General features: G+C 70.9%; 202 protein-coding genes, 1 tRNA gene and 2 pseudogenes (2 of these 205 running past the window's edge). 103 read left to right on the top strand and 102 right to left on the bottom strand.

The window, feature by feature from the left end:
* From dapF to WCE39_RS09910, 6 genes are all read right to left on the bottom strand, one after another.
* A protein-coding gene (dapF, locus tag WCE39_RS09935) for a diaminopimelate epimerase (RefSeq protein ID WP_452299576.1) crosses the window boundary here: on the bottom strand, positions 1–540 show its 5' portion. It extends 336 nt beyond the left edge of the window; the window shows 540 of its 876 coding nt (coding positions 1–540); it begins with the start codon at positions 538–540; the stop codon falls past the left edge of the window.
* Complete coding sequence (gene lptM / locus WCE39_RS09930) at positions 524–865, bottom strand: LPS translocon maturation chaperone LptM (RefSeq protein ID WP_343276521.1); 342 nt, start codon at positions 863–865, stop codon at positions 524–526. Before lptM ends, dapF begins: the two co-directional genes overlap by 17 nt.
* A 9-nt stretch (positions 866–874) precedes the next feature.
* On the bottom strand, positions 875–1,333 hold the full coding sequence (locus tag WCE39_RS09925; protein WP_343276520.1) for a YbaN family protein: 459 nt from the start codon (positions 1,331–1,333) through the stop codon (positions 875–877).
* A 139-nt stretch (positions 1,334–1,472) separates the two neighbouring features.
* The gene (locus WCE39_RS09920; protein WP_343276557.1) at positions 1,473–3,626 is read right to left on the bottom strand and encodes a S9 family peptidase; all 2,154 of its coding nucleotides are present in this window, start codon (positions 3,624–3,626) and stop codon (positions 1,473–1,475) included.
* A gap of 104 nt (positions 3,627–3,730) precedes the next feature.
* Positions 3,731–5,848, bottom strand: a complete 2,118-nt coding sequence (locus tag WCE39_RS09915) for a prolyl oligopeptidase family serine peptidase (protein WP_343276519.1) — start codon at positions 5,846–5,848, stop codon at positions 3,731–3,733.
* Between the two features lie 74 nt (positions 5,849–5,922).
* Positions 5,923–6,198, bottom strand: a complete 276-nt coding sequence (locus WCE39_RS09910; protein ID WP_343276518.1) for a hypothetical protein — start codon at positions 6,196–6,198, stop codon at positions 5,923–5,925.
* 1 nt (position 6,199) lies between these two features.
* On the opposite strand from WCE39_RS09910, the gene WCE39_RS09905 reads away from it, so the two are divergent.
* Positions 6,200–6,946 (top strand): lipocalin family protein, encoded by a 747-nt coding sequence (locus WCE39_RS09905; protein WP_343276517.1) that lies wholly within the window; start codon positions 6,200–6,202, stop codon positions 6,944–6,946.
* 15 nt (positions 6,947–6,961) lie between these two features.
* Here WCE39_RS09905 and WCE39_RS09900 read toward each other — a convergent pair whose 3' ends face one another.
* Entirely contained in the window at positions 6,962–7,927 is a 966-nt protein-coding gene (locus WCE39_RS09900) for a helix-turn-helix transcriptional regulator (protein ID WP_343276516.1), read from the bottom strand.
* Between the two features lie 86 nt (positions 7,928–8,013).
* Between WCE39_RS09900 and WCE39_RS09895 the strand changes: the two genes are divergently transcribed.
* From WCE39_RS09895 to WCE39_RS09875, 5 genes are all read left to right on the top strand, one after another.
* Positions 8,014–10,893 carry a molybdopterin oxidoreductase family protein gene (locus WCE39_RS09895; RefSeq protein ID WP_343276515.1) on the top strand — a complete coding sequence of 960 codons (2,880 nt, stop codon included), beginning with the start codon at positions 8,014–8,016 and terminating at the stop codon, positions 10,891–10,893.
* Between the two features lie 8 nt (positions 10,894–10,901).
* Complete coding sequence (locus WCE39_RS09890; RefSeq protein ID WP_343276514.1) at positions 10,902–12,659, top strand: SLC13 family permease; 1,758 nt, start codon at positions 10,902–10,904, stop codon at positions 12,657–12,659.
* A 7-nt stretch (positions 12,660–12,666) separates the two neighbouring features.
* Positions 12,667–13,404 (top strand): 4Fe-4S dicluster domain-containing protein, encoded by a 738-nt coding sequence (locus WCE39_RS09885; protein WP_343276513.1) that lies wholly within the window; start codon positions 12,667–12,669, stop codon positions 13,402–13,404.
* Positions 13,405–13,410: 6 nt separating this feature from the next.
* Positions 13,411–14,367, top strand: coding sequence for a dimethyl sulfoxide reductase anchor subunit family protein (locus WCE39_RS09880; RefSeq protein ID WP_343276512.1), 957 nt, complete (start codon positions 13,411–13,413; stop codon positions 14,365–14,367).
* 82 nt (positions 14,368–14,449) lie between these two features.
* Positions 14,450–15,130: a DUF481 domain-containing protein gene (locus tag WCE39_RS09875; RefSeq protein WP_343276511.1), complete on the top strand. Its 681-nt coding sequence runs from the start codon at positions 14,450–14,452 to the stop codon at positions 15,128–15,130.
* Here the strand turns inward: WCE39_RS09875 and hemC are convergent.
* The 6 genes from hemC to WCE39_RS09845 all read right to left on the bottom strand — a co-directional run bounded on the left by hemC (position 15,127) and on the right by WCE39_RS09845 (position 22,062).
* Positions 15,127–16,041, bottom strand: a complete 915-nt coding sequence (gene hemC / locus WCE39_RS09870) for a hydroxymethylbilane synthase (RefSeq protein WP_343276510.1) — start codon at positions 16,039–16,041, stop codon at positions 15,127–15,129. The two genes, WCE39_RS09875 and hemC, sit on opposite strands and share 4 nt — an antisense overlap.
* Before the next feature lie 24 nt (positions 16,042–16,065).
* Positions 16,066–16,794 carry a LytR/AlgR family response regulator transcription factor gene (locus tag WCE39_RS09865; protein ID WP_343276509.1) on the bottom strand — a complete coding sequence of 243 codons (729 nt, stop codon included), beginning with the start codon at positions 16,792–16,794 and terminating at the stop codon, positions 16,066–16,068.
* Positions 16,791–17,852 (bottom strand): sensor histidine kinase, encoded by a 1,062-nt coding sequence (locus WCE39_RS09860; RefSeq protein ID WP_343276556.1) that lies wholly within the window; start codon positions 17,850–17,852, stop codon positions 16,791–16,793. Before WCE39_RS09860 ends, WCE39_RS09865 begins: the two co-directional genes overlap by 4 nt.
* Before the next feature lie 14 nt (positions 17,853–17,866).
* On the bottom strand, positions 17,867–18,535 hold the full coding sequence (locus tag WCE39_RS09855; protein WP_343276508.1) for an alpha/beta hydrolase: 669 nt from the start codon (positions 18,533–18,535) through the stop codon (positions 17,867–17,869).
* A gap of 87 nt (positions 18,536–18,622) precedes the next feature.
* Positions 18,623–20,551: a glucans biosynthesis glucosyltransferase MdoH gene (mdoH, locus tag WCE39_RS09850; RefSeq protein ID WP_343276507.1), complete on the bottom strand. Its 1,929-nt coding sequence runs from the start codon at positions 20,549–20,551 to the stop codon at positions 18,623–18,625.
* Positions 20,539–22,062 (bottom strand): glucan biosynthesis protein, encoded by a 1,524-nt coding sequence (locus WCE39_RS09845; RefSeq protein WP_343276506.1) that lies wholly within the window; start codon positions 22,060–22,062, stop codon positions 20,539–20,541. Before WCE39_RS09845 ends, mdoH begins: the two co-directional genes overlap by 13 nt.
* Positions 22,063–22,214: 152 nt before the next feature.
* Between WCE39_RS09845 and WCE39_RS09840 the strand changes: the two genes are divergently transcribed.
* Positions 22,215–23,474, top strand: a complete 1,260-nt coding sequence (locus WCE39_RS09840) for a TerC family protein (protein WP_343276505.1) — start codon at positions 22,215–22,217, stop codon at positions 23,472–23,474.
* 83 nt (positions 23,475–23,557) lie between these two features.
* Here the strand turns inward: WCE39_RS09840 and WCE39_RS09835 are convergent, their stop codons facing one another.
* From WCE39_RS09835 to WCE39_RS09825, 3 genes are read right to left on the bottom strand one after another with little or no spacing between them, the layout of a single operon-like run.
* Complete coding sequence (locus WCE39_RS09835; protein WP_343276504.1) at positions 23,558–25,042, bottom strand: efflux transporter outer membrane subunit; 1,485 nt, start codon at positions 25,040–25,042, stop codon at positions 23,558–23,560.
* The gene (locus WCE39_RS09830) at positions 25,035–28,205 is read right to left on the bottom strand and encodes an efflux RND transporter permease subunit (RefSeq protein WP_343276503.1); all 3,171 of its coding nucleotides are present in this window, start codon (positions 28,203–28,205) and stop codon (positions 25,035–25,037) included. Before WCE39_RS09830 ends, WCE39_RS09835 begins: the two co-directional genes overlap by 8 nt.
* 11 nt (positions 28,206–28,216) lie before the next feature.
* Positions 28,217–29,488, bottom strand: a complete 1,272-nt coding sequence (locus tag WCE39_RS09825) for an efflux RND transporter periplasmic adaptor subunit (RefSeq protein ID WP_343276502.1) — start codon at positions 29,486–29,488, stop codon at positions 28,217–28,219.
* Positions 29,489–29,649: 161 nt separating this feature from the next.
* Between WCE39_RS09825 and WCE39_RS09820 the strand changes: the two genes are divergently transcribed.
* The gene (locus WCE39_RS09820; protein ID WP_343276501.1) at positions 29,650–30,291 is read left to right on the top strand and encodes a TetR family transcriptional regulator; all 642 of its coding nucleotides are present in this window, start codon (positions 29,650–29,652) and stop codon (positions 30,289–30,291) included.
* A gap of 136 nt (positions 30,292–30,427) precedes the next feature.
* On the opposite strand, the gene WCE39_RS09815 is transcribed toward WCE39_RS09820, so the two are convergent.
* The gene (locus tag WCE39_RS09815; protein WP_343276500.1) at positions 30,428–31,021 is read right to left on the bottom strand and encodes a YceI family protein; all 594 of its coding nucleotides are present in this window, start codon (positions 31,019–31,021) and stop codon (positions 30,428–30,430) included.
* 315 nt (positions 31,022–31,336) lie between these two features.
* Between WCE39_RS09815 and WCE39_RS09810 the strand changes: the two genes are divergently transcribed.
* The 3 genes from WCE39_RS09810 to WCE39_RS09800 are packed head-to-tail and all read left to right on the top strand — an operon-like array spanning position 31,337 to position 33,214.
* Positions 31,337–32,044: a pirin family protein gene (locus WCE39_RS09810; RefSeq protein ID WP_343276499.1), complete on the top strand. Its 708-nt coding sequence runs from the start codon at positions 31,337–31,339 to the stop codon at positions 32,042–32,044.
* Positions 32,045–32,055: 11 nt separating this feature from the next.
* Complete coding sequence (locus tag WCE39_RS09805; RefSeq protein ID WP_343276498.1) at positions 32,056–32,640, top strand: cytochrome b; 585 nt, start codon at positions 32,056–32,058, stop codon at positions 32,638–32,640.
* A gap of 1 nt (position 32,641) precedes the next feature.
* Positions 32,642–33,214, top strand: a complete 573-nt coding sequence (locus tag WCE39_RS09800) for a YceI family protein (protein ID WP_343276497.1) — start codon at positions 32,642–32,644, stop codon at positions 33,212–33,214.
* A gap of 139 nt (positions 33,215–33,353) precedes the next feature.
* Here WCE39_RS09800 and WCE39_RS09795 read toward each other — a convergent pair whose 3' ends face one another.
* The 9 genes from WCE39_RS09795 to dtd all read right to left on the bottom strand — a co-directional run bounded on the left by WCE39_RS09795 (position 33,354) and on the right by dtd (position 41,693).
* Positions 33,354–34,253, bottom strand: coding sequence for a pirin family protein (locus WCE39_RS09795; protein ID WP_343276496.1), 900 nt, complete (start codon positions 34,251–34,253; stop codon positions 33,354–33,356).
* 5 nt (positions 34,254–34,258) lie between these two features.
* A complete protein-coding gene (locus WCE39_RS09790; protein ID WP_343276495.1) occupies positions 34,259–34,831 on the bottom strand; it encodes an NADPH-dependent FMN reductase in 573 nt (190 codons plus the stop codon).
* 549 nt (positions 34,832–35,380) lie between these two features.
* A complete protein-coding gene (locus tag WCE39_RS09785; protein WP_343276494.1) occupies positions 35,381–36,493 on the bottom strand; it encodes an alkene reductase in 1,113 nt (370 codons plus the stop codon).
* A gap of 138 nt (positions 36,494–36,631) precedes the next feature.
* A complete protein-coding gene (gene fabB, locus WCE39_RS09780; protein WP_343276493.1) occupies positions 36,632–37,840 on the bottom strand; it encodes a beta-ketoacyl-ACP synthase I in 1,209 nt (402 codons plus the stop codon).
* The gene (gene fabA, locus WCE39_RS09775) at positions 37,840–38,355 is read right to left on the bottom strand and encodes a bifunctional 3-hydroxydecanoyl-ACP dehydratase/trans-2-decenoyl-ACP isomerase (protein ID WP_343276492.1); all 516 of its coding nucleotides are present in this window, start codon (positions 38,353–38,355) and stop codon (positions 37,840–37,842) included. Before fabA ends, fabB begins: the two co-directional genes overlap by 1 nt.
* A 136-nt stretch (positions 38,356–38,491) precedes the next feature.
* Positions 38,492–38,567 (bottom strand) — tRNA-Ile (locus WCE39_RS09770).
* Between the two features lie 138 nt (positions 38,568–38,705).
* The gene (locus WCE39_RS09765) at positions 38,706–39,086 is read right to left on the bottom strand and encodes a hypothetical protein (RefSeq protein ID WP_343276491.1); all 381 of its coding nucleotides are present in this window, start codon (positions 39,084–39,086) and stop codon (positions 38,706–38,708) included.
* Between the two features lie 173 nt (positions 39,087–39,259).
* Positions 39,260–41,197, bottom strand: a complete 1,938-nt coding sequence (gene rpoD / locus WCE39_RS09760) for an RNA polymerase sigma factor RpoD (protein ID WP_343276490.1) — start codon at positions 41,195–41,197, stop codon at positions 39,260–39,262.
* Positions 41,198–41,252: 55 nt separating this feature from the next.
* A complete protein-coding gene (gene dtd / locus WCE39_RS09755) occupies positions 41,253–41,693 on the bottom strand; it encodes a D-aminoacyl-tRNA deacylase (RefSeq protein ID WP_343276489.1) in 441 nt (146 codons plus the stop codon).
* 45 nt (positions 41,694–41,738) lie between these two features.
* Between dtd and WCE39_RS09750 the strand changes: the two genes are divergently transcribed.
* From WCE39_RS09750 to WCE39_RS09740, 3 genes are read left to right on the top strand one after another with little or no spacing between them, the layout of a single operon-like run.
* Positions 41,739–42,665, top strand: a complete 927-nt coding sequence (locus WCE39_RS09750; RefSeq protein ID WP_343276488.1) for a lauroyl acyltransferase — start codon at positions 41,739–41,741, stop codon at positions 42,663–42,665.
* Positions 42,662–43,195: a PH domain-containing protein gene (locus tag WCE39_RS09745; RefSeq protein WP_343276487.1), complete on the top strand. Its 534-nt coding sequence runs from the start codon at positions 42,662–42,664 to the stop codon at positions 43,193–43,195. Before WCE39_RS09750 ends, WCE39_RS09745 begins: the two co-directional genes overlap by 4 nt.
* 55 nt (positions 43,196–43,250) lie before the next feature.
* Positions 43,251–44,786, top strand: a complete 1,536-nt coding sequence (locus WCE39_RS09740) for a PH domain-containing protein (RefSeq protein WP_343276486.1) — start codon at positions 43,251–43,253, stop codon at positions 44,784–44,786.
* Positions 44,787–44,822: 36 nt separating this feature from the next.
* Here the strand turns inward: WCE39_RS09740 and WCE39_RS09735 are convergent, their stop codons facing one another.
* Together WCE39_RS09735 and WCE39_RS09730 are read right to left on the bottom strand one after the other, a co-directional pair.
* Positions 44,823–45,683, bottom strand: coding sequence for a glycosyltransferase family 2 protein (locus tag WCE39_RS09735; RefSeq protein ID WP_343276485.1), 861 nt, complete (start codon positions 45,681–45,683; stop codon positions 44,823–44,825).
* A gap of 83 nt (positions 45,684–45,766) precedes the next feature.
* A complete protein-coding gene (locus tag WCE39_RS09730; RefSeq protein WP_343276555.1) occupies positions 45,767–46,831 on the bottom strand; it encodes a CDP-glycerol glycerophosphotransferase family protein in 1,065 nt (354 codons plus the stop codon).
* Between the two features lie 7 nt (positions 46,832–46,838).
* Between WCE39_RS09730 and WCE39_RS09725 the strand changes: the two genes are divergently transcribed.
* The 3 genes from WCE39_RS09725 (at position 46,839) to WCE39_RS09715 (ending at position 50,599) form a co-directional block, all read left to right on the top strand.
* Positions 46,839–47,642 carry a glycosyltransferase family 2 protein gene (locus WCE39_RS09725; RefSeq protein ID WP_343276484.1) on the top strand — a complete coding sequence of 268 codons (804 nt, stop codon included), beginning with the start codon at positions 46,839–46,841 and terminating at the stop codon, positions 47,640–47,642.
* Positions 47,643–47,651: 9 nt separating this feature from the next.
* Positions 47,652–49,586, top strand: a complete 1,935-nt coding sequence (asnB, locus tag WCE39_RS09720) for an asparagine synthase (glutamine-hydrolyzing) (RefSeq protein ID WP_343276483.1) — start codon at positions 47,652–47,654, stop codon at positions 49,584–49,586.
* 89 nt (positions 49,587–49,675) lie between these two features.
* Positions 49,676–50,599 carry a glycosyltransferase family 2 protein gene (locus WCE39_RS09715; RefSeq protein WP_343276482.1) on the top strand — a complete coding sequence of 308 codons (924 nt, stop codon included), beginning with the start codon at positions 49,676–49,678 and terminating at the stop codon, positions 50,597–50,599.
* On the opposite strand, the gene rsmB is transcribed toward WCE39_RS09715, so the two are convergent.
* Positions 50,596–51,915 carry a 16S rRNA (cytosine(967)-C(5))-methyltransferase RsmB gene (rsmB, locus tag WCE39_RS09710; protein WP_343276481.1) on the bottom strand — a complete coding sequence of 440 codons (1,320 nt, stop codon included), beginning with the start codon at positions 51,913–51,915 and terminating at the stop codon, positions 50,596–50,598. The genes WCE39_RS09715 and rsmB overlap by 4 nt on opposite strands.
* A gap of 83 nt (positions 51,916–51,998) precedes the next feature.
* On the opposite strand from rsmB, the gene WCE39_RS09705 reads away from it, so the two are divergent.
* Positions 51,999–52,754 (top strand): class I SAM-dependent methyltransferase, encoded by a 756-nt coding sequence (locus WCE39_RS09705; protein WP_343276480.1) that lies wholly within the window; start codon positions 51,999–52,001, stop codon positions 52,752–52,754.
* On the opposite strand, the gene fmt is transcribed toward WCE39_RS09705, so the two are convergent.
* On the bottom strand, positions 52,751–53,677 hold the full coding sequence (fmt, locus tag WCE39_RS09700; RefSeq protein ID WP_343276479.1) for a methionyl-tRNA formyltransferase: 927 nt from the start codon (positions 53,675–53,677) through the stop codon (positions 52,751–52,753). The genes WCE39_RS09705 and fmt overlap by 4 nt on opposite strands.
* Positions 53,678–53,701: 24 nt before the next feature.
* Positions 53,702–54,217 (bottom strand): peptide deformylase, encoded by a 516-nt coding sequence (gene def / locus WCE39_RS09695; RefSeq protein WP_343276478.1) that lies wholly within the window; start codon positions 54,215–54,217, stop codon positions 53,702–53,704.
* A 140-nt stretch (positions 54,218–54,357) separates the two neighbouring features.
* Here def and WCE39_RS09690 point away from each other — a divergent pair, with 140 nt between their 5' ends.
* The 9 genes from WCE39_RS09690 to WCE39_RS09650 all read left to right on the top strand — a co-directional run bounded on the left by WCE39_RS09690 (position 54,358) and on the right by WCE39_RS09650 (position 64,505).
* Positions 54,358–55,536 (top strand): LysM peptidoglycan-binding domain-containing protein, encoded by a 1,179-nt coding sequence (locus tag WCE39_RS09690; RefSeq protein ID WP_343276477.1) that lies wholly within the window; start codon positions 54,358–54,360, stop codon positions 55,534–55,536.
* A 75-nt stretch (positions 55,537–55,611) separates the two neighbouring features.
* Positions 55,612–56,760, top strand: coding sequence for a DNA-processing protein DprA (gene dprA, locus WCE39_RS09685; protein WP_343276476.1), 1,149 nt, complete (start codon positions 55,612–55,614; stop codon positions 56,758–56,760).
* A gap of 27 nt (positions 56,761–56,787) precedes the next feature.
* A complete protein-coding gene (locus tag WCE39_RS09680; RefSeq protein WP_343255590.1) occupies positions 56,788–57,261 on the top strand; it encodes a DUF494 family protein in 474 nt (157 codons plus the stop codon).
* A gap of 217 nt (positions 57,262–57,478) precedes the next feature.
* On the top strand, positions 57,479–60,028 hold the full coding sequence (locus tag WCE39_RS09675; protein WP_343276475.1) for a DNA topoisomerase I: 2,550 nt from the start codon (positions 57,479–57,481) through the stop codon (positions 60,026–60,028).
* A 63-nt stretch (positions 60,029–60,091) separates the two neighbouring features.
* Positions 60,092–60,859, top strand: a complete 768-nt coding sequence (locus WCE39_RS09670) for an XAC2610-related protein (protein WP_343276474.1) — start codon at positions 60,092–60,094, stop codon at positions 60,857–60,859.
* Positions 60,860–60,889: 30 nt separating this feature from the next.
* The gene (locus WCE39_RS09665) at positions 60,890–62,335 is read left to right on the top strand and encodes a peptidoglycan-binding protein (protein ID WP_343276473.1); all 1,446 of its coding nucleotides are present in this window, start codon (positions 60,890–60,892) and stop codon (positions 62,333–62,335) included.
* 60 nt (positions 62,336–62,395) lie between these two features.
* Complete coding sequence (locus WCE39_RS09660; protein WP_343276472.1) at positions 62,396–62,959, top strand: Sua5/YciO/YrdC/YwlC family protein; 564 nt, start codon at positions 62,396–62,398, stop codon at positions 62,957–62,959.
* A gap of 47 nt (positions 62,960–63,006) precedes the next feature.
* Complete coding sequence (locus WCE39_RS09655; protein WP_343276471.1) at positions 63,007–63,813, top strand: DUF4124 domain-containing protein; 807 nt, start codon at positions 63,007–63,009, stop codon at positions 63,811–63,813.
* Positions 63,813–64,505: a DUF4124 domain-containing protein gene (locus tag WCE39_RS09650; RefSeq protein ID WP_343276470.1), complete on the top strand. Its 693-nt coding sequence runs from the start codon at positions 63,813–63,815 to the stop codon at positions 64,503–64,505. Before WCE39_RS09655 ends, WCE39_RS09650 begins: the two co-directional genes overlap by 1 nt.
* On the opposite strand, the gene WCE39_RS09645 is transcribed toward WCE39_RS09650, so the two are convergent.
* The 3 genes from WCE39_RS09645 to WCE39_RS09635 form a co-directional block, all read right to left on the bottom strand.
* Complete coding sequence (locus WCE39_RS09645; RefSeq protein WP_343276469.1) at positions 64,502–66,055, bottom strand: DUF2235 domain-containing protein; 1,554 nt, start codon at positions 66,053–66,055, stop codon at positions 64,502–64,504. The two genes, WCE39_RS09650 and WCE39_RS09645, sit on opposite strands and share 4 nt — an antisense overlap.
* A gap of 28 nt (positions 66,056–66,083) precedes the next feature.
* Positions 66,084–66,713, bottom strand: a complete 630-nt coding sequence (locus WCE39_RS09640; RefSeq protein WP_343276468.1) for a hypothetical protein — start codon at positions 66,711–66,713, stop codon at positions 66,084–66,086.
* Between the two features lie 85 nt (positions 66,714–66,798).
* Complete coding sequence (locus WCE39_RS09635; protein ID WP_343276467.1) at positions 66,799–67,608, bottom strand: DNA-formamidopyrimidine glycosylase family protein; 810 nt, start codon at positions 67,606–67,608, stop codon at positions 66,799–66,801.
* A 161-nt stretch (positions 67,609–67,769) separates the two neighbouring features.
* On the opposite strand from WCE39_RS09635, the gene WCE39_RS09630 reads away from it, so the two are divergent.
* Together WCE39_RS09630 and WCE39_RS09625 are read left to right on the top strand one after the other, a co-directional pair.
* Positions 67,770–68,516, top strand: coding sequence for a DUF72 domain-containing protein (locus WCE39_RS09630; RefSeq protein WP_343276466.1), 747 nt, complete (start codon positions 67,770–67,772; stop codon positions 68,514–68,516).
* A gap of 72 nt (positions 68,517–68,588) precedes the next feature.
* On the top strand, positions 68,589–68,840 hold the full coding sequence (locus WCE39_RS09625) for a hypothetical protein (RefSeq protein WP_343276465.1): 252 nt from the start codon (positions 68,589–68,591) through the stop codon (positions 68,838–68,840).
* A gap of 665 nt (positions 68,841–69,505) precedes the next feature.
* Here the strand turns inward: WCE39_RS09625 and WCE39_RS09620 are convergent.
* From WCE39_RS09620 to WCE39_RS09605, 4 genes are all read right to left on the bottom strand, one after another.
* The gene (locus WCE39_RS09620; protein WP_343276464.1) at positions 69,506–70,282 is read right to left on the bottom strand and encodes an SDR family oxidoreductase; all 777 of its coding nucleotides are present in this window, start codon (positions 70,280–70,282) and stop codon (positions 69,506–69,508) included.
* A gap of 5 nt (positions 70,283–70,287) precedes the next feature.
* Positions 70,288–72,180 carry a signal peptide peptidase SppA gene (gene sppA, locus WCE39_RS09615; protein ID WP_343276463.1) on the bottom strand — a complete coding sequence of 631 codons (1,893 nt, stop codon included), beginning with the start codon at positions 72,178–72,180 and terminating at the stop codon, positions 70,288–70,290.
* A gap of 112 nt (positions 72,181–72,292) precedes the next feature.
* The gene (locus WCE39_RS09610) at positions 72,293–73,678 is read right to left on the bottom strand and encodes an MATE family efflux transporter (protein ID WP_343276462.1); all 1,386 of its coding nucleotides are present in this window, start codon (positions 73,676–73,678) and stop codon (positions 72,293–72,295) included.
* The gene (locus tag WCE39_RS09605; protein ID WP_343276461.1) at positions 73,675–75,159 is read right to left on the bottom strand and encodes a DUF3106 domain-containing protein; all 1,485 of its coding nucleotides are present in this window, start codon (positions 75,157–75,159) and stop codon (positions 73,675–73,677) included. Before WCE39_RS09605 ends, WCE39_RS09610 begins: the two co-directional genes overlap by 4 nt.
* A 440-nt stretch (positions 75,160–75,599) precedes the next feature.
* Between WCE39_RS09605 and WCE39_RS09600 the strand changes: the two genes are divergently transcribed.
* Positions 75,600–77,828 (top strand): primosomal protein N', encoded by a 2,229-nt coding sequence (locus WCE39_RS09600; protein ID WP_343276460.1) that lies wholly within the window; start codon positions 75,600–75,602, stop codon positions 77,826–77,828.
* 134 nt (positions 77,829–77,962) lie between these two features.
* Here WCE39_RS09600 and WCE39_RS09595 read toward each other — a convergent pair.
* Positions 77,963–78,781: pseudogene (locus WCE39_RS09595) on the bottom strand (NYN domain-containing protein); the annotation flags it as partial.
* Positions 78,782–78,948: 167 nt separating this feature from the next.
* Here WCE39_RS09595 and zupT point away from each other — a divergent pair.
* Positions 78,949–79,758 (top strand): zinc transporter ZupT, encoded by an 810-nt coding sequence (zupT, locus tag WCE39_RS09590; protein ID WP_343276459.1) that lies wholly within the window; start codon positions 78,949–78,951, stop codon positions 79,756–79,758.
* A gap of 117 nt (positions 79,759–79,875) precedes the next feature.
* On the opposite strand, the gene rpoH is transcribed toward zupT, so the two are convergent.
* The 7 genes from rpoH to rhlB all read right to left on the bottom strand — a co-directional run bounded on the left by rpoH (position 79,876) and on the right by rhlB (position 86,670).
* Complete coding sequence (gene rpoH, locus WCE39_RS09585; protein WP_343276458.1) at positions 79,876–80,754, bottom strand: RNA polymerase sigma factor RpoH; 879 nt, start codon at positions 80,752–80,754, stop codon at positions 79,876–79,878.
* Between the two features lie 82 nt (positions 80,755–80,836).
* Entirely contained in the window at positions 80,837–81,523 is a 687-nt protein-coding gene (locus WCE39_RS09580) for a hypothetical protein (protein WP_343276457.1), read from the bottom strand.
* Positions 81,520–82,233, bottom strand: a complete 714-nt coding sequence (gene ung / locus WCE39_RS09575) for a uracil-DNA glycosylase (RefSeq protein WP_343276456.1) — start codon at positions 82,231–82,233, stop codon at positions 81,520–81,522. Before ung ends, WCE39_RS09580 begins: the two co-directional genes overlap by 4 nt.
* Positions 82,230–83,078: a response regulator gene (locus WCE39_RS09570; protein ID WP_343276455.1), complete on the bottom strand. Its 849-nt coding sequence runs from the start codon at positions 83,076–83,078 to the stop codon at positions 82,230–82,232. The genes ung and WCE39_RS09570 overlap by 4 nt, the downstream gene beginning before the upstream one ends.
* 4 nt (positions 83,079–83,082) lie before the next feature.
* Positions 83,083–84,030: a permease-like cell division protein FtsX gene (ftsX, locus tag WCE39_RS09565; protein WP_343276454.1), complete on the bottom strand. Its 948-nt coding sequence runs from the start codon at positions 84,028–84,030 to the stop codon at positions 83,083–83,085.
* Positions 84,023–84,715 (bottom strand): cell division ATP-binding protein FtsE, encoded by a 693-nt coding sequence (locus tag WCE39_RS09560; RefSeq protein ID WP_343276453.1) that lies wholly within the window; start codon positions 84,713–84,715, stop codon positions 84,023–84,025. The genes ftsX and WCE39_RS09560 overlap by 8 nt, the downstream gene beginning before the upstream one ends.
* Positions 84,716–84,804: 89 nt before the next feature.
* The gene (gene rhlB, locus WCE39_RS09555; RefSeq protein ID WP_343276452.1) at positions 84,805–86,670 is read right to left on the bottom strand and encodes an ATP-dependent RNA helicase RhlB; all 1,866 of its coding nucleotides are present in this window, start codon (positions 86,668–86,670) and stop codon (positions 84,805–84,807) included.
* Positions 86,671–86,889: 219 nt separating this feature from the next.
* On the opposite strand from rhlB, the gene trxA reads away from it, so the two are divergent.
* Positions 86,890–87,216 carry a thioredoxin gene (trxA, locus tag WCE39_RS09550; RefSeq protein ID WP_343276451.1) on the top strand — a complete coding sequence of 109 codons (327 nt, stop codon included), beginning with the start codon at positions 86,890–86,892 and terminating at the stop codon, positions 87,214–87,216.
* A gap of 191 nt (positions 87,217–87,407) precedes the next feature.
* Entirely contained in the window at positions 87,408–89,252 is a 1,845-nt protein-coding gene (rho, locus tag WCE39_RS09545) for a transcription termination factor Rho (RefSeq protein ID WP_343276450.1), read from the top strand.
* 61 nt (positions 89,253–89,313) lie between these two features.
* On the opposite strand, the gene WCE39_RS09540 is transcribed toward rho, so the two are convergent.
* The gene (locus WCE39_RS09540) at positions 89,314–90,237 is read right to left on the bottom strand and encodes an energy transducer TonB (protein WP_343276449.1); all 924 of its coding nucleotides are present in this window, start codon (positions 90,235–90,237) and stop codon (positions 89,314–89,316) included.
* A 133-nt stretch (positions 90,238–90,370) separates the two neighbouring features.
* Between WCE39_RS09540 and WCE39_RS09535 the strand changes: the two genes are divergently transcribed.
* Positions 90,371–92,434, top strand: coding sequence for a choice-of-anchor V domain-containing protein (locus WCE39_RS09535; RefSeq protein WP_343276448.1), 2,064 nt, complete (start codon positions 90,371–90,373; stop codon positions 92,432–92,434).
* A 21-nt stretch (positions 92,435–92,455) separates the two neighbouring features.
* Here the strand turns inward: WCE39_RS09535 and WCE39_RS09530 are convergent, their stop codons facing one another.
* The 5 genes from WCE39_RS09530 to WCE39_RS09510 form a co-directional block, all read right to left on the bottom strand.
* Complete coding sequence (locus WCE39_RS09530) at positions 92,456–93,304, bottom strand: energy transducer TonB (protein ID WP_343276447.1); 849 nt, start codon at positions 93,302–93,304, stop codon at positions 92,456–92,458.
* A 45-nt stretch (positions 93,305–93,349) separates the two neighbouring features.
* Positions 93,350–96,619 carry an ankyrin repeat domain-containing protein gene (locus WCE39_RS09525; protein WP_343276446.1) on the bottom strand — a complete coding sequence of 1,090 codons (3,270 nt, stop codon included), beginning with the start codon at positions 96,617–96,619 and terminating at the stop codon, positions 93,350–93,352.
* The gene (locus tag WCE39_RS09520) at positions 96,612–96,884 is read right to left on the bottom strand and encodes a YcgL domain-containing protein (RefSeq protein ID WP_343276445.1); all 273 of its coding nucleotides are present in this window, start codon (positions 96,882–96,884) and stop codon (positions 96,612–96,614) included. The genes WCE39_RS09525 and WCE39_RS09520 overlap by 8 nt, the downstream gene beginning before the upstream one ends.
* A gap of 97 nt (positions 96,885–96,981) precedes the next feature.
* On the bottom strand, positions 96,982–97,995 hold the full coding sequence (gene cydB / locus WCE39_RS09515; protein ID WP_343276444.1) for a cytochrome d ubiquinol oxidase subunit II: 1,014 nt from the start codon (positions 97,993–97,995) through the stop codon (positions 96,982–96,984).
* Positions 97,995–99,404 carry a cytochrome ubiquinol oxidase subunit I gene (locus tag WCE39_RS09510; protein WP_343276443.1) on the bottom strand — a complete coding sequence of 470 codons (1,410 nt, stop codon included), beginning with the start codon at positions 99,402–99,404 and terminating at the stop codon, positions 97,995–97,997. Before WCE39_RS09510 ends, cydB begins: the two co-directional genes overlap by 1 nt.
* Positions 99,405–99,573: 169 nt before the next feature.
* Between WCE39_RS09510 and WCE39_RS09505 the strand changes: the two genes are divergently transcribed.
* Both WCE39_RS09505 and hemF read left to right on the top strand, forming a co-directional pair.
* Positions 99,574–101,967, top strand: a complete 2,394-nt coding sequence (locus tag WCE39_RS09505) for a S9 family peptidase (protein ID WP_343276442.1) — start codon at positions 99,574–99,576, stop codon at positions 101,965–101,967.
* A gap of 159 nt (positions 101,968–102,126) precedes the next feature.
* Complete coding sequence (gene hemF / locus WCE39_RS09500; protein WP_343276441.1) at positions 102,127–103,059, top strand: oxygen-dependent coproporphyrinogen oxidase; 933 nt, start codon at positions 102,127–102,129, stop codon at positions 103,057–103,059.
* A 4-nt stretch (positions 103,060–103,063) separates the two neighbouring features.
* Here hemF and WCE39_RS09495 read toward each other — a convergent pair whose 3' ends face one another.
* From WCE39_RS09495 to polA, 3 genes are all read right to left on the bottom strand, one after another.
* Entirely contained in the window at positions 103,064–103,549 is a 486-nt protein-coding gene (locus WCE39_RS09495; RefSeq protein WP_343276440.1) for a DUF421 domain-containing protein, read from the bottom strand.
* Positions 103,550–103,794: 245 nt separating this feature from the next.
* Positions 103,795–104,796 (bottom strand): glucokinase, encoded by a 1,002-nt coding sequence (gene glk, locus WCE39_RS09490; protein ID WP_343276439.1) that lies wholly within the window; start codon positions 104,794–104,796, stop codon positions 103,795–103,797.
* Positions 104,797–105,116: 320 nt separating this feature from the next.
* Entirely contained in the window at positions 105,117–107,882 is a 2,766-nt protein-coding gene (gene polA, locus WCE39_RS09485) for a DNA polymerase I (protein WP_343276438.1), read from the bottom strand.
* Positions 107,883–107,956: 74 nt separating this feature from the next.
* On the opposite strand from polA, the gene WCE39_RS09480 reads away from it, so the two are divergent.
* The 4 genes from WCE39_RS09480 (at position 107,957) to WCE39_RS09465 (ending at position 109,949) form a co-directional block, all read left to right on the top strand.
* Positions 107,957–108,256, top strand: a complete 300-nt coding sequence (locus WCE39_RS09480; RefSeq protein WP_343276437.1) for a DUF2782 domain-containing protein — start codon at positions 107,957–107,959, stop codon at positions 108,254–108,256.
* Positions 108,247–108,957 carry a DUF502 domain-containing protein gene (locus WCE39_RS09475; protein WP_343276436.1) on the top strand — a complete coding sequence of 237 codons (711 nt, stop codon included), beginning with the start codon at positions 108,247–108,249 and terminating at the stop codon, positions 108,955–108,957. Before WCE39_RS09480 ends, WCE39_RS09475 begins: the two co-directional genes overlap by 10 nt.
* A 71-nt stretch (positions 108,958–109,028) precedes the next feature.
* A complete protein-coding gene (locus WCE39_RS09470; protein ID WP_343276435.1) occupies positions 109,029–109,604 on the top strand; it encodes a manganese efflux pump MntP in 576 nt (191 codons plus the stop codon).
* Between the two features lie 99 nt (positions 109,605–109,703).
* Positions 109,704–109,949 carry a hypothetical protein gene (locus WCE39_RS09465; protein WP_343276434.1) on the top strand — a complete coding sequence of 82 codons (246 nt, stop codon included), beginning with the start codon at positions 109,704–109,706 and terminating at the stop codon, positions 109,947–109,949.
* 27 nt (positions 109,950–109,976) lie between these two features.
* On the opposite strand, the gene uvrD is transcribed toward WCE39_RS09465, so the two are convergent.
* Together uvrD and WCE39_RS09455 are read right to left on the bottom strand one after the other, a co-directional pair.
* Positions 109,977–112,157, bottom strand: coding sequence for a DNA helicase II (gene uvrD, locus WCE39_RS09460; RefSeq protein ID WP_343276433.1), 2,181 nt, complete (start codon positions 112,155–112,157; stop codon positions 109,977–109,979).
* 9 nt (positions 112,158–112,166) lie between these two features.
* On the bottom strand, positions 112,167–114,776 hold the full coding sequence (locus tag WCE39_RS09455; protein WP_343276432.1) for a bifunctional diguanylate cyclase/phosphodiesterase: 2,610 nt from the start codon (positions 114,774–114,776) through the stop codon (positions 112,167–112,169).
* 272 nt (positions 114,777–115,048) lie between these two features.
* Between WCE39_RS09455 and WCE39_RS09450 the strand changes: the two genes are divergently transcribed.
* From WCE39_RS09450 to WCE39_RS09420, 7 genes are all read left to right on the top strand, one after another.
* Positions 115,049–115,750, top strand: coding sequence for a glutathione S-transferase N-terminal domain-containing protein (locus tag WCE39_RS09450; RefSeq protein WP_343276431.1), 702 nt, complete (start codon positions 115,049–115,051; stop codon positions 115,748–115,750).
* 258 nt (positions 115,751–116,008) lie between these two features.
* The gene (locus tag WCE39_RS09445) at positions 116,009–118,264 is read left to right on the top strand and encodes a S9 family peptidase (RefSeq protein ID WP_343276430.1); all 2,256 of its coding nucleotides are present in this window, start codon (positions 116,009–116,011) and stop codon (positions 118,262–118,264) included.
* 101 nt (positions 118,265–118,365) lie between these two features.
* Positions 118,366–119,562: a beta-ketoacyl-[acyl-carrier-protein] synthase family protein gene (locus WCE39_RS09440; protein ID WP_343276429.1), complete on the top strand. Its 1,197-nt coding sequence runs from the start codon at positions 118,366–118,368 to the stop codon at positions 119,560–119,562.
* A complete protein-coding gene (locus tag WCE39_RS09435) occupies positions 119,559–120,368 on the top strand; it encodes a beta-ketoacyl synthase chain length factor (protein WP_343276428.1) in 810 nt (269 codons plus the stop codon). The genes WCE39_RS09440 and WCE39_RS09435 overlap by 4 nt, the downstream gene beginning before the upstream one ends.
* Positions 120,361–121,200 carry a glycosyltransferase family 2 protein gene (locus WCE39_RS09430; RefSeq protein ID WP_343276427.1) on the top strand — a complete coding sequence of 280 codons (840 nt, stop codon included), beginning with the start codon at positions 120,361–120,363 and terminating at the stop codon, positions 121,198–121,200. Before WCE39_RS09435 ends, WCE39_RS09430 begins: the two co-directional genes overlap by 8 nt.
* A complete protein-coding gene (locus WCE39_RS09425) occupies positions 121,200–122,819 on the top strand; it encodes an NAD(P)/FAD-dependent oxidoreductase (RefSeq protein WP_343276426.1) in 1,620 nt (539 codons plus the stop codon). Before WCE39_RS09430 ends, WCE39_RS09425 begins: the two co-directional genes overlap by 1 nt.
* Positions 122,820–122,837: 18 nt before the next feature.
* Entirely contained in the window at positions 122,838–124,142 is a 1,305-nt protein-coding gene (locus WCE39_RS09420; protein WP_343276425.1) for a cation:proton antiporter, read from the top strand.
* Positions 124,143–124,151: 9 nt separating this feature from the next.
* Here WCE39_RS09420 and WCE39_RS09415 read toward each other — a convergent pair whose 3' ends face one another.
* The 10 genes and pseudogenes from WCE39_RS09415 to WCE39_RS09370 all read right to left on the bottom strand — a co-directional run bounded on the left by WCE39_RS09415 (position 124,152) and on the right by WCE39_RS09370 (position 132,139).
* Entirely contained in the window at positions 124,152–124,637 is a 486-nt protein-coding gene (locus WCE39_RS09415) for a hypothetical protein (RefSeq protein WP_343276424.1), read from the bottom strand.
* Positions 124,638–124,725: 88 nt separating this feature from the next.
* Positions 124,726–125,553 carry a 3-oxoacyl-ACP reductase FabG gene (fabG, locus tag WCE39_RS09410; protein WP_343276423.1) on the bottom strand — a complete coding sequence of 276 codons (828 nt, stop codon included), beginning with the start codon at positions 125,551–125,553 and terminating at the stop codon, positions 124,726–124,728.
* A 7-nt stretch (positions 125,554–125,560) separates the two neighbouring features.
* Entirely contained in the window at positions 125,561–126,007 is a 447-nt protein-coding gene (locus WCE39_RS09405; protein ID WP_343276422.1) for a phosphotransferase, read from the bottom strand.
* Entirely contained in the window at positions 126,004–128,379 is a 2,376-nt protein-coding gene (locus WCE39_RS09400; RefSeq protein WP_343276421.1) for an MMPL family transporter, read from the bottom strand. The genes WCE39_RS09405 and WCE39_RS09400 overlap by 4 nt, the downstream gene beginning before the upstream one ends.
* A 43-nt stretch (positions 128,380–128,422) precedes the next feature.
* Positions 128,423–129,070 carry a LolA-related protein gene (locus WCE39_RS09395; RefSeq protein WP_343276420.1) on the bottom strand — a complete coding sequence of 216 codons (648 nt, stop codon included), beginning with the start codon at positions 129,068–129,070 and terminating at the stop codon, positions 128,423–128,425.
* Between the two features lie 100 nt (positions 129,071–129,170).
* Positions 129,171–130,058, bottom strand: a pseudogene (locus tag WCE39_RS09390) (LpxL/LpxP family acyltransferase); the annotation flags it as partial.
* Positions 130,055–130,333 (bottom strand): hypothetical protein, encoded by a 279-nt coding sequence (locus tag WCE39_RS09385; RefSeq protein ID WP_343276419.1) that lies wholly within the window; start codon positions 130,331–130,333, stop codon positions 130,055–130,057. The pseudogene WCE39_RS09390 and the gene WCE39_RS09385, both read right to left, overlap by 4 nt.
* Before the next feature lie 17 nt (positions 130,334–130,350).
* Positions 130,351–131,106, bottom strand: coding sequence for a lysophospholipid acyltransferase family protein (locus tag WCE39_RS09380; RefSeq protein ID WP_452299578.1), 756 nt, complete (start codon positions 131,104–131,106; stop codon positions 130,351–130,353).
* A gap of 59 nt (positions 131,107–131,165) precedes the next feature.
* Positions 131,166–131,849: a COG4648 family protein gene (locus WCE39_RS09375; RefSeq protein ID WP_343276417.1), complete on the bottom strand. Its 684-nt coding sequence runs from the start codon at positions 131,847–131,849 to the stop codon at positions 131,166–131,168.
* Positions 131,850–131,872: 23 nt separating this feature from the next.
* On the bottom strand, positions 131,873–132,139 hold the full coding sequence (locus WCE39_RS09370; protein ID WP_343276416.1) for a phosphopantetheine-binding protein: 267 nt from the start codon (positions 132,137–132,139) through the stop codon (positions 131,873–131,875).
* 64 nt (positions 132,140–132,203) lie between these two features.
* On the opposite strand from WCE39_RS09370, the gene WCE39_RS09365 reads away from it, so the two are divergent.
* The 5 genes from WCE39_RS09365 (at position 132,204) to aroE (ending at position 137,533) form a co-directional block, all read left to right on the top strand.
* Positions 132,204–133,244 (top strand): chorismate transformation enzyme, FkbO/Hyg5 family, encoded by a 1,041-nt coding sequence (locus WCE39_RS09365; RefSeq protein ID WP_343276415.1) that lies wholly within the window; start codon positions 132,204–132,206, stop codon positions 133,242–133,244.
* A 192-nt stretch (positions 133,245–133,436) separates the two neighbouring features.
* The gene (locus tag WCE39_RS09360) at positions 133,437–133,871 is read left to right on the top strand and encodes a post-PEP-CTERM-1 domain-containing protein (RefSeq protein ID WP_343276414.1); all 435 of its coding nucleotides are present in this window, start codon (positions 133,437–133,439) and stop codon (positions 133,869–133,871) included.
* A complete protein-coding gene (locus WCE39_RS09355; protein ID WP_343276413.1) occupies positions 133,864–135,468 on the top strand; it encodes a PA domain-containing protein in 1,605 nt (534 codons plus the stop codon). The genes WCE39_RS09360 and WCE39_RS09355 overlap by 8 nt, the downstream gene beginning before the upstream one ends.
* A gap of 171 nt (positions 135,469–135,639) precedes the next feature.
* On the top strand, positions 135,640–136,629 hold the full coding sequence (hemB, locus tag WCE39_RS09350; RefSeq protein ID WP_343276412.1) for a porphobilinogen synthase: 990 nt from the start codon (positions 135,640–135,642) through the stop codon (positions 136,627–136,629).
* A 64-nt stretch (positions 136,630–136,693) separates the two neighbouring features.
* Positions 136,694–137,533, top strand: a complete 840-nt coding sequence (aroE, locus tag WCE39_RS09345; protein WP_343276411.1) for a shikimate dehydrogenase — start codon at positions 136,694–136,696, stop codon at positions 137,531–137,533.
* 142 nt (positions 137,534–137,675) lie between these two features.
* Here aroE and WCE39_RS09340 read toward each other — a convergent pair whose 3' ends face one another.
* Entirely contained in the window at positions 137,676–138,215 is a 540-nt protein-coding gene (locus tag WCE39_RS09340) for a gamma carbonic anhydrase family protein (protein ID WP_343276410.1), read from the bottom strand.
* Positions 138,216–138,391: 176 nt separating this feature from the next.
* Between WCE39_RS09340 and xth the strand changes: the two genes are divergently transcribed.
* Positions 138,392–139,171 (top strand): exodeoxyribonuclease III, encoded by a 780-nt coding sequence (gene xth, locus WCE39_RS09335; RefSeq protein ID WP_343276409.1) that lies wholly within the window; start codon positions 138,392–138,394, stop codon positions 139,169–139,171.
* A gap of 81 nt (positions 139,172–139,252) precedes the next feature.
* Here xth and WCE39_RS09330 read toward each other — a convergent pair whose 3' ends face one another.
* Both WCE39_RS09330 and WCE39_RS09325 read right to left on the bottom strand, forming a co-directional pair.
* On the bottom strand, positions 139,253–139,510 hold the full coding sequence (locus WCE39_RS09330) for a GlsB/YeaQ/YmgE family stress response membrane protein (RefSeq protein WP_343255531.1): 258 nt from the start codon (positions 139,508–139,510) through the stop codon (positions 139,253–139,255).
* 88 nt (positions 139,511–139,598) lie between these two features.
* Entirely contained in the window at positions 139,599–140,978 is a 1,380-nt protein-coding gene (locus WCE39_RS09325) for an AMP-binding protein (RefSeq protein WP_343276408.1), read from the bottom strand.
* Between the two features lie 115 nt (positions 140,979–141,093).
* Here WCE39_RS09325 and WCE39_RS09320 point away from each other — a divergent pair, with 115 nt between their 5' ends.
* The 7 genes from WCE39_RS09320 to WCE39_RS09290 all read left to right on the top strand — a co-directional run bounded on the left by WCE39_RS09320 (position 141,094) and on the right by WCE39_RS09290 (position 148,446).
* Complete coding sequence (locus WCE39_RS09320) at positions 141,094–141,687, top strand: 4'-phosphopantetheinyl transferase family protein (RefSeq protein WP_343276407.1); 594 nt, start codon at positions 141,094–141,096, stop codon at positions 141,685–141,687.
* A gap of 16 nt (positions 141,688–141,703) precedes the next feature.
* Entirely contained in the window at positions 141,704–142,354 is a 651-nt protein-coding gene (gene rsmG, locus WCE39_RS09315; RefSeq protein ID WP_343276406.1) for a 16S rRNA (guanine(527)-N(7))-methyltransferase RsmG, read from the top strand.
* Between the two features lie 67 nt (positions 142,355–142,421).
* Entirely contained in the window at positions 142,422–143,210 is a 789-nt protein-coding gene (locus WCE39_RS09310; RefSeq protein ID WP_343276405.1) for a ParA family protein, read from the top strand.
* The gene (locus tag WCE39_RS09305; RefSeq protein WP_343276404.1) at positions 143,207–144,139 is read left to right on the top strand and encodes a ParB/RepB/Spo0J family partition protein; all 933 of its coding nucleotides are present in this window, start codon (positions 143,207–143,209) and stop codon (positions 144,137–144,139) included. The genes WCE39_RS09310 and WCE39_RS09305 overlap by 4 nt, the downstream gene beginning before the upstream one ends.
* A 308-nt stretch (positions 144,140–144,447) precedes the next feature.
* Complete coding sequence (rpmB, locus tag WCE39_RS09300) at positions 144,448–144,684, top strand: 50S ribosomal protein L28 (RefSeq protein ID WP_343276403.1); 237 nt, start codon at positions 144,448–144,450, stop codon at positions 144,682–144,684.
* A 10-nt stretch (positions 144,685–144,694) separates the two neighbouring features.
* Positions 144,695–144,859, top strand: a complete 165-nt coding sequence (gene rpmG, locus WCE39_RS09295; protein WP_199362505.1) for a 50S ribosomal protein L33 — start codon at positions 144,695–144,697, stop codon at positions 144,857–144,859.
* A 128-nt stretch (positions 144,860–144,987) separates the two neighbouring features.
* The gene (locus WCE39_RS09290; RefSeq protein ID WP_343276402.1) at positions 144,988–148,446 is read left to right on the top strand and encodes a PAS domain-containing hybrid sensor histidine kinase/response regulator; all 3,459 of its coding nucleotides are present in this window, start codon (positions 144,988–144,990) and stop codon (positions 148,444–148,446) included.
* 58 nt (positions 148,447–148,504) lie between these two features.
* Here the strand turns inward: WCE39_RS09290 and WCE39_RS09285 are convergent, their stop codons facing one another.
* Positions 148,505–149,173, bottom strand: a complete 669-nt coding sequence (locus WCE39_RS09285; RefSeq protein ID WP_343255539.1) for a response regulator transcription factor — start codon at positions 149,171–149,173, stop codon at positions 148,505–148,507.
* Between the two features lie 7 nt (positions 149,174–149,180).
* Entirely contained in the window at positions 149,181–151,127 is a 1,947-nt protein-coding gene (gene acs, locus WCE39_RS09280; RefSeq protein ID WP_343276401.1) for an acetate--CoA ligase, read from the bottom strand.
* Between the two features lie 111 nt (positions 151,128–151,238).
* Here acs and WCE39_RS09275 point away from each other — a divergent pair, with 111 nt between their 5' ends.
* The 6 genes from WCE39_RS09275 (at position 151,239) to WCE39_RS09250 (ending at position 157,934) form a co-directional block, all read left to right on the top strand.
* The gene (locus WCE39_RS09275; protein WP_343276400.1) at positions 151,239–153,056 is read left to right on the top strand and encodes a DUF294 nucleotidyltransferase-like domain-containing protein; all 1,818 of its coding nucleotides are present in this window, start codon (positions 151,239–151,241) and stop codon (positions 153,054–153,056) included.
* A gap of 1 nt (position 153,057) precedes the next feature.
* Positions 153,058–153,687, top strand: coding sequence for an exonuclease domain-containing protein (locus WCE39_RS09270; protein WP_343276399.1), 630 nt, complete (start codon positions 153,058–153,060; stop codon positions 153,685–153,687).
* 120 nt (positions 153,688–153,807) lie between these two features.
* Positions 153,808–155,202 carry a DcaP family trimeric outer membrane transporter gene (locus WCE39_RS09265; protein ID WP_343276398.1) on the top strand — a complete coding sequence of 465 codons (1,395 nt, stop codon included), beginning with the start codon at positions 153,808–153,810 and terminating at the stop codon, positions 155,200–155,202.
* A gap of 29 nt (positions 155,203–155,231) precedes the next feature.
* A complete protein-coding gene (locus WCE39_RS09260; RefSeq protein ID WP_132985879.1) occupies positions 155,232–155,489 on the top strand; it encodes a DUF4212 domain-containing protein in 258 nt (85 codons plus the stop codon).
* Between the two features lie 10 nt (positions 155,490–155,499).
* On the top strand, positions 155,500–157,278 hold the full coding sequence (locus WCE39_RS09255) for a sodium:solute symporter family protein (protein ID WP_343276397.1): 1,779 nt from the start codon (positions 155,500–155,502) through the stop codon (positions 157,276–157,278).
* Between the two features lie 137 nt (positions 157,279–157,415).
* Entirely contained in the window at positions 157,416–157,934 is a 519-nt protein-coding gene (locus WCE39_RS09250) for a hypothetical protein (RefSeq protein ID WP_343276396.1), read from the top strand.
* 21 nt (positions 157,935–157,955) lie between these two features.
* Here WCE39_RS09250 and WCE39_RS09245 read toward each other — a convergent pair whose 3' ends face one another.
* The 3 genes from WCE39_RS09245 to WCE39_RS09235 form a co-directional block, all read right to left on the bottom strand.
* A complete protein-coding gene (locus WCE39_RS09245) occupies positions 157,956–159,212 on the bottom strand; it encodes a putative Na+/H+ antiporter (protein WP_343276395.1) in 1,257 nt (418 codons plus the stop codon).
* Between the two features lie 75 nt (positions 159,213–159,287).
* Entirely contained in the window at positions 159,288–159,587 is a 300-nt protein-coding gene (locus WCE39_RS09240; RefSeq protein WP_343276554.1) for an EF-hand domain-containing protein, read from the bottom strand.
* A 116-nt stretch (positions 159,588–159,703) separates the two neighbouring features.
* Positions 159,704–160,912: a DesA family fatty acid desaturase gene (locus WCE39_RS09235; RefSeq protein ID WP_343276394.1), complete on the bottom strand. Its 1,209-nt coding sequence runs from the start codon at positions 160,910–160,912 to the stop codon at positions 159,704–159,706.
* Between the two features lie 154 nt (positions 160,913–161,066).
* Between WCE39_RS09235 and mutM the strand changes: the two genes are divergently transcribed.
* From mutM to WCE39_RS09220, 3 genes are read left to right on the top strand one after another with little or no spacing between them, the layout of a single operon-like run.
* A complete protein-coding gene (gene mutM, locus WCE39_RS09230) occupies positions 161,067–161,891 on the top strand; it encodes a bifunctional DNA-formamidopyrimidine glycosylase/DNA-(apurinic or apyrimidinic site) lyase (protein WP_343276393.1) in 825 nt (274 codons plus the stop codon).
* 38 nt (positions 161,892–161,929) lie between these two features.
* Positions 161,930–162,493: an ECF-type sigma factor gene (locus WCE39_RS09225; protein ID WP_343276392.1), complete on the top strand. Its 564-nt coding sequence runs from the start codon at positions 161,930–161,932 to the stop codon at positions 162,491–162,493.
* Positions 162,494–162,523: 30 nt separating this feature from the next.
* Complete coding sequence (locus WCE39_RS09220; RefSeq protein ID WP_343276391.1) at positions 162,524–165,370, top strand: serine/threonine-protein kinase; 2,847 nt, start codon at positions 162,524–162,526, stop codon at positions 165,368–165,370.
* A 1-nt stretch (position 165,371) separates the two neighbouring features.
* Here WCE39_RS09220 and WCE39_RS09215 read toward each other — a convergent pair whose 3' ends face one another.
* Positions 165,372–165,995 (bottom strand): thymidine kinase, encoded by a 624-nt coding sequence (locus tag WCE39_RS09215; RefSeq protein ID WP_343276390.1) that lies wholly within the window; start codon positions 165,993–165,995, stop codon positions 165,372–165,374.
* A 9-nt stretch (positions 165,996–166,004) separates the two neighbouring features.
* The gene (locus WCE39_RS09210) at positions 166,005–166,823 is read right to left on the bottom strand and encodes an SEL1-like repeat protein (RefSeq protein WP_343276389.1); all 819 of its coding nucleotides are present in this window, start codon (positions 166,821–166,823) and stop codon (positions 166,005–166,007) included.
* Between the two features lie 96 nt (positions 166,824–166,919).
* On the opposite strand from WCE39_RS09210, the gene WCE39_RS09205 reads away from it, so the two are divergent.
* Complete coding sequence (locus WCE39_RS09205; protein WP_343276388.1) at positions 166,920–168,899, top strand: UvrD-helicase domain-containing protein; 1,980 nt, start codon at positions 166,920–166,922, stop codon at positions 168,897–168,899.
* 68 nt (positions 168,900–168,967) lie between these two features.
* Positions 168,968–169,912: a 5'-nucleotidase, lipoprotein e(P4) family gene (locus tag WCE39_RS09200; RefSeq protein WP_343276387.1), complete on the top strand. Its 945-nt coding sequence runs from the start codon at positions 168,968–168,970 to the stop codon at positions 169,910–169,912.
* A 279-nt stretch (positions 169,913–170,191) separates the two neighbouring features.
* Here WCE39_RS09200 and WCE39_RS09195 read toward each other — a convergent pair whose 3' ends face one another.
* Positions 170,192–170,761 carry a hypothetical protein gene (locus WCE39_RS09195; RefSeq protein WP_343276386.1) on the bottom strand — a complete coding sequence of 190 codons (570 nt, stop codon included), beginning with the start codon at positions 170,759–170,761 and terminating at the stop codon, positions 170,192–170,194.
* A 33-nt stretch (positions 170,762–170,794) separates the two neighbouring features.
* Here WCE39_RS09195 and WCE39_RS09190 point away from each other — a divergent pair, with 33 nt between their 5' ends.
* Together WCE39_RS09190 and WCE39_RS09185 are read left to right on the top strand one after the other, a co-directional pair.
* Complete coding sequence (locus WCE39_RS09190) at positions 170,795–171,586, top strand: hypothetical protein (RefSeq protein WP_343276385.1); 792 nt, start codon at positions 170,795–170,797, stop codon at positions 171,584–171,586.
* A gap of 63 nt (positions 171,587–171,649) precedes the next feature.
* Positions 171,650–172,294: a hypothetical protein gene (locus tag WCE39_RS09185; protein WP_343276384.1), complete on the top strand. Its 645-nt coding sequence runs from the start codon at positions 171,650–171,652 to the stop codon at positions 172,292–172,294.
* Between the two features lie 85 nt (positions 172,295–172,379).
* On the opposite strand, the gene WCE39_RS09180 is transcribed toward WCE39_RS09185, so the two are convergent.
* The 4 genes from WCE39_RS09180 to WCE39_RS09165 all read right to left on the bottom strand — a co-directional run bounded on the left by WCE39_RS09180 (position 172,380) and on the right by WCE39_RS09165 (position 174,018).
* Entirely contained in the window at positions 172,380–172,700 is a 321-nt protein-coding gene (locus WCE39_RS09180) for a hypothetical protein (RefSeq protein ID WP_343276383.1), read from the bottom strand.
* 54 nt (positions 172,701–172,754) lie between these two features.
* Positions 172,755–173,375 (bottom strand): hypothetical protein, encoded by a 621-nt coding sequence (locus tag WCE39_RS09175; RefSeq protein ID WP_343276382.1) that lies wholly within the window; start codon positions 173,373–173,375, stop codon positions 172,755–172,757.
* A gap of 130 nt (positions 173,376–173,505) precedes the next feature.
* Positions 173,506–173,808, bottom strand: coding sequence for a hypothetical protein (locus WCE39_RS09170; RefSeq protein ID WP_343276381.1), 303 nt, complete (start codon positions 173,806–173,808; stop codon positions 173,506–173,508).
* A gap of 3 nt (positions 173,809–173,811) precedes the next feature.
* Positions 173,812–174,018, bottom strand: coding sequence for a glycine zipper domain-containing protein (locus WCE39_RS09165; RefSeq protein ID WP_343276380.1), 207 nt, complete (start codon positions 174,016–174,018; stop codon positions 173,812–173,814).
* A 152-nt stretch (positions 174,019–174,170) separates the two neighbouring features.
* Here WCE39_RS09165 and WCE39_RS09160 point away from each other — a divergent pair, with 152 nt between their 5' ends.
* Complete coding sequence (locus WCE39_RS09160) at positions 174,171–174,740, top strand: GNAT family N-acetyltransferase (RefSeq protein WP_343276379.1); 570 nt, start codon at positions 174,171–174,173, stop codon at positions 174,738–174,740.
* Between the two features lie 39 nt (positions 174,741–174,779).
* Here the strand turns inward: WCE39_RS09160 and WCE39_RS09155 are convergent, their stop codons facing one another.
* The 11 genes from WCE39_RS09155 to WCE39_RS09105 form a co-directional block, all read right to left on the bottom strand.
* The gene (locus WCE39_RS09155) at positions 174,780–175,469 is read right to left on the bottom strand and encodes a hypothetical protein (RefSeq protein WP_343276378.1); all 690 of its coding nucleotides are present in this window, start codon (positions 175,467–175,469) and stop codon (positions 174,780–174,782) included.
* A gap of 17 nt (positions 175,470–175,486) precedes the next feature.
* Positions 175,487–175,969 (bottom strand): hypothetical protein, encoded by a 483-nt coding sequence (locus tag WCE39_RS09150; protein ID WP_343276377.1) that lies wholly within the window; start codon positions 175,967–175,969, stop codon positions 175,487–175,489.
* Positions 175,966–177,288 carry a FliI/YscN family ATPase gene (locus tag WCE39_RS09145; protein ID WP_452299577.1) on the bottom strand — a complete coding sequence of 441 codons (1,323 nt, stop codon included), beginning with the start codon at positions 177,286–177,288 and terminating at the stop codon, positions 175,966–175,968. Before WCE39_RS09145 ends, WCE39_RS09150 begins: the two co-directional genes overlap by 4 nt.
* Before the next feature lie 29 nt (positions 177,289–177,317).
* Positions 177,318–178,016 carry a FliH/SctL family protein gene (locus tag WCE39_RS09140; protein WP_343276375.1) on the bottom strand — a complete coding sequence of 233 codons (699 nt, stop codon included), beginning with the start codon at positions 178,014–178,016 and terminating at the stop codon, positions 177,318–177,320.
* A 17-nt stretch (positions 178,017–178,033) separates the two neighbouring features.
* Positions 178,034–178,660, bottom strand: a complete 627-nt coding sequence (locus WCE39_RS09135; RefSeq protein ID WP_343276374.1) for a hypothetical protein — start codon at positions 178,658–178,660, stop codon at positions 178,034–178,036.
* Positions 178,661–178,663: 3 nt separating this feature from the next.
* Positions 178,664–179,434, bottom strand: a complete 771-nt coding sequence (locus tag WCE39_RS09130) for a hypothetical protein (RefSeq protein ID WP_343276373.1) — start codon at positions 179,432–179,434, stop codon at positions 178,664–178,666.
* Positions 179,435–179,450: 16 nt separating this feature from the next.
* The gene (locus WCE39_RS09125; protein WP_343276372.1) at positions 179,451–179,876 is read right to left on the bottom strand and encodes a hypothetical protein; all 426 of its coding nucleotides are present in this window, start codon (positions 179,874–179,876) and stop codon (positions 179,451–179,453) included.
* 23 nt (positions 179,877–179,899) lie between these two features.
* Positions 179,900–180,229 (bottom strand): hypothetical protein, encoded by a 330-nt coding sequence (locus tag WCE39_RS09120; RefSeq protein ID WP_343254466.1) that lies wholly within the window; start codon positions 180,227–180,229, stop codon positions 179,900–179,902.
* A 69-nt stretch (positions 180,230–180,298) separates the two neighbouring features.
* Positions 180,299–181,489, bottom strand: a complete 1,191-nt coding sequence (locus WCE39_RS09115; RefSeq protein WP_343276371.1) for an FHA domain-containing protein — start codon at positions 181,487–181,489, stop codon at positions 180,299–180,301.
* A gap of 64 nt (positions 181,490–181,553) precedes the next feature.
* Positions 181,554–183,593 carry a type III secretion system export apparatus subunit SctV gene (gene sctV / locus WCE39_RS09110; protein ID WP_343276370.1) on the bottom strand — a complete coding sequence of 680 codons (2,040 nt, stop codon included), beginning with the start codon at positions 183,591–183,593 and terminating at the stop codon, positions 181,554–181,556.
* A gap of 271 nt (positions 183,594–183,864) precedes the next feature.
* The gene (locus WCE39_RS09105) at positions 183,865–184,254 is read right to left on the bottom strand and encodes a flagellar biosynthetic protein FliO (RefSeq protein ID WP_343276369.1); all 390 of its coding nucleotides are present in this window, start codon (positions 184,252–184,254) and stop codon (positions 183,865–183,867) included.
* Between the two features lie 90 nt (positions 184,255–184,344).
* Between WCE39_RS09105 and WCE39_RS09100 the strand changes: the two genes are divergently transcribed.
* The 6 genes from WCE39_RS09100 to sctT all read left to right on the top strand — a co-directional run bounded on the left by WCE39_RS09100 (position 184,345) and on the right by sctT (position 189,335).
* A complete protein-coding gene (locus WCE39_RS09100) occupies positions 184,345–185,451 on the top strand; it encodes a sensor histidine kinase (RefSeq protein WP_343276368.1) in 1,107 nt (368 codons plus the stop codon).
* A gap of 3 nt (positions 185,452–185,454) precedes the next feature.
* Positions 185,455–186,060 carry a response regulator transcription factor gene (locus WCE39_RS09095; RefSeq protein WP_343276367.1) on the top strand — a complete coding sequence of 202 codons (606 nt, stop codon included), beginning with the start codon at positions 185,455–185,457 and terminating at the stop codon, positions 186,058–186,060.
* 70 nt (positions 186,061–186,130) lie between these two features.
* A complete protein-coding gene (sctQ, locus tag WCE39_RS09090) occupies positions 186,131–187,225 on the top strand; it encodes a type III secretion system cytoplasmic ring protein SctQ (RefSeq protein WP_343276366.1) in 1,095 nt (364 codons plus the stop codon).
* A 3-nt stretch (positions 187,226–187,228) separates the two neighbouring features.
* Complete coding sequence (locus WCE39_RS09085) at positions 187,229–188,284, top strand: EscR/YscR/HrcR family type III secretion system export apparatus protein (protein WP_343276365.1); 1,056 nt, start codon at positions 187,229–187,231, stop codon at positions 188,282–188,284.
* Position 188,285: 1 nt separating this feature from the next.
* The gene (gene sctS, locus WCE39_RS09080; protein WP_343276364.1) at positions 188,286–188,552 is read left to right on the top strand and encodes a type III secretion system export apparatus subunit SctS; all 267 of its coding nucleotides are present in this window, start codon (positions 188,286–188,288) and stop codon (positions 188,550–188,552) included.
* A 3-nt stretch (positions 188,553–188,555) separates the two neighbouring features.
* Complete coding sequence (gene sctT, locus WCE39_RS09075) at positions 188,556–189,335, top strand: type III secretion system export apparatus subunit SctT (protein WP_343276363.1); 780 nt, start codon at positions 188,556–188,558, stop codon at positions 189,333–189,335.
* A 3-nt stretch (positions 189,336–189,338) separates the two neighbouring features.
* On the opposite strand, the gene sctU is transcribed toward sctT, so the two are convergent.
* Positions 189,339–190,430: a type III secretion system export apparatus subunit SctU gene (gene sctU, locus WCE39_RS09070; RefSeq protein WP_343276362.1), complete on the bottom strand. Its 1,092-nt coding sequence runs from the start codon at positions 190,428–190,430 to the stop codon at positions 189,339–189,341.
* A 143-nt stretch (positions 190,431–190,573) separates the two neighbouring features.
* On the opposite strand from sctU, the gene WCE39_RS09065 reads away from it, so the two are divergent.
* The 4 genes from WCE39_RS09065 (at position 190,574) to plsB (ending at position 195,313) form a co-directional block, all read left to right on the top strand.
* Positions 190,574–190,891, top strand: a complete 318-nt coding sequence (locus tag WCE39_RS09065; protein ID WP_343276361.1) for a hypothetical protein — start codon at positions 190,574–190,576, stop codon at positions 190,889–190,891.
* 45 nt (positions 190,892–190,936) lie between these two features.
* Positions 190,937–191,614: a hypothetical protein gene (locus WCE39_RS09060; protein ID WP_343276360.1), complete on the top strand. Its 678-nt coding sequence runs from the start codon at positions 190,937–190,939 to the stop codon at positions 191,612–191,614.
* Positions 191,615–191,685: 71 nt separating this feature from the next.
* Positions 191,686–192,651 carry a hypothetical protein gene (locus WCE39_RS09055; protein WP_343276359.1) on the top strand — a complete coding sequence of 322 codons (966 nt, stop codon included), beginning with the start codon at positions 191,686–191,688 and terminating at the stop codon, positions 192,649–192,651.
* Positions 192,652–192,700: 49 nt separating this feature from the next.
* A complete protein-coding gene (gene plsB / locus WCE39_RS09050; RefSeq protein WP_452299575.1) occupies positions 192,701–195,313 on the top strand; it encodes a glycerol-3-phosphate 1-O-acyltransferase PlsB in 2,613 nt (870 codons plus the stop codon).
* Between the two features lie 66 nt (positions 195,314–195,379).
* On the opposite strand, the gene WCE39_RS09045 is transcribed toward plsB, so the two are convergent.
* Positions 195,380–195,595: a YdcH family protein gene (locus tag WCE39_RS09045; RefSeq protein ID WP_343276358.1), complete on the bottom strand. Its 216-nt coding sequence runs from the start codon at positions 195,593–195,595 to the stop codon at positions 195,380–195,382.
* A 53-nt stretch (positions 195,596–195,648) separates the two neighbouring features.
* On the opposite strand from WCE39_RS09045, the gene ttcA reads away from it, so the two are divergent.
* The 4 genes from ttcA (at position 195,649) to WCE39_RS09025 (ending at position 198,985) form a co-directional block, all read left to right on the top strand.
* Positions 195,649–196,551 (top strand): tRNA 2-thiocytidine(32) synthetase TtcA, encoded by a 903-nt coding sequence (gene ttcA / locus WCE39_RS09040; RefSeq protein ID WP_343276357.1) that lies wholly within the window; start codon positions 195,649–195,651, stop codon positions 196,549–196,551.
* A gap of 107 nt (positions 196,552–196,658) precedes the next feature.
* Positions 196,659–197,564 carry a recombination-associated protein RdgC gene (locus tag WCE39_RS09035; protein ID WP_343276356.1) on the top strand — a complete coding sequence of 302 codons (906 nt, stop codon included), beginning with the start codon at positions 196,659–196,661 and terminating at the stop codon, positions 197,562–197,564.
* A gap of 62 nt (positions 197,565–197,626) precedes the next feature.
* A complete protein-coding gene (locus WCE39_RS09030) occupies positions 197,627–198,430 on the top strand; it encodes a YgjP family zinc-dependent metalloprotease (protein WP_343276355.1) in 804 nt (267 codons plus the stop codon).
* 48 nt (positions 198,431–198,478) lie between these two features.
* Positions 198,479–198,985 (top strand): hypothetical protein, encoded by a 507-nt coding sequence (locus WCE39_RS09025; protein ID WP_343276354.1) that lies wholly within the window; start codon positions 198,479–198,481, stop codon positions 198,983–198,985.
* Positions 198,986–198,992: 7 nt separating this feature from the next.
* Here WCE39_RS09025 and WCE39_RS09020 read toward each other — a convergent pair whose 3' ends face one another.
* Both WCE39_RS09020 and hemH read right to left on the bottom strand, forming a co-directional pair.
* The gene (locus tag WCE39_RS09020) at positions 198,993–199,835 is read right to left on the bottom strand and encodes an alpha/beta fold hydrolase (RefSeq protein WP_343276353.1); all 843 of its coding nucleotides are present in this window, start codon (positions 199,833–199,835) and stop codon (positions 198,993–198,995) included.
* Positions 199,835–200,800 (bottom strand): ferrochelatase, encoded by a 966-nt coding sequence (gene hemH / locus WCE39_RS09015; RefSeq protein WP_343276352.1) that lies wholly within the window; start codon positions 200,798–200,800, stop codon positions 199,835–199,837. Before hemH ends, WCE39_RS09020 begins: the two co-directional genes overlap by 1 nt.
* A gap of 194 nt (positions 200,801–200,994) precedes the next feature.
* On the opposite strand from hemH, the gene WCE39_RS09010 reads away from it, so the two are divergent.
* The 5 genes from WCE39_RS09010 to WCE39_RS08990 all read left to right on the top strand — a co-directional run bounded on the left by WCE39_RS09010 (position 200,995) and on the right by WCE39_RS08990 (position 204,252).
* Positions 200,995–201,933 (top strand): lipid-binding SYLF domain-containing protein, encoded by a 939-nt coding sequence (locus WCE39_RS09010; protein WP_343276351.1) that lies wholly within the window; start codon positions 200,995–200,997, stop codon positions 201,931–201,933.
* A 78-nt stretch (positions 201,934–202,011) separates the two neighbouring features.
* Complete coding sequence (tatA, locus tag WCE39_RS09005; protein ID WP_343276350.1) at positions 202,012–202,236, top strand: Sec-independent protein translocase subunit TatA; 225 nt, start codon at positions 202,012–202,014, stop codon at positions 202,234–202,236.
* 24 nt (positions 202,237–202,260) lie between these two features.
* Positions 202,261–202,791 carry a Sec-independent protein translocase protein TatB gene (gene tatB, locus WCE39_RS09000; RefSeq protein ID WP_343276349.1) on the top strand — a complete coding sequence of 177 codons (531 nt, stop codon included), beginning with the start codon at positions 202,261–202,263 and terminating at the stop codon, positions 202,789–202,791.
* The gene (gene tatC, locus WCE39_RS08995) at positions 202,781–203,533 is read left to right on the top strand and encodes a twin-arginine translocase subunit TatC (RefSeq protein WP_343276348.1); all 753 of its coding nucleotides are present in this window, start codon (positions 202,781–202,783) and stop codon (positions 203,531–203,533) included. Before tatB ends, tatC begins: the two co-directional genes overlap by 11 nt.
* Positions 203,533–204,252: an RDD family protein gene (locus WCE39_RS08990; protein WP_343276347.1), complete on the top strand. Its 720-nt coding sequence runs from the start codon at positions 203,533–203,535 to the stop codon at positions 204,250–204,252. Before tatC ends, WCE39_RS08990 begins: the two co-directional genes overlap by 1 nt.
* A gap of 6 nt (positions 204,253–204,258) precedes the next feature.
* Here WCE39_RS08990 and WCE39_RS08985 read toward each other — a convergent pair whose 3' ends face one another.
* Positions 204,259–205,167 (bottom strand): hypothetical protein, encoded by a 909-nt coding sequence (locus WCE39_RS08985; protein WP_343276346.1) that lies wholly within the window; start codon positions 205,165–205,167, stop codon positions 204,259–204,261.
* A gap of 65 nt (positions 205,168–205,232) precedes the next feature.
* A complete protein-coding gene (locus WCE39_RS08980; protein WP_343276345.1) occupies positions 205,233–205,961 on the bottom strand; it encodes a glutamine amidotransferase in 729 nt (242 codons plus the stop codon).
* Between the two features lie 99 nt (positions 205,962–206,060).
* Here WCE39_RS08980 and glyQ point away from each other — a divergent pair, with 99 nt between their 5' ends.
* From glyQ to WCE39_RS08955, 5 genes are all read left to right on the top strand, one after another.
* On the top strand, positions 206,061–206,972 hold the full coding sequence (gene glyQ / locus WCE39_RS08975) for a glycine--tRNA ligase subunit alpha (RefSeq protein ID WP_343276344.1): 912 nt from the start codon (positions 206,061–206,063) through the stop codon (positions 206,970–206,972).
* 16 nt (positions 206,973–206,988) lie between these two features.
* The gene (locus WCE39_RS08970; RefSeq protein ID WP_343276343.1) at positions 206,989–207,228 is read left to right on the top strand and encodes a hypothetical protein; all 240 of its coding nucleotides are present in this window, start codon (positions 206,989–206,991) and stop codon (positions 207,226–207,228) included.
* Entirely contained in the window at positions 207,225–209,423 is a 2,199-nt protein-coding gene (gene glyS, locus WCE39_RS08965) for a glycine--tRNA ligase subunit beta (RefSeq protein WP_343276342.1), read from the top strand. The genes WCE39_RS08970 and glyS overlap by 4 nt, the downstream gene beginning before the upstream one ends.
* Before the next feature lie 61 nt (positions 209,424–209,484).
* Positions 209,485–211,404: an autotransporter assembly complex protein TamA gene (locus tag WCE39_RS08960; RefSeq protein WP_343276341.1), complete on the top strand. Its 1,920-nt coding sequence runs from the start codon at positions 209,485–209,487 to the stop codon at positions 211,402–211,404.
* On the top strand, positions 211,404–215,330 hold the full coding sequence (locus WCE39_RS08955) for a translocation/assembly module TamB domain-containing protein (protein ID WP_343276340.1): 3,927 nt from the start codon (positions 211,404–211,406) through the stop codon (positions 215,328–215,330). Before WCE39_RS08960 ends, WCE39_RS08955 begins: the two co-directional genes overlap by 1 nt.
* Before the next feature lie 115 nt (positions 215,331–215,445).
* On the opposite strand, the gene WCE39_RS08950 is transcribed toward WCE39_RS08955, so the two are convergent.
* Positions 215,446–216,825: a sialidase family protein gene (locus WCE39_RS08950; protein ID WP_343276339.1), complete on the bottom strand. Its 1,380-nt coding sequence runs from the start codon at positions 216,823–216,825 to the stop codon at positions 215,446–215,448.
* A 27-nt stretch (positions 216,826–216,852) separates the two neighbouring features.
* On the opposite strand from WCE39_RS08950, the gene WCE39_RS08945 reads away from it, so the two are divergent.
* A complete protein-coding gene (locus WCE39_RS08945) occupies positions 216,853–217,338 on the top strand; it encodes a putative signal transducing protein (protein WP_343276338.1) in 486 nt (161 codons plus the stop codon).
* 111 nt (positions 217,339–217,449) lie between these two features.
* Entirely contained in the window at positions 217,450–219,822 is a 2,373-nt protein-coding gene (locus WCE39_RS08940) for a Tex family protein (protein ID WP_343276337.1), read from the top strand.
* A gap of 42 nt (positions 219,823–219,864) precedes the next feature.
* Here the strand turns inward: WCE39_RS08940 and WCE39_RS08935 are convergent, their stop codons facing one another.
* Positions 219,865–222,804 (bottom strand): ligand-binding sensor domain-containing diguanylate cyclase, encoded by a 2,940-nt coding sequence (locus tag WCE39_RS08935; RefSeq protein WP_343276336.1) that lies wholly within the window; start codon positions 222,802–222,804, stop codon positions 219,865–219,867.
* A gap of 87 nt (positions 222,805–222,891) precedes the next feature.
* The gene (locus tag WCE39_RS08930; RefSeq protein WP_343276335.1) at positions 222,892–223,842 is read right to left on the bottom strand and encodes a cation diffusion facilitator family transporter; all 951 of its coding nucleotides are present in this window, start codon (positions 223,840–223,842) and stop codon (positions 222,892–222,894) included.
* Between the two features lie 178 nt (positions 223,843–224,020).
* On the opposite strand from WCE39_RS08930, the gene WCE39_RS08925 reads away from it, so the two are divergent.
* The 3 genes from WCE39_RS08925 to WCE39_RS08915 form a co-directional block, all read left to right on the top strand.
* Positions 224,021–224,206 carry an oxidoreductase-like domain-containing protein gene (locus WCE39_RS08925; RefSeq protein ID WP_343276334.1) on the top strand — a complete coding sequence of 62 codons (186 nt, stop codon included), beginning with the start codon at positions 224,021–224,023 and terminating at the stop codon, positions 224,204–224,206.
* Positions 224,203–225,117, top strand: a complete 915-nt coding sequence (locus WCE39_RS08920; RefSeq protein WP_343276333.1) for a TlpA disulfide reductase family protein — start codon at positions 224,203–224,205, stop codon at positions 225,115–225,117. Before WCE39_RS08925 ends, WCE39_RS08920 begins: the two co-directional genes overlap by 4 nt.
* Positions 225,118–225,276: 159 nt before the next feature.
* Positions 225,277–225,859: the 5' portion of a porin gene (locus tag WCE39_RS08915; protein WP_343276332.1), read on the top strand. 590 nt of this gene lie beyond the right edge of the window; the window shows 583 of its 1,173 coding nt (coding positions 1–583); the start codon lies at positions 225,277–225,279; its stop codon lies off the right edge, out of view.

Here is a 225,859-nt window from a genome sequence, read left to right as displayed (position 1 = left end):
GACCTCGAGCACCGCGTGCGGGTTGCCCATCGAGACCGCGCCGACGCGCAGCGCGAGGCCATCGACGTCGATCGCGTAGGCATCGGCCGCGGCGGCGAAGCCGGCCAGCGGGATCGCCGCGGGCGCGAACGCCGGCGCGCCCATCGCGATGTCGAACCTGCCGTCGCCCAGCGCGCGCACGCGATGGCTGGCCACCGGGCTGTCGAGGATGAAGTCCGCCGCCGCAGCGCCGTCGCGCACCAGCCAGGCGGCCACGCAGCGCGCGCCGTTGCCGCACTGCTGCGAAGGCGAGCCGTCGGCGTTCCAGATGGCGTAGGACGCCAGCGCGTCCGTGCTGCGCGGCGCGGCGATGGTCAGGATCTGGTCGCAGCCGGCGCCGCGGTGCCTGTCGGCGAGCAGCCGGCACAGCGCGGCATCCGGCGTCGGCCGGCCATCGCGCAGGTCCAGGACCACGAAGTCGTTGCCGGCCCCGTGCATCTTGCTGAATCGCAGTGCGGCCGGAGCGGCCGCGGCCATCGCGGGATCAGGCGACGCCATCATCCTCGTCGCCGGAAGCATCCGCGGCGGGGTCGTCGCCATCGCCATCAACGCCGGCCTCGGCATCCGGATCGACGTCAGTATCGACGTCTGTATCGGTGTCGATACCGGTATCGGCATCGGCGTCGGCATCGGCGTCGGCATCGGCGTCCACCGGCACGTCGTCGATGCCCGCATCTGCGTCATCGTCGGCTCCGGTGGCGGGTCCAGCCGGCCAGTCCTCGTCTTCCGGCGCCGGCGGCGGCAGCAGGGAGCCCTTGTTGCCGCAGGCGGAGAGCATGAGCACGGACGACAGCAGGGCGAGCGGCAGGAGGGCGCGGAGGTTCATGGCCGCAGTCTAGCGCGGCGGCGGCTCCGGCCGCATCCACAGCCAGGCACCGACCACGGCCATGCAGGCGATCGGCAGCGCCACCGCCCACCAGCGCTCGTAGCCGGTCAACCACGCGAACAGCAGCAGGATCGCGCTGGAGGCCAGCATCGCCCCACTGGCCATCCACTTCGAGCGCCGGGTCACCGCGCCATGCTGGTGCCAGTCCCGGATCATCGGCCCGAAGTCGCGGTGCCCGAGCAGCCAGGCATGCAGGCGTTCGGAACCCTGCGCCGCCGCCCAGGCCGACAACAGGATGAAGGGCACCGTCGGCAGGCCCGGCAGCACCACGCCAAGCAGGCCGAGGCCCAACGCGACGTAGGCAAGCAGCCACCAGGCCCAGCGGAAGCGGCCACGGGGCCTTCCGGGTGGCTGCGCCGGCCCTGCTGGCGCCCGGCGCGCCTCCGATGTGCGGGACTCTTCTTCCATCCCGACATGATGCCTGCTGCGCGCCGCGGGAAGCGGCTCCATGGGAGCACAACCCTGTGGGAGCGAGCCCTGTTGTGGGAGCGGCTCCTACAGGGGCTGCTCCTACAGCCGAGGCGGAGGGGCCCAGTCGACCCGCGCGTCAATCGACCTGCGCATCGGCGGCGACGCCCAGCTGGTCGAGCATGAAGGCGTACATCTCGGCCAGTTCGCGGTAGCGGCGGAAGCGGCCGGACTTGCCGCCATGCCCGGCGTCCATGTTGGTGCGGAACAGCACCGGCGCATCCGAGGTGTTCAGGTCGCGCAGGCGCGCCACGTACTTCGCCGGCTCCCAGTACTGCACCTGCGAATCCCACAGCCCGGTGCCGATGAACATCGCCGGATAAGCCTTGGCTTCCAGCCTGTCGTAGGGCGAATAGGTGACCATGTAGTCGTAGTCGGCCTTGCGTTCCGGGTTGCCCCACTCGTCGTACTCGTTGGTGGTCAGCGGGATGCTGCGGTCGAGCATGGTGGTGACCACGTCCACGAAGGGCACCTGCGACAGGATCAACCGGTACTTCTCCGGCGCCATGTTCGCGATCGCACCCATCAGCAGGCCGCCGGCGCTGCCGCCGTAGGCCGCCACGCGGTCCTTCGACGCCCAGCCCTCGGCCACCAGGTGGTCGGTGACGTCGATGAAGTCGGTGAAGGTGTTGATCTTGTTCTTCAGCTTGCCGTCGTCGTACCACTTGCGGCCCATCTCCTGGCCGCCGCGGATGTGGGCGATGGCGTAGACCATGCCGCGGTCCAGCAGGCTGTTGGTGGTCAGGCTGTAGCCCGGGTCCATCGACATGCCGTAGCTGCCGTAGGCGTACTGCAGGAGCGCTGCGGTGCCGTCCTTTTCGAAGCCCTTGCGGTAGACCAGCGACACCGGGATGCGGGTGCCGTCGCGGGCGGTGGCCCAGCTGCGCTCGGTCACGTACTTCGACGGGTCGTAGCCGATCACGGGCTGCTGCTTGAGCAGGCGGCGCTCCCCGGTCTGCACGTTGAGCTCGTAGGTGGTGCCCGGCGTGGTCATCGAGGTGTAGCCGTAGCGCAGCCACTGCGTATCCGGCTCGGCGTTGACGGAAAGCCCCATCGAATACGCCGGCTCGTCGGCGGCCACGTACTCGTCGCCGCCACCGGCCTTCAGCACGCGCACCCGCTCCAGGGCATTGGAGCGCTCGGCGATCGCGGTGAAGCCGTCGAACAACTCGTAGCCTTCCAGCAGCACGTCGTCGCGGTGCGCGATCCACTCTTTCCACTCCGCGCGCGACGTGGCGCCTGTGGGCGCGGTGGCGATGCGGTAGTTCGGCGCCTTGCTGCCGTCGGCGTCGGGGGCGTTGGTGAGGATGACCCAGCGGCCGTCGTAGTGGTCGGCGTCGTACTCGACATCGCGCTCGCGCGGCGCCAGCACCGTGAACTCGCCCGGATCGGCGGCCGGCGTGCAGCGCAGCTCGCTGGACACGGTGCTCTCGACGCCGATGCAGATGAAGCGGTCGTCGCGGGTGCGGTCCAGGCCCATGTAGAAGCTGTCGTCCTTCTCTTCGTACACCAGCACGTCGTCGGCGACGGGCGTGCCGAGCACGTGCTTCTTCACGCGCACTGTCAGCAGGGTGTCCGGGTCGTTCTCGACGTAGAACAGCGTTCGGTTGTCGTCGGCCCAGACCATGTCCGCGGACAGTCCGGGAATGGATTCGGGGAAGTCCTTGCCGGTCTCGAGGTCGCGGAAGCGGATCGTGTACTGGCGGCGGCCGACGCTGTCGTCCGCCCAGGCCAGGATGCGGTTGTCGGGGCTGACCTCGTACACGCCGACCGAGAAGTAGTCCTTGCCCTCGGCCATGGTGTTGACGTCGAGCAGCACCTGTTCGGCGGCGAAGTCGCCGGCCTCGTTCAGGCGCATGATCTCCGCCGCGCCCAGGCCTTCGGCGTCCCTGCGGCGCGCGTGCACCGGATAGTCCTTTCCGGTCTCGTAGCGCGAGTAGTACCACCAGCCGCGCTCGCGGAACGGCACGCTGGCGTCGTCCTGCTTGATGCGGGCGACGAACTCGTCGTACAGCGCGTCCTCGACCGGCTGCAGCGGCGCCACCACCGCGTCCACGTAGGCATTCTCGGCCTCGAGGTAGGCCAGCACGGCCTTGTCCTCGCGGGCGTCGTCACGCAGCCAGTAGTACTCGTCCTGGCGCACGGCGCCGTGCGGGGCGCGGACCTCGTGGGCGCGCTTCTCGACGTCGGGCGGCGCGGGTGTGGGCGTGGCGGCATGGCTGGTGAGGGTCATGAGCAGGAGGCCGGCAAGTGCGATGGGCTTCATTGGATGGGGTCCACGGAGGGCGGATGCAACAGGGGCGCCTTGCGGCGCCCCCGGGGTTGTTGCTGGCGGGATCAGTCGGCGTCGCGGCCGATCTGCTGCCAGAGGAAGGTCAGGTACAGCGCGTCCATGTGCGCCGCCTGCCGGTTGTTGGCCGCGCCGCCGTGGCCACCTTCGATGTTCTCGTAGTAGCGCACGTCCTTGCCCGCTTCCGACATCAGCGCGTGCATCTTGCGCGCGTGGCCGGGGTGGACGCGGTCGTCGCGGGTCGAGGTCAGGATCAGGGTCGGCGGATAGTCCTTTGCCTCATCGAACAGGTGGTAGGGCGAGAAGGTCTTGATGAAGTCCCACTCCTCCGGCTTGTCCGGGTTGCCGTACTCGGCCATCCACGACGCGCCGGCCAGCAGCTTGTGGTAGCGCTGCATGTCCAGCAGCGGCACCTGGATCACCACCGCGCCGAACAGCTCCGGGTACTGCGTCAGCATGTTGCCGGTGAGCAGCCCGCCGTTGCTGCCGCCGCGGATGCCGAGGTGTGCGGGCGAGGTGATCTTGCGCTCGATCATGTCCTTCGCGACCGCGGCGAAGTCCTCGTAGGCCTTGTGGCGCTTGGCCTTCAGCGCGGCCTGGTGCCAGCGCGGACCGTACTCGCCGCCGCCGCGGATGTTGGCCACGGCATAGGTGCCGCCCTTCTCCAGCCAGCCCTTGCCGACGCCGCCGGAATAGCCGGGGGTCAGCGAGATCTCGAAGCCGCCGTAGCCATACAGCAGCGTCGGATTGCTGCCGTCGGCCTTCTCGTCCTTCGGGCGCACCAGGAAGTAGGGCACGCGCGTGCCGTCCTTCGAAGTGGCGAAGTGCTGCTCGACCACGTGCCTGGAGGCATCGAAGAACGCGGGCTGGGTCTTCAGCACCTCCGGCGCCGCCGCGCCGGGCGCGGCGCCGGCCAGCATCAGCGTGGTCGGGGTCAGGTAGTCGGTGACCGTCATCCACAGCGCGTCGGATTCGTCGCTGTCCACCGCCTGGGCGCTGACGGTGCCGAACTCGGGCACGCCGGCCAGCTCGCTGCGCGACCAGCCGTCGGCGCCCGGCGTGAGCACCACGAGCCGGTTCTTGACGTCCTCCAGCACGTTCAGCACCAGGTGGTTCTTGGTGAACGACGAACCGGCCAGCGAGGTGGTGTCGGTGGGTTCGAACAGCACCTCGAACTCGCGCTTGCCGGCCATGAAGTCGTCGAACTTCGCGACCAGCATCGAGCCGGCCTTGTAGGTCTTGCCGCCGACCTCCCAGGGCTCGCGCAGCTCGAGGCCGAGCCATTCGCGCTGCACGGACTTCTGCGCCGAGTTCGGCGCGTCGACTTTGGTCAAGGTGCCGTCGGCGCCGCGCAGGTAGAGCTCGTCGTTGTAGAAGGCCAGGGTGCGGCTGACGAAGTCGCGCTCGAAGCCCGGCGTGTGGTCGCGACCGGCGGCGATGTACATGTCATCGGGCTTGCCCTCGTAGACCACGGTGGCCGATCCGATCGGCGTGCCGCGGGTCCACTGCTTGACGATGCGCGGGTAGCCCGAGCTGGTCAGGCTGCCATCGCCGAAATCGGTGTAGGCATAGACGGTGTCGCGGTCGATCCACGCCAGCGCGCCCTTGGCTTCGTCACGGAAGAAGCCGTCCTCGACCCAGGTCCGGGTGGACAGGTCGAACTCGCGGGTGACGTCGGCATCGGCACCGCCGCGCGACAGCGCGACCAGGCAGCGTTCGTATTCCGGACGCAGGCAGTCGGCGCCATGCCAGACCCAGTTCTCGCCCTCGGCCCTGTTGAGCGCGTCGAGGTCGAGCACGGTCTCCCACTTCGGCTGCGGCTTGCGGTATTCCTCGAGCGTGGTGCGGCGCCAGAGGCCGCGCTCGTGCTTGCTGTCCTTCCAGAAGTTGTAATACCAGTCGCCCTGCTTGTAGACGCCCGGGATCTTGTCGTCGGAGTCGTAGATGGCCAGCAGGTCGGCTTCCAGCGCCTTGAAACCGGGGGTATCGGCCAGTTCGGCCTCGGCCTTCGCGTTCTGCCCGCGGACCCAGGCGAGCTGCTTCTCGCCCTCGACATCCTCGAGCCACTGGTACGGATCGGTCACTTCGGCGCCCTCCTGTGCGGTCGCGCCGAAGGAAGCGACGGCAAGCGCGGCGAACAGGCAGGCGTGGGGCAGCTTGGACATGCGACAGGCTCCGGCGGGTGGGCCGGCAACGCTAGCACAGGCCGCGCGGCGCGGCCCCGGGCCTAAGGTCGTGCTCAGCCGCGGGTGCGGCGGGCCATGGCCAGCGCCAGCCATGCGGTTCCCGGCAGGCCGGCCAGCCACAGCGGCAGCCAGCCGAAGCTGTCGCTGGCGCCGCGCGCCGGCGGCAGCGACAGCATCGCCACCGCGGCGAGGAACATCAACGCAAGCAGTACGCGTGCCGTCCAGTCGGGCGCGGCCTTCGCCGCGGCGACGTGACGACCACGCTGGACCGGATGGACGGAATGGAGGGCATGGGCGGGATGGAACAAGCGGCGGCGGCGTGCTGTCATGATGGCGCTCCAGAATGTGGAGCCCAGCCTGCAACCGCCCCATCTCAAGGACTGCGACCCTGGCATTGACGCCACCTTCGCCGGCCCGCTGGCAGCCTGCCGCGGCACCACGGACTACGTGATGACCCAGCATCCCCGACGCGTGACCAAGCAGCTTCCGCTTTCCATCCGCACGCTGTGCGCGGCCGCGCTGTGCCTGCTCGTGGCCGCCTGCGCCGGCGGGCCCGGGGCGACGGCGCATGAGGACGCCGTGGACGTGCGCATGCCGCCGATCGAGGTGCTGATGGGCGACTGGTACGTCGCGGCGCGGGTGCCCTGGTTCGGCGAGCGCGGCGAAGTCGCATCGACGACCCGCCTGGCGCTGTCCGGCGAGAACCGGATCGAACTCACCCGCACCTGGCGCGACGGCTTCGCCGAGCCGCTGGAATCCGACAGCGCCACCGTCCGCCGCGAAGGCCACGGCGACCGCCTGTGGAAGGTGCGCATCTACGGCGTGGTGCCCACGCGCCTGCGCATGCTCGAGGTGGCCACCGACGGCAGCTGGCTGTTGATCGATTCCCCCGGGCGCGAGCATGCCTGGATCCTCACCCGGGCGCGCCAGGTGGAAGACGAGGCCTACCTGGAGCTCGAACGCCGCATCCGCAGCCACGGCGTCAACACCGACAGGCTGCGCCGCGTACCCCAGGTTCCCGAACAGGAAGGACGGCTCGGCTTCGAGCCCGCCGCCAGCCCGACGCCCGGCAGCTGAGGCCGCGGGCGCGCCTCAGCGCTCGTAGTTCGACAGCGCCAGCTGCAGCAGCGACTTCGCCTGCTCGCGCAGCGACGGCGGCTCGAGGATCTCGGCGTCGCTGCCGTAATGCAGCACGTCCATCAGCAGTTCGCGCGCGGCGCTGTAGGGCACCTTCAGCTCGTAGCGGCCATCGGCCAGGTGGCGGCCCTGCTGCTGCGAATGCCAGTGTTCGTCGGCCACCCAGCGCGCGGCCTTGGCGCTGAAGACGATGGTCGCCACGCCCTTCGGCGCGCCCGAGAAAATGCCATAGCTGCCGCCGAGGTGGCGGTCGAGCTCGCCCTCGTCGACGTCGATCGCGGCGTCTTCCAGTCCGCGTGCGTGGGTGATGCGGTCGACCGAGAAGCTGCGCAGGCCGTCGCGCTCGTGGTCCCAGGCATCGAGGTACCAGTTGTCGCGGTAGTGGGTGATGCGCTGCGGCGACACGGTGCGCCGGGTCTTCTCGTCGGTCGAGCGCGCGCGGTATTCGAAGGCCAGGCGCTTGCGCCCGAGCACCGCCGAGCACACCGCGCGGAAGGCCTGTTCATCCAGGCGCCGGGTGCGGTGAGGGATCACGCGCACGCGGTCCATCGGCCACTGCGTGCCGCTGGCGTGCTCGCTCAGCAGCTTCTCGATGCGCGACTGCAGTGGCGCCAGCGCCGAGGACAACACCCCGCCGCCGCTGCGCGACAGGAGCTGCTTGGCGGCCAGCAGCGCGTGCAGTTCTTCGGAGCTCAGCCACAGGCCCGGCAGCTCGAAGCGGCCGCTCTGCTCGGGGTCGTAGCGGATGCCGGAGTCGTCGCCCACGATCGGCGCCATCAGCGCGTCGCGCAGGAAGGCCACGTCGCGGTAGACGGTGGCGCGCGAGCAGCCCAGTTCGTCCTGCAGGCGGGCCACCGTCACCGGGTAGCGCGCGCTGCCGAGGATGCGGTGCAGCGAGAGGATGCGTTCGTAGCGGTCCATGACGATCCCGGATGAAGTGCGGCCTTGTGGCGCCGGTCGCCATCTATTCTGCCCCGAACGCGGGCAGGCGGGGCACAATGGTGGCCATGCGCGCACACCGTCCGGACGAACCCGTGCTCGACACCTCGCCCTCGCCCGGTGACGAGGTGAAGACGACGACCTGCTACATGTGCGCCTGCCGCTGCGGCATCAAGGTCTGGCTGCGCGACGGCGGGCCCGGCGGCCAGTCGATCCGCTACATCCAGGGCAACCCCGCGCATCCGGTGAACCAGGGCGTGCTCTGCGCCAAGGGCGCCAGCGGGATCATGCAGCACTACTCGCCCGCGCGGCTGACCCGGCCACTGCTGCGGGTCGGCGAACGCGGCCGCGGCGAGTTCCGCGAGATCGAGTGGGACGAGGCGATGGAACTCGCCGCCGCCTGGCTGGCGCCGATCCGCGAGCGCAATCCGGACGAGCTCGCGTTCTTCACCGGCCGCGACCAGTCGCAGGCGCTCACCGGCTGGTGGGCGCAGCAGTTCGGCACCATCAACTACGCCGCGCATGGTGGCTTCTGCTCGGTGAACATGGCCGCGGGCGGGCTGTACACGCTGGGTGGCTCGTTCTGGGAGTTCGGCGAACCGGACTGGGAGCACAGCCGCTACCTGATGCTGTGGGGCGTGGCCGAGGACCACGACTCCAACCCGATCAAGATCGGCCTGGGCAAGCTCAAGGCGCGCGGCGCCAAGATCGTGGCGGTGAACCCGGTGCGCACCGGCTACGGTGCGATCGCCGATGAGTGGATCGGGATCCGGCCGGGGACCGACGGACTGTTCGCATTCGCGCTGATCCACGAGCTGCTGCGGATGGACCGCATCGACCTCGACTACCTGGTGCGGCATGCGGATGCGCACTGGCTGGTGGTGAAGGATCCGGGCGGCGCGGAGGACGGCATGTTCGCGCGCGATGGCGAAGGGCGGGCGCTGTGCTGGGCGGAGTCCGCGCAGGCAGGAGACGGGGTCCAGCGCGCCGACACGCCCGATATCTGCCCCGCGGTCGTTGGCGAATACACGCTGCCCGACGGCCGCACCGCGGTGCCGGCATTCCAGCTCGTTGCCGAACGCTACCTCGATCCGCAGTACGCGCCCGATGCCGTGGCCGACCGCTGCGGCATCCCCGCCGGGACCATCCGCCGGATCGCGCGCGAACTCGCCGAGGCCGCGTTCGACTCGAACCTCAGCCTGCCCGTCCCGTGGACCGATGCCTGGGGGCGCGAACACGCGGAGATGGTCGGCCGCCCGGTGTCGCTGCACGCGATGCGCGGCATCAGCGCGCATTCCAACGGCTTCCACACCTGCCGCGCGCTGCACCTGTTGCAGCTGCTGCTGGGCGCGGTGGACGCACCGGGTTCGTTCCGCTACCAGGCGCCGTATCCAAAGCCGATCCCGCCGCCCAACCGGCCCGGCAAGGCGCGTCGCGAGGACGGCAGCCTCGACGCCGGCCCGCTCGGTTTCGTGCACGGCCCCGAAGACCTGCTGGTCGACGACGAGGGCCGGCCGCGGCGCATCGACCACGCCTATTCCTGGGCCTATCCGCTGTCCGCGCACGGGATGATGCACACCCTGCTGCGCAACGCCCACGCCGGCGACCCGCACCGCATCGACACGCTGATGATGTTCATGGCCAACATGGCGTGGAACTCGTCGATGAACACGCGCGAGACCATCGGCTGGCTGACCGACAGGGACGATGACGGCGAATACCGCATCCCGCGCATCATCTATTCCGATGCCTATGCCTCCGAGATGGTGGCCTACGCCGACCTGGTACTGCCCGACACCACCTACCTCGAGCGCTTCGACGCGATCAGCATGCTGGACCGGCCGATCTCCGACGCCGACGGTGCAGCCGATGCGATCCGCCAGCCGCTGTTCGACCCGGCCACGCAGCCCGACAAGGACGGCCGCGTGCGCGACGTGCGCGGCTTCCAGTCGGTGCTGCTGGACCTTGGCGCCCGCCTTGGCCTGCCCGGCATGGTGAACGCCGACGGCTCGCCGCGGTATCGCGACTATGCCGATTACATCGTGCGCCACGAGCGCACGCCCGGCGTCGGCCTGCTTGCCGGCTGGCGCGGCGGGGACGGAACGCTGCAGGGCAAGGGCGCGCCCAATCCCGACCAGCTGCAGCGCTACATCGACAACGGCGGCTTCTGGCGCGAAGAGGTGCCCGAGCAGGCGCGCTACTTCAAGATGTCCAACCGCGCCTACCTGGACTGGGCGCACGGCCTGGGCTTCATCGGCTCCAACGCGCCGATCACCCTGCACATGTACGCCGAGCAGCTGCAGACCTTCCGCCTTGCCGCGCAGGGCCATGGCGCGCACCAGCCGCCGGACGAGCACCGCGAGCGCGTGGCGACCTACTTCGACCCGCTGCCGATGTGGTACACGCCCTTCGAGCAGGCGCAGGTGGACGGCGATGCCTTCCCGCTGCACGCCATCACCCAGCGGCCGATGTTCATGTACCACTCCTGGGGCTCGCAGAACGCCTGGCTGCGGCAGATCGCCGCGCGCAACTGGCTGTACATGCATCCCGACACCGGCGCCCGCCACGGCATCGGCGACGAGGACCACGTGGTGGTCAGCTCGCACCTGGGCGAGATCACGGTGCAGGCGAAGTTCGCCGCCAACGTGCAGCCCGACACCCTCTGGACCTGGAACGCGATCGGCAAGCGCCGCGGCGCGTGGCGGCTCGACAGGGACGCGCCGGAGGGCCGGGAAGGCTTCCTGCTCAACCACCTGATCTCCGACATCACCCCGCGCGGCGACTATGCCAACGCCGACCCGGTCACCGGCCAGGCGGCCTGGTTCGACCTGCGCGTGGGCCTGCGCCGCGCGGACGCGCCCGGGCCGCTGTCGCAGCCGCAGTTCGAAGTCCTGGAACTGGGCGATACGCCCGCGGGCCCGCTGCGCTACGGGGCCCGCCCGCGATGACGCCGGACATGCTGCTCACCTTCCTGGTGGTCGCCGGCGCGGTCGCACTGTTCATCAGCGAGAAGATGCCGCCCGAAGTGGTGGCGATGCTGGTGCTGGCCGCCCTGCTCACCCTGCGCCTGGTCAGCACCGAGGAAGCGCTGTCGGGCTTCAGCAGCCCGGCCACGGTCACGGTGGCGGCGATGTTCGTGCTCAGCGCAGGGCTGCAGCAGAGTGGTTCGCTCAACCGGCTTGGCGAGACCATCGCGCGCATCCGCTGGGGCTGGCTGCTCGCACTGGTGATGATGCTGCTGACCGCATTGGTGTCGGCCTTCATCAACAACACCGCGGCGGTTGCCGTGTTCCTGCCGCTGATCATCGCCGCCGCGGTGGCCAACAACCTGCCGCCGTCGAAGTTCCTGATCCCGCTGTCGTACGCGGCCCAGTTCGGCGGCGTATGCACCCTGATCGGCACCTCCACCAACCTGCTGGTGGACTCCATGGCGCGACAGGCGGGGCACGAAGGATTCACCATCTTCGAGTTCAGCCAGCTCGGCAGCATCTTCGTGGTGGTGGGCACGGTGTACCTGATGATCGCGCGCCGCTTCCTGCTGCCCGACCTGGGCGTTCCGCAGCAGGCCGACAGCGGCCACGCCGGCCGCTACGTGGTCGAACTGCTGGTTTCGGAGAAGTCCGGTGCCATCGGCAAGCGCGGCAGCGAGCTCCTGCCCGACGACAGCGGTGACGTGGTGGTGCTGGAGATCTTCCGCGGCCGCACCGCCGTGCCCTCGCCGCGCGGCACCGGCATCGAGGCCGGCGACCGCCTGCTGGTGCGCGGCAACTGGACCGACATCGAGGCCGCGCGACGCAAGCTCAAGCTGCGCCACGACGACGTGGCCGGCGACCTTGAAGGCGACGACGAGGACGGGCGCGTGCACGCCGAAGTCATGGTCGCGCCAAGCTCGCACCTGGTCGGGCACACCCTGGCCAGCCTGCGCTTCGCACACACCTACCACGCCCGCGTGCAGGGCCTGCACCGGCACCGCCTGTCCACCCGGCAGCCGCTGGACCACGTGCCGCTGGCGGTCGGCGACGTGCTGCTGCTCGATGCCCCGGAAGGCGCGCTAGACCTGATGCGCGCCGACCCGGGCCTGGTGGTGCTGGGCCAGCGCGAGCAGGCGCGCACCTCGATCCGCCGCTCGCTGTTGGCGCTGGGCATCCTGGTGGCGGTGGTGGTGGCGGCCGCCGCCGGGCTGATGAGCATCGTCGCTTCGGCGATCATCGGCTGCTGCATGCTGCTGCTGCTGCGCGTGCTTGAGCCGGAAGACGCGTACGCGGCGATCGACTGGCGCGTGGTGCTGCTGCTGGCCGGCGTGCTGCCGCTGGGCATCGCCCTGCAGAACAGCGGTGCGGCGGCCCTTATCGCGGACTTTTCGATCGGGCTGTTCGGGGGTTTCGGGCCAGTCGCGACCCTGGCGGTGATCTACGTGCTGACCTCGGTCCTGACCGAGATCATGAGCAACAACGCGTCGGCGGCGGTGGTGGTGCCGATCGCGATCGCCACCGCCGAGTCGCTCGGCCTCGACAGCAAGCCCTTCCTGGTCGCGGTGGCCTTTGCCGCGTCCACCAGCTTCGCCACGCCCATCAGCTACCAGACCAACACCATGGTCTACGCCGCGGGCGGGTACCGCTTCCGCGACTTCGTGAAGGTCGGCCTGCCCTTGAACGTCATCTTCATCGTGATGGCGGTGGTGCTGATCCCGCGCTACTTCCCCTTCAGCGCATGAGCCTGCCGTGACCGACCTGCCGCCACCGTCGACCAGGAAGCTGGGCCTGGTGATCGACCTCGACACATGCGTGGGCTGCCACGCCTGCGCGACCAGCTGCAAGGAGTGGAACTCCGGCGGCATCGCCGGGCCCCTGACCGACGAGCGCCCCTACGGAAAGGATCCGGACGGGGTGTGGTTCAACCGCGTGCACAGCTACGAAGTGGCGGCGGACGCGGACCAGCCCGCGATGACCCTGCACTTCCCGCGCAGCTGCCTGCACTGCGAGACGCCGGCCTGCGTCACCGTCTGCCCCACCGGCGCCAGCTACAAGCGCGCCGAGGATGGGATCGTGCTGGTCGACGAGGACAAGTGCATCGGCTGCAAGCTCTGCAGCTGGGCCTGCCCCTACGGCGCCCGCGAATACAGCCCGGTGGAAGGGGTGATGAAGAAATGCACCCTGTGCGTGGACCGCATCTACAACGAACACCTGGATGAGTCCGAGCGCGTGCCGGCCTGCGTGCAGGCCTGCCCCACGCGCGCGCGCCACTTCGGCGACCTGGGCGATCCGGACTCCGACGTGTCGAAGCTGGTGGCCGATCGCGGTGGCGTGGCGCTGATGCCCGAACTCGGTTACCAGCCGGTGAACCGTTACCTCCCGCCGCGTCCGCGGCGCGACGGCGGCAACGGCGGCGACGCGGGCGCCCCCGCGCCCACGCGCGCGGCTTCGCCGCTGCACTGGCTCAACCGCATGCTGAGGCGCTGACACCCGATGCATCCCTCCCTGTCGGTCATTTTCTTCACCACCCTGTCCGGCGCCGGCTACGGCCTGCTCGCCTGGTCGGGGCTGACCATCGCCATGCTGGCGCTGCGCGGCGGCCTGTCGCCTGCGCTGGAAGGCGTGCAGCTGGCCGGTCTCGGCCTGGGCCTGCTGCTGTCGACCATCGGCCTGCTCTGCTCGCTGGCCCACCTGGGCAAGCCCGGCCGCGCCTGGCGCGCATTCAGCCAGTGGCGCAGCTCGTGGCTGTCGCGCGAGGGCGTGCTGGCGGTGGCCACCGCGCCGCCGGCAGCCGCCGCGATGGCGCTGCTGCTGTGGATGCAGCCCGGCGCCACGCGCGCCGCCTGGCTCGCCTGCCTGGGCCTGCTGCTGGCCGCGCTGGCGCTGGCCACCGTGGCCTGCACGGCGATGATCTACGCCTCGCTGAAGCCGATCCCGGCATGGCGGCACCCTCTGGTGCTGCCGGTGTACCTGCTGTTCGCGCTGTTGACGGGACTGGCCCTGCAGCTGGTGTCCATGGCGGCGATGCTGCACGGCCAGGGTCCGGCCGGCATGCTGCCGACCCTGGCGCTGTTCGGGCTGGTGCTCGCGGTGCTCAAGTGGCTGTACTGGCGTGCCATCGACGGCGAGCCCGCGCCGGCCACCCGCGGCGCCGCGGTCGGCCTGCCCGCCCGCGAGGTCCGCGTGTTCGAACGCCCGCACACCGAAGCGAACTACATCACCCGCGACATGGTGTTCGAGCTCGCGCGCCGGCATGCGACGCGGCTGCGGCGGGCGGCACTGGCCGGGCTGGTCGCCGTGCCGCTGCTGGCCACGCTGCTGATGGCGCTCGGCTGGATCCCGGCGCTGGCGGCCACGCTGCTGGCCGCGCTGGGGCTGCTGGCGGGCGCCTTCGCCGAACGCTGGCTGTTCTTCGCCCAGGCCCGCCACGTGGTCAGCGCCTATTACTGAACCGGACCCTGGCCGCCGCCTTGGAACGGCCACCGATGCCCGCGATAATGTCGCGGTGTAACCGTTTCCACCGGACCGACCCATGCTTGCGGCCCTCTGGCTGGCGCTTGCCGCCCCGCCCGTATTCATCCAGCCCTTGCCGGAATCCCCGGGCGAGCCGGCGATGGTCGCCCTGGCGGCGGGCCGCGCCGACCTGCGCCGCCCCTGCTACCGCCTGGTCTGCGAGGACGCCGCCTGGCAGGCACCGAACCGGTTCACGCGCATCAAGCAGCCGAAGACACCCGGCAGCGTCGACCCGCTGGTGCCGATGCGCCTGCCGGCGATCGCCGCGCGCCGCTACCCGCTGTATTCGCCGGCCTCGCGCCGCGACTGGCGGATCAACCACGGCAGCCACTCGCGCTTCACCGCAGGGTTCGGCTACGAGGCCGTGCGCACGCCCGACACCAACGTCAAGCTCGAATTCGGCACCGGCTACCGCCTGCAGCCCTACGCCGACTACGGCACCGCCGGCGAGGGCATGATCGCCCGCGGCCGGCTCGAGCTGCGCCAGAGCATTGCCGATCGCGCCCTGCTCACCCAGAACCTGCTGGTGGAAGCCGGCAGGTTCAACACCACCACCCGGCAGGTGATCGGCCTGGACCTGAAGCTGCAGGACCAGTGGACGCTGCATTCGAACTTCGAGCTGCGCCATGACAGCGCGGGCAATGGCGGCAGCGGCGCAACGGACACCGAAGGCTCGATGCACGTGAAGTACCGGTTCTAGCGCGGCGGCAGGAACTCCCCGGCCCCGCCGGCCAGCAGCTTCGCCGCGACCTCGCGACCCAGCGCGTCGGGCTCCGACGCCGGCCCTTCGGCCTCCGCCCGAACCGCGCGCCCGTCGCTGGCCGAACCCACCAGCGCCTGCAGCCACAGCCGGTTTCCGTCCAGCTGCGCGAACGCCGCCACCGGCACGTGGCAGCTGCCGTGCAGCGCCAGGTTCAGCGCGCGCTCCGCGGACGCACAGGTGCGCGTATGCGCGTGGTCCAGCCCGCGGCACAGCGCCATGACCGTTTCGTCATCGCCGCGGCACTCGATCGCGATCACGCCCTGCGCAGGCGCCGGCAGCCACTCCGGCGCGTCCAGCCGCGCGCGGATGCGTTCGCCCAGGCCCAGCCGCTCAAGCCCCGCGCAGGCGAGGATGATCGCGTCGTGCTCGCCGGCATCGAGCTTCGCCAGCCGCGTATTGACATTGCCGCGCAGGTCGCGGATCTCGAGGTCCGGCCGCAGCGCGCGCAGCTGCGCCTGCCTGCGCAGTGACGAAGTGCCGACGCAGGCACCCGGCGGCAGCGCGTCGAAGGTCGCGAACTGGCTGCTGATGAAGGCGTCTGCATGGTCGGCACGCTCAAGGAAGGCCGGCAGCGCGAACGGCGCGTCGATCTCCATCGGCACGTCCTTCAGCGAATGCACCGCGCAGTCGGCCTCGCCGCGCAGCATCGCCAGCTCGAGCTCCTTCAGGAACAGGCCCTTGCCACCGATCGCCGCCAGCGAGCGGTCCAGCACTTCGTCGCCGCGGGTGGACATGGGCACGAGTTCGACCTCGATGCCGGGGTGGGCGGCGCGCAGCAGGTCGGCGACGTGTTCGCTCTGCCACAGGGCGAGCGGGCTTTTGCGGGTGGCGATGCGGAGGGTGGTCATGGGGGCATTATCCCCGACCGGGCGTCAGAGCAGCCGCAAGGCCTCGCGCAGCGGCGCCACGCAGCGCCGGCTGACTTCCAGCGGCTGGGCGCCGTGGCGGAGGATGGCGTGCACATGGCCCTCCGGATCGCGGCGCAGTTCGACCAGCTCGTGGCGCGCGACCAGGCAGTTGCGGTGGATGCGCAGGAAGCGATCGCCGAACTCCTCTTCCAGCGATTTCAGTGATTCCTCGATCAGGTCCTCGCCGCGGGCGTGGTGGACCACCACGTATTTCTCCTCGGCCTGCAGGTAGTGGATGTCCTCGATCGGGATCAGGCGCAGGCTGCCGCGCAGGCGCGCGCACAGGTGGGTGCGCCGCTTGCCGCCGCCGTCGCCGCGGCTGCGTTCAAGCCCCGCCGCGAAGGTGCGCACGCGGTCGATGGCCGCCTGCAGGCGCTCGGGGCGCACGGGCTTGACCAGGTAGTCGACGGCGGCGGCGTCGAAGGCGGACAGCGCGTGGGCGTCGTAGGCGGTGCAGAACACCACCGCCGGACGTGGCTCGAAGGCCGACAGGTGGCGCGCGGCCTCGAGACCGTCGATCCCGGGCATGGCGATGTCGAGCAGCACCAGGTCGGGCTCGTGTTCGGCGCAGGCCTGGAGTGCGCTGCGGCCGTCGCCGGCTTCGGCGACCACGTCGATGCCGGCGTGCGCGGCCAGCAGGCTGCGCAGGCGCTCGCGGGCCAGCGGCTCGTCGTCGGCGATGACCACCTTCATGGCGTCCTCCTCCCCCCCGCTCCCGGCGACAGCCCGCCCAGCGGCAGCTGCAGCTCGCAGGCATAGTAGCCTGCGTCCCAGCCGCAGGCCATGCGCGCGGCGCGGCCGAAGGCATATTCCAGGCGATGCTCGATGCTGCGCTGCGCGTGCCCCGCGCCGTGCACGCCCGGCGCGTCCGGCGGCAGCGATGGATTGCGCACGCTGATCCGCAGCGCGTCGTCATCCGCGGCCAGCGCGATCTCCACCGTGCCGCCCTCGGGCAGCCGCGAGATGCCGTGCAGCACCGCGTTCTCGAGCAGCGGCTGCAGCACCAGCCTCGGCATCGGCAGGTCCCAGGGCAGCGGCTCTTCGCGCCGCCAATCCACGCGCAGGCGCTCGCCCAGGCGCAGCTGCTCGATGCGGAGGTAGTGTTCGACCAGCCGCACTTCCTCGGCCAGCGAGGAGTCGCCCTCGCCGGCACCGAGCGCGGCGCGGAACAGGTCGGACAGATCGAGCACCGCGCGTTCGGCGACCTCGGGGTCGCGCTTCAGCAGGGTGGCGATCATGTTCATGCTGTTGAACAGGAAGTGCGGGCGGATGCGCGCCTGCAGCGCGTCGGCCTCGGCGCGCGCATGCGCCGCCAGCTGCGCCTGCCAGCGGTCGATGACGTAGAAGTAGCGCAGCGCGAGCGCGGTGATCAGGGTGACCACGCCGGCCGAACCGGTGACGAAGCGCATCGCCGATGGCCAGGCCCCCGCTTCGCCGACGCTGGCGAACAGCGCATGCACCACCGTCGCCACGACGCCGGCGACCGCCGCGGCAAGCGCCACCGCGACCAGCGCGCCAGTGCGCCGCGGCAGGCGCGACAACCCGCGCCGCGACACGCACAGCAGCACCGACACCGACAGCGCCAGCCACAGCGCGAAGCCGCTGGTGGACAGCACGCGCGGCAGGTCCCAGCGCGTGCCGGCGTCGGGCACCAGCACCACCACCACGACCACCAGCTGGGCGATGCCGAGCATCGCCGCCAGCCGCGGCAGCCGGCACAGGTCGGGCAGCCACGGCTCCTCGGCGCGCATCGTGCCCACGGACCTCAGCCCGCCGCGAACCGTCGCGCCAGCCAGTCGCCGAGGTCGCGGATCTCCTCGGCGCAGACCGAGTGCGGCATCGGGTAGGCGTGCCAGTCGACCGTGAAACCCAGCTCGCGCAGCAGCGCCGCGCTCTGCTGCCCGGCCTGGAACGGCACCACCGGATCCTGGCTGCCATGGCCGATGAACACCGGCTGCTTTTCGGCGCCGGCGGCCAACGCATCGCGGGCCTTGTTCGCGGAGGGCACGTAGGTGGACAGCGCGACCAGGCCGGCAAGCGGTTCGGCGCTGCGCAGGCCCGCGGCCAGGGTCACGGCGCCGCCCTGCGAGAATCCGGCCAGCACGACGCGCGAACGCGGCACGCCACGTTCGACCTCGCGCGCGATGAGCGCCTCGACCTGGACCATCGATTCGGACACGCCGGTTTCGTCGGCGCGATTGGCCAGGTCGATGTCGACGATGTCGTACCAGGCGCGCATCGGCACGCGGTTGTTGATCGTCACCGGGCGCACCGGCGCGTGCGGGAACACGAAGCGCAGCGCCGGCCAGTCCGGGCGCACGAGTTCGGGCACGATCGGCACGAAGTCGCCGCCGTCGGCGCCCAGGCCGTGCAGCCAGATGATGCTCCAGGCCGGGCTTGGCCCGGTCTCGCGCTCGATGCAGTCAAGCAGCATGGCAAGCCTCGATACGGTTGGCGCGCCATTATGCATGGCGCTGCCGGGGCGGCCCGCCGTGTCGCGCCGCCGCCACGCCGCCGACGATCAGGCTGTCTGGTCCGGGTGCTCCGCGCGCAGCTCGGTCGCGCGCACCAGCACCGGTGGCGGTGCCAGCTCTTCGGGCGTTGCAAAGATGCGTCGCCTGCGCAGCCATTGCCCCGCCGCACGCGACGCACCCAGGGCGACGATGGGGATCGCCAGCACCAGGCCGAGGATGACCGGTGACATCCACGCCGCCAGCGCCGGCGAGACCATCCACGCGGCCACGCCGGCGACCAGGCCCGCGAGCGTCAGTCCGCCATACAGCCGCAGCAGCTCGCGCAGCGGCAGCGTGCCGTCGTCGCGGCGCTGCGATTCCCAGCCCGAGTCCTTGCCCGCCAGCACGCCGGCCACGCCGCGCGACTGCACGTACATGGTCACCGGGGCCATCAGGGCGGCCAGCAGGGTCTCCAACAGCATCCCGACGAAGGTCCGCCACGCACCGCCGCAGCCGCGGCGCATCGCCGGGTCGACCACCGTGGCCAGGTAGCCCATGAGCTTGGGCGACAGCAGCATGGTCATGGTCGCCACGAACACGCCGATGAAGCGGTTCGCGTCCTGTTCGCGCCAGTAGGCCGTGGGCGAGAAGCCTTCAAGCGAGAACTGTCCCCAGGAGAATCCGGCGTGCAGCAGCGGGATCGACACGCCCACGATCATCAGCATCGCCCACATCGGCGCGGTGAAGTAATGGCCGATGCCGATCAGCAGGTGCCAGCGGCTGACCCAGTGCAGGCCGCGCGCGGGCAGCACCGCGCCGTGCTGCAGGTTGCCCTGGCACCAGCGGCGGTCGCGCACCAGCATGTCGGTGAGCGATGGCGGGCCCTCCTCGTAGCTGCCCCCCAGGCCCGGGATCATGTGCAGCGCCCAGCCGCCGCGGCGCATCAGCGCGGCCTCCACGAAATCGTGGCTGAGCACGGTCCCGGCGAAGGGCTTCACCCCGCGCAGCTCCGGCAGGCCGGCGCATCCGGCGAAGGCGCGCGTGCGGATCATCGCGTTGTGGCCCCAGTAGTTGCTCTCGGCACCGTGCCACCAGGCCACCCCATAGGCGATCACCGGTCCGTACACGCGGCCGGCGAACTGCTGCATGCGCGCGAACAGGGTGTTGCCGTTGACGATCACCGGCAGGGTCTGGATCAGCGCGACGTCGTCGTGGCGCTCCATCGCCGCGGCCAGGCGCACCAGGGTGCCGCCATCCATCACGCTGTCGGCGTCGAGGATCAGGAACTGCGGCCAGGCGCCGCCCCAGCGCCGCACCCAGTCGGCGATGTTGCCGGCCTTGCGCTCGCTGTTGTCGTCGCGCAGGCGGTAGTACACGCGCGCACCTGGCCCCAGGCGTTCGCACAGGGCGAGGAACGTCGCCGCTTCTTCCGCCTGGATGGCGGAACTGCGCGTATCGCTGAGCACGAAAAAGTCGAAGCGCTCGAGCTGCCCGGTGGTCGCCAGCGACTCGTGCATGGCCTGGACGCCGGCCATCAGCCGCGCGGGATCCTCGTTGTAGATCGGCACCAGCAGCGCGGTACGCGTGGCGAGCGCCGGCAGCGGGCCGTGCGCGCTCATGCCCATGCGCAGCGGCCGCCGCTGCAGCAGCAGCACGAAGCCGGCGATCGCACCCACGAAGGCCTGCACGATCCAGGCGAACAGGCCGACGAACAGCACCAGCATCGTGCCCTCGAGCGGATCGATGCCGTCGCCGCGCAGCAGCCACCACAGCTGGTAGGTGGCGATGGCGGTCAGCAGCGCGGCGGCGGCGATCACGGCGAAGCGGCGCCAGGCCATGTTCGGCGGCGTGGTCGGGCGCAACGGGTTGCTGGTGGTGCCGCGGTCGAGCGCCTGCACCGGCATGTCCAGCGGCGCCTCGGGCGGCAGCGGTGGCAGCGCGGGATGCAGTGCGACCGCACCGCCAGGCAGGGCTGCGGAAGGGCTCACGGTGTCCATCGCGACAGCCAGGTTTCGGTCAGGCGCCCGCTGTCGCCTGCAAGCCACAGCCGCATTTCAACCGCCGCTGCATCGCCGTGCCCTGGATCGCCGTGCTCGAGTTCGAAACCCACCCGCCAGCCGCTGCCGTGGGGGTTGCGGTAGGCCACCGCGTTGCTGAGCGCGCCAGCGCTGGCGCTTGCCTGGACGCGCACGCCGCCATCGCTCTGCGGCAATGCCCCGCCTGCGAAGTCGATCAGGTACTGGCGGCCCGGCGCGCGGTCCAGCGCACCGCTGCGGGTGGCCACCACGCGCGCCAGGCCCGGGTTCCAACCGTGATCGGCGGCCCAGTGCAGCCGGTAGCGCCAGCGGTGCTCGCGGCCCGCAGCCAGGGGGGCGGCCGGACGCCAGAAGGCGACGATGTTGTCGGCGTATTCGTTGGTGGTCGGGATCTCGACCAGGTGGACCTCGCCCTCGCCCCAGGAATCAAGCGGTTCGATCCAGCAGCTGGCGCGCTTTTCGTAGCCGGCCTCGAGATCCTGGTAATCCTCGAAGTGGCGCTTGCGTTGCACCAGGCCGAAGCCGCACGGGTCGCGGCCCTGGAAGCCGCTGTGTTCGACCGTGCGCGGGTTGCGCAGCGGGCGCGAGGCCTGCTCGCCGCTGCCGGTGAGCAGGGCCAGGACATCCGAGTCGTGCACCGCCGGCCGCGGGTCGTCGATGTCCGCGCGATCATGCGCGTCGAACTCGTACATGCTGGTCAGCGGCGCGATGCCGGCGGTGGCCAGGTCCACGCGTGGATACAGACGGGCGTCGACGTCGAACACGGTCTCGTCGCCGGGCGTGATCGCGAAGCGGAACGCACCGGCCACGCTGGGCGAGTCCAGCAGCGCATGCACCACCACCTGCCCCGCGCCGGCGGCCGGAGACTCCAGCCAGAACGCGCGGAACAGCGGGAACTCCTCGGGCCCCGGGTCGCCGCTGCCCAGCGCCAGGCCGCGCGCCGAGAGTCCGTAACCCAGGCCGCGCGCGACCGCGCGAAAGTAGCTTGCGCCAAGGAAGGACGCGAACTCGTCCAGCCCACCGCTTCCCGTGGCATGCAGGCGGAAGCCCGCGAAGCCCAGGTCGGCGCCGGCGGCCGGCGCGGGCGCGCCGTGGTCGAAGCGGAAAAGCGACGGCGAGTACGGGAACGGCCGGCTGCGCCCTCCATCGACGACATGCATGTCCACGCGGTCGCGGAACATGTAGCCGCGATGGAAGAACTGCGCCTCGAAGCCACGCGCCTGATCGTGCCACAGCGCGCGTTCCGGCCTGTAGCGGTAGTCGCGGTAGCGGTCGTAGCCGATGGCCTCGAGCGCGGCGGGAAGCTCGCGTGGTGGGGCGCGGTACGCCGTCGCGGCGAGTGCGGCGGCCAGCGCCGGCACCGTGGCGTCGTCGAACGCGGTGCCGCCGCCGGTGGCGGCCAAGGCGCGACCGGGCAGCATGAAGGCCGCCGGCAGGGCCAGGCCTGCCAGCAGGAGGTCTCGTCGATACACGGTGATTGCCGGGGGTCGGGGGATGGCGCGGGAATATAGCCTGCGCACACCGGCGGCCTTCACGCATGACTAACGCTTCCTGCGCCGCGCCGTGACGCTCCAGCCATGCCCGACGTGCAATGCTCCCCGCGCTGAACACCCACGGGACCCCGATGCCGACAACCACCCCGCTTGTCTGGGAAGCCACGATCGCCCTGATCATCGGCCTGCTGGCGTTCGACTATTTTTTCCACGTGCGAAAGGCCCACGCGCCGACGCTACGCGAAGCCACCATCTGGTCGGCGCTGTACGTCGGCATCGCGCTGCTGTTCGGCGCGGCGGTCTGGACCTGGGGCGGCGCCGACATGGGCGCGGAATATTTCTCGGGCTACATCACAGAGAAGGCGCTGTCGATCGACAACGTCTTCGTGTTCCTGGTGATCATGTCCAGCTTCAAGGTCCCGCGCGAATACCAGCAGAAGGTGCTGCTGTTCGGGATCACCTTTGCGCTGGTGGCACGCACGGTGTTCATCCTGCTGGGCGCGGCCCTGATCGACAACTTCGCCTGGGTGTTCTACCTGTTTGGCCTGGCGCTGCTGATCACCGCGGGCAACCTGCTGGCGCCCGACGACCACGCCGAGGACACGCCCAACATCGTGGTCCGCGTGGTGCGGCGGATGTTCCATTCCAGCCCCCACTTCGACGGCGACAGGCTGTTCACCACCTGGCAGGGCAAGCGCGCGCTGACGCCGATGCTGCTGGTGATGCTGGCCATCGGCGGCACCGACATCCTGTTCGCCTTCGACTCGATCCCGGCGATCTTCGGCCTGACCCAGAACGTCTTCATCGTGTTCACGGCAACCGCATTCTCGCTGCTCGGCCTGCGCCAGCTGTACTTCCTGGTCGGCGGGCTGCTGGAGCGGCTGGTCTACCTCTCGATCGGCCTGGCGGCGGTGCTGGCCTTCATCGGCATCAAGCTGGTGCTGCATGCGCTGCACGAGAACAACCTGCCCTTCATCAACGATGGCCAGCCGGTGCCCGTGATCGAAATCGGCACCTGGACCTCGCTGGTGGTGATCGTGGCGATCCTGCTGGTGACCGTGGTGGCCTCGCTGACCAGCGCCAAGGGCAAGGCGAAGGTGGCGGTGTCGGCACTGCGGCAGAAGGTCGCCGACTACCTGTCGCTCTCGCCCGGCGTCGCGCTGCCGGTGCGGCGCGCGGTGTTCGACCAGCTGCGCGCCAGCCAGGCGCGCGTCGATGCGCTGGAGCCGCGCTTCAAGGCGATGGTGAAGCGGCCCGACCTGCTGCAGCAGGACCTGCAGCGCGCGCACCAGGGGCATGCCGCCGCAACCGGCACGCGGCCCGCGCCCAGCGATCTGGGCCTGCCACCGCCGCCTGCTGAAGACGACGGCGATCCCGCCCGCGGGCACTGATGCCCCGAGTCGCTGCAGGAGCAGCTATAGCTGCTCCTGCAAGGGCAGGCCAGGCGACGGCCGGAGATGAAGGTCGCAGCGGCTCAGTCTTGACCGGTACCCTGCGGCGGCGCGCTGTCTTCCAGCCAGCCACCGCCCAGCACGCGATACAGGGTGACGCGATTGGCCTGTTCGGCCAGGCGCGTGGCCACCAGCGCCTGCTGTGCGCTGTACAGCGTGCGCTGGGCGTCGAGCTGCGACAGATAGCTGTCGAAGCCGGCCTCGAAGCGCACGCGCGCCAGCGACTCGGCCCGGGTGGCGGCATCCACCAGGTCCTGCTGCGCGGCGACCTGCGCCGCCAGGGTCTGCGACAGCACCAGCGCATCGGCGACTTCGCGGAAGCCGGACTGGATGGCCTGTTCGTACTGCGCGAGCGCGATGTCGCGATCGGCGGTGGCCATGCCCAGCGCGGCCTTCAGGCGACCGCCCTGGAAGATGGGCAGGTTGATCCGCGGCATGAAGTTCCACAGCCGCGTGCCGCTGTCGAACAGCCCCGACAGTTCGTCGCTGGCCGAACCGACGCTCCCGGTCAGCGTGATCGACGGAAAGAATGCCGCGCGCGCCGCGCCGATGTTGGCGCTGGCGGCCAGCAGCCGGTGTTCCGCCGCGACCACATCGGGACGGCGCAGGAGCACCTCCGCGTCGAGGCCGGCCGGGACGGCCGCGAGACCGGTGACCGGCCCCACGGTGGCATCCGGAAGCAGCTCCGGGGCGACCCGCGCGCCGGCCAGCAGGTTGAGCGCGTTGCGGTCCTGCTGCACCTGGCCCGTGAGGCGGGCGACGTCGGCGCGGGCGGTGGCCACCTGGGTGCGCACCTGCTCGAGCTCCAGCGCCGAGGTGGCGCCGTACTCGAAACGCTTGCTGCTCAGGTCGAGCGTCTGCCGATAGGTGTCCAGTGCGGCCTCGGACAGCCGCAGCTGCTCCTGGTCGGCGGCCAGCGCCAGCCATGTGCCGGCGACCTCGGCGACCAGCGACAGCTGCGCCGCGCGCTGCGCTTCTTCGGTGGCAAGGTACTGCTGCAGCGCCGACTCACTGAGGTTGCGCACGCGACCGAACAGGTCGAGTTCGAATGCCGCAAGGCCGAGGCCCGCGGTGTACTGCTCCGTGACCGGAATGTCGCCGCCCACGCGCTCGAGCATCGCTTCCGCGCCGATCGACGGCAGCCGGTCGGCGCGCTGGATCCGGTACTGCGAGCGCGCACGCTCGACGTTGAGGATGGCCACGCGCAGGTCGCGGTTGTTGTCGAGCGCCAGCGCGACCACGCCTTCCAGCCGCGGGTCGGCGAAGAAGTCGCGCCAGCCGACGTCGGCCATCGGCAGTGCCGCGCCGCCGCTGTCGGCACTGGCAGCGGCGCCAGCGCCGGTGCCGTTGTCGTTGCCGGCAACAGTCGCTGCCGGCGTCACTTCGGGCATCGGCCACGCGGCGGGGATGCCGGCCTGCGCGTCGGGCGTGGCCGGAGCCAGGGTGGCGCAGCCGCTGGCGGCGAGGACCGCCGCCAGGGCCAGCGCAAGGCTTGCGTGCTTATTCATGCTCGATCGCTCCCGCCGGCGCCGGCTGCGCGTCCACCGCGTCGCCGCGCTTGCCGCCGAAGATCCTCTGGATCACCACGAAGAACAGCGGGATGAAGAACACGCCCAGCAGGGTGCCGACGACCATGCCCCCGACCACGCCTGTACCGATCGCGCGCTGCGCGCCGGAACCGGCACCGGAGGAGAGCGCCAGCGGCAGCACGCCCAGGCCGAAGGCCAGCGAGGTCATGATGATCGGGCGCAGGCGGTCGCGGACGGCCTGCATGGTCGCCGCGATCACCTCCATGCCCTGCTCCACGTTCGCCTTGGCGAATTCCACGATCAGGATCGCGTTCTTGCTGGTCAGGCCCACCGTGGTCAGCATCGCCACCTGGAAATAGACGTCGCGGTCCATGCCCATGATGGTGTTGGCCAGCACGGCGCCGAGGATGCCCAGCGGGGCCACCAGCAGCACCGCCGTCGGCACCGTCCAGCTTTCGTACAGCGCCGCCAGGCAGAGGAAGACGATCAGCAGCGACAGCGTGTACAGCATCGGCGTCTGCGCGCCGGCCTCGCGCTCCTGGTAGGACACCGCCGTCCACTCGACGCCGAAGCCCGGCGGAAGCTGCTCGGCCAGCCGCTCGATTTCGGCCATCGCCTCGCCCGAGGACACGCCTGCCGTGGCCTCGCCCTGGATCTCCACCGACGGCACGCCGTCGTAGCGTTCCAGGCGCGGCGAACCATAGTCCCAGTGCGAGCTGCCGAAGGCGCTGAACGGCACCATTTCGCCGGCGTCGTTCTTCACCGACCACAGATTGAAGTCCTCCGGGGTCATGCGGAACGGTGCATCGGCCTGGATGTAGACGCGCTTGACGCGGCCGCGGTCGATGAAATCGTCGATGTACTGGCCGCCCCAGGCCGCCGCAAGCGTCGCGTTGATCGCCGCCTGCGACAGGCCCAGCGCGCCCGCCTTGGCCACGTCGACGTCGATGCGCAGCTGCGGCGTGTCCTCCTGGCCGTTGGGACGCACGTTGGCCAGCAGCTCGCTCTCGCCGGCCATGCCGAGCAGCTGGTTGCGCGCGGCGATCAGGGCGTCATGGCCCTGGGCGCCGTTGTCCTGCAGGTAGAAGGAGTAACCGCTGGCGATTCCCAACTCGGGCATGGCCGGAGGCGCGAACACGAAGATCTGCGCGTCCTTGACCTGGCTCATCGCGGCCATGCCGCGACCGGCGACCGCGTTGGCGCTGAGTTCGGGATCGGTACGCTCGCTCCAGTCCTTCAGCTTGACGAAGGCGATGCCCGTGTTCTGGCCCATGCCTGCGAAGCTGAAGCCCTGCACCGCGAATACCGATTCCACGGCGTCGGGCTCGTTCTCGAGGAAGTGCTTCTCGAGCGCTGCGATCGACTCCAGCGTGCGCTCCTGGGTGGCGCCGACCGGCGTCTGGATCATCGCCATCAGCACGCCCTGGTCCTCGTCGGGGAGGAAGGCGCTGGGCAGGCGCACGAACAGCAGGCCCATCACCAGGACCATCGCCGCGAAGATGCCCATGAAACGCCACGGGCGGTCGAGGATCCCGCGCACGCCGCGCTGGTACTTGCCGCTGGTCCTGTCGAAGCCGCGGTTGAACCAGCCGAAGAAGCGCGCGGACCAGCCGGGGCCGCTGTCGTGGTGCTCGCCCTTCTTCAGCGGCTTGAGCATGGTCGCGCACAGCGCCGGGGTCAGCACGATCGCGACGATCACCGACAGCACCATTGCCGACACGATCGTGGCCGAGAACTGCCGGTAGATCACGCCGGTGGAGCCCGACATGAAGGCCATCGGCACGAACACTGCCGACAGCACCACGCCGATGCCCACCAGCGCCCCGGTGATCTGGTCCATCGACTTGCGTGTCGCCTCCAGCGGCGACAGCCCTTCCTCGGACATGATGCGCTCGACGTTCTCGACCACGACGATGGCGTCGTCGACCAGCAGGCCGATCGCCAGCACCATCGCGAACATGGTCAGCATGTTCACCGAGAAGCCCAGGGCGGCGAGCACGCCGAAGGTGCCAAGCAGCACCACCGGCACCGCGATCGTCGGGATCAGGGTGGCGCGGAAGTTCTGCAGGAACAGGTACATCACCAGGAACACCAGCACGATCGCCTCGAGCAGGGTCACGACCACGCCCTTGATCGACACCTGCACGAAGGGCGTGGTGTCGAACGGCACCACCGCCTTCAGGCCCGGCGGAAAGTTGGGCTCGAGCTCGGCCAGCGCCTGCTTCACGCCTTCGGCGGTGTCCAGCGCGTTGGCGCCGGTGGACAGCGAGATCGCGACGCCGGTGGCCTGCTGGCCGTTGTACCGCGAGTCGAACTCGTAGATCTCGGTGCCCATCTCCACGCGCGCGATGTCGCCCAGGCGCAGCGCGGAGCCGTCCGGGTTGCTGCGCACGATGATGTCGCGGAACTGCTCCGGGGTCTGCAGCCGGTCCTGGGCGTTGATGGTGGCGTTGATCTGCTGGCCGTCGATCGCCGGCGCGCCGCCGAGCGCGCCGATGGCGACCTGGGCGTTCTGCGACTGGATCGCGGCGGTGACCTCGGGGATCGCCAGCTGGTAGGTGTGCAGCTTGTTCGGATCCAGCCAGATGCGCATGGCGTACTTGCCGCCGAACACCTGGATGTTGCCGACACCCGGCACGCGGCTGAGCGGATCGACGATGTTGGCGCCGACGTAGTCGGAGATGTCGACCTTGTCCATGCTGCCGTCCTCGGACACGAAGCCGACGACCTGCAGGAAGCTCGACGTCGACTTGCTGACGTTGACCCCCTGGCGCTGGACCTCCTGCGGCAGCAGTGGCATCGCCAGCTGCAGCTTGTTCTGCACCTGCACCTGGGCGATGTCGCCGTCGGTGCCGCTCTCGAAGGTGAGCGTGATCGTCGCCATGCCGTTGGAGGACGACTGCGAGGAGAAGTACATCAGGCCGTCGAGGCCCTTCATGTTCTGCTCGATGATCTGGGTCACCGAGTCCTCGACCACCTTGGCCGATGCGCCGGGATAGGTGGCGCGGATCTCGACGCTGGGCGGCGCCACGGTGGGATACATCGACACCGGCAGGCTGAAGATCGACAGCGCGCCGGCGAGCATGATGATGATCGCGATGACCCACGCGAAGATGGGCCGGTCAATGAAGAAACGTGCCATGGGGGTCTCCGTTACTCCTGCGCGGCCGGCGCGGGCGCGGTGGCGGCGTCGGCCGCGTCGGTCGTGGCGGTGTCCGCTGCATCGGCGGCATCGGCACCGTTGCCGGCGTCGCGCGCAGCGGCTTCGTTGCCGGCGGCAGCAGGCAGGCGCGGCGCCCGCGCCTCTTCCGTCACTTCGACCGCCGCGCCCGGCGCGATCTTCTGCAGGCCCTCGACCACCACGCGGTCGCCCGCGGCGAGGCCGGACTCGACCAGCCACTGGTCGCCGATGGTCTGGCTGACCACCACCGGGCGCTGCTCGACCACGCCTTCGGCGTTGACCACCATCGCGGTGGTGTTGCCCTTGGGATCGCGGGCCACGCCCTGCTGCGGCACCAGCAGCGCGTTCTGGCGCACGCCGGCGCCGAGCTTCGCGCGCACGTACATGCCGGGCATCAGCACGTGGTCTGGGTTGGGCACCTCGACGCGCAGCGAGAAGCTGCCGGTGCCCGGATCCACGGCGACCTCGGAGAACTTGAGGCTGCCGGGATGCGTGAACTCGCTGCCGTCCTCCAGCAGGATCGTCACCGGCATGCCCTCGGTGCTTTCCAGGCGGCCGGCTTCCAAAGACCGGCGCAGGTCCAGCAGTTCGGTGCTGGACTGGGTGAGGTCGACATAGATCGGATCCAGCTGCTGCACGGTGGCCAGCGCCTGCGGCTGGTTGGCGGTAACCAGCGCGCCCTGGGTGACGCTGGACTTGCCGATGCGGCCGCTGATGGGCGACGTGATGCGGGCGTAGCCCAGGGTCACGTTGGCGGCGTCGAGCGCGGCGCGGGCGGCGCCGACATCGGCCTCGGCCTGCGCCAGCGCGGCGGTGGCGTTGTCGTGGTCCTGCTTGCTGACCGCCGACACCTTGACCAGCTCCGCGGTGCGGTGGGCGGTCAGGCGGGCGGCGGTGCGGGTGGCCTCGGCGCGCTTGAGCTGGGCGCGGGCACTGTTGGCCGCGGCGCGATAGCTGGCGTCATCGATCTGGTACAGCGGCTCGCCGGCCTTGACCAGGCTGCCCTCGGTGAACAGGCGCTTGGCCACGATGCCGTTGACCTGCGGCCGGACCTCGGCCACCAGCCATGCATTGGTCCGCCCCGGGAGCTCGCGGGTGATGGTCACCGGCCGGGTCTCGAGGGTGGCGACGGTGACTTCGGGCTTCGGGGGCTCTCCGCCCTGCTGGCCGCCGCTGCATGCCGTGAGCACGGCCGCGGCAAGAACGACAAGCATGGGGCGGGCACGGCGAATGGTCGTGTTCATGTGGAGAAAGGCCTTGTGGGGATTCGGAAAACGGCACGCCCAGCGACCGGGACCCGCGCTGCGGCATCGGTGCTGGGCGTTTCAGGTGACGGGGTGTAATATACATACATGAATGTATGTTGGTCAACGGGTTTAGACTCCCGGCCGGACAGGAGGCGTTAATGGCACGCAGGACCAAGGAGGACGCGCAGGCCACGCGCGAGGGCATCCTCGACGCGGCCGAGGACTGCTTCCGCGAGAAGGGCCTGTCCGGCACCAGCCTGGAAGCCATCGCAGTGCGAGCCGGGGTAACCCGCGGCGCCGTCTACTGGCACTTCAAGAACAAGGCCGAAGTGCTGGAGGCGATGATCAGCCGCGTCAGCCTGCCCTTCTTCCACGGCCTGGATCGCGTCTCGCGTCCCGACGGCAAGACGCCACTGCTGGACCTGCGCGAAATGATGCGCCAGGCCTTCGCCGACCTGGTGCATACGCCGCGGGTGCGCGCCACCCTCGAGGTGCTCGAACTGCGCTGCGAGATCCCCGCTTCCGACGACGCCCTGGCCACGCTGCGCAAAGCCGGCATGCACCAGACCCTGTCACGTATCAAGGCCGCCTTCCGCCGCGCCGACGCCCTGGGCCAGCTGCGTGACGACATGAGCGCCGAGAGCTGCGCGCGCACGCTGCACTTCATCATCGGCGGCGCTCTGCGCATGCACCTGCTGGATCCCGACGAGATCGACCTGGAGCGTGACGGGCTGGCCGCGATCGACCTGGCGCTGCGCGGCTGCGCGCGCGATCCCTCGCAGTTCGACGCCAAGAGCTGATTCCTCCCCGTCGGCCGCACGTCCCGCTCCCCGCGCAGGCGGCCGGCCGACAAAAAAAGCCGCCGCACCTCGCGATGCGGCGGCCTTCCTGCAGATGGCGCCAGCGCCGGACGGATCCGGGCCGCGGATGCTGCGCTTACTCGCCCTGCTTGGGCACCGCGGCTTCGGTGGTGATGCGCAGCTGCACTTCGTCGCTGACGTAGGGCGCGTTCATGCCCAGGTCGAAGTCGGTGCGCTTGAGCGTGGCCACGGCATCGAAGCCTGCCGCCGGCTGGCTGGTCATCGGGTGGGTGTCGACCTTGTTGATGGTGGCGTCGAGCACCACCGGCCTCGTGATGTCCTTGATGGTCAGGTCACCGGTGATCTTGAGCTTGCCCTCGCCCGCGGATTCCACGGCGGTGCTCTTGAAGGTCGCCTGCGGATACCTGGCGGCATCGAAGAAATCGTCGCTGCGCAGGTGGTCGTCGAACGCCTTCACGTGCGAGGACAGACCGGCCAGCGGCAGGATGACCTCGACGCTGGATGCGGCCACGTTGTCGGCGTCGTAGGTGATGGTGCCTTCGACCTGGCCGAAGTGGGCGATCGGGTTCGAGAAGCCGAGGTGGTTCCACTGCGCGACCACGTCGGTATGGGCGGGGTCGATGGTGTAGGTCACCGGCGCGGCAAAGGCGTAGGCCGACGCGGCGGCAAGGGCAAGGCCGAGGATGGTGCAGGGAATACGGTTGGACATGACAGGCTCCTGGATGAGGTGTGTGCGTCGCGGATGATGGTGGGATCGAAAGGACCGGAAGGACACGGGTCACCAACCGGGGGACGACAGTCTATCGTTCTGTATTCGTGTTTAGTTGCTTACAAATGAAACAAAAGATCACAAATCTAGAACAGACTCCTTTTTGAGCCATGCGCAATAGAGGGCGGCGCCCAGGGCCCCAGTGCGAACAAAATTGTAACAATGATGGATAAATGATGCTGTTTATTCCAAATATCGCCTCAATCACACTGTCTCTCCACCGCGCAGAGTCGCATTCGCAACGGAGTCCGCATCATGATCACCTACCGCCCCGCCAACGAACGTGGACACGCCCGGCATGGCTGGCTCGAGTCCTGGCACAGCTTCTCCTTCGCAGGTTACAACGATCCCGACCACGTGCACTGGGGTCCGCTGCGCGTGATCAACGAGGACCGCGTGCAGGCCGGCCAGGGGTTCGGCTCCCATAGCCACCGCGACATGGAGATCATCAGCTACGTGATCGACGGCGCGCTGGCGCACAAGGATTCGATGGGCAACAGCGCGACGATCGTGCCCGGCGAGGTGCAGCGCATGAGCGCCGGCAGCGGCGTGACCCACTCCGAGTACAACCACGATCAGGAAGGCCTGACCCACTTCCTGCAGATCTGGATCATCCCCGACACCCAGGGCATCGCGCCCAGCTACGAACAAAGGGCCTATGCCGACGACGAGAAGCGCGGCCGCCTGCGCCTGGTCGGCAGCCGCGACGGCAGCGAAGGTTCGGTCACCATCCACCAGGATGCGAGCATGTACGCGGGCCTGTTCGACGGCAACGAGTCGGCGACGCTCGACATCGCCGCCGGGCGCCTGGCCTATATGCACGTGGTGCGCGGTGCGGCCGTGGTCAACGGCCGCGCCGTCTCCGCCGGCGACGCGCTGCTGTACGCCGACGAGCCGCGGGTGGAGATCACCAGCGGAGACAATGCCCAGATCCTGGTCTTCGACCTGCCACGCCTCCAGTAAGGGACAGCGCCATGCAAATCCGAAATTCCGAGCACCGCTGGGGTCCTGTCAGCATGTTGCTGCACTGGGCAATCGTCGTCCTGATCGGCTGGATGGCCTGGCTGGGACTGACCATGGTCGACCTGCCGCCGACGCCTGCGAAAATCAACACCTACGCGCTGCACAAGTCGCTGGGCCTGACGCTGCTGGCACTGGTGGCCGTGCGCGTGGCCTGGCGTCTGTTTGCCGGTGCACCGAAGCCGGTGCCGGGCACTCCGACGTGGCAGGAGCGCATTGCAAGCCTCACCCACATCGCGCTGTACGTGCTGCTGTTCGCGATCCCGCTGAGCGGCTGGGTCTTCAACTCGGCGTCCGGCTATCCGCTGCAGTGGTTCAAGCAGTTCAACCTGCCCTCGATCGCCGGACGCAGCGAAGACCTGGCCGCGACCGCCATCCAGGTGCACGAATACGGTTTCTGGCTGCTGATCCTGCTGGTGCTGGCGCACGCCGGCGCCGCGTTCTACCACCACATTTTCCAGGGCGACGACACCCTGCGCCGCATGCTGCCCTCGCTGCGCCGCGCCGACGCCACTCCCGACCCGACTTCGGAGCACTGACATGAACACCCGCATCCTTCGCAACCGCCTGCTTCCCCTCGCCCTTGCCGCCATGCTCACCGCGATCGCGGCCCCGGCCGCCGCCGCCGACTACGTCCAGTCTTCGGGCGCGCTGAGCTTCGCCAGCGAATACCAGGGCGAGACCTTCGTCGGCCTGTTCCCCGACTTCAGGACCACGCTGAGCTTCGACCCCGCGGCGCCGCAAGACGCGAAGCTGGACGTCACCATTCCGCTGGCCACGGCCGACACGAAGAACGGCGATCGCGACGGCACGCTGAAGACCGCCGATTTCTTCAACGTCGCGAAGTTCGCCACCGCCCGCTACACCGCAAGCGGCTTCCGCAGCCTTGGCGACAACCGCTTCGTCGCCGACGGCACCCTGGAGCTGCGCGGCGTGAAAAAGCCCGTGGCGCTGGCCATCACCTGGACCCCGGGCCCGCAGCCCGTGCTGGTCGGCAACGCCACGGTCAAACGCCTGGACTTCGGCGTGGGCGCCGGCGACTGGGGCGACGTGTCGATCATTCCGAACGACGTCGCCATCTCCACCAAGGTCACGTTCGCACCCGCGCCCTGACCACGCGCCTTCGCATCTGCGGGAGCAGCTATAGCTGCGAAGCCAGAGCGCATTGCCCTGGTGGGAGCCGCTATAGCGGCAAAGCCTTTGCCGCTTGCCCCGGAGAATCGCCGCTATAGCGGCTCCCACAGGTGGCTGATCAGGACATCGGCTCGGGCTCGCGCATCCGTCCGATCTTCGGCGGCAGCGGGATGAACTCGTCGTTGTCCAGGTCCGGCAGCTTCATCCGGCCCGCCGCCCAGTCCTCGCGCGCCTGCTCGATGCGCTCCTTCGACGAGGACACGAAGTTCCAGTCGATATAGCGCGGCCCGACGGGCTCGCCGCCCAGCGCCATGACCACCGCATCGCTGAACGCCGCCACCGTCACCGCTTTGCCGGGCTCCAGGACCGCCATGCTCCCGGCTTCGACGCGCTGCCCGTCGATCTCGACCTCACCCCTGGCAACGTAGACCGCGCGCTCGCTGTACTCCGCCGGCAGCGACGCCCGCGAGCCTGCGCGCAGCTGCCAGTGCACGTAGAACTGCGGCGAGTCGACCTGCACCGGCGACTCCACGCCCGCCAGCCGGCCCGCGATCAGGCGACCGACGATGCCGTCGCCGTCGAACACCGGCAGCGCCTGGCTCGGGTAATGCCAGAAGCCGGGATCCATTTCCTCGCGCGCGTCCGGCAACGCCACCCAGGCCTGGATGCCGTCGATCGGCCCGCCTTCGCGGCGCAGGCGCTCGAAGCGCTCGGAATGGGTGATGCCGCGGCCGGCCGTCATCCAGTTGACCTCGCCCGGGCGGATCCCCTGTTCGGAGCCCACGCTGTCGCGGTGCATGATCTCGCCGTTGAACAGATAGGTGATGGTCGACAGGCCGATGTGCGGGTGCGGGCGCACGTCCGCCTCGGGCGGCAGCCCAGGCGCGAGGTCCTTCGGCCCCATGCGGTCGAAGAAGATGTAGGGGCCGACCATGCGGCGCCTGGCGAAGGGCAGCACGCGGCCGACCTCGAAGCTGCCGAGGTCGCGGCGACGCTGCTGGATGACGAGCTCGATCATCGAACTCAGGCGCCGCGCGGCAACACGGTGAGCACGCGGGCGATGAACTCGTGGAATTCCTTGAGGTAGTTGCCAAGGAACTTCGCTGTCGACTCGTCGGCGATCTCGCCCGCCTCATCGAGCATCCCGTCCTTGAACTGGATATAGGCCTCGGGCGAGTTCATCTGTGGCGAGTTGAGGAAGCCCAGGATGCTGCGCAGGTGCTGCTGACCGACCGCGGTGCCGATGGCACCGGGCGAGGTGCCGATCACGCCCGACGGGATGTTGGCGAACGAATTCGTGCCCCAGGGTCGGCTGGCCCAGTCGATCGCGTTCTTCAGCCCGCCGGGAATCGAGCGGTTGTACTCCGGCGTCACGATCAGGATCGCATCGGAGCCCTCGATCGCCTTCTTGAAGGCCTTCCCGGCCTCGGGATAGTCGGCGTCATAGTCGTAGCTGTAGATCGGCAGGTCGCGGTACGGGATCTCATTGAACTCCAGCTGCTCCGGCGCCAGCTTGAACAGCGCATTGGCGAGCTTCCGGTTGATCGACTCCGTGGCGATGCTGCCGATCAGGTATCCGACGTTGTAGGTCTTCATGGTCAATCTCCATGCGTGTGGTGGCACCCGGGCGGGCGCCCCGCCGATGGTAGGCACCCCGGGGCTGGCGGGGCGTCACGGGCGGAATGGAACGAGGGAACGGCCGACTTTTTACTGTGGGAGGCGGCGCCAGGCTCGGCGCATTGCTGAATGTCATGGAGGACGTCATGCGTTTTCGAACACTGCCTGGAAGCTGTTTCCTTTCCCTCGCGATACCGATGGCAGCGATCGCCGAAGCCGACGCCGGAGAGGGCGCGCGATTTCCTGCTGAAATCCTTGGTGTCTGGGACGCATACCCGTTGCCCTGCGTGGACGACGGCCTTTCTGACAGCGATACCCGTATTCATGTCGCGAAGAACGCGATGTCCATGAGACCGCCGGGGGCCGGTCGTGGCGCGGATCCGGCACCTCGGGCCCATCGCGGTGGAGGTGGGCGACCACGTGGCGTATGGCCAGTCGCTCGGGACGCAGCAGCAGGGCCGGGACGGGCGGGATCGCGCCATGTCGGGACGGTCCCCGCTTCCGATGCCAGTGCCTGCGTTCGCGGCCTCAGGCCGTTTCGGTGTCCCTGCGATAGACGGGATAGTCGGTATAGCCGGCCTTTCCGCCGCCATAGAACGTGGCGCTGTCGCCCTCGGCCAGCGGCCAACCGTTGCGCAGCCGCTCAACCAGATCCGGATTGGCGATGAAGGGACGACCGAAGGCGACCAGGTCGGCAAGGCCGTCCGCCACGTCGGACGCAGCGCGTTCCGGGGTGTAGTTGCCCGCCAGGATCAGGGTGCCTCCGGCATACGCTTCGCGGAACGTGGTGAGGAAGCCTTCGCCGGCCGCGGCCACGATCGCCTCGCGGTTGCTGAGGTGCACGTAGGCCAGGTCACGCGTGGCCAGCTCGCGGGCCAGCGCCAGCCAGGTCTCGGCCTCGCCCTCGAAGGCGGGCATGTCGAAGATGCGGTTGAAGGGCGACAGCCGGATGCCGACGCGATGGCTGCCGATGGCGGCGGCTACCGCATCGACGGTCTCGAGCACGAAGCGCAGCCGGTTGCCGATGTCCTTGCCGCCGTAGCCGTCGTCGCGCGTATTGAGTCCGCCGTTGATGAACTGCTCGAACAGGTAGCCATTGGCGCCGTGGATCTCGACGCCGTCGAAGCCGGCCTCGATCGCGTTGCGCGCCGCGGCGACGAAGTGCGCGGTGATACCCGGGATCTCGCCGGTGGCCAGCGCACGCGGGGTGCTGGCCGGCATCTGGCCGGGCGTGCCGTCCTCGCGGTAGCCGAAGGCCTGGACGCCCTCGGCCGCCTGTGCCACCGCGCCCACGGGCGCGCGCTCGCCGGGCTGCAGCGACACGTGCGACAGGCGCCCCACGTGCCAGAGCTGTGCGAACACGGCACCACCTTCGGCGTGCACCGCCGCGGTGACCGCCTTCCAGCCGGCCACTTGGGCCCTGGTATGCAGGCCGGGCGTGAACAGGTAGCCGCGCGCCTGCTCGGACACCTGCGCCCCTTCGGTGACGATCAGGCCGGCGCCGGCGCGCTGCGCGTAATAGGTGGCGGTCAACGCGTCTGGCACGGTGCTGACGGCGCGGGAGCGGGTCATGGGGGCCATTACGATGCGGTTGCGCAGCGCCAGGCCGCCAAGGTCGAAGCGGTCGAAAAGAGTGCTCATGAAGGGTCCCGATGGTTCCAGTGACGTATGCATCCAATCTACGTCGCCGGCACCCGTCGGGGGTGCGCGGCCATGGAACGATGGGTCCCGGACGACGCGTATCGCGGCGCCGCGCGGGCGCCGCGAACGCCAGTGCCATCAGACGCGCGCGAACACCAGGCTACCGTTGGTTCCGCCGAAGCCGAAGCTGTTCGACATCACCGTATCCAGCTTCGCGTCGCGGCTTTCGCGCACGATCGGGAAACCTTCGGCGCGCGGATCGAGCTCGTCGATGTGCGCCGAACCCGCGATGAAGCCGTCGCGCATCATCAGCAGGCTGTAGATCGCTTCGTGCACGCTGGCCGCGCCGAGCGAATGCCCGGTCAGCGCCTTGGTCGAGGACAGCGGCGGCATCCGGTCGCCGAACGCCGCGCGCACGGCCTCGAGTTCGACGATGTCGCCAAGCGGCGTCGAGGTGCCGTGGGTGTTGAGGTAGTCCACCGGCGCGTGCACCGTGGCCAGCGCATTCTGCATGCAGCGCACCGCGCCTTCGCCACTGGGCGCGACCATGTCGGCGCCGTCGGAGGTCACGCCATAGCCGACCAGCTCGGCGTGGATCGTGGCGCCGCGGGCCTTGGCGTGTTCATACTCCTCGAGCACCAGCATGCCGCCGCCGCCGGCGATGACGAAGCCGTCGCGGCCGGCGTCGTAGGGACGCGAGGCCACCGCCGGCGTGTCGTTGTAGCCGGATGAAAGCGCGCCCATGGCATCGAACATGACGCTCATCGCCCAATGCTCTTCTTCGCCGCCGCCGGCGACGACCACGTCCTGGGCCCCGTGGCGGATCAGGTCCGCGCCGGCGCCGATGCAGTGCGCGGAGGTGGCGCAGGCGGCCGAGATCGAATAGCTCAGGCCAAGGATCCCGAACGCGGTGGCCAGCGTGGCCGACACCGTCGAGCACATCGTGCGCGGCACCATGTACGGGCCGACCTTGCGCGCGCCCTTGGCGCGCAGCAGGTCGGCGGTGGCGACCTGCCACTCGGCCGAGCCACCGCCGGAACCGGCGATCACGCCCACGCGCGGATTGCTCACCTGCTCGGCGGACAGCCCCGCGTGCGCGATCGCGTCGCGCATCGCCACCCAGGCGTACGCCGCGGCGTCGCCCATGAAGCGCTTGCGCTTGCGATCGATCTCGGCGTCGAGGTCGATCACCGGCACGCCGGCGACCTGGCTGCGCAGGCCGAGCTCGGCGTACTCCGGGGCCGCGGTGATGCCACTGCGACCCTCGCGCAGCGCGCGTGAGACGTCATCGAGCTTGTTTCCAAGGCAGGACACGATGCCCATGCCTGTCACGACTACGCGGCGCATCAGATCTCCTCCAGATCCTTGAACAGGCCGACCCGCATGCTGCGGACGACATAGATTTCCTTGTCGTCGACGAAGGTGCGGCCGTCGGCGATCACCAGCGGTACCTTGCCGCGCATCACGCGCTTGATGTCGATCTCGTAGCGCACGCGCTTCGCGCTCGGAAGCACCTGGCCGGAAAACTTGAGTTCGCCGCAGCCCAGCGCGCGACCGCGGCCGGGTTCACCCAGCCAGGGCAAGTAGAAACCGGCAAGCTGGAACATCGCGTCAAGGCCGAGGCAGCCGGGCATCACCGGGTCGCCCAGGAAGTGGCATTCGAAAAACCACATGGAGGGATCGATGTCGAGCTCGGCGACGATCACGCCCTTGCCGTAGGCACCGCCCTCGCTTGCGATGTGGGTGATGCGATCCATCATCAGCATCGGCGGGGCCGGCAGGCGGGCATTGCCTTCGCCGAACATTTCACCGCGGCCACAGGCCAGCAGTTGCTCACGGTCGATGGAAGAAGGACGCGTCATGGGACTCCCGGGTCAGTGCGGCGCAGGCGCCGGAAAGGCCGACATTGTGCACCACGCCGGCGGCGGCGGACCTGATCCCGGTCAGCGATGGGCCGCGGCGGCGGAATTCGTTGCGCGTGCGGATGGTGCAGCTGGTTGGTGGGCCCACCAGGACTCGAACCTGGAACCAAAGGATTATGAGTCCTCTGCTCTGACCATTGAGCTATAGGCCCGCAGCGCCAATTGTAGGCCGGCGCTGCGCGCCGCAAAAAAAGAATCGCGCGACCGCGACCAGACGACGAGGACTGGCCACGACCGCGCGACACGATCCCGCGACGGAACCCGTCGCAAGGTTCGTTGCTGCAGACGGATTACATGCCGTCGGTGTTGTTCTCGCCGTCTGCGGCCGCGTTGGCCTCTTCGGCGGCGTCCTGCGCCTGTTCGGCGGCGTCGGCGGCCTTCTCGGCGGCGTCGGCGAGGTCGTCGCGGCGGGTCAGCTCGTCACCGGTGTCGACCTGGCCGGCGATGTGGGCGGATGCATCCGCGGCGGCGTCGGCGGCATCCGCGGCGGCCTGGGCCGACTGCGCGGCGGCCATGTCGCCGGTCGTCGACGCGTGCTGCGCGGCTTCATGCGCCTCGGTCGCCGATTCGGCGGCTTCCTGGGCGGAGTTGGCGGCCTGGTCGGTGTTGCTGCAGGCCGCGAGGGCGGTGGCGAAGCCGAGGGCGAGAAGGGTCTTGGCAGTGGTGTTCATGGAGGTCTCCTGTTTCGGGCGCCGTGGTGCGCCGTGATCGTCACCTTGCACGTCCGCATGTGCGGGCCGCGCGAAGGTCCCCCGACGGGCGGGGGCTGCATTCAGGTTTCCGGACCCCCAACGCAAAAGCCCCGCCATGGGCGGGGCTTTGCCTGGTGCACGCGCTGCGCGGCCTACTCGATATCGAGGAAGCTCCGCAGCTGCTCCGAACGGCTCGGATGGCGCAGCTTGCGCAGCGCCTTGGCCTCGATCTGGCGGATGCGCTCACGGGTGACGTCGAACTGCTTGCCGACCTCTTCCAGCGTGTGGTCGGTGTTCATGTCGATGCCGAAGCGCATGCGCAGCACCTTGGCCTCCCTCGGAGTGAGGCCGGCCAGCACGTCGTGCACGGTCTCGGAGAGGTTGGTGTTGGTGGTCGCGTCGATCGGGGACTCCACGTTGGTGTCCTCGATGAAGTCGCCCAGGTGCGAGTCCTCGTCGTCGCCGATCGGGGTCTCCATGGAGATCGGCTCCTTGGCGATCTTCATCACCTTGCGGATCTTGTCCTCGGGCATCTCCATTTCCTTGGCCAGCTCCTCCGGCGTGGCCTCGCGGCCGAACTGCTGGAGCATCTGGCGGGAAATGCGGTTCAACTTGTTTATGGTCTCGATCATGTGCACCGGGATGCGGATGGTGCGCGCCTGGTCGGCGATCGAGCGGGTGATGGCCTGGCGGATCCACCAGGTGGCATAGGTCGAGAACTTGTAGCCGCGGCGGTATTCGAACTTGTCGACCGCCTTCATCAGGCCGATGTTGCCCTCCTGGATCAGGTCCAGGAACTGCAAGCCGCGGTTGGTGTACTTCTTGGCGATCGAGATCACCAGGCGCAGGTTGGCCTCGACCATTTCCTTCTTGGCCTTGCGCGCCTTGGCTTCGCCGATGGCCATGGTGCGGTTGATCTCGCGCAGGTCGGCCAGCGTCACCATCATGCCCTTTTCGATGGCGATGGTCGCTTCCTGGCCGGCGACGATCTGGTCCTTGACGTCACGCAGGCCGCTGGCCCACTTCTGCTTGCGCTTGAGCAGCTCGTCGACCCACTCGAGGTTGGTCTGGTTGCCGTCCCAGGCGCGGATGAAGTCCTTGCGCGGCATCTTCGCCACGCGCGTGGACAGGTCGAGGATGCGGCGCTCGTGGTCCTTGATCTCGCCGACCACGTCGCGCAGCTCGCGGACCAGGACGTCGGTCAGCGGCAGCGGCAGCTTGAAGCTGGTGAAGGTGGCCGCCATTTCCTCGCGCAGCTTGAGCGCCGCCTTGGCGGTCGGGCCGCCCTTGGCCACGGCCTTCTGGAACTTGGCGTAATTGGCGCCCATCTCTTCCATGCGGCGCCCGACCTCGGCCGGATCGGGACCGGTGGGGCCGGTTTCCTCCGCGGCGGTGTCGTCCTTTTCGTCCTTGTCGTCTTCCTCCTCGCCATCCGCATCGGCGTCATCGTCGGACGCCTTCGCATCAGACGCCTTCGCGTCCGAGGCCTTCGCGTCCGGTGCTTCCGCGGCGGCGGCGGCGGCGGCCGGTGGCGCGACCGGCGGCGGCACGGGATCGTCAAGGCCGTCGGTGAAGCCGACCACGATCTCGGGCAGGCGCTTCTTGCCGGCCTTGTGCAGCTCGTAATCCTCGAGCAGGTGCGCGACCGCGCCCGGGAAGGTCGCCAGGGCGGCGTTCATCTGGTTCAGGCCTTCCTCGATGCGCTTGGCGATGGCGATCTCGCCTTCGCGGGTCAGCAGCTCCACCGTGCCCATTTCGCGCATGTACATGCGCACCGGGTCGGTGGTGCGGCCGCCCTCGCCGTCGAGCGCGGTCAGGGTGGCGGCGGCCTCCTCGGCGGCGGTGTCGTCGACCTCGCGGCCGCCGCTGGACTCGCCAGCCAGCAACAGCGTTTCGGCATCCGGGGTGGTTTCATGCACCTGGATGCCCATGCTGTTGATCATGCCGATGATGTCTTCCAGCTGCTCCGGATCGACAAGGTCGTCGGGCAGGTGGTCGTTGACTTCGGCATAAGTGAGGTAGCCCTGCTCGAGACCCTTCGAGATCAGGATCTTGATGTCGGACTGCGGGGCTGGACGCTCGATCGCCATGTGGCGCGCACCATGGAAAAGGGGAACCCGTAATTATACCATTCCGCGCGAGGGCTCAGGACCGCAGCAGGAAGGTGGTTGGCCCGTCATTGACCAGGCTTACCGTCATATGGGCCCCGAAGCGGCCAGTTTCCACCCCCCCGGCATGAAGCCGGCGGCATTCGGCGGCCAGGGCGCTGAACGTGCGTTCAGCCTCGTCCGGCGGAGCGGCGGTACTGAAGCCCGGGCGCAGGCCCGAACGCGTGTCCGCGGCCAGGGTGAACTGGCTGACCAGCAGCAGCCCGCCCCCGGTATCGGCGAGCGAGCGGTTCATGCGTCCGGCGGCATCGGCGAACATCCTGTAGGCCAGCAGCCGCGGCGCCATCTTTGCAACCTGCGCGGCGCCGTCGCCCGGCTCGATGCCCGCGAGCACCAGCAGCCCCGGACCGATGGCGCCCACGGTTTCGCCGTCCACCTCGACCCCGGCACGGGTCACGCGCTGCAGCAGCAGGAGCATCGCAATCGCACCTCGGGGACGGGATCCGGCGGATAGACTCTAGCGATGACCGAGTTCCCCGCAAGCATGCTGCACGCCGCCGCGTCCGCCGTCGGGCGCCTGCCCTGGCCCGTGCAGCGCGCGCTGGGCGACCTGCTGGGCTGGCTGGCGCGCACGCTGCGCACGCGCGAGAGCGTGGTGGCGCTGCGCAACCTGGAGCTGGCGATGCCCGCGCTGGACCCCGCGGCGCGCGCCCGGCTGCATCGCGAGGTGATGCGCACCACCGGCCGCCAGATGGTCGAGACCCTGCGCCTGTGGACCCGCCCCCACGCGGGAAACCTGGCGCTGGTCCGCGAGTCGCATGGCGAAGCGCTGTTCGATGCCGCGCTCGCCGCCGGCCGGGGCGTGATCGTGGCCGCGCCGCACCATGGCAACTGGGAGCTGCTCAACCAGTGGCTGGCCGCCCGCACGCCGCTGGCGATCCTGTACAAGCCGCCGGAGTCGGCCATCGGCGAGGCCTTCCTGCGCCGCGTCCGCGCCGACACCGACACCGGCCGCATCACCCAGGTGCGGGCCGAAGGCCCCGGCATACGCCAGCTCTACAAGACCCTCAGGGACGGCGGCGTGGTCGGGATCCTGCCCGACCAGCAGCCCAAGGCCGGCGACGGCGTGTTCGCCCCCTTCTTCGGCGTGCAGGCGCTCACGATGACCCTGCTCTCGCGCCTGGCCGAACGCAGCGGCGCGACGGTGCTGTTCTGCAGCTGCGAACGGCTGGACGGGCCGGGGCTTGCCTATGCACTGCGCATCGACCCGGCGCCGGCGGGCATCCATGACCGCGACACCGCGGTCTCGGTCACCGCGCTCAACGCGGGCGTCGAAGCCATGGCGCGCCGCGCACCGGCCCAGTACCAGTGGACCTACAAGCGCTACAAACTGCGCCCGCCCGGAAGCGGCGAAGACAATCCCTACCGCGACCTGGAGCGCCGGCGATGAGCGAGTCACCCGTGCAGGCCGCGCCGCCCGACGGCGCGCCGGATCCGCCGCCCGGGGGCTGGCAGCCGCTGCCGCCGCGCGCGCGCAGCCTCCTGCTGCTCTCCCACGGCGCCGGTTGGGGCGGCCTGGCGCTGGCCAGCCTGGTGCCCATCGGGCTGCTGCTTCCCACGCCCCTGCCGGCGCTGCCCCTGGCGCTGGCCAGCCTGGTGCTGCTGCCGGCCTGGGGCCTCTGGCTGGCCCTCCGCCACTACCGCTACGCGCGCTGGCTGCTCGACGACACCGGCCTGGGCTACCGCCGCGGGCGCATGTGGCAGGTCGAGACCCGCGTCCCGAGGACGCGCGTGCAGCACGTCGACCTCAAGCACGGGCCGCTGGAACGGCGCTTCCGGCTGGCAACGCTGGTGGTGCATACCGCGGGAACCCGCGACAGTGCGGTGGCGCTGGCCGGACTGGATGCCGACGACGCGGCACGGCTGCGCGACCTGCTCGCCCGGCAGGTGGACGACGACGACGATGCACGCGCCGCCTGAGCCCGGCGCCCCGCGGCCGGTCGCTCCCGACGCGTCCCGCGCGGCGACCGCCCCTTTGCGCGCGCCCGCGCCCACGCCGGTCGGCGGTGACGAACGCCGCCTCCATCCGTGGTCGTGGCTGTTCGTGCTGCTGCAGCAGCTGCGCCAGTTCATCGTCCCGCTGCTGGTGCTGGTGTTCCTCGGCCGCGGCGACCGCTACGCGCTCTGGCCGCTGGTGGGCGTGGCGGCGCTCGCGGCGGCATCGGTGTGGCGTTACTGCACCTACCGCTACCGGGTCGATGGCGATCGCCTGGTGGTGCGCGAGGGCCTGTTCGAACGGCAGGTCCGGCAGGTCCCGTTCGCCCGGATCCACAACGTCGCGCTGCACCAGACGCTCCTGCATCGCCTGTTCGGCGTGGCCGAAGTGCGCCTGGAGTCGGCCGGTGGCACCAGGCCGGAGGCCGAGATGCGCGTGCTGCGCATGGAGGACGCGCTGGCGCTGGAGCGGCTGATCCGGGGCCATGGCGTGGCCGGGCCCGACGCCGATGCGAATCCCGACCCGTGTGCGGCTGCGGGCGAGGCCGCCGGTGCCGTCGCCACCGGCGAAGGCCGGCTCCTGCTCGCGCTGCCGGGCGCGGAACTCGTGCGCCTGGGCCTGGTGAGCAACCGCGGCATGGTGGTGGTGGCCGGCGCATTCGCCCTGTCCTGGCAGGCGCTGCCCGACAGGATGCTCGCGGTCGCGGTGCAGGATGCCGCGGGCAGGATCTTCGGCTACGCCAGCAGCCTGGCCGAGGGCACGGTGGCACGCGCGGCGGCGATGGCCCTGGTGGTGGTGCTGGCGCTTGCACTGCTGCGCCTGCTTTCGGTGGCACTCGCGCTGCTCCAGTACCACGGCTTCCGGCTGCTGCTGCAGGGCCGCCGCCTGACGGTGGAGCGCGGGCTGCTGACGCGCATCCGCACCAGCGCGCCGCGGCGCCGTATCCAGTCCTGGTCCCTGCGCGAAGGGCTGTTCCACCGCTTGCTGCGGCGGCGCTCGCTGCACGTCGATACCGTCGCCAGCGCCGGCGAAGGCGGCGAGCAGCGCGGGCTGCGCGAGCTGGCGCCGATCGCCACGCCGGCAGCCTGCGACGCCCTGGTCCGCGACGTGCTGCCGGGTGCGACCTGGCCACCGGTGGGATGGCGGCGGCTGCATCCACGCGCCTGGCAGCGGCTGGCGCTGCCCGGGCTCGCGCTGTCCGGGATCGCGACCATCGCCGCCTGCCGCTACGCCGGGCCGGTGGGGCTGCTGGCCCTGGCCTGGGCGCCGTGGGCGGTGCACGCGGCGCGCCAGCATGCGCGGCGCGCGGGCTACGCGCTCGACGCCCGCCTGGTGGCCGTGCGCCAGGGCTGGTGGGCACGGCAGTGGCGCTTCGCCGAGATCGACAAGCTGCAAGCCTTGCGCCTGGAGCAGTCGCCGCTGGACCGCTGGTTCGGCATGGCGACGCTGTCGCTCGACACCGCCGGGGCCAGGCCCACGACCCTGCTGCGCCTGCGCTTCATGCCCGAGGCCGAGGCACGGGCGCTCCACGGGCGCCTGGCGCGGGAGCTCGCGCGGCTGCCCCTGCGCTGGTGAAGGCCGGCGGCGGAGAGCCGCAACGGCCTGGCGTCATCAGGCCACGGCACCCACCAGCGCGACCCCGGGCCGGGGCCCGGGCTGGATCCCGGACTCCGTCCACGTCCGTCCATGGCGGCGCGTCTCCGCGCGCAGCGCGCGGTTGAAGGCGATGCCTTCCGGGGTCACGTAGCCGCGTGGGTGGTCCAGGTGGACGACGATCGCACGGTGTCGGATGCGCTTGCCCCGGATGCCGGCGTTCTCCAGCCGCTCGCCGAACTCGCGATCCTCGCCGCCGTAGCGCATGCGCCGGTCGAAGCCGTTGGCGGCCAGCACGTCCCGGGTCCAGGCCGACGCGTTGTGGCCGTTCCAGCTCGCGCGCGCGGTGCTGACCACGTCGAGCAGGCGCGCGGCGGTCGGGCCCGCGGTGAGCTTGCGGTCACGCGGCGTGCGCGGCATGCCGCGGGCGTGCAGCCAGCGCGCGTCGAAGCAGCGCTGCTCGCGGATGTCGTCGGCGGTGATCGCCTCGCTCGTCGCCATCGGCAGCTTGTGGTACCCACCCGAGAGGAAGCGGCCCGGCGCGCGCTCGCGCAGGTGGGTGGACACGAAGTCGGCGCGCGGGATGCAGTCGCCGTCGGTGAACACCAGGTAGTCCGAACGCGCGGCGCTGATCGCCATGTTCAGCGCATCGCACTTGCGGAAGCCATCGTCGGGCTGCCAGAGGTGGCGCACGGGCATGGGCAGCAGCGGCGCCAGCGCCAGCACGCGTTCGCGCGTGCGGTCGTCGCTGCCATCGTCGGCGACCAGGACCTCGAAGTCGGCGCGATCCTGGGCGGCGAACCCCAACAGCACCTTTTCAAGCCAGTCGGGCTGGTTGAATGTGGTGAAGATGACGCTCGCGGCGCTCGCACGATCCATCCCGGCATCATCGCAGGGATCACGGGCCCGGGGCATCCGCCGGGCCCGCCCTGGCCGCGGAATCCGTGACCCGCCGCGCGGCGTCAGCGCCCCGCCGGTCCCCAGTACCCCAGCTCGCGGCGAATCTGCAGGCTCCGGTACGCGGCGGAGAGCGGCCGCCGGCGAAGCGGCCCCAGCGCGCCGGCCAGCAGCGCGTCGGCCGCGGCGATGACGCGCTGCGACGAGCGGCCGTCGCGGTAGGGATGGATGCGGTCCGCATAGGCCGCGAGCGCCTCGCACAGCGCCGGCGCCGGCGCGAAGGCCTGCGCAAGCATCGCGGGCAGGGCGGCCGGATCGTCGAAATCGAGCATGTGCGGCTTCGGCGCGCGGTTGCGGAAGGTCACCACCGGCTTGCGCTGGACCACGAACTCGCTGACCACCGAGGTGGTGTCGGCCACCAGCACGTCGGCCGCGCGCTCGGCGCTGACCAGCTGCTCGGCCTCGACAAAGGCGGCGTTGGCACCTGCCAGGGCGCGGTAGCGCTCGACCAGCCCCGGCGCGCACTTCGGATGCAGGGTCAGCAGCCAGTACCGGTCGCCCGAGGCCACCTGCGCTGCGATCGCTTCGTAGAGCTGCGGCGCGGCGCTCAGGCGCTCGGTGAAAGTGGAGGCGAACATGACGATTTCGCGCCCGCGGGCGTGCGCCCGCAGCCGCGCCGCCAGCGGATCCTCCGGCGAGAACAGCGGGTCGAGCTTGGGCCAGCCGGTTTCGACCACCTTGAAATGCCCTTCCCGCTCGGCCAGTGCGTGGAAGGGCGCGGTGGTGGCCGGCCCCTGCGTGCAATACAGGTCGAACAGGCCGCGCAGCCGGAAGTGGCCGCGGGCATCGTCGCGCTTCTCGACGTTGAAGCCGTGGAACAGCTGCACCTTGGCACCGGCCACGAACGGCGGCACCCAGTTGGCGGCGCTGAACACCGCGCGCGGACGCAGGCGCACCGCCTCGCGCGCGCTGCCGACCCTGTGCACCGGTGCCGGCAGGCGCGACTCCGCCGCGCCATCCACCAGCCAGGCATGCACGGCGTGTCCGGCGCCTTGCAGGGCATCGGCCAGCGGCTGCAGGATGGGCAGCCCGTAGCGCTCGGTCGCGAACAACAGGTAGTCCGCCATCAACACCTCCGTGAGCCAAGGCCCCGCCCTCTCGGCCTGCATTATCGCGTTCAACGAAGCCGACCGGATCGGCGACTGCCTGGCGTCGCTCGCATTCTGCGACGAGATCGTGGTCGTGGACTCGTTTTCCACCGACGCTACCGCCAATATCGCCCGCGCGGCCGGCGCGCGCGTGCTGCAGCGCCGCTTCGATGGCTTCCGCAGCCAGAAGGCGTTTGCAGTCGAACAGGCCAGCCATGACTGGGTGCTGTGCCTGGATGCGGACGAGCGCGTGGGCGACGCGCTGCGTGAGTCGATCCAGTCCGCGCGCGCTGGCGGGCTACGGGACGCCGCCGGCTACCGCTTCGCGCGCCTGGACAACTACTTCGGCCGGTTCCTGCGCCATGGCAACGCCTATCCCGACCGCGTGCTGCGGATGTTCGACCGCCGCCGCGGCGGCTGGCGCGGCACCCGCGAAGTGCACGAGGCAGCCAGCGTCGACGGCCCGGTCCACACCCTGGCCGGCGACCTCATCCACTATCCCTACCGGTCGCTGGAACAGCAGCTGGCCAAGACCGGCCGCTATGCGCGGATGATGGCCGAACACGACTTCGCCCGCGGCAAGCGCGCATCGCTGGCAAAGCTGGTGCTGTCGCCGGGGTGGCGCTTCCTGCGTGGCTACGTGCTGCGCGCCGGCTTCCTCGACGGCTGGCACGGCCTGGTCTACGCCTATGTGCGCGCCAACTACGTGCGCCAGAAGACGATCATGCTGTGGCTGCTGCAGAACGGGCAGCCCGTGGCGACGCCGCCGCGCGCCGGCCCGGCGCAGGACTGAGGCGGCACCATGTGCGGAATCGCAGGCGCCTGGACGCCCGGTCCGGAGGATCCCGGCGTGCTGCATGCGCTGGGCGCGGCGATGGGCGTGGCCATTGCGCATCGTGGCCCCGACGATGCCGGAACCTGGGCCGATGCCGAAGCCGGGCTGGTGCTCTCGCACCGCCGCTTGGCGATCCTCGACCTGAGCCCGGCGGGCCACCAGCCGATGGCGTCGGCCGACGGACGATGGCTGCTGGCCTACAACGGCGAGGTCTACAACCACGCCGAGCTGCGTGCCGAGCTGGCGGCACTCGGGGTCGCGTTCCGCGGACACTCCGACACCGAGGTGCTGCTGGAAGCGATCGCACGCTGGGGCGTGGACGCGGCGCTGGCGCGCGCCAACGGCATGTTCGCCTTCGCCGCCTGGGACACGCAGGCCCGCACGCTGTGGCTGGCGCGCGACCGCGTCGGCAAGAAGCCGCTCTATTACGGCTGGTGCGGCGACGGCAGCTTCGTCTTCGGCAGCGAACTGGCGGCGCTGCGTGCGCATCCCGCGCTGAAGGTTGAGGTCGATCCCGACGCGCTGGCACTGCTGTTGCGCTTCGACTACATCCCCGCGCCGCACGCGATCCTGCGCGGCGTGCACAAGCTGGGCGCCGGCCGCCTGCTGTGTGTCGACGGCGCGCGCCTCCACGCCGGCGCCGCCGGCCACGACCCGACGCGCGACCAGCAGGCCTGGTGGAACGCCCGCGAGCGGCAGGAGGCCGCGATCGACCGCGGTTTCGACGGCGACGAGGCCGCCGCGACCGACGCCCTGGACGCCCTCCTGCGCGACGCGACCGCGCTGCGCATGGAGGCCGACGTGCCGCTGGGGGCGTTCCTCTCTGGCGGCACCGACTCCTCCTTGGTGACCTCGCTGATGCAGGCGCAGTCGATGCGCCCGGTGCGCACCTTCTCGATCGGGTTCGACAACGCCGTCCACGATGAAAGCGCGCATGCCGCGGCCGTGGCCAAGCACCTCGGCACCGAGCACACCGCGCTGCACGTGGACGGCCATGCCGCGCTCGAGCTGGTGCCGTCGATGCCGCGGGTGTTCGACGAGCCGTTCGCCGACTCCTCGCAGCTGCCGATGACCCTGCTGTGCAGCCTCACACGCCGCCACGTCACCGTCGCGCTGTCCGGCGATGGCGGCGACGAGCTGTTCTTCGGCTACGGCCGCTACGCGCGCGCGCTGCGCAACCAGCGCATGGCCGAACGGATACCGGCGCCGATGCGTAGCCTGCTTGGCGATGACCGCGGCGAGGCCGCCCGCCTGGGCGGCGTGGCGGCGCTGCGCGCGGCGCTGGCGGCCACGGGCGTGCAGGACATCGCGCGCCAGCGCGTGCAGCGCTGGCGCAACCCCGAAGCCGTGGTTGCCGGCGCGCGCCGCAGGGCCACCGCCTACGACGATCCAGTAGCCGTGCCGCGCAACGGCACCCCGGCCGACACGCTGATGGCGCTCGACTTCGCCTGCTACCTGCCCGAGGACGTTCTCACCAAGGTCGACCGCGCGAGCATGGCCGCGTCGCTGGAGGCGCGCGCACCGCTGCTGGACTGGCGCGTGGCCGAATTCGCCTGGTCGCTGCCGCTGGACATGAAGTGGCGCGACGGCCAGCTCAAGCACCTGCCGAAGCGGCTGCTGGGCCGCTACCTGCCTGACGACCTGGTGCAGCGCCCGAAGTCCGGCTTCGGCGCCCCGGTAGGCGACTGGCTGCGTGGCCCGCTGCGCGAATGGGGCGAGGCCCAGCTCGACGAACGCCGGCTGCGCGAGGAAGGGCATTTCGATCCGGTGCCGGTACGCGCGCTGTGGAACGCGTTTCAGGCCGGCGAGCGCAAGTGGCACACCCACCTCTGGGGCGTGCTGATGTTCCAGGCCTGGCTGGAACACGACGGCCGCCCCGGGGCGCCGTTGACACGGGCTTAACACTCGCAGCAACACGCTCACGCGCAGAGCGCGTTACCTGTCAGGGGGCAGGCGACGAGGCGACCACCTCCATACCGGCACGGCCCCGCATGCCTTTCCGCATCCCCCGCCCCCCCTCACGCACCCGGCATGCGCCACCGGCGTCCATCAGCCTGCTGGTGACGACCTACAACTGGAAGCAGGCGCTGCAGCGCGTGCTCGAAAGCGCGGCGCGGCAGACCCGCCTCCCGGACGAGGTGGTCGTCGCCGACGACGGCTCCCGCAGCGACACCGCGGACCTCGTGGCGTCACTCGCGCGGACCTATCCGGTGCCGCTGCACCATGTCTGGCAGCCCGACAGGGGCTTCCGCGTGGGCCGGGCGCGCAATCTCGCGATCGCCGCGGCCAGCGGTGACTACGTTCTCCTCCTGGACGGCGACATGGTGCTTGAGCGCCACTTCGTGGCCGACCATGCCCGCGCCGCCCGCCGCGGCAGTTTCGTCCAGGGCTCGCGCGTCCTGACCGGCCCCTGCTTCCGCGAACGCATGCTCGCGGATGCCGGCGAGAGGCCGACGCCGCTCGCGCGCGGCGTCACGCGGCGCCGCAACGCGCTGCGCTCGCTGCTGCTGTCGGGCGCGTGGCTGGCCGCCAACCCCACCACCGCGCCGCGCACCATCAAGACCTGCAACCAGGGCTGGTGGCGCAACGACCTGGTGCGCCTCAACGGCTTTGACGAGCGCATGGAGGGCTGGGGCCGCGAGGACGTGGAGCTGGCCTGGCGCGCGCACAACGCCGGCATGGAATGCAGGCAGCTGCGCTTCGCCGGGCTCGCCTACCACCTGCACCACGAGGAGCGACACCAGGAGGGCGCCAGCCCCAACGACCGCTACGTGGCCGAAACCCGGAGGCACCGGCTGACGCGCTGCACGCTCGGCCTTGACGCGCATCCCGTCGCGGTCGGCCGGATACCGCGGCACGACGGCTACGCGCCTGCCGCGACGGAAGACGCGGGCGCCGGCGTAGCCGCAGCCTAGGGCGCAGCCGCCCTGCGCAGACGCGCGACGTAAAAGCCGTCCATGCCGCCTTCGCCGGGCAGGCGCTGCCGCCCCGCGCCACTTTCGCGGCCGAAGCATGCGTCCAACGGTTCGACCGTGGCATCGGCATGGCGGGCGAGGAAGCCCGCGACCTGGCCCGCGTTCTCCGCGGGCAGGATCGAACAGGTGGCATAGAGCAGCACCCCGCCGGGGCGCAACATCGTCCAGGCCGCGTCGAGCAGCCTAGCCTGCAGCGTCACCAGGGCGTCGACGTCCGCGGCGCGCCGATGCAGCAATACGTCGGGCTGGCGGCGGACGATGCCGGTGGCCGTGCAGGGCGCGTCGACCAGGATGGCGTCGAAGGGCTCGCCGTCCCACCACGCGGCCGGATCGGTGGCGTCGGCCACGCGCGTCGCGGCGCCGGGATCGATGCCTTGGCCCAGGCCCAGCCGCCGCCAGGTGTCGCGCACCCGCGCCAGGCGCCGGGCGTCGACGTCGATGGCCAGCAGGCGCAGCGTGGGGTCGCGCTCGAGCAGGTGCGCGGACTTGCCTCCGGGCGCGGCGCAGGCGTCGAGCACGCGCGCGCCCGGCGCCGGCGCCAGGGCGTCGGCCACGGCCTGCGCGGCACCGTCCTGCACCGAGGCGTCGCCATCGGCGAACCCAGGCAGCGTGCCCACGGCGATGGACTGGGGCAGCCGCAGGGCGTCATCCAGCGTCGCCTCGGCCCCGGCCTGGATCCCGGCCGCGTGCAGGCGCGCGAGGTAGCCGTCGCGCGTCCCGCGGCGGCGGTTAACCCGCAACCAGGTCGGCGCCGGCTGCGCGCTGGCCGCGAAGATCGCGTCCGCGTCGTCCGGCCAGTCGGCGCGGATGCGGTCGCGCAGCCAACCGGGCCAGGCATCGGCCGGAGCCGCGGCGGGCAGGCCGTCGCGCTGCGCGCGGCGCAGCAGGGCATTGACCAGCTTCGCCTGGTGCGCGCGGCCGATGCCGCGCGCGGCATCGACGGTTTCGGCCACCGCCGCGTGCGGCGCCAGCCCGAGCGGGTCAAGCTGGGCGAAGCCGACGTGCAGCAGCGCGCGAAGGTCGCCATCGCGGCGGCCGGGCGGCTTCGCCATCCACGCCGACAGCGCGGCGTCGGCGCGCGCATGCTGGCGCAGCGCGGCGAAGCAGATCGCCTCCACCAGCGCGCGGTCGCGCACGTCCTCGATCGAATCAAGGTGCGCTGCGAGCTCGGCGCGCAGCGAGTGCCCGCGATGCAGCACCGCGTCGAGGATGCGCGCGGCCACCACGCGCGGCAGGCTGCCGGATGAAGTCTTCATCCCCGTATTGTCGCGCGATGCGGCGGCCCCGTGCGGGCGGCCATGCCAGACTGGAACGCTCCCGCCCATCGGCCGATCCGTCCATGCCCGACTCGCCAGCCCCGCCGCAGGACGCCGCCACCGGGCGCGCCGACAGCTTCCGCACCGGCTTCGACGGCCGCCGAATGCGCGAATACAAAGGCCTGCCGATCTACGCCGCGCCGGGCCTGCACGAAGCCGCCGCAGCGCTGCTGGGCGCCGCGGTCGAACCGGGCGCGCGGGTGCTGGAGTTCGGCGCCGGCAGCGGTGCGATGTCGCTGCGCCTGGACGACGCCGGCTACCGGGTCACGGCCAGCGACCTGTTCGCGGAAAGCTTCAGGCCCAGGCATGTCCCGTTCGTCGCGGCCGACCTCAACGGCCCGTTCGCGGCGCAGTGGCCGGAAGGCTTCGATGCGGTCATGGCGCTCGAGATCGTCGAGCACCTGGAGAATCCGCGGCACATGCTGCGGCAGATCCGCGCGCTGCTGCCGAAAGGCGGCCGGCTGGTGCTGTCGACGCCGAACATCGCCAATCCGGTCTCGCAGGCGCTGTTCCTGCGCCGCGGCGAGTTCCAGTGGTTCCGGGACGTGGACTACCGCGAGCAGGGCCATATCACCCCGCAGAGCCCCTGGATGCTGGAAAAGGCCCTCGAGGAGGCCGGCTTCGCGATCCGCGGCGAGCAGGCGGTGTCCAACCCGTTCCGGCGCGTGCGCAAGCTGGGCTGGCGCGTGCGCCTGTTGGCGCCGCTGTTCGCGCTGCTGGGCGGATTGCCGCCCACGCGCCGCGGCGAGGTCTGGCTGGTCGAGGCCGAAGCCGTCTAGGAGCCGGGCGCGAGCAGGTCGCGGCGCGCGTTGAGGTAGTCGGCCGCGGCGATCGCCTTGCCGCCGTCGCGCTGCAGCGTGCGGATGCGCAGCGCACCGGTGCCGCAGGCGACATCGATGCCGTCGCGACCGGCGGCCAGCACGGCGCCGGGGGTCGCGCCAGCGGGCGCATCCACGGCGAGGGCCGCATGGATGCGCACGCGCTCGCCGGCCAGCGTGGCTTCCGCCACCGGCCAGGGATTGAAGGCGCGCACCTTGCGCGCCAGCGCTTCGGCCGGCTGCGACCAGTCCAGCTTCGCCTCGGCCTTGTCGAGCTTGTGGGCGTAGGTCACGCCCTGCTCCGGCTGCGGCTGCGGGACCGGGCGGATGCCGGCGCGCAGCAGGCCGAGGCCGTCGGACAGCACCTGCGCGCCAAGGGCGGCCAGGCGGTCGTGCAACTCGCCGCCGGTCTCCTCCCCGCCGATCGCCAGCGACTGCGACAGCAGCACCGGCCCGGTATCCAGGCCCTTTTCCATCTTCATCAGGCAGACGCCTGTCCGGGCATCGCCGGCCTCGATCGCACGCTGGATCGGCGCGGCTCCGCGCCAGCGCGGCAGCAGCGAGGCATGCACGTTCCAGCAGCCGTCTTCGGGAATATCGAGGATCTTCTGCGGCAGCAGCAGGCCGTACGCCACCACCACCATCAGGTCGGGCTTGAGCGCACGCAGCGCATCACGCGCCACCTGCGTCTTCAGGCTTTCGGGCTGCAGCACGGGGATGCCGCGCGCCAAGGCCTCGAGCTTCACCGGCGAAGCCTGCAGTCCGCGGCCACGCCCTGCGGGACGGTCGGGCTGGGTATAGACCGCGACCACTTCCGCCTTGGTGCAGGCCGCGCGCAGGGACGGCACTGCGAACTCCGGCGTGCCCGCGAACACGATCCTCATCGGACCGCGCCCGCGCCGCGGCGATCAGTCGCCATGCCGGCGCAGCTTCTCGTATTTCTTCATCGCGCGGTCGCGCTTGAGCGGCGACAGGTAATCGATGAACAGCTTGCCGTCCAGGTGGTCGACCTCGTGCTGCACGCAGGTGGCCAGCAGGCCGTCGACCGTCATGGTGAACGGCTTGCCGTGGCGATCGAGCGCCTCGACCTCGATGCCGTCGGCGCGGGTGACGTCGGCGAAGATCCCGGGGATCGACAGGCAGCCTTCCTGGTGCACGCGCAACTCGTCCGAGCGCTCGCGGATGACCGGGTTGATGAACACCAGCGGCTGGTCGCGGCCCTCGGTGACGTCGATCACCATGAAGCGCTCGTGGACGTCGACCTGCGTGGCCGCCAGGCCGATGCCGGGTGCCTCGTACATGGTCTCGAACATGTCGTCGAGCAGGCGCTGGAAGGCGGGGTCGGCAACGCCGGCAGCCTCGCGTTCGGCGGCGACCTTGCGCAGGTTCGGGTGGGGGTGTTCGAGGATGGTGATCAGGGACATACAGGTGTGCGATAAAGGAGGCCGCCGTCACAACCGTGCGGCACGGCTTGCAATTGTAGCGCCAGCAGGCTTGCGCCGGATCGGTTCCTGTAGGCATAGTGCGGCCGCTATACGGGGAAATCTCCAAGGGGAGCAAGTAGATGGCCGGCAAGCTTCAGCGCCTTTCTAATGCGCTACGCACGGGTGTTGCGGTGGCGATGCTCACGGTGGCTACGTTCGCGGCGGCCCAGGGCCTGCGCGGCGACCACCCTGATACCTATGTCGTCCAGCGTGGCGACACGCTGTGGGACATCTCGGGCCGCTTCCTCGAGAAGCCCTGGCTGTGGCCGGAAATCTGGCAGGCCAACCCGCAGATCGCCAACCCGCACCTGATCTACCCGGGTGACGTGATCAGCCTGGCGTACCTGAACCGCGTTGGCGTCAGCGTCACGCCGGGCCCGCGGACCGAGGCCGCGCCCGTCAACGCCGTGCCGCTGTCCGAGATCGAGCCCTTCCTCAAGGACCTGCGCGTGGTCGACGACTTCGACCACATGCCCTACGTGGTCGGCCTTGAAGAAGACCGCATGCGCGCCAGCCGCGGCCAGGTCGTCTACGTGCGCGGGCTTGGCGACGCGTCGCCCGGCACCCGCTACGCGGTGCTGCGCCCGACCGTGCGCTACACCCACCTGTTGCGCGCCGGCCTGTGCTGCGACACCTTCGGCAAAGACGACCTCGACGCCACCGGCCGTCGCAGCATCGACTGGGGCCAGTACTGGGCCAACGTGGTCATGCCCGACAAGGGCCAGGAAGTGCTGGGCCACGAACTGATGCGCGTGACCGCCGGCACCCTGACCCGCGGCGAAGTCGGCGGCATCCAGGCCAGCACCCTGCTGCTCGACGAGGAGGGCCGCGAGGTCCGCATCGGCGACCGCGTGGTTGCAGTGGACGCCCAGCCCTACGACCTGCAGTTCTTCCCGCACCCGCCTGCGGTCCAGACCGACTACGGCAAGGCGCGCGTGCTGGCGGTGACCGACATGCTCACCTCCGGCGGCCCGCGCGACGTCATCGCGCTGTCGGTCGGCGCCCGCGAAGGCGTGGACAACGGCACCGTGTTCTCGATCTGGCGCGAAGGCAGCAACACCGTCGACCGCGTCGAGAAGGGCCTGGACCGCGACGAGGACACCGTGTTCTTCGAGAACAAGGTGCGCCTGCCCGACGAATTCGCCGGCCACGTGATGGTGTTCCGCACCTTCGACAAGGTCAGCTATGGCCTGGTCATGGACAGCATCAAGCCGAGCCGCGTCGGCTACCACCTTAAGCATCCGGACGCGACCTACTGACGCGCGGCCTTTCCTGACCTGCACACGCGACGGCGCCCGAGGGCGCCGTCGTCGTATCCGGGCCAGGCTGGGACCATGGACAGCGAAGACACCCTGGCATTGCTACGCCTGCTGGCTGCAGGCGGTCGCAGCGCCCCCCGCCGCAGATTGCTGGAGCACCACGGCAGTCCCCGCGCGGCGCTTGGCGCCGGACGCACCGCCTGGCGTGCCGCCGGCCTGGACACCGCCCAGCAGGGCGCACTGTGCGCCCGCGGCGGTGGCCAGGACCTGCTGCAACGCCAGCGCTGGCTCGATGCCGGATCCGGGCGCAGGCTCATCGGCGTGCAGGATCCGGACTATCCACCCCTGCTGCGTCGCCTGGACACCGCGCCGCTGGCGCTCTGGGTCGTGGGCGACGCCAACCTGCTCTGGCATCCGGCGGTGGCCGTGGTCGGCAGCCGCGCCGCCAGCGCCGGCGGCCTGAGGAACGCCTACGACTTCGCCCGCGCCTTCGCCACGGCCGGCCTGTCGGTATGCAGCGGCATGGCCGCCGGAATCGACACCGCCGCCCACGAGGGCGCGCTCGCGGCGCCCGCCGGGCGCACCGTGGCCGTGCTCGGCACCGCCATCGACCAGCCCTACCCCCGGCGCAACGCCGGGCTCTACCAGGACATCGCCCGCACCGGGGCGGTTGTCAGCGAGCTGCCTCCGGGCTCGGCTTACGGGCGCGGCGCGTTCCCCAGCCGCAACCGGATCCTTATGGGCCTCTCGCTCGGCGTCGTGGTGGTGGAGGCGGCCCTGCGCTCGGGCGCCGCCATCACCGCCCGACTGGCCGGGGAGGCCGGGCGCGAGGTGTTCGCCATCCCGGGCTCGATCCACAACCCCAAGGCCCGCGGCTGCCACCGCCTGATCCGCGACGGCGCCGCCCTCGTGGAATCGCCCGCCGAAGTGGCGCAGGCGCTGGCTCCGCTTGCGATCAGCTACGGCGACGACTTGCGCGGGCGCCTGTCCGTCCCCATGGTTGGGGTCGGGAACAACGCCACGGCGGCCGGCAATGCCGACCCGCCTGCAGGCTCCGACCACCAGCGCTTGTGGCAGGCACTGGGACACGACCCCACCGGTATGGATGAACTGGTCTCACGCACCGCGTTGACGGTTGCGGAGCTAGGCAGCATGCTGCTGCTCATGGAGCTGGAGGGTCGTGTCGCGGTCGAGCATGGCCGGTATTCCCGAAAGTCTCAGTAACGCGCCCGCGGGCGCAGGCCGGGGGAAATGAAAGAAAGCATCCTGGACGTCCTGCTCTACCTGTTCGAACACTATTTCACCGAAGACGCGGACCTCGCCCGCGACCGCGATTCCCTCCAGAGCGGCCTGCTCCAGGCCGGGTTCAGTCCAGCGGAAACCAGCAAGGCCTTCGATTGGCTCGATGCGCTGGCCGCCCAGCGGCCCGGGGACGGCCCGTCGCGCGCCAACGGTCCCACGCGCCTGTTCTCGACCCCGGAAGAGGCGAAGCTGGACGTGGAATGCCGGGGTTTCCTGATGTTCCTCGAGCAGCACGGCGTGATCGACGCCGATCGCCGCGAGCTGGTCGTCGACCGCGCCATGGCGCTCGACCAGGACGAACTCGACCTTGACGACCTCAAATGGGTGGTGCTGATGGTGTTGTTCAACCAGCCAGGCTCCGAGGCCGCGTATGCCTGGATGGAAACCCAGATGTTCCTGGACGAGCCTGAAACTGTGCACTGAAGCAGCGTCGCATCAGTACGCACGGGCGTTGTTCCTGCGAAACCGGCCACTATGCGGCCAGGGGAGTCCCTCCACGCCGCACTTGACAGTGCCATCGCCGCCGTGATTCCACTATAAAGAGCACCATCGAACGCCCGGGGCACCTGACCCGGGCGTCGGCGTCTACATCACCCCACATCAAGGCGCGGCGCCCGCCGTCCCCGGAAACCCAGCCGCAATGGCCAAGAACCTCCTCATTGTCGAGTCGCCCGCCAAGGCCAAGACGATCAACAAGTACCTCGGCAAGGACTTCCAGGTCCTGGCCTCGTACGGCCACGTTCGCGACCTGGTGCCGAAGGAGGGCGCGGTCGACCCCGAGCACGGCTTCCGGATGCGCTACGACCTGATCGACAAGAACGAGAAGCACGTCGAGGCGATCGCCAAGGCGGCAAAGGCGGCCGACGGCATCTACCTCGCGACCGACCCGGACCGCGAGGGCGAGGCCATCAGCTGGCACATCGCCGAGATCCTGCGCGAACGCGGCCTGCTCGAAGGCAAGGAGCTGCAGCGGGTCGTGTTCACCGAGATCACGCCGCGCGCCATCAAGGAAGCGATGCAGAAGCCGCGCGCCATCGCCGGCGACCTGGTCGATGCGCAGCAGGCGCGCCGCGCGCTGGACTACCTGGTCGGCTTCAACCTGTCGCCGGTGCTGTGGCGCAAGGTGCAGCGAGGGCTGTCCGCGGGCCGCGTGCAGTCGCCGGCGCTGCGCATGATCGTGGAGCGCGAGGAAGAGATCGAAGCCTTCATCGCCCGCGAGTACTGGTCGATCGAAGCCGAATGCGCGCACCCGACGCAGGCCTTCAGCGCCAAGCTCACCAGGCTCGACGGCAAGAAGTTCGAGCAGTTCACGGTCACCGACGGCGACACCGCCGAGGACGCGCGCAGTCGCATCGTGTCCGCGGCGCAGGGCGCGCTGCACGTCACCGACGTGGCCAGCAAGGAGCGCAAGCGCCGCCCGGCGCCGCCGTTCACCACCTCCACCCTGCAGCAGGAGGCCTCGCGCAAGCTCGGCTTCACCACCCGCCGCACCATGCAGGTGGCGCAGAAGCTGTACGAGGGCGTGGCCATCGGCGACGAGGGCACCGTCGGCCTGATCAGCTACATGCGTACCGACTCGGTCAGCCTGTCGGCCGAGGCGCTTGGCGAGATCCGCGACGTGATCGCGCGCGACTTCGGTACCAAGGCGCTGCCGGACAAGCCCAACTTCTACCAGACCAAGTCGAAGAACGCGCAGGAGGCCCACGAGGCCGTGCGCCCGACCTCCGCGCTGCGCACTCCGGCGCAGGTGTCGCGATTCCTGTCCGACGACGAGCGCCGCCTGTACGAGCTGGTCTGGAAGCGCGCGGTGGCCTCGCAGATGGTGCCCGCGATCCTCAACACCGTGTCCGTGGACCTGGCCGCCGGCAGCGAGCACAGCTTCCGCGCCAGCGGCACCACGGTGGTCGACCCCGGCTTCCTGGCCGTGTACGAGGAAGGCAAGGACAACAAGGGCAAGGACGACGACGACGAGGGCCGCAAGCTCCCGGCGATGAAGCCCGGCGATCGCGTGCCGCTCGACCATATCCACGCCGACCAGCACTTCACCCAGCCGCCGCCGCGCTTCACCGAAGCCTCGCTGGTGAAGACGCTTGAGGAATACGGCATCGGCCGGCCCTCCACCTACGCCTCGATCATCCAGACGCTGCAGTTCCGCAAGTACGTCGAGATGGAAGGCCGCGCCTTCCGCCCCAGCGATGTCGGCCGCGCGGTGTCCAACTTCCTTAGCAGCCACTTCACTCGCTACGTCGACTACGACTTCACCGCGAAGCTCGAGGACGAACTCGACGCGGTGTCGCGCGGCGAGGAGGAATGGGTGCCGCTGATGGAGAAGTTCTGGGGCCCGTTCAAGGAACTGGTGGCGGAAAAGACCGAGTCGGTCGACCGCTCGCAGGCCACCGGCGCGCGCGAGCTCGGCACCGACCCCAAGACCGGCAAGCCGGTCAGCGTGCGCCTGGGCCGCTACGGACCCTACGCCGCGATCGGCAGCATGGCCGAGGGCGAAGAGGAGAAGCCGCGCTTCGCCTCGCTGCGCCCGGGCCAGAGCATGCACACCATCACCCTCGAGGCCGCGATCGACCTGTTCCGCCTGCCGCGGACGCTGGGCGAGGACAAGGACGAGGAAGTGAGCGTCGGCGTCGGCCGCTTCGGGCCTTTCGCCAAGCGCGGCAGCGTGTATGCCTCGCTGAAGAAGGAGGACGACCCGTACACGATCGACCTCGCGCGCGCGGTGTTCCTGATCGAGGAAAAGGAAGAGATCGCGCGCAACCGCATCATCAAGGCCTTCCCCGACAGCGACATCCAGGTGCTCAACGGGCGCTACGGGCCTTACATCAGCGACGGCAAGCTCAACGGCAAGATCCCCAAGGATCGCGAGCCCGCTTCGTTGACGTTCGAGGAAGTGGTGAAGCTGCTGGAAGAGACCGGCAAGCCCGCACGCGGGCGCTTCGGCAAGAAGGCCGCGGCGAAGAAGGTGCCTGCGAAGAAGGCGGCGGTGAAGAAGGCCCCGGTGAAGAAGGCACCGGTGAAGAAGGCACCCGCGAAGAAGGTGGCGAAGAAGGCCGCGGCAAAGAAGGCTGTGGCGAAGAAAGCCGCGGCCAAGAAGGTGGTGAAGAAGGCGGCAGCGAAGAAGGCCCCGGCCAAGAAGGCTGCTGCGAACAAAGCGGATCTGTCCGACAGCGCGCCGTTCTGATCACGCACGCCTTGGCGTTCCAGCCGTGGTATATAACCGCGACTGGATCGACAAGGACGTGATATGGAAACGGTATTCCGTGCGATAGCTTTTGCCGGCGTAGCAACGCTGGCTGCCTGTGGGACCGGTGCGACCGAAACCCACGCGGCCTCGTTCGCCGACACGAAAGACGCCGCACCTGGCGCGGTATCCGGTGATGGGAACGCCGCCGAAATCAATGAAGCGCTGGCCAGCGCCGACGGCTTGGCCATTGTTTCGGGCGATATCCGTCTGCAACTGCGTGCCGGGTGTGAGCCCTTCGTCGAAGGGCTTCTGATCTGCGAGGACGACGTTCGACTGGACGTCGCAATGCCGCAAGTGAAGCTTCAGCAGACGCTGAATCCGGCGGCGCTCATGCTGCAAACCGGTTCCCTGGTGTATCGCGGCCCCCTCCATGCGGACGACAGGCCAGATGCCCATTCTTTCATCATCAGCGACGTCAACGCCGACGGCCGCGAAGACCTGATCCTCTGGTCGGGGCGGGATGGCGCCTACGGCGGGCCCTCCTTCCAAGTCTACCTCTTCGACGAAGGCGATGGGCAGCTGCACTTGAGCGAGGCCTTCTCCGAGCTGACGGTCGGCTATGTCGGCATCTTCGGCGTGGATGGTCGATCCATCACAACCGATGCGAAGAGCGGCTGCTGTCTCCACGTTCAAGAGACCTACGTCGTCGAGACAAGCGTCCCGGAGCTTGTGGAACGGGTCACGACCGAAGAAGAAGCCGATGGCATCGCCAAGGTAACCACCGAGCGGCTGCTCGACGGAAAGCTGCAGATCGTCGACGACGAATGACAATGCGGTCCTGCATATGGAGATGCAGCAATGAGCAATGGAGAGGGACGTAGCATCGGGGGATTCGGGATCGATCGCGAATCGTCCGTCAACTTGATCGTGCGTACCGCATTGGACCATGGCGTGAGCGATCCGAAGCAGATCGCGTACATGCTGGCGACCGCGCAACACGAAACCCGCGACTTTGCCGCGCCTGAAGAGGACTACGGCAGGAGCCAGGCCCGGAAGCTGGGATACAGAGGAGGCGAAGACTTCTACGGACGCGGGTACGTGCACCTTACCCACGACTACAACTACCGGAAATTTGACGAACTGCTCGGCCTGGATGGAGAGCTTGTAAAGAACCCGGACCGGGCCAAGGAGCCTGAGCTCGCTGCACAGATCCTCGTCATCGGCATGCGCGATGGATTGTTCACCGGCAGGCGACTGGACAGGTATATCAACGACGACTCGCAGGACGCATACAACGCGAGGCGTGTGGTCAACGGAATCACAAGCCAGGCTTGGACAATCAAGGCTGCGGAGGATTGCGAACAGTACGCCACAGTCTGGGAGCAGTCCGTTCCGATGCTCATCGAGAAGGCCCGGAAACAGGATTCGGTCGCAGCGCTCGACTGGAATCAAAAGCTGCAACGGACCCTTGACGGCATCGTGCCACGCGCGCCCGCTGTCTCTTCCGGGATAGAAGACGGTCTCCCCGACTATTTACGCGTGAACCCCGTACTTGAAGGGCCTTCCGCCGCCGACCATCTGCGACAAGGCGCACGCGGCGACCAGGTGCGCGCACTGCAGTCGGCGCTGGACGGGCTTGGTATACGTGACGGGCGTGGACGCGCGCTCACCGTCGACGGGATCTTCGGCTCCAGCACGCGTCAGGCGGTCGAGAACTTCCAGCTCTGGAATGGTCTCGAGACCAGCGGCGTGGTCGACTCACGTACGCGCGAGCTGCTTCACGATCCCCGGACCAGGGCGGCAGCCGTGGGCCCCGGCGAGGCTCATGACGCGGCAGATCCCGCACGCGCACTTGCCGACCCCACCAACCCCTCGCACCCCGACCATGCGATGTACGAGCGCATCCGCTCCGGCGTCCGGGCGATCGACGAGGCGAACGGCAAGCCATATGACGAGGCAAGCGAACGCATCAGCCGGAGCCTGCTGGTCCGTTGCAAGGGTGCCAGCGCATGTCCGGATGCGGACGCGCCCGTCGCGCCCGGCATGGCGTTGCGACGCGTCGACCATGTGCTGATGGGCACCACCGGCAACGTGTTCGCCATCGAGGGGCGGCTGGACGACCCGGCACACCGGCGGGCATCGGTGTCCGCGGCCGAAGCCGCGCTTGTCACCGTGCAAGAATCCGACCGCCAGCTGGCGGCGGTGAACACGCTTGGCGAGCGGGAGCACGATGTCGTCCGGCAGCAAGCGGCTGCGCTCCGTCCGGGCCATCCTTCCGCGGGCCTGCCCTGCATGGCGGGGTAAGCTGTCTGCGCGGGCCGCAGCCGGCCGGCACCACGCCTTTCCGCAGGCCCTGTTGCCCCGATGAACCGGTCACTACAAGTTGAAACTGCCGCCGCCGCGCTGCGCCGTGGTGGCGTCATCGCCTATCCGACCGAGGCGGTCTGGGGCCTTGGCTGTGATCCATTCAACGAGGCCGCGGTCATGCGGTTGCTGGCACTGAAGCAACGCGCGGTGGACAAGGGTCTGATCCTGATCGCCGCCGATACCACGCAGCTCGAAGGCCTGGTCGACTGGGGCGCGCTGCCGGATGCACGCCGAGAAGAAGTCCATGCGTCATGGCCGGGTCCGCATACCTGGGTCATGCCCGCCACCGCGCGCGTGCCGCGCTGGATCACGGGCGAGCATGACAGCGTCGCCGTGCGCGTCACCGCGCACCCGCTGGTGGCCGGCCTCTGCGATGCCTTCGGCGGCGCACTTGTGTCGACCAGCGCCAATTCAGCGGGTGCACCCCCGCCGCACACGCTCGCCGAGGCCGACGCCGCGCTGTTCGCGGCGCTCGATGCCGTGCTGGAAGGCGACACCGGCGGAATCGACCGCCCCACGCCCATCCGCGATGCCATGACCGGCGTCCCGTTGCGCTTGTAGGAGCGCGCCGGCTTTCACCGTGGACGCGGCTGGCGCAAGATGCACTCATGATCCGGATCCGCTCCAGTGCCGCCGTGTCCGCCATTCTTTTTGCGCTGACCGTGCTGGCCATTGCGCCGCTGCCGGCCGAGGACGACGTCACCATTTATCGCTGCACCGATGCCGGCGGCCAAGTGGCCATCGGAAACGTGCCCTGCGTCGACGGGACGCAACAGGACGTGCGCAGCATGGTGCGACCGGTGGACGGCGAGCCTGCGCCGGGGCCGGATGCCCCGCGCGCGCCCGAAGCGGCTCCGGCACCAACCGTGCAATACGTGGTCGCACAGCCGCCGCAGCCCATGTACGAGTGCGTACGCCCGGACGGCAGCGTCTACCTGAGCGACAGCGGCGACGGCGAGCCGCGCTGGGTGCCGCTGTGGACGACGGGATATCCCGTAGGCATCGGCGCCGGGCCTCGCGGCCGTTCCGGTCATGGCGGCCGTGGTGGCACCGGTGGCCACGGTCGCGGCGACATCGGCAGCCGCGGCCCGACCGTTTCCGCCGGCAACGGCCTGAGCGCACCGCCGATCAGCCGCATCAGCATTCCACCCGACCCGCCGCGCCCGGATGCCGGCAGCCTCGGCTCACGTCCGCGTCCGCCACATGGCGGCCACGGCTGGCCGGGTGGCGCCGGCGCGTGGGAGCGCGACGAATGCCACGTGCTGCCGGCGGCCGAGACCTGCGCCCGCCTGGCCGACCGCCGCGACACCATCCGCACCCGCTTCTTCAACGCCCAACAGCGCGAGCGCGATACCCTGCGCGTCGAGGAGCGTGGCATCAACGCCCGCATCGACCGCGACTGCAGGATGTATTGATGTATCGATCCACCCCACGCTGCCTGGGCCGCCCGGGCCTGGCGACGCTGATCGCCATAGCCATCGCCGCGATCGCCGCGATCGCCATGACCGCGGCGGCGGCCGCACCGCAGGTCGTGATCTACCGCTGCACCGACGCCAGCGGCGCGCTCACCGTGCAGAACGACGAGCCCTGCCCTGCCGGCAGCAGGCAGGAGCGCACGGTGGTGGAGCCGCCACCGCCGATGCCGGTCTACGTGCCGCTGCCACAGCCACCCGCGGCAGCCGACCCGACCCCGGCCGCCGCCGCGGAACCCGTGCCAGCTGCCGAACGGCCCGACGCATCGCCGCCGGCGCGCATCGCCGAGGCCGACCGCCTTCCGCCGCCGCCGATCTTCCGCTGCCACACCCCGGGCAACGACCGCTACGTCAGCGAATCATCCGAACCGCAGCCGCGCTGCGTCGCGCTGCAGACCGTCGGCATCAACGGCGATCCCGGCCTCGCCGCCGGCGCCGCCTGCGAATGGCAGTACGACCGCTGCGAGCGCATTCCCGACGGCGAAGCCTGCGACGGCTGGCGCCAGCGCGGGCGCGAGATCGAATCGGGCTGGCGCTATGCCCGCGGCGACGCCAAGGCGCCGCTGCAGGAAGAGTTCGCACGCGTGGCGACGATCCTCGGCGATACCACCTGCGGACTCCCGGCCACGCGCTAGTGCGGGAAGAGCGCGGGCGCCGGGTGCAGCGGCGCCGGATCGCGGCGCGGCATAGCCGGAAGTTCCGGGCTCAAGCCTTCCACCGAAATGCCCGAAAGCTCCGGGCGCGGGCTTTCCAGCTGTCGTGCGCTCTCGGCCAGCGACTGCGCCAGCGCCGGGACCGTATCCACCCACGCCCGCCGTTGCGCCGGATCGTGCAGGACGCCCTGCACCGCGAAAATCCGGCGGCCGCTGTCGCCGGCGACAACGTAGTCGATGCTCCGCAGCCCCTCGCGGCCGGCCGTCGCCGCCAACGCAGCGGCCAGGCGCTCGCTGCCCGCGTCAGGCTCCCGCCCCAGCCTCGCATCGAGCGCGCGCACCCCGTCCAGCGCCTGCCGGAATAGCGCATGGCCGCGATGTTTCGGGTCGTGAAGCGGTGAAATCACTGCATCCGCAGTCGGCATGGCCATGAAGGATGGGGACTGGTATTTGAAGCGCGCCGCCAGCGCCTCGTCACGCGGCATCGCGTCGGTGCAGGGATCGACCACCACGCAGAGGCGCTCGCGCACGTAGCGTTCGCCAGGCTCCGAGGCTCCGATGGCGAACAGCCCGAACATGGCCTGCTCGGAGCGATGGATCACGCTCATGGCCGGGTCGGCCGGGACCTCGCGCGTAGAAAGCAGCGGGCGATCCATCAGCGCGTTGAGATAGCCGACCATCACGTTGCCGGAGCGGATCTCAAGTCCGTTCGCACGATAGCCGCCGCCCACGTCGGAGTGCGAGCCCGCAACAGTGCTGCGACCGAAACGCCCGTCCGGCGTGACGCCGTCGCCGATCATCGTGGTGTGCGAAAACAGCCGCCGCCGTTCATCGGCGGCCAGCAGCGAATAGCCCGAGATCACCGACGATGGCAGGCGCAGATCGTAGTTTTTCGGCAGGCTGGTGGACACTGGATCGAACAGGGCAACCGCGTGTGCGGTTTGACCGGGTGGCACCAGCGGGGGTCTCGGGCTGGTGGCGACGAGTTCGCCGTACTCGTCCTTGTGGAAGCTGAGGCCGGTGGGGTCGAGGATGCCGTATTGCTCGACGAGTCGCGCGAAACCGGGAATCAAGGTGGCGCCGCGACTGTAGCCGATGGACGCAATGTGGATTTCGGCGCCTGGGCTCTGCTCGAGCCAGCGGTGAGCTTGGTCTGCGAACTCCCTATACATCACGGTTATGCGCTCGCTGTAACTGAAGGCGATAAGGCCGTCCGCAATTCGCACCAATGGGTTAGGTTGTGTACCCGGACCGGGGACGTAACCACCCGCGATGCGACCCTCACCGAGCTTCATCAGCTCTTCCACCTGACGGTGGATCGCACCCACGTTTGTGGCCGCTTCGCCCACGCGGCGAACGTCATGTCCGGTACCGTCGAAACTGGCGACGTATAAATGGCTGCCCGCGTCATCATGGCTGTACAGGATGGGCACCCGCATCTGTGCCACGTTCATCTCTGCGGCGTCAAAGAAACTCAAGTCCTCCGCGTCTGCTGGCCGCGTACTTATGCCGCCCGATTTCTTGCCACCCATGGCATCCAGCTCCTTCGGTCTCGCGGTGCTAGAACGATTCCGTATGAGCGAGGATCAAATCGCGCTCCATGGTGCTGAAGCGATTGCCGGGAATGCGCGGCTCCTTCAGCGGTATAGAAGCAAGCATGTAGACCCTGATCGTTCGATCGTTTACCTCCAGGAAAATGTCTGGATTTCTGAAAGTGGCAAACGAAGGAATTTTCTTCCGCGGCACGTTATGGCGCACCAACTCGTCCTTGAATATCTCGCCAAAATCGATCGATGTTTCGTGCGCAACACCGTCCTTCGATCTCCAGCTGACTTTCGCCGGCGGTGGGAAGTTTCGGAAGCCCAATCGCCCCCCCAGCCAATTCCTCCTGTAATCCGCCCCAAGACTCGCCGACGACGGCTGCAGCACTTCCGGATCATCCATCGCCTGCACCCGCCCGTCGTACACCACCTTGCATCCATAGGTATCAAAACAATGGATGCCCAAATTGTGCTTCTTGAACTTCAGAGGCCACGGTGAATACAGCTCGCCGGAAGCCGCGGCTTCATCCCTTTGCGCGTCGGCAGATGCGTCGTTGCTCATGTTCGTCTGGCATCCCTGCAGCAGGAGGGGCGCGGCCAGGGCCATGGCGAGCACGGCGGCGGGCGCGGCGGGGCGGCATCGTCTCATCGGGCGCTTCCTTGCACGGTGTCCAACGGATGTAACACCTGCCCGTTGCGGCATGCAAGCGCGTGCGGCCGGGAATGGGGTCGGGTTATCCCTTTCCCCGCCGGGGCGCCGTTGGCCTTCCGGCAACCGGCCTGGGCCGTGGCTGCCCCGCCCCCTCCGTGCCGTACAGCCGCTGGCACGTGTCACACCAGAACGCCCGCCGCTGCGCCTGCCCCAGGTGTTTGCGGTAGCTCAGCGGCGTGCCGTCGCGGGGACAAGTGGTCTTCGCATGCACCTGCCAGTGTTTCCTCAGCACGAAGTCCTTCTTCCAGCGGAGGAAGTCGAAGCTGTACTCACGCGCCTGTGCCACCAGCTCCGAGAGCTTGCGCGGCGGCAGCGCACCGATACGGCTTTCCGGATGCACGCGGATCCGGTGCAGCACCTCGTTCTTGATGATGTTGCCCACGCCCGCGAACACGTCCTGGTCGAGCAGCACGTCGGCGGCCAGCGCGTCCGGGCGCGCCCGCAGCTTGCGCCGCGCGGCCGCGGGGTCCCAGTCGTCGGACATCACGTCACCGCTCCAGTCGTAGCTGTCATCGAGGTCGCCTTCGATGAAGCGCACCGAGCAGGCATAAAAGTTCAGCGCTTCGCCCTTGCTGAAACCCAGGGACAGCCGCGGCGGCGTGTCCTTGCCCTCGTTGATGCGGTAGCTGCCGAACAGCAGAAAGTGGATGCGCAGGCTGAACCCGGCGAACTCGAGCAGGAAGTGCTTGCCCCAGCTGCGCACGGCCAGGACCTTGCGGTTGTGCATGCGGCCGATGTCCTGCGTGCTGTTGCCCGACACCCGCAGCACCTTGCGGCCGGCGAAGTGCGCGGCTTCCTCGCGCAGGATGACGATGGACGGGCCTTCGGGCATGGCGGGAGTATCACCGCGGGCGGTGAGGCAGGGATCAAGGGCGGCGCGCGACGGCCGGCGCGCAAGCAGCGTGATGGTCCAGCACGTTCACGGGCCCCGGCCTGCGTGACTGCTATCGATGACACATCACCCGTCGAAGCCCCCACGCCGCCCACCGCCCCATGCCGCGCCCACCTGTCACGCCTCCGGTCCGCACGGCCACCGCCGGCTGGTCCATCGCAAGCCAGCACCGCGATCTGTTCGGAGCCGGCGACAGCACGCTCGCGCGATACGCGACGCGCTTCAGCGCGGTCGAGATCAACTCCTCCTTCCACCGTCCACACCGCCAAACGACCTATGCCCGTTGGGCAGCCAGCGTGCCCGACGGGTTCCGCTTCTCGGTCAAGCTGCCGAAGACGATCACGCACGAGCACCGCCTGCACGCGACGATGCCGCTGCTGGATGCCTTTCTCGAACAGGCCGGCGGCCTCGGCGACAAGCTCGGCTGCCTGCTCGTGCAGCTGCCACCGGGCCTGCCGCACGACGCGCGCGTCGCCCACGCCTTCTTCGCCGCCCTGCGCCGGCGCTGGGCGGGCGGTGTTGCCTGCGAGCCACGCCACGCCAGCTGGTTCGCGCCAAAGATCGACGCCCTGTGGCAGCGCCACCGCGTCGCACGTGTCGCCGCCGATCCCGCGCCGGTCGCGGGCGCTGCCGAACCCGGTGGCGACCCCGCGCTGCGCTACTGGCGCTGGCACGGTTCGCCACGCACGTACTACAGCGCCTACAACGCCGACGCCCTGGCCTCGCTGGCCGCACGCGTGACATCGACCTTGCCGCCGGGCGGCGAAGCCTGGGTGGTGTTCGACAACACCGCGCACGGACACGCGACGCCGAATGCCGCGGACTTCCAGGAGCTGCTGCGGGGCTGAGCGCCCTCGGATTCACGCCGATCCAATCCCGCCAACGCTACGGTCAGGCGCACCGCCGCCTGGAAGAGCCGCATGACCACCGACCCCGCCCCGCAGGAAATCCCCGGCCAGATCCCGCATCCCGCCCGTGATCCGATCCCCAACCAGCCGCGCGATCCCGTTCCCAACCAGCCGCACGACCCCGTACCCGACCAACCCATCGATCCCGTTCCCGACCGCCCCGTCGACCCCACCGCACCGCCGCCGCTGCGCGAGCCCGACCATCCGGCACCGGAGCCCGTGGGCGAGCCCGGCCCGCAGCCCACGCCGGAGCCCATGCGCTGAGTTGACGTAGCCTTGCGTGCACAACGCACGCACCACGGGCTGGGGGCCCGGCGACCTCGCAGTCGTTCCTGATCGACCTTTGCCGCCTGCTCGGTGTCCCGTGATGACCACTGATGTGCCACTCGATTTCGACGCGTTGGAGCGCCTGCAGTTGAGGCAGTGGGTGGCACTTGGCACGGCGGCAAAGATCGACTTCTTCGAAGAGATGGTCCAACTCGCCTAAATGAGCGGTGCGCTCACGCCGGAACGGCTGGCCCTGCGCGACCAGCCGCAGCTCTCTGGCGAGGATGTCCCCGGGCCCGAGTGAAATGCCCGCCATGCACTGCAGCACCGACGCCTACGGCGACGCCACCTGGCGCTGGAATGAAGCGTCCGCGTCCCCGTACAGCCGCTGGCACGCATCGCACCGGAACGCCCGCCGCTGCGCGTGCCCGAGGTGCTTGCGGTACGACAACCGCGTGCCGTCGCGCGGGCAGGTCGACTTCGGAAGCGGACCGAGCAGGCATTCATCGTCGGGATGCGGGGTGGCAACAAGGCGATGGAGGCAATCATCCGGGCAACGATCGGTTTGGCTGGCGAGCTGGGAAAGAACGTGGTGGCCGCGGGCGTTGAGTCGATGGCGCCGGCGATCTGGCGGGACTGCTGCGTGCAGTGCCGCACTCGATTCAGAAGCCGTAGCGCAGGAAGCCGCCGTCCACTGCGATGCACTCGCCGGTGACGTAGGACGACGCCGGCAGGCACAGGAAGGCGACCGCGGCGGCCACTTCCTCGGGTTCGCCGATGCGCCCCATCGGCGTGCGCATCAGCACGTCGTCCAGGTAATCGGGATCGGCAAGCGAGGGCGAGGTGCGGCGGGTGCGGATGTACCAGGGCGCCACGCAGTTCACGCGCACGCCGTCCTCGGCCCATTCGCAGGCCAGGTTGCGGGTCATCTGGTGCATCGCGGCCTTGCTCATGCCGTAGGGCGCACCGGTGCGCACGTGGGTCACGCCCGACACACTGCCGACGTTGACGATGCAGCTGGCCGCATGCTGCGCCAGCAGCGGGTGCGCGTAGCGCGAGAGTTCGAAGGCGCTGAACAGGTTGACCTCGAAGATCTCGCGCCACTCGTCCTCGGTGTAGTCGATCGATGGCTTGCCGAGATTGCCGCCGGCATTGTTGACCAGGATGTTGAGGCCGTCGCCCTGGTCCTCGACCCAGTCCAGCAGCTCGCGGCGCTGCTCGTCGTCGGCGACGTCGGAGATCAGCGCGCGCACGTCGCCGTCGGGATGCAGCTCCAGCAGCTCCTCGCGCGCCGATTCCAGCGCGTCGCCGTCGCGCGCGGCGATCAGCACGCGCGCACCGAACCCCAACAGCTCCGACGCGATCGCACGGCCGATGCCGGCGCTGCCGCCGGTAACCAGGGCCAGCTGTCCATCGAGACGCCAGCGCGACCGGCCCATGCCGCTCACGGCATGCAGAAGCAGTGGGCCACGGCCTTCACCGGCTGGCCGCCGCGCGCCATGACCTGTTCGATGAAGCGCAGCTCGGCGACGAGCTCGGGTGCCACCCTGGCCAGCAGGCCCTGCGCCAGGCCGCTGCGGGCCAGCACGCCGGCACCCACGCGGGTCTCGGCCATGCCGGCGACGAAGTTCTCGAACGGCGTCATCGGCTTCTCGATGTAGTTCACGCGCCAGCCGTCCTCGCCCAGCTCCGCGCGCGAGGCGGCATTGGCCAGCGCGTCGCGCAGCCCGCCGAACTCGTCGACCAGCCCGCGCTCCTTCGCTTGCGCGCCGCTCCACACGCGGCCGCGCGCCACCGCGTCGACCTGCTCGACGCTGCGCTCGCGCGCGGTCGCCACCTTGCCGATGAAGTCGCGGTAGCCCTTGTCGATCACGCTCTGGATCACCTCGCCGACCTCGGGCTGCAGCGGACGCGTCGGATCGAAGGCGCCGGCGAAGCGCGTGGTGCCGACGCCGTCGGTGCGCACGCCGATCTTCTCCAGGGTGCGCGGGATGGTCGGAAACATGCCGAAGATGCCGATCGAGCCGGTGATGGTGGACGGGTCGGCGTAGATCGCGTCGGCGTCCATGCTGATCCAGTAGCCACCGGACGCGGCCATGTCGCCCATCGAAACCACGACCGGCTTGCCGGCCTGCTTCAGCGCCACCACTTCGCGGCGGATCTGCTCGGAGGCGAAGACCTCGCCGCCCGGGGAATCCACGCGCAGCACCACGGCCTTGACCTTGTCGTCGTCGCGCGCGGCGCGCAGCAGGGCGGATGTGGACTCGCCGCCCACGCTGCCCGGGTTCTGCTCGCCGCCCATGATCGCGCCTTCGGCAACCACCACCGCGACCTGCGGCCGGCTGTCGGTCGCGGCCATCGGGCTGCTGACGTGCTTGAGATAGGCGTCGTAGGCGATCTCGCGCACGCCGCTGTCGTTGTCCTCGTCGACCTCGCCGCGCTCGGCGAGCAGCTGCTGCACCTCTTCCAGCGTCTTCAGGCCATCGACCAGCCTGTTGTCCAGCGCCAGCTTCGCCAGGTCGCCACCGGCGGCCTGCACGCCCTGCGGCAGGTTGTCGACGCCGGCCGCCAGCGCCGCGGGATCGATCCCGCGCGCGGTCGCGATGTCGCCCATGAAGCGCTGCCAGATGTCGTTCATCCAGTACAGGTCGGCTTCCTTGGCCTCGGGCGAGGCCTGGTCGAGCACGTAGGGCTCCGCCGCGGACTTGAACTCGCCGACCTTGAACAGGTGGATGTCGACGCCAAGCTTGTCCTGCAGGCCTTCGCGGTAGTACTGGCGATAGCGGCCCAGTCCTTCGAGCACCAGGCCACCGTAGGGATCCATGTAGACCTCGTCGGCCTGCGCGGCCAGCAGGTACTGCGCCTGGCCGAAGTAGTCTCCGTAGGCGACGACCTCCTTGCCGGCCTCGCGCAGCGTGCCGATCGCGTCGGCGAGCTCGCGCATCGATGCGTAGCCGGAGAACGCCATGCGGTCGGTGCGCAGCAGCACGCGCTCGATGCGCTTGTCGTCGGCGGCCTTCTCGATCACCTGCAGCAGGTCGCGCAGGCGCACCTCCGGCGTGTCCTGCCCGGTCATCTTGCCGAACGCGCGGCCGACCGGATCGACGCTGAACTGTTCGACCAGCGCACCTTCGGGCGCGATCACCAGCGTGGTGCGGTCAAGCAGCGGCTTGGCGCGCTCGGCGCTGAAGATCGCCACCAGCACCACCAGCACCAGCAGCAGGAACAGCAGGTTGAACACCAGACGGCGGGTGAAATTAAGCGCATCCCAGGCACCCACGATCACGCGGGCGATGGGACCGCGCCGACGCGGCGCGGTGGGGGGCAGTGCTGACATGGCGGACGACCCGAGAAAGGCAATGCAGCCAGTATCGCCGCTGGCAGAGGGCGGAGTCACCCGCCATCGGTCACTGTGTCCCCGGGGCCGGCGCCGCCCGGCGGACGGCGGCTCAGCCGGTGTGCCGCGCGGGCAGCCGGGCGCTGGTGCGCAGGAAGCGGCCGGCCATCAGCACGGCCGCAACCGAGAGACCGGCGATCAGGCCGATCCACATGCCGCGCGGGCCCATGCCCAGCCCCAACCCGAGTCCGGCGCCGATCACCATGCCGACGCCCCAGTAGGCGAAGGCCGCCAGCAGCATCGGCACGCGCGTGTCCTTCAGTCCGCGCAGCGCGCCGGCCGAAAGCACCTGGACGCCGTCGGGGAACTGGAACGCCGCGGCGAACAGCAGCAGCGACGCCGCCAGCCCCGCCACCGCTTCGTCGGCGGTATAGACCGCGGCGATCGCGTCGTGGCCCAGCACCAGCACCAGGGCCGAGAGCGCCTGGGTGCCGAGCACCAGGGCCAGGCCGGCGAGCATGGTCCTGCGCACGCCCTCGCGGCCGCCGCCGCTGCCAACCACGTGGCCCACGCGCACCGTGGTGGCCTCGGCCACGCCGAAGGGGATCATGAAGCACAGGCTGGCGACGTTGATCGCGACCTGGTGCGCGGCGGCCTCGTACTGGCCCAGCCGGCCGATCAGCAGCGCGGTGACGATGAACAGCCCGCCCTCCATCGCCACGGTCACCCCGATCGGCAATCCGGTGCGCAGCAGCTCGCGGATCGGGGCCCAGCGCGGCGGGTCGAAGGATGCGAACAGGCCCAGGTCGGCGAAGCGCGTCGAACGCGCAAGATAGGCGGCGAAGGCGCTCGCCTGCGCCCACATCATCACCGACGACGCCAGGCCCAGGCCGCCCGCGCCCATCTCGGGCAGGCCGAAGGCGCCGAAGGCGAACGCGTAGCCCAGCGGCACGAGCAGCAGCAATCCACCAAAGCCGAGCAGCATGGTTGGCAGCGTCCAGTGCAGGCCGTCGCTCAGGTAGCGCATCGCGTAGTACAGGGTCAGCGCCGGCACGCCCCAGCGGATGCCGTGCAGGAAGGCGCGCGCGCCCGGCTGGATGTCGGCGGCGATGCCCATCGGCGCCAGCGCCAGCGGTGCGAGGCTGAGGAAGGCGTACAGCAGCACGCCAAGTGCCAGCGCGAGCCACAGCGACTGCCGGAACAGGGGCGCGATGGCGTCGCGGCGGCCCGAGCCGTCGAGCTGCGACACCGAGGGCGGCAGCGCCATCAGCGTGCCCATCGGCACCATCATCGGCAGCCAGAACACGGCCGTGCCCACCGAGACCGCGGCCAGCGTGGCGGTGCCGTGGCGGCCTGCGATCACGCTGTCGATGAAGCCGATCAGCCCCGTCGAAAGATGGCCGGCCACCAGCGGCAGGGCGAGTACGGCGGTCGTGCGCACGTCGCTGCCGAAGCCCGCGACGGGGGCTTCGCGCGGCCTGCCCGCGGCGGGATTCATTGGACCGGTGCCACCCGGCGCCGCAGCCACCGCCCGCGCTGGGCGGGCGGCGTCGCGAGCAGTTCGATGCGCAGTTCCGCGCGCGCCTGCGGCGGGGTGCGCACGGCGAGCACCACCAGGTCGTCGCGCCCCTGTGCATCGAGGCCGCGCAGGGCGTCCAGCAGCGCGGTGCGCGCGTCGAGCGGCACCTGGGCGACCAGCGGATGCAGCCGCGGATAATCGGCGCCCAGGTCCGGGCCCAGCAGCCAGCCGTGGCGCTCGCTCGCGTCGAGCGCATCGAAGCGGGCGCGCAGCGCGGCCTGCTCGCCTGGCGCGCGCTGTGCGTGGCGCGCCGCCGCCGCGCGCAGCGACTGGCGCTCGGCGACGGAAAGATCGCGCCATGCCAGCCACCGTTCGCGGCGCTCGCCACGCTCCTCGTGCGGCAGCGCGTCCCAGCGTTCGCGGCGCTGGGCCAGCGCCGCGAGGGCCGCGGGATCCAGGCCGCCCAAACGCGCTTCCGCCGGGCGGCGGGGGCGTTCAGGCGGAATACGCAGCTCCGTGGCGGCACCAGCCGAAGCCTGTGCCTCGCCGGCCGCGGCGCTCGGGTCCGCGGCGGCGGACACGTCGGCCTCGCCCGCGGCCAGCACCCAGGCGTGGAAGGCGGGATCGGCCGCTGCCGGGTCGGCGTCACCGGCGTCGAGCAGCAGGGCCAGGTCCGGGTGCAGCGCAAGCGCATCCTGCTCCGGGTAGCGACCCGCCGGCGCTTCGGCCGCGGGGAGCGCTTCCACAAGGATCCCGTCGGGCGCCTGTTCGAGGCCAGCGGGAAGGCCATCGAAGCGCAGGAAGGTCGCGGCCAGGCCGAGCAGGGTGGCGGAGGCCACCAGCCACAGTGCCGCGCGCACCCCCGGGCCGGGGGGCACGCGGGCGTCGGCGGCATCGGCGTGTCCGGCTGTCGACCGCGCCGCCGCGGCGGACCGCACCGGGGGCGCCGGCTGGCGCTGCGGCTGGGCCCGCAGCATGTCCTGCGCGGCCCGGCCCAGCGCCTGCCAGGCGGCGACATCCGCCTTGCCTTCGGCGTCGCGGGGCAGCGCGCGCTGCAGGCCGATGCGATAGGTCGGGCGCGCGATGCCGAGGACGGTCGCCGCGTCGGATTCGGCCAGTCCCGCGACCAGCCGCAGCAGCAGCGCCGCGCGCGGACCATGGCCGATCCGGGCCAGCCACTCGAAGTCCGGCTCCCAGCGAGGATCAGGCGGCGGCCGGCGCATCGCCGGCGCGGCCAGCAGCAGCGACCAGAAGCGTCGCGGCCATTCGCCGAACGGCGTGCGCCCCGCCTCGCGCGCGAACCGCTCCAAGGTCCATGCCAGGGCGTCGTCCCCGGCCTCGCGCGAACCGGCCAGCAGCCAGGCGAAGGCGTGGCCCCGGCGTTCGACGCCGCGCAGGAACGCCCGCAGCGCGGTGGGCGCGGCGAAGTCGGCGGGGTCGGCTGGGCGTGGTGGGGTCATGGGGTCGGACGCGTGGAGGGCGCCATCATAGCCGCGGTGGCCGCCGCCGCCGGGCCTTGACGGGGCGCACAGTTTGCGTTCCACCGCCGCTGTCCGGCCTTTTCCGGCTGCGGAAGGTTGTTCACAGCGGTCACGCAAATGTCATTGACGGAACCTTCACGGCAACGTGGAGCATTGCGACACGCATGTTTCACGGGCAAGTGACTGAATCTGTTGGAATTTAAGGCAATGGTGCTTTTTTAGCCAACACTGCCTGAACGCTGATCCCACGCCGTTTGGAGGTCCCGGCGAAGGGACCATGCACAGACTTATCCACAGCTTGTGTGGATAAACAAAATTCCTTTACCGGTCCGTGACTTGCAGCCGAATCGTAGTTTGCAAGGCAACATTGCCTCGCAAGCGGCGTGGGTGGTCCGCGAGCGACTCGCTAGACTGCCGCGATGCCCGCGAACGTCCTGCGCGTCGCCCTGCCGCTGCCGATGCCGCGGCTGTTCGACTACCTTGCCCCCGGCGCCATCGGCGCCTCGCCCGGGGACGTGGGCCGACGCGTCCGCGTTCCGTTCGGCCCGCGCGAACTGGTGGGCGTGGTGGCCGCCGCCGGGCCGGCCGCACCCGGTGCGCCGGCACTGCGGGAGGCGCTCGAGTGGCTCGATCCCGCCCCCCTGCTCCATGGCGAACTGCTGGCGACCGCGCAATGGCTGGCCCGCTACCTGCACGCCCCCCTGGGCGAGGTCCTGGCCACCATCCTGCCGGCGGCCCTGCGGCGCGGCGGGCCGCTGCCCGAGACCACCGCCTGGGCCCGCGCGCTGACGGTGGCCGGCGCCCAGGCGATCGGTGAGCTGAAGCGCGGCGCCCGTCCGCGGCGGCTGGCCGAGGTGCTGCGGGACGGCCCCGTGGCCGAGGACCTGCTGGATGACACCATCGACGGCTGGCGCACTGCAGCGCGGAGCCTGGAGGTCCGCGGCCTGATTGAACGGGTGGCCATCACCGGCCTCGCGCCGCCGTCAACCGCCATTGCCGCGCACGCGCACACGCCCAACGCGGAGCAGGCCGCCGCGCTGGACGCGCTGCGCGCAGCCCGGGGCTTCGCATCGGTATTGCTCGAAGGCGTAACCGGCAGCGGCAAGACCGAGGTCTACCTGCAGGCCATCGCCGAACGCTGCCTGGCCCACGGCCGCCAGGCGCTGGTGCTGGTGCCGGAAATCGGCCTGACGCCGCAGATGCTGGCGCGCTTCCGTGCACGCCTGGGGGTGCCCGTGCATGCGCTGCATTCCGGGCTCGCGGACGGCGAGCGCACGCGCGCCTGGGCGGCCGCGTGGCGCGGCGAGGCGCAGGTGATCGTGGGCACGCGCTCGGCCGTCTTCGCGCCGCTGCCCAACGCCGGGTTGATCGTGGTCGACGAGGAGCACGACGGCAGCTACAAGCAGCAGGACGGCATCCGCTACCACGCCCGCGACGTCGCCCTGGTGCGCGGAAAGGCCCTGGACGTGCCGGTGCTGCTGGGCAGCGCGACGCCCTCGCTTGAGACCCTGCACAACGCGCGCGCCGGCCGCCATGCCCATCTCCGGCTGCGTCAGCGCGCGGGCGAGGCCCGGCCGCCGCGGGTGCGCGTGCACGACGTGCGCAAGCGGCCACTGCACGCGGGGCTGTCCGACGAGCTCCTGGCCGCGACCCGCCGCGCCCTCGACGCCGGTGGCCAGGTGCTGGTGTTCAAGAACCGGCGCGGCTACGCGCCGGTGCTGCTTTGCCACGACTGCGGCTGGAGCGCGGCCTGCCCGCGCTGCAGCACGCCCGAGCGCGCGATCCCGATGACCGTGCACGCCGGCGGCCGCCGCCTGCAGTGCCACCACTGCGGCTCGCGCCGGCCGGTGCCGATGGCCTGCCCCGACTGCGCGGGCCTTGCGCTGCAGCCACAGGGCGTGGGCACCGAACGCATCGAGGAACTGCTTGCCGAGCGCTTCAAGGACGTTCCGGTGTTGCGCATCGACAGCGCCAGCACCCGCCGCCGCGATGGCCTGGCGCGCGAACTGGCGAAGCTCGAGGACGGACCCGGGATCCTGGTCGGCACGCAGATGCTGGCCAAGGGCCACGACTTGCCGAAGCTGGTGCTGGTGTGCGTGGTCGGGATCGATGAAGGACTGTTCTCGGCCGACTTCCGCGCCAGCGAGAAGCTGGCCCAGTTGCTGATCCAGGTCTCGGGCCGCGCCGGCCGCGCCGAACGCCCGGGCGAGGTGCTGCTGCAGACGCACCATCCCGAGCACCCGTTGCTGGACGTGCTGGTCAACGGCGGTTACCGCGCCTTCGCCGATGCCGAGCTGGCACAGCGCGCCGCCGCCGGCTTCCCGCCGTTCACGCATATAGCGCTGCTGCGCGCCGAAGCCCAGCAGGCGGGGCTGCCGGACGCTTTCCTGCAGGCAGCGTCCGGGGCCTTCCAGCAGGCGCGCGCCGCGCTGCCGCCCGCGCAGGCGCGGACGCTGCAGGTCATCGGCCCGATCCCGGCGCCGATGCCGCGCCGCGCCGGCATGCACCGCGCCCAGCTGCTGCTGTCGTCACCCGGACGACCGGTGCTGCACGCAGTGCTGGATGCGGCGGTCGCGGGACTGCACGCGCTGCCGGAAGCACGCCGCGTGCGCTGGTCGCTCGACGTGGATCCCACCGACCTCTATTGAGCGCGGCGTGGGGATGTCGCGGGTCGCTACATGGGGTCGGAAGAGGGGTCCGGCGTCGGTCTGGCGGTCCTGGCGGCGGAGCGCGTGGCCTTGGCAGTCCTGCTGGCCTTGGTGGCCTTGGCGGTCTTGACGACCGCGGCGGGCTTCGCGTCGCCCGGAGGCCTGGCGGCCCTGCCGGCGCTGGCGGCGGGTGCATCGGGCGCCGCCTTCGCCGGCTGCCTGCGCGCGCCGCGGCGGGCGCTGGGATTGCGCACCTCGATCACCTGCCCCTGGCGGCGCAGTTCGAACAGGCCGATCGCCTCGATCAGGTCACTGAGCTTGCGGTAACCGTGGTTGCGCGAGTCGAACGAACCCTGGTTGCCGATGTGGCTGCCGACCGCGCCCAGCTTCGACCAGCCGTCCTCGCCCTGGGTCGCGTCGACCGCGCCGCGCAGCAGGCGCACCAGGTCGGCGTCGTCCTGGAGCTGCAGGGTGGACGGCGCGCGGGGCGCGTCCACGGTGCCGTCGTCCTCCGGCTCGCCCAGCTTCTCCAGGTACAGGAAGGTCGAACACGCGCGCACGAACGGCTCCGGCGTCTTCTCCTGGCCGAAGCCGTACACCGCCACGCCGTCGTTGCGCAGTCGCATCACCAGCGGGGTGAAGTCGGCGTCCGACGACACGATCGCGAAGCCGTCGAGGTTGCCCGCGTAGAGCAGGTCCATGGCGTCGATCACCATCGCCATGTCCGAGGCGTTCTTGCCGGTGGTGTAGGCGAACTGCTGGATCGGGCGGATGGCCCAGGTATGCAGGCACTTTTCCCAGCCCACCAGGTGCTGGCTCTTCCAGTTGCCATAGGCACGGCGGACGTTGGCCACGCCGTGGCGCGCGACCTCGGCGAGGATCACCTCGATCTTCGACGCCGGCGCGTTGTCGGCGTCGATCAGCAGCGCGATGCGCTTTTCACGGTCGGACATGCGGGGAGACCCTCGACAGGCGCCGGTGCGGCGCGATGCGCGCACAATAGCAACCGGCGCACCGCGCTTCCCGCACGCGCAGGCCTTCGGCTACCTTGGCTCGCCCACCACGCCACCGCCGGCCGCTTGGCCCGTCGCTGCAATCGACCAGGCAGGAGCCTCCACGCATGATCGAAGTCACCACCGCCAACCTGCTCATCGCGCTGGCGGTGACCACCGCCGCGGGCCTTGCCACCGGCGTCGGCGGCCTGCTGGTGTTCGCCCAGGCGCGGCCCAATGCACGGCTGCTCGCCTTCGGCCTGGCCTTCGCCGGCGGTGCGATGGTCTACGTGTCGCTGTCGGAGATCCTCAACAAGTCCATCGACTCCTTCAGCCAGGGCTATGGCGAGCGCCTGGGCTTCAGCTTCGGCACGATGGCCTTCCTGTGCGGCGTCGGCCTGATCATGCTGGTCGACCGCCTGGTGCCGAACCCGCACGAGCGGCTTGAAGCCGACGACCCCTTCTTCCGCGAGCACAACGCCGCCTATATCAGGCGCGTCGGCCTGCTGACCGCGCTGGCGATCACGGTGCACAACTTCCCCGAAGGCCTGGCGACCTTCTTCGCCACCCTGGAGAACCCGGGCGTGGGCATGCCGCTGGCCTTCGCCATCGCCATCCACAACGTGCCGGAAGGCATCGCGATCGCGGTACCGGTGTACTTCGCCACCAACAACAAGGCCTATGCCTTCGGCGCCTGCCTGCTGTCGGGGCTGGCCGAACCCCTCGGCGCGATCATCGGTTACGCCCTGCTTCGGCCGTGGATGTCGGACGCGGTGTTCGGCAGCGTGTTCGGCGTCATCGCCGGCGTGATGGTGTTCCTGGCGCTGGACGAACTGCTGCCGGCGGCGAAGCGCTACGCAAAGGGCCACGAAACCGTGTACGGGCTGGTGAGCGGCATGGGCGTGCTGGCGGTGAGCCTGGTGCTGTTCAAGTGGTGACCGCACCGGCAGGACCCTGAGTCCAGGCCTTGCGTCGGGGTGCGGACCGGCCGATCCGTACCGGAAACGGAGCGGCCCGGTTTCCCGGGCCGTCGTACCGCGATCGGGACCGCGCGGTCAGGCCGCGAACAGCGCCTTCATCTTCTTCAGCGCGTTGGCCTCGACCTGGCGGATGCGCTCGGCGGACACGCCGTACTCGTCGGCCAGCTCCTGCAGCGTAACCTTGCTGTCGTCGTCGAGCCAGCGGCGCTCGACGATGTCGCGTGAACGCGCATCCAGGGTCGCCAGGCCTTCGCGCAGCAGTTCGAGCTTGCTGGACTCGCTGTCCTCGCGCTCGTAGGCCTGCGAGGGATCCTCGTCGCGCGACATCAGGTAGGCGGCCGGTGCCGGCGGCGCGCGCTCGTCATCGTCGTCGGCGGACAGGTCGAAGCCGATGTCGCGGCCCGACAGGCGCGACTCCATCTCGACCACCTCGCGCTCGGAGACGTTGAGGTCCTTGGCCACCGCGCTGACCTCGGCGGCGTTGAGCCAGCCCAGGCGCTTCTTGCTGCGGCGCAGGTTGAAGAACAACTTGCGCTGCGCCTTGGTGGTCGCGACCTTGACGATGCGCCAGTTCTTGATGATGTACTCGTGCATCTCGGCGCGGATCCAGTGCACCGCGAACGAGACCAGGCGCACGCCGACATCCGGGTCGAAGCGCTTCACCGCCTTCATCAGGCCGATGTTGCCCTCCTGGATCAGATCGCCCAGCGGCAGGCCGTAGCCGTTGTAGCCGCGGGCCACGTGGACCACGAAGCGCAGGTGCGACATCACCAGGTCGCGGGCGGCACCGAGGTCTTCTTCATCGTGGAAGCGGCGGGCAAGCGCCTGCTCGTCTTCCACCGTGAGCACGGGGATCTGGTGCACGGCGCCGATATAGGCATCCAGCGAGCCGAGCGCGCTGGGAATCGGCAGGTTGTTGGGGACGAGCTGATGGCTGGAAACGGTTGCGGTCATGGCAGGCATTTTAGCAGTGGCCTGTTAAGACTGCTAAACGATGGGAAAGTTCATTCATCCTGTAGATAGAACAATGGACCGCCTAACTCGCGCCGCGTCGCGCCAGCGCCCACCGATACAGGGCGATATCGCCGGCGTGGTGGCGCGCGATGCGGGCCCGCAGCCGCGGATCGATGTCGTAGCCGGACTCCCCGCGCTCCGGGTTCACCAGCGCGGCGGCGGCCACCGCTTTCCAGCCCAGGCGCCGCGCGAGGCGTTCGAGGTCGGCGTGGTAGTGCTCGGTGATGCCGACGAAATCGAAGCGCGCGGGATCGAAGCCCCACAGGTACTGCCGGTAGACGTCGCGCAGCTCCGGCCCAAGCGCGAAGCGCTCGAACGTCCACTGTTCGCGCAGCATCCGGTTGCGCAGCGGCTGGGCGGGGTCGCCGCCGTCGTAGTCGCGGCGCCAGAACGCGTAGTGCGAGGCCAGGCGCTGCACGGGGTCGCGCATCCACGTGATCCAGCGCGCTGGCCGCCGACCCAGCGCGATGCGGTACTTCAAGGCCAGGAAATGCCCGTGGATGCAGGTGGCATCGGCCGCGACGCGCCCGCGCATCGCCAGGCCGCCACGCACCGCCTGCATGCGCCTGCGCAGCGCGGCGTACTGCATGGGCAGGTCGGCATAGTCGTCGCGATAGCCGTCGCCACTGGCCGCGCGCAGGGTTTCGGCAAAGCTGGTTCCGGCGGTTTTCGGCAGGTGCAGCGAGACCAGCAGCGGCGCATGGTTCATCGCGCCTCCAGCTGCGCGCACGGCGGCAGCGACCAGTCCAGCGCCGCGCCGCCGCTGCGGGCCAGGTAGCGGTTGGCCGCCGAGAAGTGGCCGCAGCCGAGGAAGCCGCGGTATGCCGACAGCGGCGAAGGATGCGTACTGCGCAGCACGCGATGGCGGTTCGCGTCGATCATCCTGCCCTTGGCCTGGGCATAGGCGCCCCAGAGCATGAACACCAGGCCTTCGCGCTCGCGATTGAGCACGTCCACCACGTGGTCGGTGAACCCTTCCCAGCCCACGCCCTGGTGCGAACCGGCGCGGCCCTCTTCGACGGTAAGCACGGCATTGAGCAGCAGCACGCCGCGGCGCGCCCAGGGCAGCAGGCAGCCGTGGTCGGGACGGGCGATGCCGAGGTCGCGCTGGATCTCCTTGTAGATGTTGTCCAGCGAAGGCGGCACGCGCACGCCCGGCCGCACCGAAAAGCACAGGCCGTGCGCCTGCCCGGCGCCGTGGTAGGGGTCCTGCCCGAGCACGACCACGCGCACGTCGTCGAATGGCGTGGCGTCGAAAGCGGCGAAGATCTCCGGCCCCGGCGGGAAGATCCGCGCACCCGCGGCCCTGCGCTCGCGCAGGAAGGCCGACAGCGCCTGCATGTCATCGCGCTCGAACCAGGCGCCGACCCGCCGCTTCCACGACGGCTCCAGGCGAAGGGTGTCGCCGGCCGTGCTCACGCGTCCGGGGCGCCGGGCTCCGGCAGGCGCGACAGGCGCAGCTGGAACAGGGCCTTGGTCACCAGCAGGCGCTCCTCGATCGGCTTCAGCACCAGGTCGTTGGCGCCGTCGCGCAGCAGCGCGGCCTGGTTGTCGGGGTTGGCGTCACCGGTCATCACCAGCACCGGCAGCCGGCGCTTGGACCAGCCGAATTCGCCACGGATCGCCTGCACCAGGTCGCCGCCGTCAAGCTCCCCTTTCAGATATACATCGGTCAGCACGAGGTCGACGCCGGGCCCGTCGCCGGCGGCGACGCGCGCGCGCAGGAACTCGAGCGCGGCCTCGACGCTGGTCTCGTGCACGACCTCCATCTGCTGCGCCTTGAGCATGCGCGTGGTGGCCAGCGCGACGGTGCGGCTGTCCTCCACGTAGAGCACGCGCGCGCCCGGGATCGGCGCCGGCTGGACGTAGCCGCGGATGAACTCCGCAAGCGCCCGGTGTCCGTGCGACTTGTCGAAGTGGTCGGTGATGTCGTCGCTGAACTGGCGACCCTCGAGGTGCTCCTGGGCGCTGGCCGACACGACCACCACGGGCACGTAGCGCTGGCCGGCGCGCGCGCGCACCGCTTCGGCCAGCTGCTGGCCGTTGCCATCGGGAAGCACCAGCGACGTGGTCGCGAGATCGATCGGTGCGGCGTCGAGCGCGGCGTGCGCCTCGGCCAGGCCCGCGCAGGCCACGACCTCGGCACCGGGCAGCTCGCGCTTCAGCACGTCGCCGATCAGCTTGCGCACCAGGCGCGAACCGTCGACGACCATGATCCTGGGCGCGACGCCATCGAGGTGCCTGATGTCACCGGGCTCGGCCATTCGCTCAGGTCTCCGTGGGCCGGGTCTGGCGCAGGAAGTGCCCGGTCACCACCCCGGCGCCCAGCCAGCCGAGCACGGTGGCGCCGGCGACGATCGCGAACACCTGCCGCGGCCCGAAGCCGGCCAGTGCGAAGCTGCTGCCGTAGCTCGCGGCCAGCTCCGCCAGCGGCGCGCGCAGGGCAGCCCCGGCAGCTGCCAGCAGGCCCAGCGCCAGCGCGCCCGCAGCCAGTCCGTACCAGGCGCCCAGGTAAAGGAAGGGCCGGCGGATGAAGCCGTCGCTGGCGCCGAGCAGCTGGAGCACGCCGAGCTCGTCGCGGCGCGACTGGATGTCCAGGCGCACGGTGTTGCCGACCACCAGCAGCGCGCCCAGGCCGAGCAGCGCCGCCAGCACCCAGGCCACGCGGCCGCCGAAGCGCAGCCAGTTGTCGAGGCGCTCGCGCCAGCCGGCGTCGTGCTGCACCAGCTCGGACTCGGGCAGGGTGCGCAGCGAGTCGGCCAGCAGGGCCTCGTCGCCGGCGGGCGTCACCACCAGCACGTGCGGCAGGGGGTTTTCGCCAAGCAGGTCGATGGCTTCGTCCAGGCCGCTGCGTTCGCGAAGTTCGTCCAGGCCCTGCTCCGGCGTGCGGTGCTCGACCACGCCGACGTCGGCGCGACCGTCGAGCTCGGCCACGAGCTCGGCCACGCGCGCGGGCGCGGTGTCCTGCCTGAGGAAGATGCTGAGCTGGCGCGACGCCTGGACATCGCCGGCGAAGCGCTCGACGTTGCCCAGCACCAGCCACAGCCCCAGCGGCAGGGCCAGTGCCACCGCCATCACGCCGATGGTGAGCGCGGTGGAGCCGGGCCTGCGGAACAGGCGGCCGAGGCTGGCGACGATGCTGTAGGCATGGTGGTCGAGCCAGGCGCCCGGGCGCGAACGGGTCGATGCCCTGGCGCGTGCGACGGGCTCATTCATCGGCCAGGTCCTCCGGCGCGATGTCGTCGGCCAGGCGGCCATGATCGAGCACCAGCACGCGCTTCCTCATGCGCTTGACCAGGCCGAGGTCGTGGCTGGCGATGAGCACGCTGGTGCCCTGGCCGGGCAGCGACGCGAACAGCGCCATGATCTCCGCGGCCAGGGTGGGGTCGAGGTTGCCGGTGGGCTCGTCGGCGACCAGCAGGCGCGGCTCGGCCACCACCGCGCGCGCGATGCCGACGCGCTGCTGCTCGCCCGCGGAGAGCTCCCCCGGCAGCGCGTTGCCGCGCGCGCCCAGGCCAAGGCGTTCCAGCACGGAGCGCACCCGGCGCCCGGCGTCGCCGCGGCGCATGCCGCGCAGCACCAGCGGCAGGGCGACGTTGTCGTGCACGCTGCGGTCGGCGAGCAGGCGGTGGTCCTGGAACACCACGCCCACCTCGCGCCGGTGCATGGCCACGCGGCCACCACGGACCTTGAGCAGGTTGCGCTCTCCGAACAGCACCGCGCCGCGACTGGGCCGTTCGGACAGGTGGATGAGCCTGAGCAACGTGCTTTTCCCGGCACCGGAATGCCCGGTGACGAACAGCATCTCGCCGGCATCGACGCCGAAGCTGACGCCATCCAGCGCGACGTGGCCGCCTGGATACTGCTTGCAGACGTTGTCGAAGCGCAGGACCTGCGGCATCGCGGAACTCGCGTCGGGGAAGACGCGAGTATCGCTTGATGGCCGCCGTGCGGCCAGACGCGCCACCCGGTCGTGTGACCGGATCGGCTTCAGTGCTGCGAGCGCGGCGCGCGGGTGACGAGCTTGCGCAGGCCCTGGCCGATGCGGCCGATGAGCGACGGCGCCTGCTGCGTGCCCGGAGCGCTGGGCGCCGCGGGCGACGCGGGCTGGCCCGGGGCGTTCCCCTGCACGGGCCGGGACGCCTGCTCCGGCTTCGCCTGCGGACCGGACTGCGGCTTCGGTCGCGGGGCACGCGACTGCCCGCTGCCGGCGCCGGCACCCTGCTGCGGCTGGCCGCCCTCGGCCTGCTGGCCTTCGCCGTCGACGCGACGGCCGCCGCGGCGACGGCGACGCTTGCGCGGTGCGCGCTCGCCTTCGGCGCCCGGGACGGCAGTGCCGCTGGCCGGCGGAGCGGATGCCACCGCGGGCGCCGCAGCCGGAACCGCGGGCGCGGCGCCGGCCTGCGCCGCGTCGGGCGCGGTGGCGTTCATACCCCCGGCACCACTGGCCGTAGCACCGGCGGCATCGGCACGCGGGGCGCGCGGCTTGCGCGGGCCGCGCTCGGACCGCCCCTCGGCGCCGCTGCGCGGACCGCTGGACCGTCCACCACCCTCGCGACGCCCACCGCCACGGCGGGCATCGTCGGCGGCGCGCTGCTCGCGCGCCTCGCGGAAGATCTCGCTGACGCTCTCGCCCTCTTCGGACTCCAGCTCCACGCCTTCGCGCGGCTTGCGCGGCAGCGCGGTCAGGAGTTCGGCCGAGACCGGCTCCGACGGGATCTTCTGCTCGATGAAGGCCTCGATGTCCGGCAGGCCGATCGCGTAGCGCTCGCAGGCGAAGCTGATCGCGTCGCCCTCTTCGCCCAGGCGCGCGGTGCGGCCGATGCGGTGGACGTAGTCCTCGGCGTCGAAGGGCAGGTCGTAGTTGTAGACGTACTTCACGCCATCGATGTGCAGGCCGCGGGCGGCGACGTCGGTGGCGACCAGGATCTCGAGCTGGCCGGCCTGGAACTTCTTCAATAGCGACTCGCGCTTCTTCTGCGGCACGTCGCCGGAGAGCACGCCGACGCGGTAGCCGGCGCGCTCCAGCGCGCGCGCGACCCGCTCGACGAACACCTTGGTGTTCACGAACACCATCGTGCGCGCGCCCTCGCCGCGGGACAGCAGGCCCAGCAGCAGCGGCAGCTTTTCCTCGTCGGACGGGTAGTACAGCTTCTGGCGCACGCGCGCTGCGGTGATCGTCTCGGTCTCGACCACCAGCTTCTGCGGCTCGTTCATGTGCTCGTAGGCGAGCTCCAGTACGCGGTGGCTCAGCGTGGCCGAGAACAGCAGGGTCTGGCGCTCGGTGCGCACCGGCATGCGGCGCAGCAGGAAGCGGATGTCCTTGATGAAGCCGAGGTCGAACATGCGGTCGGCCTCGTCGAGCACGCAGACCTCGCAGGCGTGCAGGGACACGACCTTGTGCTGCTTGACGTAGTCGATCAGGCGGCCCGGCGTGGCGATGATGACGTCAACGCCCTCCTGCAGCAGCTGGCGCTGCTTGTCGTAGTCGACGCCGCCGTAGACCAGGGCGAAGCGCAGGCCGAGCTCCGGGCCGAACTTCACCGCATCCTTGTGGATCTGGATCGCGAGCTCGCGGGTGGGCGCCAGGATCAGCGCGCGCGGGTCCTCGGGCTTGCGGTCGGCCAGCGCCGGGCGGGTCAGCAGGCGGTTCACCACCGCGACCAGGAAGGCCAGGGTCTTGCCGGTGCCGGTCTGTGCCTGGCCGGCGACATCGCCGCCGGGCAGCGCGACCGGAAGGGTCAGCGCCTGGATCGGCGTGAGGCGGGTGAACCCCGCGGCCTCGAGGCCCGCCTGCAGGCGCGGGTGCAGGTCGAAGGAAGAAAAAGTGAGATCGGTCAGTGGTTTGTCGGTCATTCGTCGGAAGTCTGCGCGGCGTGGCGCGCTTGCGTGGAAGGCGGCAGCCAAGCAGACTGCCGTGGAGACGTCGCGGCGGCTTGTCCCGCTCGAGGCCCGCCCCCTCCGACGGGGCAGCCACTTGAATCGGCCGCGAATCGCCCAAGTTTAGCAGCTACCGCGGCCGCCAACCGGCCGCCCACCGGGGCCGTCCAGATCGCCCCATGCAGGAGACCCCCCGTGAGCCAAGCCGTCATCCACGCCAGTGATTCCGATTTCGATGCCACCGTCCTCGCCTCCGAGGAGCCGGTGCTGGTCGACTTCTGGGCGCCCTGGTGCGGCCCGTGCAAGATGATCGCCCCCGCCCTGGACGAGCTCGCCGGCGAATACGCCGGGCGCGCCAAGGTGGTGAAGATCGACATCGACCAGAACCGGGCCACCGCGCTGAAGTACCACGTGCGCTCGATCCCGATGCTGCTGCTGTTCAAGGGCGGCCAGGTCCAGGCCACCCAGATCGGCGCGGTGGGCAAGCCCGTCCTCGCCCAGATGATCGACAAGGCCCTCTGAGGCCCGTTCCCGCGTCACCGCTCCGCGCGCGGCCTGAGCGGCGCCGCGGGGCCGCCCTTGCCGGCGGCCCCGCGGGATGCTAGCTTCACCGGTACCCCGGCGCGCCCCGTCGCGCCGCACCTTCTGCAACACCCCACCGCCCATTCGCACGCCGCCCGTCCCGGGCGCTCGCAGCAAGCGAGGTTCCGCACTTGTCAGACAATCCTTCCGATCCCGGCGAAACCGCCGTGAAGCGCGTGCGCAAGCCGCGCGTGACCAAGGCCGCAGCCGCACAGGCCGACGCCCCCACCCGGACCCAGGCGGATTCGCCGGTCCAGGCCGAACTCAAGGTCGATGCGCCGGCGAAGAAGCCCGCGCCGGCCGCGGACGCCCCGGCGGCGCCCGCGACGCAGGCCCCGCCCGCTGCTCCTGCCCCTGCCCCTGCCCCTGCCCAGGCCGCGGCAGCGCCTCCGGCCCCGGCGCCCGCCGCCCAGCCGCAGGCCGACGCCGGCGCCACGCAGTCCGGCGGCGGTGACCGCTCCGGTTCCCAGGACGGTGGCAACGGCCAGCGCCAGGCGCAGGGCAGCCAGAACCAGGGAGGCCAGCAGCAGGGCCAGGCCCAGGGCGGCGACCAGCAGCACCAGCACCAGCAACACGGCCAGGGCAACCGCCGCGACCGCTCCCGCAACCGCCGCGACCGTCCCCGCGACCGTCCGCGCGACGACGGTCTGCCGACCGACAACAACGACCAGGCCAACCGCCTGCCGCCGCCGAACATCCCCGAGGGCTTCCCGCAGTATTCTCTGTCGGACCTCAAGCGGATGCCGGCGCAGAAGCTGCTCGACATCGCGGAACAGCTGAACATCCACGAAGGCGTGGCGCGTGCCCGCAAGCAGGACGTGATCTTCGCCCTGCTGAAGGTGCTGACCCGCCACGGCGAAGGCGTGGTCGCCGACGGCGTGCTGGAGCTGCTGCCCGACGGCTTCGGCTTCCTGCGCGCGGCCGAGGCGAGCTACCTCGCCGGCCCGGACGACACCTACATCTCGCCCAGCCAGGTGCGCCGCTTCAACCTGCGCACCGGCGACCACCTGTCCGGCCGCATCCGCTGGCCTAAGGACGGCGAGCGCTACTTCGCGCTCAACGTGGTCGACACCATCAACGGCGAGCCGATCGAGGCGTCGAAGAACAAGGTGCTGTTCGAGAACCTGACGCCGCTGTTCCCGCGCCGGAAGTTCAAGCTCGAGCGCGGCGACGGCAGCAGCGAGGACATCGCCGGCCGGATCCTCGACCTCATGGCCCCGCAGGGCAAGGGCCAGCGCGCGCTGATCGTGTCGCCGCCCAAGGCGGGCAAGACGATCATGATGCAGCAGATCGCGAGCGCCATCACCTACAACCATCCAGACGTGCACATGATCGTGCTGCTCATCGACGAGCGGCCCGAGGAAGTCACCGAGATGCAGCGCACCGTGCGCGGCGAAGTGATCAGCTCGACCTTCGACGAGCCGGCCGCGCGCCACGTGCAGGTGGCCGAGATGGTGATCGAGCGGGCCAAGCGCCTGGTCGAGCACAAGAAGGACGTGGTGATCCTGCTCGACTCGATCACCCGCCTGGCGCGCGCGTACAACAACGTGGTGCCGAGCTCGGGCAAGGTCCTGACCGGCGGCGTCGATGCCAACGCGATGCATCGCCCGAAGCGCTTCTTCGGCGCGGCGCGCAACGTCGAGGAAGGCGGCTCGCTGACCATCATCGCCACCGCGCTGGTCGACACCGGCAGCGCGATGGACAAGGTGATCTACGAGGAGTTCAAGGGCACCGGCAACTCCGAGGTGCACCTGGACCGCCGCATCACCGAGAAGCGCGTCTACCCGGCGATCAACGTCAACCAGTCCGGCACCCGCCGCGAAGACCTCCTGATCGAGCCGGAGCTGCTGCAGAAGATCTGGATCCTGCGCAAGCTGCTGCATCCGATGGACGAGCTGGCGGCGATGGAATTCCTGCTGGACAAGATGAAGACGACCAAGTCCAACGACGAGTTCTTCTCTTCGATGAAGCGCTGACCCGGGTCGGCACGACGGAAAAGCCCCGCATCCGCGGGGCTTTTTCATGGCGTCGGGACGCTCAGCCGCCCCCGGGATCGGCCGCCCGCGCCACCCACATGCGGGCCCGTGCCGGCTGCACGCCGGACGGCGCAATGTCGCCCTGCGCGGCAGGATCGTCGACGCCGGATCGCCACGGCGGCGGCATGCGCACGCCACGCACGAGGTACTCCCATTCGCCGTAGGCCGTTTCATGGCCATGCATCACGAAGGCGACGGGAACGCGCAGCACCTGCGGCGCGCCGGCATACGGGCCTTCGGCGGGCACCTTGAACCGCCACCGGCGTATCGCACTCGCGGCGCTGGCCATGAACTCGAGCTGGTACCGCACGATGTCCGCGGGATCGGCCGGCATGGCGGTCAGGTCGACCTGTTCGGCGAATACGTCCTCGACGCGCCCATCGGTGCCGACCTTCGCCAGCATGTAGACGATGCCGCTGGCACCGACCCTGGCCATGTTGCGCGGATAAGCGGCGGGATGCCTGTGCACGGCCTGCAGCCTGTGCCCCGGCGGCAGCGGCTCGTCCAGGCTGATACCGTCCATCCACAGGCCGTAGAGGCCATCCCCCGCGGGTGACGCGCGCACCCGGATGCCGAAGGGCACGGGCCCCGCGGGCGGCGCGACGCCGTCTTCGAACTCGACGCGCCAACCCGCGACCTGGCGGGCGACGAACGCCCTGACCTCGGCGGGCACCGCGCCGGACTGCTCGAGCCCGTATCCGGTCACGCGCCCGTCCGCGCCCACCGCGATGCTGCCTTCCAGCCTCATGAAGCCCTCGACCGGCACGGCATGGCCGGACACCGCGCCGGCATCCTGCGCGGCATCGGCCACCGGGGGCGTCACGGCCGGCGCATGCATGGGTGTCGCCAGCAGCATCGCAGCAGCCAGCATCGCGCCTGCGCGTGCGTGCCGGGGTGCCGACGCCGTGATCCATCGCCTGTGCATGCCGCCCTCCCCGGCGACGTATACCGGAGCCAAGACTAGCGCATCCCGCCGCCGCGCCATGGTCCGACCCGGGCTGACGCGGCTCCGATGATGCGCAATACTCGGCCCCTTCGGGGCTGAATGGGTGAGACCAATGGGCAGGAACTGGATCCGCGCGTGCGTCGCAATCGTCCTGGTGGCTGCCTGGTGCAGCGCCGATGCCAGCCGCTTCGGGCGCGACGGCTTCTCGGGCAACCCGGGCACCAACGGTGGATCCACCTGCACCGCATGCCATGCACCCGGCGCATCGGTGCCCACCGTCACCATCAGCGGCCCGCAGGTCCTGGATGCCGGCACCATCGCCGAGTACACCGTGACCATCGCCGGCGGCCCGGGCGCCACCGGCGGCCTGGGCGTATCCGCATCGCGCGATGCCGGGAGCTTCAGCGCCACCGGCAAGGACGTGCACGTCGTGGGCGACGAGATCTCGCACACGCAGCCCAAGGCCTTCGCCAACGGCAGCGCCAGCTTCAGCTTCCGCTGGCAGGCGCCGGCCTGGAACGGACCGGTGACCCTGTACGCCGCCGGCAACTCCAGCAACGGCCAGCTCAACCTGCTCGGCGACGGCATCGGGGTCCGCCAGCTGACCGTCAACGTGCAGAACGGCGACGCCGAGCCGCCGCCGCCAATGCCGCCGAAGCTGGCCGACGCCGTGCTGGAGCCGTTCGTTTCCGGGCTCACGCAGCCGGTGGTGATCACCCACGCCGGCGACGCGCGCGTGTTCGTGGCCGAACAGCCGGGCCGCATCCGCGTGATCGACAACGGCGTGGTCCTGACCGCGCCCTTCCTCGACATCACCGCGCGCGTGGACGACTCCGGCAACGAGCAGGGCCTGCTTGGCCTGGCCTTCCATCCGGACTACGCGTCGAACGGCTACTTCTACGTCAACTACACCTGGGACCCGCCGGGCAGCGGCCTGGACCGCACCCGCATCTCGCGCTTCACGGCAGGCGCCAACCCGGACGTGGCCAACCCGGCCTCCGAGCTGGTGCTGATGGAGTTCGAGCAGCCCTACAGCAACCACAACGGCGGCGACATCCAGTTCGGCCCCGACGGCTACCTCTACATCGCGTCGGGCGACGGCGGCAGCGGCGGCGATCCCCACAACAACGCCCAGAACCCGAACCGCCTGCTGGGCAAGCTGCTGCGCATCGACGTCGACGGCGGCGGCACCGCGCCCGACTGCAGCCTGGCCACGGGCAACCATTACGGCATCCCGGCCGACAACGCGTATACCGATGGACGCGGCGGGACGGGCTGCGACGAGCTCTACGGGCTGGGCCTGCGCAACCCCTGGCGCATCGCCTTCGACTCGCTCACCGGTGACCTCTGGATCGCCGACGTGGGGCAGAACGCATACGAGGAGATCAACTTCGTGCCCGCGGGCACTGCGGCCGGCCTGAACTTCGGCTGGCGCTGCTACGAGGGCGACCAGCCCTACAACGGCGCCGGCTGCAACGGTGCCTACTTCGCTCCGCTGATCACCACCACCCATTCGGGCGGCAACTGCTCGATCACGGGCGGGCGCGTGTATCGCGGAGGCACCGCGCCCTCGCTGGCCGGGCGCTACTTCTTCACCGACTTCTGCAATACCGCGATCCGCACCATCACCATGGTCGACGGCGAGCCGCTGGTGCAGGACGCCATCCAGCCGGGCGAGATCAGCCAGCCGGTCGCGTTCGGCGAAGACGTGTTCGGCGAGCTCTACGTCGCCAGCCTCACCGGCCGGCTGTACCGCGTGCTGGGCGTGGGCGACACCCCCGTGTCGCGGGTCACCACGCTGTCCGGCCAGTGCCTGTACGCACCGGGCACCGCGCGCGGCACGCGGCTGATGGTCTGGCCGTGCACCTCCACGGGCACCGGCCAGCGATGGGTGCTGCGCCAGGACGGCGCGCTGTACAACCCGGGGTCCGGCCGCTGCGTCGATGCGGCCTCGGCCGCCAGCCATCGCAATACGGTGCAGCTGCGGCTATGGGACTGCAACGGCGGCGCCGGCCAGCGGTTTTTCCCGACCGCGGCCAACGAGCTGCGCGGCGCCGGCGGGCTGTGCCTGGACCATTCGCGGATCGCCCGGCGCCAGACCCAGATGTGGACCTGCGACGGTGCCGACAGCCAGGCCTGGCTGTTCGCCCCGCTTGCCGGCCGCCAGGCGCGCTGAGCCGGCTCGAAGGGCGCCCTTTCAGCCTTGCTGGAGGGGCGTCAGCAGCGTGCGTTCGCTGCCCACCTGGAAGACGCCCGAGGCCGAGAGCGAGTCGAGCGGATCGCCTGCCTCGGGCCGTGCCCACGGCACCTGCTGGCGCTCGCCGGGCACATAGGTCGTCCAGGTGCCGTAGCCCGCCGACGGCGTCAGCGCGAAGGTCACCGGGACCCGCACGACCCACCCGCCTGCGTCAACGCCGGGCCCCTCGACCGGAGGCGCGAACTGCCATTTGCGGGCGGCGCCGAGCGCCGACCTCGCCAGGCTGGTGCGCCAGCGCTCCATCGTCCTGTCATTGGCCACGCGGGTGATGTCGGTGCGCTCGACCGCCGCGTCGGCCACCTGGCCGTCGCGGTCGATGCGCAGCATCAGGTAGACGATGCCGCTCCCGTGTGCGCGCATCACGTCCGCCGGATAGGGCGGCGGACTCATCTTCTTCGATCGCACCAGCCTGTCTTCGCCGGTTTCACCAAACCACGCCGAGCGCAGCATGACCCGGTACTGCTCGTCGTCGATGCGATCGGCGACCACCCGCAGGCTCATCCGCAGCGCCTGCACGTCGCGCTGCCCGACGTCTCCGCCATCCGGCGCGAAACGCCAGTGCGGCACGCTCGCCGCCACCACGTCGCGCACCACCCCGGGTATCTCATCGGCCCGGTCGAGCGTGAAGCCGCGCGTGCTTCCGGTGGCATCGACGTCGACGGTGCCGGTCACCACCATGCTCGCTTCGAGCCGGTCGCGCACCGAAGCGGGTCCCGGCGGCGCCGCGATCGCGCTCCCCCACCATGCCAACGCTGCCATCAGTGCCAGGCACTGGATCATCCGTTTCATGCCGCAACTCCCTGTCGGTAAACGATTGCGTCCTGCGCGACCGCGTCACCCCCGGTCGCGCAGGAACCGGGCCATCGAGACCCCGGCCTGCGGCGGGGCGAACTCGGCGGCGACGTCGATGAAGCCGCGCATCACCGCGACCTCGCGTGGGGTGCGGTTGAGCGCGTCGCGCAGGTCCGGATCGCAGCCGGCGCGCAGCAGGTGGCGCGCGAGGCGCAGCAGGCCGTGCAGCGCGACCAGGTGCAACGGGCCGAAGCCGCGCGGGTCCTGCGCGTCGAGGCGGGTGTCTTCGTCAAGCAGGCGGTCGACCGCGGACAGCACCACGTCCTCGTCGCAGGCGGTGCCGGGCTCGGCGCGCGCGCCGAGCAGCAGCAACAGGGGCGTCACCCCGCCGGCGGCGACGGCGTCGGGCTCGGCGCCGGCCAGCAGCAGGGTGTCGAACAGGGCGAGCAGGCGTGGGCGGTCGCGCGCGGTGAAGCCGTAGAGCGCGGCGCAGTGCAGGGGCGTCAGTCCCTGGGCGTCGGCGGCCTGGATGTTGGCGCCCGCGGTGAGCAGGCGCGCGCAGACATCGGGCATGCCAAGCGCCGCGGCCAGCATCAGCACGGTCACGTCGCCGGGCAGGCGGTGTTCGAGCGCGACCTTGGCGGCCAGCAGGCGGTCGACGATCGCGACGTGGCGCATGCTGACCGCGGCGGAAAGCGGCGTGGCACCGGTATGTGCGGCGCGCTGCGGATCGGCGCGGTGCTCGAGCAGCAGCTCCAGGGTTTCGCCATGGCCGCCGCCGGCAGCGCGCAGCAGCGCGGTGCAGCCCTTCTCGTCGGTGGCGTCCACGGGGAAGCCGAGTTCGAGCAGGCGGCGCACGGCCGCCGTGTCGCCGGCCATGGCCGCGGCGGGCAGGTCGCTGGCCTGCAGCGGGCGGCGCGGCAGCGCCCAGCCGCGCCAGTCCAGCCAGTCGGCCAGGTCGCGGCGCCCGGCCGACAGGGCCACGCCCAGCGGCGTCTGGCCGTCGGCGGCACGCACGTCCGGCGAAGCGCCGCCCTGGACCAGCAGCTTGAGCGCGGGTTCGCGGGCCAGCGCCGCGGCCAGGTGCAGGGCGGTCATGCCGTGGCCGTCGCGGCAGTCGAGGTCGACGCCATCGGCGACCAGGCGTTCGAGCAGGCGCATCCAGCCCAGGCGCACCGCCAGGGCCGCCGCGGGATCGCCGCATGGCGACGGCGCGAACACATCGGCGCCGCGCTCGACGAGCTCCAGTGCGAATTGCTCCAGGCCGCGACCGGCCTGGTCTTCGCGCACGCAGGCTTCGAGGAAGCGCGCGAGGCCGCCGGCACCGGCGGGCGACGCGCCGCTGCGCAGCAGGGCCTGCGCGGCCGCAAGCGCGCGGGTGCCGCGACCGAGCAGCCGCATCAGCGCGGTGTCGCCGTCCGCATCGCAGGTGTCAGGATCGGCGCCGTTGAGCAGCAGCCAGTCGATCCGCGCCTGTGACGGCACGGAGTCGCCGTCCAGCAGCAGGCCGCCGAGTTCGGACGGGGACACCAGCTGGGCCAGCGCTTCAAGCCCTTCGAAGCGCGCGTCCTGGAGCTGCGCGCGCAGCACGTCCAGCGGCGCGCGGTCGGCCGGGAGCCCCCTGTCATCGCCAAGCACGCTCGCCGGAAGCGGGTGCGCGGGATCCAGCGCGGCCACCATCGCCCAGCGCCCACCGGCCGCGGCATGGTCGACCGGGCGCTTGCCCGCGCCGTCGGCCAGCCCGGCGTCGACGCCAAGCTCGAGCAGGCGCGCGGCGAGCGCGGCGCTGCCGGTTTCCCCCAGGCAGGCGAGGTGCAGGGCGTTGTGGCCTTCGGCATCCACCGCGTGCAGGTCGGCGCGGTCGACCAGCAGGTCCAGCGCCGCGGCATGTCCGCCCAGCGCGGCTTCGTGCAGGGAGCTGCGGCCCTGCCCGTCGCGGGCATCGGCATCGGCACGGGCCTCGAGCAGGGCGGCCATGGTGTCGACGTGGCCGGCGCGCGCCGCCTCGTGCAGCGCGCTGCGCCCGCGGGCGTCGCGGGCATCCACCCGGGCCTTGTGCTTGAGCAGCAGCGCGACCCCCGCGGCGGCGTCGTCCTCGCCGCCGGCCGCCGCCAGCAGGGGCGGGGTCCCGTCTTCGGGTTCGGTGCGCGCGCCGCGCTCCAGCAGGAAGCGCGCGATGCGCCAGTTGCCGCAGCCGCAGGCGATCCCCAACGGCGTGATCCCTTCGGCGTTGCGGGCATCGACCTCGGCGGCGGCATCGCGCAGCAGCGCGGCGACGCCCGGATCGGAGCTGCGCGCGGCGTGGTGCAGCGGGGTATTGCCTTCGTGGTCCGCGGCGCGCGGGTCGGCGCCGTTGGCCAGCAGGGTCATCACGGCCTCCGGGCGGCCGTGCCAGCTGTCGCGGGTGGCCGCCAGCAGGGGCGTCAGGCCGGCATGGGCGTGGTTGAGGTCGACGCCGCGCGTGATCAGGGCGCGCAGCAGGCGCAGGTCGGGCAGCACGGCCGCCAGTACCGGCAGGGCGCGCTGGTCGCGGCCTTCGGGGTCGGGCAGCGCCTGCGGATCCGCGCCTTCGTCCAGCAGGGCCAGCGCGCGCTCGACGCGCCCGCCGCGCGCTGCGGCATACAGGGCGGCGACGGGATCGCCATCGGCGACCTCGGCTTCCGGCGGCCGGGTGGGCTCCGGCATCTCGAGCACGTCGAGCTCCACCGCGGACAGCGGCGCGCGCAGCACGGCCAGCTGCAGCAGTGGCCACGCCAGCGCCGCAAGCGCAGCCAGCACCCAGCGCAGGCCGCCAGACGCCAGGCCCGGCCACGCCAACGCCAGCGCCAACGCGAGGACCGCCGCGATCGCCAACGCGGCGCCCAGGCCGCGCCAGCTGGAACCGTCGTGGCCATCCAACGCGTGCCAGTGCCCCGCAAGCCCGCGGCCACCTTCGGCACCGGCCAGCTGCCACAGCGGCCACAGCCGCCAGAGCGCGATCACGCCAAGGCCCGCGGTGGCGCTGAGCGCGACCACGGCGCCCAGCGATGCGCCACCGCTGCCGAGCAGGGCCGACAGGGGCCAGCCCACCAGCAGCGCGGTGGTTGCCATGGCCAGCGCCCAGAGCAGGGCCAGCGCGAGCAGGTCGCGGCGCAGCCCCGCGCCCGCCGGCAGGCCGCCGCCCCGGAGGCCACGCAGGCCGAGCGCGAGGGCCGGCTGCGCCAGCCAGGCGCTGAGCGCGGCAACGGCGGGTTCGGGAATGGCGGCCAGCAGCGCGAGCACGACGCCGGCGGCCAGCAGAAGCCCGTGCTTCAGGGACGCGGGCTCAGGCATCGGTGCCCCAGTCGTCAGTCAGGGGATCGGCATCCGCGCGCGGCGGCATCTGGAGGTGGAAGCCGCGGGCCACGAGGTTCGCGCGCACCACGTCGGCGTCCTCGCGGGCCAGCCGACGGCCGGGGTCGAGCGCGACCTCGAGCACGAAGCGCAGCTCGCCGAGCTCGCCGCGGAGCGGATCGGGAATACGGCCGAAGTCGTCGCGGCCGGCGAGGTAGACGTAGGTATCGGCCTTTCGAAGGCTCTTGTAGACAAAGGCTTGCATCTGCTGGTCCGGCGTGTGGGCGCACGCGTGCACAGGGAAGCATAAAGCAAGCGCGCTGCGCCGCCGCGCATCGTCGTGCGCGGGGCGGCGGGAACAGTCAATGGTAGCCCGCGTCCGCCTGGATCTTGCCGCGGAACACCGAATACGACCACGCCGTGTAGCCGAGGATGATCGGCAGCAGCACGACCAGCCCGACCAGGGTGAAGGCCTGAGTGGACGGCGGCGAGGCCGCGTCCCAGATGCTCAGCGAAGGCGGGATGATGTTGGGCCAGATGCCGATCACCAGGCCGACGAAGCCGAGCACGAAGAAGCTCAGCGTCAGCAGGAACGGCGCCACGTCGCGTCCTTCCCGCATCACCGCGCGCCAGAGGAGGAACGCGTTCACCAGCGCAAGCAGCGGCACCGGCGCCAGCCACCAGAAGTTGCCGCCATCGAACCAGCGCGCCATGACCTGTGAGTCCAGGAACGGCAGCCAGGTGCTGACCAGGCCCATGAACACGACCACCACCAGCACCAGCGGCCGGGTGAGGTTGCGCGCCACCCGCTGCAGCGGACCCTCGGTCTTGAGGATCAGCCAGCAGGCGCCGAGCAGCGCGTAGCCGAACAGCACCGCGGCGCCGGTCAGCATCGAAAACGGGCTGAACCAGTCGAAGGCGCCGCCCAGGTACTTGCCCTCTTCCAGCGGCATGCCCTCGACCAGCGCGCCCAGGATCAGCCCCTGCGCGAACGCCGCCACCATCGAACCCAGCGCGAACGCGCCGCCCCAGAAGCGCCTGGCCCTTCGCGCCTTGAACCGGAACTCGAAGGCCACGCCGCGGAAGATGAGCGCGACCAGCATCACCAGCACCGGCAGGTAGAGCGCCGACAGCAGGATCGCGTACGCCTTGGGGAACGCGGCCAGGAGCGCCGTGCCGCCAAGCACCAGCCAGGTCTCGTTGCCGTCCCAGATCGGCGCGGCGGTGTTCATCATGTTGTCGAGCTGCTCGCCGTCCTCGGCGAAGGGCGCAAGGATGCCCAGGCCCAGCACGAAGCCGTCCAGCAGCACGTACATCAGCACGCCGAAGCCGATCACGAAGTACCAGGCCACCGGCAACCAGGTCGCGGTCTCCATCACGGGCCCTCCGTGCGTGCGTCGTCGCGGTCGCCCACCGACAGCGGCCGCGCCGGGGTTTTTTCGCCGCCATCGGTGTCGGGCGCGTCCTCGAACGGCTGCGGCCCCTTGCGCACAAGGCCCAACAGGTACCAGATGCCGGCGCCAAAGATGACCGCGTAGGCCACGGCATAGGTGATGAGCGAGGTCATGACGGCGGCCGCGGTGATGTTGGGGCTGACCGCCTCACTGGTACGCAGCAGGCCGTAGACCACCCAGGGCTGGCGCCCGATCTCGACCACGTACCAGCCGGCCAGCAGCGCGATGAACCCGGCCGGGCTCAGCAGCCGCCAGCCGTTGAGCAGCCATTTCGATTCGAACAGCCAGCCCCGCCACCATGCCCAGGCCGAGGCCAGCGCCAGCAGCAGCATGGCGATGCCCAGACCGACCATGATCCGGAAGCCCCAGAACACCGGCGCGATCGGCGGCCGCTCGCTCGCCGGCACCGCCGTCAGCGGTTCGATCTCGCCGTCCCAGCTGTGGGTCAGGATCAGGCTGCCCAGGCGCGGGATGGCAAGCTCGTAGCGGTTGGTCCCGTTCTCTTCGTCGGGCAGCGCGAACAGGACCAGCGGCACGCCGGCGCCGGGCGCGCCGGCGTCCCAGTGCGCCTCCATGGCCGCCAGCTTGACCGGCTGGTGCTTGCCGACGTTCAGCCCGTGCAGGTCGCCCACCAGCACCTGCAGCGGCAGCGCGATCGCGGCGAAGGCGACTGCGAGCTTCAGCGAGCGCCGCCCCGCATCAACGTGGACGCCGCGGCGCAGGTGCCAGGCGCTGACCCCGCCGATCACCATGCAGGTGGTGATGAACGCCGCCAGCACCATGTGCGCCAGCCGGTAGGGAAACGACGGATTGAAGATGATCGCCCACCAGTCGAGCGGGTGGAACATGCCGTCGACGATCTCGTGCCCCTGCGGCGTCTGCATCCAGCTGTTGGCGGCCAGGATCCAGAAGGTCGAGAACAGCGTGCCCAGCGCGACCATGCAGGTTGCGAAGAAGTGCAGCTTCGGCGACACCCGCTTCCAGCCGAACAGCATGACGCCCAGGAAGCTGGCCTCGAGGAAGAAGGCCGTCAGCACCTCGTACGCCAGCAGCGGGCCGAGGATGGCGCCGGCGCGTTCGGACAGCACCGCCCAGTTGGTGCCGAACTGGAAGCTCATCACGATCCCCGACACCACGCCCATGCCGAAGGAGATCGCGAAGATCCTCAGCCAGAAAAAATAGAGGTCGCGCCACATGGCGTCGCGGGTGCGCAGCCAGCGCCATTCCAGGAAGGCCAGCCAGTGCGCCAGGCCGATGGTGAAGGCCGGGAACAGGATGTGGAAAGAGATGACGAAGCCGAACTGGATCCGCGACAGCAGCAGGGCGTCCACGCCGTTCTCCGCGGCGGAACCGGGCGCCGCGAGCCTGCATTCTGCGCCCCGGCGTCGCGCGCGGTGTCCAGACGGCGTGAAACCGGCAAGCCATGACCACCGGCCGGGGCCGCGGCGTGCGTGCGCTGATACGCTGGCGCGTCGACTGTTCCCCGGGGATCCCCGCACCATGCGCCACCGCTCCGCTCTCGCACTCCTGCCGCTTTCACTGCTGCTGGCCATCGCATCGGTGTCCACGGCCTCGGCCCAGGCCGCGCAGGCGCTCGACCTGCACCAGGTCATGGCCGACCCGGACTGGATCGGTCCACCGGTGGAGCGCGCATGGTGGTCCTGGGACGGCGGCACCGCCTACTACGTGGCCAAGCGCGCGGGCAGCAATGTGCGCGATACCTTCGCGCAGCCGGTCACCGGCGGCGCGGCCGTCGTGGTCGATGGTGCGGCGCGCGCGGACATCGACGCCGCCAACCCGCTGTACGACGCCACCCGCACGCGCATGGCCTTCCTGCGCAATGGCGATGTCTTCGTGCGCGACCTCCGTGGCGGCGCGCTGAGCCAGCTGACCCGCACCGAAGCCGGCGAATCACAGCTGCAATGGGGCCGCGACGGTTCGCTGTCCTGGCGCAGCGGCAATGACTGGTTCCGCTGGACTACGGCCGGCGGCGTCGGCCAGGCCGCGAGCCTGCGCGCCGAGGACGCGCCCGGCACCCCGCCCAAGGCCGACGCGTTGCGCGAGCGCCAGCTGCGCTACATCGAAACGCTGCGCACCGAGCGCGAACGCCGCGAGGAAATGCGCACCCAGGCCGAGGCATGGCGCAGCGCCGACCCGTCCCGCGCGCCGGCCGCCGCCTACCTGGGCAAGGACGTCGACATCCAGGGCAGCGCGCTGTCGCCCGACGGCCGCTGGCTGTTCGCCGTCACCCAGGCCAAGGGCGCGGACGCCGGCCAGGACGGCAAGATGCCGAAGTACGTCACCGAATCCGGCTACGAGGAGTTCGAGGACGTGCGCACCCGCGTGGGCCGTAACGACCCGGCGCCGCAGTCGTTCTGGCTGGTGTCGGTGGCCGACGGCAAGGTGCGCGCGCTGAAGACCGACCCCCTGCCCGGCATCACCACCGATCCGCTGGCCGCGCTGCGCAAGGCCGCCGGCAAGGACGCGCTGGAGGGAAACCGCGCCGTGCGCATTGAAGGCTGGGGCGGCGACGTCTCCGGCGGCGCGCGCTGGAGCGACGACGGCCAGGGCCTTGCCCTGATGCTGCACTCGGTCGACAACAAGGACCGCTGGCTGGCCACGGTCGACCTGTCGGCCGCGACCCTGCAGCCGGTGCACCGACTAACCGACGAGGCCTGGATCAACTGGGGCTTCAACGAGTTCGGCTGGATGCCGGACGCGCGCACCCTCTGGTTCCTCTCCGAGGAATCCGGCTGGTCGCACCTGTACCTGTCGTCCGGTGGCCGCGCGCGCGCGCTGACCTCCGGCCGTTGGGAGGCGTCGATGCCGGTGCTGGCCGCCGATGGCCAAGGCTTCCTGTTCCTGTGCAACCGCGCGCGCCCCGGCGACTACGAGGTCTGCCACGTCGGCAGCGGCGGTGGCGACGTGCGCGAGCTGACCGCACTCGACGGCGTCGAGGACTTCGTGGCCTCGCCGGACGGCGCCCGCGTACTGGTGCGGCACTCCACCAGCTACGTGCCGCCGCAGCTGTCGGTGGTCGACGCCGCCGGTGGCGCGGCGCGCCAGCTCACCGACACTCGCACCGCCGGGTTCAAGGCGCGCGAATGGATCCAGCCAGAGACCGTGCAGGTGCCTTCCAAGCACGGCGCCGGCACGATCTGGGGCAAGTACTACGGCCCGGAGACCATGGAGCCCGGCCGCGAGTACCCGGTGGTGCTGTTCGTGCATGGCGCCGGCTACCTGCAGAACGTCAGCGACCGCTACCCGAACTACTTCCGCGAGCAGATGTTCCACAACCTGCTGGTGCAGCAGGGCTATATCGTGCTGGACCTGGATTTCCGCGCCTCCGAAGGCTACGGCCGCGACTGGCGGACCGCGATCTACCGGCAGATGGGGCAGCCGGAACTCGAGGACTACCTCGACGGCATCGACTGGATCGTCCAGAACCGCCAGGGCGACCGCGACCGCGTCGGCATCTACGGCGGCAGCTACGGCGGCTTCATGACGTTCATGGCCATGTTCCGCGAGCCGGAGAAGTTTCGCGCCGGCGCCGCCCTGCGCCCGGTGACCGACTGGTCGCAATACAACCACGGCTATACCGCGAACATCCTCAACACGCCCGAGCTCGATCCCGAGGCGTATGCGAAATCCTCGCCGATGGAATACGCCGAGGGCCTGCAGGGGCACCTGCTGATCGCGCACGGCATGATCGACGACAACGTGTTCTACAAGGACTCGGTGATGCTGGCGCAGCGCCTGATCGAACTGCGCAAGGACAAGTGGGAGCTGGCGAGCTATCCGATGGAACGGCACGGCTTCGTGCATCCGGACTCGTGGTACGACGAGTACCGGCGGATCTACGAGTTGTTCGAGCGCGCGCTGAAAGCCCCCTGAGAACGAAAATCTCCCGGTGGGAGCGGCTGTAGCCGCGACTGCACGCCGGCGCTGCCGGGGCTGAACGATGCGCTCCGGTGGCTCGTGACTGCGTGATCGCGGCTATAGCCGCTCCCACACGTCGCGGCGCGCCTGGCCCGCCGTCCTACAATGCGACGCATGAACGACTTCGACAGCGTCCGCGATTACCTGACCGACCTGCAGGACCGCATCTGCGCGGCCATGGAGGGCGCCGACGGCGCCGCGCGCTTCCACGAGGACGCCTGGACGCGGCCCGACGACAGCGCCGACGGCGGCCTGTCGGGCGGCGGCCGCACCCGGATCATGCGCGACGGCGCGGTGTTCGAGCAGGCCGGCATCGGCTTCTCCGATGTCTCCGGCACCCGCCTGCCGCCTTCGGCCACCGCCAACCGGCCCGAGCTCACCGGCGCCTCGTGGCGCGCGGTGGGCGTGTCGCTGGTGTTCCATCCGCGCAATCCCTACCTGCCCACCACCCACGCCAACGTCCGCCATTTCCGCGCCGAGCGCGACGGCGAGACCGTGGCCTCGTGGTTCGGCGGCGGCTTCGACCTCACGCCCTTCTATCCCTTCGACGAAGACGTGCTGCACTGGCACCGCACCGCGCGCGCGCTGTGCGAACCTTTCGGCGGCCAGGCGCGCTACGACGCGCACAAGGCCTGGTGCGACGAGTACTTTTTCCTCAAGCATCGCGGCGAGACGCGCGGCGTGGGCGGCCTGTTCTTCGACGACCTCGCCGAGGACTTCGAACGCGACTTCGCCTATATGCGCGCGGTCGGCGACGGCTTCCTCGATGCCTGGCTGCCCATCGTCGAGCGCCGCCGCGCCATGCAGTACGACGATCGCGAGCGCGAGTTCCAGCTCTACCGCCGCGGCCGCTACGTCGAGTTCAACCTAGTCTGGGACCGCGGCACCCACTTCGGCCTGCAGTCGGGCGGCCGCAGCGAATCGATCCTGATGAGCATGCCGCCGCTGGCGCGCTGGGAATACGGCTACCAGCCGGAGCCCGGCAGCCCCGAAGCGCGGCTTGACGACTACCTGCGACCGCGCGACTGGCTGGCGGAGCTCGGCTGAGGCATCAGTCCGCGGCTTCCTTGCGCGGGACCACGGTGATGGTGCCGTCGATCTCAAGCATGATCTGCTCCGCCTGCGAAGGCTCGGTCAGGCCGTTGTCGCGCAGGGCTTCTTCGATGTCGGACCGGCTCAGGTTCTGCTTGCGCAACACGGCCGGGAGCAGCTCGCCCCCGCGGCATAGCGACACCGGGCTGCCCTCGACCAGGCGTGCCAACCACGGCGCACGCGCGGTGGCGAATCCGACCAGCCAGTTGCAGGCGATCAGGGTCGCGGCCAGGATCAGGCCGCCCGTCAGTGACACGTCCTCCCCGATCAGCGAGCCCTCCACCGCGGATCCGAGAACCACGAGCACCATGAGGTCGAAGGGCGTGAACTGGCCCACGGTGCGCTTACCCGACAAGCGCAACAACACCAGCAGCGCGACGTAGATCACGACCGCACGAAGCACGAATTCCCACCACGGCATCGCGAGTTCGAACAGGCTCGACATGGATACGCCCGGGTTTGGACCGCAAGGAGTTTGCCTCCGCGCGGCGTGAAGGCCCCGCATCCGCACCGGCCTCCCGGTTCACCGGTGCAGGCGATCAAGCCGTCCCGGCGGGTCCACCTGCACCGTGACGTGGTCGATCGCGTAGCGCTGGTTCAACCACCCGGCCACGAGCGCTGGACCATCGATGGCTGTCCCGACGGGCTTGCCGGAAGCATGCAGCTTGCCATCGCTGCAAGGTCGAGCGCTTACGTGCTGCGCGGCTCCGCACGCGCCGGCAACGGCTCCCGCAGAGCCATGGCCGCACCAAGCAGGCCGGGGTCGGGGTGGACGACGGCCTGGATGACCACCGGCTCGAGCCAGGCGGCAAAACGGCCCTTGGCCAGGAAGCGCTCGCGGAACGCGCTGGCGCGCAGGAACGGCAGGAACCGCGGCACGATGCCGCCGGCGATCACCACCGTGCGCGCGCCGTGCACCAGCGCGATGTCACCGGCAACGCTGCCCAGGATCGCGCAGAAGCGCGCCAGCGCGCGTCGCGCCACCACGTCATGACCGTCCAGGGCGGCGGCCAGCACCTCGGCAGGCTCCCGCGGCGGCCAGGCCGCGCCGCCCGCGCGTTCGCGCAGCACGGCATCGATCGCGGCCAGGCCGCTTCCGGACAGCAGCCGCTCCCATGACGCGCGGCCGTGGCTTGCATTCGCCCAGTCGGCAAGCGCGCGCTCCTCCTCGCCCAGCGGCGCGAAGCCCACGTGTCCGCCCTCGGTCTCCACCACCTGCCAGCCCTCGCCGGCGCTGCCCACCAGCAGGCCGACGCCGAAGCCGGTGCCGGGGCCGATCACGCTGACCGGGCCGCGCAGGGGCTGCTCGGGTTGCCCGTGCAGGAACGCGCGCTGGTCCGCAGCCAGCACGGGTACGGCGCGCGCGATGGCGCCGAAATCGTTGACCAGGCGCAGTTCCTCCAGCCCGAGCGACTCGCGCAGCTCGTGCCGGTTGAACGACCAGGCGCGGTTGGTCAGGCGCATCTCGTCTCCGTCGACCGGACAGGCGAGCGCGATCGCCGCGCGCCGGGGTCGTGCGCCCACCTGCGCCAGGTAGTGCTCGGCGGCGTGCTGCAGGCTGGCGAACTCCGCGTTGCGCAGCCGCAGCCGATGCAGCAGCTGCGGCACCGGGGCCGCCGGGTCGCACAGGGCGAAACGCGCGTTGGTGCCGCCGATGTCGGCGATCAGGGCCAAATGCTCGTTCGCGCTCATGTCCGCCCTTCCGGCATGCAATGGATCGGAACAGGCTAACCCAGGCAATCGCGGCCATGGCCGCTCCACAGACAGTTCCCGCAGACGATAAAAAGCCCCGCAGGCAGGGGGGGCCGGCGGGGCTGGAGAACGGGGCTTGGGGAGAAGCCTTCGTTCCGGTGATCAACTCCAGGGGAGGGGAGGTGATCTGCGACAGACCTTGCATCTGTCACGGGCTATATGACCACTCCGCACATGGATGGTTCGTGAAGATAAGGGTTAAGTTTTTGTTGGATTCAGCTAGCGTTTACCGGCGGCCCGCGGGCGGTTTCCTGAACGGGTCAATGGGCCTGTTCCCAGTTGTCGCCGACCCCGCTGTCGACCACCAGCGGGACCCTCAGGCTGGCGGCGCCGGTCATGCGGGCGACCACGTCGGAAAGCAGGGTGTCGACGAAACCGGCATCGGCTTCGAACACCAGTTCGTCGTGCACCTGCAGGATCATCCGTGCGCGGTCGCGATGCGGCGTGAGCCATTCGTCCACCGACACCATCGCGCGCTTGATGATGTCGGCGGCGGTGCCCTGCATCGGCGCGTTGATCGCGGCGCGCTCGGCGCCGGCGCGCTGCGGCTGGGTGCCGCGGCTGATGTATTCGAGGTACAGGCGGCGGCCGAAGACGGTTTCGACATAGCCCTGCTCGCGCGCCTGCACGCGGGTGCGTTCCATGAAGTCGCGTACGCCCGGATAGCGCGAGAAGTACAGCGCGATGTAGTCCTGCGCCTCGGCGCGGCCGATCCCCAGGTTGCGCGCCAGGCCGAAGGCGCCCATGCCGTACATCAGGCCGAAGTTGATCGCCTTGGCGGCGCGGCGCTCGTCGCCGCTGACCTCATCGATCCTGCGGCCGAAGACCTCGGCCGCGGTGGCGCGGTGGATGTCGGCGCCGGCCTCGAACGCGGCCACGAGCCCGGCGTCGCCGGACAGGTGCGCCATGATCCGCAGCTCGATCTGCGAGTAGTCGCAGGCCACGATCTTGCGCCCCGGCGGCGCCACGAACGCGGTGCGGATGCGGCGGCCGTCCTCGGTGCGGATCGGGATGTTCTGCAGGTTGGGATCGCTCGACGCCAGGCGGCCGGTGGCGGCCCCGGCCTGCTGGTAGCTGGTGTGCAGGCGGCCGGTATCCGGGTTGACCATCTCCGGCAGCTTGTCGGTGTAGGTGCCGCGCAGCTTGGCCAGGCTGCGGTAGTCCAGGATCACGCGCGGCAGTTCGTGCAGGTCGGCGATGGCTTCCAGCGCCTCTTCGTTGGCGGAAGGCTGCCCCTTGGGCGTCTTCACCAGCATCGGCAGCTTGAGCTCGTCGTACAGCAGGGCGCAGACCTGTTTGGGCGAATCGAGGTTGAAGGTGCGGCCGGCAAGCCCGGTGGCGCGCTGCTGCAGCTCCAGCATGCGCCGGCCCAGCCCCGCCCCCTGGGCGCGCAGCCCGTCGGCGTCCAGCAGCACGCCGTTGGCCTCCACGCGCGCGAGCACCTGCACCAGCGGCATTTCGATGTCGCGGTACACGGCGGCTAGCGATGGCTCGGCGTCCAGCCGCGCCGACAGCACGCGGTGCAGGCGCAGGGTGATGTCGGCGTCCTCGGCGGCATAGGCGGTGGCGTCGTCGAGTGCGACCTGCGAGAACGGGATCTGCTTGGCGCCCTTCCCGGCCACGTCGGTGTACGCGATGGTCTGGTAGCCCAGCTCGCGCCGGGCCATCGAATCCATGTCGTGGCGCGCACGCCCGGCGTCGAGCACGAAGCTCTCCAGCAGCGTGTCCTCGGCGTATCCGGCCACGTCGATGCCGTGGCGGCGCAGCACGTGCAGGTCGTACTTGCCGTTCTGGCCGACCTTGCGCACCGCGGCGTCTTCAAGCAGCGGGCGCAGCCTGTCCAGCGCCTGGCCGCGGTCGAGCTGCGCCGGTGCACCGGGATAATCGTGCCCCAGGGGAAGGTAGGCGGCCTGGCCGGGTTCGCAGCTGAAGCTGATGCCCACCAGGTTGGCGCGCAGCGCGTCGAGGGAATCAGTTTCTGTGTCGAGCGCGAACAGCCCCGCGGCGCGCAGGCGCGTGATCCAGGCTTCCAGCGATTCGATGTCCAGGACCAGGTCGTGGCTGCCGGGCGCGGCCAGTGCCGGATCCAGCGCGGCGTCGCCCGCGGTCGGCGCCGGGGCGACGAAGCCGCTGCCCGCGCGCGGCATCGCGGCGCGCGCCGGGACCACGCCGCTGGCGTTGCCGCCATCCAGCTCCTTCAGGGCCTGCACGAAGCCGTAGCGCTGGTACAGCGCGCGCAATGTGTCGGCGTCCGGCGCACGCAGCGCGAGGTCGGCCGGGCCCACGTCCAGCGCGACGTCGGTGCGGATGGTCGCAAGCGTGCGGCTCAGCGGCAGCCGGTCGAGCGCGGCGCGCAGGTTGTCGCCGACCTTGCCCTTGATCTCCGCGGCCGAGGCGATCACGCCGTCGAGGCTGTCGTAGGCCGCCAGCCACTTCGCCGCGGTCTTCGGACCGCATTTCTCGACCCCCGGGATGTTGTCGACGCTGTCGCCCATCAGCGCCAGCAGGTCGATGATCTGGTCCGGCCGCACGCCGAACTTTGCGAATACCGCCTCGTCGGAGTCGGTGCGGGTGCCGCTCATGGTGTTCACCAGGGCCACGCCCGGACGCACCAGCTGGGCGAAGTCCTTGTCGCCGGTGGAGATGGTGACGTTCATGCCTTGGCCTACCGCCGCCAGCGCCAGGGTGCCGATGACGTCGTCGGCCTCGACCCCGCCCACGCGCAGGATCGGGATGCCCAGCGCCTCGACCACGTCGCACATCGGCTGCACCTGCGTGCGCAGGTCGTCGGGCATCGGCGGACGGTTGGCCTTGTACAGCGGATAGATATCGTCGCGGAAGGTCTTGCCGGGCGCGTCGACCACGAAGGCGAGGTAGTCGGGCTGCTCCTTCAGCGTCGCCCGCAGCATGTTGACCACGCCGAACAGCGCGCCGGTGGGCTCGCCATCGGCATTGGTCAGCGGCGGCAGCGCGTGGAAGGCGCGATACAGGTAGGAGGAACCATCGATCAGCACGAGTCGCGTCATGCCGCGGATTCTACGTGTCCACGGCTTCGCCCGCGCCGCTGGCGCATAATCGTGGCCAGCCCCGGGAGATCGCCATGAACCGTTCCGCAGCCGCCTTCGCCACCGTGCTCGCCGCCAGCCTCATGCTCGGCGCCTGCGCCACGAACGGCATGCCCGCCGATGAAATCCCGGCCGATGCGGTGGAAGCCACCCGCACCGAGGCCAACGGCGACGTGGTCACCGAGTACCGCGTCGACGGCCGACTGCGCGCGCTCAAGGTCGTGCCCTCGCGCGGCGCGCCGTACTACCTGTTCGACCGCAATGGCGACGGCGTCGTCGACAGCGAACGCGACGGCGTGTCGCCGGTGTACTTCAAACTGTTCGAATGGAACTGATCACCCCGCCGCACCACGGCCGGGGACAGGATCCTGCACCGCCCGACCCGTCCAGGCGCCTGCCGCCGCTGGTCGCCACCTGGCTGACCGGCCTGCTTGCGGTGCTGCCGCTGGTGCTCACCCTGGTGCTGCTGGGCTGGGCGGTGGGCATCGTCAATCGCGCGCTGGGCCCCAGCAGCCTGTTCGGACGCTCGTTCACGGTGTTCGGCGACTGGTTCGCCGCCCATCCCGTGGTCGCCTGGTTGCTCGGCACCCTGCTGACCATCGCCGCGATCTACCTGCTGGGCCTGCTGGTGCAGTCGCGGCTCAAGGCGCCGTTCAAGGCGCTGCTCGACAACACCATGCGCCGCATCCCCCTGGTCGGCAGCGTGTACGCGCTGGCCGAACGCTTCGTCTCCGTGATCGGCGACCGCCAGCAGGCCGATATCGCCGCCATGAGCCCGGTGTGGTGTTTCTTCGGCGGCGACGGCGTGGCGGTGCTGGGCCTGCTGCCCAACCCGGAACCGGTGCAGCTCGACGGCCGCACCTACCTGACGGTGCTGGTGCCCACCGCGCCGATCCCGGTCGGCGGCGGCCTGCTGTACGTGCCCGCGGACTGGGTGAAGCCCGCCGATTTCGGCATCGACACCCTGACCAGCGTCTACCTGTCGATGGGCATCACTTTGCCGCGTGGTAAAATTCCGGGTGCCGCTGGGGAGTAACCGGCTTCCGTCCCCGGAAGCGCCCGCGTCAACATACGCGGCAACACACGTGCCGTGGTGCTGGACCCCACATGCATCCTCTTTCGATCCTCATGCTCGGCATCGCGATGTCGACCGATGCCTTTGCCGCGGCCGTCGGCAAGGGTGCGGCGATGCGTACGCCGCGCCTGCGCGACGCGCTGCGCGCCGGGCTGATCTTCGGCGTCATCGAAGGCCTGACGCCGCTGGCAGGCTGGGCGCTGGGCACCGCGGCGGCGCCCTACGTGACCACCTGGGACCACTGGATCGCGTTCACCGTGCTCACCCTGCTGGGCCTGCGCATGGCCTGGGTGGGGCTGCGCGACGACGGCGACGACGCACCCTTGGGCGCACGGAGCCGCCATGGCTTCTGGGCGCTGGCCGCCACCGGCTTCGCGACCAGCATCGACGCCATGGCGGTGGGCGTCGGCCTGGCCTTCCTCGACGTCAATATCATCGCCGTGGCGGCCACCATCGGCCTGACCACCCTGGTGATGGTGACCCTCGGCATCCTGCTCGGGCGCGCTCTGGGCGCGCTCGCGGGCAAGCGCGCCGAGGCCGGCGGCGGCGTGCTGCTGATGGTGATCGGCGCCTGGATCCTGTTCGAGCACCTCAGCGGCGCCGCGTGAGCCCGGCCGCCACGCCCCCCGGGTACGCGCGCAGGCCTGTTCACGTCTTGTCCAAAGGCGTGGCGGCACCATGGTCCGGTCTGGAACACGGAAACACCCATGTACGGTCGCGAGCGCCGACGCCCGCCAACATCCGATCCCGCCGAGCTGCGCAGGGGCCTGACGCCGGCGCAGCTCAAGGCGCTGGAAACGCTGGAGCACTTCAGGTGGACGCTGCGCTTCGTGCGCCGGCCGCTGTTCCTGGACCCGATCCCGGTGGTTTTCGATCGCGGCGGCAAGCGCTGGGCGGTGCTCGAGGCCAACGGCGAGCTCAACGAGTCGCCGGGCTTCGAGTTGCGCGACTAGGCGGCGCCGCGGCCCCGCTGGAACCAGTCAGACCGCCTGCAGCTTGGCGTAGGCCAGCACCAGCCACTTGCTGCCGGCATCATCGAAATTGACCTGTACGCGCGCATGCGCGCCCGCCCCTTCGATGTCGGTGACCACGCCGTTGCCGAAGCTCGCGTGCACCACCTCCTGGCCCACCGCGATGCCTGGCGTCTCTTCCATCGCCGCGTGCCCGTAGTCGCGTCGCGGTGCCGGCGCGTAGCGCGGCCGCGAGACCTGCACCTTCGGCCGCACCTCGTTGAGCAGCGCCGGCGGGATCTCGCGCAGGAAGCGCGAGGGCATGCCGTACATGTCCTGTCCGTGCAGGCGCCGGGTCTCGGCGTGGCTCAGCACCAGCTTCTGCCGGGCGCGGGTGATGCCGACGTAGGCCAGCCGGCGCTCTTCCTCCAGCCGCCCGCTTTCCTCGATCGAGCGCGCGTTCGGGAACAGGCCCTCCTCCAGCCCGGCCAGGAACACCAGCGGGAACTCCAGGCCCTTGGCGCTGTGCAGGGTCATCAGCTGCACGCCGTCCTCGCCGGCCTGGGCCTGGCCCTCGCCGGCCTCCAGCGCGGCGTAGGCAAGGAAGGCGACCAGCTCCGACAGCGCCGCTGATTCGTCATCCTCGCCGCGGACGAAGCGCGAAGCGACCGAGACCAGTTCGTCGAGGTTGTCGACGCGCGAGTCCAGGCTGCCCTTCGATTCGCGCGCGTAGTGCTCGCGCAGCCCCGACCGCAGCAGCACGTGGTCGATCTTGTCCTTCAACGGCAGGTCGCCCAGCTCGTCCTCGATCGCGTCGATCAGCGCATGGAAGGCGGCCAGCGCGTTGCGCGCGCGGCCGGCCAAGCCGGCGCCCTGCGCGCAGCGCAGCGACGCCTCCCACAGCGAGACGGCGTCGGCGCGGGCGCGCATGCGCACCTCGTCCAGCGTGCGCCCGCCGATGCCGCGGGTGGGCGTGTTGACCGCCCGCTCGAAGGCCGCGTCATCGTCGCGATTGGCGACCAGGCGCAGGTAGGCCAGGGTGTCCTTGACCTCGGCGCGCTCGAAGAAGCGCACGCCGCCGTAGACGCGGTACGGGACCTGCGCCTGCAGCAGCTTCTCTTCGATGATCCGCGACTGCGCGTTGCTGCGGTAAAGCACCGCGCAGTCGCCGTGGCTGCCGCCGTCGCGCACCCATTCGCGCACGCGGCCGACGATGTAGTCGGCCTCGTCGATCTCGTTGTAGGCGGCGAACAGGTCGATCGGATCGCCCTGGCCGCTGTCGGTCCACAGGCGCTTGCCCATGCGCCCGGGGTTGTGCGCGATCACCGCGTTGGCGGCGTCGAGGATCGCGGCGGTGGAGCGGTAGTTCTGCTCCAGCCGGATCGTCCGCGCGCCGGGGAAGTCCTGCAGGAAGCGCTGCACGTTCTCGACCTTGGCACCGCGCCAGCCGTAGATCGCCTGGTCGTCGTCGCCGACCACGAACACCTGGCCGGTCTCACCGGCAAGCAGGCGGATGAAGCCGTACTGGGTGGCGTTGGTGTCCTGGAACTCGTCGACCAGCAGGTGCGCGAAGCGCTGCCGGTAGTGCGCCAGCAGCACCGGCGTGTCGCGCAGCAGCTCGTGCGCGCGCAGCAGGATCTCGGCGAAGTCGACCAGGCCGGCGCGGTCGCAGCGCTCCTGGTATAGCGCATAGGCCTTGAGCATCACCGATGACCATTCGTCCTGGCCGTCCTGGATATGCGGCGGGCGCCGACCCTCGTCCTTCTGCGCGTTGATCCACCAGGCGATCTGCCGGGGCGGGAAGCGGGCTTCGTCGAGCTCCAGCTGCTGCACCACGCGCTTGACCAGGCGCAGCTGGTCGTCGGAATCCAGGATCTGGAAGGCCTCCGGCAGCCTCGCGTCCTGCCAGTGCAGGCGCAGCAGGCGGTGGGCCAGGCCGTGGAAGGTGCCGATCCACAGCCCGCGGGCACCGTTGCGCAGCAGCGCGTCGGCGCGGTGGCGCATCTCGGCCGCGGCCTTGTTGGTGAATGTGACCGCGAAGATGCCGTGCACGGGAACCCCGAACACCTCGTTCATCCAGGCGATGCGGTGGGTGAGCACACGGGTCTTGCCGGAGCCGGCGCCGGCCAGGACCAGATAGTGGCCGGGGGGCGCGGACACGGCCTCGCGCTGGGCGTCGTTCAGCCCGTCGAGCAGGTGGGAAACATCCATGCCCGCATGTTACGCCAGCCCCGGGGCCTGCCCCACGGCCTTGCCGCGGGCCAGGCCCTGCAGGCGCTCGAGCACGGAGTCGAAGTCTTCCGGGCGCGCAAGCAGGTAGCCCTGGAACGCGTCGCAGCCGCGCTGGTGCAGCCATTTCTGCTGGTGCCGGGCTTCCACGCCTTCGGCGATGACGCCCAGGCCCAGGCCCTTGGCCATGCGCAGGATGGCTTCGCAGATCGCTTCGCTTTCCGGGTCGCGCCCCAGGTCGCGGACGAAGGACTGGTCCAGCTTCAGACGCTGGACCGGCAGGTCCTTGAGATAGGCCATGCTGGAATAGCCGGTGCCGAAGTCGTCGATGGCGAGCGAGGCGCCCAGCTCGCTGAGCGCCTTCATGGCCGCGCGGGCCTCGTCCGGGTTGTCCAGCAGCACGCTCTCGGTCAGTTCCAGCTCGAGCCTGCCGCGCGGCAACGCGAATTCCGCGAGCAGCTCCCGGACATCCTGCACCAGCCCCTCCTGGAACTGCAGCGCCGACACATTCACCCCGATCCGCAGCGCGCCCCAGCCACAGGCGTCAAGCAGGCGCCACTGCCTCATCGCCTCGCGCAGCACCCAACGGCCAAGCGGGAGCACGAGGCCGGAGTCCTCGCAGACGTCCATGAAGGCCCCCGGCGCAAGGAGGCCGCGATACGGGTGCCGCCAGCGCACCAGGGCCTCCAGGCCGCAGGGGTGGTCTTCGCCATCGAACTGCAGCTGGAAGGCCAGCTCGAACTCTTCGCGCTCAAGCGCGTCGTGCAGCTCCTTGACCAGCAGCAGGCGGTCGCCCGCGCGGGAGTCGAACTCGTTCCGGTAGCCCACGCTGCGGTTGCGCCCCAGGCGCTTGGCGCGGGCACCGGCCTGGCTGGCCGCCCGCAGCAAAGTGGTGCCATCGACACCGTCACCCGGAAAGCAGCTGTAGCCCAGGCTGGGCGTCACGTGCACTGCCGCGCCTCGCACGTCCACGGCACCCGCCACCGCCAGGCGCAACGCTTCGACGCGCGCCGGCACCACGCCGCCGGGCGCGACGGGTAGCAGGATGCCGAACTCGTCCCCGCCCAGGCGCGCAACGGTGGCCCCGGCGCCCGCCGCGGCCTCGAGCCGGCGCGCGACCGAGATCAGCAGCTCGTCGCCCACGCCGTGGCCAAGGCTGTCGTTGACCAGCTGGAAGCGGTCGAGGTCGACGTGGCAGACCGCGAACCGACCACCGGCATCGGCGACTGCCCGGTCGATGCACCCGATCAGCAGGTCGCGGTTGGCCAGGCCGGTCAGCAGGTCGTGGCTGGCGCGGAAGGCCATTTCCTCGGCGGCGCGCTTGCGCAGGGTGACGTCGTCGATGATGCCCACCAGGCTCACCGCGGCGCCGTCGACGTCCATCACCGCGGCCAGCCGGATCTCCAGGTCGCGTTCGTCCAGGGGGTCGCGACGGTCGACGACTTCGACGCGGGCGTCGCTGCGGCGCCCCAGGGCATCGCGTAGTTGGTGGATGTCCGCCGGGTCGAGCAGCGCTCTGACCGAGGAGCGCACGGCGGCCGGTGGATCCCCCGGATCCACGCCGGTCAGGCGGGTGAATGCGGCATTGGCGTACACCAGCTGATTGCGCGGCGCTTCCAGGATGAACGTGCCCTGGTCCGAGGTTTCGATCGCTCGCCGCATGACCCGCATGTGTTCGCGCAGGTGGCCGACCGCGTCCTGGCTGGCGGCAACACTGCGCCGCATCCGGATCTCGCGCAGTGCCGCGCGGCGCAGGAACCACATGCCGACAAGCCAGGCCGCGGTCAGCAGCAGCATGCCGGATGCGAGCGTGGCCACGAACGCCCGCCAGCCACCGTACAGCGCGTCCGGCGTCATCCCCACGGTGGCGACCAGTGGCCGGTCGTCGATGCGGCGATAGGCGACCATCCGCTCCAACCCATCGAGGCGGCTGCGCGAATTCTTGAGTCCGCGGTCGACGGAGGCCGCGGCTTCCAGGACCGGCGAGGTGCGCGCATCGAGACCCGCATGCCGGGTGCCGGTGTCCGAGCGCGCGATGAGCACGCCGTCGCCGTCAAGCAGCGACGACACGCCGTCGCGACCGACCTCATGCTCCTGCAGCACTTCGGTGAAGGCCTCGGCCTCAAGGTCGGCGCGCAGCCACTGCGTGCGGGGGACATCGTCCACGGACAGGTGGAAGGGCATCGCCAGCGGCAGGACCCAGCGGCCCTCGGCATCCGGCCCGCCGGGCCCGAACTGCAGTCGGTAGGGTTCGAATCCGGTCGTGGCCGCGAAGGCCGGGGGCTCCGCTTCCACGCGAAGGCCGAGCACGTGGCTGTGGCCGAGGGCGATCCGCGCGATCGCCCCTTCCATGAACGCAGGCGTCGCCCGCGGCGCAGCGCCCTCCAACGCCTCGAGGCCGACGGCCAGCCCGTGCAGGGCGCGCTCGATGCTGCGGATCTGCTGCCCGGTCTGACGGGCATGGCTGTCCACCAGGGCCTGCAGGTAGCGCGCGCCCGCCTCGCGGCGCACGCGGAGATCGTTCCAGGCCACGGCCATCGAGGCCAGCAGCACGCACAGCATCAGGATGCCGCCAAACCACCAGGCCCGGCGGAAGCGCACGACTCCCGCATCCGCGCCGTCACCGCCGCGGCCACTCTTCCCGGGCGTCCCTCGCCCATTGTCCTGGGGTTCCACTTCCATCGGTCGATGTTGCCCGTCTGCGTCAACATGCGGCAGCTGCAGCCTAACCCGCGCCGGAGCCGGCGTGCCAACGCGCTTCACCGATCCGCGCACGGCGTGCCGCACCCGGCGACGCTGCGTTGCACGTGGCAACGCCCTGGCCTCCGCGACGCGGGCCTAGACTTGGGGCCCCCACCTTCGCGGAGCCCCGGATGATCGACCTCCACTACTGGCCCACCCCCAACGGCCACAAGGTCACCCTGTTCCTGGAGGAAGCGGGCCTCGACTACCGCATCCACCCGGTCGACATCGGCAAGGGCGCGCAGTTCGAGCCGGACTTCCTGGCGATCTCGCCCAACAACAAGATGCCGGCCATCGTCGACCACGCCCCCGCCGACGGCGGCGCGCCGCTGAGCGTGTTCGAGTCCGGCGCGATCCTGCTCTACCTGGCCGAAAAGACCGGCCGCTTCCTGCCCGCCGATCCGCGCGGCCGCATCGAGGCGCTGGAGTGGCTGTTCTGGCAGATGGCGGGCCTGGGGCCGATGACCGGCCAGTACGGCCACTTCAACGTCTACGCGCCCGAGAAGATTCCCTACGCCATCGAGCGCTACACGAAGGAGGCCGGGCGCCTGCTGGGCGTGCTCGACAGGCGCCTGGCCGGCCGCGCCTTCATCACCGGCGACGACTACGGCATCGCCGACATGGCGGCCTATCCGTGGATCAACGTGTACGCCAGCGCGCCGCTGGACATGCAGCCTTTTCCGGAGGTGCAGCGCTGGCAGGCGGCGATCGCCGCCCGCCCCGCCACGCAGCGTGCCTATGCGCTGTCGACGCAGGTGAATCCCGACGCCGGCAAGCCGATGAGCGATGCGCAGAAGGCCGTGCTGTTCGGCCAGGGCACCCGCCCGGCCTGAACCGCCTGTGGGAGCGGCCAAAAGCCGCGATCTACCGCCCCGGTTCTGTGGGAGCGGCTATCGCCGCGATCCCGCACAGTCGATCGCGGCTATAGCCGCTCCCACAGAGTCGCTCCCACAAAGGAACTGCTGCAAAGGAACTGCCACAGAGTTGCTCCGACAGAGTCGCCAGCGCAGAGGAGCTCCCGGCCGGGTCGCGGGCACGGCTCCGGGGGCTGCGGCATCATGGGGCATTCGACCGCCTCCCCGGACCGCCACATGCGCCTGTTCCTGGCCACCGCACTCATGACCCTTGCCCTCCCGACAGCCCACGCCGCCACTCCCGACACCCCGCCCGCGAAGCCGCTCACCCTCGAGGCGATCACCGGCGACGCGGCGCTGTCGGGACCGACGCTGCTGCGGCCCAAGGTGGCGCCCGACGGATCGAAGGTCACCTTCCTGCGCGGCCGCGAGGACGACCGCAACCGCCTCGACCTCTGGGCCTACGACGTCGCCAGCGGGACCACTGCGATGCTGGTGGATTCGGCCGTGGTGCTGCCCGGCGACGAGGTGCTGAGCGACGAGGAGAAAGCGCGCCGCGAACGCCAGCGCATCGCCGCGCTGTCGGGCATCGTGGACTACCACTGGGCGCCGGATTCGCAGCGCCTGCTGTTCCCGCTCGGCGGAGAGCTTTATCTCTACGACCTGTCGCAGGCGGATGGCGACGCGGTGCGGAAGCTGACCTCCGGCGGCGGCTTCGCCACCGATCCCAAGGTCTCGCCCAAGGGCGGCTACGTCAGCTTCATCCGCAGCCGCAACCTGTGGGTGGTCGACCTGGCCGGCGGCGACGAGGTGCAGCTCACCCGCGACGGCGGCGGCGCGATCGGCAACGGCGTGGCCGAGTTCGTCGCCGACGAGGAGATGGCGCGCCACACCGGCTACTGGTGGGCCCCGGACGATTCCGCCATCGCCTACGCCCGCATCGACGAGTCGCCCGTGCCGATGCAGAAGCGCTACGAGGTCTATCCCGACCGCACCGAGGTGGTCGAGCAGCGCTATCCCTCGGCCGGAGACGACAATGTCCGCGTCGAACTGTTCGTCGCCCGCCCGGGCCGACCGGACGAAGCCCCGGTGCGCGTCGACCTCGGTCCGGAGCAGGACATCTACCTGGCCCGCGTCGACTGGCGCGACCCGCAGCGGCTGACGTTCCAGCGCCAGTCGCGCGAGCAGCAGCGCCTGGACCTCATCGAGGTCGAACTGGCCGGTGGCCGCCAACGCACCCTGCTGACCGAGACGTCGGACACCTGGGTCCCGCTGCACGACAACCTGCGCTTCCTTGCCGACGGCCGCTTCCTGTGGTCGTCCGAACGTGACGGTTTCGAGCACCTGTACATCGCCAGCGCCGACGGCGCGGACCTGCGCCAGCTGACCCGCGGCGACTGGCCGGTGGACGCGCTGGAGACGGTCGACGAGGCCAAGGGCCTGGCCTACTTCACCGCGGGCCGCGAATCGGCCACGCAACGCGCGCTGTATTCGGTCCCGCTGGACGGCGGGGATATCGTCGGACTCACGTCCATCCCGGGCATGCACGCGATCACCTTCGCCGGCAATGCCAGCGTCTACGTCGACAGCTGGTCGAACACGCGCACGCCGCCGCAGCTGGAACTCTACCGCGCCGACGGCAGCCGCATCGCCGCGCTGGTGGAGAACGATCCCCGCAACCCGGGCCATCCCTACGCCGGCCACCTGGGCGCACACCTGCCCACGGAATTCGGCACGCTCACCGCGGCCGACGGCAGCACCCCGCTGCAGTACAGCCTGATCAGGCCCGCCGGCTTCGACCCGGCCGAGCGCCATCCGGTCGTGGCCTACGTGTACGGCGGCCCGGCCGCGCAGACCGTGCTCGACGCCTGGCCCGGCCGCGCCGACGCCTTCTTCAACCAGTACCTGGCGCAGCAGGGCTACCTGGTGTTCTCGCTCGACAACCGCGGCACGCCGCGGCGCGGGCGGGAGTTCGGCGGCTCGCTGTACGGCAGGCAGGGCACGGTCGAGGTCGAGGACCAGCGCGCGGGTGTCGCGTGGCTGCGCGCGCAGCCCTGGGTCGACGGGGGCCGCATCGGGGTGCATGGCTGGTCGAACGGCGGCTACATGACGCTGATGCTGCTCGGCCAGGCACCCGACGACTTCCGATGCGGCATCGCCGGCGCGCCGGTGGCCGATTGGGCGCTGTACGACACCCACTACACCGAGCGCTACATGGGCCTGCCCAAGGCCAACGTCGACGGCTACCGCACGGCCAGCGTGTTCACCCATCTCGACGGCATCCGCGACGACGCCCTGCTGCTCATCCACGGCATGGCCGACGACAACGTGCTCTTCAGCAACGCCACCGCGCTGATGTCGCGGCTGCAGGCGGCGGGAACGCGCTTCGAGCTGATGACCTACCCGGGCGCCAAGCACGGGCTGCGCGGCGCGGATGCGCTGCACAGGTATCGCCTGTCGGAGCGCTTCTTCGCAGGCTGCCTGGGCGACTGAGCCCGCGCGCCCTTGCCACGGCACTGCCACGGCCATGGCTATACTCGGCGCCTTTCCCGCACCGGGTGCACGCCTTGCCGTCATCGCAGTCGCCTTCCCCCATGCCGGCCCTGGCGATCACCGCCTATACCGCCACCACCGCGCTCGGTCGCGGCCGCGCACCCCAGCTCGACGCGCTGCGCGCGCGCCGCGGCGGGCTGCGAAGCAACGACTTCGGGCCCGATCCGCTGGCGGCCTGGATCGGGCGCGTGGACGGACTGGAGGCGGCCGGGCTGCCGGACGGCCTCGCGCAGTGGGACTGTCGCAACAACCGCCTGGCGTGGATGGCGCTGCAACAGGACGGGCTGATGGATGCCATCGCCAGCGCCCGCGCGCGCCACGGCGCCGAGCGGGTGGCGATCGCCATCGGCACCTCCACGTCCAGCATCGGCGCCAGCGAAGAGGCCTACGCGCGCCTCGCGCAAGATGCCGGTGGCGGACCCCGCTTCCCGGACGACCTCGCGCGGCCGATCGTGCACACGCCGCACTCGCTGGGGGATTTCGTACAGGCGGCCACCGGCCTGCGCGGGCCCTGCGTCACCGTGGCCACGGCCTGTTCGTCCAGCGCCAAGGTGTTCGCCCAGGCGGCGCGACTGGTCCATGCCGGGCTGGCCGATGCCGCCCTGGTGGGCGGCGTCGACACCCTGTGCGGCAGCGTGCTGTTCGGCTTCAATTCGCTGGGACTGGTCTCGGCCTCGCCGTGCCGCCCCTTCGACCGCGACCGGGATGGTCTGTCGCTGGGCGAGGCCGGCGGCTTCGCATTGCTGGAGCGCGCCGCGCCGGGCCGGGACGCGCCGCGGCTCTGCGGCTACGGCGAGTCGAGCGACGCCCACCACATGTCGGCACCCCATCCCGAAGGCCTCGGCGCGCGCCTGGCCATGCGCGACGCGCTCGCCCGCGCCGGGATCGACGCGGGCGATGTCGGCTACCTCAACCTGCACGGCACATCGACCCCGGCCAACGACACCATCGAAGCGGCGGCGGTGGCCGCGATGTTCCCGGCCACCCTGCACGCCAGTTCAACCAAGGGCTGGACCGGGCACACCCTGGGCGCGGCGGGGATCGTGGAATCCGTGTTCGCCCTGCTCGCGCTGGAGCACGGCCTGTTGCCCGGCATCCTGCACAGCAAGACGCCGGATCCGGCCTGCGGCCCGCAGATCCGCTTCGACAACGCGGAGGACGCGGACATCCGCTACGCGATGAACAACTCGTTCGGCTTTGGCGGCAACAACGCCGCGCTGGTGTTCGGACGCGCATGAACAAGCTCAACACGCTGAGCGCACGCATCGAAGGCATCGGCTTCTGGGCCGATGGCCTGCCGTCCTGGCAGGCCGCGGTCGACCACGCGCGAACGGGGACACCCGCCACGGAAAGCGGCAAGCCGTCGCCGCGCATGCTGGCGCCCAACGAGCGCCGCCGGGCGCCGCCGACCGTGGCGGTGGCGCTGGACGTGGCGCTTGCCGCCTGCGAGGCCGCGGGCCGCGAACCGGCGTCGCTGCCATCGGTGTTCGCCTCCACCCACGGGGACCTCGCGATCACCGACTACATGTGCGCGACGCTGGCCGACGACCCGCGCGCGATCTCGCCGACCAGATTCCACAACTCCGTGCACAACGCCGCCGCCGGCTACTGGACCATCGGTGCCGGCTGCCTGCGCCCGGCGACCGCGCTGAGCGCGCACCGCGCGAGCTTCGCCCAGGGCCTGCTGGAAGCGCTGGTCCAGCTCGCCTGCGGCGACGACGCGGTGCTCCTGGCCGCGTACGACGCCGCCGGCGCCGGTCCGCTGGGAGCGATGGCGCAAAGCACCGGCCTGCTCGGTGGCGCCTTCGTGCTGGGCGCCGGCCCGCGTGGTGGCATCGATGGGGACAGCGGCGGCATCAGCCTTCGCGCCACCCTCGTCGACGGCGACGCGCCCGCCGGCCAGGGCGTCCTGTCCCGCCGCGGCGCGGCCAACGCCATGGCGCCGATGCTGCCGCTGTTCGACGCGCTGGCCTCCGGCGGCGACCTCGCGCTGCTGCACGCCGGCCACGGCCGCACGCTGCGGGTGGAGCTGGCCCATGGGTGAGGTCATCCCGCTGCGCCGCGAGGACACCGCGGTGGTCATCCCCGCGCTCAACGAAGCCCTGCGCATCCGCGACGTGGTCGAGGGCGCGCTGGCGCAGGCGCCGCTGGTGATCGTGGTCGACGACGGCTCTGACGACGACACCGTGGCCCGCATCGCCGACCTGCCCGTTCGCGTGGTCCGGCACCCGGAGCGCATGGGCAAGGGCGCGGCCCTGCGCAGCGGTTTTGCCGAGGCCGCGCGCCTGGGCGCACGCGCGGTGGTCACCATGGACGGCGACGGCCAGCACGACGCCGCGGACATCCCGCGCCTGCTCGCCGCCGCGAACCGCCATCCGGGCTGCGTGGTCGTGGGCGCGCGCCTGCGCAAGCGGGCCTCGCAGCCGCCGCACCGGCGCCTGGGCAACGATTTCGGCGACTGGGGCATCAGCTGGGCCTGCGGCTTCCGCGTGGTCGACAGCCAGAGCGGCCAGCGCCTGTACCCGCGGGAGGTGTTCACCCTCCAGGGCGTGCCGGGCGAAGGCTTCGTGTTCGAGGCGCAGATGCTGATCTCGGCCGCACGCGAGGCCGGCGCCGGCATAGTCGCGGTGCCGATCGAAACCCGCTATGCCGGGTGCGAACCCGGCGTGGAATTCCGCAAGAGCCACTTCCGCCTGGGCCGCGACCTGTGGGCGATCACCTCGCACGTGGTGGGCCAGGTCCTGCGACAGGGCGATGTCATGGCCGGATATGCGCGCACGCGCAGCCGTCCGCCCGTCATCGACGACGCCAACGGAGCACCCACGCCCACCGGCCAGGGCCGCGGCACTGCTCAGGCCGGTGGAGGCCAACGATGATGGACGAAAACAATCGCGTCGACGTCGCGATCCTGGGCGGCGGACTGGCCGGACTGAGCCTGGCCCTGCAGCTTCGCCAGGCCGATCCCGCACTTTCTATCACCGTGTTCGAACGGCGCATGCATCCTGCGCCGGAGGCCGCGTTCAAGGTCGGCGAATCCACGGTCGAGATCGGCGCCCACTACTTTTCCCACGTGCTGGGGCTGCGCGAGCACCTCGACCGGGAGCAGATCCGCAAGTTCGGCTTCCGCTTCTTCTTTTCCGACGGCCGCAGCGACATCGACCGCTGCACCGAGATCGGCGTCAGCCAGCTGCTGCCGACGCCGTCCTGGCAGGTCGATCGCGGCCGCTTCGAGAACATGCTCGGCGAACGCGCGCGGGCGATGGGCATCGGGTTCCGCGACGGCGTGGTGGTGCGCGGGGTCGAATTCGGCGAGGGCGACGAGGACCATCGCATCGCCTGGTCGGGCGACGGCGGCGAAGGCAGCCTGGCCGCGCGCTGGGTTGTCGACGCGAGCGGCCGCGCCGGCCTGCTCAAGCGCCAGCTGGGCCTGGCCGAGGCCAACGGCCACGATGCCAATGCCGCCTGGTGGCGGGTCGACGGCATCCTCGACCCCAACGACTGGTCCGACGACGAGGCCTGGCGCACCCGCTGCACGCCACCGGACCGCTGGCGCTCGACCAACCACATGTGCGGCACCGGCTACTGGTTCTGGATGATCCCGCTGGCCTCGGGCGCGCACTCGCTCGGCATCGTCTGCGACGCCGCGATGCATCCGCTGGAGGGCATGAACAGCCACGACAAGGCCACGGAGTGGCTGCGCAGGCACCAGCCGCGCGTGGCCGCAGCGCTCGAAGGGCACGCGGTCAAGGACTTCCGCTTCCTGCGCGGGTTCTCGCACGGCTGCAGCCGCCTGTACGGCGAGCGCTGGGCGCTGACCGGCGAGGCGGGCCTGTTCCTGGATCCTTTCTATTCGCCGGGCAGTGACTTCATCGCGATCGCCAACACCCAGATCGCCGACCTGATCGCGCGCGACCGCGCAGGCGGGCCGTTCGCCCCTTACGCGTCGATGTACGAGCGCCTGTTCTTCTCGTTCTACGAGAACACCATGACGCTCTACCAGGGCCAGTACGCACTGTTCGGCGACGAGCAGGTGCTGCCGGTGAAGGTGATCTGGGACTACACCTTCTACTGGGCGCTGCTGGCGCCCGCGTTCTTCACCGGGCGCATCACCGACATCGGCATGTTCGGGCGGCTGCAGCCGCTGTTCGAACGTGCCAGCGCGCTCAACGCCGCCATGCAGCCGCTGCTGCGCGAATGGGGTGAACGCAACGCCGCCGCGGGGTCAACGCCCGCGGGGACCGGGCGCTCGCTCGACCAGCACGGGATCCAGTGGTTCCACGAGCTCAACCGCGCGCTGCGCGACACGCTCGACGACGACGCCTTCGACGCGCGCATCGCCGACAACGTCGGGCGCATGGAGGCGCTGGCGGCGGAGATCCTGGCGCGCGTGCGCGACCTGCACCCGTCGATCGGCGAGCACGGTCTCGACGGACTGCTGGCCGGTACCGACGTGCAGCCGGCCTCGCTTGGCGACGCCTGGTACAGCGCGGCCTGAACCGCGCCCGAGGATCGCATGCATCACAGCCCCCTCCTGCTGCAACTGGTCATCATCCTGCTTACCGCGCGCGCCTGCGGGCTGCTGCTGCGCCATGTCGGGCAGCCGCCGGTCATCGGCGAGATGGCCGCCGGCCTGCTGCTGGGGCCGATCGTGTTCGGAGCCTGGTTCCCCGGGCTCCATGCCTCGGTGTTCGCGCCGGAGTCGCTGCCGGGCCTGGCCTCGCTGGCCGAACTCGGCCTCGTGCTCTTCATGTTCATCGTTGGCGTCGAGCTGCGCGCGCCCGACGGCGTGCGCGCGCAGCTGAAGTCCGCCGGCCTGGTCGGCGTGGCCAGCGTACTGGTTCCGATGGCGCTCGGATTCGCGGTATCGCCACTGCTGCATCCCTACGCACCCGCGGGCGTGGGCCTGGTGCCGTTCGGGCTGTTCATGGCCGCGGCGATGTCGATCACCGCCTTCCCGATCCTGGCGCGCATCCTGAAGGAACGCGGCATGACCCACACGCCGCTGGGGCGGCTGGCCCTGGGCGGCGCCGCGATCGCTGACGTGCTCGCCTGGATCATGCTGGCGCTGGTGGTGGCCCTGGTCGGCGCTGGCGACGGCTACGGCGGCTTCATTCGCGCCACCGCGGGCCTGGCGATCATCGCCGTGGTCGTGTTCACGTTGCTGCGGCCGCTCTATGCCTGGCTGCTGCGCGCGCACGCGGCCGACGGCGTCCCCTCGCTGATGGTGCTGGCGGCGCTGCTGATCGGCGCGTTCGCCTGCGGTGCGGCCACCGACCGGCTGGGCGTGCACGCCGTCTTCGGCGCCTTCCTGTTCGGTGCCTGCCTGCCGCGGGACGAGCGCTTGCTGAAGTCGCTGATCGAGCGCGTCGAGTACCTCGCGATCGTGGTGCTGATGCCGATCTTCTTCGCCCTGGCCGGACTCGGCACCACGTCCGATGCATTCACCGGCGCAGCCTTCGGCGCGATGCTGCTGATCCTGGCGGTGGCGGTGATCGGCAAGGTGGCCGGCGGCGCGATCGGCGCGCGGCTGTCCGGCCATGGCTGGCGCGAGAGCTTCGCGGTGGGCTCGCTGATGAACGCGCGCGCCCTGATGGAGCTGATCGTGATCAAGGTCGGCCTGGACGCGGGGATCATCGGGCCCGACCTGTTCACCATGCTGCTGGTGATGGCGATCCTGACCACGGTGATGACCGGGCCGCTGGTCACCCTGTCACTGGGGCGGCGCGCGACGCAGGCCGCGTCGGCCCCGGGCGCGACGGTGGCCGGCGGGACCCCGGAAGGCGCGGCGGCCGAGGCGCCCGCGCGGCAGCGCGGCTGACGCTGCGGCTCAGTCGACCGGCTGCGGCACCGGCTGCGGCGGCAGCACCTGCTCCGGCGGCGGGTTTGGCAGGTAGATGGCCACGCCGCGGGCGTGCTTCTGACGCGGACTGATGTTCACGCCAACGCCGCCGCTGCTGAAGCTGCGGCTGCCGACGCGTCCCGTGCCCGCGCCCACGCTGACCCCGCCGCCGCCGTAGCCCTCGGCCGTGCCCTGGAACAGGATGCCGTTGGCGCCCAGCGACGCGGCTTCTTCGCGCAGCTTGCGCAACACCGAATCGGTCTTGTTCTGCTCGCCGTAGGTGAAGGCGCCGCTGGAGGTCTCGAGCAGGGCCACTTCTTCATATGGGACACCAGGCGCGCCGTGGTAGACGCGCACCAGCGCCGGATCGATCGGCGCACGCGGCGTTCCGGTGAGGATGTGGGACGAGGCGCAGCCGGCCAGGAGCAACACGGCGCTGGCGGCGGCGATGCGGAACACGCGGGCGGTGGTCATGGCGTCACCTGGCAGGGATGGGATCGATCATCTTCCCACCCGGGTGAATCCGGTGTCACCGCCGCCGGGAATCCAGGTCCGCCCGCCTTCAGCCCATGCCGCCGTTGACGCCGATCACCTGGCCGGTGACGTAGGCGGAGGCGTCGGAGCACAGGAAGCGCACTACGGCGGCGATTTCGTCCGGGGTCCCGGCGCGCCCGGCGGGCACCATCTGCTTCACCGCCTCGGGCGGGAAGGCGGCTTCGGCCATGCGCCCGGCGACCACGCCCGGCGCCACCACGTTCACGGTGATGCCGCGGCTCGCCATCTCCCGGGCCAGCGATTTCGAGGCGCCATGCAGCCCCGCCTTGGCCGCCGCGTAGTTCGCCTGGCCGCGGTTGCCGAGCACCGCCGCCACGCTGGACACGCTGACGATGCGCCCCCAGCGCGTGCGCGCCATCGGCAGCAGCAGCGGCTGGGTGACGTTGAAGAACCCGTGCAGCGACACGTCGATCACGCGCCGCCACTGCTCGGCGGACATGCCGGCCATGGGCGCGTCGTCGTGGATACCGGCGTTGTTGACCACGATCTGCACAGGACCGGATTCGAGCAGCGCCGCGATGCCCTCGGCCGCGGCGTCGCCATCGGCAACGTCGAAGGCGATGGCCCCGGCGCTGCCGCCGGCGGCGATGATGTCGGCCACCACCGCATCGGCCCGCGCGCGATTGCCATTGGCATGGACGATGACGTGAACGCCATCGGCGGCCAGCTGGCGGCAGATCGCGCCGCCAAGGTCGCCGCTGCCGCCAGTGACGAGCGCGCGGCGCGGGACGGCCACCGAGGGCGCGGCGCCGGAGCGCGCCGACCCGGAGGTCGCGGCGGAGGACGGTGCCGTGGCGGACGGCGCGCTGGGCGATGGCGTGGTGTTCTGGCTCATGCCGTGATTATCCCGGCATGCGCGCCGGATCCGCGAGCACCACCGCCGCGCGGCCCTCGGCAAGCAGCACGCCGGCGTGATGGATGCGGAAGGCGTACTGCTGGCTGGCCTCGCCTTCCATCAGCAGCTCGGCTTCGCCTTCGAGATCGCCAGCGAGGTCGTCGATCCGCGCCACGTGCAGGTCCACGCCGCGCAGCGCGACCAGCATGCCCGGGCGGACGGCGCCGCCGGAATCGCGCCCGCGCAGGCCGCCGTGCACGGCCATCGCCTGGGCGCCGTATTCGCACAGATGCACCGCGCGCAGCAGGCCGGCGCTGCGCAGCGGGTGCGTCGGGTCGCGGTGGTTGCGGGCGCGCAGCGCGATGCGCGCGGCGTCCCACGCGGTGACCTCGTCCCACAGGCACATCGCGCCCTGGTGCGGCACCAGCGAGAGGATCTCCTCCCGGCCGATCATGCCCCTGCCCCCGGCATTGCGCCGTTTACGGCAGGAGCATCCGTTCCCACGGCGGTGGATCCGGCGTCGTGGCGCGACACCAGCAGCGCGAGCACGAAGTTCGAGACCACGCCGATCGCGACCGTGCTTCCGATCGCACGCAGCACCGGGATCGAGGACAGCGCGAGCAGGCTGAACACCAGCGCGGTCATCAGGCTGCAGACCAGCACCGCGTGCAGGGTGCGCAGCTGGTCCTCGCGGCGATCGCCGGCGTGCTCGAAGAACAGGGCGTAGTCCAGGCCCAGGCCGGCGGCGAGGATCAGCGCCACCAGGTGGAACAGGTTGAGCTCGACGCCCAGGCCGCGCAGCACGGCCAGGATCACCAGCGTGGTCAGCGCCATCGGCAGCAGCACGCGCAGCACCCGCCCCGGAGTGCGCAGCGCGATCCACACCGTGGCCGCCAGCAGCAGCGCGGCCAGCGCCAGCGCGGCGAGCAGGCGGCCGCGGTATTCGGCCACCAGCGACTCGGATGCGGCCTTCATGTCCAGCAGTTCGCCGCCGGCATAGGCCGCGGCCTGCGCCACGGCATCGACGTCGTCCAGTCCGCTGAGCGAGACCAGGGCCGCCGCGCCGCCGTCACCTTCAAGCAGAAGCCCCTGCACGGTGCTGGCGAGCGGCGTGCCGGCAAGGTTCCCCGGCTGCAGCGGCGGAGCGCCGCGCGCGAGTTCGACGTCGGCCAGGAAGGGGGCGAAGGCGTCCTCGCGGAAGGGCGTGCCGGCCAGGGCGTCGCCAAGCGATGCGCGCAGCGCGGACGGCGCCGGTAGGGCCTGCTGGCGCGCGCGCTGGGTGGCCGCGGACGGAAGGTAGCGCGCGGCGCTGTCGTAGCCGTCCAGCGCGCCCGCGGCGACCAGCGCGTCCAGGCGTGGATGCAGCGCTTCGGCCGCCGCCAGGGCGGCATCGGCGTCGGCGCCGCGCAGTACCGCCACGTAGCGGACGTCAGGCGCACCCAGTTCCGCGCGCAGGCGCGCGTCCAGCGCCATGCCTTCGGCGGGCACCGGGGTCAGCTTCGAAAGGTCGTTCTCCCAGAACGGGCCGCGCGCGCCGGCAAGCACCGCGACGCAGGCCAGCGCGAGCACCAGCAGCGACCAGCGCGGCCGCGGCAGGCGGCCGATGCCGCGCCACAGCGCCTGCAGCACCCGCGAGTCGGCCAGGTCGCGCGGCGTGGGATCGACCAGCGGCGGCAGGCCGAAGCGTGTCGCCAGGGCCGCCGCCGCCAGCGCGGAGATGGTGAACACCGCCAGCTGGCGCAGGCCGTCGACGCCGGAAAACAGGAAGGTCAGATAGGCGATGCAGGTCGCGACCACGCCCGTGACCAGCGCCGGCCACAGCGCGCGCACGTTGTCGCGCGGGCTGATGCCGGCGCGCTGCTGGCTGAGGAAGTGGATCGGATAGTCCTGGACCACGCCGATCAGGGTGAAGCCGAAGGCGACGGTGATGCCATGCACGGCCTCGAACACCAGCGCCACCGCGCCCAGCCCGGCCAGTCCCGCGGTGGCCAGCGGCAGCACGCCCAGCAGCGGCGCGCGCCAGCTGCGGTAGGCGAGCAGCAGCAGCAGGACCAGGGCGATGCTGTCGACGGTGCCGATCCACTGCGCCTCGCGCGCGGTGCGGCCGCCGATCTCGACCGAGAACGCGCCGGGGCCGGTCATGTGCAGCGCGGCGCCGCTGTCGCCCGCTACCTCGGCGAAGGCCGCGTACACGGCGTCGTAGGCGCGTTGCTGCGCGCTGGGGTCGAAGCCGGCGGCGCCGGTCTGCGCGAGCAGCAGCGCCTCGCGGCCGGCGGCGTCGAACCAGACCCCGTGCAGGCGCTGCGGCGCGGCCTTGGGCTGCCAGGCTTCGGCCAGGACCAGCATCTCCAGGGTGGGGTCGGCGGGCAGCAGGGGCTCCACCAGCGCCGCCATCGGCGAGCCCAGGTCCTGCAGGCGCTCGTCGAGCTGTTCGCCGAGGTATGCGGCGTCCAGCGGCCGGTCGTCGAAGGTGGGCGAGAGCAGGTAGCGGTAGGGGCGCAGCGATTCCGGGACGGCGTCGAGCCCTGCATCGGCGCCGTTGGTGACGAATTCGAAATCGGGATTGGCACCCAGCGCCCCGGCCAGCGCCTGCGACTGCGCGGCCAGGGCCTCGGGCGGCGCGCCGGACAGCGAGACCAGCAGCAGCCGCGTCCCCGGGCCGTCACCGAGCTCATCGACCAGCAGGGCCTGGGCCGGCGTGCGCGGCTCGGGCATGAAGCGGCGCAGGTCGCCGCTGAGCTCGAGCCGCTGGCCGATCGCCCAGCCGGCGACCAGCAGCGTCGCCAGCCACAGCAGCGCCAGCGCGGTGCGACGCCCCGGACTCATCGTGCCCCCGCGGCGCGTTCCGCCGGCCCCCTGTGCGCGCGACTCATTGCGCCGCGGCACCGGGATTGCGGCACAGGGCTTCGAAGGCGGCGCCATCGCCGGCGCCATCGCCGGCGGCGATCGCTGCGCGCGCGGCGCCTGCAAGCAGGCTGCGCTGCAGCTCGCCTTCGGCCGGACGGGTTTCGATGCAGCGCAATTCGGCGCCGCGGCCATGCAGGGTGATGTCGCGGACGTTCGCGGCCAGCGCCGCGTCGCGTGGCACCAGCAGCAGGGTCCAGTCCTCGCGGCTGCCGCGGGCGCTGATGCGGTAGTCGCGCTGCAGCGCGGCCGCATCGCCGGCCAGCAGGGCGCCGAAGCTGGCCTGCAGCCCGGCAAGCTCCGGCGCCCGCGACAGCGCGAACGTGCGCGGCCTGCGGTCGCCGCGGGCGATGGTCGCCTCGCCGCCGCGGATGGTGGTGGTCTCGGCGTAGGGCATGCGGACCTCGCGCACCAGGGTCGCGTCGTCGGGGCGCGCGTACACGCCCTCGATGCGCAACGGCGCCTTCAGCACGGGCGAGCCGCGCAGTTCGACGAAGGGCGTGCGCACCGGCGCCGGCCGCGCCAGGCGCTGCAGGATCCAGGCGCTATCGACCGCCACCGGCTGCGCGGCCGACGGCAGCGCGATCGACGCCAGCAGCAGCGCCGCCAGCATCCACCCCGTTCGCCCCATCGCGGTCGTCCCGCTCCGCGGACCCCCGTCCGTGCCCGCGTGGCATGCGGTCCTGCTGGCTTCGGCTGTGTTCAAGGTCGCCCCAGAAGTCATAGAAATTGAACCAGTTGAACGGTGCATCGCGGACATGATGTTCAAGCCGCGCGGCATAACGCTGGATAAGCGCCGGCAGCGCCGCCGCGCGCTCGCGACGCGGGATCGCGACGCCGTCGCTGAAATGCTCGAACACCAGATCGTAGCGCCTGCCGCCGCGGTAGATGCCGAAGGCAAGTTGCACCGGTACCTGCAGCACCGCAGCCAGCAGCCACGGCGCCATCGGGAACTGCGCTTCGTTGCCCAGGAAGGGTGCGCCGATCGACGTCCCGCCCGGCTGCGTGCGGTCAACCAGCAGCGCCACCAGCGCGCCCTCGGCCGCGGCCCGCTGGATCTCGAACATGATCGCCGGGCCGTCCTGGCCGGCGTCGATCACCGAGGCCGCGATGTCCGGGTTCAGCGCGTCCAGCAGCTGGGTCACCGCCGGGCTGTGCGCCTTGTCCAGCACCACGCGCACCTTCTGCTCCGGCCGCTGCCGGCCGAGCACGCGCAGCACTTCGAAGCTGCCGAGGTGCGAGCCGAACACCAGCACGCCCTGGCCGCGGTCGAGCGCGGCATGCAGCGAGTCCAGGCCGCTGACCCGGATGTCGAAGCGGCGCATGTCGCCGCCGAGCAGGAACACGCGGTCGAGGATAGTCGCGGCGAAGGTGTGGATGTGGCGCGCGACATCCGCGAGCCGGGCGGGGCGGCCAAGCACGCGGCCGAGGTAGGCGCGCGAATCGCGCCGCTCCTCGCCGCGGCGCAGCAGGAAGTAGCCGGTGATCGGATACAGCAGCAGCCGCGCCAGCCCGCGGCCGCCGCACAGGCTGACCTTGCTCAGCAGCCACACGGCAACCCGGCCGCCACCCTCGCGGCGCTGCTTCCAGCTGCCGGTCATGCCCGCGCCACTTCGCCCGAGGCGACCAGCGTGTCCCCGCGAAGCACGCGGAAGCGCCAGCGCGGCGCCTCGCCGGCGAGTTCGACATGCGCGGCCTCGCCCGGCAGAAGCGGGCTGGCGAACTTCACCTGCGCCAGGCGCAGCGCGCCCAGCGGACCCTGCGCGGCGTCGATCGCCGCCAGCACGTGGTCGAGGACCACGACGCCGGGCACCAGCGGTCGACCGGGAAAGTGACCCGGCAGGCAGAGATGATCGTGTTCGACAACAAATTCCATCGGGCCGCGCTCGCGCCTCAGGATGCCTGGCGCAGCAGTGCGACCACCGAGGCGTGGGCCGCGTCGGCCAGCGCCTGGCGGGCCGTGGCGCTGGAGTCACTGCCTGCGGTAGGCAGCGGCGTGCCGAAGCGGACGCGGATCACGCCGGGTCGCGCGCGGAAGCCGTCCGGCGGAAGCACAGCGCCAGCGCCTTCGATCGCCACCGGCAGCACTTCCACGCCGGCGTCGATCGCGGACTGGAACGCACCACCCTTGAACGGTGCCACCGCACCGCAGCGGCTGCGCGTGCCCTCGGGGAACAGGCACAGCGTGTGGTTGTCGCGAAGCAAGGCGGCGGCTTCGCGGCGCAGGCGCGGCCCCGCGCGCGGATTGTCGCGCTCGATGAACAGCATGCCGCAGGCGCGCGCGTACCAGCCCACGAACGGCACCCGGGTCATTTCCTGCTTGAGCAGGAAGCGCAGCGGCACCGGCACGGCGCGGAACAGCGCGCAGATGTCGATGATCGACTGGTGGTTGCACACCAGCAGGCGCGGCCGGGACCAGTCGATGGCTTCGGCACCCTCGACCTCGAGCCGCGCAGCGGTCCCCGCCAGCAGCGCCGGCGCCCAGCAGCGCGCGGCCATGCGCAGCGCCCAGTCGCGGCGGCGGGTGGCCAGCATGACCAGCAGCGACAGGCTGATCCAGCCCGCGGTCCAGGCCAGGGTGAAGGCGAAGCCGAGCGCGTTGTGGACGCGCCAGGCCAGTCGTTGCAGGGCCGGTTCGGCCACTACCATGTTGTCGACGCGCTGCTGCATCGGCAAAGCATACCCAAAGGCCGCGCCCAGGCCCCCGTTCAGCGCAGGAAATCGCGCCAGAACGCCGGACCCAGCCCCGCCATCTGCCGCAGGAAGTCGACGAAGCTGCCGTGCTCACCGGGGAAGCGGTGCTTGCGCCAGGCGAACTCGATGGCGGAAAACCCGCCAAGCAGCCCGTAGTTGAGGATGTTCGCGAACAGCGACCACTGCTCGCGGGTGATGCTCACCGGCGTGGGCAGGCCGAGGCTGGCAAGCAGGCCGCCGGGCTCGGCGACCAGGGCCAGGGCGAGGTTGGCCGTGCCCAGAAGCAGCAGCACGCCGGCCCAGGCCGCGGTCAGGCCGCGGCTGTAGGCGAGCAGGTCGGGCGCCAGCGTGTCCGGGGTGCTGCCGTCGACGGCAGCGACGATGCGCGTGATCAGCGCGCCGCGCGGCGCCCACAGGCTGCGCGCGAACAGCCACGCGATCACGCCCACGAAGGCCACCGGCGCCACCAGCAGCGGCAGTCCGGCGTGGCCGGAGCGGTACAGCAGGTGGCAGGCGGCCAGCGCCAGCGGCAGCGCCACCCAGGCCCAGGCGCGGCGCGCGACCAGCCCGGCGGCAAGCATCATCGCCACCAGCGATACGAGGGCGGCGTAGGCGTAGCGATCATCCAGGGTGGCGCTGGCCAGGTGCGCGAGCACGGCATAGGCCACCGCCATGGCGACCGTGAGCGCCAGGCCCATGGCGGGCTCCCGGGGCGCCGGCGTCAGGCGCGGTTCGCTTCGACGTGTGCCGACAGCGCGCGCAGCGAGGCGAAGATCCGGCGGTTCTCCTCGCTGTCCGAACGCAGCTGGAAGCCGTAGCGCTTGCCGACCGCCAGCGCGAGCTCGAGCGCATCGATCGAGTCCAGGCCGAGCCCGGCGTTGAACAGGGGTGCTTCGGGATCGATTGAAGCGGGCTCGACATCGTCCAGGCTCAGGGCTTCGACCAGGAGTTCGGCGAGTTCGCGTTCGGCGGGGGACTGGGTGGACATGCGGCGGCTTCCGTTGCGGCTATCATTCTGCCCCCGATGATCGCATGGCCCCGCGCGCCGCGAAATGCACAACCCCGCAGAAGACACACACGCCCGCCCACCGCACGGCCACGCCGGCGGCGTGCCCCGGCTCTCGGTCGAGTACGTCGATGCCCCGTCCCCGTCAACCCTGCTGGAATGCGGGGACGTGCTGGCGGTGTTCGGCTTCGGCAGCGCGGCGCCCGCCACCGACGCCGATCCGCGCTACCTGCGGGTGCCGCTCGAACCTCACGACGCGGGGGGCTTCGAGGTCTGGCACGGCAGCGCCCCGGTCGTCCGCGGCCGCGACGACGGCGTGCGCTGGGCCAGCGACGGCCAGCTGCTGTTCGGCGTGATCGAGGTTCCCGAGCGCGACGGCGACATCCAGGAGGCCGCGCGGCACGCCTATGCACGGCTGGCGGCGTTCACCACCGGCAGCCGCACCCCCCACCTGCTGCGGGTGTGGAACTACGTCGACGCCATCACCCTGGGCAGCGGCGACGACGAGCGCTACCGCGCCTTCTGCGTCGGGCGCGCCCGCGGGCTGGGCGACTTCGACGTGCGCACGCTGCCGGCGGCGACCGCGATCGGCCGCTGCGACGGCGAGCGCGTGGTGCAGGTGTACTGGTTGGCCGCGGCGGCCCCGGGCACGCCGGTGGAGAACCCGCGCCAGGTCAGCGCATACCGCTATCCGCGCCAGTACGGCCCGCAGGCGCCCAGCTTCGCGCGGGCGATGCTGCCTCCCGCCGGCAGCGCCATGCCGCTGCTGCTCTCGGGCACCGCGGCGGTGGTCGGCCACGCCTCGATGCACGACGGCGAGCTGCTGGCGCAGCTCGAGGAGACCTTCGCCAACTTCGACGCCTTGGTCGGCGCGGCGCGCGTGCACGATCCCGCGCTGCCGATCCGCTTCGGCGCCGGTACCCGGCTGAAGGTCTACGTGCGCGACCGCCACGACCTGCCGCTGGTGGCCGAAGCCCTGGACCGGCGCTTCGGCGCAGCGGTGCCGCGCCTGCTGCTGCACGCGGCGATCTGTCGCCAGGAACTGGCGGTGGAAATCGACGGCGTGCACGGCGCTCCGCCCGCCTGAGGACCGCGTGGCCATGCGCATGCGTCTTGTTGCAGCGCACGATTGAGTGGATTCCGGACATATTGCATATTCGGGACGGGCCACGACGACACGGCCTGCCCACCTTCGCATTGACCACGAAGGCACCGTTCGGGGGGAACGGTGGCTCCGGCCACGGCTCCCCGGGTGCCTCGACTCCGAGGATTGACCCCAATGAAACGCACCACCCTGCTGATGCTGGCCGGCCTGTCCGTCGGCTTCGCCGCGCACGCGGCCGAACCGGTCACTGCCGATACGCCCGCCACCGGTTCCTATGCCGGCGTCACCGTCGCCATCGATCCCGCAACCGGCCGCCTGCGCGCACCGACCGCCGCCGAACAGGCCGAGCTGCGCAAGGCCGCCACGGCCGCGTCGCGCCTGCGCACCGCCGACCGCATGTCGATCGCCAAGCCGGGCCCGAAGACCCGCGCCGAAGCCGAGCGCACCACCAGGCGCCACCGCGACGGCCGCGTCAGCATGCAGGTGTCCGAAGACATGATGTCCTACCTGACCGCCACCCAGCTCGAGGACGGTTCGATCGTCATCGGCCACGGCGACGCCGACGGCCATGCCGCGCCCGCGACCACCGTGGAGTCCGCCCGTGAATAAGACGATCCTTGCCTGCGCACTCGCAGCCGCTTCGACCTTCGCCATCGGCGCCGCCAGCGCCGCGACCATCATCCCGGTCAACATGAACGCCCCGGGCGTCGGCCTCAACGATCCCACCCCGGCCGTGCCGGTGGGCGGCAACCCCGGCAAGACCGTCGGCGAGCAGCGCCAGATCGCCTACCAGTTCGCCGCCGACCTTTGGGGCGCCGTGCTGGAAAGCGAGGAGCCGATCCGCGTCCGCGCCCAGTTCACCGCGCTGAGCTGCACCGCCACCGGTGGCGTGCTCGGCTCGGCCGGCGCGCGCTTCATCCAGCGTGACTTCGAGGGCGCCGTGCCCGGCACCTGGTACGGCGAAGCGCTGGCCAACTCGATCACCGGCGTGGACCTGACGGAGGGCGAGGACGAGATCAACAGCAACTTCAACGCCAACCTGGGTTCGCCCGGCTGCATGGAGACCTCGGGCTGGTACTACGGCCTGGACGGCAACACCCCCACGGGGCTGATCAACTTCCTCGACGTGGTGATGCACGAAATCGGCCACGGCCTGAACTTCCAGGGCTTCTACAGCCTGGCCAGCGGCGCCCCGCAGAGCGGCTACCCGGACATCTACTCCAGCTTCGTGTTCGACAACGTGTCGGGCCTGGACTGGATCGACATGACCAACTCCCAGCGCCAGGCGGCGGCGATCGGCGGCGGCCTGGCCTGGACCGGCGCCGCGGTCACCGCCCAGGTGCCGATGGCACTGGCACCGAAGATCACGCTCACCGGCGGCGGCACCGTCAGCGGCGAGTTCGCGTTCGGCACGGCGGCGTTCGGCGCACCGGCCACCCCGGCCAACTTCAACGGCGAACTGGTGCTGGTCAACGACGGCAGCGCGAACCCGAACCATGGCTGCGTGGCCTCGCCCGCCGGTGCCTATGCCGGCAAGATCGCCATCGTCGACCGCGGCACCTGCGCATTCGAGATCAAGGCGAAGATGGCCGAGGATGCCGGTGCGGTCGCGGTCGTGGTCGCCAACAACGTCGCCGGCGTGATCCAGATGGCCGAAGACGCCACCGTGAACGCCACCGTGCCCACGATCAGCGTCTCGCTGGCCGATGGCACCCTGCTGAAGGGCGGCATCCCGGGCGCGACCCTGGCCCTGGAACTGGAAGAGGACAGCTTCGCCGGCACGGACGACTCCGGTCGTGCGCTGATGTACGCGCCGGCCGTCCTCGCCCAGGGCTCCACGTTCTCGCACTTCGACGTCAGCCACTCGCCCAACGCGCTGATGGAGCCGTCGATCAACCAGGACCTGGATGGCACGCTGCGCCTGGACCTGACGCCTGCGCTGTATTCGGACCTCGGCTGGGGCCTGAACGACAGCACCGCCAAGACCCGTGGCGGCCGCTGCGACACCGGCGTGCCGGTGCTCGACGCGGACGTCCCGGGCCTGGTCGGCGGCGCCAAGCTGCAGGCCGCCGATGCCCTTTGCCGCTCAACGGTGCGGGCCAGGACCGGCGTGGCGGCGTGCCTCGCGCCGTTCATCGCCTCGCTGCGTGCGGTTGACGCGATCCCGGCCAGCGCGGAAGCCTCGCTGCGCAAGTGCTCGCTTTGACTGTAAATCCGTGATGTGAACCAAGGCCGGCGCCCCCAGGGGGCGCCGGCTTTTTTGTGCTCCAGGCCATTTCCGGTGGCCGGGAGGGAAGGCGCCAGGCCGACATCCGTCGTAACCGGTTGGCGTTCCAGGCTGGCTGCCGAGCACACCTTCGCGACGTAGAATGGCCGAATGGCCTATCCAGACACCCGCTTCCGGCGCATGCGCCGCGACGCGTTCTCGCGCCGCCTGATGCGCGAGCACACGCTCACCGTCGACGACCTCATCTATCCCGTGTTCGTGCACGAGCCCCGGGGACGCGCGGCCGTGCCCTCCATGCCCGGCATCGAGCGCATGTCGATCGACGAGCTGCTGCGCGAGGCCGAACAGGCCAGCACGCTGGGCGTCCCGGCGCTGGCGCTGTTCCCGGTGACCGCGCCCGAAGCGAAGTCGCTCGACGCCATCGCGGCCTGGGACGACGACGGCCTTTGCCAGCGCGCCGTGCGTGCGCTGAAGTCGCGCTTCCCGGAGCTCGGCGTGATCACCGACGTCGCGCTTGATCCCTACACCAGCCACGGCCAGGACGGCATCGTCGACGACGCCGGCTACGTGCAGAACGACGTCACCGTCGAGGCGCTGGTGAAGCAGGCGCTGTCACACGCCCGCGCCGGCGCCGACGTGGTCGCACCCAGCGACATGATGGACGGCCGCATCGGCGCGATCCGCATGGCGCTTGAAGAAGACGGCCACGTGCACGCGCGCATCCTGGCCTATGCCGCCAAGTACGCCTCCGCGTTCTATGGGCCGTTCCGCGATGCGGTGGGCTCGGCGTCGGCGCTGGGCAAGGCCGACAAGCGCACCTATCAGATGGATCCCGGCAACATCGACGAGGCCCTGCGCGAAGTCGCCGCCGATCTCGACGAGGGCGCCGACATGGTGATGGTGAAGCCGGGCATGCCCTACCTGGACGTGGTGCGGCGGGTGAAGGACGCCTTCGGCGTGCCGACCTTCGCCTACCAGGTCAGCGGCGAGTACGCGATGCTGAAGGCCGCCGCGGCCAATGGCTGGCTGGACGAACGCGAGTGCGTGCTCGAGTCCCTGCTCGGCTTCAAGCGCGCCGGCGCAGACGGCGTGCTGACCTACTTCGCGCTCGACGCCGCGCGCTGGCTCGGCGAACGCTGAGCCGGGGCGTAGACTCGGGCCATCGGCGGCGCGCCGCGCGCCGCCACGCTCCCGGGAGACAGTCATGAAGCACTACGCAGTGTTCGGGCATCCGGTCGCGCACTCGCTGTCGCCGCGCATCCACGCCGCCTTCGGCCGTGACGCCGGCATCGCCATCGACTACGCCGCCATCGACGCCGACATCGGCGACTTCCGCACCCGCCTGGCGGAGTTCGCCGAGCGCGGCGGCGCGGGCGCCAACGTCACCCTGCCGCTGAAGCAGGAAGCGCTGGCGCTCTGTGCCGACACCACCGAGCGCGCGCGCCGCGCCGGTGCGGTCAACACCCTGGTGCGCAACGGGGAAGACTGGCATGGCGACAACACCGACGGCGAAGGCCTGGTGCGCGACCTCACCGGCCGCCACGCCCTCGACCTGCGCGCGCGCCGCACGCTCCTGATCGGCGCCGGCGGCGCCGCGCGCGGCGTCGCCCCGTCGCTGCTGGACGCCGGCATCGGCGACCTCTACATCGTCAACCGCACGTCGGCCCGCACCGACGCGCTGGCCGACCTGCTCGGGCAGCCCGGCCGGGTGCATCCGCGGCACATGGCCGACATCGGCACGCTGGGCGAGTTCGAGCTGGTGGTCAACGCCACTTCGGCCGCGCGCAGCGGCGGGCTGCCGACCCTGCCGCGTTCGCTGGTCGGCCGGCGCATGGCCGCGGTCGACCTGAACTACGGCGAGGCGGCCATTCCCTTCCTGGCCTGGGGTCGCGCCAGCGGCGCATACGCGGTGGTCGACGGCCTGGGCATGCTGGTGGAGCAGGCGGCGCTGTCGTTCGCACGCTGGCACGGCGTGCGGCCGGAGACCGACGAGATCTACGGTGAGCTGCGCGCGGAGCACGCGCACCTGGTCACCGCCGACTGAGCCCGAGCCCCCGACCCACCTGCGCCCCCTGTGGGAGCGGCCATGGCCGCGATTGAGGCAACCCGATCGCGGCCATGGCCGCTCCCACAGGTGCACGGTCCATGCGACACAGCCATGGTCGCCCCCACAAGACACCACGGGCTCAACCGGCGGCGAGGTAGTCGTCCTTGAGCCGGACGTAGTGCGCGGCGCTGTACAGCAGGCCTTCCACCGCGGCGTCGTCGATCACGCGCACCATCTTCGCGGGGTTGCCGAGCCACAGCTCGCGGCTGCGCACCACCTTGCCCGGGGCCACCAGCGCACCGGCGCCGACGTAGCCGTGGTCTTCGACCACCACTCCGTCCATCACCGTCGCGCCCATGCCGATAAGCGCCCCGTTTCCGATACGGCAGGCGTGGACGATCGCGCCGTGGCCGATGGTGACGTCGTCGCCGATCAGGGTGGGATAGCCGTCCATGCGCGAATGCGGCCCGGCGTGGCTGACGTGGACGATGGTGCCGTCCTGCAGGTTGCAGCGCGCGCCGATGCGCACGAAGTTGACGTCGCCGCGGACGACGGTTGTGGGCCAGATGGAGCTGTCGTCGCCGATCTCGACGTCACCGATGACGACGGCAGCGGGGTCGACGTAGACGCGGGCGCCGAGCTTCGGGAGCTGGCCCCGGTAGGAGCGGATGGTGTGCATCCGTGGATTCTAGCCGGGACATGGCCGCCGCCGCCCGGCCCTGGCTCACGGCGATGCCCGGCGTGCCCGGATCTGTTCGGGGGCCCGGATTTCATGGCTTGACCAGGCACCGGGAAAGATTTCCGCCTTTCAGTCAGGATTACCGGGCTCAGCCAACAACGTGGACCACGCACGCAATGAAAATCGCCAGCTGGAACGTGAACTCGCTCAACGTCCGCCTGCCGCACCTGCAGCAGTGGCTGCAGGCCTTCGCTCCAGACATCGTCGGCCTGCAGGAGACCAAGCTCGACGACGAGCGCTTCCCGGACGACGCGCTGGCCGCGCTCGGCTACCGCAGCGTGTTCCTGGGCCAGAAGACCTACAACGGGGTGGCGATCCTTGCCCGCGAGCGCGCCATCGGCGACGTGCAATACGGCATTCCCGGCTTCGAGGACGAGCAGAAGCGGGTGATCGCGGCCACCGTCGACGGCGTGCGCATCGTCAACCTCTACGTGGTCAACGGCCAGGACGTGGGCACCGACAAGTACGCCTACAAGCTGCGCTGGCTGGCGGCGGTGCACGCCTGGCTGGCCGACGAGCTGCAGCGGCACCCGAAGATGGTGGTGCTGGGCGACTTCAACATCGCGCCCGACGCGCGCGACGTGCACGACCCGGAGGTGTGGAACGAGACCCACATCCTGACCTCAACCGCGGAGCGCGCCGCGCTGCAGGCGCTGCTCGACCTTGGCCTGCACGACGCCTTTCGCCTGCACAGCGACGAGGCAGGGGTGTTCAGCTGGTGGGACTACCGCCAGGCCGCCTTCCGCCGCGACCTCGGGCTGCGCATCGACTTCACGCTGGTCTCGGATGCGCTGCGCGGGGCGGCGGTCGCCGCAGGCATCGACCGCGAACCGCGGACGTGGGAACGCCCCAGCGACCACGCCCCCGCCTGGGTGGAGCTCGACATCCCGCGATAGGAGCGGCCATGCGGTCCCTGCCGGAAAACGAGAAAGGCCCGGGAATCCCGGGCCTCCTCGAACCGCGTATGCGGCGCTGTGTCAGCGCACGCTGCCGCGCCGGAACAGGTTGACGATCGCCAGCAGCACGATCGCGCCGATCAGCGCGGTGATCAGGAAGCCGAGCCAACCGCCCCCCAGGCCGAGGCCGAGCATGGGCAGCAGCCAGCCGCCCAGGAAGCCACCGATGATGCCGACGATGATGTTCAGCAGGAGTCCCTGCTGGCCATCGGTGCGCATGATGATGCTGGCAAGCCAGCCGGCGATGCCGCCGACGATCAGATAGATGATGAAATTCATGGATCCTCCGGATTGGTCCTCGCCGGTACGGCGCAACGCCAGTCTGGGGAGTCGCCCGTGATGGCGACGTCGGCGCGCGCGCAGGCCGTCAGGCCCCCGAAAGCAGGTCCAGCAATGCCTGGCGCGGGAGCTTTCCGGTGTCGTTGCGCGGCAGCGCATCCACCAGCCGCAGCGGCCGCGGCAGGAACACGGGATCCACCACCTGGCGTAGCGCGCTCCTGATCGCGGCCTCGTCCAGGCCCGGGGCCACCACCGCGGCGGCCAGGCGGCAGACGCCGCAGGCATCGGGCGCAAGCTGCACCAGCGCCGCGTCGCGGACGCCGTCGATCGCCAGCAGGCGATGGGTGAGGTCGCCCAGCGAGGCGCGCTTGCCCGCGATCTCCAGCAGGTCCGACTGCCGTCCGCACAGCCGGAATCGGCCGCCGGGCTGGAGTTCGACGATGTCGGCCAGCGCCACCGCTTTGTCGAGGTGCGCCGCATGCACCAGCGTGCCATCAGGCTGCGGTTGCAGTTCGACGTCGGGCAAGAGCGTCCAGGCCTCTTCGATGGCCGTGCGCCGGCGCGCCAGGATGCAGGTCTCGGTGGAGCCGAACAGTTCGCGCACCTCGCAGCCGAAGGCGGCTTCCGCGGCCATGGCCAGCGCCGGCGGCAGCGGCGCGGTGGAGGCGATGATGCCGGCCAGCGGCGGCAGCCTGACGCCCGATTCGACCAGCGCGCGCAGGTGTACCGGCGTGGTCACCAGCAGCGGCGGCAGCGGCGCGGCGGCCAGCGCGGCGGCGATGTCGACCGGGAAGAACGGGCGCGCCTGGTGCACCGCCACGCCGCCGACCAGCGGCAGCAGCACCGACATCTCCATGCCGTACATGTGCTGTGGCGGCACGGTCGCCACCACGTGCGCGGTGGCGCCGGCGGACAGCAGGCCGTCCAGCGCGGCCATGTTCTGCGCGGTGCTGGTGGCGAAGCTGCCCCAGGTCTTGGCGTTGGCCTTGGGCGCCCCGGTGCTGCCCGAGGTGTAGCCGATGGCCACCGTGGCGGCGTCGGGCACCCGCGGCATGTCCCCAGGCAGGCGCGGCAGGGCGTCGGGGAGGCGCAGGTAGTGCGGCAGCGGAGCGATGTCGGCGCAGCCGCAGGCGTCGGCATCGCCCAGGCAATAGCTGTCGGGGTGCCGCGCACGAACCTCGTCGATCGCCGCGCGCGTGCGCGAGGGCGGCAGCAGGGTCACCTGGCCGCGCACGGCGGCGGCGGCGAACGCGACCAGGAACCGGTAGCGGTCTTCGCACAGGTTCACCGCGAACGGCCGGTCCGGCAGGAGCGCGGCGACGCCGCGCACCTCGGCCAGGAAATCCGACAGCGCCACGCCGCCATCGTCGCCGTAGGCGACCGGGCGCCCGGATGCCCCGCTCGCGAGCGGCGACGATCGACCGGCGCCGGCGTCCTGCCGCCCGTGGATGGTGATGACTGCCGACATGCCTTTCATTCTCCCGGACGCGCCCGCGTCCCCCTGTGTACGGACTGCCGGTTCCCTCCGGCCAAGGCGGTACTTTACGCTGCACCCCTGCCGCATCCAAAGGAATCCCGCGCAGATGCCGCTGCCCCCCGGCCAGCTCCAGCTCGGCCCCGTCCGCTGCGCGTGGCGACGCTATCGCCACGGCCAGCCCGCGGAACCGCTGGTGCGGGACTGGCTGTCAGGCGAGCTGGCCGTCCCCGCCGCCAGCCTTTCGATCAGCCGCAGCGCGCACGGACGCCCGCAGCTCGGCGCGCCGCACCAGGACTGGGATGCGAGCTGGAGCCACAGCGGCGAAGGCCTGCTGATGGCGCTGGCGCGCGGGCTTCGCGTGGGCATCGACATCGAGGTGAAGCGGCCGCGGCCCAAGGCCCAGGTCCTGGCCGACCGCTTCTTTGCGGAAGAAGAAGCCGCGGCCCTGGCGGCAATGCCCGATGCCACGCGCGAAGCGGCGTTCGTGCGCCTGTGGTGCGCGAAGGAGGCCGTGCTCAAGGCGCACGGCCAGGGCCTGTCCTTCGGACTGCACCGGCTGGTGTTCGCCTGCGTGGATGACGCCTGGCAGCTGGCCGACTGCGATTCCGCGCTCGGCGTCCCCTCGGACTGGACCCTGGAGACGTTCCGGCCGGCGCCCGACTACCTGGCCACCGTGGCCTGGCGCGCGCGCTGGGCCTGACGCGCCGCCGCCTACAATGGCCGCCATGCACACCGACCCCCACGCCGCGCTCGATGCCGGCCTCGCCGAGCTTGGCCTGGATCCCGCGCTGGCCGCGCCGCTGCGCCGCTACCTCGACCTGCTGGCGCGCTGGAACCGCACCTACAACCTGACCGCCATCCGCGACCCGCGCGAGATGGTGACCCTGCACCTGCTCGACTCGCTGTCGATGCAGGCCCACGTGCGCGGCATCGCCAGCCTGGCCGACCTCGGCACCGGCGCCGGCCTGCCCGGCATCCCGCTGGCGATCGCGCTGCCGGCGCTGCAGGTCACCCTGGTCGAATCCAACGGCAAGAAGGCGCGCTTCCTGCGCGAGGCCGTGCGCACGCTCGGACTCGCCAACGCGCGCGTAGCCGAGTCGCGGGCCGAAGCCGTGGACATGCCCGGCGCCTTCGACGCGATCACCGCGCGCGCGATGGCCACCCTCGCCGACATCCTTGCCGTCGGTGGCCAGCTGCTCGCGCCGGGCGGCCGGTTGCTGGCAATGAAGGGTGCGCGCCCCGAGGCGGAGATCGCCGCGCTCCCCGCCGGCTGGCAGGCCGAAGCGGTGCATCCGCTGGCCGTGCCGGGCCTTGCCGCCGAACGCCACCTGGTGGTGGTGGGCCGCGCGGCGCCCGCCGGGGCATAATCACCGACCCGGTCACGATTCCGTGCCCGGTTCCCGCCGCAGCCCTGCATCGAGGCAGACCGAGCCCATGGCCCGCATCATCGCCATCGCCAACCAGAAAGGCGGCGTCGGAAAGACGACCACGGCGGTGAACCTTGCCTCCGCGCTCGCGCAGACGCCCAAGCGCGTACTGCTGGTCGACCTCGACTCGCAGGGCAACGCGACCATGGGCAGTGGCGTGGACAAGCGCGAGCTGGCCGCGTCCACCTGCGACGTGCTGCTGGAAGAAGTGAGCGCCGCCGATGCACTGGTGCGCACGCCAGAGGGCTTCGACCTGCTGCCCGGCAACACCGACCTGACCGCGGCCGAGATCGAACTGATGGACGAGGAGGGCCGCGAGCAGCGACTCAAGCGCGCGCTCGACCCGCTGCGCCCGAAGTACGACTACATCATCATCGACTGTCCGCCGGCGCTGTCGCTGCTCACGCTCAACGCGCTCACCGCCGCCGACAGCGTGCTGGTGCCGATGCAGTGCGAGTACTACGCGCTGGAAGGCCTGAGCTCATTGCTGCAGACCATCGAGGCGCTGAAGCAGAAGCTCAACCCGGCGCTGGAGATCGAAGGCGTGCTGCGCACCATGTTCGACGTGCGCAACAACCTGACCAACGCGGTCTCGGCCGAGCTCGTCACCCATTTCGGCGACAGGGTCTTCCGCACGATCGTGCCGCGCAACGTGCGCCTGGCCGAAGCGCCAAGCCACGGCCAGAGCATCGTCGGCTACGACCGCGCCTCGCGCGGCGCCATCGCCTATCTTGGCCTGGCCGGGGAAGTGATCCGCCGCCAGCGCGAGCGCGAACTGAAGGAGAAGGCGGCATGACCGCAGCCAGGAAGCCGCCGGCCAAGGCCGGCGCGGCGAAGAAGCGCGGCCTCGGCCGCGGACTCGAGGCCCTGCTCGGCCCCAAGGCCGCCGAAGGCGCGCCGGCGCTCGAGGCGCGCCCCGGCGACGTCCTGCGCACCCTGCCCGTGGACGCGCTGGCGCCGGGCAAGTACCAGCCGCGCCGGCACATGGACCCGGGCAAGCTGACCGAGCTGGCCGAATCGATCCGCGCCCAGGGCGTGATCCAGCCGATCGTGGTCCGCCGCCTGCCCGACCGCACCTACGAGATCATCGCCGGCGAACGCCGCTGGCGCGCCACGCGCGAGGCCGGCCTGGCCGAGATCCCGGTGGTGGTTCGCGAAGTCGACGACCGCACCGTGGTCGCGATGGCGCTGATCGAGAACATCCAGCGCGAGGACCTGAATCCGCTGGAAGAGGCCCAGGCCCTGCAGCGCCTGATCGACGAATTCGACCTGACCCACGCCGCCGCGGCCGAAGCCGTGGGCCGCTCGCGCGCGGCGGTCTCCAACCTGCTGCGCCTGCTGGAGCTGCCGCCGGCGATCCGCGCGCTGGTGGAGGCCCGCCGCCTGGAGATGGGCCACGCCCGCGCCCTGCTGACGCTGTCGCCGGAGCTCGCCAGCAAGCTGGCCGCCGATGCCGCCGAACACGGCTGGTCGGTGCGCGAGGTCGAGCATCGCGCCCAGCAGTTCGCCGCCGGCCGGGTGCCGTCGACCGCAAAGAAGAGGGGCGGCGCCGGAACAGCCAGGCCGCAGGCGGACATCGTTGCGCTGGAGAACGAACTGTCGGAGACGCTGGCGACGAAGGTCAGCATCGCCCACGGACGCGGCAATAAGGGCAAGCTGGTGATCCATTACAGCGATCTGGATTCACTGGAAGGCGTGCTGGAACGGCTGCGCCGCCAGCGCTGAGCCCGCCGGCCCCGCACCATGCCCTCCTTGGAGCGGCTCGCGTGGGAGCGGCTCTTTGTGGGAGCGGCCATGGCCGCGATCAGGCGACCACGCGCCGCCCTTGCTTGCATGGCCCGCCCGCCATGCCGCATAATGCTTGGCTCGCTGCGTCCGGCCGCCCTTTGGGCGACCCGGCGGCCCCGGAAGTGCGATTTCGGCGCCCGCCCGGCAGCGTCCCTGACCCGCTTCGCACGGCAGGCCCACACGGGCTCGCCGGGGCCGCCGTCCCCCAGGCCATGGGGAACACCCAAACACCATCGAGGTGCGTTATGTCCCGAGTTTGCCAGGTAACCGGCAAGCGCGTGCAGACCGGCAACAACGTCTCGCACGCCAACAACAAGACCCGTCGCCGTTTCCTTCCCAACCTGCACGAGCGCCGGTTCTGGGTCGCCAGCGAGAACCGCTGGGTGAAGCTGCGCGTTTCCGCGGCTGCCATGCGCACCATCGACAAGAATGGCATCGACTCGGTCCTGTCCGAGCTCCGTGCCCGCGGCGAAAAGGTCTGAGGAGGACACCATGCCCAGCAAGCGCGACAAAATCCGCCTGATCTCCTCGGCCAACACCGGCCACTTCTACACCACCGACAAGAACAAGAAGAACACGCCCGCGAAGATGGAGATCAAGAAGTACGATCCCGTCGTCCGCAAGCACGTGATCTACAAGGAAGGCAAGATCAAGTAAGGCCACGGCCTCACGCGATCTTCGAAAGGCCCGCCGCATGGCGGGCTTTTTCGTTGCGGGAGCGGCCATGGCCGTGATGGCACGCGCTATCCTGCCCCGGCCTTCTTTCCCCGGGGAGGGGAACGCGGATGCTTCCAGGCTGGATCCTGCTGCTGGTGTCGCTGGGCTACGCGGCGCTGCTGTTCGCGGTTGCCTGGTGGGGCGACCGCAACCCGGTGCACATGCGCGCCGGCGGCACCTGGATGCGGCCGCTGGTCTACAGCCTGTCACTGGCGGTGTACTGCTCGTCGTGGACCTTCTACGGCGCGGTCGGCACCGCGGCGCGCAACGGCATCGGCTACTTCGCGATCTACCTCGGCCCGCTGCTGATGCTGCTGTTCGGCTGGCGCATCCTGGAGCGCCTGGCGCTGGTGGCACAGAGCCAGAGCACGGTCTCGATCGCCGACTTCATCGCCGCCCGCTACGGCCGCGCGCAGCGGCTGGCGGCCCTGGTCACCCTGATCGCGCTGATCGCCGCGGTGCCCTACCTCGCGCTGCAGTACAAGGCGGTCACCCTGAGCCTGCAGGTGCTTGGTGGCGGCGACGAGCTGCTGGACAGCATCGGCGATCCCGCGCTGTACGTCGCCGTGCTGATGGCGCTGTTCGCGATCCTCTACGGCACCCGCCAGGTGGACGCCACCGAGCACCGCCCGGGCATGATGCTGGCCATCGCGCTGGAATCGATGGTCAAGCTGGTGGCGCTGCTGTTCGTGGGCGCATTCGCGGTGTTCTGGTTCTCCGGCCGCGAACTCCAGCTGGCCGAGGCCACCCGCACGCTGCTGGCCGAGGCCCCGCCGGTGGGCTTCATCGGCCAGACCCTGCTCGCCTTCACCGCGATCATCTGCCTGCCGCGGCAGTTCCACGTCGCGGTGGTGGAATGCATGGACGTAGCCGACATCCGCCGCGCGCGCTGGATGTTCGGCGGCTACCTGGCGCTGGTGTCGCTGGCGGTGCTGCCGATCACCGCCGCGGGCCTGGCGATGTACGGCAGCGGCTCGGTCGCGTCGGCGGATACCTTCGTGCTCGGGCTGCCGCTGGGGGAGGGTCGCGACCTGCTGGCGCTGTTCGCCTACGTCGGCGGCTTCTCCGCGGCCACCGGCATGGTGATCGTGTCCAGCGTGGCGCTGGCGACCATGGTCTCCAACGACCTGATCATGCCGCCGCTGCTGGCGCGCGGCTGGGCGCAGCGCCACGACGGCAACGTGGCGTCCACCGTGCTGTGGATCCGGCGCGCGACCATCCTGGGCCTGGCTGCACTGGCCTGGGGCTACTACCGGGTCAGCGGCAGCGACACCACGCTGGCCTCCTACGGATTGATGTCGTTCGCGGCGGTGGCGCAGTTCGCGCCGGCGCTGATCGGCGGCCTGTACTGGCGTGGTGCCAGCCGCCAGGGCGTGGAGGCCGGCCTGCTGCTCGGCTTCGCGATGTGGCTCTACACGCTGCTGCTGCCCACGCTGACCGATGCGGGCTGGCTCAATGGCGCGTGGCTGCAAGACGGCCCCTTCGGCTTCGGCTGGCTGCGGCCGCGCCAGCTGTTCGGGCTCGAAGGCTGGGACGCGCTCACCCACGGCACCTTCTGGTCGCTGCTGGCCAATGTCGGCGCGCTGTTCCTGGTGTCCGCCCGCTGGCGGCCGAGCTTCGAGGAGCGGCTGCGGATCGCGCCTTTCCTCGATCCGTACGCCGCCGCGCAGCTTCCGCTGGGCACCGGCGTGCCCTACAGCTCGATGCAGGTCGGCGACCTGATGGTCCTGGCCGGCCGAATCGTCGGCGTCGCCACCGCGCGTCGCGCCTTTGCCGACCATGCCGCCGCCAGTGGCCGCGAGCTGGAGCCGGATACGCCCACCGACCGCAGCTGGGCGCAGTTCACCGAGCGCTTGCTGGCGGCCGCGATCGGTGCGTCTTCGGCGCGCCTGGTGATGACCAGCGCGCTGAAGGGCTCCGGCATGGACGTGGCCGAGGTGGTCGCGGTGCTCGACGAGGCCGGCCAGGACCTGCGCTTCGACCGCGCCATCCTTTCGGCCACGCTCGACAACCTCGACCAGGGCGTGAGCGTGGTCGACCGCGGGATGCGCCTGGTGTCCTGGAACCTGCGCTATGCGGAGCTGTACGACTATCCCGAGGGCATGCTCTACGTCGGTCGCCAGGTGGCCGACCTGATCCGTTACAACGCCATGCGCGGCGAACTCGGCGGCGGCAACCCCGACGTCGAGGCCGAAGTCGAGAAGCGCATGGACTACATGCGCGCGGGCTCGCCCTACGTGTTCGAACGCGTGCGCAGCACCGGACAGGTGGTGGAGATGCGCGGCCAGCCGCTGCCCGGCGGCGGCTACGTCACCAGCTACAGCGACGTCACCGAGTACAAGCGCGTCGAGCGCGAGCTGCGCGAGGTGAACGAGACGCTGGAGCAGCGCGTGGCCACCCGGACCCGCGAGGCCGAGGCCGCGCAGGCCTCGCGCACGCGCTTCCTGGCGGCGGTCAGCCACGACGTGCTGCAGCCGCTCAACGCCGCGCGCCTGTTCGCATCGGCGCTGCGCGAGAGCGACACCGCGGCCGAACAGCACCACCTGGCCGAGCGCGTGGACACCTCGCTGCGCGCCGCCGAAGAGCTGCTTGAAGGCCTGCTGGACGTCTCGCGACTGGACACCGGCGCGCTGGAACCGCAGCTGTCCGACTTCGACGCCGCCGAACTCCTGGCCGACCTTGCCGCGCAGTACGCGCCCCTGGCGGGGGCCCGCGGCATCGACCTGCGCGTGCACGCCCGCCACCTGCCCGTGCGCAGCGACCGCCGCCTGCTGCGCCGGGTGCTGCAGAACTTCCTGGCCAACGCCCTGCGCTACACCCGCGAGGGGCGCATCGTGCTCGCCGCCCGGCCGCGCGGCGGCGCGGTGGAACTGCAGGTCTGGGACACCGGCCCGGGCATCCCGGAGTACCACCTGCGACAGATCTTCGAGGAGTTCTTCCGCATCGACCAGCCGGGCAGCTGGGACGCCCAGGGCCTGGGCCTGGGCCTGTCGATCTGCCAGCGCATCTCCAACGTGCTGTCGCATCCGCTCGACGTGCGCTCGCGCCCGGGCCGCGGCAGCATGTTCTCCATACGCGTGCCGCGCTCCGCACACGCCGTGCTGCCGCCCGTCCCGGTGCCCGCCACCAGCCTGCCGGATTCGCTCGAAGGCATGCGCGTGCTGTGCGTGGACAACGACGTCGACATCCTCGCCGGCATGGTGCTGCTGCTGGGGCGCTGGAAAATCGAAGTCCTGCGCGCAACCACGGTGGACGAGGCGCTGCAGAAGATGGCGCAGGCGCCCGACGTGCTGCTGGTCGACTACCACCTGCATGACCGCATGGACGGGCTGGACACGCTGGACGCCCTGCGTGAGCACGGACCGCGCGTGCCGGGCGCGCTGGTGACCGCCGACGGCAGCGACCAGGTCAAGCGCGATGCGCGCGCGCGCGGCTACCGGGTGCTGACCAAGCCGATCAAGCCGGCGTCGCTGCGGGCCTTCCTGGCGGCGCAGCGGAGCCCGCACATGGCCGGGCATACGCCGTAGCCAGCGGCACCGACACCTGCAGGAGAGGGTCGGGCACGGGCGACGAGCCGACGGCCCCTCAGTCGCCTTCGTCGGGCTGCGGCGCCATCACGCCGGGCTCCAGCGCCAGCCTGCCGGCGATCAGCACCGCCTGGGTGCGGTTGCTGGCGCCGAGCTTGCGCAGGATGGCGGTCATGTGCGCCTTGATGGTGGCCTCGGACACGCCCAGGTCATAGGCGATCTGCTTGTTGAGCAGGCCCATGCCCAGCATCTGCAGCACCCGGAACTGCTGCGGGGTGAGGTCGGCCACGCGCTGCGCGGCGTCGTGCTCTTCAGCGCCCGCGGCCGGGGCGACAAGCGCGGCCGGCGGCGCCCAGCGGTCGCCTTCGAGCACCTGCGCCAGCGCCTGGCCCAGCGTGGCCGAGTCCACCGACTTGGGGATGAAGCCCATGGCGCCGTGGTCCAGCGCGCGGCGCATCACGGCCGGCTCTTCACGCGCGGAGACCACGACCACCGGCAGCTCAGGATGCTGCGCGCGCAGGTGGACCAGGGCGCTGAAGCCGTGCGCACCCGGCATGTTGAGGTCGAGCAGCAGCAGGTCGGCGTCGGGCTCGGACTCAACCAGGGCGTAGAGCTTGTCGACGTTGTCGGCTTCGCGCAGGGTGGCCCCGGGCATCACGCGTGCGACGACCCCCCGCAGCGCTTCGCGGAACAGCGGGTGGTCGTCGGCGATCAGCAGGGTGGCCACGTGCGTGTCAGGCGCCCCGCCGGTTGCCAAGCAGCGCATCGACCACGGACGGGTCGGCGAGCGTGCTGGTGTCGCCGAGCTGGTCGGGCGCGTTCTCGGCGATCTTGCGCAGGATGCGGCGCATGATCTTTCCCGAGCGGGTCTTGGGCAGCGCCGGCGCCCACTGCAGGAAGTCGGGGGAGGCGATCGGGCCGATCTCCTTGCGCACGTGCGCCACCAGCTCCTTGAGCAGCTCGTCGCTCTCGACCTCGCCCGCGATCAGGGTCACGTAGGCGTAGATGCCCTGGCCCTTGATGTCGTGCGGGAAGCCGACCACGGCGGCCTCGGCCACCTTGGGGTGCAGCACCAGCGCGCTTTCCACCTCGGCGGTGCCGATGCGATGGCCGGACACGTTGATGACGTCATCGACGCGGCCGGTGATCCAGTAGTAGCCGTCGGCATCGCGGCGCACGCCGTCGCCGGTGAAGTACATGCCCGGGTAGGCGGCGAAGTAGGTGTCGAAGAAGCGCTGGTCGTCGCCGTAGACGGTGCGCATCTGGCCCGGCCACGAGTCCATGATCACGAGGTTGCCCTCGCATTCGCCCTCGAGGATGTTGCCGGCGGCATCCACGATCGCCGGCTGCACGCCGAAGAACGGCTTGGTGGCCGAGCCCGGCTTGGTCGGCCAGGCACCGGGCAGCGGCGAGATCAGGATGCCGCCGTTCTCGGTCTGCCACCAGGTGTCGACGATCGGGCAGCGGCTGTCGCCCACCGTCTCGTAGTACCAGCGCCAGGCCTCCGGGTTGATCGGTTCGCCGACGCTGCCCAGCAGGCGCAGCGACTTGCGCGAAGTGCGCTTCACCGGCTCCTCGCCCTCGCGCATCAGGGCGCGGATGGCGGTGGGCGCGGTGTAGAAGATGGTGACCTGGTGCTTGTCGATCACCTGCCAGAAGCGCGAGGCGTCCGGATAGCTCGGCACGCCCTCGAAAATCAGCGACGTGGCGCCGTTGGCCAGCGGCCCATAGACGATATAGCTGTGGCCGGTGACCCAGCCGACGTCGGCGGTGCACCAGTAGACGTCGTTTTCCTTGAGGTCGAACACGCACTCGTGGGTGTAGGACGCGAACAGCAGGTAGCCGCCGGTGGTGTGCAGCACGCCCTTGGGCTTGCCGGTGGAACCCGAGGTGTACAGGATGAACAGCGGGTCCTCGGCGTTCATGCGCTCGGGCTCGCAGGTGTCCGGCTGGCCGTCGACCACGGCGTCGTACCAGCGGTCGCGCGGCATCTGCATGTCGACCGCGCCACCGGTGTGGCGGACCACGAGCACGGTCTCGACGGTGGTCGTGCCCGGCAGCTTGAGCGCGGCATCGACGTTCGCCTTCAGCGGCACCTTCCTGGTGCCGCGCAGGCCTTCGTCGGCGGTGATGATCAGCTTGGCCTTGCAGTCGCCGACGCGGTCGGCGATGGAGTTGGCGGAAAAGCCGCCGAAGACCACGTTGTGCACGGCGCCGATGCGCGCGCAGGCAAGCATGGCGACGGCCGCCTCGACGATCATCGGCAGGTAGATGGTGACGCGGTCGCCCTTGGCGATGCCGAGGCTGCGCAGCGCGTTGGCCAGGCGGCAGACGCGGGCGTGCAGCTCGCGGTAGCTCACGCGCTTCGCCTCGTCGCCCGGGCTGTCGGGCTCGAAAATCAGCGCGGTCTTCTCGCCGCGGGTGGCGAGGTGGCGGTCCAGGCAGTTCACGCTGAGATTGAGCTCGCCGTCGGCGAACCAGCGGATCCGGAAGTCCTCGCGGTCGAAGCTGACGTCGCGGATGCGGGTCGGCGGCGTCATCCACTCCAGTCGCTGGGCGATGCGGCCCCAGAACGCGTCGGGATCGCGGATGGACTCGGCGTAGTCGCGCGCGTAGTCGGCCCCGGTAACGTTGGCCTGCGCGGCGAAGTCCTCTGGGACGGGGTAGATATCTTCGGACATGGCGGCTCACCCTCTGGAACGTGTACAGGTCAGTTTGCCGCATTGCCGGGCGGCGAGGTTTTTAGACCTTGGTCTATTCACCGCCCCGCGCTGGCGACGCACAATGCGGCCATGGATCCCGTGCCCGGCCTGGACCTCAGCCTGCCGCCCTTCGACCTGCTCGACGACGCCGGCCGCCGGCGCCTGCAGGCCAGCGTGGACATCGGCTTCCATCCCGGCGGCACCACCCTGATCGAAGCCGGCAAGGACTCGCCGCACGTCGTCGTCATCCTCAAGGGCCTGGTCCACGCCTTCCAGGTGGACGACCGCGGCCGGGAAGAGCGCTTCGCCGACTACGGGCCGGGGGACGTCATCGGCGCCTGGGCGGTCATGGCCGGGCGCGCGCGCCTGAGCTACCGCGCCGCAGGCGACTGCCTGAGCCATCTGATCCCGGCCCCCACCTTCCGCCAGCTGCTGGCCGACAACCCGCGCGTGGCGGCGTACTTCAACGAAGGCCTGGCCACCAAGGGCCGGCTCTCCAGCAGCAGCGAACGCCGCGATGCCGGCGAGCTGATGGTGATCCGGGTGGGCGAGGCCGACCTGGCGCCGCCCGAGCGCGTCGACGCCACGACCACGATCGCCGCGGCCAGCGCGCGCCTGCGCGAGCGGCGCGTGGACTGCCTGCTTGTCTACGACCGCGCCCACGACGCCCCCGGCATCGTCACCCGCACCGACCTGCTGGATGCGCTGACGCAGCAGCGCCTGCCGCTGGACGCGCCGATCGGTCCGCTTGCCACGCGCCCGCTGGCCACCATCGGCACCGGCGAAGTGCTGTTCCAGGCGCTGATCGACATGACCGAGCGCCAGATCGAGCGCGTGGTGGTGACCGAAGGCAGCAAGGTCGCGGGCACCCTGGGCATGGCCGAGGTGCTGGCGCACTTCGCCAGCCATTCGCACCTGATCAGCCTGCGCCTGGCCCGCGCCCGCGATATCGACGCCATCGCCGAGGCCGCCTCCGGAATGCCGCGGCTGGTGCGCAGCCTGAACGTCAACGGCACGCGCATCCCCTACATGATGGAGCTGGTCAGCGCGCTCAACACCCGCATCATGGGCCGCATCTTCGAGCTGGTCGTACCGGCGGAGCTGCGCGACCGCGTCTGCCTGCTGGTCATGGGCAGCGAAGGCCGCCGCGAACAGCTGCTCAAGACCGACCAGGACAACGCGCTGGTGCTCGCCGACGGGCTTGAATGGCCGGGGCTTGAAGATGCGATGGGCCGCTTCAGCGCCGCGCTGGCGAAGGTCGGCTACCCGCCGTGCCCGGGCCGGGTGATGGTCGACAACCCGCACTGGCGCATGAGCGCGACGCAGTGGCGCGACCGCATCGGCCAGTGGAAGCGCGTGCATGGCGGCCAGGGTGCGCTGGACCTGTCGATCGCGCTCGACGCGCGGCCGGTGGCCGGCAACGCGGCGCTGTTCGCGCCGGTCAAGGGCGCGCTGATGGCGCTGGGCCACGACGAGATCCTGCTCCACCACCTGGCCGCGGCCACGCTCGAGTTCGACACCCCGCTGACCTTCTTCGGCCGGGTCCGCGGCGGCGGCGTCGGCACCGACATCAAGAAGGGCGGCATCTTCCCGGTGGTCCACGGCCTGCGCTGCCTGGCGCTGCGCCACGGGATCACCGCCACCGGCAGCCGCGACCGCTGCGCGGCGCTGGTCGAGTGCGGCGAGCTGTCGCCCGGGCTGGGCCGCGACCTGCCGCAGGCGCTCAACGTGTTCCAGCATATGCGCCTGGACGCGCAGTTCGCGGCGCTGGCCGACGGCAGCGCCCCCGGCAACCACATCGATCCTTCGCGGCTGCGCCGGCTCGACCGCGAGCTGATGCGCGACGCGCTGCACGTGGTCAAGGACTTCCGCAGCCACATCCGCCAAAGCTTCCACCTGCGGGACTAGGATGCGTGCTTTCCGGCGCTGGCTGCTGAAACGCAAGGCCGGCGACGGCGAATGGGCCTGCCTGCTGCGGCCCGCGCCACCGGGCGAATGGGTCAGCCTGGACCTGGAAACCACCGGCCTGGATCCGAAGCACGACCACATCCTCAGCCTCGCCGCGGTGCCCGTGCGCGACGGCCGCGTGCTGACGTCCGAGCGCTTCGAACGCCGCATACGCGCCGACCGCGCCTTCGGCATCGAGTCCATCCGCCACCACCGCATCACCCCCGACGAAGCCGCGGAAGGCGTGGCGGTGACGGCCGCGGTGCGCGATTTCCTGCAGTGGCTCGAGGGACGCACCCTGCTCGGCTACAACCTGTCCTTCGACCTGGCGATGCTGTCGCCGCACGTGCGCGCGCTCACCGGCTTCGGCCTGCCCAACCCGCGTGTCGACCTCGCGGATGCATTCGCTGCGCGCGAACGCCGCGCCCAGCCCAACGCACCGCCGAACCTCGATTTCCGGCACATCGCCGACAGCCTGGGCGTCCCGGTGCTCGGCCGCCACAGCGCGCTGGGCGACGCGGTCACCGTGGGCCTGTGCTGGCTGGCGCTGCAATCGCCGACGGCGCCGCGCAGGCACCTCGGCGGCCGATAGGGCGCCACGAGGCGCATCCGCACCGCCCGGGTATTCGACCAATGGCGAATACCCGGGGGCAAGCCGCGCAGTCAGGCTCGGGACACCGCGCGCTGCGCGGGCATCCTGTGGGAGGGAGCGATGACGACGAAACGACGCAATTCACGGCGATTGCTGGCGACCGCGGTACTGGTCGCACTGGCGGCACCCGGCATGGCCTTCGCGCAGAGTGCGAAGGAACAGGAGCTGGAGGCACGGGTTGCCCAGCTTGAAGCGCAGATCCAGACCCTGCTGCAGGGGCAGCAACAGCAGCAGGAGAGCATCGCCCAGGCGCAGACCCGCCTGGATGCGGTCCAGGTGGCGCAGCCGGCGGTGAAGCCGGTGCAGTCCAAGCCGATCCTGGCCAACCCGGAGGCGGTGTTCACCTACGGCGGCTTCATCAAGTTCGATGCGATGGTCACCGACACCAGCGACGGCGCGATCGCCGAGGGTTCGGCGGGACGCCTGTTCTACGTGCCCGGCACGATCCCGGTGGCCGCCAACGGCGCCGAGCCCGACAGCGATCCCTACACCGACATGCACGCCGCGTTCTCGCGCTTCTGGTTCGCCGCCGACCACACCACCGAGGGCGGCGACAAGTTCCGCGCCTACATCGAAGCCGACATGTACGGCGGCGGCAGCGCCAACCTCGGCAACGAGGTCAATACCAACACCCACGGCATCACCCTGCGCCAGGCCTTCGTGACCTGGAACAGCTGGCTGGCCGGCCAGACCTGGTCGAATTTCCAGGACGTGGCGGCGCTGCCGGAAGCCGTGGATTTCGTCGGCGTCACCGAAGGCACCACCTTCGTCCGCCAGGCGCAGATCCGCTATACCAGCGGCCCGTTCTCGGTGGCCCTGGAAAACCCGCACACCACGGTCGGCAACATCGCGACCGCCGCTCGCAACAACGCCGGCGGCAGTGATTCGATGCCCGACGTGACTGCGCGCTACGTCATGAAGGGCGACTGGGGCCACTTCAGTGCCGCGGGCCTGCTGCGCCAGCTGAAGTCGGGCGACGAAAGCGAGACCGGGGCTGCGGTCAGCCTGTCGGGCCGTTTCAACATCGGCGCAAACGACGACATCCGCTGGATGGCCAACTACGGCAGCGGCATCGGTCGCTACCTGGGCTTCGGCGTTGGCGCGGATTCGGTGCTCGACGCCAACGGCAACCTGCACGCGCAGAACGGAGCCGGCGGCTTCGTCGCATGGCGGCATGCCTTCAACGGCAAGTTGCGCAGCAACCTGATGTATTCGGTGGCCGAGTTCGACAACGACCGCGGGCTTGCCGGTTGGGGAAGCGTGATCGATGCGAACGGGATCGTGCAGAGCTTCGGCGCGACCGAGCGCTCGCAGTCCTTCCACGCCAACCTGATCTATTCGCCGTTCCCGAAGCTCGACATCGGCGCCGAGATCGGCTGGGGCCAGCGTGAGCTGGAGGACAACCGCAAGGGCGACCTCAAGCGCATCCAGACCACCGTCAAGTACACCTTCTGATCCACCTGCCTGAGGGGGCAAAGACAGCCATGTCCGAGAAATCACCACAGAACTACTGGAAGGCCAATCTCCGGATCATCTTCATCTGCATGGGCATCTGGGCCCTGGTTTCGTACGGGTTCGGCATCATCCTGCGCCCGCTGCTGGCAGGCATCCGCATCGGCGGCACGGACCTGGGCTTCTGGTTCGCCCAGCAGGGGTCGATCCTGACCTTCATCGCGCTCATCGTTTTCTACACCTGGTACATGAACCGGCTCGATCGCGAGTACGACGTGGACGAGCAATAAGGGGCCGGCCATGGATCAATTCACTCTCAATCTCATCTTCGTCGGCGGCTCGTTCCTGGTCTATATCGTGATCGCGATCTGGGCGCGCGCCGGTTCGACCTCGGAGTTCTATGCCGCGGGCCGCAGCGTCCACCCGGCCATGAACGGCATGGCGATCGCGGCGGACTGGATGTCGGCGGCATCGTTCATCTCGATGGCGGGCCTGATCGCCTTCGTCGGCTATGGCAACTCCGCCTACCTCATGGGCTGGACCGGCGGCTACGTGCTGCTGGCCATGCTGCTGGCGCCCTACCTGCGCAAGTTCGGCCGCTTCACCGTGCCCGAGTTCATCGGCGACCGGTACTACAGCCGCACCGCGCGCCTGGTGGCGGTGGCGTCGCTCTTGATGATCTCGATCACCTACGTGATCGGGCAGATGACCGGCGCCGGCGTGGCGTTCTCGCGCTTCCTCGAGGTCGATACCAATACCGGCCTGCTGATCGCCTCGACGGTAGTGTTCGTGTACGCGGTACTGGGCGGCATGAAGGGCATCACCTACACCCAGGTGGCGCAGTACATCGTGCTGATCATCGCCTACACCATCCCGGCGGTGTTCATCTCGCTGCAGCTGACCGGCAACCCGATCCCGCAGCTGGGCCTGTTCTCCACCCATGTCGACAGCGGCATGCCGCTGCTGGCGCGCCTCGACCAGATCCTGGTGGACCTGGGCTTCAATGACTACACCGGGCTGCATGATTCCACGCTCAACATGACGTTGTTCACGCTGTCGCTGATGGTCGGTACCGCCGGCCTTCCGCACGTGATCGTCCGCTTCTTCACCGTGCCCAAGGTGTCCGACGCCCGCAGGTCGGCGGGCTGGGCGCTGGTGTTCATCGCACTGCTCTACACCGTGGCCCCGGCCGTTGGCGCGATGGCGCGACTGAACATCCTCACCACGATCTATCCCGAGGGCACCCGCGCCGCCGAATCGCTGACCTACGAGGCGCGCCCGGACTGGATGCACAACTGGGAGCAGACCGGCCTGCTGGCGTTCGAGGACAAGAACGGCGACGGCATGATCCAGTCCTACAACGAGGCCAGCACCGAGTTCGCGGCCATCGCGGCCGAACGCGGCTGGCAGGGCAACGAGATGATCACCTTCAACCAGGACATCCTGGTGCTGGCGAACCCGGAGATCGCGCGCCTGCCCGGCTGGGTGATCGCCCTGATCGCGGCCGGTGGCCTGGCGGCGGCGCTGTCGACGGCGGCGGGCCTGCTGCTGGCGATCTCCTCGGCGGTGAGCCATGACCTGATCAAGCGGACGTTCAAACCGGACATCAGTGAGAAGGGGGAGCTGCTGGCCGCGCGCGTGTCTATGGCGGCGGCGATCGTCCTGGCCACCTGGCTGGGCATGAATCCACCCGGGTTCGCGGCGCAGACGGTGGCGTTCGCCTTCGGACTGGCGGCAAGCTCGCTGTTCCCGGCGATCATGATGGGCATCTTCTCCACGAAGATGAACTCCACCGGCGCGATCGTCGGCATGCTGACCGGCCTGATCGCCACCAGCGTGTACCTGTTCACCTACAAGGGCTGGTTCTTCATCCCGGGCACGAACATGCTGGCCGACACTCCGGAGAACTGGCTGTTCGGCATCTCGCCGCTGGGCTTCGGCGCGATCGGCGCGCTCCTCAACTTCATCGCCGCTTACATCACGATGAAGCTGACCAAGCCGGTGCCGGAGCACATCCAGCACCTGGTCGAGGACATCCGCGTCCCGCGCGGCGCGGCTGCGGCCACCGGCCACCACTGATCCACGCAAGGTGCTGAAACGGCGGCCCGCTCCCGGCGACGGGGGCGGGCCGCACTGCTTGCGGGACGCGCGATCCTGCGCTGTCGGCCGCGACTACAATCTCCCTTCATCTACCCGCCACCGCATCGGGAGCATCCATGCTGCTGGAGTTCATCGCCATCATCGCCGCCGGCTTCGGCTTGGCCGGCATCGCGCTCTCGATCAACCTCGTCCTGCGCCGGCGCCTGCCGCAGTGGATCGTGCCGGCCGCGGCCGGTGCCGGGATGCTGCTGATGGCGATCTGGTTCGAGTATTCCTGGCTCGACCGCACCACCGGCACCTTCCCGGACGGGGTCGAGGTCGCCTCCAGCAACGAGGTCCGCTCCTGGTACCGGCCGTGGACCTACGTCGTCCCGCTCAGCACCCGGCTGATCGCCGTGGACCACCGCTTCGACCGCCGCCATGCCGATATGCCGGGCCAGGTGCTCACCCGCATCATCCTCGCCGGCCGCTGGGAGCCGACGCGGCAGTACGGCGCGGTGTTCGATTGCAGCGCGCAGCGCCGTGCCGACCTGCTCGACCAGGTCGAACTGGAGCACGGCGGGCAGCTGAAGAACGCGAACTGGGTGCAGCTGCCCGCGGATGATCCGGTGCTGCGCAAGGCCTGCGGCGACTGAGCCCGGGCGCGCGACGCCGGCTCAGAGCCAGCGCAGTGCCGCCATCGCCACCACGGTCGGTGGCAGGGCCGCGAGCAACAGGCCCAGCGGATGCACGGACTGGTTGTGGAAGTGCCGGCGCACGATCGACATGCCGGCCGGGTTGGGCGCGTTCGCGATCACCGTCAGGCCGCCGCCAGCCACCGCGCCGGCCACCAGCATGTACTTGAACTGGTCGCTGAGACCCTCGACCAGCGAACCGAGATAGGTCAGCGCGGCGTTGTCGGTGATCGCGGTCAGGCCCGCCGCGCCGAAGAACACGGCATTACTGCTCATGTTCATCAGCAGCGGCTCCAGCCACCACTGCTGCATGCCGCCAAGGACCACCAGGCCCGCGAGGAAGAAGGCCACCAGCAGGCCCTCGCGCAGGATCAGGCGGTCCTGGTACTGGCGATAGGCGTTGGCGACGCCGAGGAACAGCAGGAAGATCGCCATGAACACCGCCGGGTGGTGCGCGAACACCACCAGTCCGACCAGGAACAGCAGGTGCACGATGACCAGCGGGATCGACATCGGCGCGCTGGTGCCCGCCTCGACCGACGGCAGCCTGCCCAGCTCCTTGCGGAACACGAAGACCACGGCGGCGGCGTTGAACATGACCGCGAGCGCGGCCTTCCAGCCGAAGTTCGCCATCATGAAGGCGATGTCCCAGTTCCACTTGCCCGCGACCATCAGCACCGGCGGCGCGGCGAACGGCGTCAGCACGCCGCCGATCGAGATGTTGACGAACAGGGTGCCGAGCAGCGCGTACTTGACCCTGTTCGACACGTTCACCGCGTAGACGCGCCGCGCCAGCATCATCGCCGCCAGCGTCATCGCCGCCGGCTCGGTGATGAACGAACCCAGCAACGGTACCAGGGCCAGCACGCTGAAGCAGAATTCCAGGCCGTTGCGCCAGGGCAGCAGCCGCGCCAGGCCGTCCACCAGGTGGGTGGCCGCCCAGAGGATCGGCCTCGTGCCGGCGATCACCATGATCGCGAACACGAACATCGGCTCGGTGTAGTTGCGCGAGTCGACGTAGGCGGTGGCGTCGGGTACGCCCTCGAGCAGGGCGAACGCCACCACCAGCAGCATCGCCCAGAAGCCGAACACCACTTCCACTTCGCCAAGCAGGTGCCAGCTGCCGGCATGCGCCGGCTGCCGCTGCGCCAGGCGCAGGAAGAACGTGGTGCTGAAGGTATGCACGATCGCCAGCGCGAACAGCACGGTGGCGACGATTTCGATCGTCGCAGGACTCATGCGCGCATCGCAAGGTATCCCCACATGCGGCGGATACTAACAAGCCCTTCGCCTGCCGGCAGGCGCAAGACCGGCTCAGCGCTGCGGCGGCGCGGCCAGCTCTCTTGCGTCGAGGAAGCCGTCGCCGTCCGCATCCTGCTTCGCGAACCGCGCCGCCAGCCGGGTGCGGTGCTGTTGCAGCGTGATCGGCCCGCCCTTGCCGCCGGGCAGTTCGGCGGGGGCGAGCACGCCGTTTTCGTCGCGGTCCATTTCCCGGAACGCGTAGCCCATCCAGTCGAGGTACTCGGCCAGCGACACCCGGCCATCACCGTCAGCGTCCATGCGTTCGAGGTAGTCGCGGGTTGCGGTGACCTGCGCCGGTGCGGCCATGGACATCGCGGCAAGCAGTGCGCCAAGCACCAGCGCCGGACCGGACGCGCGACGGCCCGGCTGTCTCCAGCCGGGCCGTCGCGTATCCAGGCCGATCACGGCGGGCACGAAGGCGCCCTGCCTCAGGCGCGCGCGGGCTGCAGCGAGTAGCCCTTCAGCCGCGCGGCATAGTCCTGCAGCGCGCGGATGCCACTGGCCTCGGCCTCGTGGCACCAGGCCTGCAGGTGGGCCAGCGACTCGGCGGCGTTCTGGCTGCGCGCTTCAAGCACGGCCGCCAGACGGGCGCGGTAGTCGACCAGGGTGCGGATGCGCGGGCGCTGTTCAACCCAGTCATTGAGCTCCGCGCGGGCCTCGGGCTGCAGCCAGCGGCCGTCGTCCACCAGCCCGCGGCGCAGCTTGCGCGGCAGCAGCGCGCGCAGCTTCGCCCCGGCCGCGGCGGCTTCCTCGCGCAGCGCGGGCTTGAGCACGCGCCGCTGGTAGTCGGTCATGGCCTGGAAGCGCAGCGCCAGCAGCGCCTTGAGGGTGTCGGAATCGGGCACGTTGATGTTCGGGCGCACGTCGAGCGAAGGCGCCACGCGCAGCACCTTGGCCAGGCCCAGCGCCTGCAGGCCCTTGATCACGGCCCAGCCGATGTCGAACTCCCAGCGGCGCAGGGCGAACTTGGCCGAGCTCGGGAAGGCATGGTGGTTGTTGTGCAGCTCCTCACCGCCGATCCATACCGCCCAGGGGCTGAGGTTGGTGGCCGTATCGGTGGTCTCGAAGTTGCGGTAGCCCCACCAGTGGCCGAGGCCGTTGACCACGCCGGCGGCCCAGAACGGGATCCACAGCATCTGGATCGCCCAGATCGCGACGCCGGCGGCACCGAACAGGGTGGCGTTGACGGCCAGCATCAACACCGGGCCCATGGTGGCGTGCGGGGTGTAAAGCTTGCGCTCGATCCAATCGTCCGGCGTGCCGCGGCCGTACTGCTCCATGTCGGCGCGATGCGTCCGCGCCTCGCGGTAGAGCTCGGCGCCCTTCCAGAACACCTCCTTGATGCCCTTGTGCATGGGGCTGTGCGGGTCTTCCTCGGTCTCGCAGCGCGCATGGTGCTTGCGATGGATGGCCACCCATTCCTTGGTGATCATCGAGGTGGTCAGCCAGCCCCAGAACCTGAAGAAATGCGCCAGCACCGGATGGAAGTCGACGCCGCGGTGGGTCTGGCTGCGATGCAGGTACAGCGTGACCGTGAAGATGGTCAGCTGGGTGACGACGAGGAAGAACGCGAAGAGGCCCCAGAAACCGGACTGGACGAGGCCACCGGCAAGGAAGTCGAGCAGGGAAGCAGGCATGGCGTGGGAGTATTCGGGAGGAGGAGTTCGCCTCCAATCATGGGAGCTGCGCGGGTCGATTGCCACCCTGCGGTGGCGTATGGCCCGTCTCCGCTTCACGTTCGCCAGCGGGGTCCGTCTTGCGCGGGAACCCGGGCGCCCCCACGCTGCCGCCATGCCCGAACTGCCCGAAGTCGAGACCACCCGCCGCGGCCTGGCGCCGCACCTGGAGGGCGCGCGCGTGCAGCGCGTGCTGCTGCGCCGACCCGACCTGCGCTGGCCGATTCCACCCGAGGTCGGCGAGCGGCTCCCCGGCCAGCGCATCGACGCCGTGCGCCGGCGCGCCAAGTACCTGCTGCTCGACACCGCCGCCGGCAGCGCCCTGCTTCACCTCGGGATGTCGGGCAGCCTGCGGGTGCTGCCTGCCGACACGCCGGCCGCGCTGCACGACCACGTCGACATCGCCCTGGCCGACCCCCAGGGCGCCGCCCGCGTGCTGCGCCTCACCGATCCGCGCCGCTTCGGCTGCCTGCTCTGGCAGCCGCCCGGGGAAGTGCACCCGCTGCTCGCCGCGCTCGGCCCCGAGCCGCTGGACGAGGGTTTCGACGGCGACTACCTGTTCGCACGCAGCCGCGGCCGCCGGGCGCCGGTAAAGGCCTTCCTGATGGACCAGCGGGTGGTGGTGGGCGTGGGCAACATCTACGTCGCCGAGGCGCTGTTCGCCGCCGGTGTGTCGCCGCTGCGCGCGGCAGGCCGCATATCGCGGGAGCGCTATGCCGCCATCGCCAGCGAGATCCGCGCGGTGCTGTCGCGGGCCATCGCCCGGGGCGGCACCACCCTGCGCGACTTCATCTCGCCCGACGGCGCCCCGGGCTACTTCGAGCAGGAGCTCTCGGTCTACGGACGCGGCGACGAGCCCTGCCCGCGCTGCGGCCGCCCGCTGAGGCAGGCGCTGGTCGCGCAGCGTGCCACGGTCTGGTGCGGGTCCTGCCAGCGCTGAGCCGCAGGCGTTATGATCAGGCGTCCCCGGGGAGTGCCATGGACGACTCTGCTGACATCACGCTGTTGCTGGACGCCGCCCGCGGCGGCGACCGCGCCGCGCTCGACAACGTGCTGGCCACGCTCTACCAGGAGCTGCACAGCATGGCGCGGCGCCAGCTGGCCGGGCAGTACGGGCAGACGCTCGACGCCACCGCCCTGGTGCACGAGGCCTACCTCAAGCTGATCGGGCGGCGCGAGGCCCAGTTCGACGACCGCGCCCATTTCTTCGCCTACGCCGCATCGGCGATGCGCAGCGTGGTGGTCGACTACGCCCGCCAGCGCATGGCGCAGAAGCGCGGTGGTGACCTGCACCGTGTCACCGACCTGCCCGAGGACCTCGAAGGCGGCCTGCGCCTGGACGAGGACATGCTCGCCCTGGACGCCGCGCTCACCCGGCTGGCCGCGGTCGACCAGCGGCTCGCCCACGTGGTCGAACTGCGCTACTTCGCCGGCCTGTCCGAGGTCGAGATCGCCGAGCTGCTGGAGCGCTCCGAACGCAGCATCCGCCGCGACTGGCAGAAGGCGAGGCTGTACCTGCTGGCTTCGCTGAAAGCCGACTGACGGGGCGCCCGGCGGGCACGCGCGCGGCTGATGGACCCCGACCGCTGGCAACGCCTGTCCCCGCTGCTCGACGCCCTGCTCGAGCTCGAGCCCGGAGCGCGCGCGCAGAGCCTGGCTTCGCTGCGCGAGGATGATCCGGCGCTGGCGGACGACCTGGAAGGCTTGCTGGAACTTGAAGAGGGCCAGGACGATTTCCTGTCCGAACCCGTGGTTTCGCAGCTGCCGCTGGCGCGTACCGGCGCGGTCATCGGCCCCTACCGGCTGGAGCGCATGCTCGGCGAAGGCGGCATGGGCCAGGTCTGGCTGGCCAGCCGCGCCGACGGCCTTTACCAGCGGCGGGTGGCGCTGAAGCTGCTGCGGCCGGGGCTGGCCGACCCGAACCTGCGGCTGCGCTTCACCCGCGAGCGTCAGATCCTGGCCCGCCTGGGGCATGCGCACATCGCGCGCCTGCTCGACGCCGGCATCAGCGCCGACCAGCAGCCCTATCTCGCACTTGAATACGTCGACGGGGAGCCGATCACCGATTGGTGTCGCCTGCGCGCGCCGACCGTGGAGGCCCGGCTGCGGCTGTTCCTGCAGGTCTGCGAGGCGGTCAGCCATGCGCACGCCAACCTGATCGTCCACCGCGACCTGAAGCCCTCGAACATCCTGGTGACGCCGCTCGACGAGGTGCGCCTGCTCGACTTCGGCATCGCCAAGCTGCTCGACACGCCGGACGTCGGGGCCGAGGGCACGCGCACCGGTGTGCGCGCCTTCACCCTGCACTACGCGGCCCCGGAGCAGATCCGCGGCGAGCCGGTCACCACCATGACCGACGTCTACTCGATGGGCGTGGTGCTGTACGAGATGCTGTCGGGCTGCAAGCCCTACCGGCTCAAGCGCAGGAGCGACGCGGAATGGGAGGAGGCGATCCTCAGCGCCGATCCGCCGCGGCCATCGCTTGCGCTGCAGCAGGGCGCCGGCGGCGAGTCCGCCACCGCGCAGTCACGCGCACAAGGGCGCCGCGACGCCCGCCGCATCGCCGGCGACCTCGACAACATCGTGCTCAAGTCGCTGTCCAAGCAGCCCGAACACCGCTATGCATCGGTCGAGGCCCTGGCCCAGGACATCCGTCGCCACCTGGACGGAAAACCGGTGCGCGCACGCCCGCAGAGCGTGGCCTACCGGGCGCGCAAATACCTGGGCCGGCACCGCTGGGCCCTGATCACTGGCGCCGCGACCGCGGTGGTGCTGGTGGCGGCGCTGGCGATGGTGGCCTGGCAGGCGCAGCAGGCGGTGCAGCAGGCCGCGCGCGCGCGCGCGCTGCAGAGCTTCATGGTCGGGCTGTTCGAGAACGCGGGCAGCGCACGCGGCGGCGCGCATATCGACGTGCACCGGCTCCTGGACGACGGCGTGCGCCGCGGCGAACTGGAGCTCGCGCAGCAGCCGCTTGCCCTGGCGGAGCTGCTGGGCGTGATCGCCCGCCTGCGCACGGGCCTGGGCGACTATGCCCAGGCCCTGGCGCTCCAGGAGCGCCAGGCGACGATCATCGCCGGCATCCAGCACCCGCCGCCCGGCCTGAGCCTGCAGGCCGCCATCGACATGGGTCGCATCCGCCGCCTGCTGGGCGACCCGGCTGCGTGCCGTGCGGTGATGCAACCGCTGCAGGCGCTGGCCCTGCGCGAGCAGGAGCGCCTGCCGCAGCTGGCCGCGGACTTCCACATCCAGCTGGCGCGATGCCAGCGCGACGGCGGCGAACTTGACCTGGCGCGCGCCGGGGTCCTGCGCGCGCTCACGATCCGCCGTGGCGACCCGCCGCAGGTCGCGGGCGTGGTGGAAAGCCTGTCCGAACTCGCGATCCTGCGCGCGACCGCGGGCGAGATCGCCCCGGCGCTGCGCGAACAGCGCGCCGCGCTCGACCTGCTGCATGCCCGCCTCGGCACGCAGCATCCGCTCGGGATCGGCATCCTGCGTTCGACCTGCTCGCTGAGGCGCGAACTGGGCGACCTGCATGCGGCCGAGGCCGACTGCCGCGAAGCCCTCAGGCTCGCGCTGGACGTCCGCGGACCGCAGCACCGCGAAACCGTCGACGCGCGCCGGCAGCTGGCCGGGTTGCTGGTGGACAACGGCCGCCTCGGCGAGGCCGAGGCGATCTTCCTCGATGCCCACGCCTGGCTCATGTCGCGCCTGGGGCACGGGCACGGCGACGTGGCCCGCAGCCTGGACAGCCTGGCGATGGTGGCCTGGGAGCGCGGTGATTTCGAGCAGGCGCTCGCGGGGCTGGCGCGCGCCAATGCGAGCTGGCGGCAGCTCGGCAACGACGCGATGCTCGCCCGCGGCCTGTTCAACCAGGCGCTGGTGCTGCACGAGGCCGGCGACCAGACGGGCGCCGCCGCGGCGCTGGACGAATCGCTGCGCCTGCGGCGCGACCACTTCGGCGGCGACCACGGCCTGGTCGGCACCACCCTGCGGCTGGCGGGCGAGGTCGACGCCGCGCGTGGCCGCCAGCGCGATGCGCTCGCCGCGCTGCGCCGCGCGGTGGCGCTGACCAGCGCCAGCTACGGCGCCGCGCGCCCGGTGGCCCGGCGCGCCGAGCTCGCGCTGGCCCAGCTGGAGGCCGAACTCGGCACCGACGGCGCCCTCACCCGCCTGGACCACCTCGCCACCCTCTCCGAGACCGACGCCGAACTGCGCACGATCGCCTGGCGCGCGCGCGCGACCGCCGCCGCCCTGCGCTGCCACGGGCCGCGGCGCGACGAGTCGCTGGCGGTGTTCACCACGCTCGGACAGCTGGTGGACATGGCGCGCCCCGAGGGCGGCGTCGTGGTCCGCGAACTGCAGCGCTGGCGCCAGCGCTGCGACGCGCCGCCGCCGGCCGCGCCACCCCCGCGGTCCTGAGTCAGCCCAGCGGCAGGCCCGGCTGCGCCGGCTCGATCCGGCCCTCGCCGCGCACGATGCGCTTGAACTCCGCGCGGCTGACCGAGACGTAGCGCTCGTTGCCCCCGATCTCGACCTGCGGGCCCTCCTGCACCGCGCGGCCCTGGTCGTCCACGCGCACGGTCATGGTCGCCTTGCTGCCGCTGTGGCAGATGGTCTTGATCTCTTGGATCTCGTCGGCCCAGGCCAGCAGGTAGCGGCTGCCTTCGAACAGCTCGCCCCGGAAGTCGGTGCGCAGGCCGTAGCAGAGCACCGGTACGCCCAGCGCGTCGACCACCTCCGAAAGCTGCCAGGCCTGGGGCCGGGTCAGGAACTGGGCCTCGTCCACCAGCACGCAGTGCAGCCGCCCGTGCGCGGCGATGTCGGCCTGCACGGTGGCCTGCAGGTCGTCGCCGCGGCCGAAGGCCAGGGCCTGCGCCTGCAGCCCGATCCGCGAGGCCACGGTTCCGCTGCCGGCGCGGTCGTCCAGCGCCGGCGCCAGGATCAGCACCCGCATGCCGCGCTCGCGGTAGTTGTGCGCCGACTGCAGCAGGGTGGTGGTCTTTCCGGCGTTCATCGCCGAATAGTAGAAATAGAGCTTGGCCATCGCGGGATTCTAAGGGTTCGGCTCCTCGACCTTCTCCACCTCGCCGACGTCGACCCGCCCGTCCAGGGGCGCGGTCCACAGCCGGTCCTGCACGCCGCGGTAGGCGGTGGCGTCGAAGTTCTCCTTCGCATAGAACTTGCGGCCGTCGATGGCGACCGGCTTGCCGCCTTCGTAGGCGGTGATGGTCGCGCCCTGTCCGGAGGCATCGAGCATGCTGCCGGTCCCGCGCTGGCGCTCGCGGCGCAGCACCCGTGCCAGGCGCGGACCGGTGGCGGCGTCGCCGTAGTCGGCGCGCAGCGCGGGACCGCGTTCCGCCACCTCGGCGCGCTCGGCGGGGTCGAGCTGCTCCCAGTAGACCTGCGCCCAGACCTGGAACTCGTGGTAGCCGCGTTCGGCGGCGAGGAACATCCAGAGGTAGCCGGCGACCCGGTCCACGGGCGTGCCCTGGCCGGTCCAGTGGAGTTCGCCGAGCATGGCCTGGGACGGCTTGTCGCCGTAATGCGCGCCGCGACGGAACTCGCGCAGCGCGTCGTCCGGGCGACCGTCGAGCAGCGCGTCCATGCCGCGCTGCCGCCCGGCGAGGTCGGGATGGGCTTCGAGCATGCCCGCGGTGACCACGGACGGGTCGAGTTCCGGGATGAAGCGCCCGCGGCCCGTGTCTTCACGGGCTCCGGTCACTGGAGCGGCAGCGGCCGGCCCGTCCGGCCCGGCGACGGCGGCGGCCGTGTCGGCGGCTGTGGCGGTGGTGGTGGCGGTGGCGGTGGCGGTGGCGGTGGCGGCACCCGCCAGCGCGGCGAGAGTGGCAAAGACGATGGCGATCTGTCGCATGGATCCGGTCCTCCTGTCCGTTGCTCCAATCATGCAGACGTCGCGGCGGGCCCGCCTGTGACATTGGTTACAATCGCCGGCCGCCACGGAGCCCCCATGCACGGCCTCAATCCCCAGCAATCCGCGGCCGTCGCACACGTCGAAGGCCCGCTGCTCGTGCTTGCCGGCGCCGGCAGCGGCAAGACCCGGGTGATCGTGGAGAAGATCGCGCACCTGATCGATTCCGGGCGCTATCCCGCAAAGCGCATCGCCGCGATCACCTTCACCAACAAGTCGGCGAAGGAAATGCGCGAGCGCGTGGCGCGGCGCATCCGCGGCGATGCCACCGAAGGCCTGACCATCTGCACCTTCCATGCGCTCGGGCTGCGCATGCTGCAGATCGAGCACGAGCGCGCCGGCCTGCGCCGCGGCTTCTCGATCTTCGATTCCGACGATTCACTGGCCCAGTTCAAGGACCTGATGCCGGGCGCCAAGCCCGATGCAATCCAGGCGATGCAGGGCCTGGTGTCGCGTGCCAAGAACGGCGGGCTCTCGCCGGAACAGGCGCGCGCCCTGGCGCGCTCCACGCCCGAGCACGATGCGGCGATGATCTATGAGCTCTACCAGGCGCGCCTGGCGGCGTTCAACGCGGTGGATTTCGACGACCTGATCCGGCTGCCGGTGCAACTGCTCGAAAACGACGCCGATTGCGCGCTGGGCTGGCGCGAGCGCATCGGCTACCTGCTGGTGGACGAATGCCAGGACACCAACGACGCCCAGTACCGGCTGCTCAAGGTGCTGGCCGGGGACACCGGCAACTTCACCTGCGTGGGCGACGACGACCAGTCGATCTACGCCTGGCGCGGCGCCAATCCGGAAAACCTGTCGCAGATGGCGCGCGACTACGCGGCGCTGAAGGTGATCAAGCTGGAGCAGAACTACCGCTGCTCCAACCGCGTGCTGCGCGCGGCCAACGCGCTGATCGCCAACAACCCGCACGAGCACTTGAAAACGCTGTGGAGCGCGCAGGCCGACGGCGAACGCATCCGGGTCCTGGAGTGCCGCGACGCCGCCCACGAAGCCGAGCGCGTGGCCGCGGAAATCCAGTTCATCCAGGCCGCGCGCCAGGTCGAGTGGAGCGAGTTCTGCATCCTGTTTCGCGGCAAGTTCCAGTCGCGCGCGCTGGAAAAGGCGCTGCAGATGCTGCGCGTGCCCTACCACCTGACCGGCGGCACCGCGTTCCTGGACCGGGGCGAGGTCAAGGACGCGCTGGCCTGGCTGCGCATGCTGGCCAATCCGGACGACGATTCCGCCTTTCTGCGCGCGGTGCAGTCGCCCGGGCGCGGCGTCGGCGCGACCACGCTGGCGAAGCTTGCCGAGCTCTCGCGCAACGCCGGCATGCCGATGTCGTGTGCGATCGAGTCGGTCGGCCTGCTCAAGCAGCTGGCGCCGCGCGCGGCGAGCGCGCTGTCGGGCTTCGCCGACGTGGTCCGCGGCCTGCGCGCCGACGCCGCGCGGCTGACGCCGGCGGAGCTGGTTCGCGCGCTCAACGAACGCTCGGGCCTGCTGGCCGCCCTGCGCGCACAGTGCAAGACCGAGGAGATGTTCCGCATCCGCCGCGGCAACCTCGACGAACTCGCCGACTGGTTCGATGGCGCGCGCGGCGGGGCCGGTCCCGGCGAACTGGCGGCCTCGCTCGCACTGCTCAGCCACGCCGACAAGGGCGACGCCGGCAACCAGGTGCGGCTGATGAGCCTGCACGCGGCCAAGGGCCTCGAGTTCCGCTACGTGTTCATCGTCGGCGTGGACGACGACACCCTGCCGCACGAAGCCAGCGTCGACGAGGGCCGCATCGACGAAGAGCGACGGCTGCTGTACGTCGGCATCACCCGCGCCAAGGAACAGCTGTGGCTGTCGTATGCGCGCGAGGCGCAGCGCTGGGGCGAGCGCCTGCGGCTGGTGCCGAGCCGCTTCCTCGACGAACTGCCGGCCGCCGAGCTGCAGCGCGACGGCGCCGACCCGGTGGTCGACGCGGCGAGGAAGAAGGAGCGCGCCGACGTCGGCTTCGCCGCGATCAGGGCGCTGCTGGAGGGCTGAGTCCGGGCCCGTCGCGCGGCGGGGCGTGTCGGGTAAGCTCCGGGGCCGTCCCGAATCCGGTGTCCACCATGCGTCCCCACCCGCGCCTGAACTTCCAACGCACTGCCGTTCTGCTCACCCTCGCCCTGGCGCTGGGCGCATGCCGGCACGTCCCCACGGCCGTGGAGGTCGGCACGCCACCGGCGGAGTCCGGCTCCCCGGCCGCGGCGGCCACGCCTGCGCCCGACGCCGTGCCGGCCAACGACAACCTCAATGCCGTGCTGTGGATGCAGCGCTCGATGGAATACCGCGCGATCTCGGAGACGGTGTTCCGCGCCGCCACCGGGCGCCTGGACGCGGCGCTAGCGGATCCGTCCTGGGACGCCCTGGTCCCGGCCGAACGCGCCGCGGCGGGTGATGCGGCCGGCCTGCCGCCGGCCGTGATCCTCGACATCGACGAGACCGTGCTCGACAACTCGGCCTACCAGGCCCGCCTGGTGGTCGACGGCACCGAGTTCGCCGACCCCGCCTGGGACGCCTGGGTGGAGGAGCGCCGGGCGATCGCGGTGCCGGGCGCGGTCGCATTCACCCGTGCCGCGGCGGCGAAGGGCATCACCGTCTTCTACATTTCCAACCGCAGCGCCGCGCTGGCCGAGGCCACCCTGGCCAACCTGCGCAGCGAAGGCCTGCCGGTGCAGCGCGAGGACGTGTTCCTCGGCCTGGGGCTGCAGGTGCCCGGCTGCGAGCAGTCCGGCTCCGGCAAGACCTGCCGCCGCCAGTCGGTGGGACGCGGCCACCGGGTACTGATGCAGTTCGGCGACCAGCTCGGTGACTTCGCGCAGGCGGCCGCCAACACGCCCGAGCAGCAGGCCGCCCTGCACGACGGATACCGGGACTGGTTCGGGGACCGCTGGTGGGTGCTGCCCAATCCGACCTACGGCTCGTGGGAACCGGCCGCGTTCGGCAACGATTGGACGCAGTCGCGGCACGAAAGGCGCGCACGGAAGCGCGAAGCGCTGCGTCTCGACAGATAGAAGTTTCAATGACTTAGGATCATACTTCTAAGGTATTGCATCAGAAAGCGGCTGGGAGTAGGCTGTCCGCGCCACAACCTAGTCCTCCGGCCCAGGCCGGCTTCACGGGAGACCCCTCGGGTCTCCCGTTTTTTTTTTGTCACCGTGCTGCGCCCCACCCCGGGCCGAACCTCAAGCCGACCCTCAAGCCGACCCTCGGGTTGACCCGAGGGTGTGTCCAGGCACGCGCGGGTCTAGGCTGAGGCGGGGGCGATCCATCCGCGGCAGCTGTTGCCGTGATCAGCCAGCGTGAGGCGCGCGATGCCCATCCTTCCCGTCAACCCGCTGCACACCGCGTTGGGCAAAGGCCCCGGCTTCCCGCCGGGCGCGCACGGCCTGAGCTGGCTGAACAACCACGCCGCACCCCATGGCGGCCATGGCGGCGGCGGCTTTCCGCTGGGATTCGGCGGCCATCCGGGAGGGGGCGCGGACCGCGCCGGCCCCGGCTGGAATGGCGGCAACGGCCATCCCGGACAGGGTGGCCCCGGCCAGGTCGGCCATGGCCATCCCGGTCAGGGCCTGCCCGGCATCGGAAATCCGGACCGTCCGGGCCAGGGTAGTCCCGGGCATGTCCATCCCGGCCACCCGGGCCAGGGCATCCACGGGCCGTCGCATCCCGGCCAGGGCGTCCACGCTCCCGGTCATCCCGGGCACGGCCTGGTCCGCGAGATCCTGGGCCTGCCGCAACACGCGCCAGGCCAGGCAGGTTCGCAGGCGGCCCAGCTGGCGATGCCGACCCTCCCGCCCGGACACGCCGGAACCGTTGCGCATCATCCCGGGCCCGCCGGACACGGGGGGCATGCGGGTCACGCACAGGCGGCCTCCGCGACGATGCCGGCCGCGGTGCCCGCCGTCGTGCAGATGCCGGCTGGAGCCTCGACCCACGCGGCCGGTGCGATGCAGCCCGCCCAGGCCCACCAGGCCACGCCGCCGGCACCCCCGGGCACGTCGGCGCACACCCGCCCCGAGATGGCCCCGCCCGTCGCGGCACGTGCCGACGTCGCGCCCCCGCGCGCCGACGGGACCATGCTGCAGCGCACCACCTCCGCGCCCGTGACGAGCGCCCAAACCCCGCCACCGGCGGCACCGGCGAGCACCGCAACGACCGCTGCGGCCGCAAGCGCCGCGGCCCTCGCGGCCGGCAATACCCTGGCCACCGCCCCCGCCGCACCGGTCGCCGTGCAGGCACAGGTGGTGGAGGCGCGCAGCGGAAACCCGATGGTGGTGGCCGATCGCGGCCAGGTCATCGCCCGCACCGACATCGCGGGAACCTACACCGGTGAAGGTCCGCACCGTCGGCGCCTGCAGCGCGCGGGGAATGCGCTCCCCGGCGGCCTGGCCACGCTGCTCGCGGCGTTCGGCGCGCAGGGCCACACGACGGCGGGCAACCGCGATCCGGCAGCCGTGGAACGCGAGCTGCGCGATTCCATGATGCAGTGGCTCTTCTGGCTGCTGGCGATCATCGCCTACGGCTGCGTCGCGTTCGCGATCATCGCGCTGATGCCGATGGGCTCGGGTCCAGTGGGCAACGCGGCGCCGCGGACCGCCACCGGCGGCTTCGCACTGCTCGGCCTGCTGTGCGCCGCGGCCGCATGGCTGCTGGCGAGGCGGCTTGCCACGCGCAGCCACGATTGAGCCGCTTGCGGTGCCACCCCGGCGGTCGCCCCACGGCATGACAGCCATTGCCGACGAGACGCGATGCGCCACGTGACCAGCTGCCTGCCGTTTGCCTTGGCCCTCGCCGCCGGCGCGTGCCACGGCGGCGGCGAGCCTGCCTCACCGTTCCCGGCGACGCCCTACGAGGGCCGGGTCGATGTCAAGGTGTCCCCACCCGGCGGCACCGCCTACGACGAGCGGGGCAAGGGCACGGCGCGGTTCAATCCCGACGGGCGCGGAGGCATCCAGCTCAGCGTCATCGGCGCAATCGTCGACCCGCGCGGCGACGCCGGCCTGGAGATCGATGGCAAGGCCACCCGGAATGGCGGCTGGAGCGGCGCCAGGGATGGGATCCGCGTCGACATCGACCGGCACGGCCACATCACTGGAGGCGGCGTGGCCGCTCCGCAGCAATTCACGATCAGCGGCGACGTTTCCCCGTCGTCGTTCGACCTGGTCGTGGTCATCGAACTGCTGGACGCGAACGCGGGTGGCCTGCCGCGCGGCACCCGGCTGCGCTTCACCTACGACCTTGACCAGCCCGGGCAGGCACCGTCCCGCACGGTCGCACCCGCACCGCGTGCAGGCCTCAAGGACTGCAAGAAGGTCGCATATGAAGTACGGCCCGTGGCCGACCCTTCCGGTGGCACCCTCGTGATGCGCAGGATGCCGGTCTGCAGGGACTGAAAGGCAGGGCTTCCTCGACGGAAACCAGGCACACAAAAAAACGCCCTGCCGAAGCAGGGCGTTTCCTTGTTCCGATGGCTTGCGCTTACTGCTTGCGGGCCAGCGAGGCGTTGCCTTCACCGATGGTCTTGATCACGGTGCTCACGGCTTCCATGAACATCTTGAAGACCTGGCTCATGGCCGTCAGCTCGGCGTTGAGTTCGTTGATGTTGTCGGCGTCGGGGCCGGCGGTATCGATTTCCTTGGCCTTTGCGACGATCGCCTCGCCCATGTTGTCGGCGATCTTGCCCAGCACCTGGGCAAGGGCGATGAGCCAGCCGCCGCCGCGGGCGGAAGCGAGCTTGGCCTCGGCCTCGCGCATGGTGGTGGCGTTGGCGACGAAGGAATTGAGGTCGACTGCGGTCATGGGTGTTCTCCGTTGGAATTCTGGGGATGATGCGAATGAAGGGTTGGAGCGGGATCAGGTCCAGCCCTGCTTCGGCGGCCCACGGAGACGCCTCGACCTGGAGTTCACGGTGTCGCCACGGAGTGGCGATGCGATCGTCCGGTCCGGAGCGGGCGAGCCCTGGCCCTGGGCCGCGGCGGGTTCCTGCCCGGCCTTGCTGGCTTCGCGGAACCATTCAAGCGCCTTTTCCTGGCCTTCCGCTTCAACGCGGCGGCTGAACTCCATCGCCAGGCGGGACTCACGCCGCTGCAATGGGGCCAACGCATCGTTGAGGGAGCGGACGAGGTGGTCGGCTTCGTCCTGTTCGACAAGGCCACCCTGCAACAGCATTTCGACCGTGTCGCGCCAGGTCGCCGTGTCGAAGGCCTCCAGCGCCGACGGGGACGACGAGGACTCCTGCAGCGCCTGCTCGAAGACGCGGGCCAGCTCGTCCCGGTCGTCATAGCCCAGGCTGCCTTCCTGCTGCAGCATGTCCTTGAACTGCTCCAGCAGCGCCTGCTGGCCGGCCATGGATTCTGCATCCGCCACGTCGACCCCGGCCTGCCCGCTGTCGGCCTGGCCTTCGCTCCGGGCCAACAGCTCCGCGGGCGTCAGCGCGCGGCGGGACAGCTTTCTAGAGGGCGGTTGGCCATGCATGGTCTTGGTCGGGTCCTGCGTCGGTTCGAAAGAGTCGTTTGCAGCGTGTTGATTGCAGCTTCGCGCGGGGCGTGGGCGTCGACAACTGGGGGCGACCCTAGGCGCCGTTGCCCGGCCTCGCGCGAACCGGTCAGCCGGTCACGACCCTGAGCTGGTCGGTGATGGCACGCGTGGCTTCGCCATGGCGACGCCCGAGTTCGGTGGCCACGCCGCGCAACCACTCGTTGGCGGAGTCCAGTCCGTCGGCCTCGACCCGGCGCTGGTACTCGGGCTTGAGCTGCGCCTTCTCTTCGTTCACGTCGCGCAGCATTTCGTCGAACTGCTGGAGCAGGCGCGCTTCCTCGCTGGTGTCCAGCATGCCCTGGCCGCGCAGGTCGGCCAGGCGTTCAACCAGTTCCTCGCGGGTCTTCGGCGGTGCGCTGTCCATGGACATGCGTCAGCCGTTCCCGAGGCCGAGGTCGAAGCCGTTGCCGTAAGCCGCGTTGAACACGGTATCCAGATTGAAGCCCACCGCGTCACTCATCTCGCTGCCGAGCACGCCGCCGAGCCACGAGCCGAGCTGCTGGCCGATGGCCGCACCGAGCGGACCGCCGAAGTACGTACCGACCAGGCTGCCGACAACCGATCCAATTTGACTGCCCATATCCATGTCCTCGTTAGTAGGGAGTGGCGGCCCGGATGGACCGGGCACGACACACAGTTTCCGCACCCCCGCCGCCCCGCCAAGCTGGTGCGTACCCCACCTAGGGCTGGCCCCGGTCCGGGCACCGGCCACGCCTGCCACATACTCCGGACATGGCCGATGCACCCGACGACGGATTCCTGCGTACCCGGCGCATGGCGCTGCGGGAGCTTCGCCACGGCGACGTCTTCGACCTGCAGCGCCTGGGCCGCGACCCGCGCGTGTCGCGGGCGCTGCTGGACGCACCGGTGGACGACATCGCCTCGGCCTGCGCGCTGGTCGAGACCGCCCTGCGGATCTACCGCGAGAAGCCCGGGCTCGGCCTGTGGCGCGCGGACGATGTGGACGGCTTCGTCGGGTTTTTCTCGCTGATGGCCGAGTTTTCCGATGACGAGGTCGAGATCGGTGCCCGGCTGATGCCGCGCACCTGGGGGCGCGGGCACGTGCTGGAAGGGACCGCCGCCCTGTGCGGGCATGCCTTCGCCACGCTCGGGCTGCCGGCACTCGTCGGGCTGTACGACCCCGCCAACCGTTCGGTTCCGCCGGTGCTCGCGCGCTTGGGATTCCAGCCCGATGGCAGCACCCGGCAGTTCGGCAGGACGGCGCTGCGGATGCGGCTGCCTCGCGAGGAATGGCGGGGCCTGCGGCCACGGCGGCCAGGCGCTCCGGTGCCGCCGGCGTAAGCACCGGGCGGTGTCGTGGCGGCGGTGGACACGCCGCCCTCAGCCGTGCATGTGCGGCTCCACCCGCAGGCTGCCGAGCTGGCGCTCGGCGAAGCGCTTCATCAGTTCGGGCGCCGCGTCCTGGATCGCGTCGTAGCTGCCGCGCGACTGCACGTCGGCGCGGAGGACCCAGCCGTCGCCCTCGCGGCTCAGCAGCAGGTCGGTGCCGGGAAGCGTCGCGTCGGACATGCGCAGCAGCACCTGGCCATCGCCGCGGGCCTCGCCGGCGCCGCCGCCCACGGCAAGCTGGCGGACGTGGCGTTCGATCAGTTCAAGCACGGCGTTGCTCGCGCCCACGGGCGCCGGCATCGCGGCCGGGGCATCGCCGCGGAGCGCGTGCTGGGCCTGCCACAGCAGCGCCGGGTCGAGCTGCTTCATCTCGGATTCGGCGCCGCCGCCCTCGTGCCCTCCGCCCTCGCCGCCGCGGCCGCGTTCGCCTGCGCGCTGCACGGCGTCCGCGGAGGCCGCCTGCTGCGGCTGCGTTCCCTCCGCGTCGCCGGCACCGTCCATCCGGGCTTCGCCCATGCGCTGCGGCTGTTGCTGCACGCCCTGGCGGGCCTGGTCCAGCGCATCACGGAAGCGGTCGCTCTGCATGCGATCGGCTGGCGGCCGCTCGCGCGCCTCGGACGTGCCTTCGCGCGCTCGCGCGGCTTCCGCGGCGGAACTCTGGCTGCTGCGTTCGATCGACATCATGGTTCTCCTTTCACTCAGGTGCCGGCGAGGTGGCGCGCCTGCAACAGGTCCTCGGATGCGCTCTCTTCCTGGCGCGCCTCGAGCACGGACTGTTCGCCCCGCCAGACGTCGCGGCGCTTCTGCAGCGCGTCCAGCCGCGCCTGGGCGCGGAAGAACGCGGTCCGCGCCTCCGCCACCGCGGCCTCGGCCGCGCGCAGTGTGTCCCGGGCCTTGAGCAGGCGCTGGCGCGCGGCTTCCGCCTGTTCGCCCAAGAGGTCGATGTGCGCCTCGCGCTGTGCGAGGGCGTTGGGCCAGGGCACGCCCGGCGGTGGCGGATCGAGCATGCGCGCGCGCTGCTGCTTCTGCTCGGCGTGGAGCGCGCTGATCTCGCCCTCGATCGCCTGGCAGGCGTCGCGGCAGGCCTGCGCCTCGCGCTGTCGCTCGAGCACCCGCTGGCGTGCTGCCTCGGTGCGGTGCTCGCGCAGCCTGACCAGGGTCTGCAGCGGATAGCGCTTCACGGGAACAGCGCCCGGATCGCCGAAGCCGACTGCTCGAACGACACCAGCTCGTGCGAGGACTGCTGCAACAGCTTGCGGATCGCGCCGATCTTCTCGATCGCGGCATCGGCGTCGGGGTCGGTGCCGCGCTTGTATTCGCCGAGCTGGATCAGCAACTCGATGTCCTGGTACTTGGCGAGCAGCTTTCTCAGCTGGCCGGCGGCGCGCAGGTGGGCCTGGTCGACCACGCGCGGCATGGTGCGGCTGAGGCTCACCAGCACGTCGATGGCGGGATAGTGGTAGGCAGCGGCGAGTTTTCGCGACAGCACGATGTGGCCGTCGAGGATCGATCGCACCTCCTCGACGATGGGGTCGCCGCCGTCCTCGTCTTCCGCCAGCACGGTGTAGAACGCGGTGATCGACCCCTTGTCATTGTTGCCGGCGCGCTCGAACAGGCGCGGCAGGGCGCTGAACACCGAAGGCGGGAAGCCGCGGCGCGCCGGCGGCTCGCCGACCGCCAGGCCGACGTCGCGCAGCGCGCGCGCGAAGCGGGTGACCGAGTCGACCAGCAGCAGCACGCTCCTGCCCTGGTCGCGGAAATGCTCGGCGATGGCGGTGCCGACCCAGGCCGCGCGGCTGCGCTCCAGCGCTGGCCGGTCCGAGGTCGCGACCACGATCACCGACTTCGCAAGGCCTTCCGGACCCAGGTTGTCGTGGATGAACTCGTTGACCTCGCGGCCGCGCTCGCCCACCAGCACGATGACATTGACGTCCGCGTCGCCGCCGCGCGCGAGCATGCCGAGCAGCGTGCTCTTGCCGCCGCCGGCCACGGCGAAGATGCCGATGCGCTGGCCTTCGCCGGCGGTCATCGTGGTGTCGATGGCGCGGACGCCGGTGGAGAAGGGGCGTTCGATCAGGCTGCGCGCCAGCGGGTTGGGGGAGGCGGCGTAGATCGGCGCATCCACGGTGTGCCCGACCGGGCCGAGGTCGTCGATCGGCTCGCCGTGGGCATCCAGGATGCGCCCGAGCAGCCCCGGGCCTACGCGCACCGCCGCCTGGCGGCCGCTGGCATAGACCTCGGTGGTCGCGGAGACGCCGTCGAGCGCGCCCAGCGGCGTCAGCAGCGTCAGCTGCTTCGACACGCCCACCACTTCGGCGGCCAGGCGGAAGGACGCATCGCCCTCGCCGCGCGGATTGCGCAGCTCGCACAGTTCGCCGATCGAGGCCTTGAGGCCGGTGGCGCGGATCAGGGTGCCGTAGGCCTCGGCGACGCGGCCCACGCGCTCGATCGACTGCACGCGAGCCAGGGCGTGCAGCAGCGGATCGGACGTCCCGGGCATGCCGGTGGGCTGCGCCGGCGCGGTGGCGCTCACGCGTCGGGGCCCGTCTGCGCCGCGCTGCCGGCCAGCGCCGTACGGATGGCTTCGATCTGCTGGGCGACGCCGGCCCGGACCTCGCCCGCTTCGGACACGACCACGCAGCTGGTGGGCTCGAGGCTGGGGTCGTCCACCAGTTCGATGACGCCGACCGCGGGATGCGCCTGGCGCACGGCGCCCAGGCCCGCGGCCACGTCCTGGCGCACGCTGGGATGCACGCGGATGAGCAGGAACTGTTCGGCTTGCGCCGCCTCGACCGCCTGCATCACCAGCGGCGGTACCACGGTCCGCGCATCGAAGCCCGGCGCGATGCGGTCGACGATCGCGCAGGCGAGTTCGGTAATGCGGCCGGACGCCTCGCCAAGGACGCGGGCGCGGCGCTCGTTCAGCGATGCGAGCTGTTCGGTCATCTGCAGCTTAGCGGCGGCCAGGCCTTCGGCGAAGCCTTCGGCGTGGCCCTGTTCGCGCGCCCGCGCGATGTCCCCGACGGCCTCTTCATACAGGCCGTTGACGCGCCCGAGCAGGGCATCCAGTTCGGCCAGCTGCGCCCAGGCCATCGCGGGCACCACGCTGGCCCCGAGCGATCGCGTGAATGCGCGCTGCTCGAACACGGCCACGCCCCCGCTTGCGGGCGCGGAGCCGGCGGCTCGCGTGCGCGAAGAGGGGGCTGGGGGACTGGTTTCGACGTTCATGGGGCTCCGGCGCGCGCTCAGGCGGCGCGCGCTTCGTGATGGGTGTAGACGCGAAGTACCGGCTTCTCGGGCAGGTGGGTCGGCAGTTCATCGTCGGGCGGATGCAGCAGGCGACACCAGTCGGCCAGCGCCGGGTCGCGCCGGCGCGCCCAGGCGCGGAGTTCGGCGCGCCCCTGGCGATCGAAGATCGCGAACAGCGGCGCCGGATCGTCGCCGGCCATGGCCCCGGCCAGTGCCTGGTCGAAACCGGCCACCAGCGTCCGCTGCCGCTCCGGCTCCAGCGCGCCGTCCCAGACGCTGCGGTCCAGGGCAAGCATGTAGCTGTTGCCCAGCGCGGCACGCAGCCGGCGCACCGGTTCGCGGCGGACCTCGGCGCGGATCGGCGGGGCATGGGCGAGGATCCCGACGTCGCGACACAATGCGTCCAGTCGCGGGCGCGTCCAGCGACGCCGGACGGCGGCGGGATCGCGCACCGGATCGGGTCCCAGCAGCGAGGCCGCCGGTCCGTCGGCAAGCCAGGCGCCAAGCATGCGCCGGCCGAGTGCGGTGTCCCGCGCCCGCGCCGCCAGCGCCGCGTCAAGCGGGGCGCCGGCGTGCTCAAACCACGCGGGATCGACTTCGGCCAGCAACGCCCTGAGCGACATGCCTCAGCCGTTCCAGACCTGGTCGGACGCCTTCTTGGGCTGCGCCGCGGCCCGCACCCGGCCCCAGAACGCGACCAGCAGGCCAAGCAGCACCACCACGGCGGCCGCGATGGCCAGCGTCACCGGGCTGATCGAAGACAGTGCGGGGCCCTGCGGCCTGCGCGGGGGCAGCGGCGGCGCCTCGGCGAACTTCACCGTGACTTTGTTGATGTCGATGAGGCCGGGCACGGCGTCCTTGATCAGGAGCTTGATGTCGGCCTCGCGATCGCGGGCGCTGGTACCGGCCTGTTCGAAGATCGCGACCGATGCCGACGAGTCCTGGCTTGAGCCGCCCAACGGGTCGCGCTCGGCCAGGGTCACGTGCACGCGCGCATCGACCACGCCCGGGAAGCGGCTGAGGGTGTCGGCGAGTTCCTGCTGCAGGCTGCACTGTTCGCGCCCCCGCTCCTCGGTGGACGACGACGCGAAGCCCTCTTTCTTGAACACGTCGCAGGTGTTTGCGAACTGGGCGCGCGGCAGGCCGTGCGCGCCGAGCAGCTGCATCGCGTACGGGAAGTCGGACGCCGCGACGCGCACCTCCCAGCCCACCTTCGATGGCGAAGGATTCTTGTCGGCATCGATGCCCGACGCGATCAGCACCCCCATGATCTGGTTGGCCTGGTCCTCGTCGAGCTGGCTGTAGAGCGGCTTGCCGCCGCATGCGGCGAGCAATGCCGCCGCCGCCAGCGCGAACAGGGCCGCGCGAAGCGGCCGCAGCCGTTGATGGAACTTCATGGACTGCTCCCCCCGGTCAGGACTGCTGCCTGAACAGCTGCGAGATGCCGTCCGAAGTGCGGTTCGCGACGTTCGAGGTCAGCTCGGCCTGGAACAGGAACTGATGGCACTTCATGGTCATCTCCATCATCTGCCCGGGCGTGAGCTCGGCGATGTTGCCGCTCATGCTCTGCGACAGGGCATTGATGTTCTCCGCACCGGCGTTGAGGTTGTTGATGGCCCCGATAAGCGCGCGCGTACCCTCGGACGGCTGCGCCGGCGTGAGATCCACCGGTGCCGCCTGCTGCTGCGGCGAGACGCCGCCGCTGCGTTCGAGAGCGGCCGCGAAATCGCGGATGTCGTATGGCGTGGCCTGCTGGCCCCCGGCACCGCCGGCGCCCTGCATGCCGGCCTGGCCGGCCATCGCCGGGTCCATGGCCGCCACCTGGATGGCTTCGATCATGTCGTCCTCCCGCGCTTGCGCGCTTAGTTGCGCTTGCCGAGCGTCTCGAGCGCCTGGCCCACGCTGTTCTGCGAGGTCGCGGCGTTGTTGGACATGAACTGCATCTTCAGGCTCGCCGCGGTCAGCTGGACCATGTCCGAAGGCTGGTCGCTGCCGCTGCTGATGTTGGCCGACATGTCGGTGATGACGGAGGCCTGCGAATCGAGTGTCTGCCCCCATGCGCGCGACATGGCCTCGTACCAGCTGCCGCGGTCTCCGGCGGACGAGCCGCCGCGGATGCCGGCACCGCCGTTCGCGGCCGCTCCGGCGATGAACTGGCCCAGGCCGGGCGCTCCTGCACTGATGTTGGTCATGATGGTTCTCTCCTTTCCCTTTCGGTCTTGTGGCTGGTGGTGCCGCGGGCCCCTGGCCTGCGGCGGGTCTCACATCCGCATCGGCCTTGCGTCGCTGCGGACGTTTGAAAAATCCTCGGCTTCTCGCTCGTCCCCTTTCGCCGCCGCCTCGACCTTGAGCCGTTCGAGGTTGCCATCCGGGAGCAGCACGTGAGCGCTGTTGTCGGTGATCGACACCAGGGTGCCGATGCCGGGAAGTTCGGCGCCGACCAGGTAGCGATCCCCCTTGCCCGACACCACGTGCGGGTCGTCGCCGCGCACGATCGCGGCGACGCGGATGCGCGCCGGCGCGGCCGGCGCCACCGGCTGCCGACGGCTGGCGACGGCGCGCTCGGACACGTTGACCGGGATGACGCGGACCACGCCATTCACTTCGCGCATCGCGCGTGAGAACGACGCGGCCTGGAGCGCCGCCTCGTCCTCGAAGGCGCCGCGGACCTCGACGTCGCCGTTGCCCAGGTAGCGGGTGTGCGCGCTGATGCCCTGGCCGCGCAGGATCTCGGCGACGTCGCCGGCGATGTCGTCACCGGTGCGCAGCTCGAGCCGCGCATCGATGCCGTCGTCGGCGATGCGGCGCGCGATGCGCTCGCGGGTCGCTGCGTCGGGCACGGTTCCGGACAGCACCAGGCGGCCCTGAAGGTCGGTGGCGGCCTGGCCGCCGTCGATGCCGTACTCGGGCACCAGGCGTTGCAGCTGTTCACGCGGATCGGGCGCCTGTTCGCGCTGCGGCATGACCGTGGCGAAGATCGCCAGGGACACCAGCGACAGCACCGCGACCGCCGCCACCGCGGGAAGCCGGCGCAGCCATGGGCGGTTCGCAGGCTCCGGCGCCGCGCGCGGCCCGAACCCGCCCGGGACCAGCCGCTCCCAGCCGCCATCGTCCGCCGCGCCGAAGGCGATCGCGGCTTCGCCGATGCCGACGCGCTGCACGCGACCGAGCTCGACCGGATCGCCGGGATGGACCATCGCCGCGCCTACGTGCAGCGGCGCGTCCAGCGCGCGCAGCGAGAAGCGGCCGTCGATGAAACTCAGCAGCGCGTGGCGCGCGGCGACCCCGGCATCGGCCAGCACCATGTCGCAGTCTTCGCCACTGCCGATGAGGATCATTTCGCCGCCGGCAAGGTCGCGCTCGGCGCCGGCGTGCAGGCCCGAAACCACGCGCAGCACGATGCCGCGGTCTTCCGGTGCCTCCGTGTCCCTGCCTTTGCCAGTACCGCCCATGCCAACCTCCTGATGCCTTGAATCCTGCAGCTGCTTCGTTACCCCGTGGTGAAGCCTGCCCGGGTCACGCGTTGACCTGTCCCGCCTGCACGATGCGCAGGTCGGGCGCGAGTTCCTGGTACGACAGCACCGGGACCTCGAAGAAATCGACTTCCATCAGCTTGCGCAGGTGCCTGCGCACGTCCAGAGAACACAGCAGCGCCGGGCGCACGCCCACGGCCTGCCGCGACAGGTGCGCGCGCACCTCGCTGCCCAGGCGCGCGGCCAGCTCCGGCGAGATCGCGAGCTGGCTGGCGCCGCCGGCCACGCGTACCGACTGGCGCAGCTTGTCCTCAAGTTCGGGGTGGATCAGCAGCACGTGGAGCGTGCGCTCGGCGTCCGCGTTGCGCTCGGCGATCTCGCGCTTGAGCGCGACCCGCACGTACTCGGTCAGGAGCACCACGTCCTTCTCGCGGCCGCCGACGTCGGTGATTGCCTCGAACACGTCGCGCAGGTTGCGGATCGGCACGCCCTCTTCGGCGAGCCGGCGCAGCACGTCGGCCACCCGCTGCGGTGCGACCACGCGCAGCATTTCCTTGACCAGGTCCGGGTAGTCGCGCTGCATCCGCGCGAACAGGTTGGCGGTTTCCTGGATTCCGATGAAGCCGCCCAGCCTGCGCTGCAACGCGCTGCGCGCATGCGTCGCGAGGAGGTCCTCCGCGTCAAGCGCGCCGTCGGTCCCGGGCGCGACCCATTCGCCGGCCAGCGCCGGGAAGAACCCGGGCTGGCGGCCGCCGTCGCCGGCTGCCGTCGCCTGGCGGAAGGCGGCGTCGGTGCGCAGCTGCCCGGATGCCAGGCGTGCACCGAAGGCGCTCAGCCGGTAGCCGCCTTCACCCAGCCCGCCAACCAGGCGCAGCTTCGGCGCCGGCACGGGCACGCCGAACTCGTCGCGCATGCCCTGCGCCATCGCTTTCACCCGCGACAGCAGCGCGTCCTGCATGGGAGCGAGGTCCGGCGACAGGTCCAGCTGCAGCGGCGCGGGCGGGGCGAGATCGTCGACCTGGGCCGGGAGATCGGCCTCGGCGACTTCGCCCTCCGGCACCCGGAACGCGCGGCGCAGCATCTGGAAGCCATGCCGGTAGCGCCATGCGCTCATCCCCAGCAGGCTGACCCCCAGCACAAGGAACACCAGCTTCGGGAAGCCGGGCACGAGCATCATCAGCAGCGCCAGGATGCCGGTGATCAGCATCACCCGCGGCTGGCCGCTGACCTGGCGGCCGATGGCGGCGCCGAGGTGCTTGTCGTCCACCTCGCCGGTGGTGCGGGTGACCACGAGCCCCGCGGCGATGGTGGCGAGGATGGCGGGGATCTGCGAAACCAGGCCGTCGCCGATGGTCAGGATGCTGTAGGTGCGGGTGGCGTCGCCCAGCGCCATGTCGCGCTGCATGACGCCGATCGCCAGGCCGCCCAGCAGGTTGATGATGATGATGACGATGCCGGCGATGGCATCACCCTTGACGAATTTCATCGCGCCGTCGAGCGCGCCGTGCAGCTGGCTTTCGCTCTCCAGCAAGCGCCGCTTGCTGCGGGCCTCGTCCTTGTCGATCAGCCCCGAGCGCAGGTCGGAGTCGATCGAAAGCTGCTTGCCGGGCATGGCGTCGAGGGTGAAGCGCGCCGAAACCTCGGCCACGCGCTCGGCGCCCTTGGCGATGACGATGAACTGGACCACGGTGATGATCAGGAACACCACCAGGCCGACCACCAGGTTGCCACCGGCGACCAGGGCGCCGAAGGTCTCCACGATGTGGCCGCCTTCGGCATCGAGCAGGATCGAGCGGGTGATCGCGATCGACAGCGCCAGCCGGAACAGCGTGGTCAGCAGCAGCACGCTGGGGAAGCTCGAGAACGCCACCGGCGTGGGGATGTAGATCGCCAGCAGCAGCAGGCCGAAGCCGATGGAGATGTTGACCGCGACCAGCGCATCGATCACCACCAGCGGCAACGGCAGGATCATCACGCTGATGATCAGCACCGCGGCGACGGCAAGGACGATGTCGCTGTAACCAAGCCGCGCGCGCTTGGTGTTGGCCGGTGCCGCGAAGAGGTTCTGGATCAGCGCGCGCATGACGTTCCGGCGCTCACGCGACAGGCCGGGACGGTGGCGATGCCACTCCCCTGCGATGCCGCTTCCACGTGATCTGCCTTGCGCATCGAGCACTGACCTCATGCGTCACTTTGTGGCAAATTACGATAGTCTCGTTGCAAGCGCAATCAAGGAAAGTTTCACCCGGTCGCTTCCGGCGACCAATCGGCAAAGTTTCCCGGAGGTGGACGCAGGCTGCTGTAATCGAAGGGAAATTTTGCGGTAACAAATGGCAACGTGACGGTCGTCGCATTCATCCGGAACCGGCGTCCACGTTCTCCCGGACCAGCACATCGTCGGAAGTGAGTTCGGTGACGAAGTTCACGCTTTGCCCACTGACGCCCACGGTAAACACGCGACCGGAGCGCGTCTTCATCAACACCAGCCGTTCACGCGGACCCAGCGGAACAATCTGCAGGATCGCAAGCGGCGCATCGGGACCGGTCAGCCCGTGGCGGCGCCGGACCAGGCGCAGCACGAGCAGCAGGCCGATGATGATGAAAGCCAGGGGCAGGAGGATGGCGAGCAGTTCCGCGGCGAACGATGTCGTGGCCGGCGCATCGGATTCGGCCCCGGCCGACATCGCGGTGCCACTTGCGAGGGACAGGATGGTGGTAATGGCAATCAGGGATCGCTTGGACATGGGGAAACGCACTCGCCTTGAAAGTCGCGCGGACGGCGCGCCGGCAGCCTACCGCAGCGGGGCTGCGGCGCGCATCGCGCAGGTCGCTGCGTGACGCCTGCGAAGGGGACGGTCGCTGCGCGTACGCGGCCACGCGCCGACGACGGCGCCGCGGTGGCGGCGATGTTGCATGCGATCCCCTTTCCCTGCGCCGCGTTCGCCCGCGGCTGCGGGACGCTCGTGGCGGCGAACGCCGGCTACCGCGACGCCTTCTCCGGCCTGGCGGGGCACGAGGACCGCACCCGGCTGCTGGCGGCGCTCGCCGGCGACGATGACGATGACGGCGATGCGGCCAGCGCGCCGCGCGAGGTCAACGCCCCGCACAGCAACCGCTGGTATGCGCTGCACTGGGGCGCGGCCACGATCGATGGCGCGGAGCTCGACCTGCTCACCGCGGTCGACATCAGCGCACGCATCGAAGCACTTGATTCGCACAAGAGCCAGCAGGAAAAGCTGCTGTTCACCTCGCGGCTGATGTCGGTCGGCGAGATGGCCGCCACCCTGGCGCACGAACTCAACCAGCCGCTGGCGGCGATCGTGAACTACTTGAACGGCAGCCTGCGCCTGGTGGCCCAGGCCGGCGGCCCGGTGCAGGTCGAGCGCGCCCTGGTCGCGGCGCGCACCCAGGCCGAGCATGCCGCGGCGGTGATTTCCCGGGTGCGCGAATTCGTGCGCGCGCGCGAGCCGCGCCGCGACGCCCACGACGTTCTCGAGATCACCCACACCGTGGTCGAGCTGCTGCGCCTGGAGGCCGAGCGCCTGCAGCTGCGCATCGAGCTGGCGCTCGCACCCGGCCTGCCCGCGGTCTACGCCGACCGGGTGATGGTGGAGCAGGTGCTGTTGAACCTGGTCAAGAACGCGATCGAGGCCATGCGCGAGGTGCCGGCGCAGAGCCGCGGCCTGCGCATCGAGGGCCGCGTGAACCTGGACGGCGAGGTCGAGGTGCGCGTCTGCGACCGCGGCGAAGGCCTGAGCGAAGAGCAGGGCGCGCAGCTGTTCTCGCCCTTCTTCACCACCAAGAGCGACGGCCTGGGCATCGGCCTGGCGATCTGCCGCTCGATCATCGAATACCACGAAGGGCGGCTGTTCTTCGAGCCGCGCCAGGGCGGCGGCAGCATGTTCGGCTTCACCCTGCCGCCCGCGGAAGGGAGGGGATAGGCAATGACGGTGACACGGGTCTACCTGGTCGACGACAACGATGGCTTTCGCGATTCGACCGCGTGGCTGCTGGAGACCGCGGGCTTCGAGGTCGAAGCCTTTGCTTCCGGGCCGGCGTTCCTGGAAGCCTATGCAGGCGATCGCCACGGCGACGCCAGCGAATGCCTGGTCTCGGACATGCGCATGCCGGGCATGAGCGGCCTGCAGCTGCAGGAAGAGCTCATCCGTCGCGGCATCAAGCTGCCGCTGGTCTTCGTGACCGCGCACGGCGACGTGCCGCTGGCGGTCGAGGCGATGCGCAAGGGCGCGGCCAACTTCCTGGAGAAGCCATTCTCCGAAGAGGCGCTGGTGGACGCGCTGCGCACCGCCCTGGCCCATGCGCGCAACCGTGCGGCGGGCGGCGGCATGGCCAATGAACTGCTGGCCAAGCTGAGCCCGCGCGAGCGCCAGGTGCTCGACCTGGTGGTGGCAAGCAAGCCGAACAAGATCATCGCCGACATCCTCGGCATCAGCATCAAGACCGTTGAACTGCACAGGGCCAACATGATGAGCAAGCTGGGTGTCCGCTCGCTGCCGGAGCTGATGAAGGTGGCCCTTGGCCACGGCTGAGCGCGGCGCGCGCAAGGCGCGCGCGCGGCGGACGGCACAGCCCGTGTCCGCGGCACCCGGGGCCCGGTCCGTGCGTGGCGTGCTGCCGGCCATGGACGCGGCGGCCTGCGAGGCCCTGCGCGGATTCTTCTCCGCGCCGCGCTGGTGGCTGCTGGGAGACGGTGCCGCGATCCAGGCCGCGCCGGGGACCCCCCCGCCGGCGAGCTTCCTGATCGATGCCGAAGGCACGCGGCTGGCATTGCACGTGGACGGTCCTGCAACCGCCGGCGACGATGACGCGCGGCTGCGCTGGAGCGACCAGGCCGGGCGCGCGCGCATCCTCGCCTGGAGCCTGGCCCACGAAACCACGCTGCGCCGCCTGAGCGAATGGCTGGGTGTGTCCATGCTGCCCGCGCTTGACGGCAGCGACGGCACCGACGGAGGCGATGCCACCGGGGCGCCGGCGCTGTGGCTGCGGGTGCACATCGACGACGAACCCGGCGACGGCGAACAGGGCGATGCCGTCCACGACGGCGATGGCGGCGACCCGCCGGCTGCGGCATCGCCGCCAGTAGCGGCCACGACCGCGTGGCTGCGGGTGCCGATCGCCTGGCTGCGTCCACTCGCGGCGCGCGCCGAGCCACCCTACGAGCACGACCCGCCGCCCGACGCCGGCCGCTGGCGCGCGCTGCAGGCGCCGGTCTCCCTGCTGCTTCCGGTCACCGTCCCGATGCGCGACTGGCGCGCGCTGCGCCCCGGCGATGTGCTCATCGCCGGTCGCCGCGGGCGACCGCCCGCCTGCGTGGCCCGCGCGGCTGGCCGGGACTGGCCGCTGGCACCCGCACCCACCGGCTGGACCGTGCACGCCCAGCCCGTCCCCACCCCCACCTTCAGAGAGGATCCACCGATGGACGAGAACGAGCAGGGCGCCGGTACGCCGTCCGAAGCGCCCCCACCCGCCGCGGACCCCGCGCGCAGCCTGCCGGTACAGGTGGAATTCGAACTCGGCCGCACCACGATGAGCGTGGGCGAGCTGGCCGACCTGCAGCCGGGCTACGTGTTCGCACTGGGCGCGGTGGTTGAAGGCAACAACGTCACCATCCGCGCCAACGGCCGCGAGGCCGGCCGCGGCGAACTGGTCGCCGTGGGCGACACCCTCGGCGTGCGCCTGCTGTCCTGGAGCTGAGGAATGGATTTCACCACCTTCTCGCCGGCGGTCGTCCTCGTCACCGTCGTCTTCATCGCGCTGGCGCCATTCGTGGCGGTGATGGTGACCTCGTTCACCAAGATCGTGGTGGTGCTGAGCCTGCTGCGCAACGCCCTGGGCCTGCAGCAGGTGCCGCCCAACGTCGTGATCAACGGCTTGGCGATCGTGCTGTCGGCGTACGTGATGTCACCGGTCCTGTTCGATACCCAGGCCGCGGTCTCCGCCTACCTGTCCGGGCAGCCGCCGCCGCCGCAGATCCAGGCGCAGATCGAGGCCCGCGCGGAGGCCCGCGCCGAGCGCATCGCCGCGCGCCAGCCGAAGCAGCCGCTTTTCCCGGCCACGGACGGCGCGGGCGGCGCGGGCGGCCAGGACGCCGACCCGCCGCCGGCCAGCCCGGCGGCGGCCGACGCCCTGCGCGCCGAGGCCGAAGCCCGGGCCGCGGGCGGGACCGCTCCGGTCGACCCCGGCCCGCGGGCCCCTGCGCGCGCGCCCCTGTTCGCGAACGTGGGCAACGGCGTGGATCCGCCGCCCGATGCCGCGGCCGATGGGGCCAGCCCCGGCGCCGATGGGGACGGACCGGTGGTGATCAGCGCCACGGGCGCCCCACGCCCGCCGACGCCCGCCGGCGACGTGCCGATGGACGCCGCGCGCATGCTCGGCATCTTCGAGGCGGGCAAGGAACCGCTGCGCGGCTTCCTCATCCACCATTCCAACGATGGCGAACGCGCCTTCTTCCTGCGCAGCGCGCAGCGCCTGCTGCCCGCCGACCGCCGCGACGACCTCGACGTCGACGACTTCATCGTGGTGATCCCGGCATTCACCGTCAGCGAGCTCACCACCGCCTTCCAGATCGGCTTCCTGATCTTCCTGCCCTTCCTGATCATCGACCTGGTGGTGGCCAACATCCTGCTGGCGCTGGGCATGATGATGCTCTCGCCCACCACCATCTCGCTGCCGTTCAAGCTGCTGCTGTTCGTGCTGGTGGACGGCTGGGCCAAGCTGGTCCACGGCCTGGTGCTGACCTACGGGGGCGGATGACGTGAACGAGGTCCTGGAGCTCACCAAGGAGGGGCTGTTCCTGGTCATGCTGCTGTCGGGCCCGCCGATCGCGGCCGCCGCTCTGGTCGGGCTGGTGATCGCCTTCCTGCAGGCGGCAACGCAGCTGCAGGAGCAGACGTTCGCCTACGCCTGCAAGTTCCTGGCAATCGTGCTGATGCTGTTCCTCACGGCGGCGCTGATCGGCGGCTCGCTGTACAACTACACCGAGCGCATCTTCCGCGACTTCCCGGGCCTGGTGCGCAAGTAGGCCATGTTCGACCTGCTCGGCAATCCGCTGCTGGCGCTCGCGCTGGTGCTGCCGCGCGTCATCGGCGCGTTCCTGATGCTGCCGCTGATGACCCGCGAGACCGTGCCTGCGATGGTACGCAACAGCTTCATGGTCAGCCTCGGCATCATCGTGCTGCCGATGGCGCTGGCCGGACTGCCGATGGAAAACCTGGGCGCGATCGAGTGGCCGCTGATCGTGCTCAAGGAGGTGTTCATCGGAGTCTCGATCGGTTTCTGCTTCGGCATCGTGTTCTGGGCCGTGGCCGCCGTCGGCAGCGTGATCGACACCCAGGTGGGCATGTCGATGGCGCAGGTGTTCGATCCCATCCAGGGCCACCAGGTCACCCTGCACGGCGAGTTCCTGTCGCAGCTTGCGACCTGGCTGTTCATGGCCAGCGGGGCATTCCTGGTGTTCCTCGACCTGCTGATGGGCAGCTACGTGCTGTGGCCGGTGACCTCGCACTTCCCCGACCTGCCCGCTGCCGGGATGAACCTGTTCGTGGGCCAGTTCAATTTCATGATGACCACGGTGCTGGTGCTGGCCGCGCCGGTGATGGTGATCCTGCTCATCATCGATCTGTCGTTCGGCCTGGTGAACCGGTACGCACCGCAGCTCAACGTGTTCGCGCTCACGCTGCCGATCAAGGCCTGGCTGGCGACCGCGCTGATCCTGCTGCTGCTGGGCGTGTACGTGGAGATCGTGCTGCAGCGCCTGGGCAGCAACCGCCACCTGCTGCGCGTGCTGGAGCAGGCGCTGGGCTGAGCCTCATTCGCCGCGGCGGATGCCCTCGGCCCAGAACAGCACCTCGGCCACCGCGTCGAAGAACTCGGTGGCGATGTAGTCGTCGACCTCGACCTTCTCGTTCAGGCCGCGCGCCAAGGGGACGTTCTGCAGGATCGGCACGCCGGCTTCTTCCGCGACCCGTTTGATCTCCTCGGCCTGGTGGCCTTCGCCCTTGGCCACGACCACCGGCAGGTCGGTGTCCCCGGCTTCGAAGCGCAGCGCGACCGCGATATGGGTTGGATTGGTCACGACGACGTTCGACCCCCGGACGGAATTGAGCATGTTCTGCTGCGACCATTCCTGGTGCAACTGCTTGCGGCGCTGCTTCACGTACGGGTCGCCTTCGTTCTCCTTGACCTCCTGCTTGATGTCGCGGCGGCTCATGCGCAGCTGCTTGAGGTAGGAGTACTTCTGGTACCAGGCGTCGAGCACCGAGACGAAGAAGAACACGCCGATGGTCCAGATGCCGATCCGCAGCAGGCCGTGCCAGATCGCGGTACCCATCGCGGCGGGCGGGGCGTGCGGCAGCATCAGCAGGCTGTGGCGCATGCCGTAGAGCACCACGCCGCCGATGAACAGCAGCGCGATGCTCTTGAAGAAGGCCTTGACCAGCTCGACCAGGTTGTCCATCGAGAACATCTTCTTGATGCCCTCGACCGGGTTCATCGGCGCCATGTCCGGGGTGAGCTTCTTCATGCTGACCACCGGACCGACCTGCAGGAATTCGACCACCACGCCCAGGAACAGCGCCAGCAGCAGCAGCGGCACGCTCAGCGCGATCAGGGTCCAGAAGGCATGGATGCCGAGCGCGGGCGCAGCCTCGAGGAACGGCGTGCCGACCGCGTCGAGGCTGGCATCGAACAGCGCGCGCAGCCGGTCCCACATGAAGCCGAGCAGGATCCAGCCCCCCAGCAGCCAGCCCAGCACGAGCACGGTGCTGGTCAACTCCTTGCTCTTGCTGACGTTGGCGTCCCGGCGCGCGTCGCGGAGCTTCTTCTGGGTCGGTTGTTCGGTCCTGTCGGCGCCTTCGTCCTTCGCCATCTCGTCCTCCGCGATGCCCGCGAACGCTAGCATGGCCTCCGCTGCAGGCGCGTCCACCCGCAAAGGCAGCTGAACGGAATCGCCGGACTAGGGTTCCCCCGAGGTGGCAAGCAGGCCCCGTGGCGATAGAGTCCTCCCATCGCCCCGAATCCCCTTTCCAGGTCCTGCAGCGCCCCATGAGCACCATCGGTCCCGACTCCCACATCAACCTCGCGTCCAGCCTGCACCGGATCGACGGGCAGCTGGACGACCTGCGTCGCCAGCAGGGCGGGGACACGCACGAGGCCCAGGGCGGCCGTCCGGTCGCGGACGCCGAGGCGGCACCGGCACCACTGGCCGATGCCGGCGAACGCATGCTCGCGGCCCCGGCCTGGGAGACCACCGGCGGGCGCATGCTGGCCGGCGACCTGGGCCTGGAGTCCCGGCTGGGCGCCATGCCGCTGGCCCAGGCGGCGGAAAGCGCCGTGGATTCGGTGCTCGACGCATTCGGCTGAGCCCGACGGGCGCCCGGCTGCCGCAGCCGCGATAATGCCGCGGCCATGACCGATTTCCTTCCTTCCCCCGAGGCCCTGCGCACGGCCGCCGACCGGCTGGTGTCCGCGCTGGGCGCGCACTCCGATCCCGAATACCGGCTCGCCGTGCTCAAGCGCCTGGTGCGCCGCCTTGGCGAAGAACAGTACCCGCTGTTCCTGCGCCTGGTCGGCGTGGTGGCCGAGAGCGACGACGAACGCGCACAGCGCCTGCTGGCGGAAACCTTCGGCGTCGCGCTGCGGCGGATGGACCTCCCCGGCGGCGCGCTCAGCTCATGGGGCGCCACCGGCCTGCCCGACCACGGCGCACCGGTAGCCGCCAGCGCGCTGTCGGGGCATTTCTTCGGGGCCACGCCCCGACGCATGCTCGGGCCCGTGGAGTACCTGGTGGTCTGGCACCTGCAGCGCACCCAGCGCACCGCGCTGTCCGCCGAGGGCTTCCGCAGCAGCCTTGCGCGGATGATCGCCATGTTCAACCGCAGCGAGGACGCGCGCACGCTGTATCCACAAAAGCTCGCCGCCGATGCCCAGAACGAGCTGGAAGGCGCCTACACGCGCGCCACCCGCGACAAGCTGTCGGCGATCGCCGCCGCATGGGCGGCCGGGGAGCCGCCCGAACGCGTGGCCGACGTCGCGACCGATGCCCCCGCGACAACCGCCCACGGCTGGATCGTCCGCGACCTGTGACGGAGCAGGCTTGCCGCCGGCGCCCGGCGGTGGCCAAGATGCGCCATCCCGGGGAGAGGGAAGCGAAACCCATGCCGATGCCATCGATGCTGCGGTCGCTGCTGGTCGCCACGGCGGTGGCGGGCCTGCTGGCAGCCTGCCGCCCCGCGCCCACCGACGTGCAGGTTGCCGCAGGCAGCGACCTCAGCCGGCCCGCACTCGCGGTCGAGGTCCTGGCCGGCCACATGCGCACGGGCGACTTCGCCGCCTTCGCCCGTGACGCGGTGCCGCCCGCGCTGCATGCGCAGCTCGGCCTCGCCTGGCGCACGGGGCACACCCGCTGGCCCCTGGATGAGCTGCCGTTTGCCGAACACCTGCCGACCGTGTTGGGCACGCTGGCGGCGCCGGACGCCGAGCGCACGCTGGCGGCCGACTTCGAGCGCCAGATTGCGGGCTCGGAGCGCGAATTGCGCGCCGCAGCGGCCACGATGGGCATGTTCGGTGTCCAGTACGTGGAACACCAGGGCGATTTCAGCGAGGACGAACGCGACCATTACGCGCAGCTCGTGACCGCGGTGGCGCAATGGGCCGCCACCGCACCGCTCGCCGACCGCAGCCTGGCCCGGGCCGCGATCCCGCGGCTGGTGGCTGCGGCCCGCGCCGCCGGCCCGACCACCGCCGACGGCATGGCCGAGGCGGGCATGGAGGCATCGTTGCAGCGACTCGGCGCCTTCTCCGTCACCGCCACGGACGTGCTGGCGGGGTACGGCCTGGACCTCGATGCCGCGCTGGACAGCGCCCGGGCTTCGCTGCAGGTCCAGCAGGGCGACCGGGCCACGGTGCGCCTGCGCTACAGCCTGGCCGGCAGCCCCGTCGACACCGTGATCAGCGTGGAACGCATCGACGGCCGCTGGTACCTGAGCGACTACCTGGCCCATGCTCGCGAAGCCGTGCGGTCCGCCGGGCTGCCGGCCACGCCGCCCGCGTCCCTGCCGGATTCCCCGCCCGCGCCCCAGCCGGGACCGGGCGCGCCCGCGGGACCCGTGGCCGCGCCATGAGCCCGCCGCCCGGTCGGCCCCGGCGGGCCGCGGGCGTGGCTTGGGCATAATGTCGACGATGCCAACCCAGCCTTCCCTGTTTGAACCCGGCCCCGCGACTGGCGCGCCAGCACGCGCGGCGCGGCGTCCCCGACCCTGGTGGGCGCGCCTGCTCGGTCGCCTGCTGGCGCCCTGGATCGGCCTGAGCATCGAGCCGCAGGGACCGGCCGAAGGTGTGGACGGCCGCCAGGTCTGCTACGTGCTCGAGGACTACGGCCTGTCCAACGCCCTGATCCTGGACCGCGCCTGCCGCGAAGCCGGGCTGCCTTCGCCGCTGGTGCCGCTGCCCGGGGACCTGCTGGGCCGCAAGCGCGCCTACGTGGCGCTGTCGCGCCGCAATGCGGGCAGTACGTTGGCCCTGGCGACCCAGATCGCCACGCAGCGCAAGCCGGGAAAGAAGAAGAGCCACTCCGACTCGCTGGCGCGCCTGCTGGAGGCCCACCACGAGGATCCCGCGCTGGACGTGCAGCTGGTGCCGGTGTCGATCTTCGTCGGCCGCGCGCCGGACAAGAACAGCGGCTGGTTCTCGGTGCTGTTCTCCGAGAACTGGGCGATCGTCGGACGCTTCCGCCGCCTGCTGGCGATCCTGCTCAACGGCCGCGACACCCTGGTCCGCTTCGCGCCGCCGGTGGCCGTGCGCGCCATCGTCGCCGAGGGCCTGGAGCCGGAGCGCGAGGTGCGCAAGCTGTCGCGCCTGCTGCGCACCCACTTCAACCGCATCCGCGCCGCCGTCATCGGCCCCGACCTGTCGACCCGGCGCCTGCTGGTGGACAAGGTGCTGTCGTCGGGCCCCGTGCGCGAGGCCATCGCCGACCAGGCCCGGCGCGAGGGCAGCGACCCCGCCAAGGGCCAGGCGGAGGCCTGGAAGAAGGCCCACGGCTACGCCTACGAGATAGCGGCCGACTATTCGCACCCCGTGGTGCGCTCGGCCAGCTTCCTGCTGACCACGGTCTGGAACCGGATCTTCCGCGGCGTCCTGGTCCACCACCTTGACCAGCTCAAGGCCGTGGCCCCCGGCAATGAAATCGTCTACGTGCCCTGCCACCGCAGCCACATGGACTACCTGCTGCTGTCGTACCTGCTCTATACGCGCGGCATCGTGCCGCCGCACATCGCGGCCGGCATCAACCTCAACCTGCCGGTGATCGGCACCATCCTGCGCAAGGGTGGCGCGTTCTTCATCCGCCGCAGCTTCCGCGGCAATGCGCTGTATTCGGCGGTGTTCACCGAATACGTGGCACAGCTGGTCTCAGGCGGCTATTCGATCGAGTACTTCATCGAGGGCGGGCGCTCGCGCACCGGGCGCCTGCTGCAGCCCAAGGGCGGCATGGTGGCGATGACCGTGCGCGCCTTCGTGCGTCAGCCCACGCGTCCGGTGCTGTTCCAGCCGGTGTACATCGGCTACGAGAAGCTGATGGAGGGCAACAGCTACCTCGACGAACTCTCCGGCAAGCCCAAGGAAGGCGAATCGATCTGGGCCCTGCTGTGGGGCATCCCGAAGGTGCTGCGCCAGAACTACGGCCAGGTGGTGGTGAACTTCGGCGAGCCGATCGCGTTGGCCGACGTGCTGGCCGAGCACGCGGCCGACTGGGACGGCAGGCCGCTGTCCGACGAGGACAAGCCGCAGTGGCTGGCGGCCACGGTCGACGCCACCGCGCAGCGCATCCAGGAGCGCGTCAACAGCGCCGCCGACGTCAACCCGATCAACCTGCTTGCGCTGGCCCTGCTGTCCACGCCCAAGCACGCCATGGGCGAGGGCGACCTGACCGCGCAGATCGTGCTGTCGAAGAAGCTGCTGGCCGAAGTGCCCTACAGCCCGCTGGTGACCGTGACCCCGCACTCGCCCGCGCAGATCATCGCCCACGGCGAGGAGATCGGCGTGCTGCACCGCGTGTCGCACCCGCTGGGCGACGTGCTGCGCGTGGATGGCGACACCGCGGTGCTGCTCTCGTACTTCCGCAACAACGTGGTCCACCTGTTCACTCCATCGGCATGGATCGCCTGCTGCTTCCTGCACAACCGGCGCATGGCGCGCGAAACCCTGCTGCGCATCGGCCGCGGCATGTACCCCTTCCTGCAGGGCGAGTTGTTCCTGCCCTGGGACGAGGGCGGATTCTCCGCGCGCATCGACGCCACCATCGACCTGTTCGTGCGCGAAGGGCTGCTGGAGCGGGTCAGCGAGGACGACGGCGGCATCCTCGCCCGCCACGCCGGCCAGTCCGACGAGGTGTTCCGCCTGCGTGCGATCGGCCACCCGCTGCAGCAGGCCTTCGAGCGCTACTACATCGCGATCTCGGTGCTGGCCAAGAACGGCTCCGGGGCACTCGGCGCCGGCGAACTGGAAAGCCTGTGCCAGCTCGCGGCGCAGCGCCTGAGCCTGCTGTACGCGCCGGCGGCGCCGGAGTTCTTCGACAAGGCGCTGTTCCGCGGCTTCATCCAGAAGCTGCGTGAAATGGGGCTGGTGAAGCTGGACCAGAACAGCAAGCTCGCCTTCGACGAACGCCTGGCTTCGTTCGCGCGCGACGCCAAGCTGATCCTCGGCCGCGAGCTGCGGCACACCATCGAGAAGATCAGCCCCGAAGCGGTCCGGGAAGGAGAGGCCCCGGCCGCGCAAGCGGGCTGATGTCCGGACTGCAACGCGATCCGCGCCCGCGGGCAGCTGCGCATGCGACCGGTCGACGGGCCGCCCTCAGGCGGGCTCGTCGGGGATCAGCGCCGACTCCATGCGCTCGATGCAGTCCCTGAGCCACAGCTTCTGCTTCTTCAGGCGCTTGACCACCAGCTCGTCCGCTTCCGGATCCAGCTGCAGCCGCGAGATCGCGGCATCCAGGTCGCGATGTTCCGCCTTCAGCACCGCGAGGCGCTGGGCGATCCGACTCTGCTCGGGCGGGTCCGGTGAATGCATGCCCCGCGAGGTTACACGCTGGCCGTGGGCGGCGCCGGTAGAATGTGCGGTCCATGAGCATCGTCCTTCCACTCGCCGAGCCCGCGCCCCGCGTCCGCCATCCCGCGCACGACGCCCGGCGGCTGGGCGCGCGCCTGCGCCACCAGGTCGGTCGCGCGATCGCCGACTTCGGCATGATCGAAGCCGGCGACAGGGTGATGGTGTGCCTGTCCGGCGGAAAGGACAGCTACGCGATGCTCGACGTCCTGCTGCAGCTGCAGAAGAAGGCGCCGGTCGCGTTCTCGATCACCGCGGTCAACCTCGACCAGAAGCAGCCCGGCTTCCCGGAGCACGTGCTCCCGGACTACCTGCGCGCGCTCGGCGTGGACTTCCACATCATCGAGCAGGACACCTATTCGGTGGTCTCGCGCGTGGTGCCCGAAGGCAAGACCATGTGCTCGCTGTGCTCGCGCCTGCGCCGCGGGGCGCTGTATGCCCACGCCGCCGGACACGGCTACACGAAGATCGCGCTCGGCCACCACTGCGACGACATGGTGGCGACGTTCTTCCTCAACATGTTCTTCCACGCCAAGCTCAGCGGGATGCCGCCGAAGCTGCTCAGCGACGATGGCCGGCACGTGGTGATCCGCCCGCTGGCCTACGTGCGCGAGGACGATATCGCCGCGTACGCGGAAGCGAAGGCGTTCCCGATCATTCCCTGCACCCTCTGCGGCTCGCAGGAGAACCTGCAGCGCAAGCAGGTGCAGCGGATGATGCGCGATTGGGATCGCGAAACGCCCGGGCGCGTTGAACAGATCGCGCGTGCGCTGGGCGACGTCCGGCCTTCGCAGCTGGCCGACCCCAGGCTGTTCGACTTCCCCGGCCTCGGCCGGGACATGGCGGCGCCGGCCCCCGCGACCCGCGGCTGGCTGCCCGACGGACCTCCGGACGCATCCGGCACCGGCAACGCGTCCTGATGTCCAACTCCCGCATATCCCGACCCGCATCCGCGGGCCGCCGCCGCGTCGCCTGCGACCCGGCACGCGCATCCTGACTCCCCCATCGACCACGGCACCCATTCCCCATGTTCTTCCGCAACCTGACCCTGTTCCGCTTCCCCACGTCGCTCGACCTCGAGGGGCTCGAAGAGGCGCTCGCAACGCACCCGCTCAAGCCCGTCGGCCCGCTTGAACTGTCCTCGAGCGGCTTCGTGCCCGCGCTCGGCCGCGAATCCGAGGCCTACAGCCATCGCATCAGCGACGCCGCCTGGGTCGCGGTCGGCGGCGAAGACCGGCTGCTTCCCGGCGCCGTGGTCAACGACATGCTGGCGCGCAAGCTCGACGAAGCCGAGGAACGCGAAGGCCGCCGCCCGGGTGGCCGCGCGCGCAAGCGCATGAAGGACGAGCTGATCCACGAGCTGCTGCCGCGCGCCTTCGTCCGGCCGTCGCGCACCGACGCGCTGCTCGACCTCAAGCACGGGCTGTGCATCGTCGACACCTCCTCGCGCAAGAATGCCGAGGCGGTGGTGTCCGCGCTGCGCCAGGCGCTGGGCAGCTTCCCGGCGCTGCCGGCAAATGCCGAGGTCGCGCCGCGCAGCGTGCTGACCGGATGGATCGCGGGCGAACCGCTGCCGGAAGGCCTGTCGCTGGGCGAGGAGTGCGAGCTCAAGGACGGCAACGACACCGGCGCGATCGTGAAGTGCCAGCGCCAGGACCTGGGCAGTGACGAGATCAGCCACCACCTCGAGGCCGGCAAACAGGTCACGAAGCTGGCGCTGGTGCTCGATGACCACGTCTCGTTTGTGCTCGGCGAAGACCTGGTGCTGCGCAAGCTCAAGTTCCTCGACGGCGCGGTCGACCAGATCGAAAGCGGCGACCGAGACGACCTGCGCGCCGAACTCGATGCGCGCTTCATGCTGATGTCGGCCGAAGTGCGGCGCCTGTTCGAGATCCTCGAGCCGGCGCTGAAACTGTCGCGCGTCGACGCCTGAACGCGGAGCCCACGCGCTGCGCGGACGCACATCGCGTGCGCGCGCGCCGGTAGAATCAACGCATGTCGTCCCTGCTCCGCCTGCTGCTCACGAAGTCCCCGGCACCGGGCACCCGCAACATCCAGCGCGACACCGTCGCGCTGGCGATGGACGACGGCAGCGAGGTGGCGGTGCTGCGCGTGCGCGATCCCCGCGCGCGCAGGCTGCGGCTGTCGGTCGACGAGCGCGGCGCCCGCCTGACCCTGCCTCCACGCGCCAGCACCGTGTCCGGCGATCGCTTCCTCGCACTGCACCGCGACTGGCTGCTGGCGCAGCTGCGCGCGCACGCCATCGACGACATCGTGGCGCCGCTCGAGCGCGGCGCCACGCCGGCGTTGCCGCTGCGCGGCGAGATGGTGCCGCTCCGCTGGGAGGCGGGCCGCTATGCCTGCGTCGTACGCGACGGTGACGGCCTGGTGTTCCGCCACACCGGCCGCGGCGGCGACGACGCGCTGCGCCGCGCCCTGCGCGATTTCTACGAAGGCGAGGCCCGCGCCGACATCGGCGCCTGGCTGCCGCGCTACCTGCCGGGGCTTCCGCGCGCGCCGGCACGCATCCGCCTGCGCGCGATGTCCTCGCAGTGGGGCTCGCTGGCGCCCGACGGCACGCTCGCGCTCGACCTGGCCCTGGTGCTGGGCCGGCCGGCCGCGTTCGAATACGTGCTGGTGCATGAGCTCTGCCACTTGGTGCACGCCGACCACTCCCCGGCGTTCTGGGCCGAGGTCGAGGCCCGCTGTCCCGACTGGCGCCTCGAGCGCGACTGGTTCCGTGAGCACGGCCGGCGCCTCAAGGCGATGCTGAGGGTGCTGTCCGGTCCACCCGGCTGACATCGTTGTACGGATCAGGCCACACGTCGGCACGTCCGGAGCGAGTCCATGCAACACCCCCTGCGTCCCGCACTGCTGGCCGGCCTGGTCCTCCTGGCCAGCGGCTGCGAGAAGGCCGCCGACGCCGCGGCCGAGGCCGCGATCGAGCGCGCCACGGGCAAGCAGATGGAGGTCGACCGCGACGGCAGCCGGCTGCACGTGCGCGCCGGCGATGAAACGCTGGCCATCGCCGCCGGCGCCGGCGTCGCACTGCCGGCCGACTTCCCCGGCGACGTCTTCCTGCCGGCAAGCTACGGCATCAACAGCGTGATGGACGTCGGCGGCGCCCGCCTGGTGAACCTGGAGTCGCAGGGCTCGTTGACGGCGATGTTCGAGGCCGCGCGCGCCGACATGGAGCGCAAGGGCTGGTCACGGACGTTGGCGATGCAGCAGGCCGACAGCGCCATGCTCGGCTTCAGCGACGGCACGCGCGAAGCCACCTACACCTTCGCCAGCCGGACCGGCGGACAGCTGCTGGTCGGCATCCAGTTGCGCGACAGCGCGGCGTTGCAGTAGCCCGCGCTCAGCCGGCGAGGAAGCCGCCGATCGCGGCAGCGACCGCCTGCGGATGCTCCATGTGCAGGTGGTGCCCGCCGGGGAGCACCCGCAGTTCGCCGGCGGGCAGCAGCGCGGCGCGCGCGCGGCGCAGGCGATCGGGCAGGTAGGGCTGGGCCGGGTCGGCGAACAGCACCCTGGTCGGACAGGCGATGCCCGCCACCAGGTCCTCGACCTGGGCCTCGGTCATGCGCACCATCGTCGGCAAGGTCAGCCGCGGATCGCTGCTCCAGCTCCAGCCGCCCTCCACCGCCAGCATGCCGCGCTCGACCAGGAGCCGCGCCGCGGCATCCGCCAGGCCGTTGGCCTTCATGCGCGCGCGCACCGCCAGTTCGATGTCCGGGAACACGCGCAGGCGCTTGTCCTTCAGCGCGCGCACGGAGGCCACCGCGTCGCGCAGGCGCTCGACGGTGCGGCCGGGCTCTTCCGACAGCGCACCCAGGGCCTCGATCGCGACCAGCCGCTCGATGCGGTCGGGGCAGGCCGCCGCCACCAGGCTGGCGATGCCCGCACCCATCGAATGCCCGAGCAGCGCGAAGCGCTCCCAGCCCAGCGCATCGGCAATGTCGAGCACGGTGTGCACGGCACCCGCGAACGAGTAGTCCATGCCGCGCGGCAGGTGGTCGCTGGCGCCGTGGCCCGGAAGGTCCGGCGCCACCAGGTCGATCGCGCCCAGCAGCGGCGCGAGCGGCACGAAACTCGCGGCATTGTCGAGCCAGCCGTGCAGGGCCAGTACGCGCGGCGCGCCGGCGTCGCCGGTCCGCAGTCCGCGCACGGTGCCCATCGGCAGGGCGAGCGCGAAGTCGCGCATCAGCGCGATGCTTCGAAGGCGCGGGTGGCGATCCCCGCGATCGCGCGCGCATGCGCCGGCGCGTCGTTCAGGCAGGGGATGTAGGACAGCTCCGTGCCGCCGGCCTCGCGGAAGAACTCCGCGTTCTGCAGCGCGATCTCCTCCAGGGTCTCCAGGCAATCGGCGGCAAAGCCCGGACAGGCGACGTCGACGCGGCGCACGCCCTCGCCGGGCAGCGCGCGAACCGTGGCATCGGTCGCGGGCGACAGCCATTTGCCGCCGCCGAAGCGCGACTGGAACGTCGCCTGCCACGCCGCGTCGGGCAGTTCGAGCGCGGAGGCGATCGCGCGCGCGCCGGCCAGGCACTGCCGCTGGTAGGGATCGCCCTGGTCCACCAGCCGCTGCGGGATGCCGTGGAAGGAAAACAGCAGCCGGTCGCCGCGCCCGTGCGCCGCCCAGTGGGCGCGGATCGAATCGGCCACAGCGGCGACCCAGGCGGGATCGTCGTGGTAGTCCTCGACCATGCGCGCGGCCGGCATCTCGCGCGCGACGACGTCGCCCATCGAGGCCGTGGTGGTGGTCGAGTACTGCGGGTACAGGGGCAGGACCAGCACGCGTGCGCCCTCGCCGCGCAGTTCGCGCAGCCGGCGGGTGAGCGCGGGCTCGCCGTAGCGCATCACGTGCTCGACGTGCACGCCGGGCAGCAGCCCCTGCACCGCCTGCGCCAGCCGGCGGGTATGCACTTCAAGCGGCGAGCCACCCTCCATCCACACCTCGGCGTACTTGTGGGCGACCTTGCGCGAACGCAGCGGCAGCACCACCAGGCGCAGCAACGGCTGCCAGAACAGGCGCGGCAGCTGCACCACGCGCGGGTCGGACAGGAACTCGAGGAGGTAGCGCGACACGGCGCCCGCGGTCGGTGCCGGGGGCGTGCCGAGGTTGGCCAGCAACAGGACATCGCGGGCGGGAGGGACGGCTTCGGTCATGGGGCGGCTGCTGGCGTCGTACATGCGGGCGTGGCCCGACAGTGTACGGTCCGGGCATGGCCGCAGCGGCGCCACCCGGGCTCACCGCCGATTCATGGCCACGCGCATAGCCTGACGGCCCACGCGGCGCGCGGTCGACATCCAACACGCCGCGTCGCATCCTTCCGAACCATGCATCCGCCACGGAGTCGTCCATGACCGCCAAGCGCCACCTGCTCCGCCTGCCCGTCCTCGCAGCCGCGCTGTGCCTCGCGCTGGCCGCCGCGCCTGCGTCCGCCGGCCCCGCCGAGGATGCGCGCGCGCTCAACGCGGTGCGCGTGCTCACCGACATCCAGGCGATCCCGGAGTCGGCGATCCCGGAAAAGCTTTTCGACGAAGGCCACGCGATCGTGGTCGTGCCCGACACCATCAAGGCCGGCCTGGTGATCGGCGGCCGCCGCGGCCACGGCCTGATGTCGGTGAAGAACCCCGACGGCACCTGGTCCAACCCGAGCTTCGTCAAGCTGACCGGCGGCAGCATCGGCTTCCAGGCCGGCGTGCAGTCCTCCGACGTGGTGCTGGTGTTCCGCAGCCAGCGGGGCCTGGAGTCGATCGTCAACGGCAAGTTCACCCTGGGCGCCGACGCGGCCGTGGCCGCCGGCCCGCTGGGCCGCAACGCCTCGACCGCCACCGACGGCGAGCTCAAGGCCGAGATCTGGTCGTGGTCGCGCGCGCGCGGGCTGTTCGTCGGCGTGGCGCTTGACGGCGCCGTGCTCTCGATCGACGACGAGGCCAACGAGGCCGCCTACGGCCCCGACACCACCCCGCGGATGATCTTCGAGGGCCGCGCCACCGGCCAGCCTTCGGTCGCGGTGGTCGACTTCCGCGACAGTCTGGAGGAAGCCACGGCCTTGGCGCGCGCCAACCGCGGCACCGAAGGCGCTTCGCATGCCGCCGCCGGCAGCTACGCCGCGCCGGTGGCCGCACCGGCCCCGGGCACGCAGTCCACGGGGGCGCAGACCGCTCCCCTGGTCAGCGAACGCCTGCCCCCGCAGGGCCCGAGTGCATTCCAGCCGGTCGACGAGGCCCCGGTGAGGTCCGAGCCGCTTCCCGCGGACGACCTGCCGGCGCCGCTTCCCGATCCCATCGACTGACGCACCGGATGCACCGCCCGCGGTCCATGCCGCGGGCGAGTTGGTATCCTGAGCGCCCGAACACACGCAGGTAGCGGCATGGGCAGTTTCAGCATCTGGCATTGGATCATCGTCCTGGTGGTCGTGCTGCTGATCTTCGGTACCAAGCGCCTCCGCGGCGCCGGTCGTGACCTGGGCGAGGCCGTGAAGGGCTTCAAGAAGGGCATCGCCGACGACGACGACAAGCCGGCCGGCCAGCTCGGCGACCAGACCCGCGACGGTGAGCGCAAGGCCGAACGCGACAACGACTCCGTGCAGCGCTGATCCCGGCGCGGCGGGCCGCTCGGCATGTTCGACCTCGGTTTCGGCGAGCTGATGCTCCTCGCGCTGGTGGCGCTGGTGGTGCTCGGACCCGAGCGCCTGCCGAAGGCCGCGCGCTTCGCCGGTCTGTGGGTGCGGCGCGCGCGCGCGCAGTGGTATTCGGTGAAGTCCGAGCTGGAGCGCGAGATGGCCGCCGAGGACCTGAAAGAGAACCTCGATGCCGCGCGCACCGCCGCCACCGACCTCGAGCGCGGCGTGCGTTCGGCCGTCAGTGATGTCGATCGCGAGGTCCGCCAGGCCGGCGAGGATGCGCAGCGCGGGCTCGTGACGCTTCGCGACGGGCTCGCCGCCGGCGTCGAGCCCGGGGCCAGCAGTGGCGCCGCTGCGGACGCCGCCAAGGGCCTGGCCACCGGCGACCCGACCGCCGACGCCGACGCCGACGCACACGCCGGCACCGGCACCGGCACCGGCATCGCAATGGACACCGACGCCCCGCCCGCCGGCCCGCCCGGCGGCGACGCCCCTCCGGCGGGCAGCGGAGGCCGCGATGGCTGCTGAAGGCGACGGCCACATCTTCGACCACCTGCTCGAGCTGCGCAGCCGGATCATGCGCGGGCTGGCCGGCCTGGGCGTGGTGCTGCTGGTGCTGCTGCCCTTCGCCAACAGGCTCTATGCCTGGCTGTCGGCACCGTTGGTGGCCAAGCTGCCCGAAGGCGCGCACCTGATCGCGGTCGAGGTCGCCTCGCCGTTCTTCGCACCGCTGAAGCTGGCGTTCTTCGCCGCCGTGGTGCTGAGCATGCCGTGGCTGCTCTACCAGGCCTGGGCCTTCGTGGCGCCCGGGCTGTACAAGCGCGAGAAGCACCTCGCGCTGCCGTTGCTGGCGAGCTCGCTGCTGCTGTTCTACGCAGGCTGCGCCTTTGCCTTCTACATCGTGCTGCCGTCGGTGTTCGGCTTCCTCACCATGGTCACGCCGGAAGGCGTGGCGATGATGACCGACATCAACGCCTACCTCGACTTCGTGCTGGTGATCTTCCTCGCCTTCGGCATCAGCTTCGAACTGCCGGTGGCGCTGGTGATCCTGGTGCTGCTGGGCTGGGTCACGCCCGCGCAGCTGAAGGAATCGCGCGGCTACGCGATCGTCGGCATCTTCATCCTGGCGGCGGTCATCACCCCGCCGGACGTGATCTCGCAGCTGCTGCTGGCGATCCCGATGTGCCTGCTGTACGAGGCCGGGATCATCGCCGCGCGCATGGTCGCGCCGCGACCCGACGCCGCCGCCGGCGACCGCGACGCCGGCTGATGCGCCCCGCCGGCTTCTGGCGGCGCTGCGCGGCATGGTCGCTTGATGCGGCGCTGGTGGCCTTGCCGGTGCTACTGCTGTGCCGGGCGTCCATGAATCGCGCCGCGGCCGGCGTTGGCGGCGCCTGGGACGGGCTGGTGGACGCCGTGGCCCGGCGCATGGCCGCGGCCATCCATTCCATGCCGGCGCCGATGGATCCCGCCGACCCCTCCGCCTCGATCGGACTCGCCCGCGACTGGCTGCACGATCCCGCACTGCTCGCCGCGGCGACCGCCCTGCAGTCGGCGCTGGCCGGGCTGCTGGCGTGGCCGATGGCACTCTTCGTGGCCCTGTTCATGGCCTGGTGCGTGGGCTTCGAGCGCTCGCCGCTGCAGGCCACGCCCGGCAAGCGCGCGCTGGGCCTGCGCGTGGTCGATCGTTCCGGTGGGCGCATAGGGACGGCTGCCGCGCTGGCGCGGTTCCTGGCCGGCACGCTGTCCTGGCTGAGCCTCAACATCGGCCACCTGCTGGCCGGCGTCGCGCCCGATCACGCGGCGCTGCACGACCGGCTCAGCCGGACCCGCGTGGTGCGTGCCGCCGGCGCGCCGGAGCGGATGCCGGCATGGGCCGGCGCATGGCTGGCACTGCAGGCGGCTGCGTGGCTGGCGGCGATGGCCTGGATCGCGCAGGCGATGGCCGTGCCGATGCAGGCGGCGCTCGACCGCGCACTGTGGGGCTGAGCCCCGTCAGGCCACTACTTCGTGCTGGCTGTCCACCCCGGACGGGCCGCCGCAGACGTCGCGCCACATGTAGTACATGACGCCGAACATCACCACGTACAGCGCCACCATCGCCGCGAGATAGGCCGGTGCGGCAAGCACCATGCCCAAGGCAGGGTGCACCAGGGTGCCCACGCCCATCAGCACCGCCACCAGCAGCCCCAGCAGCAGCAGCGCCAGCATCCCGCCCACGGTCACCACGATGCTCAGCACCAGCAGCGGCAGCAGGTTGCGCAGCGCGCCCAGCAGGCCATCGCGCAGGGCCTCGCCGATGCCGCGGCCACCCAGTGCGACCTGTCCAAGGGCGATCGCATAGGCGCCGTTGAAAAACATGCCGACGATGAACAGCAGGCCGAGGAAAGTCCCCAGGCCGCTGGGCAGCGGCGGCAGCACCGGCGTGGTGCCCGGCTCGGCGCCCTCGAGCGCCTCGAACACCGAGCCGATCTGCGCGAAGAAGTCGCCGCCGAAGGCGAACGCCACCGCGCCGAACAACACCATGCCAATCACGATCAGGCCCAGCAGCACGCCGATCACCCGGCCCGCGCCCTGCCCGCCGCCGAACACGTCGAAGATCGCCGCCGCGCGCACGGGCGCGCCGGTTTCACTGCCGTGCAGCAGCCGCAGGTAGCCGGCGAACAAAGGGCCCATCACCAGCAGCGAGAACAGCACCGAGAACCCCATCAGCGCGATCATCACCCCGGCGCTGGTGACGCCCATGACGCTCTGCACGACGATCTGGATGAGGCTGGGGACCAGCGCGACCAGCATCATCAATGCCGCGCCGCCAAGGACCGCGCGCGGGTTCCCGCCGCCCAGGTTCACGGCGTTCAGCAGCCAGCGCCAGCCCGAAGCCGGGCCCATCGTTCGTGTACTCATCCAGTGTCCCCGGTTGCAAGTCTGTCCGTGGCCGTGCCACGCCCACGTATCGTAACCCGGCGGCCTCAGGCGTGGCGGCGTGCCCGGCGCACGAACCGCCGCAGCACGCGACGTGCGTCGGGTGCTGCGCGCACCGCGGCGCGCATGGCGTCGGGGTCCAGGCCTTCGGCGGCCAGGCTGTCGCTGCGCGCCTCGATGTAGCCGCGCATGTGCCCGGCGCTGAACTCGGGGTGGAACTGCACGCCCCATGTCGCGTCGCCCCAGCGGAAGGCGTGGACGTCGTCGAGATCCGAGGACGCAAGCCCGATGGCAGCCGGGGGCAGTGCGAGCACGCTCTGCAGGTGGGTGGCCTGCGCCAGGAAGCGCTCCGGCAGGCCGGCGAACAGCGGGTCGTTGCCCGCCTCGGGGCCGGGTACGATGGCCACCGTGCCCATCTCGCGCCCGCGCGGATTGTCGGCCACGGTGCCGCCCAGCGCATGCGCCAGCAGCTGGTGGCCGTAGCAGATGCCGAACACGTGCGCGCCGGCGTGGGCGGCGTCTCGCAGCCAGTCGGCGGCGCGTTCACTCCAGGGCTCGCGGTCGCTGACCATGGCGCCTGACCCACTGACCAGCACGCCGGCGTAGCCGCGATGCGACTGCGGCGTATCGCCGGACTGCACGTCGACCACCTCGATTTCGTCGCGCGACAGCCCTGCGGCGGTGCGGATCCAGTGCGCGAAGCCGCCGTGGCGACGCATCGAAGCCACGGGACGGCCGGTCTCGAGGACCAGGAAGGGCGGTGTGTTCCGGAACATGCGTGCGACCCTGAAACTTCAGCCGCGCGGGGCGCGCGGGAGCGGCCGCTATACTAGCCCGCCCTCCATCCACGCCGCCCCGGCGGGCACGGACCGCGCATGACCGCACCCACTTTCCAGCAGCTGATCCAGCGGCTCAACGACTTCTGGGCCGCTCAGGGCTGCGTGCTGGTCCAGCCGCTCGACCTCGAGGTCGGCGCCGGCACTTTCCACCCGGCGACCTTCCTGCGTTCGCTCGGGCCGGAGCCCTGGAACGCCGCCTACGTGCAGCCCTGCCGCCGTCCCACCGACGGCCGCTACGGCGAGAACCCCAACCGCCTGCAGCGCTACTATCAGTACCAGGTGGTGATGAAGCCCTCGCCCGACAACATCGTCGAGCTGTATTTCGAATCGCTGAAGAGCGTGGGCGTGGACCCGCTGGTGCACGACCTGCGCCTGGTCGAGGACAACTGGGAGTCGCCGACGCTGGGCGCCTGGGGCCTGGGCTGGGAGGTGTGGCTCAACGGCATGGAGGTGACCCAGTTCACCTGGTTCCAGCAGGCCGGCGGCATCGAGTGCAAGCCGGTGCTGGGCGAGATCACCTACGGCCTCGAGCGCCTGTGCATGTACCTGCAGAACGTCGACGACGTGTTCGACCTGGTGTGGACGCACGGCCCCGACGGCAGGCCGGTCACGTATCGCGACGTGTACCACCAGAACGAGGTGGAGCAGAGCACGTACAACTTCGAGCACGCCGATGTCGCCGAGCTGTTCCATCGCTTCGACGCCTGCGAGGCCGAGGCGATGAAGCTGGTGGAACTCGGCCTGCCGCTGCCCGCCTACGAGCAGGTGATGAAGGCCAGCCACAGCTTCAACATGCTCGATGCCCGGCGCGCGATCAGCGTCACCGAGCGCCAGCGCTACATCCTGCGCGTGCGCAGGCTGTCGCAGGCGGTCGCCGAAGCCTATTTCGCGCAGCGCGAGAAGCTCGGCTTCCCCGGGCTGAAGTCCGCCGCGAAGAACGTCGCCTGACAGGGAGTCACAGCGCATGACCGAGATCTTCTCCATTGCATTCGTGTACGCCTGGTCCGCGCCGGTGGCGTTCGGATTCTTCGCCGCGTACTGGGCGCAGCAGACCGGGCGCAACGCGTGGCTCTGGCTGCTGTTCGGCGTGCTGCTGATGCCGCTGGCCGGCATCGTCCTGCTGATGCTCAACGGCGACCGCAAACCGACCACGCCGGACAACGGCCTGGGCCACCTCATCGCGGTCAACAAGGACCTTCCGTGACCGATACCGCTCCACTCCTGATCGAACTGGGCACCGACGAACTTCCCGTCGCCGCGCTGCCGGGCCTGGCACGTGCGTTCCTCGACGGTGTCCGCGACGCACTCGCCGCGCGTGGCATCGCCTTCGCCGAGGGCGCACGGCCGCTGTACGGTCCGCGCCGGCTCGCCGTCCTGCTGGACGGGGTGGCCACGGTGCAACCCGACCGCGCGTCCGAAGTGCTGGGCCCCTACGTCAACATCGCCCTGGACGCCGAAGGCCAACCGACGCGTGCGCTGCAGGGTTTCGCTCAGAAGGCCGGCGTCGACTGGAGCACGCTCGAACGCACCACCGACCAGAAGGGCGAGCGTTTCGTGCACCGCTCGGTGACAACCGGCGCCGCCACGCGCGACCTGCTGCCCGCGGTGCTGGACGAAGCCATCGCGGCGATCCCGGTGCCCAAGGCGATGCGCTGGGGCGCGCACGCGCACGCCTTCGCCCGCCCCGTGCACTGGCTGGTGGTGCTGCTCGGCGGCGACGTGGTGCCGGCCAGCGCCTTCGGCATCGCGTCCGACCGCATGAGCCGCGGCCATCGCTTCATGCACGACAAGCCGGTATGGATCGGCGCACCCGGCGACTACGTCGACGCGTTGCGCGGTGCGAAGGTGCTGGTGGATCCCGAAGAGCGCCGCGCCGCGATCGTCTCCGGCGTCGAGTCCGCAGCCACGAAGGCCGGCGGCACCGCGCGGATCGAGCCCGGCAACCTGGCGCAGGTGGAATGCCTGGTCGAATGGCCATCGGCCGTGGCCTGCTCCTTCGACCCCGGCTTCCTGGCCGTGCCGCAGGAGGCGCTGGTGGCGACCATGGAAGCCAACCAGAAGTTCTTCCCGGTGCTCGGAGAAGACGGCCGCCTGACCGAGCACTTCATCGGCGTGGCCAACATCGCCTCGCGCGACGAATCCGAAGTGCGCAAGGGCTACGAGCGCGTGATCCGCCCGCGCTTTGCCGACGCCGGGTTCTTCTTCGACGAAGACATGAAGCAGGGGCTGTCGGCGATGAACGACGGCCTGGCCAGCGTGACCTACCAGGCGAAGCTGGGCAGCGTGGCCGACAAGGCGGCGCGCGTGGCCGCGCTGGCGGAGGCGCTGGCACCGGCGGCGGGGATCGACGCGGCGCTTGCGCGCCAGGCCGCGCTGTTGTCGAAGGCCGACCTGCAGTCACGCATGGTCAACGAATTCCCCGAGCTGCAGGGAATCGCCGGGCGCTATTACGCGATCCAGGATCCAGCGCTTGCCGGACTGTCACCAGGCGATCGCGAGGCGCTGGCCAATGCGCTGGACGAAGCCTGGCAGCCGCGCGGCGCCGGCGACGCCATCGCGCCTTCGCCGCTGGGCCGGCTGCTGGCGATCGCCGAACGCATCGACACCCTGGCCGGCGGCTTCGCGGCCGGGCTCAAGCCCACCGGCAACAAGGATCCTTTCGCCCTGCGCCGCAACGCGCTGGCGCTTGCGCGCACGATCATCGAAGGCGGGCTGGAGCTGGATGTCCACGGAATGCTGGAGTCCGCACGTCGGCTGGCATTGGCCGCCATGGTCGACACCGCCGACTCCGCACTCGCCTCCGCGAGCGGCGAGAAAGAGCAGGCCCGCGCCCGCAAGTCCCTGGAGCAGGCGGTTGCCGAGCGCGACGCGGACCAGCAGTCCGCCGTCGACGAACTCTACGACTTCGTCATCGAGCGCCTGCGCGGCTACTACGCCGGCCGCGGCGTGCCGGTGCAGCAGTTCAATGCCGTGGCCGCGCTGCGCCCGGCGTCGCTGCGTGACTTCGACCGCCGCATCGACGCCATCGCCAGCTTCGCGAAGCTGCCCGAGGCCGAGGCCCTGGCCGCCGCCGACAAGCGCATCCGCAACATCCTGCGCAAGGCCGAAGGCACGGTGCCCGATATCGTGGATCCCACGCTGCTGCAGGAGCCGGCCGAACAGGCCCTGGCCGCCGCGGTGGAATCCGCCTACGCCGACACCGGCGCGCCGCTTGCCGCCGGCAACTACGGCGATGCGCTCGCGCGCCTGGCCCGGCTGCGGCCGCAGGTCGATGCGTTCTTCGACGCGGTGATGGTCAACGCCGAAGATCCCGCCCTGCGCGGCAACCGCCTGGCGCTGCTGCAGCGGCTGTCCTCGCGACTGGGCAGCGTGGCGGCCATCGAACACCTGTCGGCCTGACACCGGGCCCGGGCCGGATTGCGTTAATCGCGCCTCGACACGCCCCCGGTATCCTTCATCGATGCATCCGCCCCGCCGCGCACTCCTCGCCGCCCTTCTGCTCGCAGCCACCGGCGGCGCGCATGCCGTCAGCGTCTCCTCGGTCGAGGTCAAGGGCCTCGACGACGAGATGGAAGAAAACGTCCGCACGTCGCTGTCGCTGGTCGATGCCATCGGCGATGAACTGGGCTGGCGCCGCCTGGGCTACATGCTTCGCGCCGCGGGTGACGAGACCCGCGAGGCGCTGGAACCCTTCGGCTACTACTCGCCGCGGATCGTGGTCGAGCGCGTGCGCAACGGCGAGCGCCGGGTGGTGCTGGACACCGCTGCGACCGAGGGCCAGGACGCGGCCGATACCGCGGCCGCGACCGCGGCCGTGGTCCGCGAGGCCGACCGGGCGCCCGGGCGCGCGCGCGACGACGCGCAGGCGCAGGCGCCGGTTTCAGTGGTGATCACGGTCGAACCCGGCGACCCCGTGCGCGTGCGCCGCGCCGACATCGCCATCATCGGCGACGGCCACGACGATCCCTACCTCAGCGAGGAGGTCGACGACTTCCTCCCGCGCGAAGGCTCGGTGCTGCACCATCCCACCTACGAGGCCAGCAAGGCGCGGATCAGCCGCCGCCTGTCCGAGCGCGGCTATTTCGACGCCGACTTCTCCGCGCGCCGGGTCGCGGTCACCCGCGCCGAGGAGGCCGCCGACATCGAGCTGGTCTGGACCAGCGGCGACCGCTACGACATGGGCGCGACCCGCTTTACCCAGACGCCGCACGAGGTCGTCGACACCAGCCTGCTCGAACGCCTGGTGTACTGGGAAGAAGGCCAGTACTACCACCAGGGCCGGCTTGACCGCCTGCGCACCTCGCTCAATTCGCTCGACTATTTCAGCCGCGTCGACATCACCCCGCGCCCCGGGGAGGCCGAGGACGGCCGGGTGCCGGTGGACGTGGTCCTGACACCCGCCAAGCGTGACGTCTACACCGCCGGCCTGAGCTACGGCACCGACAGCGGCGCCGGCGTGCGCCTCGGGCAGGAGCGCCGCTACGTCAACCGCCGCGGGCACAAGGCGCTGTGGCAGGTGGACTATGCCCAGAACCGCAAGACCCTGACCCTGCAGTACCGCATTCCCGCCTTCCGCTGGCTGGACGGCTGGTACACCGCCAGTCTGCAGGCCGCCGACGAGCAGACCGACTACATCGACACCCGGCGCATCGAGTTCGTCGCCAGCCGCAGCGGCCAGTACAGCCGCGAGCTCAACCTGGTGGCCTCGGTGCACGCGCTGCGCGAGCGCTGGGCCTACGAGTACGAAGCCGACACCGACCCGACGACGCCACCGGTGTACCGGTACGCGACGTTCACCTATCCATCGCTGCGCGCGACCTACGTCGATCTCGACGACGCGCTGTTCCCACGCGGCGGCTACAGCGGCAGCCTGCTGCTGCGCGGCGGCGTGGAAGGCGCGGGCTCCGAGGCCAGCTTCGCCCAGTTCCATGCGCGCGCGCACTGGTATCTGGGCATCGGCGACAGCGACCGCCTGATCCTGCGCGGCGAGTACGGCCGCACCGAGACCAGCGCCCTGGTCGGCATGCCGCCGAGCCTGCGTTTCTACGCCGGTGGCGACGGCAGCATTCGCGGCTACGAATGGCGCGAGGTCGGCCCGCGCGTGGTCGACGACGACGACGACAGCTTCGCACTGGGCGCGCGCCATGTGTTCACCGCCAGCGCCGAGTACGAACACTACTTCCGCGGCGGGCCCTGGGGCATCGGCGCCTTCGTCGACACCGGCAGCGCCTACGACGGCTCGCCCGACCTGCGCACCGGCGTCGGCGTCGGCCTGCGCTGGCAGACCCCGGTCGGCCCGCTGCGGCTGGATATCGCCCGCGGACTGGACGATCCGGATTCACCCTTCACCCTGCATCTCAACATCGGGACCAGCCTGTAATGGCCGGCACGCCCGACCCAACCCCCGAAGAGCGCGAGGCGCGGATCGCGGATCTGCGCGCGCGGCGCAAGGCACGCATGCGCGCGCTGGCGGTCCGCAGCGGCATCGGCATCGCGGCGCTGGTGGCGCTGGTGCTGGTGGTGGCGTGGTGGCTGCTGTCGACGCTTGGCGGCCGCGACTTCCTGCTGTCACAGGTGGTGTCGCGCCTGCCCGCCGGGACCACGCTGGAATGGCGCGATGCCGAAGGCCCGGCGTCCGGGCCGCTGACGCTGCACGACGTCGCCTTCCAGCAGCTGGTCTGCCCCGAAGTCGACGACACGCCGGTGCCCTACGGCCAGTGCGCGGCGCCCAACGCGCTTCGCTTCAGCGCCAGGCGGGTCACCATCGACCCGGCGCTGCGACCGCTGCTCGGCCGCGTGCTGCGCCTGGACGCGGCCGAGGTCGAGGGCGCGGTGCTGGAGCTGCCGCCGTCCGACGACGGCGAACCGTTCTCGCTGCCGCGCTGGCCCGAGGTGCTGCCGCAGGTCGAACCACCGCTCGGCCTGCAGGCCGACGCCATCGAGATCGACGGTTTCCGCGTGCTGCGCGGCGGCGAGCCGATGATCGACATCGCCAGCGTCCGCGGCGGCATGGAGGCACGCAGCGGGCTGCTGCGCCTGCAGGACATCGTTGTCGACAGCGACCGCGGCGTGTTCAGGGCCGGCGGCGAGTACGCGCCCGGCGACGACTACCGCATGGACCTCACCGCCTCGGCGGTGCTGCCGGCGCCCGCGGGCAGCACGCGGCCGCGCCTGGGCCTGGTGGCACGCGGCAACGTGGCCGCGCTCGACGTGGCACTGTCCGGGCATGCGCCGGCGCCGGTGCGCGCGCGCCTGGGCCTGCGCGGCGGCGAGGACGCGCCGCGCTGGACGTTCACCGCCGCCAGCGAAGCGCTCGATCCCGCGCTGCTGGCCGGCTTCGGCGAGCCCGGCACGCCGCTGGCCTTCGACCTCGACGGCCGCGGCACCGGCGGCCGCGCCGAGCTGCAGGGCGACATCGCGTACGGCGAATTCCGCGCCACCCTGCAGCCCTCGCTGGCCATCCTCGACGAACAGGTGCTGGAGTTCGATCCGCTGGTGGTCGACGTGCTCGGCGGCCGCATCACCGTCACCGGCCGCGGCGACTTCGCCGATCCGCAGGCCGCCAGCGTCCGCTACGCGGTGCTTGCGCGCGGCCTGGCCTGGGCACCGACGCCCGCGGACGGTACCGCCGCCGATCCCGCCGCGACCGTGCACGCCGACGCCGATATCGGCCTGGCCGGCACCGCCGAGGCCTGGGCCGTGGTCGGCCAGGCCACGCTCACCCGCGATGGCGAAGCCGCCGAGGTCGAGCTGCGTGGCCTCGGCGACCAGTCGCGCCTGGACCTGCGCAGCCTGGTCGCGCGCACGCCCGGCGGCAGCCTGGACGGCAGCGGGCACGTGGCCTGGGCGCCGGCGCCGGGCTGGTCGATCGATGCCGAACTCGCCGGCTTCGACCCCGGCTACTTCGCCCCCGATTTCAGCGGCGCGATCGACGGCCGCATTTCATCCACCGGCAGTACGCGCGACGACGGCGGCCTCGAGCTCACCGTCGATGCCAACGACCTTGGCGGCCAGCTGCGCGGACGCCGGCTCTCCGGCAGCGCCAGCGTCGCCATGCACGGCGCCGCCACCGGCAGCACCGCGCCGGCGGCCTACGAGGGCGAGGCCGCGCTCAGCGTCGGAGGCAGCCGGATCGACGCCCGTGGCCACATCGACCAGCAGCTGGACATCGAAGCTTCGCTGGCGCCACTGCAGCTCGACGACCTGCTGCCCGGCACCGCGGGCCGCATCGAGGGCACGCTCACCGTCGCCGGCGCACGCGACACTCCCGACCTGCAAGCCGACCTCGACGGCAGCGGGCTGCGCTACGGCGACTACAGCGCCGACAGCCTGACGCTGCGCGGCCGCCTGCCCTGGCGCAGCGGCGGTGGAGAGCTTGCGCTGGAAGCCCGCGGCGTGCAGGCCGGCCTGGCGCTGGACACGCTGGCGCTGCGCGCGCGCGGCGCCGTGGAGGACCTGCAGCTCGACGCCGAGGCCCGCGGCGACATCGGCCACGCGACGCTGTCGGGCGGCGCACGCCGCGGCGGCAACGGCCTCTGGCGCGGCGCGCTCGACGCGCTCCAGGTCGCGCCTTCGCTCGGCGCCGCCTGGCGCCTGCAGTCCGCGGCCGCCTTCGCGCAGGCCTCCGGCGGACGCTGGACGCTGTCGCCGGCCTGCCTGGCGCCGGAGGTCGGGGGCCACCTTTGCGCCAGCGCCGACTGGCCGCGGCAAGGGCTGTCGATCGACGGCGAACAGCTGCCGCTTGCGCTCGTCGCACCGTACCTGCCGAAGCAGGACAGCGGCCGTCCGTGGTTCCTGGAAGGCCTGATCGACATCGACGGCCGCCTGCGCCCGGCCGGAAACGCCTGGCAGGGCCACTTCAACGTCGCCTCGACCGGCGGCGCCCTGCGCACCAGCGCGCGCTCGCGCCGCGACGTGCTGTCCTACAGTGGCCTGGCGCTCGACGCCGAATTCGATGCCAACCGCATCGCGGCAACGCTCGGGCTGGGCTTCAACGGCAACGGCCGCATCGACGCGCAGCTACGCACCGGCTGGGACGCCTATGCGCCGCTGGAAGGCAATATCACCGCCGCCACCAGCGAGCTGACCTGGCTTGAGCTGTTTTCGCCCGACATCGTCTCGCCCGAGGGACGCCTGGACGCCGACGTCAGCCTGGCCGGCACCCGCGCCGAGCCGCGGCTTGGCGGCAGCGCGGCCCTGACCGGCTTCAGCGCCGAGATCCCGTCGCTTGCCATCGCGATCGTGGACGGCCAGGCGCGGCTGGAGGCCCTGCCCGACGGCAGTGCGCGCATCAGCGGCACGCTTGGCACCGGCGGCGAAGGGCGATTGGCGATCGACGGCAGCCTCGGCTGGCAGACGGAGGGCTCGCCGTTGCTGCTGCGGGTGCGCGGCGACAACGTGCTGCTGTCCGACACCCGCGACCTGCGCGCGGTCGCCAGCCCTGACATCGAGGTGCGCTATGCCGCCGGCCGGCCGCTGCAGGTCAGCGGACGGGTGCTGGTGCCGAGCGCGCGCATGGACCTGGAGCGCCTGAGCGACGGCGTCTCGGCCTCGCCGGACGTGGTGGTGCTGGATCCGGTGGATCCCGAAGACGGCCCGGCACTGCCGATGGAGCTCGACCTGACGCTGGCGATGGGCGACGACGTGCACCTGAACGGCTTTGGCCTGCAGGGCGAGCTGACCGGCGAACTGCGCGTGCTCTCGCGCGCCGGTCGTGAGATGACGGGCCAGGGCATGCTCGAGGTCGGCGGCCGCTACGAAGCCTATGGCCAGGAGCTCGCGATCACCCGCGGCCGCCTGGTGTGGTCGAACACGCCGGTCTCCGACCCGGTGCTCGACATCCGCGCCGAGCGCAAGGTCGGGGACGTGACCGCCGGCATCAACGTCGACGGCCGCGCATCGTCGCCGCGCGCCCGGGTCTGGACCGATCCCGCCAGCGACGAGTCGGAAGCCCTGGCCCTGCTCGCGCTGGGACGTCCACTGTCGAGCCTGAGCGGCCGCCAGGCCAGCGACCTCGATGCCGCATCCGCGGCGCTCAACGCCGGCGGCAGCCTGCTGGCCGGGCAGCTGGGCAAGCAGATCGGCCTCGACGACGCCGGCGTGATGGAGTCGCGCGCGCTCGGCGGCAGCGTGCTCGGCATCGGCAAGCAGCTGTCACCGCGGCTCTACGTCGGCTTCGGCGTGTCCCTGCTGGGCACCGGCCAGGTGCTGACGCTGAAGTACCTGCTGCGCAAGGGCTTCGACGTTGAAGTCGAATCCAGCACCCTGGAAAGCCGCGGCTCGGTCAACTACCGCCACGAACGCTAGCCGGCTTTCGCTGGAGCGGCTGCAGCCGTGAAGCCATTGTGGGAGCAGCTATAGCTGCGAAGCCGCTCCCAAAAAATCGCGATTGGCGACCGCCGGAATCAGCTGGCAGCGGCGCTCACTGCCCGGCCGACGCCGGCACGATCCGCGCGCCGCGCAGGCCGGGCACGCCGTCGTGGACATCCGTCCAGACCACGTGCGCGTTGCCGCCGGCCACCGCCAGCTGCGGGAAGCCGGTGCCGCGGCCGCGGCCGGTGAGGTGGGCGACGCCGATGCGTTCGAACTCCGTGACCAGGTCCGGCGAGCGCCGCGACAGCCACAGCGACTGGCCACCGTTTTCTTCCCGCAGCCACAGCACCCAGGCCTGGCCATCGCCGAGCGCGATCGCGACACGCCCCTGCACCGCTTCGCCGCGATCAAGCGTGACCGGTGCAGCGAAACTCTCACCGGCATCACCGCTGTACGCGATGCGTACCTCGGGCACGTCGCCATCGGCGGCCGTGTACCAGGCGACCACGGCCGCGTCACCGTCGGCCGCCACCGCAGGGCCGTTGACCGGGCAGGCCGGCATCACCCAGTTGTCGGCGTGCACGGCCTTGGGCGTGGTCCAGGCCTCGCCGTCCAGGCGCGTGGCCAGGATGTCGCGCACTTCACCCTGGGCGCGGCCGCGATAGACCAGCAGCGGACCGCGCGCGGTGACCGCGGCGCTGGTCTGGCAGCAGTCGCAGACGCTGGCGTCGATCTCGACGTCGGCGGCCCGGCGAAGGTGGCCGTCGAAGCTTGCGGCGCGCAGGGTCATCGCAGCCGGGTCCGCAACGGCGGCGCTGGCGGCATTCGTTGCCGCGCCCGTCGTCGCACCGGCTGCCGCGTCGCCCGCGTCGCCCGCTGCGTCCGCTTCGCCGTGGTCCGCGTGCCCGTTGCCGGCAGTGTTGCGCCCGTCCAGCCACGCGATCCCGAGCGTGCCCTGTCCCTGCGGCCACATCGAGACGAAGCCGTGTTCGGTCTGCGTGCCGTCATCGTGCGGACTCACCGGCTCGCTCCAGCTGCGGCCGCCATCGAGCGAGGTGCTCAGCCTGACGTCATAGGCATAGGGCGCGTCGCCGTTCTTCTGCAGCCAGTGCGCCCAGAGCGCGCCGTTGGGCGTGGCCATGATGTGCGGCGTGTCGGCCCAGTTGACGAACATGCTGTTGCCGACCGCGATCGTCACTGGTGCCGACTCCCAGCGCGCGCCTGCGAGGTCGTAGCTGGAGAACTGCAGGATGTGGCGGCGCCCGGGCTGCGAATTGGTCCAGGCCAGCAGCAGCTTCCCGCCGTCGACGGCGGTCAGGTCGGGAAGCGCCGAACCGGGCAGCATCGCCGGCAGCGGCCATTCTTCGACCACGCGCGCAGCGGCGGGATCGACCGCGGCAGTGGACGCCGCCGGGACGGGTGCCGGTGCCTCGCTGCCGCACCCGGCAACAAGGCCCAGCACGGCAAGGGTGATCATGGCGATGCGCATGCCGGCAGCGTACCGTAGGGATCGACCATGTTCACCACCGTCGCCGCCTATACCGACCCGATCGAAGCCCAGCTCGCGGCCGGCCTGCTGCAGGCCGAGGGCATTCCCGCGCGCCTGGACGATACCGGCACCGCGATCGCCAACTGGGAATGGCGGCTGGCCATCGGCGGCATGCGGCTGCGCGTGCCCGACGCGCAGGCCATCCATGCGCGCCGCGTGCTGGCGGCGCTGGACGCCGGTGAATACGCGCTGGACGAAGATGCGTTTTTCGACGAAGGCGACGAAGACAGTATTCACCGCGCGCACGGCCTGCAGGACGTGTCTGTCGCGGGCGGTATGGGCGGCAGCGGAGACCGCAGCTCGCGTGACTCCCGGCGCGAAGCCGGCGCGCTGCAGCCACCCGACCGCGAGAGCCTCTCCAGCCGCATCGCCTGGGCGGCGCTGATGCTGCTCGGCCTGCCGCTGCCCTGGCGGCGCCGGCGTGACCTGGGAGCGGCAACCCGCCGCGTGTGAGCGCAGCGCGCCTGACCCGCGCGCGGCGCGCTGTCAACGGGTTCCGCGCATCGCGATGCGGGGCCACAATCGACGGCTCCGCGGCTCGCGCCGCCCGATGCAAGACCACTGATGGCTGACCCCAAGACCGCGCTCGCGCGCAAGATCGCCCGGACCATCGCCGACGAAATCGGCGCCCGGCAGACCCAGGTGGAGGCCGCCGTCGGCCTGCTCGACGAAGGCGCGACCGTGCCCTTCATCGCGCGCTACCGCAAGGAAGTCACCGAGGGCCTGGACGACACCCAGCTGCGCGATCTTGAAACGCGCCTGGCTTACCTGCGCGAACTCGAGGACCGGCGCGCGTCGATCCTGGCCAGCATCGACGAGCAGGGCAAGCTGACCGACGGGCTGCGCGCCGACATCGACGCCGCCGACAGCAAGGCGCGCCTGGAAGACCTGTACCTGCCCTACAAGCAGAAGCGCCGCACCCGCGCCCAGATCGCACGCGAGGCCGGGCTGGAGCCGCTGGCCGACGGCCTGCTGGCTGATCCGATGCAGGTACCGGAAGAATTTGCGCAGTCGTTCGTCGACGCCGAAAAAGGCGTGGCCGACGCGAAGGCAGCGCTTGAAGGCGCACGCGCGATCCTGCTCGAGCGCTGGGGCGAGGACGCGAGCCTGGTCGGCGAACTTCGCGAGTGGCTGGCAGGCTGCGGCGTGATCCGTTCGAAGGTAGCCGACGGCAAGGAAGCCGCGGGCGAGAAGTTCCGCGACTACTTCGACCACGCCGAGCCGCTGTCGAAGATCCCCTCGCACCGCCTGCTGGCGCTGTTCCGCGGCCGCCGCGAGGAGTTCCTGCAGCTCGAGCTCGACCCGGGCGCCGACCTCGACGCCGGCAACGCCTATGCCGAGGGCCGCGTCGCCCTGCAGGCCGGCATCCGCGCCGGCGGCCGCGCCGCCGACGCCTGGCTGCTCGGCGCCTGCCGCCTGGCCTGGCGCGCGAAGCTGCAGCTGCACCTGATGCTGGACCTGTTCGCGCAGGCGCGCGAGAAGGCCGAAGCCGAGGCCATCACCGTGTTCGGCGACAACCTCAAGGACCTGATGCTGGCCGCGCCCGCCGGCCCGAAAGTGGTGCTCGGCATCGACCCGGGCATCCGCACCGGCTGCAAGGTCGCGGTGGTGGATGCGACCGGCAAGCTGGTCGCGACCGACACGATCTATCCGCACGAGCCACGCAAACAGTGGGACCAGTCGGTGCACACGCTGCGCAGGCTGTGCGCCGAACACGGCGTGCAGCTGGTGGCGATCGGCAACGGCACTGCGTCGCGCGAGACCGACCGCCTCGCCGCCGACGTCATGAAGGCCGCGCCCGAACTGAAGCTGCAGAAGATCGTGGTCAGCGAGGCCGGCGCCTCGGTGTATTCGGCGTCGGAGCTTGCCGCGAAAGAGTTCCCCGGCCTCGACGTGTCGATCCGCGGCGCGGTGTCGATCGCGCGCCGCCTGCAGGACCCGCTGGCCGAACTGGTCAAGATCGAACCCAAGGCGATCGGCGTCGGCCAGTACCAGCACGACGTCGACCAGTACCGCCTCGCGCGCGCGCTCGACGCCCGCGTCGAGGACTGCGTGAACGCGGTCGGCGTGCATGTGAACACCGCATCGAGCGCGCTGCTGGCGCGCGTGTCCGGGCTGTCGTCGACGGTGGCAGCGAACATCGTCTCCCACCGTGATGCCAACGGCCCCTTCAAGCGCCGCAAGGACCTGCTGAAGGTGCCGCGCCTGGGCGACAAGACCTTCGAACAGTGCGCCGGCTTCCTGCGCATCGCCGACGGCGACGAGCCGCTGGACGGCTCCGCCGTGCACCCCGAGGCCTATCCGGTGGTCGAACGCATCGTGGCCGCGACCGGCCGGCCGATCCACGCGCTGGTGGGCGACGCCGGTTTCGTGCGCACGCTCAAGGCGCGCGAGTTCACCGACGAGCGCTTCGGCGAACCGACCGTGCGCGACATCCTCGCCGAGCTTGAAAAGCCCGGCCGCGACCCGCGACCCGAGTTCAAGGCGGCGGTGTTCGCCGACGGCGTCGAGGACATCAAGGACCTGCGCGAAGGCATGATCCTGGAAGGCGTGGTGTCGAACGTCGCCGCCTTCGGCGCCTTCGTCGACATCGGCGTGCACCAGGACGGCCTGGTCCACATCTCCGCGCTGTCGGACCGCTACGTGAAGGATCCGCGCGAGGTGGTGAAGGCCGGCGACATCGTCAAGGTGAAGGTGCTGGAGGTCGACGTGGCGCGCAAGCGCATCGCGCTGACCCGGCGCCTGGACGACACCCCGGCGCCGCGGGATGCGCGGCCGGATGCGCGCCGCGATGATGGCCCGCGCGGCAACCGTGGCGGTGGCGGCAACCACCGCGGCGGCCCGGCGGCCCGCGGCGGCGGCACCCCCGCACGCACCGCCGCGGCACCGGCCAACAACGCCCTGGCCGACGCCTTCGCCCGCGCCAAGCGCAGCTGAACCACGCGCCCGTGCCCCGCCCAGCGGGGCATGCGGCCCGCCTCAGGCCGCGACGACGCGGTCCCGGCCGCTGCGCTTGGCTTCGTACAGGCGCTCGTCGGCACGCCGCAGCAGGTCGTCCGGCTGCTCGCCCGCGGCGCGCTCCACCAGGCCCGCGCTGATGGTGCACACCAGGTCGTCGCCGAGCGATGCGATCCGCAGCGCGGCGATGTCCATGCGCACCTGCTCCACCCGGGACCGGCCAGCGTCCAGGGTCATGTCGTGGAGCACCACCAGGAACTCCTCGCCACCGGTCCGCCCCACGAACACGGACGGATCCCGCAGCGAGTCGAGCAGGCGCGCGCCCACGTGCGCCAGGACCTGGTCGCCGGCCTGGTGCCCGTGGCGGTCGTTGATGGCCTTGAAGCGGTCGACATCGAGCAGCGCCACGCACAGCGGGCTGCCGGTGGCCTCGGCGCGCGCCACCGCGGACTCCAGGCACAGGTCGCAGGCGCGGCGGTTGGGCAGGCCGGTCAGGGCATCGTGGTGTGCCTGGTGGGCGAGCTGCTCCATCAGCTGTTCGCGCTCGCGCGATGCCTGTTCCAGTTCGGCGTTCTTCTCGCGAAGCTCCTCGGTCCGCTGCGCGACCTTCGACTCCAGCCGCCGCTGGCGCCCGCGCTGGTGGCGACCCAGCCAGGCGTGCAGGCCCGCCAGCAACAGCGCCAGCAGGCACGCGCCCAGCAGGCGCACCGGCGTGCGCGCCCACCACGGCGCGGCGACCCGCAGCTCGACCTGCGCCCGGTTGGCCGGGCGCGACCAGTCCGCCGGTGCCCGCGCCACCTGGACTTCGAAGCGCAGCGAGCCGGCCGGAAGGTGGGTGTAGGCCACTTCGCCGGCCGAGCCGGCCTCGATCCAGTCGGCGTCGACGCCCTGCATCCGGTAGCGGTAGCGCAGGCTGTTCGGGCTGCGCTGGCTGACGCCGGTGTACTGGATCAGCACGCGCCCGCCGGGCGGAACGTCCGTCGCCGGAGCGCCGTCGACCAGGACCCGGTCGATCACCAGCGAGACGTTGCCGGCGGCCCCGGCCATGACCCGGGCCGGATCGAAGACCGCGATCCCGGCGGCGGTCGGCATCCAGAGTTCGCCGTTGGCCATGCGCCAGCCGGCGGGTGAGCTGCCACCGTTCGACTGGCGGCTGGGCATGCCGTCGTCGCGGGTGAAGGACTGCATGTCGAGTTGCACCACTTTGCCGCGGTCGACCTCGTCGAATGCACGGCGCGGGATCCGGGTCACGCCCTCGTTGCTGCTGACCCACAGGTTGCCGAAGTCGTCGGGCAGGATCCGGAACAGCGCGCTGCCCGACAGTCCCTGCCGCCGGCCATAGAGGCTGAACACGCCGTCGCGATGGCGCAGCACGCCGCGGTCGCTGGCAATCCAGAGCGTGCCGTCGGGATCGGACAGGAAATCGAAGGCGGACAGGGCCGGGAAGTCGACCTCCGGCTCCAGCACCACCAGGCGGCCATCGCTCCCGCGACGGGCCAGCCCGCCAAGGAAGCCGATCCACAGCGTGCCGTCGTCGGTGTGATGCAGCGCGCGCACCGGCAGCGCCGGCAGCGAGGGGAAAGGCCGCTCCTGCGTCTGTCCGTCGCGCCAGGCGGCGAGTCCGCGCTCGGTGCCGACCCAGAGCGTGCCGTCGGGCTCCTCCAGCACGGCGCGGACCTGCTCGGTGGCGAGCAGGCTGCCCTCCCCTGCCACGGGCCGGACCGGCGCCTGCGCATCCGCCGCGACGTGCATCACGCCGCGGTTGTATGTGCCCGCCCAGACCCCGCCGTCAGACGCCTGCGCCAGCGACAGCACCGAGGCCGATGGCAGGCCCGGCCGCGGCAGCAGCACCTCGATGCGCCCGTCGCGCAGGCGGCTCAATCCGCCCGAATGCCCCACCCAGACCTGGCCGTCGGCCGTCTCCACCAGGCTGCGCACGAAGTCGTTGCGCAGGCCCTGCTCCTTGCCCAGGCCCCAGACCGGGCCATCGCCGATGCGGAACAGGCCGTGCGTGGTGCCCATCCAGACCAGCCCGTCGCGACCTTCGAACAGCGCGCCCGAAGCGAAACCCTCGATGCCGTGGCGCCGGTCCAGCTGCCGCCACTCGCCCTGCCAGTAGCGCAGCAGCGTGCTGTCGGTGGCCGCGACCCACAGCGCACCCTGGCGGTCCTGCATCAGCCCTTCGGCCGCCCCGCTGCGCAGGCGCTCCAGGCGCTGGCCGCGGAGCCGCCAGACGCCGTGTTCACCCGCGATCCACAGGTCGCCGCCGCGGGCCTGCTGCAGGCCGCGGACTTCGCCCGCCGGCAGGCCCAGGCGCTCGCCCAGCGCCTCCAGGCGACCGGCGTGCCAGCGGTAGAGGCCATGGCGGTTGCCGGCCAGCAGGCTCCCGTCGGCGCGCGCCAGCAGCACCAGCACATCGAGGGCCGCCAGCGCCTCGCCGCCGTCGACACGCTCGCAGCCGCCATCCCCGCCAACCCGGTACAGGCCTTCGCGGGCCGCGATCCAGTAGCCGCCATCGATAGCCGGCGCAACGCGCGCAGCCTCCAGTCCGGGCGCGTCCGCGCAGGCCGGCCGGGCCTGGCCGCCATCGGGCACGTGCATCAGGCCGAGATGGTCGACCGACACCAGCACGCCGTCGCCATGGCGCACGATCTGTCGCGACGCGAGGCGCCGGCCGTCCGGGTGGTTCAGGCCCTCGACCTCGCGGAAGCTGCGTCCGTCGAAGCGCACCGTGCCTTCCCAGGTCGCGACCCAGAGGAAGCCGTCGCCGTCCTGGCTGATCGCATGGACCTGGCCATGGGGCAGGCCGTCGTCGGCGTTCCAGCGGGTGACCGTGTAGCGCTCGGGCGGCAGCTCCGGGTCCAGCGCCAAGGCCGGGCCCGCGGCCAGCCATGCACAGGCCAGCGCCGTGGCCAAGGCGCGCGAAAGCCACGCTGTCGCGCTGCGTCTGTATGCGTCCATGCCTGGCATGCCGTTCAACGTGCCCCTGTCCACGTTTCGCCGCCAGTGTAACAACTGCCCCCGGGATGCCGCCCGCGGCCGCGCCGGCTACTCCGCCCACTCCGGGTCGGCGGTGAACTCGACCGTCAGCCAGCGGTTGGGCATGTCGCCACCGATGGCGTCGCTGATCTCCTCGCGCAGCCGGTCCCAGGCCTCCACCGTGCGCGCCGGCGAGCCCGGCGGGACGATGAACGCCAGCTCGATCTGGCGGCCGCGCCCGACCCGCGCCACGTAGGCGCGGAAATCGACGAAGCCGTGGCGCAGGACGACATCCCGGGCCACCTCGTCCACGTGCTGCTTCAGGTCCGGCGGCGTCACCAGCAGGATGTCGGCCAGCGCCTGGCGGATGGTGCCCAGCGGCATCGGCAGGATCACCAGGCACACCAGCGCCAGCACCGCCGGATCGATGTAGGGCGTGATCCAGTGCAGCGATGTGCCTTCCACCATCCATCCGACCGCGAACGCCACCAGCAGCGCGCCCGCCAGCAGCGCCGACATCAGCCAGCCCTTGGCGTCGAGCGCGACGAAGCCGGAGCGGATGCGCCGGTTCGCACGCAGCTGGAACAGCCACATGGCGAAGCTCACCGCGGTGGTCGCCGCCGCGTAGGCCATGGCCATGCCGAACTCCAGCTCGCGGCCGCCGGTCATGAACGCGTCCACGGCGTGGATCAGCGCGTAGATCGCGGCGCCGGTCAGCAGCAGCGCATCGACGCCGAGCACGATCGGCTCCAGGTGCCAGAAGCCCATGGTGAAGCGCTCGACCAGCCGCTGGTTGCGCAGGCCGCCCGCGGTCGAACCGGCGATCAGGCGCGCCACCAGCAGGCCGACCATGGTCATGCAGGCGTCGATCAGCGAGTACACGCCGTCGAAGACGATCGCGAACGAGCCCGACAGCAGGCCCATGGCGATGCCCAGGCAGGCGAACAGCAGGATCACCATCACCGAGAGGCGCAGCACACCCTGCTCGGTGTCGACGCGCAGGCGTCCGCGAGGTTCCATGTCGACCACCCTGGTGTGCTCCTTTGCCGTGATGCGCGGACGCGTCGGGCCGCGCAGTGCATGGCCAGCCCGTATCGATCCTCTCCGGACGAGGCACAGCTGACAAGCTGAACATCGTTCCGGTCGACGCCAGCCACGGCGTGGAACGCGGGCGGCGTGGATGGGACAATGGTGCGTAATGAGCCAGATCCTGCACACCGTCGACAACGATCCGCGCCCGACGCCTCCGGAAGCGCCCCTGCCCAGCGACTGCTGCGACAGCGGCTGCGATCCCTGCGTCAACGATTCCTACGCCGAAGAGCTGCAGTACTACCGCGAGCAGCTGGCGAAGTGGCTCGAGCGCCACCCGAAGTCCTGTCCTTGACGGGCCTGGGTCCGTTCCCGATCCACGCCGTCATCGCCGCGCTGGCCACCCTGTCCGGCTGGCTGGTCGTGCGCGCCTGGGCGCGGCGGCTGCCGGAGGCGCCGGATCCGGCGGACGTTCAGCACGCGGCCGCGTCGGCGCCCGCGGGCCCACCCGCCGCACCAGACGCCCGCCCGCAGCGGATTGCGGCAGCGCTGTTCGTCGACGCAGTGCTCATCGGCCTGCTGGCCGCACGCCTGGGCTACGTGCTGCTGTGGTGGCCCGAGTACATGGTCGCGCCGAGGTCGATCATCGCCATCGGCGACGGCGGCTTCCTGTGGTGGGCCGGGCTGGCGGCGGCGCTGGCCTTCGCGGGGTGGTCCACGCGCAGGCGCATGCCGCTGCGTACGCCGCTGCTGGCCGGCATCGCCGCCGGCATGCTGGCCTGGGTCGCCTTCGGCGGACTGCTGGTGATGATGCAGCGCTCGGCGCCGCCGCTGCCCGCGTTCGCGCTGACGACGCTGGACGGCGAGCCGACCACGCTCGCCGCGCTGTCCGGACGCCCCATGGTGCTCAACCTGTGGGCGACCTGGTGCCCACCCTGCCGCCGCGAGATGCCGGTGCTGCAGGATGCGCAGGCGCGCTACCCGGGCGTCGCCTTCGTGCTCGTGAACCAGGGCGAGGACCGCGGCACGGTCCGCGATTACCTGGACGCCGCTGGCCTCGAGTTCGAGCACCTGCTGCTTGATCCGCATTCGAAGGGGATGCTGGAGACCAACACCCGCGGCCTGCCGACGACCCTGTTCTTCAACGCCGACGGCCGCCTGGTCGACACCCACATGGGTGAGCTCACGCGCGCAAGCCTGGCGAGCGCACTGCAGAAGCGCTTCGGCGTGGCGGCCGGGAGCAGGGCCGCACAGCCGGACGGATAGCCCGACGGGGGCTGTCCGGATCACATCGCGAAGCAGAGCCGGCAACAGCGCACGCTTGATGCGGGTCAAGGACCGGCACCGGCGTCCGGCGCATAGTCCTTGCACGCGCCGGAGGCCGGTGCTCGCGACCGGTCCGGGCATCCACTCCCGGAGACCATCATGCGTATCCGCCAGGGGCCACCCGCCCTGTCGCGCGTTTCCGCGCCCCGCCTGTCCCTCGCCGCCATCGCCGCGCTGGCGCTGGTGGCGGGCAGCGCCCACGCCGCCGACACCTGGAAGACCAGCGGCGACGTCCGCTTCGGCTACGTCGCCTCCGAAACCCGCGCCCGCAGCGGCGCCACCACCGACGCCGACAGCGTGCGCGCCCGAGCGCGCTTCCGCGTGAGAGGCGAACTCGGCAACGGCTGGCACGCCAGCGGCCGCGTGGCCGCGCGCCTGGACAGCGAACAGGACGACGAGGAGTTCTGGATGCGCACCTACGCCCCGGGGCCTTCGGGTCTCGAGGACGGCCAGGCGACCATCGACGAGGCCTACCTCGAATACCGGGCTGCGGATTCGCCCTGGAGCCTGCGCGTGGGCCGCTTCCAGGCCGCTTTCGGCATCGACGACATCATGAAAAAGTCGCTGGACCAGAACGACAGCACCAACTTCGACATCACCTGGACCGACGGCGTCTGGTGGCAGTGGCGCGGCAGCGACTGGACCACGCACGTGATCGCGCGCCACAACGACCACCGCGGGC

Source organism: Luteimonas yanweni, assembly GCF_039548475.1.
Classification (GTDB): Bacteria; Pseudomonadota; Gammaproteobacteria; order Xanthomonadales; family Xanthomonadaceae; genus Luteimonas.
Note: the sequence above shows the minus strand (reverse complement) of the source record. Positions and strands in the feature narration are given on the sequence as shown.

Coding starts and splice junctions, on each gene's coding strand:
- WCE39_RS09170 (WP_343276381.1), bottom strand. CDS start 173,808: ATGTCCATGGACAGCGCACCGCCGAAGACCCGCGAGGAACTGGTTGAA.
- WCE39_RS09445 (WP_343276430.1), top strand. CDS start 116,009: ATGCGCCTGTTCCTGGCCACCGCACTCATGACCCTTGCCCTCCCGACA.
- WCE39_RS09815 (WP_343276500.1), bottom strand. CDS start 31,021: ATGTCCAACCGTATTCCCTGCACCATCCTCGGCCTTGCCCTTGCCGCC.
- WCE39_RS08990 (WP_343276347.1), top strand. CDS start 203,533: ATGCGCCCCGCCGGCTTCTGGCGGCGCTGCGCGGCATGGTCGCTTGAT.
- WCE39_RS09795 (WP_343276496.1), bottom strand. CDS start 34,253: ATGATCGAGCTCGTCATCCAGCAGCGTCGCCGCGACCTCGGCAGCTTC.
- WCE39_RS09475 (WP_343276436.1), top strand. CDS start 108,247: ATGGAACTGATCACCCCGCCGCACCACGGCCGGGGACAGGATCCTGCA.
- WCE39_RS09245 (WP_343276395.1), bottom strand. CDS start 159,212: ATGAGTCCTGCGACGATCGAAATCGTCGCCACCGTGCTGTTCGCGCTG.
- WCE39_RS09425 (WP_343276426.1), top strand. CDS start 121,200: ATGGACGAAAACAATCGCGTCGACGTCGCGATCCTGGGCGGCGGACTG.
- WCE39_RS09380 (WP_452299578.1), bottom strand. CDS start 131,106: ATGGTAGTGGCCGAACCGGCCCTGCAACGACTGGCCTGGCGCGTCCAC.
- WCE39_RS09320 (WP_343276407.1), top strand. CDS start 141,094: ATGCCGCTGCCCCCCGGCCAGCTCCAGCTCGGCCCCGTCCGCTGCGCG.
- glyQ (WP_343276344.1), top strand. CDS start 206,061: ATGACCGCACCCACTTTCCAGCAGCTGATCCAGCGGCTCAACGACTTC.
- WCE39_RS09880 (WP_343276512.1), top strand. CDS start 13,411: ATGCATCCCTCCCTGTCGGTCATTTTCTTCACCACCCTGTCCGGCGCC.
- WCE39_RS09605 (WP_343276461.1), bottom strand. CDS start 75,159: ATGACCCCACCACGCCCAGCCGACCCCGCCGACTTCGCCGCGCCCACC.
- WCE39_RS09205 (WP_343276388.1), top strand. CDS start 166,920: ATGCACGGCCTCAATCCCCAGCAATCCGCGGCCGTCGCACACGTCGAA.
- WCE39_RS09625 (WP_343276465.1), top strand. CDS start 68,589: ATGACCACCGACCCCGCCCCGCAGGAAATCCCCGGCCAGATCCCGCAT.
- acs (WP_343276401.1), bottom strand. CDS start 151,127: ATGTCCGAAGATATCTACCCCGTCCCAGAGGACTTCGCCGCGCAGGCC.
- WCE39_RS09130 (WP_343276373.1), bottom strand. CDS start 179,434: ATGAAGTTCCATCAACGGCTGCGGCCGCTTCGCGCGGCCCTGTTCGCG.
- WCE39_RS09155 (WP_343276378.1), bottom strand. CDS start 175,469: ATGTCGATCGAACGCAGCAGCCAGAGTTCCGCCGCGGAAGCCGCGCGA.
- xth (WP_343276409.1), top strand. CDS start 138,392: ATGAAAATCGCCAGCTGGAACGTGAACTCGCTCAACGTCCGCCTGCCG.
- WCE39_RS09325 (WP_343276408.1), bottom strand. CDS start 140,978: ATGTCGGCAGTCATCACCATCCACGGGCGGCAGGACGCCGGCGCCGGT.
- cydB (WP_343276444.1), bottom strand. CDS start 97,995: ATGGAGACCGCGACCTGGTTGCCGGTGGCCTGGTACTTCGTGATCGGC.
- WCE39_RS09640 (WP_343276468.1), bottom strand. CDS start 66,713: ATGAGACGATGCCGCCCCGCCGCGCCCGCCGCCGTGCTCGCCATGGCC.
- WCE39_RS09185 (WP_343276384.1), top strand. CDS start 171,650: ATGCGCCACGTGACCAGCTGCCTGCCGTTTGCCTTGGCCCTCGCCGCC.
- WCE39_RS09920 (WP_343276557.1), bottom strand. CDS start 3,626: ATGACCCTCACCAGCCATGCCGCCACGCCCACACCCGCGCCGCCCGAC.
- WCE39_RS09580 (WP_343276457.1), bottom strand. CDS start 81,523: ATGAACCATGCGCCGCTGCTGGTCTCGCTGCACCTGCCGAAAACCGCC.
- WCE39_RS09745 (WP_343276487.1), top strand. CDS start 42,662: ATGAGCGAGTCACCCGTGCAGGCCGCGCCGCCCGACGGCGCGCCGGAT.
- WCE39_RS09835 (WP_343276504.1), bottom strand. CDS start 25,042: ATGAATAAGCACGCAAGCCTTGCGCTGGCCCTGGCGGCGGTCCTCGCC.
- WCE39_RS09305 (WP_343276404.1), top strand. CDS start 143,207: ATGACCGCAGCCAGGAAGCCGCCGGCCAAGGCCGGCGCGGCGAAGAAG.
- ttcA (WP_343276357.1), top strand. CDS start 195,649: ATGAGCATCGTCCTTCCACTCGCCGAGCCCGCGCCCCGCGTCCGCCAT.
- WCE39_RS09855 (WP_343276508.1), bottom strand. CDS start 18,535: ATGCTGCTTGACTGCATCGAGCGCGAGACCGGGCCAAGCCCGGCCTGG.
- WCE39_RS09235 (WP_343276394.1), bottom strand. CDS start 160,912: ATGCCTGCTTCCCTGCTCGACTTCCTTGCCGGTGGCCTCGTCCAGTCC.
- WCE39_RS09875 (WP_343276511.1), top strand. CDS start 14,450: ATGCTTGCGGCCCTCTGGCTGGCGCTTGCCGCCCCGCCCGTATTCATC.
- WCE39_RS08945 (WP_343276338.1), top strand. CDS start 216,853: ATGTTCACCACCGTCGCCGCCTATACCGACCCGATCGAAGCCCAGCTC.
- WCE39_RS09495 (WP_343276440.1), bottom strand. CDS start 103,549: ATGTCGAGCCTGTTCGAACTCGCGATGCCGTGGTGGGAATTCGTGCTT.
- WCE39_RS09035 (WP_343276356.1), top strand. CDS start 196,659: ATGTTCTTCCGCAACCTGACCCTGTTCCGCTTCCCCACGTCGCTCGAC.
- hemH (WP_343276352.1), bottom strand. CDS start 200,800: ATGACCGAAGCCGTCCCTCCCGCCCGCGATGTCCTGTTGCTGGCCAAC.
- WCE39_RS09210 (WP_343276389.1), bottom strand. CDS start 166,823: ATGCGACAGATCGCCATCGTCTTTGCCACTCTCGCCGCGCTGGCGGGT.
- fabG (WP_343276423.1), bottom strand. CDS start 125,553: ATGAGCCAGAACACCACGCCATCGCCCAGCGCGCCGTCCGCCACGGCA.
- rpoH (WP_343276458.1), bottom strand. CDS start 80,754: ATGACCGCAACCGTTTCCAGCCATCAGCTCGTCCCCAACAACCTGCCG.
- WCE39_RS09135 (WP_343276374.1), bottom strand. CDS start 178,660: ATGTCGCTCAGGGCGTTGCTGGCCGAAGTCGATCCCGCGTGGTTTGAG.
- tatA (WP_343276350.1), top strand. CDS start 202,012: ATGGGCAGTTTCAGCATCTGGCATTGGATCATCGTCCTGGTGGTCGTG.
- hemF (WP_343276441.1), top strand. CDS start 102,127: ATGAACGACTTCGACAGCGTCCGCGATTACCTGACCGACCTGCAGGAC.
- WCE39_RS09220 (WP_343276391.1), top strand. CDS start 162,524: ATGGACCCCGACCGCTGGCAACGCCTGTCCCCGCTGCTCGACGCCCTG.
- WCE39_RS09160 (WP_343276379.1), top strand. CDS start 174,171: ATGGCCGATGCACCCGACGACGGATTCCTGCGTACCCGGCGCATGGCG.
- dtd (WP_343276489.1), bottom strand. CDS start 41,693: ATGCTCCTGCTGCTGCAGCGCGTGACCCGTGCCGGGGTCGAGGTGGAC.
- WCE39_RS09825 (WP_343276502.1), bottom strand. CDS start 29,488: ATGAACACGACCATTCGCCGTGCCCGCCCCATGCTTGTCGTTCTTGCC.
- rpoD (WP_343276490.1), bottom strand. CDS start 41,197: ATGGCGATCGAGCGTCCAGCCCCGCAGTCCGACATCAAGATCCTGATC.
- WCE39_RS08930 (WP_343276335.1), bottom strand. CDS start 223,842: ATGGAACCTCGCGGACGCCTGCGCGTCGACACCGAGCAGGGTGTGCTG.
- WCE39_RS08925 (WP_343276334.1), top strand. CDS start 224,021: ATGAGCCAGATCCTGCACACCGTCGACAACGATCCGCGCCCGACGCCT.
- WCE39_RS09905 (WP_343276517.1), top strand. CDS start 6,200: ATGGCGCTCCAGAATGTGGAGCCCAGCCTGCAACCGCCCCATCTCAAG.
- WCE39_RS08970 (WP_343276343.1), top strand. CDS start 206,989: ATGACCGAGATCTTCTCCATTGCATTCGTGTACGCCTGGTCCGCGCCG.
- WCE39_RS09025 (WP_343276354.1), top strand. CDS start 198,479: ATGCAACACCCCCTGCGTCCCGCACTGCTGGCCGGCCTGGTCCTCCTG.
- WCE39_RS09215 (WP_343276390.1), bottom strand. CDS start 165,995: ATGGCCAAGCTCTATTTCTACTATTCGGCGATGAACGCCGGAAAGACC.
- dprA (WP_343276476.1), top strand. CDS start 55,612: ATGGACAGCGAAGACACCCTGGCATTGCTACGCCTGCTGGCTGCAGGC.
- WCE39_RS08985 (WP_343276346.1), bottom strand. CDS start 205,167: ATGAGTACACGAACGATGGGCCCGGCTTCGGGCTGGCGCTGGCTGCTG.
- WCE39_RS09255 (WP_343276397.1), top strand. CDS start 155,500: ATGGATCAATTCACTCTCAATCTCATCTTCGTCGGCGGCTCGTTCCTG.
- WCE39_RS09735 (WP_343276485.1), bottom strand. CDS start 45,683: ATGGATCGTGCGAGCGCCGCGAGCGTCATCTTCACCACATTCAACCAG.
- WCE39_RS09405 (WP_343276422.1), bottom strand. CDS start 126,007: ATGATCGGCCGGGAGGAGATCCTCTCGCTGGTGCCGCACCAGGGCGCG.
- WCE39_RS09900 (WP_343276516.1), bottom strand. CDS start 7,927: ATGGACCGCTACGAACGCATCCTCTCGCTGCACCGCATCCTCGGCAGC.
- plsB (WP_452299575.1), top strand. CDS start 192,701: ATGTCGACGATGCCAACCCAGCCTTCCCTGTTTGAACCCGGCCCCGCG.
- WCE39_RS09225 (WP_343276392.1), top strand. CDS start 161,930: ATGGACGACTCTGCTGACATCACGCTGTTGCTGGACGCCGCCCGCGGC.
- WCE39_RS09370 (WP_343276416.1), bottom strand. CDS start 132,139: ATGTCCACCCAGTCCCCCGCCGAACGCGAACTCGCCGAACTCCTGGTC.
- WCE39_RS09650 (WP_343276470.1), top strand. CDS start 63,813: ATGTATCGATCCACCCCACGCTGCCTGGGCCGCCCGGGCCTGGCGACG.
- WCE39_RS09430 (WP_343276427.1), top strand. CDS start 120,361: ATGGGTGAGGTCATCCCGCTGCGCCGCGAGGACACCGCGGTGGTCATC.
- glk (WP_343276439.1), bottom strand. CDS start 104,796: ATGAGCGCGAACGAGCATTTGGCCCTGATCGCCGACATCGGCGGCACC.
- tatB (WP_343276349.1), top strand. CDS start 202,261: ATGTTCGACCTCGGTTTCGGCGAGCTGATGCTCCTCGCGCTGGTGGCG.
- WCE39_RS09420 (WP_343276425.1), top strand. CDS start 122,838: ATGCATCACAGCCCCCTCCTGCTGCAACTGGTCATCATCCTGCTTACC.
- WCE39_RS09765 (WP_343276491.1), bottom strand. CDS start 39,086: ATGAACACCACTGCCAAGACCCTTCTCGCCCTCGGCTTCGCCACCGCC.
- WCE39_RS09505 (WP_343276442.1), top strand. CDS start 99,574: ATGCGCCACCGCTCCGCTCTCGCACTCCTGCCGCTTTCACTGCTGCTG.
- sctU (WP_343276362.1), bottom strand. CDS start 190,430: ATGCTAGCGTTCGCGGGCATCGCGGAGGACGAGATGGCGAAGGACGAA.
- rpmB (WP_343276403.1), top strand. CDS start 144,448: ATGTCCCGAGTTTGCCAGGTAACCGGCAAGCGCGTGCAGACCGGCAAC.
- WCE39_RS09600 (WP_343276460.1), top strand. CDS start 75,600: ATGCCCGCGAACGTCCTGCGCGTCGCCCTGCCGCTGCCGATGCCGCGG.
- WCE39_RS09750 (WP_343276488.1), top strand. CDS start 41,739: ATGACCGAGTTCCCCGCAAGCATGCTGCACGCCGCCGCGTCCGCCGTC.
- WCE39_RS09045 (WP_343276358.1), bottom strand. CDS start 195,595: ATGCATTCACCGGACCCGCCCGAGCAGAGTCGGATCGCCCAGCGCCTC.
- rsmG (WP_343276406.1), top strand. CDS start 141,704: ATGGCCGCCATGCACACCGACCCCCACGCCGCGCTCGATGCCGGCCTC.
- WCE39_RS09810 (WP_343276499.1), top strand. CDS start 31,337: ATGATCACCTACCGCCCCGCCAACGAACGTGGACACGCCCGGCATGGC.
- WCE39_RS09890 (WP_343276514.1), top strand. CDS start 10,902: ATGCTGCTCACCTTCCTGGTGGTCGCCGGCGCGGTCGCACTGTTCATC.
- WCE39_RS09705 (WP_343276480.1), top strand. CDS start 51,999: ATGCCCGACTCGCCAGCCCCGCCGCAGGACGCCGCCACCGGGCGCGCC.
- WCE39_RS09060 (WP_343276360.1), top strand. CDS start 190,937: ATGACCGATTTCCTTCCTTCCCCCGAGGCCCTGCGCACGGCCGCCGAC.
- WCE39_RS09055 (WP_343276359.1), top strand. CDS start 191,686: ATGCCGATGCCATCGATGCTGCGGTCGCTGCTGGTCGCCACGGCGGTG.
- WCE39_RS09175 (WP_343276382.1), bottom strand. CDS start 173,375: ATGCATGGCCAACCGCCCTCTAGAAAGCTGTCCCGCCGCGCGCTGACG.
- mutM (WP_343276393.1), top strand. CDS start 161,067: ATGCCCGAACTGCCCGAAGTCGAGACCACCCGCCGCGGCCTGGCGCCG.
- WCE39_RS09105 (WP_343276369.1), bottom strand. CDS start 184,254: ATGTCCAAGCGATCCCTGATTGCCATTACCACCATCCTGTCCCTCGCA.
- WCE39_RS09715 (WP_343276482.1), top strand. CDS start 49,676: ATGCCTTTCCGCATCCCCCGCCCCCCCTCACGCACCCGGCATGCGCCA.
- polA (WP_343276438.1), bottom strand. CDS start 107,882: ATGACGCGACTCGTGCTGATCGATGGTTCCTCCTACCTGTATCGCGCC.
- WCE39_RS09465 (WP_343276434.1), top strand. CDS start 109,704: ATGTACGGTCGCGAGCGCCGACGCCCGCCAACATCCGATCCCGCCGAG.
- WCE39_RS09525 (WP_343276446.1), bottom strand. CDS start 96,619: ATGCCTGAGCCCGCGTCCCTGAAGCACGGGCTTCTGCTGGCCGCCGGC.
- WCE39_RS09265 (WP_343276398.1), top strand. CDS start 153,808: ATGACGACGAAACGACGCAATTCACGGCGATTGCTGGCGACCGCGGTA.
- WCE39_RS09165 (WP_343276380.1), bottom strand. CDS start 174,018: ATGGGCAGTCAAATTGGATCGGTTGTCGGCAGCCTGGTCGGTACGTAC.
- WCE39_RS09790 (WP_343276495.1), bottom strand. CDS start 34,831: ATGAAGACCTACAACGTCGGATACCTGATCGGCAGCATCGCCACGGAG.
- WCE39_RS08955 (WP_343276340.1), top strand. CDS start 211,404: ATGGCCGGCACGCCCGACCCAACCCCCGAAGAGCGCGAGGCGCGGATC.
- WCE39_RS09645 (WP_343276469.1), bottom strand. CDS start 66,055: ATGGGTGGCAAGAAATCGGGCGGCATAAGTACGCGGCCAGCAGACGCG.
- sctV (WP_343276370.1), bottom strand. CDS start 183,593: ATGCGCGCGCTGATCCAGAACCTCTTCGCGGCACCGGCCAACACCAAG.
- WCE39_RS09535 (WP_343276448.1), top strand. CDS start 90,371: ATGGGCAGGAACTGGATCCGCGCGTGCGTCGCAATCGTCCTGGTGGCT.
- WCE39_RS09360 (WP_343276414.1), top strand. CDS start 133,437: ATGAAACGCACCACCCTGCTGATGCTGGCCGGCCTGTCCGTCGGCTTC.
- WCE39_RS09865 (WP_343276509.1), bottom strand. CDS start 16,794: ATGAAGGTGGTCATCGCCGACGACGAGCCGCTGGCCCGCGAGCGCCTG.
- rhlB (WP_343276452.1), bottom strand. CDS start 86,670: ATGACCGACAAACCACTGACCGATCTCACTTTTTCTTCCTTCGACCTG.
- rpmG (WP_199362505.1), top strand. CDS start 144,695: ATGCCCAGCAAGCGCGACAAAATCCGCCTGATCTCCTCGGCCAACACC.
- WCE39_RS09670 (WP_343276474.1), top strand. CDS start 60,092: ATGGAAACGGTATTCCGTGCGATAGCTTTTGCCGGCGTAGCAACGCTG.
- WCE39_RS09330 (WP_343255531.1), bottom strand. CDS start 139,510: ATGAATTTCATCATCTATCTGATCGTCGGCGGCATCGCCGGCTGGCTT.
- WCE39_RS09895 (WP_343276515.1), top strand. CDS start 8,014: ATGCGCGCACACCGTCCGGACGAACCCGTGCTCGACACCTCGCCCTCG.
- WCE39_RS09655 (WP_343276471.1), top strand. CDS start 63,007: ATGATCCGGATCCGCTCCAGTGCCGCCGTGTCCGCCATTCTTTTTGCG.
- WCE39_RS09275 (WP_343276400.1), top strand. CDS start 151,239: ATGGATCCCGTGCCCGGCCTGGACCTCAGCCTGCCGCCCTTCGACCTG.
- WCE39_RS09840 (WP_343276505.1), top strand. CDS start 22,215: ATGCCGACAACCACCCCGCTTGTCTGGGAAGCCACGATCGCCCTGATC.
- WCE39_RS09200 (WP_343276387.1), top strand. CDS start 168,968: ATGCGTCCCCACCCGCGCCTGAACTTCCAACGCACTGCCGTTCTGCTC.
- WCE39_RS09145 (WP_452299577.1), bottom strand. CDS start 177,288: ATGCCCGGGACGTCCGATCCGCTGCTGCACGCCCTGGCTCGCGTGCAG.
- WCE39_RS09820 (WP_343276501.1), top strand. CDS start 29,650: ATGGCACGCAGGACCAAGGAGGACGCGCAGGCCACGCGCGAGGGCATC.
- WCE39_RS09250 (WP_343276396.1), top strand. CDS start 157,416: ATGCTGCTGGAGTTCATCGCCATCATCGCCGCCGGCTTCGGCTTGGCC.
- WCE39_RS09680 (WP_343255590.1), top strand. CDS start 56,788: ATGAAAGAAAGCATCCTGGACGTCCTGCTCTACCTGTTCGAACACTAT.
- WCE39_RS09140 (WP_343276375.1), bottom strand. CDS start 178,016: ATGAACGTCGAAACCAGTCCCCCAGCCCCCTCTTCGCGCACGCGAGCC.
- WCE39_RS09395 (WP_343276420.1), bottom strand. CDS start 129,070: ATGCTGGCGGCGCTGCTGCTGGCGTCGATCGCGCTGCCGTCGGCCGCG.
- fabA (WP_343276492.1), bottom strand. CDS start 38,355: ATGACGCGTCCTTCTTCCATCGACCGTGAGCAACTGCTGGCCTGTGGC.
- WCE39_RS08980 (WP_343276345.1), bottom strand. CDS start 205,961: ATGTTCCGGAACACACCGCCCTTCCTGGTCCTCGAGACCGGCCGTCCC.
- WCE39_RS09915 (WP_343276519.1), bottom strand. CDS start 5,848: ATGTCCAAGCTGCCCCACGCCTGCCTGTTCGCCGCGCTTGCCGTCGCT.
- WCE39_RS08950 (WP_343276339.1), bottom strand. CDS start 216,825: ATGCGCATCGCCATGATCACCCTTGCCGTGCTGGGCCTTGTTGCCGGG.
- rsmB (WP_343276481.1), bottom strand. CDS start 51,915: ATGAAGACTTCATCCGGCAGCCTGCCGCGCGTGGTGGCCGCGCGCATC.
- WCE39_RS09440 (WP_343276429.1), top strand. CDS start 118,366: ATGCCGGCCCTGGCGATCACCGCCTATACCGCCACCACCGCGCTCGGT.
- WCE39_RS09385 (WP_343276419.1), bottom strand. CDS start 130,333: ATGGAATTTGTTGTCGAACACGATCATCTCTGCCTGCCGGGTCACTTT.
- sppA (WP_343276463.1), bottom strand. CDS start 72,180: ATGTCAGCACTGCCCCCCACCGCGCCGCGTCGGCGCGGTCCCATCGCC.
- WCE39_RS09085 (WP_343276365.1), top strand. CDS start 187,229: ATGGATTTCACCACCTTCTCGCCGGCGGTCGTCCTCGTCACCGTCGTC.
- zupT (WP_343276459.1), top strand. CDS start 78,949: ATGATCGAAGTCACCACCGCCAACCTGCTCATCGCGCTGGCGGTGACC.
- WCE39_RS09310 (WP_343276405.1), top strand. CDS start 142,422: ATGGCCCGCATCATCGCCATCGCCAACCAGAAAGGCGGCGTCGGAAAG.
- WCE39_RS09800 (WP_343276497.1), top strand. CDS start 32,642: ATGAACACCCGCATCCTTCGCAACCGCCTGCTTCCCCTCGCCCTTGCC.
- def (WP_343276478.1), bottom strand. CDS start 54,217: ATGTCCCTGATCACCATCCTCGAACACCCCCACCCGAACCTGCGCAAG.
- WCE39_RS09450 (WP_343276431.1), top strand. CDS start 115,049: ATGATCGACCTCCACTACTGGCCCACCCCCAACGGCCACAAGGTCACC.
- WCE39_RS09365 (WP_343276415.1), top strand. CDS start 132,204: ATGCACAACCCCGCAGAAGACACACACGCCCGCCCACCGCACGGCCAC.
- WCE39_RS09095 (WP_343276367.1), top strand. CDS start 185,455: ATGACGGTGACACGGGTCTACCTGGTCGACGACAACGATGGCTTTCGC.
- WCE39_RS09115 (WP_343276371.1), bottom strand. CDS start 181,489: ATGGGCGGTACTGGCAAAGGCAGGGACACGGAGGCACCGGAAGACCGC.
- WCE39_RS09340 (WP_343276410.1), bottom strand. CDS start 138,215: ATGCACACCATCCGCTCCTACCGGGGCCAGCTCCCGAAGCTCGGCGCC.
- WCE39_RS09785 (WP_343276494.1), bottom strand. CDS start 36,493: ATGAGCACTCTTTTCGACCGCTTCGACCTTGGCGGCCTGGCGCTGCGC.
- mdoH (WP_343276507.1), bottom strand. CDS start 20,551: ATGGACACCGTGAGCCCTTCCGCAGCCCTGCCTGGCGGTGCGGTCGCA.
- WCE39_RS09530 (WP_343276447.1), bottom strand. CDS start 93,304: ATGAAACGGATGATCCAGTGCCTGGCACTGATGGCAGCGTTGGCATGG.
- WCE39_RS09620 (WP_343276464.1), bottom strand. CDS start 70,282: ATGGGCCGGTCGCGCTGGCGTCTCGATGGACAGCTGGCCCTGGTTACC.
- WCE39_RS09435 (WP_343276428.1), top strand. CDS start 119,559: ATGAACAAGCTCAACACGCTGAGCGCACGCATCGAAGGCATCGGCTTC.
- WCE39_RS08940 (WP_343276337.1), top strand. CDS start 217,450: ATGGCTGACCCCAAGACCGCGCTCGCGCGCAAGATCGCCCGGACCATC.
- WCE39_RS09635 (WP_343276467.1), bottom strand. CDS start 67,608: ATGCCCGAAGGCCCGTCCATCGTCATCCTGCGCGAGGAAGCCGCGCAC.
- hemC (WP_343276510.1), bottom strand. CDS start 16,041: ATGACCACCCTCCGCATCGCCACCCGCAAAAGCCCGCTCGCCCTGTGG.
- tatC (WP_343276348.1), top strand. CDS start 202,781: ATGGCTGCTGAAGGCGACGGCCACATCTTCGACCACCTGCTCGAGCTG.
- WCE39_RS09180 (WP_343276383.1), bottom strand. CDS start 172,700: ATGACCGCAGTCGACCTCAATTCCTTCGTCGCCAACGCCACCACCATG.
- WCE39_RS09925 (WP_343276520.1), bottom strand. CDS start 1,333: ATGGAAGAAGAGTCCCGCACATCGGAGGCGCGCCGGGCGCCAGCAGGG.
- sctT (WP_343276363.1), top strand. CDS start 188,556: ATGTTCGACCTGCTCGGCAATCCGCTGCTGGCGCTCGCGCTGGTGCTG.
- WCE39_RS09520 (WP_343276445.1), bottom strand. CDS start 96,884: ATGCAAGCCTTTGTCTACAAGAGCCTTCGAAAGGCCGATACCTACGTC.
- WCE39_RS09690 (WP_343276477.1), top strand. CDS start 54,358: ATGGCCGGCAAGCTTCAGCGCCTTTCTAATGCGCTACGCACGGGTGTT.
- WCE39_RS09240 (WP_343276554.1), bottom strand. CDS start 159,587: ATGTCCATGGCCGCACCGGCGCAGGTCACCGCAACCCGCGACTACCTC.
- WCE39_RS09470 (WP_343276435.1), top strand. CDS start 109,029: ATGCATCCTCTTTCGATCCTCATGCTCGGCATCGCGATGTCGACCGAT.
- WCE39_RS09540 (WP_343276449.1), bottom strand. CDS start 90,237: ATGCACAGGCGATGGATCACGGCGTCGGCACCCCGGCACGCACGCGCA.
- WCE39_RS09570 (WP_343276455.1), bottom strand. CDS start 83,078: ATGGCCGAGCCCGGTGACATCAGGCACCTCGATGGCGTCGCGCCCAGG.
- WCE39_RS08935 (WP_343276336.1), bottom strand. CDS start 222,804: ATGGACGCATACAGACGCAGCGCGACAGCGTGGCTTTCGCGCGCCTTG.
- fabB (WP_343276493.1), bottom strand. CDS start 37,840: ATGCGCCGCGTAGTCGTGACAGGCATGGGCATCGTGTCCTGCCTTGGA.
- WCE39_RS09675 (WP_343276475.1), top strand. CDS start 57,479: ATGGCCAAGAACCTCCTCATTGTCGAGTCGCCCGCCAAGGCCAAGACG.
- fmt (WP_343276479.1), bottom strand. CDS start 53,677: ATGAGGATCGTGTTCGCGGGCACGCCGGAGTTCGCAGTGCCGTCCCTG.
- hemB (WP_343276412.1), top strand. CDS start 135,640: ATGGCCTATCCAGACACCCGCTTCCGGCGCATGCGCCGCGACGCGTTC.
- WCE39_RS09805 (WP_343276498.1), top strand. CDS start 32,056: ATGCAAATCCGAAATTCCGAGCACCGCTGGGGTCCTGTCAGCATGTTG.
- asnB (WP_343276483.1), top strand. CDS start 47,652: ATGTGCGGAATCGCAGGCGCCTGGACGCCCGGTCCGGAGGATCCCGGC.
- WCE39_RS09415 (WP_343276424.1), bottom strand. CDS start 124,637: ATGACCACCGCCCGCGTGTTCCGCATCGCCGCCGCCAGCGCCGTGTTG.
- WCE39_RS09400 (WP_343276421.1), bottom strand. CDS start 128,379: ATGAGTCCGGGGCGTCGCACCGCGCTGGCGCTGCTGTGGCTGGCGACG.
- WCE39_RS09270 (WP_343276399.1), top strand. CDS start 153,058: ATGCGTGCTTTCCGGCGCTGGCTGCTGAAACGCAAGGCCGGCGACGGC.
- WCE39_RS09030 (WP_343276355.1), top strand. CDS start 197,627: ATGTCGTCCCTGCTCCGCCTGCTGCTCACGAAGTCCCCGGCACCGGGC.
- WCE39_RS09020 (WP_343276353.1), bottom strand. CDS start 199,835: ATGCGCGACTTCGCGCTCGCCCTGCCGATGGGCACCGTGCGCGGACTG.
- WCE39_RS09120 (WP_343254466.1), bottom strand. CDS start 180,229: ATGACCAACATCAGTGCAGGAGCGCCCGGCCTGGGCCAGTTCATCGCC.
- WCE39_RS09065 (WP_343276361.1), top strand. CDS start 190,574: ATGAGCACCATCGGTCCCGACTCCCACATCAACCTCGCGTCCAGCCTG.
- aroE (WP_343276411.1), top strand. CDS start 136,694: ATGAAGCACTACGCAGTGTTCGGGCATCCGGTCGCGCACTCGCTGTCG.
- ftsX (WP_343276454.1), bottom strand. CDS start 84,030: ATGAATGAGCCCGTCGCACGCGCCAGGGCATCGACCCGTTCGCGCCCG.
- WCE39_RS08960 (WP_343276341.1), top strand. CDS start 209,485: ATGCATCCGCCCCGCCGCGCACTCCTCGCCGCCCTTCTGCTCGCAGCC.
- WCE39_RS09375 (WP_343276417.1), bottom strand. CDS start 131,849: ATGGGCCTGGCGCTCACGGTCGCCATGGCGGTGGCCTATGCCGTGCTC.
- WCE39_RS09260 (WP_132985879.1), top strand. CDS start 155,232: ATGTCCGAGAAATCACCACAGAACTACTGGAAGGCCAATCTCCGGATC.
- lptM (WP_343276521.1), bottom strand. CDS start 865: ATGAACCTCCGCGCCCTCCTGCCGCTCGCCCTGCTGTCGTCCGTGCTC.
- WCE39_RS09010 (WP_343276351.1), top strand. CDS start 200,995: ATGACCGCCAAGCGCCACCTGCTCCGCCTGCCCGTCCTCGCAGCCGCG.
- WCE39_RS09660 (WP_343276472.1), top strand. CDS start 62,396: ATGAACCGGTCACTACAAGTTGAAACTGCCGCCGCCGCGCTGCGCCGT.
- uvrD (WP_343276433.1), bottom strand. CDS start 112,157: ATGGATGTTTCCCACCTGCTCGACGGGCTGAACGACGCCCAGCGCGAG.
- WCE39_RS09860 (WP_343276556.1), bottom strand. CDS start 17,852: ATGCGCGCCGAGGAGCCGTGGCTGCCCGACCTGTGCCGGCTGCCGCGG.
- WCE39_RS09665 (WP_343276473.1), top strand. CDS start 60,890: ATGAGCAATGGAGAGGGACGTAGCATCGGGGGATTCGGGATCGATCGC.
- WCE39_RS09290 (WP_343276402.1), top strand. CDS start 144,988: ATGCTTCCAGGCTGGATCCTGCTGCTGGTGTCGCTGGGCTACGCGGCG.
- WCE39_RS09480 (WP_343276437.1), top strand. CDS start 107,957: ATGAACCGTTCCGCAGCCGCCTTCGCCACCGTGCTCGCCGCCAGCCTC.
- WCE39_RS09125 (WP_343276372.1), bottom strand. CDS start 179,876: ATGATCGAAGCCATCCAGGTGGCGGCCATGGACCCGGCGATGGCCGGC.
- WCE39_RS09560 (WP_343276453.1), bottom strand. CDS start 84,715: ATGCCGCAGGTCCTGCGCTTCGACAACGTCTGCAAGCAGTATCCAGGC.
- WCE39_RS09910 (WP_343276518.1), bottom strand. CDS start 6,198: ATGACAGCACGCCGCCGCCGCTTGTTCCATCCCGCCCATGCCCTCCAT.
- WCE39_RS09610 (WP_343276462.1), bottom strand. CDS start 73,678: ATGAATCCCGCCGCGGGCAGGCCGCGCGAAGCCCCCGTCGCGGGCTTC.
- WCE39_RS09630 (WP_343276466.1), top strand. CDS start 67,770: ATGCCGCGCCCACCTGTCACGCCTCCGGTCCGCACGGCCACCGCCGGC.
- WCE39_RS09830 (WP_343276503.1), bottom strand. CDS start 28,205: ATGGCACGTTTCTTCATTGACCGGCCCATCTTCGCGTGGGTCATCGCG.